The organism is Micromonospora sp. DH13 (assembly GCF_020873825.1).
Lineage (GTDB): Bacteria > Actinomycetota > Actinomycetes > Mycobacteriales > Micromonosporaceae > Micromonospora > Micromonospora haikouensis.
The window spans coordinates 56,836-287,521 of record NZ_JAHWGR010000001.1; the positions used below are offsets into that span (position 1 = coordinate 56,836).

A 230,686-nucleotide genomic window follows, 5' to 3' on the forward strand; every position below is an offset into this window, starting at 1 on the left:
CGTCACCGACGTGCTGCTGGAGCTGGCGGCCGGGGCCGACCCGGGCGTCGACCGCACCGAGGCGGTGCGCGCCGCGCTCGGCGCGGACGTCGGGGCGACCCTGCGCCGGGTGGTGCCGGTGCGCTCCGAGGACATCCCGGTCACCGTCACCGGCAAGGTCCGCAAGGTGGTGCTGCGCGAGCGCTACCTGACCGAGTCGTCGTCGTGACCGCCCTCATCACCGGGATGGGCCTGCTGACCCCGGCCGGGCGGGGGGCGGGGGAGACCCTCGACGCCCTGCTCGCCGGCCGGTCCGGGCTGGTCCGCCCGCCGCAGGACCACCCGGCCCACGGGTCGCTGGAGGCCGCCGGGCTGCTGCCGGACATCGACCCGCGTACGGTCGCGTCCGGCCCGGAGACCCGGGTGCTGGACCGGATCGTCGTGCTCGCCCTGCTCGCCGCGGCCGACGCGCTCGCCGACGCCGGCATCGAGGTGGGCCGCGACGTCGACCCCGCCCGGATCGGCGTGATCGTCGGCGGCGTCGGCGGGATGGCCACCCTGGAGCGGCAGGTGCTGGCGCGGGCCGAGCGGGGCCGGGCGGCGGTCAGCCCGTACCTGCTCACCGGGATCCTGCCGAACATGCCGGCGGCGCGTATCGCCATCGCCCACGGCATCCGCGGCTACAGCTCGTCGGTCGGCACGGCGTGCGCCTCCGGCGCGCAGGCCGTCGCCGACGCGGTCCGGCTGATCCGGGCCGGGGAGGCCGACGTGGTGGTCTGCGGGGCCAGCGAGGCCCCGCTGTTCCCCACCTTCGCCGACACCTTCGGCAACGCCCGGGCCCTCGCCCGGGGCTGGGCCGACCCGGCCGAGGCGAGCCGGCCGTTCGACGCCCGCCGCAACGGGTTCGTCCTCGCCGAGGGCGCGGCGCTGCTGGTGCTGGAACGCGCCGAGCACGCCGCCGCCCGGGGCGTGGCCGGCTACGCCGAGGTCGCCGGATACGGGGCGAACACCGACGCCCACCACCCCACCGCGCCCCGGCCCGACGGGGCGGGAGCGGCCGAGTGCATGCGCCGGGCCCTGGCCGGCGGCGCGGTGACGGCCGGCGACGTCGGCTACGTCAACGCCCACGGCACCGGCACCAAGCTCGGCGACATCGCCGAGATCACCGCCCTGACCGACGTGTTCGGCGAGGGCCGGGTGCCGGTCAGCTCCACCAAGGCGCTCACCGGTCACCTGCTCGGCGCGTCCGGGGTGCTGGAGGCCGCCGCCACCGCGCTGGCGCTGGGCCGGGGGCTGCTGCCGCCGACCTGGAACCTCGACGACCCGGACCCGGCCTGCCCGGCGGACCACATCCGCAAAGAGGCCAGGCGGGCCGACGTGGAACACGCGCTGACCAACTCGTTCGGCTTCGGGGGGCAGAACGTGAGCCTGCTGCTGCGGCGCACCGCCGGTGCGGGTGCGCGCGCCGCCGCGCCGGGAGGTGATCTCGCGTAACACCCCGGGCGGGGGAGCCCGGACGGCAGTCACGGGGGGACATGGGGAAGGGCTGGTAAATGGACATCCGTTCTATAGATCACATCGAACTCTTCGTGGGGGACGCCCGGCAGGCCGCCTTCTACTTCGGCACCGCCGTCGGGTTCCGTCTGGCCGGGCAGGGCGGCCCCGAGACCGGGTTGGCGGGGCAGCGGTCGCTGCTGCTGCGCCAGGCCGACATCCGGATGGTGCTCACCTCCGGGCTGACCGCCGGGCACCGGGCGTCGGCGTACGTGCAGCGGCACGGCGACGGCATCGCCGTGGTGGCGCTGGAGGTCGACGACGCCGCCGGGGCGTACGCGGAGCTGGTGGGCCGGGGGGCGACGCCGGTGACGCCGCCGGCCACCTTCACCGGCGCGGACGCCGAGGTCGTCACCGCCGAGGTGGCCGGCTTCGGCGACGTGCTGCACCGGCTGGTGGAGCGCCGGGGCGACCGGCGCGAGTTCCTGCCCGGCGCGTTCGAGACCACCGAGCCCACCGAGCTGGCCGGCGACGACGGCCTGCTCGCGGAGATCGACCACCTGGCGATCTGCGTGCCGCCGGGGCAGCTCGACGCGACCGTCGCCCACTACGAGCGGGTCTTCGGCTTCGCGCAGATCTTCACCGAACACGTGGAGGTCGCCGGGCAGGCGATGAACTCCACCGTGGTGCAGAGCCCGTCGGGGCAGGTCACCCTGGTGCTGCTGGAGCCGGACCGCAGCCACCGGCCGGGGCAGATCGACGCGTTCCTCACCGAGCACGCCGGTGCCGGCGTGCAGCACCTGGGGCTGCGCACCGACGACATCGTCACCGCCGTCGGTGCGCTGCGTTCCCGGGGCGTCCGGTTCGCCGGCACCCCCGGGGCCTACTACGACGACCTGGAACGGCGGGTCGGCCCGGTCGACGCGCCGCTGGACCGGCTGCGCGAGCTGAGCATCCTGGTCGACCGCGACCACGGCGGCCAGCTGTTGCAGATCTTCACCGAGTCGATGCACGTGCGGCGCACCCTCTTCCTCGAACTCATCGAGCGACGCGGGGCGCTGACTTTCGGCAGCGGCAACATCAAGGCCCTCTACGAGGCCAAGGAACGGGAGCTGGCCGCGGCGGGGGCGACCCCCGCCGTCGCGGCCGGCACGGCACAAGGGGTTGGGGCATGACCACCACACAGATCCACCCGGCGCTGACCGCGCAGGAGGAGGCGCTGCTGCCGTCCGACGAGGACGTGCGGCACTACGCCGAGCACGGCTGGTACCTGTCGAAGAAGCTGTTCACCGACGAGGAGGTGGACGCCCTCGTGGCGGCCACCGACCGGTACTACGACGGCGAGCGGGACCGCACCCTGCCGGTGCGCCCGCCGAAGCTCGCCTACTGGGACCCGTCGAAGGGCCCGGTGCAGCGGCACAACGACTACGTCCACTACGAGCACGACGGGATCGCCGCGATCCTGCGCAAGCCGCTGCTCGGGGCGGTCGCCGCCCGGCTCGCGCGGGCCGCCGAGATCCGGGTGTTCCAGTCCACGCTGATCTACAAGCCGCCGATCGACGGCGAGCCGTCGAACATCGTGCCCTGGCACTTCGACAAGCACTACTGGTCGTCCTCGTCGTCGGAGGACATGCTCACCGCGTTCATCCCGTTCCACGACTGTGGCGAGGAGATGGGCACGATCACCATGGTCGACGGGTCGCACCGGTGGAAGGAGATCGGGGCCGACGACACCGTCGTGCGGCACTTCGCCGAGCGCGACCGCGACCAGCTCGAGGAGATGCTGGCCCGCAACGCCGCGCACAACGGCGCCCAGATCCGCAAGATCCCCATGGTGATCCCCAAGGGACACGTGAGTTTCCACCACTGCCGCACCTACCACGGCAGCGGCGCGAACGTCAGCGGTCGCCCACGCCGGGCGATCTCGCTGCACCTGCAGGACGGCGCGAACGCCTACCGGGAGTTCCCGCTCTCCGACGGCACCCTCGCCGCGTACAACCACGACGTGCTGGTCCGCCGCACCCACGACGGGCGGCCGGACTACGCGGACCCCGACTTCTGCCCGGTCATCTGGCGCGACCGCGCCCAGCAGGGAGGCTGACAATGTCACGGTACGACTGGGGTAAGACGCACCCGGGCATCGAGCGGTTGGAGCAGGCGGTGACCGACCGCCGCGACGTGGTGGTCAAGCACCCCCTCTACGCCAACCTGGACACCCACGAGGCGCTGGTGACCTTCATGGAGCACCACGTCTTCGCGGTCTGGGACTTCATGTCCCTGCTGAAGTCGCTGCAGCGGCAGCTCACCTGCGTGGACGTGCCGTGGATCCCCACCGGCCCGACCGGCAGCCGGCGGCTGATCAACGACATCGTGATGGTGGAGGAGAGCGACGAGCTCGGCGAGGGCTACATCAGCCACTTCGAGCTGTACGTGCGGGGCATGGCCGAGGCGGGGGCCGACACCGGCGCCGTGGACGCGCTGGTCGACCTGCTGCGCGCCGGCACGCCGGTGACCGAGGCGCTGGTGAAGGCCGGCGTGCCCGGCCCGTCGGCGGCGTTCGCCGCCACCACCTGGAAGATCATCGAGTCGACGCCGGTGCACTGCCAGGCGGCGGCGTTCGCGTTCGGCCGCGAGGACCTGATCCCCGACATGTTCACCCAGGTCGTCGCAGTCAACGAGCGCAGCCAGAAGCTGCACACGTTCGTCGACTACCTGGAGCGGCACATCGAGGTCGACGGGGAGCAGCACACCCCGATGGCCATGCAGATGCTCGCCGACCTGTGCGGCGACGACGACACCAAGTGGCAGGAGTGCGCCGACACGGTCAACCTGGCGCTCACCGCCCGCGCGCAGCTCTGGGACGACATCCTCGCCGCGATCAAGGAGGGTCGCCCGGCGTGACCCGCGACGATCCCGTCCGGCTGTACCGCACGGTGCGGCTGATCCGCCGGTTCGAGGAGCGGGCCGTCGACCTGGTCCGCGCCGGGGCGATCGTCGGCGGCATCCACCCGTACCTCGGTCAGGAGGGGATCGCCGCCGGGGTCTGCGCGGCGCTGCGCGACGACGACCTGGTCACCGGCACCCACCGCGGGCACGGCCACGTGCTCGCCAAGGGGGCCGACCCGGCCCGCATGCTCGCCGAGCTGCTGGGCCGCGAGACCGGGCTCAACCGGGGCCGCGGCGGCTCCATGCACGCCGCCGACCTCGCCGTCGGGGTGCTCGGCGCGAACGCCATCGTCGGTGCCGCCGGCGCGATCCTCACCGGAGCGGTGTGGGCGCGTCGGCGGCGCGGCGACGACCTCGTCGGGGCCACCTTCTTCGGCGACGGCGCGGTCAACGAGGGCATGCTGCTGGAGGCGTTCAACCTGGCCGCGCTGTGGCGGGTGCCGGTGCTGTTCGTCTGCGAGAACAACGGCTACGCCACCACCATGCCCGTCGAGGGCGCGGTGGCCGGCACGATCCCCGGCCGCGCCGAGGCGTTCGGCATGCCGGCGGCCGTCGTCGACGGCCAGGACCCCGAGGCGGTACGCGACGCCACGGCCGCCGCCGTCGCCCGGATGCGCGCCGGGGGCGGGCCGGAGCTGATCGAGGCCCGCACCTACCGGTTCGACGCCCACCACACCTTCGAGCACGCGGTACGCCTCGACTACCGCGCGCCGCAGGAGGTGGCCGCCGGCCGGTCCCGCGACCCGGTCGACATCCAGGGCGCCCGGCTGTCCGAGGTGGACCGGGCCGCCGTCGACGCCGACGTCGAGGCGACCCTCGACGCGGCCCTGGAGTTCGCCCTGGCCAGCCCCGAGCCCGACCCGGCCGGCGCGCTGGCGCACCTGTACGCCAGCGGGCTGGTCGCCCGGACGGGAGGTGGCTGATGCCACGGCTGTCGTACCGCAAAGCCCTCACCCGGGCCCTGGCCGACGAGATGGCCCGCGACGAGTCGGTGTTCCTGCTCGGCGAGGACATCCGGGTGGCCGCCTCGAACGTCACCGCCGGGCTGCTGAAGCGGTTCGGGCCGGACCGGGTGGTGGACACCCCGCTGTCGGAGCAGGCGTTCACCAGCTTCGCCACCGGCGCGGCCCTGGCCGGGTTGCGCCCGGTGGTGGAGTTCCAGATCCCGTCCCTGCTGTTCCTGGTCTTCGAGCAGATCGTCAACCACGCGCACAAGTTCCCGCTGATGACGGGCGGGCAGGCCGAGGTGCCGGTCACCTACCTGGTGCCGGGCTCCGGCTCGCGCACGGGGTGGGCGGGGCAGCACTCCGACCATCCGTACAGCCTGTTCGCCCACGTCGGGGTGACCACCGTGGTCCCGGCCACCCCGGCCGACGCGTACGGGCTGCTGGTCTCGGCGATCCGGCACGTCGACCCGGTGGTGGTGTTCGCGCCGGCCGGGGCGATGGACGTGCGCGCCGACGTGGACTTCGCCGCCCTGGCCCCGGTGCCGATCGGTCGGGGGCGGGTGCACCGGGCCGGCGACGACGTGACGGTGGTCGCCGTCGGGCACCTGGTGCACGACGCGCTCGCCGTGGCCGAGGAGCTGGCCGACCAGGTGTCGGTGGAGGTCTTCGACCCGCGCACGCTCTACCCGTTCGACTGGGACGGGCTGACCGCGTCCGTGGCCCGCACCGGGCGGCTGGTCGTGGTCGACGACTCCAACCGGTCCTGCGGCATCGCCGGGGAGATCATCGCGACCGTGGTGGAACGGGTGCGGCTGCTCGCGCCGCCCCGGCGGGTCACCCGCCCCGACGGCGCGGTGCTGCCGTTCGCCCCGGCGCTGGACCGGGCCGTGCAGCCCGGCCGCGAGCAGCTCACCGCCGCCATCCAACTCACCATGAAGGACGAGTGATGATCGACCCCAACTACCCGTGGCCGCCGCTGGACCAGGCGTGGAACGACCTGCCGGAGTCGACCCGCGCGGCGATGGTGGCCGCCGGGGCGGGCGCGTGGAAGGAGATCTTCTACGGCTGCGCGACGTACAACCAGACGTGGCGGCTGGCCCGGCCCCCGGTGATGCCGGCGGACGCGTTCCGCGAGCTGAACGAGGTGTGCGACCGGCTCGCCCAGCTCATCCTGGAGTCGTGCCAGCGGCGGGCCCGCACCGCCGGGGAGCTGACCCGGCTGCTCGGGGTGCCGGCGGAGGAGACGAAGCTGCTCGACACCGACGAGGTGCTGTCGGAGGCGCTGCTGGCCGCGTACCGGCCGGACGTGCTGATCTCCGGCGGGGTGCCGAAGTTCGTCGAGTACAACATCGACAGCAGCCTCGGCGGCGGCTTCGACGCCGACACGGTCGTCTACCGGTACGCGAAGCTCTACGCCGAGCGGGGCATCCTCGACGGGCTGGCGGTGCGGCCCGCCCCGTCCCTGCTGGACCAGCGGTTCGTGGCGATCCGCGACGAGCTGGGGCTGGCCGACGGGGCCCGGGTGGCGCTGCTGCTGGACTTCGACGCCGACTACCCGGGCCTGGAGACGCCGGACGACTTCATCCGGATCCTGTCCCCGCTGGCCGACCGGGCCCGCCACTTCGGCATCGACCTGGTCATCGCCCAGCTCAAGCTGGCGACCCTGGACGAGGACAAGCGGCTCGTCGTCGACGGCGCCCCGGTGGACGCGCTGTTCCGGCTCTTCGTGCCCAACCGGGTGCACGCCAGTGCGGGCCTGGACGCGGTCGCCGGTGCCCTCGCCGCCGGCACCCTGCCGATGTTCGTCAGCTCCGCCGCCTGGCTGCTCGGCAACAAGATCAACTTCGCCTGGCTGTGGGAGGATCTCGACACCCTGCCCGAGGCCGACCAGGCGCTCGTGCGCCGGTACGTCCCCCGCACCACCGCCCTCACCGCCGCCGAGCTGCCCCGGGCGCTGGCCGACCAGCACGACCTGGTCGCCAAGCCCGCCGACGGCTCCGCCGGCATCGGCGTGCTGCTGGGCCGCGAGACCGACCCGCAGCAGTGGGAGGAGGGGCTGCGCGCCGCCCTCGACGAGGGCGGCTACATCCTCCAGGAGTACATGCCGGCCGACCGGGTGGCGATGGACTTCGTGCGGATGGAGACGGGGGAGACGGTCACCGCCGACGTCCCGTACAGCCTCGCGCCCTACCTGTTCGGCCGCACCGGCTCGGGCGGCCTGGCCCGGGTTGGCTTCCCCGGCTGCGACAGCGTGCTCAACCTCGCGCGCGGGGTCCTGCTCACCGGCATCCTGCTCACCGACTGACCGCGGCGGGGCGGTTGCCGCGACGGCAGCCGCCCCGACCGTCGCCGCGATTCTTGACCGTGCGGTCAAGAGCCGCCTACGCTGTTGACCGTACGGTCAAGAAAGTGGGTGCGGCATGGCGCGGGACACGCGTGACAGGCTGGTCAGGGTCGCCCGTGACCTGGTGCACGGGGCCTCCCTGGCCGAGGTGAGCATCGACGACATCTGCACGGCCGCCGGGGTGCACCGGGGCAGCCTCTACCACTTCTTCCCCTCCAAGGAGGCCCTCGGCCTGGCGGTGCTGGAGGCCAACTGGGCGCTGATGCGGGCGCTGCTCGACGAGGCGTTCCAGGCGGAGGTCGGGCCGCTGGAGCGGATCGACCTGTTCGTGCGCGGCTTCGCCCGCAACCTGGAGTTGGCGCGCGAGCGGATGGGGGCCACCCCGGGCTGCCCCCTGGGCGGGTTGACCCTCGAGCTGGCGGCGCAACCCGGGCCGGGCCGCGAGCGGGCGGCGGCCATCCTCGACGAGTGGGCCGGCTACTTCGCCGACGCCATCCGTGAGGCCCGCGCTCGCGGCCAGCTCGACCGGGCCGTCGACCCGGGCGTCGCGGCGCGCCGGGTGCTGGCCTACCTGCAGGGCATGGCGCTGCTGGCGAAGGTGCACGACCAGCCGGCGCACGTCGCCACCGCCGCCGAGGGCGTGCGCCTGCTGCTGCGTCCCGCCGGCTGACCCGCCGTCCCCGCGACGGCGGGCTTCGCGCGCGCCCGTACTTGACCGAACAGTCAACTGTCTCGCCCCTTCGGAAGGAACCCCCATGCCCCACCTCCCGCGCGCCACCGCCCCCACCCGCCCCGACGCCGGCGCCGCCTACCGGTTCGACCGGTTCACCGTCCGGCTCCTGGTGGACGACCTGACCTTCGGTCGCGACGCCCCCGGTGCCGGGGACCCGGTGCCCGCCTTCGACCTGCCCACCCTGGACGGCGGCCGGTTCCGCAGCGGCGACCTCGGCCCCCGGCCCGTGCTGCTGGTCTTCGGCTCCCGCACCTGCCCGGTGACCGAGAGCGCCGGTCCGGTGCTGCGCCGGCTGTACGACGAGTACGCCGACCGCGTCCGGTTCGTGCTCGTCAACACCCGCGAGGCCCACCCCGGGGACGTGTTCGGGCAGCCGCGCACGGCCGGGGAGAAGCGGGCGCACGCCGAGGAACTGCGCGACCGGCACGGCGTGCCGTTCGAGGTCGCCGTCGACGACGTCGACGGGCGGCTGCACCGGGCGATGAGCCCGAAGCCGAACTCCGCGTACCTGATCGACCCCGGCGGCGTCGTGCGCCACCGCACCCACTGGGCCAACGACGAGCGCAGCCTGCGTTCGGCGCTCGCGGCGGTCGTCGCCGGCCGCACACCGCCCCGGCCCCACAGCCGCCGCATGGCCGGCCCGCTGCTGCGCGCCGTCGGGCACCTGCCCGGGGTCACCGCCTTCGCCGGCCGCACGGTCGAGCGCGACGTGTGGCGGGCCGCTCCGCCGCTGGCCCTGCTCGGCCGGCTGTCCCGGCTGTTCCCCTGGCTCCCCGCCGACCGGCGCGGTCCGGCGGCGGTGGCGCTGCTCGGCGTCCTCCTGGCGGGCCTGGTGGCGGCCGTGGCCGCGCTGACCTGACCCGGCGTGCGTGCCGCGTCCGGCGTCAGCGCGGGCCGGACGCGGCCAGGTGCGCACCCAGGCGGCGGACCGTCTCGGCGGCGGCGATGGCGTCGCTGCGGGCGCTGCCGTGCCGCCCGTCGCCGCTGTACAGCGTCGGGTCGGCCACCGCCGGGTGGTCGGTCAGGTGCACGTGCAGGGTGCCGAGCCGCTCGCCCAGGGCCCGGGTGTGCGTCGCCAGCCGGCGCATCCGCTCGCCCAGGCTCTCCCGCAGCCGCGCCGGCACCGCCGGGCTGTGCGACACGTCGAACATGCCCACCGTCACCACGTCCGCCCCCGCCTCCTGCAACCCGGCGACCATGGCGGCCAGCTCCGCGTCGACGGCGTCCGCGTCGTAGGCGGAGCGGAACGCGTCGTTGCCGCCGCACACCACCAGCGCCAGGTCCGGGCCGAACTCCACCGCCGGGGCGAGCTGGGTGGCGCGGACCTCGTGCGCCCGCAGCCCCCGCAACCCCAGATTGAGGTACGCCAGCCCGGGGCGGGCCGCATCCAGCTCGGCGGCGATCCGGTCGGCCCACTGCACCTCCGGGTACCCGTCGACGGGCTCGCACAGCCCCTCGGCGACGCTGTCGCCGAGCACCACGAACCGCCGCCACGGGTGCCCGGCGAGCAGCCGCGCGCTCTCGCCCGCGCGCAGGCAGTACGGGTCGGTGGCTTCGGTGCGGCTCGCCGGCATGATCGGCACGGTAGCCGACCCGCCCGCCGCGTCGACACCCCTACCCGTCGAGCGTCACCTCGGCCAGGTACACGCAGGTCCGCTCCTCGTGGGAGGAGTAGTAGCTGACCCGCAGCACCCCGTCGTGCCAGTCCAGCCCCGGGTAGCCGCAGTCGCCGCCGGAGGGCAGCGCCACCAGCTCGGTCAGGACGCCCCGGTGCGGATCGACGGCGCAGACGGCGGTGCGCGGGCCGCCGTCGAGCAGGCGTACCCCGGCGACGAGGCGGCCGTCGGGCAGCCCGAGCAGGGCCGGCCCGCCCACCCGCACCCCGAGGTCGGTCCACGCCCAGTGCCGGTACGGCGGGCGGGCCCGCCCGAGCTGGGCGGTGGCCGCCTCCCGGTCGCGGCGCAGCAGGCAGGTGGCGGTGCCGTCGGGGCCGAAGACCAGCCCGGACTCGTTGGGGTAGCCGCCGAGGAAGAGGGTGTCGACGACCGGCTGCAGGTCGAGCCCGTCGCCGCTGCGGTAGAGGCGGACGAACCGGGGCTCCCGGGTGGCGTACCCGATGCCGTACATGGCCCCGCCGTGCCAGGCCGCCTGCCACACCCAGATGTCGCGCTCGCCGACCGGCATCGGCTCGCCCCAGCGCTGCCCGTCGGCCGACAGCCAGGTCAGCGTGCGGAAGGCCTTCGCCGGCGCCGCGCCGCGCCCGGCCGCTTGCCCCGTCGTGTCGCCGGTGGCCGCGCCGTCCTCCGCGGTGGTGGCCGCGTCGTCTCCCACCGTGGTGGCTGCGCCGTCCTCCGCCGTGGTGACCGCCGCGGCGAGCAGTTGCAGCCGGCCGTCGGGCCGGGTCACGAACCGGGGATCGCGCAGGTCGGTGGCCGCCCGCTCCAGCCGGGCGACCGGGGACCAGTCCCGCCCGTCGGCGGAGGCGAGCACCCGGATCGCGCCGTCGGTGGAGAGGTGCCCGGCGCCCTCCCGGTACGCGCACAGCCACCGGCCCCGATGACGGACCAAATCGGTGAAGGCGTTGTGCCCGGCGGCGTCGCCGATCCGGCGCACGGTGCCGAGCCGGGCGGTGGCCACCGGGCTGTCGGTCGATGACGGCATGGTTCTCCTCGCGGGTCGCCGGTCCGGTCGCGCCCGGGGAGGCAGTCGGTGCGACCCGACCGGCCACGGTAGGCGCACCACCCGACGCGACGCGGGCCCGCCGGAGAACGCGGGGCGGACGCGGGGCGAACATGCGAGGAAGCCATGTCGGGCAGGTGGCGGTATCCCGGCGGCCGGACACCGCCACCAGCCCGACATGCCGAGCAGTCCCCTACCCGGCGGGCGGCGCGGCCGGCGGGGCGGCCGGGGCCGGGCGCGACCGGCCCGCGCGCAGCGGACCGGCGAGCAGCGGCCCCACGGTCAGCACCGCGCACAGCACCGCCATCACCAGCAGCGCCGGCTTGAGGCCCAGGACGGCGACCGACCAGCCGCCCAGCAGCGCGCCGACGGGCAGGCCGACGAACGCCAGCGAGCCGGCGATGCCGAGCACCCGGGTCTGCAACGCGTCGGGCACCCGCTCGTAGAGCGTCGCCCCCAGCAGCGGGTTGACGGCGGCGATGCCGATGCCGGACAGGAACGTCACCACCAGCACCACCACGAGGTGATCGGTGACCGCCATGGTCAGCAGCCGGGGCGCGCCGCTCATCGCCGCGCCGACGGCGAAGACGAGCGTGCGGGGCAGCCTCGGGCCGACCATCGTGAACACCACGTTGCCCAGCAGCGCCCCCGCGCCGAACACCCCCAGCACCAGGCCGAAGCCGGCCGGGTCGCCGAGCACGTCGCGTACCCAGACGGGGATCCACACGGCCGTGTTGGCGGCGGCCATCATGTTCAGCGCGGAGACCACCAGCAGCATGGCGAGCAGCACCCGGTCGGTGCGCAGGTAGGCGAACCCGGTGCGCAGGGCCCGGAAGTAGCTCTCCCGGGGGGCGGCCGGCGCGTCGGCGGCCGGCGGGCGCACCAGCAGCCCGACCAGCAGCGCGCAGAGCGCGAAGGTGCCCGCATCGATCCAGATGGCCCGGGTCACCCCGACCCAGTCGATGAGCAGGCCCCCGATCACCGCGCCGAAGAGGGTGACGCCCCGGGCCAGGCCGTCGTAGGCGGAGGTGAGCCGGATCAGCTGCACCCCGGCGCGCTGCGCCGCCGGCCGGAACATGACGTGCTTGACCCGGTCGCCGATGCCGCGCAGCCCGCCGGCCACCGCGACGAGGGCGACCAGCGCCCCGAAGCCGAGCCACGGGGTCATCGCCACCACCGCCACGGCCGCCGCGCTCGCGGCGTCCACCACGATGGACGTACGGCGCACCCCGAACCGGTCCGCCCACGGCGTGGCCAGGGAACTCGACAGCATGTACGGCAGGAACTCCGCCGCCGCGACGATGCCCATCTTCGCCGGGCTGCCCGTGGTGGTCAGCACCAGCCACGGGATCGCGATGACGGAGATGCGGCTGCCCAGATTGGAGATCAGGTCGGCGGCGACGAGGGTGACCAGTTCCCGCCGCGCGGCGGCCCGCTCCCGGTCCACGGCGTCTTCCTTCGCCACGGCGTCTTCCTTCGCCACGGCGCCTTCCTTCGCCACGGCCGCCGGGCCGGCCGTGGAACCGGCCGTCGCGCCGGCCTCTGCCCCGGTCTCGGGGACGGCCTCGGTCGTCACGCGGGGCTGCCGACCTGGTCGGCGGGGCGGCCGGCGGCGTACCGGGCCCGCAGCGCCAGCTTGTCGACCTTGGCCGACCGGTTCAGCGGCAGCGCGTCGACGAACTCCACCGCGCCCGGCGCCCACGTCTCGCTCAGCTCGGCGATGACCAGGTCGATCAGCTCCGACTCCGTCACCGTCGCGCCCGGCGCCGCCACCACGTACGCGTACGGCAGCTCGCCGGCCACCTCGTCGGGCACCCCGATCACGGCGGCGGCGCGCACCTGCGGGTGCCCGGCGAGCACGTCCTCGATGGGCCGGGAGTAGATCGGCCAGCTCCGCTGCCGGGTGAGGATCCGGTCGGCGAGCCGGTCGACGAGGTAGAGGTAGCCGTCGTCGTCGAGGTGGCCGATGTCGCGGGTGCGTACCCAGCCGTCGACGAGGGTCTCGGCGGTCAGCTGGGGCTGGCCGTGGTAGCCGGCGAAGCTGAGCTTCGTGCGCACCCACACCTCCCCGTCGACGCCCGCCGGCAGCACCGCCCCGTCGGCGTCGCGGATCTCCACGGCCACGTCCCCGTACGCCCTGCCGCAGGAACGCAGCCGCTCCGGGTGCTCCGGGTCCTCGGTCAGCCCCGGCTGGGCGGTGATCACGACGGCCTCGCTGAGCCCGTACACGATGCGCAGGACCGGGCCGAAGCGGGCGATCGCCTGGCGCAGGCGGGCGGGCGCGGCGGGCCCGGCGCCCACGTTGAACATGAACATGGCGGAGAAGTCCGCGCCGGGCAGGTCGGGGTGGTCGAGCACCTCGTAGAGCATCGGCGGGGTGACGAACGTCGAGTTGATCCGTTCCCGCCCGACGGTGGCGATGAACGCCGCCGGGTCCCACCGCTCGCGCAGGAACAGCACGCCGCCGCTGAACAGGTTGACCAGGGTGGTGATCTGGCCGCTGGCCAGCCACATCGGCGAGTGGGACAGGTGCCGCAGCAGCGGGATTCCGCCGGAGCGGAAGCCGGCGGCGAGGGCGAGGACCTGGCGGTAGAAGCTCTCCCGGTGGTGCACCAGCTTCGGGGTGCCGGTGGTGCCGCTGGTCTGCAGGAACGACTCCGGCTCCGGCACGTCGACGGGCAGCCCGGCACCCGCGTCGAGATCGGCGGTGGCGAGGTCGGGGCCCGGCACGGCGGCGGTGAGGTCGCGGCCCGCGCCGCCGGGGCCGAGGCAGAACACGGGCACGCCGGCCAGGTCAGCGGCGATCCGCGCCCCGAGCCCGTCGCCGTCGCGGGCGTCGTAGACGAACGCCTCCGGCCGGGACAGCCGGACGAAGTCGTCGACCTCGCGGCGGGAGGTGACCGGGGCGACCCACATCGTCCGGCACCCCAGCAGGTGCAGGGCGAGCTGCAGCAGCGGCCCCTCGACCGCGTTGCCGAGCATCACCAGCACGGCCGCGCCCGGGCGGACCCCGCCGCGCGTCAGCGCGCCGGCCATGCCGCGCACCTGCGCGGCCACGTCCAGGTAGGTCAGTCGGCGTCCGCCGCCCACCAGGGCCTCCCGGTCGCCGAAGCCGGCGAACAGCTCCAGCGCCTCGTGCACATAGGTGGTCGGTCGGTCGGCACCGTCGGTCATCGCCAGCCCCCATCAGCTTCCGGCGGCGGTCGGCGGCGGCCCGGCGGGGCGCCCGCGTCGACCGGCCGCGAGCAGCGTCCCGGCAGCTCAGGGGCCGGGACGCGGCGACGGCGGCGCGCTTCGGCGACCGCACCGCCGCCAGCTTCGAGCGTAGGCCGCCCGGCCGCGCCGGGCACCGGGCCGATCGGTGCGCGGCCGCAGCTCGACGTCATTTGATCTTGTCGATCAGGTTGATTGACGCCTGTCAGGGGCGCGGCTAGGTTTCTGGACCATCGTCCAGGAGGCTGTCGTCAGTGGACGACCCTGGGCTGCCAACATGGAGGTTCAATGTCGACTCCGAACAAGTGGCGCTTGATAACGGCCCCGAAGAGATGGCAGGTGATCGCCGCTGCGGCCACGGCGCTGGTCGTGGGAGCGCCGGCCGTGGTGGCCACCGCCGGCCCGGACACCGGGAAGCGCCCCGGCGCACCCGTGTGGGCGGGCAGCTGGGCCGCCGCGGTGACCCGGGGCAACACGGTCGGGCTGACCAACACCGGCCTCAACAACCAGAGCATCCGGATGATCGTGCACACCACGGTGGGCGGTCCCCGGCTGCGCGTGCGGCTGAGCAACGTCTACGGCGAGCAGGCCGTGAAGGTCGGCCGGGCCACCATCGCCCGGCCGGACACGTCCACCCCGACGGACCTGTCGGACGTGGCCGCGCCGACCGTGAAGGAGCTGACCTTCAACGGCTCCGCGTCGGTCACCATGAACAAGGGCGGGGAGCTGCTCAGCGACCCGGTCGACCTCCCGGTCGGTGACCAGGAGGACCTGGTCGTCACGCTGTACTTCCCCGAGCTGACCGGGCCGGTGACCTTCCACGGCCAGTCGCGGCAGACCACGTTCATCGGCGCCACCGACCTCACCGGTGCCGCCGGCGGGACGGGCTTCACCATCCGCCCCGACTGCTGCTGGATGTTCCTGTCCGGTGTGGACGTGCAGCGCAAGCTCAGCCCCGGCTCGGTCGTCGTCCTCGGCGACTCCATCGCCGACGGCAACGGCAGCACGGTCAACACCAACCGGCGCTGGCCCGACCTGCTCGCCGACCGGCTGATCGACGCCCGCCCCGAGGTGCGTACCCCGGGCGTGCTCAACCTCAGCCTGGCCGGCAACCGGCTCAACCACGAGGGCACCGAGCCCGGCGCGGGCGGCTTCCCCGGCTACTACGAGCTGGGCCCGAACGCCCTGGCCCGGCTCAACGAGGACGTCTTCCCGCAGACCGGCGTGCGGACCGTCGTGACCCACCTGGGCATCAACGACATCTGGATGTCGGACGACTCCGCCGAGAAGATCATCGCCTCGCTGCGGCAGGTCAACCAGCAGGTCAAGGCCCGCGGCCTGACCAGCCTGGTGGCCACGCTGACCCCGTACGAGGGGCACGGCAACCCGGGGGTGTGGACCCCGGAGAAGGAGGCCACCCGCCAGGCGGTCAACGCGTACCTGCGTGGCAGCCACGAGTTCGACGGGGTGCTCGACTTCGACAAGGTGCTGCGCGACCCGGCCCAGCCGAGCCGGCTGCTGCCGGCGTACGACTCGGGTGACCACATCCACCCGAACGACCTGGGCAACCAGGCGATGGCCGACGCGGTGCCGCTGCGCCTGCTCGGTCTGTGACACCGGCGGGGCGGCGGGGGTGTTCCTCCCGTCGCCCCGTCGCCAACTTCCTGGGGAGGAAGCACCACCGTGGACGTCAAAGAGCTGCTCTCCGGCCTGTACAGCGACCAGGGCCGGCAGAACCCGTACCCCTTCTACGCGGCCCTGCACGAGCTGGGCCCGATCCGCGAGATCCCGAACCGCCCCGAGCACAGCACCGTCAGCGCCGTCGCCGGCGGGTACGACGTCGTCGACCAGGTGCTGCGCGACCCGGAGTGGCTCAAGCAGTCCCCGCCCGGCTGGGAACAGCACGAGATCCTGCGCACCTTCGAGTCGTCGATGATGTTCATCAACCCGCCCGACCACACCCGGATGCGGGCGGTGTTCGCCAAGACGTTCACCCCGCGCCGGCTGGGCGCCCTGGAGCCGGTGATCAGCCGGGTCACCGACACGCTGCTGGACCGGATGGCCGAGGCGGGCGCCGGCGGCGCCGAGGTCGACTTCGTGGCCGACTTCGCGTACCCGATCCCGGCGCTGGTGATGGCCGAGTTCATCGGCCTGCCCGAGGCCGACCTGCCCTGGTACCGCGAGCGGGTCGACTGGATCGACGACTTCCTCGACGTGGCCGGGGCGACCCCGGAGCGGCTGGCCAAGGCCAACACCGCCGCCGCCGAGCTGCGCGGCTACTACCGGGAGCGGATCGCCGAGCGCCGCCGCGCCCCCGGCGAGGACCTGATCAGCGGCCTCGTCGAGGCGCTCGACTCCGGCGAGGTGGACCTCACCGAGGACGAGCTGATCAGCAACCTCATCGTCCTGTTCAACGCCAGCTTCGTCACCACCGTCTACATGTTCAGCAACGGCCTGCCGCTGCTGCTGGAGCACCCCGAGGTGACGGCCGCCCTGCCCGGCGACGCCGAGCTGACCCGGGGCTGCGTCGACGAGGTGCTGCGCATGCAGAGCCCGGTGCACTTCCTGGCCCGGGCCGCGCCCCGCGACACCGTCCTGCACGGGGTCAAGGTCGCCGAGGGCGAGAACGTGATGCTGCTGATCGCCGCCGCCAACCGCGACCCGGCCCGCTTCCCCGACCCCGACCGGTTCGACCCGCGCCGCGCCGGCCCGCCGTCGCTGGCCTTCGGCGTCGGCCTGCACTTCTGCCTCGGCTCGGCGGTGTCCCGGCTGGAGGGCCAGCTCGCCCTGCCCCGCCTGTTCGCCCGCTTCCCCGGGCTGCGCATCACCCAGCAGCCCGTCTACAGCGGCAGCCTGTTCCTGCGCGGCATCGACAAGCTGTTCGTCACCACCGGCGAATAAAGGAGACCCACCCATGCCCCTGGACCCGCAGGTGGTCGCGTACCGGGCCGCGCGCGCGGCGGCCGGCGTCGCGCCGCTGTACACCCAGACCCTCGCCGCGGCGCGCGCGGCCGACCTGGCGGCCATCCGGGCCGGGGGCGGCGACGTCGAGCCGGTGCACGCGGTACGCGACACCGTCGTCCCCGGCCCCGCCGGTGACCTTCCGGTACGCGTGCACCGGCCGGCCGGGGCCGGCCCGCTGCCGACCCTGGTCTACTTCTTCGGCGGTGGTTGGACCCTCGGCAGCGTCGACACGGCCGACGGGATCTGCCGCCGGCTGGCCAACGCCACGGGCTGCCAGGTCGTCACGGTCGGCTACCGGCTCGCCCCGGAGCACCCGTTCCCGGCGGCGGTGCACGACTGCCACGCCGCCGTGGCCTGGCTCGCCGCACACGCCGACGAGTTCGGGGCCGACCCGGACCGGCTGGCCGTCGGCGGGGACAGCGCCGGCGGCAACCTCGCCGCCGCCGTGACGCTGCTGGCCCGCGACGGCGGCGGGCCGGCGCTGGCCGCCCAGCTGCTGGTCTACCCCAACACCGACCAGCGCGAGCGCGTCGAACCGGCGGGGTCCGCCGATCCCGCTGAGTCCGCCGGGCCCGGCGGGGAGCAGGACCCGCTGCTGTTCAACCGGCACTCGGTGGCCTGGTACCGGGGGCACTACCTGCCCGATCCGGCCGACGCGGCGAACCCGCTCGCGTCGCCGCTGCTCGCCGAGGACCTGACCGGCCTGCCGCCGGCCCTGGTGATCACCGCCGAGTACGACCCGCTGCGCGAGGAGGGGGAGCGCTACGCCGACCGGCTGCGCGCGGCGGGCGTGCCGGTGGAGCTGGCCCGCTACCCCGGGATGATCCACGGGTTCTTCGCCATGCCGGGGGCGTTCGACGCCGGTCGGCACGCCCAGGACCGGGCCGCCGCGTTCCTGCGTGACCGGCTCGGCGTCGCCCCGGCGGTGCCGGCCGATGCGGGCGCGGTCGATGGTTGAACCGCTCGCCCCGGCCGCGCCCGCCCCGCCCGGCACCGCGCCTGCGGCCGTGTCCGCCGGGGCGGTGCCGTTCGCGGCGAGCCTCGCCGACTTCGCCGCGCTGGCCCGCGAGGTGCTGCCGCCCGAGGTGTACGACTTCGTGGCCGGCGGCAGCGGGGCCGAGACCGCCCTCGCCGCGAACCGGGCCGCCCTGGACCGGGTCGCCGTGCTGCCCCGGATGCTGCGCGGGATCGACCGGCCCCGCACCGACGCCCCGCTGCTCGGCCGGGCGCAGGCCCTGCCGGTGGCGGTCGCGCCGATGGCGTACCAGCGGCTCGTGCACCCCGACGGCGAGCCCGCGCTCGCGGCGGCGGCGGGCGCGGCCGGGGTGCCCTACGTGGCGAGCACCCTGAGCAGCGCCACCATCGAGCAGATCGCGGCGGCCGGCGGGCCGGTGTGGTTCCAGCTCTACTGGCTGCGGGACCGGGGGATGGTCCGCGAGCTGGTGGACCGGGCGCAGCGGGCCGGGTGCACCGCGCTCATGCTCACCGTCGACGTGCCGATCCTCGGCCCCCGGCTGCGCGACGTCCGCAACGGGTTCGCCCTGCCGCCGCAGGTGGCCGCCGCGAACCTGCCCGGCAGCCGCGACGACCTGGCGCACGCCGGCACGCCCGGCACCTCGGCCGTGGCCCGGCACACCAGCGCCGCGTTCGCCTCGGCCCTCACCTGGTCCGACGTCGCCTGGCTGCGGGGGCGCACGGACCTGCCGCTGGTGGTCAAGGGCGTCCTCGACCCCCGCGACGCGGTGCTGGCCGCCGACGCGGGCGCGGACGCGGTGGTGGTGTCCAACCACGGCGGGCGGCAGCTCGACGCCGCCCCCGCCGGGCTGACCATGCTGCCGCAGGTGCGCACCGCCGTCGGCGACCGGTGCGAGGTGCTGGTCGACGGCGGCATCAGCGGCGGCGTCGACGTGCTGCGCGCCCTGGCGCTGGGCGCGTCGGGGGTGCTGGTGGGCCGGCCCCTGCTGTGGGCGCTGGCCGTCGGCGGGCGGGCCGGCGCCGACGCCGCGTTCGCGCTGCTCGCGGCGGAGCTGCGCGACGCCCTCACCCTCGCCGGGTGCGCCGACCCGGCGGAGGCCCGCGACCTGCGTACGATCACGGAAGGCTGAACGTGGACGGTGGACGACCGGTGGACCTGAGCGCGCACGCCGACCTGGCCGTGGCCGATCTGGAGGTGGCCGACCTGCACCCGGCGGTCGGCGACCCCGCGCTGAACTCGATGAACTTCCTCAACGAGGTCGCCCAGCGCTATCCCGACGCGGTGTCGCTGGCCGCCGGCCGCCCGTACGAGGAGTTCTTCGACGTCACCGACCTGCACCGGCACCTGGAGACGTTCCGCGCCCACCTGGCCGACGACCTCGGCTACGGGCCGGCGCAGGTGCACCGCGCCCTGTTCCAGTACGGCCGCACGAAGGGGATCATCCACGACCTCGTCGCCCGCAACCTCGCCGTCGACGAGGAGATCACCGTCGACCCGGAGTCGATCGTGGTGACGGTCGGCTGCCAGGAGGCGATGCTGCTGGTGCTGCGGGCGCTGCGCGCCGGCCCCGCCGACGTGCTGCTCGCCGTCGCCCCGACGTACGTCGGGCTGACCGGCGCGGCCCGGCTCGTGGACCTGCCGGTGCGTCCGGTGGCCGGCGGCCCGGCCGGGATCGACCTGGCGGACCTGCGCGAGCAGGTGCGCCTGGCCCGCGCCGAGGGGCTGCGCCCGCGCGCCTGCTACGTGATGCCGGACTTCGCCAACCCGTCCGGGGCGAGCATCGACCTGGCCGACCGGCGGCGGCTGCTGGACCTCGCCGCCGCCGAGGACCTGCTGCTGATCGAGGACAACCCGTACGGGTTGTTCCACGCCGACGGGGCGGGGCGGGTGCCGACGCTCAAGGCCCTCGACACCGGGCGGCGGGTGGTCTACCTCGGCTCGTTCGCCAAGACCGTGCTGCCCGGGGCGCGGGTCGGCTACGTGGTCGCCGACCAGCGGGTGCGCGACGCCGACGGGACCGTCGGGCCGCTCGCCGACCAGCTCGCCAAGATCAAGAGCATGGTCACGGTGAACACCTCGGCCATCGCCCAGGCCGTCGTCGGCGGGGCGCTGCTCGCCCACGGGTGCAGCCTCGTCGCCGCCAACACCCGCGAGCGCGCGGCGTACGCCCGCAACCTGCGCCACCTCGTCGACGGCCTCGCCCGGCGGTTCCCCGATCCGTCGCCGGTGCGGTGGAACGTCCCGGCGGGCGGCTTCTTCGCCGTGGTGAGCGTCCCGTTCCCGGTCGACGACGCGCTGCTGCGCCGCTCCGCCGAGGACTACGGCGTGCTGTGGACGCCGATGGCCCACTTCTACGACGACACCGCGCCGGTGGCCGCGCTGCGGCTGTCGATCAGCGCCGTGACGCCCGCGCAGATCGACGCCGGCCTCGACCGGCTCGCCGCGCTGATCGCCGACGAGCTGGCCCGGTCGCCCGTCCCGGCGGCGCGGCGCTGACCCCGCACTGTCGTCGTTCCGCCACCCCCCGTGCGCCACGCGCCCGGGCGGACCGGCCATAATGGACCGCATGGTCGCATGGGAGTACGCACTGTTGGTCCGCCGCTACCAGGGGCAGGGGCGCAATTTCCACGTCTCGTTCGTGTGGTACGGCCCGGACGGGTCCCGCACCGACATCACCGCGTACGGCGACACCGCGATCGCGCACCTCAACCGGGCCGGCCGGGAAGGCTGGGAGCTGGTCTCCGCGGCCGAGGACGTGAACAACGTCCAGGGCAGCACCGAGGTCCACCGCTACCACCTCAAGCGCCCCATGGCCTGACCCGCCCTTTCGCTCTCCGGGGCGGCACGGCGTCCCGCCGTGCCGCCCCGCCCCGGTGATCAAGAGAAAAGCGTCAAAATCGATCTCGACGATGACGCTTTTCTCTTGATCACCGAACAGGTGGGGGCGGTCAGGCCAGGGTGACCGAGGGGTAGAGGGGGTGGGTCGACAGGAGGTCGGTGGCCTGGCGGCTGACCTTGTCGGCCAGGGCCGGGTCCAGGACATACTTGGCCTTCGACGGCGTGCCGTCGGCGTTCGACCCCGGCGTGGTCTGGCTGAGCACGGTGTGGATCAGCTCGGCCGTCGCGTCCATCTCGGCGGTGCCCAGGCCCCGGGTGGTCAGGGCGGGGGTGCCGATCCGGATGCCCGAGGTGTACCACGCGCCGTTCGGGTCCTGCGGGACCGCGTTGCGGTTGGTGACGATGCCCGAGTCCAGCAGCGCCTGCTCGGCCTGCCGGCCGGTCAGGCCGTACCCGGAGACGTCGATGAGCACCAGGTGGTTGTCGGTGCCACCGGTGACCAGCGTCGCGCCCCGGCGCAGCAGCCCCTCGGCGAGGGCCTGGGCGTTGTCGACGATGCGCTGCGCGTAGTCGGCGAAGTCGGGGCGACGCGCCTCGGCCAGGGCGACCGCCTTGGCGGCCATCACGTGCGGCAGCGGACCGCCGAGCACCATCGGGCAGCCCCGGTCGACCTGGTCGGCCAGCTCCGGGCCGCACAGCACCATGCCGCCGCGCGGGCCGCGCAGCGACTTGTGGGTGGTGGTGGTGACGATGTGCGCGTGCGGCACCGGGTCGAAGTCGCCGGTGAAGACCTTGCCGGCCACCAGGCCGGCGAAGTGCGCCATGTCGACCATGAACGTCGCGCCCACCGAGTCGGCGATCTCCCGCATGATCCGGAAGTTGACCTTCCTCGGGTACGCCGAGTAGCCGGCGACCAGGATCAACGGCCGGAACTCGCGGGCCGCCTCGGCGACCCGGTCGTAGTCGATCAGGCCGGTGGCCGGGTCGGTGCCGTAGCTGCGCTGGTCGAACATCTTGCCGGAGATGTTCGGCCGGAAACCGTGGGTGAGGTGGCCGCCCGCGTCCAGCGACATGCCGAGCATCCGCTGGTCGCCCAGCTCGCGGCGCAGCGCGAACCAGTCCTCCTCGGTCAGGTCGTTGACCTGACGCACCTGCGCCCGCTTCAGGGCCGGGGACTCCACCCGGTCGGCCAGGATCGCCCAGAAAGCCACCAGGTTCGCGTCGATGCCCGAGTGCGGCTGCACGTACGCGTGCGACGCGCCGAACAGCTCCCGGGCGTGCTCGGCGGCGAGCGCCTCGACGGTGTCCACGTTCTGGCAGCCCGCGTAGAAGCGGCGGCCGACCGTGCCCTCGGCGTACTTGTCGCTGAACCAGTTGCCCATCGCCAGCAGCGTGGCGGGGGAGGCGTAGTTCTCGCTCGCGATCAACTTCAGCGACTCGCGCTGGTCTGCCAGCTCCGCCCCGATCGCGTCGGCGACCCGGGGCTCGACGGCGCGGATCACCTCGAGGGCGCTGCGGAAGGCGGTGGATTCGGCGTTCGGCGACGACATGCGACCTCCTGGTGACGTGCGGAAGGCCCAGGCGCTCGGCAGACGTCCTGATGACGGGACCGCTTCCCGATGGTTGTCCATCCCCACGCGCCAGTCACGGCCCGGCCCGATCCTACCCGGTCCGCCCTGGGGCGGGCCGGGCCGGACCACCTTCGGCGGTCTCCGCGTTCGCGGCGGCTCCCGTAGGATCGACTGGTGGTGGGGGAGGACGACGGGGCGCTGCTCGCGATCAGCGACCTGCATGTGACATACGCGGAGAACCGGGCGATCGTCGAGGGCCTGCGCCCCCGTTCACCGGGCGACTGGCTGCTGGTCGCGGGCGACGTCGCCGACACCGTGGCCGACATCGAATGGGCGCTGGGCCTGCTCAGCCGGCGCTTCGCGAAGGTGATGTGGGCCCCGGGCAACCACGACCTGTGGACGCCGTCGAGCGACCCGGTCACCCTGCGCGGGGTGGCCCGCTACCGGCACCTGGTCGACGTCTGCCGCGCCCTGGGCGTGGTCACCCCGGAGGATCCCTACCCGGTGTGGCGGGGCCCCGGAGGGCCGGCGCTGGTCGTGCCGCTGTTCCTGCTCTACGACTACACCTGGCGGCCCGAGGGCCTCGACACCCGCGAGGCGGCCCTGGCCGAGGCGTACGCCACCGGCATCGTCTGCACCGACGAATACCTGCTGCACCCGGACCCGTACCCGAGCCGGCAGGACTGGTGCGCGGCCCGGCTCGCCGAGACGGCCGCGCGGCTCGACGCCCGCGATCCGGCGCTGCCGACGGTGCTGGTCAGCCACTGGCCGCTGGTGCGCGAGCCGACCCGGATCCTGCGCTATCCGATCTTCGCCCAGTGGTGCGGCACCGACGCCACCGCGGACTGGCACGTGCGCTACGGGGCCGCCGCGGCCGTCTACGGCCACCTGCACATCCCCCGCACGACCTGGCACGACGGGGTGCGCTTCGAAGAGGTGTCGGTCGGCTACCCCCGCGAGTGGCGACGCCGCTCCGTCCCACCGGGCCAGCTCCGCCAGATCCTCCCGCCCCCGGACTGATCCACCCCCTCCGATTCTTGGACAGTTGTCGTCACGAGCGGACGGCAACTGTCCAAGAATCGCGTGCGGGGCGCGGTCAGGCGGTGACCGCGTCCAGCGCCTTCTTGATCGCCTTCGGGGCGGTGGGGCTGCGCGGGGCGTCGGCGCGCAGCGCGAGCATCCGCTCGCCGATCTCCTGCAGCTGCTTGCGACCGAGCGCCTCCCGCACCTTCGGGAACCACTCCTGCTCCTCCTCCTCGACGTGGTGCTCCACGTTCTCGATCAGCACCGTGGTCTTGGCGTTGAAGTGGTCGTCGTCGGCGTCCATGGTGGCCAGCTCGGCGCAGAGCAGGTCGGCCACGTGGTGCTCCTCGTACGATTCGAGGATGTCGTCCTCCAGGTCCGGCAGCAGCTTGCGGACCTCCGGGTACATCACCTCGTTCTCCAGGTAGGTGTGCACCGTGAGGGCCTCCAGGATCTGCCCCACCAGCTTCTGCCGCTGGCTCGCCGGCCCGTCCTGCGCATCCTGGAAGGCCCGGAACAGGCGGCGCATCTCCTTGTGGTCCTCTTTGAGCACGACGATGGCATCGGTCGACACGGGTGGCCTCCTAGGTTCGGCTGATGATCGACCGGTACCCCGAGGTCACCACCGGAAACAGGCGTCACCCGATCGGTGGACGGTCCCGTCGCCCGCCCGCCCGCCCCCGGCCGGTGCGGCCCGGCCCACGGCGCGTCGCTGCCGGAAACACGCTGGTGGGTCCCGGCGAATGCCGGGCCCCACCAGTTTCCCGTCAGGCGGTCACTTGACCGCGTTGTACGCGTTGACGGTGCCCGCGCCGTAGAACCCGTTGCGGGCCCCGCCGGAGCAGGTCGCGTCGTACGCGTGCGGGCCCGTCGGGATCAGCGGGACCGGGTTGTACACGCCCGCCGGGCAGGAGCGGGCGACGGCGGTGCGCTCCAGGAACGACGCGAGCTGCCCCGGCGTCATCCCCGGGTGGGCCGACAGGGCCAGGGCGGCGACGCCGGTCGCGTGCGGACCGGACATCGAGGTGCCCTGCTTGTAGCCCCACCCGTTGGCGCGGGTGGCCGTGTTGAAGGTGGTGGACAGGATCGCGTCGGTGCTGGTCGAGCGGGTGCCCTGGGTGCGGAACCGGGTGTCGCCGCCCGGGGCCGTCACGTCGACGACGCCCTGCCCGTACGAGGAGTAGTAGCTCTTGTCCCCGGTCGGGCCGACCGCCGACACGGTCACCACGCCCGGCGCCTCGGCCGGCAGGTCGAGGCAGGCGTTGGTGAGGTTCTCGCGGGTCTCGGGCGTCCCGTTGTTCGGGCTGCCCTCGTCGGTGATCTTGTGCGCGAGGTCGTAGTTGGAGTTGCCCGCGGACGCCACGTTGAGCACGCCCTTGCTCTGCGAGTAGCGGATGGCCCGCTGCACGGCCTGCCACACCGGACGCTGGCGCGCGTCGTTGCGGCAGTTCAGCTCCCACGGGTCGATGTAGTAGCTGTTGTTGGTCAGCTGCATGCCGTGCTCGGCGGCCCACACGAACCCGCAGACCGCTGCCTCCGGGAAGATGTAGCCGTCGTCGTTGACCACCTTGACGGCGGCCACCTTGACGCCCGGGGCGACGCCGGTCACCCCGACGCCGTTGATCGCGGCGGCGATGGTGCCGGCCACGTGGGTGCCGTGGTCGGAGGTGGTCGGGTTCCAGGCGGCCTCGGTGGTGTCGGTGACACCGCCGACACAGGACGTGCTCTTGTCCCTGGCGATCTGGCTGGCCAGGTCCGGGTGGCTGGAGGAGATGCCGCTGTCGAGCACGCCGACGACCACGTCCGGGCTGCCGGTCGTGATCGCGTGGGCCTGCGGGACGCCGATCATCGGCATGTCCCACTGCTGCCCGTACAGCGGCTCGGTGGTCGGGTCGCCGCTGGCCGCGGCGGCGTCGGCCGCCGAGACCTCCACGGTCTCGCCCTCGTCGAGGGCGCTGCCGAGGCCGGTGGTGGCGGCCACCGACTCGACGCCGGCACCCTTCACCGCCGAGGCGAAGTCGGGGTTGGCCGACCGGACGACGAGCACGCCGATCTGGTGGTAGCTGGCCACCACCGTGCCGTTCGCGGCGGCGACCCGGGCCGCCGCGGCGTCGGTCGTCGCACCCTGCGGGGCGAGGACCAGGAAGGTGGTGTCGGGGCCGACGGCCGCCGCCGGGGCCGGTCCGCCGGTGAGGGCGAGACCGACGCCGAGCGTCACGGCGGACGCGGCGGCCAGGGTCTTGCGACGCAGGTTCTTCACACAGACTCCCAGGGGCTGTTCCAGCCGGCTCCGCGCCCCTGGTGGGGACGCGGCCGGCGGGAGGCGGACGGACGCCCGCCTCCGCTGGATGAGCGTCGGGAGCCCGGGCGGCGTTACACCGCCCCGGGGTGTGGTCAGACCGTGGCGAGGGTGTGCGGAATCTCGTCGAGCAGCTCGCGGGCGAGGAAGCCGATCCGGCCGAACCGGGGCACCAGGCGCTGCCCGCTGACCGCGTGCGCGAACGCCGCCCAGCAGGCCGCCTGCGCCGGCTCGGCGCCCCGGGACAGCAGGCCCGCCAGCAGCCCGGCGCGTACGTCTCCGCTGCCGGAGGTGCCCAGCCCCGCGTCGCCGCTCTCCTCCCGCCAGCACCGCCCGTCCGGTGCGGCGATGTGGCCGTAGAGGGAGACCACGGCGTCGTACCGGCGGGCCAGCTCGGCCGCCTCGGCGTCCAGGTCGTCGCCGGGGTCGCGGCCCAGCAGGTGCGTCGCCTCGGTCAGGTTGGGGGTCAGCACCACCGGGCGGCCCGAGTCGACCAGCAGGTCCGGTGCGTGGCTGAGCGCGCCGAGGGCGTACGCGTCGAGGACCAGCGCGGTCTGCTTCGGCGCGACGTCGAGCACCCCGCGCAGCAGTTCCCCGGTCGCGTCGATGTCCGTGAGCCCGGGGCCCACGGCCACCACGTCGGCGTCGGCCACCAGCCCGTCCAGCGGGTCGCCGGGGCGGCCCGCCACGGCCCCGTCGGTGGTCTCGGGCAGGCCCACGACCAGCGCCTCCGGCACCTGGATGCTCAGCGCGGCGGCGGTGGACTCGGCGGCGGCCAGTTGCAGCACCCCCGCGCCGGCCCGCAGGGCGGCCACCCCGGCCAGCAGCACCGCGCCGGGGGTGAACCGGGAGCCGCCGACGACCAGCACGGTGCCCCGGGCCTCCTTGCCCCCGGTCGGCACGGGCAGCGCCCACCGGCGCAGCAGCGCGGGGGTGATCACCTCAGACCGGTTCGGCATGGACCTCGTCCTCCCTGGTCGGGCGGGCTCCCTGCTGGCGCAGGTGGGTGACGTCGTTGAAGGTGTCGGGGACGAGCCGGCCCTCGGCGTCGGCGGTCCAGCCGGTGACCGAGCAGTTGGCGATCACGTGCTGGCGGGTCAGCGCCATCAGCTCCGGCTCGGTCAGCCCCTCCACGAGGTAGCGGAGCAGGAACACCAGCGCGTCGTGGCCGAAGAGCAGCACCCGCCGGTCGGCGTGGTCGCGGCGCAGGTCGCCCAGCAGGGCGCGCAGCCGCAGCGCCACGTCCGTCCACGACTCGCCGCCGGGCGGCCGGTAGTAGAACTTGCCCAGCCGGGCCCGGCGCTGCGCCTCGTCGGGGAACCGGCTGGCGACGCCGTGCCCGGTCAGGCCGTCCAGGACGCCCAGCTCGCGGTCGCGCAGCCGCTCGTCGCGGCTGACCGGGATGCCGGTGCCGTCGAGGGCCAGCTCGGCGGTGCGCACGGCCCGCAGGTACGGCGACACGACCGCCACGTCCGGCCGCCGCCGCTGCGGCAGCTCGGCCAGCCAGCGCCCGGTCGCCCGGGCCTGCTGCTCGCCGGTGGGGGACAGCGGCACGTCCGCGTCGCGGTGGGTCAGCCCGATCAGCTCCGCCCCCGTGCTCTCCGCCTCGGTCGCCGCGACGTTCGCCGTGCTCTCGCCGTGACGCACGATCCACAGCGCTGCCAGTTCCGCCATGCGCCGCACCGTACCCGGGGCTGCCGGACGGTAACCCTGGCCAGGGCGGAGCCTAGTTGAGCAGCGTCACCAGGCGGTCCCGCAGCCGGGGAGCGAGGGTCGAGGTGTACGTGGCGGTGAGGTGGTTGCTGTCCCGATAGATCAGGACACCGCCGATGACCGCCGCGCAGGGGTCGACCGGGCAGATGGCGTCATTGAGGTCGACCAGGTGGATGTTCCGTTGCCCCGCCGCCGCCGATTCCTGCGCGGCCCCGCCGCCGGGGCCCAGGGCGGACTCCCGGTCTGTGGCGCAGCGCGTCAACTTGCGTGGGTTGGCCGCCACGCACTCGGGGGCGTTGCGCGTCAGGTAGGGCGAGTCGCGGAGCACGACCACGGTGGCGCCCACCGCCGTGACCGACCGCCAGGTCGCGCGCAGGCCCTCGGCCATGCCCTTGTTCGCCTCGTCGGTGGCGTCGCGGTCCACCCCGTAGGGGCGGTAGAAGGTGTTGCTCACCAGCAGCAGATCCGGTTTGTCGACCTCGACGAGCTGCTTCTGCACGACGCGGTTCCAGTCCCGGCAGCCGGGCTCCGGTCGTTCCCGCCAGGCCACCTCCAGGGCGATGAACGGGCAGGCGGAGCGGGTGTAGGACAGCAGCCGCCAGCCCTCCGCCTCGGCGATGAGCTTCAGGGCCGGCAGCCACTGGTTGGCGTGCGAGTCCCCCGCGAGCGCGACGGTGGTCGCGCCGAAGGGGTCCCCGTACTTGCAGGGGAACGCCTGGTCGTTGTGCTGCCCGGCGCCGCAGGCGGGGCTCCAGTGCTCGGGCCCGTCCTTCTTGGCGACACCGGGGTCGGGGACGATGGACGCGACCCGGTCGACGGCTGCTCCGGCGCGGGCGCCCAGCGGCGTCTTGCCGAGCACCGCGGCGCCGGGCGGGCCACTGGGGGCGAGCGTCGCGCCCGGGGTGGGACCGCCGATCGGCGGCAGGGCCACCGGGGTCGGCGGCGCCTGCCGGGGTGGCCACACCGTGAGCTGGAACAGCAGGCCGGCGGCGACGGCGGCGCCCGTGCAGAGGGCGCCGACGCGCAGGGCGGCGGCCGGCTCCCACCGCAGCGCCGCGGACGTCCGGATCGGGTTCTCCACGAACCGGTAGGTGAGCGCGGCCGGCACGGCGGACAGCGCCACCACGCCGAGGGCCGCCTGCGTGCTGAGTTCGCCGAACCGCGCCTCGGCGGCGATCAGCAGCGGCCAGTGCCACAGGTAGAGCGAGTAGGACAGGGCGCCGACGGCGCGGATCGGCCGCCACCCGAGTGCGCCGGCCGGGCCGAACCGACCGGCGGCCTGCGCGCCCGCGATCACGGCGGCGGTGCCGACCGTCGGCAGCAGCGCCTGGTAGCCGGGGAAGGCCCGGTCGGGGTCGACGAGGAGGGCGGACCCGGCCACCGTGGCCAGTCCGGCCCAGGCGATCACGGCGGCCAGCGGCCGGGGCAGCCGGTGCACGCGGGTGCCGGCGATGGCGACGGCCCCGCCGAGGGCGAGTTCCCACAGCCGGGTGGTGGTGACGAAGTAGGCCGGGCCGGGGTCGGTCTGGCTCGCGTGGACCGACCAGGCGAACGAGGGCAGCGCGACGAGGGCGAAGCCGGCCATCAGGGCGCCCCGGCGCAGCCGGCGACGGCCGCCGAGCACGGCGAGGCCGAGCAGGAGCAGCGGCCAGCCGAGGTAGAACTGCTCCTCGACGCCGAGGGACCAGAAGTGCTGGACGATGCTGGGCGCCGCGTCGGCGGCCCAGTAGTCGGTGGCCTGGACGGCGAGCCGCCAGTTCAGCCCGTAGGCGGCGCTGGCCACCACGTCCCAGGCGGTGTCGGCCCAGCGGGTGCGGGGCAGCAGGAGCCAGGTGAGCAGGAGGCTGGCCACCAGCACGACGGCCGCGGCGGGCAGCAGGCGCTTGGCCCGGCGGGCGTAGAAGCCGGGCAGGGAGATCCGGCCGGTGCGTTCGAGTTCGGCGACGAGCAGGCCGGTGATGAGGAATCCGGAGATGACGAAGAAGACGTCGACGCCGGCGAAGCCGCCCGGTACGAGGTCGCGCCCGGCATGGCCGACGAGGACCATGACCACGGCGAGGGCGCGCAGCCCCTCGATGTCTCCCCGGAAGGTCGACCGCGCGGACCCTTCCGGCGTGACTGGTAAGCGCATCCGATGCCCCGTTTCCCCTGATATCGACCAGTTGGCGACGTGTACAACGGGGCGGGACGGCGGAGGTTATCCCCGCCCGCCGCGCGGGGGTGGCGCGTACGACCGGGCCCGGCGGGTAAGCGCGGGGCCGAACGGTAGCCGAGACACGGGGAGGTTGGCCGTGGCCACGATGGTCAGGGAGATCAGCAGTCCGGTGCGGGACAAGAACTACGACCTGATCCACGCGCTGCAGATGTCGCTGGAGCACGTCTACCGGATGGAGATCTACATCTCCGACGCCGAGGAGCGCGGCGACAAGGAACTCGCCACCTGGTTCCGCAAGATCCAGGAGAACAACCGCAAGGCGGGCGAGCAGGGCAAGCAGATGCTGATGGATCGGCTCCAGCGCGAGAAGAGCTGAGTCGGCCGCGCCGGCCGGGTGGACCGCGTCCACCCGGCCGGCGCGCACCTGCGGCACGGGGCAGCGCCGTGGCCGTACGCCCGGCAGAATGTCACCCGCGCCGCCGGTGGCCCCGGCGGCGCGGGTGTCGACGGGCGCCGGCCGCGGGCCGGCCGAGAGGGGTGCGCGGCGATGACGGTGGTCCGGGGTCTGCGCGAGGCGCTCGTGCTGTTCGTCGTCGCGCTGGTGGCGGTCGCCGCCGCCGCGGGCGTGTGGACGGCGGTCAGCGGCGGCGAGTTCGTCTTCCGGCTCGGCGTCGCGCTCATCGTCGTCGGCACCCTGCTCGGGCTCACCGGCGACCTGACCCTGAGCCGGATCGGCATGCTGCCCGCCCGGGCGGCCTTCGGGTTGGCCCCCGAGCGGGAGGACGCGGGCGGCGGGCGGGTGCTCACCGGGGTCGGCATCTTCCTGTTCGTCTCGCTGCCGCTGATGGTCGTCGGGGTGGTGCTGCTGTCCTGACCCGACCCGATCGTCCGCCCGGCGCGGAGCTAGGCTGACCGGACATCCGCGACAGCCGAGGAGTTTTCGTGTCAGAGTCCGGCGACGTCGGGGTTCGCGACGGCGAACGGGTCGAGCCCATCGACACCTCGGTGGCAAACAACGCCCGGGTGTGGAACTACTGGCTCGGCGGCAAGGACAACTTCGAGCCGGACCGTCGGGTCGGCGACCACGTCCGCGCGATGTTCCCGGTCATCGGGGAGGTCGCCCGGGCCGACCGGCGCTTCCTCGCCCGCGCCGTGCGGCACCTCGCCGGCGAGGCGGGCGTGCGGCAGTTCCTCGACATCGGCACCGGCCTGCCGACCGCCGACAACACCCACCAGGTCGCGCAGGCCGTCGCCCCCGACGCGCGGATCGTCTACGTCGACAACGACCCCATGGTCCTCGTGCACGCCCGCGCCCTGCTGACCAGCTCCGCCGAGGGCGCCACGGACTACGTCGAGGCGGACGTCCACGACCCGGCGTCCATCCTGACCGCCGCCGCCCGGACGCTGGACCTCGACCGGCCGGTGGCCGTGATGATGCTGGGCATCCTCAACTTCGTCCTCGACACCGACGAGGCCGTGGCGATAGTGCGCCGGCTGATGGACGCGATGCCCCCGGGCAGCTACCTGGCGCTCACCCATCCCACCGTCGAGCTGGGCGGCGAGGCGAACGTGCCCGCCATGGAGTTCTGGAACGCCAACGCCGCGCCCCCGATCCGCGCGCGCACCGGAGCGGAGATCGCCCGGTTCCTCGACGGCCTGGAGCTGGTGGAGCCGGGCCTGGTGTCGTGCGCGCGGTGGCGGCCGGACGACGGCGAGGATCCGGCCGTCGTCCCGCAGTACGGCTGCGTGGCCCGCAGGCCCTGACCGCGCCGGGCCGCGCCGCACGTCCGCCGGACCGCCCCCGACCTGCCTGCGCCCGTCGGCGCGGCGTCGTACGGTGGCAGTCGTGGCCACGGCGGCGCAGGAGATCAGGGTCGGGGAGCGGGTGGTCCGCGTCTCCAGCCCCGACAAGCCGTACTTTCCCGAGCGCGGCCTGACCAAGCTCGACGTGGTGCGCTACTTTCTCGCCGTCGGCGACGGGATCCTGCGCGCCCTGCGGGACCGCCCGACCATGCTGGAGCGGTGGCCCCGGGGCGTGTTCGAGGGTGCGCGGATCGCCACCCGGCAGAGCAACCGGGGCGACGCGTTCTACCAGAAGCGGCTGCCGGCCGGCGCACCCGACTGGGTGCGCACCGCCCACCTGACGTTCCCCAGCGGACGCACGGCCGACGAGGTCGCGCCCGGCGAGCTGGCGGTGGTGATCTGGGCGGCCAACCTCGGCACGCTGCGCTTCCACCCGTGGCCGGTCACCGCCGCCGACACCGAACGCCCCGACCAGCTCCGCGTCGACCTCGACCCCATGCCCGGGGTCGACTTCGCGCAGGTGGTCCCGGTCGCCCGCGAGCTGCGGACGGTGCTGGCCGAGCGGGGGCTGGTCGGCTACCCGAAGACCACCGGCGGGCGGGGCCTGCACGTCTACCTGTCGATCGAGCCGAGGTGGGGCTTCGGCGACTGCCGCCGGGCGGTGCTGGCGCTGGGCCGCGAGCTGCAGCGCCGCCTGCCGCACCTGGTCACCACCACCTGGTGGCGCGAGCAGCGGGACCGGCCGGTCTTCGTCGACTACAACCAGATGTCGCGGGACCACACGATGGCCTCGGCGTACTCGATCCGGCCCACCCCGGCGGCGCTGGTCTCCGCGCCGCTGGACTGGGCGGAGCTGGACGACGCCCGGCCGGAGGACTTCGACGTGCTCACCCTGCCGGCGCGTTTCGCCGAGCGCGGCGACCCGCACGCCGGCCTGGACGGCCCGCGCTTCTCGCTGGAGCCGCTGCTGGAGCTGGCCGACCGCGCCGGCCTCGCGGCCCCGCCTGCGCACTGAGCCCGGCTCACGCCCACGGGCTGCGGGTGCCCTCGAACTCGTCGAAGACGAGCCAGCTGCGGGTGGACAGCACCCCGGCGATGCCCTGCACCCGGTCCAGCACCACGTCCCGCAGGGTGGCGTTGTCCGGCGCCCGGACCAGGGCGAGGACGTCGTGCTCGCCGCTGAGCAGCGCGACGTGCTCGACGTAGCGCACCCGGGCCAGCTCGGCCGACACCTCCCGCCAGGTGTTCTGCTGGATGGTCAGCGCGATGTACGCCGACGTGCCCAGCCCGGCCGGCTCGGGCGCGACCCGGGCCCGGAAGCCGGTGATCACGCCGTCGCGCAGCAGCCGTTCCACCCGCGCGTACGCGTTGGTCCGGGAGACGTGCACCCGCTCGGCGAGGGTACGGATGGAGATCCGCCCGTCGCGGGCCAGCTCGTCGAGGATGCGGCGGTCCACCTCGTCGAGTGGCCCGGCCGAACGTCCCGTACCGCCCTCCGTGCCCGGCTCCCCGGTGGTCTGCTGGCTCACATTCGGCCCTTTCCCCCGCCATTCGTCCCGCGTTCATCCCGCGTGTTGAGTCAATCATCCATCGGCAGGAGCATAGGTCCACCACAAGTCCAGGAGGTCCCCGCCGTGACGACCACACCCCAGGCGGTCCGCAGGGCATCCCCGCGCACCCGCCCGCCGGCCAAGAAGCCCACCAAGGCCCCCGCCCGCGAGCAGGCGGCGACCGACCCCGCCGCCGCCCTGCTGCCGCAGACCGAACCGGTGCGGCTGCTCGACCCCGACGGCACGCCCCGGCCGGCCCGCGCCGACTACCCCGAGCCGCCCGTCGAGGCCCTGCGCGAGATGTACCGCCGCATGGTCGTCGGCCGGCGCTTCGACACCCAGGCCACCGCCCTGACCAAGCAGGGCCGGCTCGCCGTCTACCCGTCCTCGCGCGGCCAGGAGGCCTGCCAGGTCGGCGCGGTGCTCGCCGTCCGCGACACCGACTGGGTCTTCCCGACCTACCGCGAGTCGATGGCGCTGGTCTCCCGGGGCATCGACCCCGTCGAGGTGCTCACCCTGCTGCGCGGCGACTGGCACTGCGGGTACGACCCCACCCGGGTGCACACCGCCCCGCAGTGCACCCCCCTGGCCACCCAGTGCGTGCACGCCGCCGGCCTCGCCTACGGGGAGGCCCACCAGGGCCGCGACACCGTGGCCCTGGCCTTCATCGGCGACGGCGCCACCAGCGAGGGCGACTTCCACGAGGGCGTCAACTTCGCCGCCGTGTTCAGGGCCCCCGTCGTGTTCTTCGTGCAGAACAACAAGTACGCCATCAGCGTCCCGCTGTCGCGGCAGACCGCCGCCCCGTCGCTGGCGTACAAGGGCGTCGGCTACGGCGTGCCCAGCGAGCAGGTCGACGGCAACGATCCCGTCGCCGTGCTCGCCGTGCTCACCCGCGCGGTCGCGCACGCCCGCGCCGGCAACGGCCCCTACCTGGTCGAGGCGCACACCTACCGGATGGAACCGCACACCAACGCCGACGACGCCACCCGCTACCGCGACGGCGCCGAGGTCGACACCTGGCGCGACCGCGACCCGGTCGCCCGGCTGGAGACGTACCTGCGCACGCGCGGCGCGCTCGACGACGCGGCCGTCGCCGCGATCGCCGAACAGGCCGAGGCGTACGCGGCCGACCTGCGCGAGCGGATGCACACCCAACCCGAGGTCGACCCGCTGAGCCTCTTCGACCACGTCTACGCCACGCCGACCCCGCAACTGGTCGAGCAGCGGGAGCTGGTGCGCGCCGAGCTGGCCGCCGACCGCGAGGACGGGCGCTGATGGCGACCACCACCATGGCGAAGGCGCTCAACGCCGCGCTCGCCGACGCGCTGGCCGACGACGAGCGGGTGCTCGTCTTCGGCGAGGACGTCGGCAAGCTCGGCGGCGTCTTCCGGATCACCGACGGCCTGCAGGCCCGGTTCGGCGACAAGCGCTGCTTCGACACCCCGCTCGCCGAGGCCGGCATCGTCGGCTTCGCCGTCGGCCTGGCCATGTCCGGGCTGCGGCCGGTGGTGGAGATGCAGTTCGACGCGTTCGCGTATCCGGCGTTCGAGCAGATCGCCTCGCACGTGGCGAAGCTGCGCAACCGCACCCGGGGCGCGCTCGGCGTGCCCATGGTCATCCGGGTGCCGTACGCGGGCGGCATCGGCGGCGTCGAGCACCACTGCGACTCGTCCGAGGCGTACTACGCGCACACCCCGGGCCTGAAGGTCGTCACCCCGGCGACGGTAGCCGACGCGTACTCGCTGCTGCGCGAGGCCATCGCGGACCCGGACCCGGTGGTGTTCCTGGAGCCGAAGAAGCTCTACTTCTCCAGCGCCGAGGCCGAGCTGCCGGCGGCCACCGAGCCGTTCGGCCGCGCCGTCGTGCGCCGGCCGGGCACCGACGCCACCCTGATCGCGTACGGGCCGGCGGTGCCGGTCGCCCTGGAGGCCGCCGAGGCCGCCCGCGAGGAGGGCTGGGACCTGGAGGTGGTGGACGTACGCACGATCGTCCCCCTCGACGACGCGACCATCGCCGCGTCGGTGCGCCGCACCGGCCGGTGCGTGGTGGTCAGCGAGGCGCAGGGCTTCGCCGGCGTCGGCGCGGAGATTGCCGCCCGGGTGCAGGAGCGCTGCTTCCACGCCCTGCACGCCCCGGTGCTGCGGGTGTCCGGCCTGGACATCCCGTACCCTGCGCCGATGCTGGAGCACACCCACCTGCCCGGCGTGGACCGGGTGCTCGACACGGTGGCGCGGCTCCAGTGGGACGACCGGCCCGACGCGCGCTGGCTGCCGCAGGGGAGCGCGGCATGACCGAGCAGGTGTTCCTCCTGCCCGACCTCGGCGAGGGGCTGACCGAGGCGGAGATCGTCGAATGGCGGGTCGCCGTCGGCGACACCGTGACGGTGGACCAGAGCGTGGTCGAGGTGGAGACCGCGAAGGCCGTCGTGGACGTGCCCTGCCCGTATGCCGGGCGGGTGGTGGCCCTGCACGGCGCGGCGGGCGAGACGCGCCCGGTCGGCCAGCCGCTGATCACCATCGCGCCCGCCGACGGCGAGCCCGCCGGGCACGCCACCTACCGGGAGGAGGAGCGCGCCGGCAGCGGCAACGTCCTCATCGGGTACGGCACCGGGCACGGCGCGGCGGGCCGACGACGCCGCCGGCCCCGGCTCACGGTCGCCCCCGAGCCCGCACCGGTCCCCAACTCCGCGCCCATGCCCGCCGCCGCGCCCGCCCCGGCCCCCGCGCCCGTCGCGGCGGCTTCCGGGCCGGCGGCGGTACCCGGGGGCGCGGTCGCCCTGGTGATCTCCCCGATCGTGCGGCGGCTGGCCCGGGAGCACGGCATCGACCCGGCCACCCTGCGCGGCACCGGCCCGGGCGGGGTGGTGCGCCGCGCCGACGTCGAGGCGGCCCTCGCCGGCCCGGCCCCGGCGCCCCGGCCCACCCCGGTGCCCGACCGCCCCGACGCGGCCCCGACCGGTGGGGCCGACGGTCCGACCACGGCGGGACGGGCCGCCGTGCCGGCGGGCGAGGAGGACCTGGTCGTCCCGCTCACCGGCGTCCGCAAGGTGATCGCCGACAAGCTCTCCCGCAGCCGGCGGGAGATCCCCGAGGTGACCATCTGGGTCGACGCGGACGCCACCGCCCTGGTGGAGAGCCGCCGGGCGATCAACGCCGCGACCCCGGACGCGCCGGTGAGCCTGCTGGCCCTGCTGGCCCGGATCTGCCTCAGCGGCCTGCGGCGCTTCCCGCAGCTCAACGCGCGCGTCGACACCGAGGGGCAGCGGATCGTCCAGTCCCGCGGGGTGCACCTGGGCATCGCCGCGCAGACCGACCGGGGCCTGGTCGTCCCGGTGCTGCGCGACGCGCACCTGCTGACCACCCGGGAGCTGGCCGCGGCGCTGGCCGAGACCACCGCCGCCGCCCGGGCCGGCACCCTGCCGCCGGCCCGCCTCACCGGCGGCACGTTCACCCTCAACAACTACGGCGTGTTCGGCGTCGACGGCTCCACCCCGATCATCAACCACCCCGAGGCGGCGCTGCTCGGCGTGGGACGGATCGTGGACAAGCCGTGGGTCGTCGACGGGCAGCTCGCCGTGCGCAAGGTGACGCAGCTCAGCCTCACCTTCGACCACCGGGTCTGCGACGGCGGGGTGGCCGGCGGCTTCCTGCGGCACGTCGCGGACTGCGTGGAGCAGCCCGCCCTGCTGGTCGCCAACGTGTGAGCCGGTCCCGGCGGCAGCGCGCCGCCGGGACCGGAAACGCCCATTCCGTCCGCCCCGCCCTCCCTGCCGTCCCTTTTCGCTCGCGCCCCGCCGAATGGGCCGGAAATACGTTCCCGATCCGGATCGCCGCTCATTCACCGAGCATCCGGTCAGCTCGATCCGATCCTTTTCCTCTTCCGTTTCTCCCTGCTGTTGCCGGGAAATCCGCGCGGACGGCGACCGCCTGTCGTCCGTCCGCGACCGCCCGGTCGCCCGCCCGCGCGAGGGGAGAGCGCAGTGCCGTACCAGGGCCTGCCCGCCGCCGTCCGAGACCGTCGCCCGGCCGTCGCCGGGGCACCACTGCACTGCGACGCCACCCGGTACGGACTGCGCGGCGACGGGGTGACCAACGACCAGCCGGCGCTCGCCGCCCTCGTGGACCGCCTCGGCGACGGCTACGCCGCCGACGGGCGGGCCCGGGTCATCTACTGCCCGCCGGGCATCTACTCCATCCGCGACGCGGGCACGGTCTGGCGCAGCGGGGTGTCCCTGATCGGGGCCGGCCCCGGCGCGACCCGGTTCCTGCTCAGCAACGAGGGCAACCGGGCCGACCCGACGCCGCTGGCGTTCTGGACCACCCTCCAGCACGGCGCGGACCGCGACCGGCACATCGCCGACTGCACCTTCGCCGACTTCGAGATCGACGGCTCCGGCGTGGCCATGGCCGAGTACAACTACCTCGCCAAGGGCCTCGGCCTGCAGTACGTGGTGCGCGGCGTCTTCCGCAACCTCTACATCCACCACACGGCGGCCACCGGCCTGGGCTGCGACTTCCTCCAGGACAGCCTGATCGAGGGGGTGGTGGTCGTCGGCTGCGGCCGCCTCGACAACGGCCAGGAGATGGGCGGCGCCGGGATCGGCGTCGGCATCGGCGGTTGGGGCACCGTGGAGCGGCTCACCATCGCCAACTGCACCGCGCTGGGCAACGGCACCAACGGCATCTTCCTGGAACTCCAGAAGGCCAACTGGCCGCCGCCGCGCGGCTACCGGATCGTCGGCTGCCACAGCCAGGGCAACCGGTTCGGCATCTCCGACTGGGGCGCCGACGGGCTGATCGTCTCCGCGTGCACGATGACGGGCAACCTGGAGGCCGGCTTCGACGTCTCCGCCGAGGGCACCTCCGGGGTCGCCGGCCGGGGCGGCCTGCTGGCCGACTGCGTCATCGACGGCAACGTCCGCGACGGCGTCAGCATGGGCAACACCCCGGGCCCGTACACGGTGCGCGGCAACCGGATCAGCGGCAACGGGGCGTACGGCTACCACGAGCACGACCTCGGGCACGGTTATCACGGCGCGGCGACGGACGTGGTGATCGACAGCAACGACTTCTGGGGCAACGGCCTCGATGCCATCCGGATCGACCGGCCGATGGTCGACGCCGTGCTGCTCAACAACCGCATCCGCAACAACGGCCGCCAGTGCGCCGGCGCGTACGGCGCGGGCGGCGAGTCCGTCCGCTACAACGAGCGGTCGCTGGTCGACCGGACCGCCGGCTGGCAGCACGACGGGCACCGGGGCAAGGTGCTGCGGGTCGGCAAGCGGGTCGCCCTGGTCGCCGCCAACGACGACACCGGGCTCACCCTCGCCCCCGTACGCCCCGACGCGTACACCGCCTGGAGCGGGGACACCCCGCTGCCGGGGACGGCGTACGAGCTGCCGCCCGCGCCGCAGTGCCGGGCCGGGATCACGGTCAACGCGCACGTCGACTCGGCCACCATCCGGGGCAACCGGATCTGGGACAACCACGACGAGCGCACCCAGACGCACGGACTCTGGATCACCGAGCGGGGCAGCTGCGTGGGCTGCCGGGTCGAGGACAACGACCTGGCCGGCAACGCCGTGGCCGCCACCCGCCTGGACACCCCTCCCGTGGGTGGCCGGTGGGACCGCAACCACGGCGACCAGGACTGGGACTGACGGCGGGGCGAACCGGTCGTCCGTCGGCGGAAGGGCCGATCGGTGACACCGGGCCCTCCGGGCGCGGTTCACCATTTTCGACCCGCCGTCGCCGAAACTGCCGACAATAGCTCCGCGCCTTTTCCGGAAACTGCACCGGGCCTCCCGTAACGCCATACAGAATGTGGCCAAAGGGGAGCGGAAAAGGGGTGCGGAACATGGACGTGAGGCGGCGATTGACGCTATTGGCGGTAACCATCGCAGCCACACCACTGGTCCTCGGCGGATGCACCGCCGGGGAGAGGAAGGCCGCCGAGCGGGCCGCGCGGGTCGCGCCGCCGCCGGCGGTCGAGCTGACGCCCGCCGACCGGACCCGGGACGTCCCGGTCAGTGCCGAGATCGGCACGAGCGTGGCCCATGGCAGGGTCACCGGCGTCCGGCTCACCGACGACAAGGGCCGGCAGGTCGCGGGAGAGCCCCGGGAGGACGGGACGAGCTGGGTGCCCGGCGCTCCGCTGGCCGGCGGGCGGACGTACACCGCCGAGGTGACGGTGACGGGGGACGGCGGGAGGACCGCCACCCGCACGACGACGTTCACCACCGCGCCGAAGCCGACGAAGCCGGCGATCACCAGCACGCTCTACTTCACGGGCAACCAGACGTACGGCACCGCGATGCCCGTTACGGTGGCGTTCGACCCGGGGGTGCCGAAGGAGGCCCGCGCGGCGGTGCAGAAGCGGCTGTTCGTCAAGACCGACCCGCCGCAGCCGGGCACCTGGTCCTGGCTGGAGGACGGTAGCCAGGCCTACTACCGGGCGCCCGACTTCTGGCGGCCGGGCACGAAGATCAGCGTCCGCGCGGCGCTGGAGGGGCTGCCGATCGGCAAGGACCTGGTGGGCGACGCCGAGCACCGGGCCACCTCGAAGATCGGCCGGCAGGTCTCGGTCGACATCGACAACGCCAGCAAGCAGATGTCGGTCTTCCGCGACGGCAAGCTGGTCCGCCGGATCCCGGTCAGCCTCGGCAAGCCGAGCACGCCCAGCTCCAGCGGCAAGATGGTGATCATGGAGAAGCACGAGCGGACGACGTTCGACACCCGCGGCGAGCCCGACGGCGGCTACGTCGTCGACGTCGACGACGCCCAGCGGCTCACCTGGGGCGGGGAGTTCATCCACTCCGCGCCGTGGTCGGAGGGCGACCAGGGCTTCACCAACGTCTCGCACGGCTGCGCCAACGTCTCCGCCGCCGCCGCGGACTGGCTGATGGGCATCACCCAGGTCGGCGACCTCGTCACCGTCACGGGCACCGAGGTGCCGCTGCGGGCCGGCAACGGCTGGACGGCCTGGAACGTCAGCTGGGACGAGTTCGTCAAGGGCAGCGCCCTGCCCGTCCCGGCCGGGCTGCGGCCCAGCCCGCACACCGCGTCGCCGCACCCGGGGGCGGTGGCCGGCGGGGGTTCGCCCGCGCCGACGCCGTCGGCCAGCGGCGGCTGACCATCGGGAGGAACGGCCGCGGGTCGGCCCGTCACCGCACGGTGGCGGGCCGGCCCCTGTCGCGAGCGCGGAACGGGGGACGTCGCCCGACACGTGGCGTGTCGGCCGCTCCGGGCACGCGCCGCGCCGGACGGGGCACGCGCCGGGCGCGGCCGGCCCCGGCTTCAGCCGAGCGGCACCCGGGCCACGCCGGTGCCGACCAGGGAGCCCAGCCAGAGCCGGTCGCCGTGCTGGCGTACCCCGGTGATCATCCAGTAGGCGCCGCGCGGGCCGTGCAGGGTCCGCAGCACCGCGCCCGCGCCGTCGACCAGCGCGACCAGCCCGTAGCGGCGCGGCTGCGGCCGGACCGCGTCGGGCAGCAGCGCGACCAGCTGCCGCAGCCGCGGGTGCGGCAGCAGCCGCTCCACCACCGGCAGCCGGGGGCTGGGCAGGGCGATCCAGTACGTCCCGTCGCCGACCCCGCAGAGGTTGTCCGGATACGCCGGCAGGTCCGCCAGCACGGTGGCCGCCCCGCCGGGCAGGTCGACCCGGAGCAGCCGGTGGGTGGTCGTCTCCACCAGGATCAGCGCGGACTCGTCGGGGGTGAGCGCGATCCCGTTGGGGAAGTAGAGCCCGGCGGTCACCACGTCCGTCCGCCCGGTGCCCGGATCGTAGGCGAGCACCCGCCCGTTGGGCCGGTGCTCCAGCAGGTCGTGCTTCCAGTGCGACAGGGGGAAGCGGTCCGAGCTGTCGGTGAAGTAGATCGTGCCGTCGCGGGCCACGGCGGCGTTGTTGGCCAGGTGCACCGGCGGTGCGGTGCCGGTCAGCTCGCGTACCGCCCCGTCGGGGGTGACCCGCAGCAATCCCCGGTACGCGTCGCAGACGACCAGGCTGCCGTCGCGCGGGTCGAGTTCGATGCCGAGCGGCCGGCCCCCGGTCTCCGCCAGCAGCCGCGCCGGGGTGCCCGCCGGCGCGTCGGCCGCCCACCACCAGAGCCGACCGTCCTCGTCCCCGCTGACCACCCGGCCGGCCGGGTCGACCACGACGTCCTCGGGACCATGCGCGCCGTCGGGCAGCGGCAGCAGTTCCACCTCGTCGAGCCGACGGTCGTCGGGCGCCCACGGCCCGGTCAGCGGGGGCGGCACGGTGGCCGGCTCGCGGACGGGACGGATGGGCCGGGGCGCGCGGGGGCGGGGTACCACCATCGGCCCATTCTCACCCCGGCACCGGCGGCCGGGGCGCGTCGTCCGGCGGCGTGTCGAGCGGTCCCGCGCAGCGCCCCCGGCCTCCTGCCAGGGGAGGATCCGGGGCGGCTCAGGGTCAGACCCTGGGTGTACCCGGAGTCACTCCCGGGCAGGGCGGAAATGTCGGTGGGTGGGGCTAGATTCGTGGTCATGGAGCAGCACAGCGATCGGTTCCACGTGCAGGTCGACGTGGGTGACGACGTGGTGGAGATGAGGGCGACCGGCGAGGTCGACATCGCCACGGTCGGCGTGCTGCGCTCCGCGCTCTGGGCCGCCCCCGCCCGGCCGCTGCTGCGGCTCGACCTCTCCGGCGTCCGGCTGCTCTCCGCCGCCGGCGTGCGGGCGCTGGTCGCCGCGCACCGCCGGGCCCGCGCGCGGGGCGGCGAGCTGGTGCTCGTCGACCCGGCCCCGATGGTGGCCCGGGTGCTGCACGTGACCGGCCTGGACCGGGTCATCCCGGTCCGGGCGGGCGCCACCGCCGCCCCCGTCCCGGCTGCGCCCGCGCCGCTGGCGTTGCCACCGGGGCTGCTGGTCCCGCTCGCCGCCGAGCGGGGCAGCGCGTCCGCGCCGCTGGTGTCGGCCGCCTGACCCGCCGGGCCGTCGGCTCGCTCCCGCCCCGCCGTTGCCCGGCCGGGGCCGCCGGCGGATGCCGACGCCCCCGGCCGGGGGAGCTGACGGGTCAGCGCACGCCGAGCAGGTCCACGACGAAGACGAGCGTCTCGCCCGGCGCGATCACGCCGCCGGCGCCCTGGTTGCCGTACCCGAGGTGCGGCGGGATGGTCAGCTTGCGCCGGCCGCCGACCCGCATGCCGACGACGCCCTGGTCCCAGCCGGCGATGACCCGTCCGCCGCCGAGCGGGAACTCGAACGCGTCGCCCCGGTTCCACGACGCGTCGAACTCACGACCCGTCGAGTGGGCCACGCCCACGTAGTGCACGGTGGCCCGCTGGCCCCGCTGGGCCTCGGGGCCGTCGCCGACGACGATGTCCTCGATGACGAGATCGGCGGGCGGCGCGCCCTCGATCGGGCCGATTTCAGGCTTGTCCATGCCGTACGCCTCCTGCTCGGTGGTGCGTCCACTGCGGTCGTCGTCGATCCTGCCGGATCGTGATCCGCCGATCTCCATCGGTCCCTCGGCCGGCGCCCGGCGGGCCCGCCCGCCGCGACGAAACGAAGCGGGCCCGCCCGCCGCGACGGAGCGGGCGGGCGTTGGCCCGGAGGCATACGTGCCGGCGGGCGTCACCTTCGGAAGGTGACGCCCGCCGGGCCCGTGCTGTCTGCCGTTCACCTCAGCCAGGGGAACCGCTGGACGATGGCCAGCCGCTTCCAGGTCCGCCCGAGGCCGAGGGTGTCGCCCGCGCCGACCAGGGCGAGGACCGCCAGCACCGCGGCGTAGATGAGGTGGTCGTCCATGAAGGGGTTGTTCTCGGGGGGCAGGACGGCCGTCCACATCATCACCAGGAGCAGGCCGCCGGCGGTGGCGGCGATCCGCGTGCCGACGCCCAGCAGCAGGGCCACGCCGATCGCGGCCAGGCCGACCATGAACATCCAGTCCGCCCAGGCGGCGCCGGCGATCCCGTTGTAGAACCCCTTGAACGGGCCGGCCGCGCCGAAGCTCAGGAAGCCCTTGGTGGGGCTGCCGCCGTTGATCCAGGCGTTCTTCGCGGCGGTCTCGTGACCGAGGCCGAACATCTTGTCGAGGAAGGCCCAGAGGAAGGTCCAACCCAGCGCGAGGCGGATGCCGCCGAGGACGTACCGGGTGGCCCGCTCCCGGGTGGTCTCGGTCGTCCTGGTGGTCTCGGCCGCCGGCGCGGTGGTCCTGGCGGTGGTCCGCTCGATCGTCGCGGTCATGGTGTCCACGTCCCTTCCTGTCCTCGCACCGCGCTTCCCGGTGGCAGTTCCATTGGACATCCGGCACCCGGTGGGCCGTCAGGGCCGATGGGTCCGCTTCTGGCCGGGACCTTCGACCCCGGTCCACCCGGTCCGTCGGCCGTCCCGGCACCGGCCCACGGCCTCTGCCGGCGGCCCCCGCACGCCCGTAGCGTCGGGCGTGACGACGGCGGCAGGGAGGTCGCGATGAGGACCTGGCAGGTGGGCGACGTGATGACCAAGGACGTCGTGACGGTGGGGGAGGAGACCCCGTACCGGCAGATCGTGGACGTGCTCGTGCGCCGGGGCATCAGCGGCGTGCCGGTGGTCGACGGGTTCCGCCGGGTGCTGGGTGTGGTCTCCGAGACGGACCTGCTGCACCGGATCGAACGGGTCGGGCACCCCGACGAGCGGCGGGTCTTCGAGGGCCGGCGTCGCCGGGTGGCCCGGGAGAAGGCCGCCGCCCTGGTCGCCGGGGACCTGATGACCGCGCCGGCGGTGACGACGTACCCGCAGGCGTCCCTGCCGGCCGCGGCGCGGCAGCTGGACCGGGACGCGGTCCGGCGGCTGCCCGTCCTGGACGACCTCGGCCGGCTGGTCGGCATCGTCACCCGTGGCGACCTGCTGCGGGTGCACCTGCGCACCGACGCCGAGATCCGCGAGGAGGTGGTGCGGGAGGTCCTGCGGCGGGTCCTCGCCGTGCGGGACGGACTGGTGACCGTGCGCGTGCGCGACGGCGAGGTCACCCTGGACGGGCGGCTGGACCGGCGCAGCGCGGTCGACCTCGCCGGCCGGCTCGCCGCGCAGGTCGGCGGCGTCGTCCGCGTCGTCAACACCATCGCGTACGACGTCGACGACGACGCGCTCGTCGAGCTCGCCGACGGCCAGGTCACCCCGGTGGCCTGACCGCCGGCCCCGTCCCGCCGCGCCTACGGCTGCCCGACGGGCACCTCGGCCGACTCGGGGGCCAGCCGGGCGACGGGCACCCCCTCCCGGGCGGCCCACCCGACGGCGTGTCGGACGTCGCCCACGGGCAACGGCCGGCGGCTGGTCACGGTGACCGCGGCGTGCACCGCGAAGGCCACGAACGGGTACGACCGGGCCAGGCCGGCGACCGCCTCGTGCACCTGACCGGCGACCGCCACCGCCTGCTCCTCGGTCAGCGCCGGCAGGATCAGCAGGTACTCCTGGTCGGACAGGCGCACCGCCCGGTCCACGGGGCGCAGCGGCGCGGTCACCGCCCCGATCACCGCCTGCGCCTCCCGGGCGGCGCTGCGGCGGCCGAAGCGCTCCGGCGCGCCCGCCGGCTCGTCCACGCGCACGCCGACCAGCGCCACCGGCAGCGTGCCCGAGGCGGTGACCCCGTCCGCTCCTGCCCACCGGCGCATCCCCGGCTCGTCCAGCAGCGGGGCCGGTTCCGCCAGGGCCGTGCCGCGGTCGCGCCCGCCCGGCCGGTGCGCCCGGGCGGCCCGTTCGGCGCGGGAGAACATCAGCCGCAACGCCGCCTCGCCCCGTGCCTCGCCGGGTGTGGCGGGCAGGTCCCGGACCCGGGCCAGGGTCTCCTCCACGGCGAGCCGGACCGCGCCGGGGAGCCGGTCGGCGAGCCGGTCGCGCAGCCGGACGACCTCGTGCAGCGCCTCGTCGCGGCGGAACCCCCACCGCCCGTCGAAGAGCCGACCCGACTCCAGCGTGGTCGCCTGCTCGACCTCCGCCCGGTCGTGGGCGACCAGGGCCGCGCCGAACCGGGGGGTCAGCGCGACCACGCTCCACTCCCGGGCGAGGTCCTCGGTCTCGTCCAGGGTCACGCCGCACGCGCCGGCCGGCAGCGCCTCCGGGCGCTGCCCGACCACGCCCACCACGGTCGCCGCCGCCGTGGCCGCGATCCGCTCGTAGACGGCCCGCTCGCGGTCGAAGTAGGGCATCCGCTGGAAGAGCGCGATCACCACGAGCGGGCCGTCCTCGGCGGTGGCCAGGGCGGCGCTCTCGATGGCGTGGGAGACAGCGACGAGGCTGCGCTTGGTCAGAAGTTCCGGAGCCCGTCCACTGTGCAGCACGCGCTGAGCCTAGAGAATCGGATCTCCGGTCGCATCCGTCGGGCCCCGGGCGGACCGGCGGGGCGCAAGCGTCTCCGCCGGGCCCGCGGTGGCCCGGACCGGTGACCCCGCGCGGGCCGCACCGGCGAGGTGGGCGTCGCGCTCGGCGGCCTAGACTCGGCCGTCGACGGCCCGACGGACGGAACAGGCGGATGACGCGCACCGGTAGTGATCACGGCTCCCTGCTGCGCCCGGTCGCGGCGTCGACCGGGCGGGCCCCGGTCCTCACCCGCGCCGGTCAGGTCGTGTTCGGCCCCCGCCGGCTGGGGGAGCTGGTGCACGGCCGTCCGCCGGGCGTCACGGGCCACCAGTGGAACTCGGCCGGCCGGGAGGGCTTCGACCACGTGGTGTGTGCCGGCGACAACGGCCGTCCGCTGTTCGCCGTCGAGATCGGCCCGCCGGCCCCGGCCGGCTCCGCCGCGCAGCGCGCCGAGCGGATGAAGAACGCGGTCTGCGCGGCCGTCGGCCTGCCGGTGCTGCGGATCGTCTCGCCCACGTTGCGCGCCGCCGACCACGGCCGCCGCATCGTGGAGTACGTCATCGACGCGCGCGCCTACGCCGACGCCGTCTCGCCTCCGCCGGGGCAGGACGACCCGGCGGAGGTGATGCCCGTGGAGTTCCGGGAGATCGTCGGCCGGCTGCCGGACGGGCGCAGCGGCCACGTCAACGACCTCGGCGCCCTCGCCCGGGCGGCGGCCGTGGAGGCGTACGTGTCCCGCCGGCTGGTCGATCCGATCGTGCGGGGCCTGCACGTGCGCTGGACCGACGGCCCGGTGGAGGGCTGGAGCTGGGTGGAGGTGCGTCCCGGCCGCTGCCTGGTGGAACGGGTGCAGGTCGTCCAGCAGCGCTTCTCCTGCGGCGTGGACGCCGGCCGTCTCGCCGAGGACCTGGCGGCCGTGGCGGTCGGCGAGCGGCTGCGCGACGTCGAGGCGGTCGGACCGGATCTGGTGGCGCGCGACGAGTTGGACCGGGACATCCGCCGGCTGCGGGAGCGCCGCGACGAGATGCACGACGGCTTCGCCTTCGACCACCTCTGCGCCGGCTGACCGACCTCGTCCACGGGAGTGACCAGCCCTTCCCGGCGCTCCGCAAATTTCCCGTATCCGGGTTGAACCGTGGCCGTCGCGGGTCCGTACTCCAGCCCGAATGGACACGGATCTCCCCGCCGCGCCGGCCGGCGCGACGACGATGAGGAAAGGGCATCGTCGGTCATCGACACGCGACCGGAACGTCGCAGTGATCCTCGCCGAGGCGTCCCACCCGAATTCATCGGTCCGACGGGGTCACGAGTCAACTACCGGATCGAGAAGGAGAGCAATTCGATGCGCAGGTCCCCACGGGCGCGCCGGTCATCCGGTAACGCACGGAGCAAGCGACTGCTGGCCGTTGTCGGCACGCTTGCGGTCTTCGGTGGAATCGTCGCCGTGACCCAGATCTCGTCCGCCGGGGACCGGCGGACGACCACCCGCGCCGCGGCGGCGTCGTGCGTGGCGCCCAGCCCCGGCGCGACCTCGAACATCGGCAGCAGCACGACCCAGACGTGGCAGAACGGCCGGTGGGTGCGCAACCACTGGGGTGACGGGCAGATGTCGGTCGCGGAGTGCCAGTCGGTCAAGGCCGGCGGCACCGCCACGAACGCCAACACCAACGCCGCCCCGGCCGGCTCGACGATCGCCTGCCCCGACGTCGCCAGCAAGCTGCCCCAGGTCCCGGCCGCAGCCAAGGCCGAGGTGGACCGCAACCTCGAGCTGCTCAAGACGCAGATCAACGAGGCGAACAAGCGGCTGGCCGCCGAGGGCCGCAACGGCGGGCAGTTCATCCAGAACGCGATCCTCGGGCCGCTGGCGGACAAGCGCCGGGCGACCTTGAGCCGCATCGCGACCGCCATCGGTCGGGTGGCGCAGCGGCCCCAGGGCCTCGAACAGCTCGCCACCTGCCAGCTCGCGGTCGGCGCCAACCCCAACGCCGGCAACAACAACGGTGGCAACAACAACGGTGGCCAGAACGGCGGGAACAACAACGGCGGCCAGAACGGCAACAACGGCGGCAACAACAACGGCAACGGCCTCGGCGTCCTCGCCAAGGACTGCGGCAACAGCCGGCTGCAGCCGCACGACGGCTTCCAGAACGGCAACCGGTGCGTCAGCACCGCGTTCGGCGAGGTCGGCGCGGCGGCGAACAACCCGTCGCTGCTGATCACGCAGTTCCCCAACCAGGTCCAGCGCAACCAGGCGTTCCAGCTGCGGGTCACCACCCGCAACCTGGTCCGGGACCGGTTCCTCGCCGCGGGCCAGGGCGGCTACTACCTGGAGAGCTCCCTGCTCAACGGGCAGGGCCTGGTGCGGGGGCACTTCCACACCGCCTGCCGGATGCTGAACAGCACCCGGCAGCCCCCGAACCCGCAGGACGTGCCGGCGTTCTTCGTGGCCACCGAGGACGGCCGGGGCGGCTCGCAGCCGGACGACGTCATCATCCAGGTGCCGGGCCTGCCGCAGGCCGGCACGGCGCAGTGCTCCGTCTGGGCCGGTGACGGTTCGCACCGTATCCCGATGATGGAGCGGGCCAACCAGACCCCGGCGATCGACGTGGTGCGGATCCAGGTCAACTGACCCGCCGGCCGCGCGCCGTACGCACATCCGGGCCGCCCGGGGCAGCAACCGCCCCGGGCGGCCCCGCGTCGCGCGCCGGGTCGTGGGCGGTGTGACCGGCAGGCGGTACGCCGCCGGAGCGGGGCCGTGGGAATTGCTACCGGGAAAAGCTCCGGGGCCACCGCCGAATCTCGGCGTGGCCCCGGTGTTCCGCGTGGTGGGCGCGGTGTCGGCTCAGCGGTTCTTGAAGGCCTCGACGACGGACACGGGGATCCGGCCCCGGTCGGAAATCTCGTAGCCGTTCTTGGTGGCCCATTCCCGGATCGCCCGGTTCTGCTCGCGGTCCATTCCCGAGACCGGAGCCCGGCCGGGGCGGCGGGCGGTCCGGCCGGCCTCGACCGGCCCTCGGCCGATTCGCCGGCCAGCGTTGATGTAGGGGTCGAGCGCCTTCCGGAGGGTGCCGGCGTTCTCGTCGGACACATCGATGGTGTACGCCACGCCGTCCAGGCTGAACTCGACGGTCCGATCCGCCTTCCCGCCATCGAGGTCGTCAGTCAAGACGGTGATTACTTTCCGGGCCATCGCCAATTACTCCTTGTGTGGGGCGGGGTGTGTTACGAGTTTGACGTATCCCTGGGTAAATCCGCAAGAATATGCCCCGTTTGCATTCGGCGCGTCGACTTGTCGGTGATGCAATCCCGCTCCCCACGGTGGAATTTGCCAGTTCGGGTTCGCCCCGGGCGGCCCGCGCGGCGGGGGTCGGCGTGTCCCGGGTCACATTCCGGAACAACGGGAGCCGGCCCGGACTTGAGCCTGACACGCTCAAGTCAACGCGATGGCAGGTGTTCGATGGCAACTCTTCCGGTACTACCCCTCACCGACGCCGTCCTGCTGCCCGGCATGGTCGTCCCGGTGACCCTCGACCCCACCACCCAGGCCGCGGTCGACGCCGCGCGCGCCACTGGCGACAAGAAGGTCCTCGCCGTGCCCCGCATCGACGGCGAGTACGGCTCCGTCGGCGTGATCGCCACCATCGAGAAGGTCGGCCGGCTGCCCGACGGCGAGCCGGCCGCCGTGGTCCGCGGCCTGTCCCGGGCCCGGATCGGCTCCGGCGTCCCCGGGCCCGGCGCCGCCCTCTGGGTCGAGGCGACCGAGCTCGACGAGCCCGCCCCGGCCGGCAGGGCCCGGGACCTGGCCCGCGAGTACCGCGCCCTGATGACCTCGGTCCTGCAGCAGCGCGGCGCCTGGCAGGTCATCGACGCCATGGAGCGCATGACCGACCTCTCCGAGCTGGCCGACGCGGCCGGCTACGCGCCCTGGCTCACCCTGGCGCAGAAGACCGAGCTGCTCGCCGCCGCCGACGTGACCGCCCGGCTGGAGCTGCTGGTCGGTTGGGTGCGTGAGCACCTGGCCGAGCAGGAGGTCACCGAGCAGATCAACAGCGACGTGCGCGAGGGCCTGGAGAAGACCCAGCGCGAGTTCCTGCTCCGCCAGCAGCTCGCCGCGATCCGCAAGGAGCTCGGCGAGGACTCCCCGGACGGCTCCGCCGACTACCGGGCCCGGGTGGAGGCCGCCACGCTGCCGGAGAAGGTCCGCGAGGCGGCGCTGCGCGAGGTCGGCAAGCTGGAGCGCGCCAGCGACGCCTCCCCGGAGGCGGGCTGGATCCGCACCTGGCTCGACACGGTCCTCGAGATGCCGTGGACCACGCGTACCGAGGACAACACCGACCTGGCCGCGGCCCGCGCCGTGCTCGACGCCGACCACGCCGGCCTGGCCGACGTCAAGGACCGCATCCTGGAGTACCTCGCGGTGCGCAACCGCCGCGCCGAGCGCAACCTCGGCGTGGTCGGCGGGCGCGGGTCCGGGGCGGTGCTCGCCCTCGCCGGCCCGCCCGGCGTCGGCAAGACCAGCCTCGGCGAGTCCGTGGCCCGGGCGCTCGGGCGCAACTTCGTCCGGGTCTCCCTCGGCGGCGTCCGCGACGAGGCGGAGATCCGGGGCCACCGGCGCACGTACGTCGGCGCGCTGCCCGGCCGCATCGTCCGCGCCCTGCGCGAGGCCGGCTCGATGAACCCGGTCGTGCTCCTCGACGAGGTCGACAAGCTGGCCGTCGGGTATTCCGGCGACCCCGCCGCCGCCCTGCTGGAGGTGCTCGACCCGGCGCAGAACCACACGTTCCGCGACCACTACCTGGAGGTCGACCTCGACCTGTCCGACGTGCTCTTCCTGGCCACCGCCAACGTGGTGGAGACCATCCCCGGCCCGCTGCTGGATCGGATGGAGCTGGTCACCCTCGACGGCTACACCGAGGACGAGAAGGTCGCCATCGCCCGCGACCACCTGCTGCCCCGGCAGCTCCAGCGGGCCGGGCTGACCGCCGAGGAGGTCACCGTCGCCGACGACGCCCTCACCCTGATCGCGGGGGAGTACACCCGGGAGGCCGGTGTGCGGCAGCTCGAACGGGCCCTGGCGAAGATCCTGCGCAAGGTCGCCGTCGCCCTGGCCGACGACCCGACCCCGGTGCGGGTGGACGCGGACAACCTGGCCCGCTACCTGGGGCGGCCCCGGTTCACCCCGGAGTCGGCGGAGCGGACGGCGGTGCCCGGTGTGGCCACCGGCCTCGCCGTGACCGGCGCGGGCGGCGACGTGCTCTTCATCGAGGCCACCAGCATGGAGGGCGAGCCGGGACTGACGCTCACCGGCCAGCTCGGCGACGTGATGAAGGAGTCCGCCCACATCGCGCTGTCGTACCTGCGCTCCAACGGGCGTCGGCTCGGCATCGACCCGAACGCCCTCGCCGGGCGGCGGATCCATCTGCACGTCCCGGCGGGCGCGGTGCCGAAGGACGGGCCGAGCGCCGGCATCACCATGGTCACGGCGCTGGCGTCGCTGGTGACGGGCCGGCCGGTGCGCCCGGAGTTCGGGATGACCGGCGAGGTGACCCTCTCCGGGCGGGTGCTGCCCATCGGCGGGGTGAAGCAGAAGCTGCTCGCCGCGCACCGGGCCGGCCTGACCGAGGTGATCATCCCGGCGCGCAACGAGCCGGACCTGGACGACCTGCCGGCCGAGGTGCGCGGGGCGCTGACCGTGCACACCCTCGCCGACGTGGCCGACGTGCTCGCCCTGGCGCTGCGCCCGGCCGACGCCGACACCCGCACCGATCCGGCCCTCACGGCCGCCTGAGGGGTAAGCAGGGGCCCCTTGTTATCGCTTTTCGGATAACAAGGGGCCCCTGCAAACAAGCCTCGCCCCGCGCGGCAGCCGACCGGTGGTGGGGCGGGGCGGCAGGCGCGGGGTGGGGTGGTCGGGGTCAGCGCCCGTCGGCGGTGCTCTCGCCGTGGTCGGACGACGCCGGGCAGTCGCCGGGCGGGGCGAGGCGGCTCAGCAGCGCGGCGGTGATCTCGCCGAGCTGCGTGACCTGGGTCGGGGTCAGCGCGTCGAAGACGAGCGAGCGGACGAGAGCCACGTGCCCCGGGGCGGCCGCGGCGAGGTGCGCGTACCCGGCGTCGGTGAGCACGGCCACGCACCCGCGGCCGTCGTCGTCGGCGCGCTCGCGGCGTACCCAGCCCCGGCGTTCCAGCCGGCCGACGAGGTGGGACAGGCGGGACTGCGAGCCGTTGGCCAGGGCGGCCAGCTCGCTCATCCGGCGCGAGCGCCCGGGGGCCTCGGCGAGGGTCGCCAGCACCCCGTAGCCGAATCGGGTCAGGTCGGCGTCGCGCTGCAACTGCCCCTCGAGCTCGTTCGGCAGCAGCGTGAGCACGGCGAGCGTCCGTCGCCAGATCTCCTGCTCGCCGTCGGTCAGCCAGCGGGTGGGTTCCATGTCGCCAGCCTACCGAATACTTGACGATTCAAGTATCTGCTCGTACGGTGGTCCTTGAAGCGTCAAGTATCTCGCCCGCCCACGCGGCGGTCCGCCATGGAGGCACCCCCATGAACATCGCCCTCTGGGCCCTGCAGATCCTGCTCGCCCTGGTCTTCGCCGGGGCCGGGCTCACCAAGGTCACCCAGCCCAAGGAGAAGCTGCGCGAGAAGATGGGCTGGGTCGAGGGGGTGCCGGACGGCGCGGTCAAGGCCCTCGGCGCGCTGGAGGTCCTCGCCGCGATCGGCCTGGTCCTGCCCGCCCTCACCGGCATCGCCACCGTGCTGACGCCGCTGGCCGCCGTGGGCGCAGCGATCGTGATGGCCGGCGCCGTCGTCGTGCACGCCCGGGCCAAGGAGTACCCGCCGGCCGCGTTCACCGCGCTGCTGCTGGTCGCCGCGCTCGTCGTCGCCTGGGGGCGGTTCGGCCCGTACGCGTTCTGACCGGCCCGGCCGGCGGGTACTCGTCAGGGGCGGTCGCGGTCGCGGCGTACCGTCGTCTTGCGGCCCTTGATGGTGCTGTTGCGCAGCCCGGCGATCACCTCGTCCGCCACGGCCGCCGGCACCTCGACCAGCGAGAACCGGTCGGCGATCTCGATCGAGCCGATGTCGCGCCCGCTGACCCGGGTCTCCCCGGTGATCGCACCGACCAGGTCCTGCGGGCGCACCCCGGCGCGCCGGCCCAGCCCGATGAACACCTGCGTGGTGCCCCCGGAACGGGGCCGCCCGGGCCGCCGTTCGCCGCCGCGCCCCTCCTGCCCGGGGCGCCCCTCGCGCTGCGGGCGGACCGCGACCTGCGGGATCTCCTCCTCGTCGTCGTCCGAGCCCGGGGAGGCGGCCTCGTGGGCCAGCTTCACCGCCGCGAGCGCCACCTCCATCATGTCGAACTCGTCCGACAGTGACTCCACGATGACCCGGAACGGCTCCAGGTCGTCCTCCAGCAGGCTCTCCCGCAGCGCCGCCTGGGTCAGCTCCAGCCGCCGGGTGCGCAGGTCGGCCACCGTGGGGATCTTGTCGATGGCGATGCGCTGGCCGGTCACCCGCTCGATGGTCTTGAGCATCCGGTGCTCGCGCGGCTCGGCGAGGGTGATCGCCACCCCCTCCCGGCCCGCCCGCCCCACCCGGCCGATGCGGTGCACGTACGACTCCGGGGCCGACGGCACGTCGTAGTTGACCACGTGGGTGAGCTGCTCGACGTCCAGCCCCCGGGCCGCCACGTCGGTGGCCACCAGCAGGTCGGCCGTGCCGGCGCGCAGCCGGCCCATCACCCGGTCCCGCTGCTCCTGGCTCATCCCGCCGTGCAGCGCCTCGGCGCGGTAGCCCCGGCCGTTCATCGTCTCGGTGAGCCGGTCCACCTCCTCCCGGCTGCGGCAGAAGACGATCGCCGCGGTCGGCGACTCCACGTCCAGCACCCGGCCCAGCGCCGCCGGCTTGTGCGCGCGCGCCACGATGTACGCGCTCTGCCGCACCCGGGGCGTCTCGCCGGCCACCGGCTGCTCCCGGCCGATCTGGATCCGCACCGGGTCGGTCAGGTGCTGGCGGGCCATCCCGTCGATGCGCGACGGCATGGTGGCCGAGAACAGCACCGTCTGCCGCTGCTGCGGGGCGTGCTCCAGGATCGCCTCGATGTCCTCGGCGAAGCCCATGTCGAGCATCTCGTCGGCCTCGTCGAGCACCACCGTGGCCAGGCCGCCCAGCCGCAGGGTGCCCCGGGCGATGTGGTCCAGCGCCCGGCCCGGGGTCGCCACCACCACGTCCACCCCCAGGTCCAGGGCGCGCAGCTGCCGGCCGATCGGCTGGCCGCCGTAGATCGGCAGCACCCGGGCGCCCAGGTCCTTGCCGTAGCGGTGGAACGCCTCCGACACCTGCACCGCCAGCTCCCGGGTGGGCACCAGCACCAGGGCCACCGGCTCCCCGCCGGTCCGCCCGTCCGGCATCCGCTGCAACAGCGGCAACGCGAACGCGGCCGTCTTGCCGGTGCCGGTGGCCGCCTGACCGAGCAGGTCCCTGCCGGCCAGCAGGGGCGGGATCGCCTCCCGCTGGATCGGGGTCGGCTCCTCGTAGCCGAGGGCGGACAGCGCGCCGAGCAGTTCGGCGCGTAGCCCGAGGTCGGTGAAGGCGCTTGCCTCGTCTTCGACGCCGGGGGAGTGCGGGTCGGTCGGTGGATCCTGCCGTGCGGGTGCGGAGCTCATGCGACAAGCTTTTCATTCCCGCCCCGCCCGGGTTTCGCCGACCGGCGTAAACCGCGCCGCGCGTCACGTCCGACGCCGGCCGGCGGTTCTCCGGGGCACCCACCCGCCGGTTAGCCTGGCCGTCGTGCGTACCGTCGAACTGGTCTGCTGCCCACAGCTGGAGGCCGCGGTGCGTGCCGGATGGGACCGGCTCGCCGCCGCCGGCCTGCCCAGCCTGGCCCGCAACACCCACCCCACCAACCGTCCGCACCTGACGCTCGCGGCGGTCGACGAGTTCCCGCCGGGCACCCGCCGCCGGCTCGCCGCGCTCGTCGGGCGGGCCCTGCCCCTGCCGGTACGCCTCGACCGGATCGCCGTTCTCGACGGCAGCGCCCCGCTGGTCTGGCTGCTGCGCCCGGAGCCGGCCCTGACCGCCCTGCACGAGGCGGTCTGGGACGTCCTCGCCGGGGCCGACGGGCAGCGCCCCTGGCACGCCCCGGGGCGGTGGGTCCCGCACCTGAGCCTGGCGCTGCGCTTCCGCGCCGCCGACCGCCGGCTGGCCCGGGCAGTGGTCGGCGTGGACCGGCCGGCCGGGGAGTTCGTGGCCGCCCGCAGCTACGACGGCGCCACGAGGACGGTCGGCCTGCTCGGCTCCGCCGGGAGCTGATCTCGACGCGTCCCGCGGCACGAAGGTGCGACGGTGGTCGATCGCCTTCCCGTGCGGTGATGGCCTAGGGTTGGTCCAGCGCTCCCGTCGACGGTCTGTCCGACCGCCCGGCGGCTTTGTGCTGGGCAGGTCCGGCAGGTGGTCAACCCGACGCACCCCGGAAGAGGAACGATGCCCCTCCGCAAGCGCCCGGCCGCCATAGCGGCCGCCACCCTGCTCACCCTGAGTGCCCTGGCCGTCGTGCCGTCCATCGCGGCCGCCGCTCCCGACCCGGGCGGCCCGGTGAAGGTGAACCAGGTCGCGTACGTGCCCGGCACCCCCAAGCAGGCCACCGTGGTCAGCACGTCGACCAGCCCGCTGGCCTGGACCCTGCGCAACGCCGCCGGCGCGACCGTCGCCTCCGGCCAGACCACCGTACGCGGCGCGGACGCCCTCTCCGGCGACAGCGTCCACGTCGCCGACTTCTCCGCCTACGACACCGTGGGCAGCGGCTACGTGCTCACGGTCGGTGGGAACAGCAGCCACCCCTTCGACATCTCCGCCGACGCGGTGCGCCGGCTGCGCACCGACGCGTTGGCGTTCTTCTACCACCAGCGCAGCGGCACGCCGATCGAGTCGCGGTACGTCGGCTCCCGCTACTCCCGCCCCGCCGGGCACGTAAACGTCGCCCCGAACCAGGGCGACAACGCGGTGCCCTGCCGCACCTCCTGCGGCTACACCCTCGACGTGCGGGGCGGCTGGTACGACGCCGGCGACCACGGCAAGTACGTCGTCAACGGCGGCCTGGCCACCTGGCAGCTGCAGAACATCCACGAGCGTGCCCTGCACGTGACCGGGGCCGACCGGGCCGGGCTCGCCGACGGCACGCTGGCGATCCCCGAGCAGGCCAACGGGGTGCCCGACGTGCTGGACGAGGCGCGCTGGGAGCTGGAGTTCATGCTGAAGATGCAGGTGCCCGACGGGCGCACGAACGCCGGCATGGTGCACCACAAGATCCACGACCAGAACTGGACCGCGCTGCCGACCCGGCCGGAACTGGACAGCCAGCCCCGGCTCCTCGCGCCGGTCAGCACCGCCGCGACCCTGAACCTGGCGGCGACCGCCGCGCAGGCGTCGCGGCTGTGGAAGTCCTACGACGCGACCTTCGCCGCCCGGGCGCTCGCCGCCGCCGAGAAGGCGTACGCCGCGGCGAAGGCGAACCCGAACCGGCTGGCGCCGGCCACCGACAACACCGGCGGCGGCGCCTACGAGGACAACAGCGTGGGCGACGAGTTCTACTGGGCGGCGGCCGAGCTGTACGCCACCACGGGCGCGGCCGGCTACCGGGCCGACGTGACCGGTTCGTCCTACTACAAGGGCACCAGCTTCGCCAACCGCGGCTACGACTGGAGCTGGACGGCCGGGCTCGGCGACACCACCCTGGCCCTGGTGCCCAACGGCCTGCCTGCCGTCGACCTGGCCGCCACCCGGGCCGCGATCGTGGCCTTCGCCGACCGGCTGCTGACCCAGACGGCCAGGCAGGGCTACCCGGCCCCGGGCAGCGGCGACGGGACGTACTACTGGGGCTCCAACGGCGCCGTCGCCAACAACGGCAACGTCCTGGCCCTCGCCTTCGACTTCACCGGCCAGCAGAAGTACCGCGCCGGGGCCTACGCCGCCTACGACTACCTGCTCGGCCGCAACCCGCTGAACCAGTCCTACGTGGCCGGTTACGGCGAGAAGCCGGTGCGCAACGTGCACCACCGGTTCTGGGCCAACCAGAACGACTCCTCGCTGCCCACCGCGCCGCCCGGCTCGCTCTCCGGCGGGCCGAACAGCCAGCTGCAGGACCCGGTGGCCGTGGCCCAGCTCTCCGGGTGCAAGCCGCAGAAGTGCTACGTCGACGACATCGAGGCGTACTCGGTCAACGAGGTGGCGATCAACTGGAACTCGGCGCTGGCCTGGCTGGCGAACTGGGCTGCGGAGCGGGCGGGCACCGGCGGCACGACGCCGGAGCCCACCCCGTCGCCGACCGTCTCGCCGACCGTCTCGCCGACGGTCTCGCCCACGCCCACGCCCACGGCCACGCCGACGCCCACGACCACGCCGCCGGCGGGCGGCTGCGCGGTGACGTACACGTCGAACAACTGGAGCAACGGCTTCAGCGGCAACCTGACCGTCACCAACAGTTCGGCCGCGACGTGGCCGTCGTGGACGCTGACCTTCCGGTTCACCGCCGGCCAGCAGATCAGCCAGGGCTGGTCCGGAAAGTTCAGCCAGAGCGGCGCCGAGGTGACGGTGACCAACGAGAGCTGGAACGCGGTCGTCGCCCCGGGCGGCTCGGTGAGCCTCGGGTTCAACGCCTCCCACACCGGCGCCAACCCGACCCCGGTGGGCTTCGCCGTCAACGGCACCGCCTGCACGCTGCGGTGACCGGGTGACCCGGTGACGAGGATGCCGGCCCCGCCGGCCTGATCCGGGTCCGTCGCCGATCCGGCCCTTCGCATGTGCAGTCGGTGAAGGGGGCTGCGGGATCGACGACGTTCGGCGAAACTGGTCAGGGGCCTCTTCCGATCGGAATCGAGGCCCGGGCGGACGGCCGGGGTGCCGCACCCACCCCGGCCGTCCTGCTCCATGCGGCGCCGCACCACCACCGAAGCGGCGTGGCAGCAGCGGCGGCTCAGTGGCAGACGCGCGCAGGTAGCCGAATCCGACGGTCCCCGTGGCTCCGCGCCGCCGTCGTACGGCGCGCATTCGGGGGAGATGGGAAGAATGTTCGGCCTGTGCCGGCTACTCGTGGTTACGGTGCTTTTGACAGCAACCGCGCCGTGTCGTACCGGGAGAGGACCCGACCATGCGAGTGCCCAGCCGAAGCTCCGGCCAGCAGCCCGGCACCTCCGTCGCGTCCACCGCACCGGCGCGGCGCGTGCCACGGGGCGTCGCCCCCCGCCCGGCCCCGCCGACGCCCGACCTCGACGCCTACCGGGCCGCCGTGACGGACCTGCTCGTCGAGGTCGGCGCGTTGGCCGACCCGGACTCGGCGGGGGCCCGCCAGGTGCTGCTCGACGAGCGGCTGCGCGAGCCGGCGATCGCCGCGGTGCTCGACGCCACCGCCCAGGGCCTCGTCGGCGCCCGGGAGACGCTGCTGCTGGAGATGGCCCGCTACCAGCCCAGCCCGCGCAGCTCCGCCGGTGACCTGGCCGCCCTCGTCCGGATCTACCTGCTCTCCCGCATCGACGTGATGTGGTGGCGCGACGCCACCACCTTCATGACCGACGCGCAGGTCCACGCCAGCAGCGAGCTGGTCGACCTGGAGTGGCTGCGCCGCCGCGACCTGCTCCGCTTCCGCTACCAGGAACAGCCCGCCACCGTCGTCGGCCGGGGCGTGCGGGCGGTGCGCCGCCGGCTGCTGCCGGACGCCCGGCCGCGTACCGCCGGCCTGAAGTTCCGCCGGGCCCGGCGCGAGGTGATCGGCCTGCTCAACGACATCGGCCGCGAGTTCGCCCGCAGCGCCCCGCCCGGCACCCCGCCGCTGTGGGTGACCAGCCTGGTGCGCAGCGCCGAGCACCAGCACCGGCTGCGCCGCCTCGGCTACGCCGCGATGGTGCCCAGCGGCCACTGCCTCGGCTACGCCGTCGACGTGGAGATGTCCTGGTTCCAGCGGTTCGGCGCCCGGGACGTGCTGGCCGGCCTGCTGCGGGCCCGCCAGCAGGCCGGGGAGATCAACGTGGTCGACGAGGGGCAGGCCTGGCACGTGTGCCTCGCGCCGGCCGCCCGGGCGCGGTTCCGCCGCGCGTACGAGGCCGAGATGGGGGTCTGAGCCGTGTGCGGCATCGCTCTGAGCCTCGGCCCCGAGGCCGACCCGGCCACCTTCCGGCGGATGCTGGCCGTCCTCGCCCCGCGCGGCGAGGTGACCGAGACCCGTCGGGAGGCGGGCCTGCTCGCCGGCACCCGCCGGCTGCGGATCGTCGACCGGGAACGGGCGGTGCAGCCCTGGGTCGCCGCCGACGAGCGCCTCCTGCTCTGCTTCAACGGCGAGGTCTTCAACCACCGGGAGCTGCGCGTCGAACTGACGCGGCTGGGGCACGCGTTCCGCAGCGAGAGCGACACCGAGGTGGTGCTCGCCGCCTTCGAACGCTGGGGCGAGGACGCGGTGCGGCGGCTGCGCGGCGAGTACGCCTTCGTCGTGGTCGAGCGGGCCACCGGCCGGGCGTACCTGGCCCGCGACCCGCTCGGGGTGAAGCCGCTGTACTGGTCCCGGGTGCCGGGCTGCCTGCACCTGGCCAGCGAGGTCAAGGCCCTGGTGGGGCACGGCGCCCCGGTCGCCGAGGTGCCCCCGGGGCACCACGGCTGGGCCGAGCCGGGCGGCCACGTCCGGCTGCGCCCGTACGTCGACCTGCTCACTCTCGGCGACGGGCTGCCCGTGGTGGACGACCCGGACGAGGCCGCCCTGCTCGTCCGGGCCGCCCTCACCGACAGCATCCGGATGCGGCTGGACACCGACCTCACCGTCGGCGTGGTGCTCTCGGGCGGGCTGGACAGCTCGCTCGCCCTGCTGCACACCCACCAGCTGCACCCCGACTGCGTGGCGGTGACCGTCGGGGCGCCGGGCAGCCCCGACGTGGCGTACGCCCGGCGGCTCGCCGCCGACCTGGGGGTGCCGCACGAGGTGATCGAGCTGCGTCCGCGCGACATCCGGCTCGCCGACGTGCGGGAGGCCATCCGGATCTCCGAGCTGACCGAGTACGGGGACATCATCAACGCCGTGGTCTCGGTGCCGATCTTCCGGCGGCTGCGTGACCTGGGCGTCAAGGTGGTGCTCACCGGCGACGGCTCCGACGAGCTGTTCGGCGGCTACCCCATGTACCACCAGGTCGGCCCCGAGCGGGCCCGCCGGCTGTTCCTGCACAAGATCCGCAACCTGTGCCGTACGGAGTTGCAGCGGGTGGACCGCGCGAGCATGGCCCACGGGGTGGAGGCGCGGGTGCCGTTCCTCGACCTGAGCGTGGTGGAGTTGGCGATGCGGCTGCCGCTGGAGCTGAAGCTGCGCGAGGGGCAGGAGAAGTGGATCGTCCGCCGGGCGTTCGCCGACGTGCTGCCCGACTACGTGCGGCGGCGGCCGAAGAACCCGATGTCGTACTCGTCGGGGCTGCACGAGCGGGCCCGGCTCTACAAGCCGCTCTTCGCCCGGCTGCACCGCTCCTTCGGCTACGACCTGCTCGACCCGGTGCGCCGGGACTTCGACAGCGTGCTCACCCGCTGCGGCAACGACCTGGACCGGGCCATCGCCGACGGGCTGGCCAGGCCGGACTACACGGTGCTGGAACACGCCCGGGACCTGGTGGGCGCGGCGAAGTGGAACGCCGCGCCGGTGGTCCGCCGGCTGGTCGGCCCGCGCGCCACCCGCCGGACCCCGGTCGGCTGACGAGCCACCCCTACCGTCGTTGCCCCAGCCACTGTGGACCACTACGTTGATCGATACACAGGCGGCCGGTGGGACGACGAGTCACCCCGGGCGTGACGCCTCACCCGTCGCCGGAAGGGGACCCGCGTGATCCGCCGCGTGCTGCTGACCGCCGCCCTGGTGGGCGCCTCCGTGCTCGTCGTGCCGGGCTCGCCCGCGCAGGCCCGCGCCTGCCGGATCGACCACGAGTGCGTGACCACCTACTACTCCGACTCCAGCCACACCACCGTGCTGGGGGAGAAGTACGAGAGCTGCTCCGGCACGGTCTACACCTGGGGTGTCCGCTCCGGCTACCCGACGTTCGTCGAGAGCCCCTGCTGAGTCCGGCTGCCTGTGGTGGGGCGGCCCGGCGGCCGCCCCACCACACCCGTCACCGCAGGTAGGGGCCGGTCTCGCCGATCTTGCCCGGGGCCGGGTTGCCCGGCAGGTCGAGCACGTACACCCGCAGGTTGCCCTGGCCGCTGACGGTCGCGGTCAGCGTCCCGTTGCCGACGGTCTGCACGTCGCCGGTGACCGCGTCGACGTACCGGCCGTTGGGTACGCCGGTGAACGTCGCGCTGCCGGAGACCGTGACCAGCGCGAAGCTGTCCACCGCGCCGGAGGTGAACCGGCGCTTGTACGCCATGGAGCCGCTGATCCCCTCGGTCGAGTACTGCCCCTTCTGCAGGGCCGGCACCGCCCGGCGGATCTGGTTGAGCCGCTGCACGTGCTTGACCAGCGGCTTGCTGAGCGTCGTGGCCACGGCCCCGGTGGCGGAGCCGACCTTGCCGAAGTCCGTCGCGGTGACCGTGCCCTGGAGATGGTCGCCGTAGTAGGCCCGGCCGGTGGTCGCCAGGGGGCAGGTCGGCCCGCAGTCGATCTTCGCGCCCTTCTGGAACTCGATCTCGGAGCCGTAGTAGAGCGTCGGGATGCCCCGGAACGTCCACATCAGGCTCATGTTCTCCGCCCAGGCGTCGGTGCCCCCGGTGTAGCGGGTGTTCGACTTGTTCGGACCGTAGTCGTGGCTGTCGACGTAGACGACGTTGTAGGTGGCGTCGTTGTAGCTGTCGTCGGAGTCCTTGCCGTTGCCGTACGCGTTGTGGGCGTCACCGAAGTTCATGTGCATCCGCATGTCGATGACGTTCATGCCGGAGAACTTCGAGTGGTCCGGGGCGTGGTAGGTGTTGCCGCGCAGGAACGCGTTGTCGCTGGTGGGCTGGCCGGCGGGACCGGCGAGCTGCTCGTAGTCGTACTGCTCGATCGCGGCCTTGACGTCGTCGGGGCTGTATTCCTTGCGCTCCTTCCAGGTGAAGAACTGCGCCGAGTGGTTGACCGACCCCCGGTTCCACTTGTCGTTGACGAACGCGGCGACCTCACCGAAGACGTAGAAGTCCTTGCCCTTCTCGCCGTGTTTGGCCAGGGCGTGCTGCTGGATGGCCGGCAGGAAGCGGCGGTTCCAGGTGACCCGGGGGATGTGCACGGCCGTGTCGATCCGGAAGCCGTCCACCCCCATGTCGATGTACCGGTTGTACCCGTCGATCAGGTACTTCTGCACGGTCGGGTTCTCGGTGTTGAAGTCGGCCAGGTCCTCGTGCAGCCAGCAACTGCGCGCGTCCTCGCCCTCCCAGTTGCCGATCCAGCACTGGTGGTAGAGGTCGGCCGGGAAGAGCTTGCTGGTCGGGGTGGGCCACTGGCACTCGTACAGCTTGAAGCCCTCCGGGCTGGTGCCGTTGGGCGTGCCCCAGCGGGGGCACTGGTTGCCGGCCGGCGCGGCGGTGGACCAGACGTCCCCGTTGTACGGGCGGCCCTTGGCCAGGGCGTTCTGCGCGGGGGTCAACTCCGGGTCGGTGCCGGCGTGCTCCACCATGGGGTCGTACTCGCGGCCCGCCTCGGGCTTGCTGTACATCCACTTCCACTGCTCGTCGCGCACCCCGTACACGGTGGGGGTGAACAGGCCCTTGGCGCCCCAGCGTGAGCTGTGGTTGTAGACGACGTCCTGGAAGATCTTGATGCCCTTGCCGTGCGCGGCGTTGATCAGGTCCTGGTAGCTCGCGCCGGGGCTCTCCAGGCGCGGGTCGACCCGGTAGAAGTCCCAGCCGTGGTAGCCGTGGAAGTCGTAGTCGGAGCGGTTCAGCACGACCGGGGTGATCCACAGGGCGGAGAAGCCGAGCCCCTTGATGTAGTCCAGCTTGTCGATCAGGCCCTTGAAGTCGCCCCGGAACATCGGGTCGTCGTTCGCCGCGTTGCCGGACTTCACGTGCTGGCTGCCGCCCCGGTTGTTGGTGCTGTCGCCGTCGGCGAACCGGGCGGTCATCACGAAGTAGATGGTGTCCTCGCGGGGGTCGCCGCCCAGGGGGCTGCCGGCCGCCGCCGGCGGCGGGGCGTCGCCGGTGGTCGCCGCGGCCGGTGCGCTGGCCGCCGAGGTGTTGCCCGCCGCGTCGTACGCCCGCACCGTGTACTCGTACCGGGTGTTGGCGGTCAGCGTGCCGTCGACGTGGCTGGTGCCGGTGGTGGTCACCGTGACCGTGCCCTCCGGCCCGCCGGTGCGGGTGAGCCGGTAGCCGGTGACGGCCCGGTCGTCGGTGGCCGCCGCCCAGGACACCGCCACCCGCAGGCCGTTGGCGGTCGCGCCCAGCCCGGTGGGGGTGGACGGGGCGGTGGTGTCGGGGGTCTCCGGGGCGCACGGCGCGCTCGCCCCGGCCGTCACGACGCCGGCCTTGACCGTGCTCACCCCGGCGCCGATGGTGTAGTCCGCGCCGTTGTTGTTGTCCCAGGTCCCGGTGCCGTTGTTGAACGCCGCCTTCAGCGTCGCGGCGCTGCCGAGGTCGACCACGCGGCGGGCCCACCCGGTGCAGCCGGCCTCCATCGGCACCCCGGGCACGGCGGTCCAGGCCCCGCCGGCGGGCTGGTAGTGGATGTTCGCGCTTGCCCAGCCCCGGGTGGCGAGGTGGTACCAGACCTCGGCGGTGCGGGTGGCCGGCGTTCCGGTCGGCGCGGGGGTGGCCGTCGGCGTGGGCGAGGGGGTGCCGGCGCACGGGTCGGACGTGCCGACCACGCCGCCGGAGACGGTCACCGTCCCGGTGCCGGTGCGGTAGTTCGCGCCGTTGTTGTTGTCCCACGCGCCGGCGTTGTTGTTGAAGACCACCTGGAGGCCGGTGGCCGAGCCGGCGTCGATGGTGCGCTTGCGCCAGCCGGTGCAGGCGGCCTCCATCGCCACCCCCGGGACGGCCGTCCAGGCGCCGCCGTCCGGGGCGTAGTGGATGTTGACGGTCCCGGTCCAGGCGGTGGGGGGTCGGTAGTAGACGGTCACCGTGTTCGCGGCGGCGGCCGTGCTGAGCGGGGCGAGCCCGACGGTGAGGCCGGCGGCCAGCGCGGCCCCGATCATCCGTCGTCGTCCGGTGCGGCGGGGCATCGGACCTCCTCGGGGGTGGGCGTCGGCGTGGCCGACGGGGGTGATGGGGTGCGGAAGGCCGTCGGCCCGGGGGAGGGCCTGTCCGATCCGAGCAAGCGGATGACGTCATCCGGCAGGGATCGGCGAATCCTTCTGCAAGTTCTTGCAAGTGGCGAGAAAGTTACCACCATCAACCTGTGGACACCAGATGTTCACAACCGCTGCGCGCCGAACCTCCGGCGTGGGTGGTGCCCCCGGGTCAGCCGGTGAGCAGCAGCGCGCCCACGCCGGCGGCCGTCGCGGCCACGGCGAGCAGGGCACCGGCGGCCAGGAACCGGCCCAGCGGCACGGCCACCCCGGCGGCCCGGCAGCGCTCGTACCACAGCAGGGTGGCCAGCGACGCCCACGGTGTGACCAGCGGGCCGGCGTTCGTGCCGATCAACAGGGCCAGCAGCCGGGTCGCGTCGCCGGGCGGGAGCACCGCCTCGCCCGCCACGTACGCGGGCAGGTTGTTCACGACGTTGGACAGCAGCGCGCCCGTCCCGCCGGCCCGCAGCGCGCCGAACGCCCCGCCGTCCGGGCCGAGCAGCACGCCGACGACGTCGTCCAGCCCGTACCGGCCGAGGGTCTGCACCACCAGGAACAGCCCGGTGACGAAGACCAGCAGCCGCCACGGCACCAGCGCCGGGCGCAGCGCGGCCCGGTTGCGCGCGGCGAAGCCGACCAGCACCAGCCCGGCGGCCGCCGCGGAGGCGATCCCCACCTCCACCCCGGCGAGGATCCCGGCCACGAGGAGCAGGCAGCCGGCGAGCGCGATCCGGTACAGCACCCGGTCGGCGGGGACGTGCGGCCCGGGCGCGACGAACCGGTCGACACCGCGCCGCCCCCGGCGCCAGTAGCCGACCCAGAGCAGCGCCATGGTGGCCGCGATCGTGGCGGCCTGCGGCAGCGCCATCCGCGCCGCGTACGGCAGCGGGTCGAGGTCGACCCGGTCGGCGGCCAGCAGGTTGGTCAGGTTCGACACCGGCAGCAGCAGGCTCGCCGTGTTGGCCAGCCACACCGTGGTCAGCGCCAGCGGCAGCGGCGGCATGCCCAGCCGCCGCGCCAGCGCCAGCATCACCGGCGTGAGCAGCACCGCCGTGGTGTCGAGGTTCAGCGCGATCGTGGTGGCGGAGGCGAAGCCGACGCAGAGCACGAACAGCGCCGGATAGCTGCCCCGGGCGGCGCGGGCCAGCCGCCCGGCCAGCACGTCGAACACGCCGGCCACCGCTGTCAGTTCGGCCAGCACCACCACCGTGCCGAGGAACAGCAGCAGCGGCAGGATGCGCCCCAGGGTGGCCACGGTCTCGGCGCGCGGCAGCAGGCCGGTCAGCGCGCAGGCCGCCCCGACCAGGGCCAGCGCCAGCGCGACCCGGTCGAGCGGGTGCAGCCGGCGCAGCCGCTCCAGCGGCCGGCGGGGGGTGCGGCCGGTCGGTGCGGTCGGCTCGCCCCCGGTGCGTGCGGTCGGCTCGCCGTCAGGGTCCACGGCGGCTGATCCTCGCACGCCGGCCGGGCGGCCCCGGCGGTCCGCCACGCCGCTGTGACCGGGCCCTCCCGCTGCCGTCGGGCGGACCGCCCCGCAGTCCGCCCCGCCGGCCGTCGGACCGTGGTGGACAACGGTCGATGGCTGACCTAGCGTTCAGCCATCATGCGTAGGACCTTCCTGGGTGCCGGCCTGGCCCTGCTGCTCGCCGCCACCGCCTGCTCCGCCCCCGAGACCGCCGCCGCCCCGCCGCCGCCGTCGGCCGGCACGCCCACCGCGTCCCGGCAGGACCCGGCGCAGGCCGACCGGACCCTGGCCAGCCTGCGCCGGGTCGACGACCTGCCGATGTGGGAGATGACCTACGTCGGCGACTACGACCCGACCGTCGGCACCGACGCCGCGCCGCCCAGCCCGTTCGGCTGCTCGCTCTTCGCCGCCTCCGGCGACCCGAACCGCCCGCTGTTCGCCCGCAACTTCGACTGGGACGCCAACCCGGCACTGGTGCTGCGCACCGACCCGCCGGACGGGTACGCCACGGTCTCGCTGGTGGACATGTCCTACCTCGACGTCGGTGCCGACCCCACCGGCGACCGCCGGCTGCTCAACGCGCCGCTGCTGCCGTTCGACGGGATGAACGAGCGGGGGCTGGCCGTCGGGCTGGCCGCCGACGACGGGGCCACCGCCCGCGCCGAGGCGGGCAAGCCCACGGTCGGTTCGGTACGCATCCTGCGGCTGGTGCTCGACCAGGCCGCCACGGTCGACGAGGCCGTCGCCGTCTTCGGCCGGCACAACCTCGACTTCGACGGCGGGCCCCCGCTGCACTACCTGCTCGCCGACGCCACCGGCGCGTCGGCCGTGGTCGAGTTCGTCGACGGCGCGATGCGGGTCGAGAAGGGGCAGGGCGGCTGGCAGGCGCTGACCAACGTGCCCGTCGTCGGCGTACCCGAAGAACGCCGGCGCACCGACCACCGCTACGGCGTGCTCGCCGCCGCCCTGACGAAGGCCGGCGGGGTCGTCGACGACCGGGCGGCGCTGGAACTGCTCAACGACGTGCGGCAGGGCCACACCCGCTGGTCGGTGACCTACGGGCTGCGCACCGGCGAGATCCACCTGCGCACGGCCACGGGCACCGAGCGGGAGTACCGCCTCCCGGTGACGCTGCCCTAGCGCGGCGCGGGGAGGTGTCGCAGGTCGTTGAGGAGGTCCCGCACGGCTGGGGAGCGGGGGCCGGCGGGGGTGAGTTCGTCGTGGAGGCGGCGTAGGAGTGCGACGCTGCGTGTGGAGCTGACGGCGGGCAGGCGGCGCAGGGCCAGTCGGGCGGTGTCGACGGCGAGGTCGAGGTCGCCGGTGGCGTGGTGGGCGAGGCTGAGCCAGGCTCCGTGGCGTAGGGCGGAGCGTTGTGGTGGGGCGTCGGGGCTGGTGTGGGCGCGGGCGTGCAGGAGCCGCTCGGCGTGGCGTAGGAGCCTGTGTCGTTGTTGGGGCAGTTGCTCGGCGAGGACGACCAGTCCGCGGCCGGTGATGGCGTCGAGTTCGATCCGGTCGATGTAGGAGGCCCAGCGGGGAAGTGGCGTGTCGGGTGGGGTGTCGAGGAGGGTGAGGGTGTCCTCGCGGGTGCGGTGGAAGCTGGTCAGGTCGCCGGCGACGGCGTGGGCGAGGCTGCTGCGGGCGGCGACCAGGGAGCGTACGGCCGGTGGGGCAGTCGCTGCGGATTCTTGGGCGGCGGCGGCGAGTTGCAGGGCGTCGAGGGCGTTGCCGCGGTCGGCGGCTTGGTTGGACATGAGGGCCAGGATGCTGGCGGCTAGGCCGGGGTCGGCGGCGGTGTGGGCGGTGCGGAGGGCGGTGAGGTACCAGCGTTGCGCGAGGCCGTCTTCGTGGGCGTCGAAGGCCATGAATCCGGCGGTTTGGGCGAGCTGGGCGAGGGCGGCGGCGAGTCGGCGGCCGGCGGCGGCGTTGTAGGAGGCGCGGCGTAGGAGCCGTGCCACGGCGGTGAACTGGTCGTGGACGAAGTCGCGGGCGGCGCCGCCCTGATGGTCGTCGAGTTGCTGCGCGTGGGCGACGAGGTTGTCGATCATGTCCAGCAGGGGTGGGCTGACGGGCCCGCCCTCGGTTGCGGTGGAGAAGAGGTCCGGGGCGGGTTGATGGAGCGCGGCCCATGCGGGGGCGGTCAGCGCGGCGCCGGTGACGGCGATGATGGTGCGACGGGTCGGCACGGGTCCTCCTACGAGGCTGAGCAGTCCGCTGCTGTCCCAGGGTAGATCCATCGCGTGGTTCGCCGGCAGCGCCGGACGCGGACGCGGGGCGGTCACGCCCCAGACGTCTTCGAACGCCAACTCTGTCTTGAGCTGGGTGGACAGGACCTCGACGACGAGTTCGGGGATGTCGCCGTGCGGTAGTGCGCCGTCAGAGATCCACTTGTAGGGCGTCTTGGGGTGGACTCTGCGGCTGCTGCCGCGTGCCATCAGGGCGACGTTGATCCGTCGGGCCAGGGCCTCCGGTCGCCATTGCGCAACGCTGAGCAGGCCGGCCAGCCGCTGGTTGCCGCGGGGAGCTGCGGGGTCGCCTTGCACGGTAAGAGCCCCCTTCCGGCTGGCGAGGGTGCAGCCGCTGACTGACAGTAGCGGCCCGTACTGGTGACGGAGAAGCAAGCGCACCAACCGCACCAGGTTCTGAGCGGGCCGCACCGATGGCACCTCGCTGGGGCCTGCCCCCGCCGTCCGATGCCGGCGAAGGTCGATGTGTGGGCGCGGCCAGACTCCGATGGCTATGCCCGCTGCCTTGCAGGTGATGCCCGCTCGACGGGTTCACGGCCGTAGGGGAGAGCTGTCATGCCAGGTCCGCTTCTCGGTAAGCCGGTCGAGGTCGATCCCGTCCTCGCCGCTGACATCGATCTGCTGGTGCGTCCTGGCCGGATGTTGCTTCATCCCGGTGGCGGGCGCGGCCCATCACGACACGAGCCACTCCCGGGGGAACCGGGCCGCATCAGCAAAGCCATCGTCGGCAGTCCGATGGTGCTGGATGAGGTCACCCGCTGGGCGAGCGAGAACGCTGCTGGCCCGCTTCCGCTGCTGCTGAGCATCAATCAGGAGGGCGGCCGGTTGAACGCGCTGGACTGGCCGGGAGTCGCCCAGCTGCCCGGAAATCTGGCGCTCGGGGCAGCGGGGAACGAGGACTTGGCCGAGATGGCCGGCGCGGCGATCGGCGGGCAACTGCGGGCGGTGGGGCTGACCTGGAACCTGGCACCGGTGTGCGACACCACGGCCTGGCCGGCGCCTGCCGCGGTGGGTACCCGTTCCTTCGGCTCGGATCCCGAGCGGGTTGCGCTGCTGGCGGCGGCGTTCGTGCGCGGCTTGCAGGCCGCGGGTGTCGCGGCGACTGCCAAGCACTTCCCTGGGCTGGGTGGGATCCGCGTGGACCCGCACCACGCCGCGCCGGTGCTCGACCGGCTTGCCCCGGTGCGTTGCTTCCATTCCAGGCCGCGACCGACGCGCAGGTCGCGTGCGTGATGGTCGGCAGTCAGACCGTGCTCGCGCTCGACGACCGGCCGGCGTTGGCATCGCCGCGTGTGCTCGACCTGCTGCGCGACGAGTTGGGCTTCGGCGGCGTGGTGGTCAGCGAGAACCTGTCTATCCCTGCGGTACACGAGCCGCTGGGCGGCGTGGCCCGGGCGGCGATCGCCGCCGTAGCGGCCGGCGTGGACGTCGTGATGCTGGACTCGGAGGTCTCTCGGGGACGAAGCCCGGCGGCGCGGCGGGCGACGGCATGGCAGCGCCGCGCGGAGGTGGTGCGGGCGCTGACGGCCGCGGTCGAGCGCGGCGTGATCGATCGTCAACGCATCGGCGAGGCCGTCGCCCGCGTACGGGCGCTGCACCAGCGCTACGGTCTGACGCCCGGCGCGCACCGACCGCAGTGGCCGCGGGCGAACGCCTCAGCCCGGCAGGTGGCGAGCCGGATCGCGGACCGGTCGGTGGCGGTCGTGCGCGGCGGCCATCTTCTTCCGCTGAACATGCCGCCCGGCACGGTCCTGACCCTGATGCGAGTTCCCGACGTGGGGCAGCGACGCGCCGACAGCGCCAGACATACGCCGGACTATCTGCCCACCCAGCTCGCCGCGCATCACCGTGTGTCGCAGGTGCCGGCCGGCGCTCCTGTGCCGACAGCGGGTCCGGTCATCGTCTACGGCTACGACACCCGCACCACCACGGCGGACTCCAGCCGGGCCGCCGAGGAGGCCACGCGACTCGCCGTGAACGGACGGACCGTGGTTCAGGTCGCGTTCGGCGACGTCGACGACCTGGCCGGCTCGTCCGCGCCGGTGCTGATCGCCGCCTTCAGCCCGCACCGGGCCAGCATCGCGGCGGTGGACCGGATCCTGCTCGCCGACGGGCGCGCCCGAGGCGCCGTACCGGTGGGCGGGGCGCCGTGGTGACCCCAGTTTCCGCCCGGCAGCTCGCCAGCTACCTGCAATGCCTGTACGTGGCGGCGGGAATGACCCGCGTCGGGGCGAGGGTGATGGCCGAGGCCCAGGTTGAGGCTGACCTGCGCGGCATCTGCGGCCACGGCAGCCGTTTGGCCCCCACCTACCTCGACAAGCTGCGCACCGGCCGCCTAAACCCGCGTCCGCTCATCCGGGCCGTCCGCGACGAGGACGCGATCCGGGTCGTGGACGCCGATCTGGCTCCGGGGCCGTTGGCTGCCCAGATGGCGGCCGCCGCGGCGATGCTGCGTGCCCGCCGCTGGGGGATCGCCGCCGTGACCGTTCGTCGGGCCGGTCATGTCGGCGCGCTCGGCATTCCCGCCGCGAAGGTCGCCCAACGTGGGCTGGTGGGTGTGGTCGCTGCTCAGGCATCGGCGCGCAGCGTCGCCCTGCACGGTGGCACCGGCACGCCGGTATTGGGCAGTAGCGCGCTGGCGGTCGCCGTGCCTGGGCCGGACCAGCAGCGCCCCGTACTGGTGGACCTGGCCGCCGCCGCGATGTCCTGGGGCCGCCTGCACCAGTTCGCCCGCACCGGCCAGGCCATTCCCGACAGGACGGCTCTCGATGCGGACGGCCGAGCAACCCACGATCCGACTCACGCCACCGTTCTGTTGCCTGCGGGCGAGCGCGGCCAAGCCCTCGCGATCGTCCTGGAACTGCTGGTCGGCGCGCTGACCGGCAGCACACCCATGCCAACAGGAGATGACGGGCGGGGTCTGCTGGTCATGGCCATCGACCCGCGTCGCCTGGGCGCTGCCGATTCACTAGCCACCGGGGTAACCGCGCTCGCCGATGCGGTGCGTCAGCAGGGTGTCCGAATGCCCGGTGACCGTGCCTGGTCCCACCGCGACCGGACCCTTCCCGACGGCGTCCGCCTCAACGCCTGCGAACTCTCCGCCCTCATCGACGCCGGCCGCCGCCTTAACGTCCCCGCACCCTACGGATGGGCACGACCGGCACCATCTAGCCCCAGACCACCGAAGGAGTAAATGTGAGCCTCCCGACCAGCCAACCGATCCTCAGCAGCCCGCCGGCCCTCTACCGCGGCGCGGCGCGAGCTGCGGTCGCCCGCGACCTGCAGGCCGTCCTCGACCTCACCGACCCCTACCGGGTCGTGGACGCGGCACGCCAGCTCGCCGACGGACCCCTGGAACGTGCCTTGACCGAAGTCCACGCGAATCGGCTGCTGCACGAACCCACCGGCCGCCGTATTCCGCTGCAGGAACTCCCCGCCCGCACCATCGCCGCGCTGACCCGCACCCATCACCTCGACGCCGCTCAGGGCGACGCCCTGGGATTCGCGCTGCGCTGCACCTTCGCCTGGCCGGGCGTCGTCGGCACCCCGGACGCCCCGCACGCGCTCAAGGCGCAACTGCCAGCCGGATTCACGCCGATCGCCACCGTCGAGCAGATTGCCGCGAGCCAGGCCACCGCCGGCCCCGACGGGCTGAACACCAGTTACATGATCTCGCAGATGAAGGGCGGCATGTCCGCCGACTTCGGCATCGGCTGTCCTCTGATGTGCGCCTACTGCTACCGGCGCGAAGGCGACACCGTTGACGGCTACCTCGGCGCCTGGGAACCCACCGGCTTCCTTGAACCCGAGGACGTCGTCGCGCGGCTGCTGTCGCACCCCTGGTTCACCCCGCACCACACACCCATCGGCCTGCACATGTCCACCTCCGAGGCGTTCCTGCCGAAGCTGTGGCCCCGGACCTGGCGTGCGCTGCAACTACTGGACAGCCTCGGCCTGACCAACCGCGTCTCGTGCATCACCAAATACACCCTGTCCGACGAGCAGATCGACTGCCTGGAATCCCTCGTCCACGTCGACCTCGACGTCAACGTCTGCTACGCCGCCATGCCCGAGTCGATCGAACCGCCCCACCGAGAGCGCCGACTACGCTTCCTGCGCCGCATCCTGCAATCGGAAAAGATCAACGTACTGGCGTACTACCGGCCGATCGCCGAAGGGCTCAACACCACCGACGCCCACCTGCGGCACGTCTGGCAGACCTTCCGAGACGCCGGCGCCCGGACCGTCGTCCTCGGCGGGCTGAAGTTCGCCGACGACCACATCCAATCCTTCATGTCCTACGGCCTGCCCCTGCCCACGGGCTCGTTCACGCCGGGCAAGAAGCTGCTCACCGCCGGCACCGAGTCGCGAATCATGGCCGCGTTCGACGAGGTGTACGCCGACGTCCCCACCCACCAGCGGCCCGCGGTCCTGAAACGCTCCTCGTGCGGGCGCACCGTGGAGCGCGGCAGCCACCTCCCCGACTACAACGGCCACTACGACCAGCCCACCACCAACTGCCGCCTGCGTTGCCCCACCGCCCAGCACCAGATGTGCGCGGCAGCGCAGCCACCGGACGAGGAAGCCGTGCGGCACCTGCTGGAACGTATCGGCAAGCACGACGCACGCGTGGACATCACTGCTGCCACGACCGTCGTGCACGCAGCCCTGAGCCCGTTCGAACGCACGTTCCTGCGCCAGAACCTGCTCTTCCCCGTGCACACCGCCCAGCAGACCGCCGAACTCGTCGCCGCAAGGATCACCCGATGACCGCCGCCGCCCGCGTCTTCCTCCCCCTGACCGACTCGCCGCTGCTGAACAACGACCACGACGCCGACGCCGAACTCGCGATACGACTGGCCGCAACCGCCGACCCGGACCCGGCCACCATACGGGCGCTACTGTCGATCACCGCGGCGCCAACTGCCGGCCGGATCACCCGGACGCTCGACGACCGCACGGACCTACCACTGGCCGCGCTCGCGCTGCTGGTCGCCCACCGCCCCGAGGCCAAGCGGGCGACCAGGGCCCTGCGAGACAGGCTCTTCTTCCCCGACGATGCTACAGCCGGGATGTGTCACACCTTCGCCCGCACCATCGCAGCGCTCGCCCACCGTCCCGAAACCATCGACGACGCCTACCTGGCCAGCGAACGATTCCGACAGTCAGCCAGGACAGCGAATCCCGCGGTACTCGGTGAACTGCTGGCCCTGCTGCTACACGCCGACATCCTGGCCGGCCCCGCAGAGACCGCGCTGCACGCCCTGCTCACCGCCCGCGCCGACCATGCCCCGGTCGACCTGGCCGGCGACGCCGCCCTCCAACGCGCCCACCGCCGTCGGGTACGCGCCGAGCTGCACACCCGGCGAGAGCAGACGATTCACGACCTCGCCCACCACACCCGCGGGCTGACCCTGGCCGCCGAGCGGTGGTTCGACGCGCTCACCGCCGCCGCCGACACCCCAGCCCAGGCCGGCCAAGCCCTCGTCCTGGCCGAGACCGCCGCCGCTCATCTCTCCTCAGACGACGACCCGGACTGCGCATCGCCCTCCGTCCGCCGCCACTGGCAGCAGGTCACTGCCACCGCCCACGCCGCCCGCGCTCACCCTCCCGCCTGGGAGCAAGCGTGGCGGGCCGCCGAGGCCACCAACGACGGCGCACGCTGGGACGACACCCAGCGCTCCCTGGTGGCCGGCTATGACCTGCTCCGCGAGCACGTCCGCACCGCCTGGGCAAACGCCGACGCCCCGCCCACCCCCGACCAGTGCTGGGCCGCCGACCCGGCCGGGCGCGCCCTGCTGCACCTGGTCGCCGACCACCTCACCGGCCACCAGACACACAGCCCTCTCCCGCACTACAGCGACCGGCTCCTCATCGCCTTCGTGCACGGCCTCGCCAAGAACCGCCGCGACCACCTCCCGGCAGACCTTCACCTGCACGGCCTGATCGCCGCCATCAAGGCGGCCCGTTCCAAAGCCGCCGTCCTGGCCCGGCACGACCGCATCGACCTCGGCATCGTCGTACCGATGCGCGACGAAACCCACCGCCTCAACCCAGAGGACGGCGACGACGCGCTCACCGTCAAGATCGCCCAACTGACCTGGCTGCTGCAGGCGTGCCCCGACGCCCGCGCCGATCTCCTCCTGGTCGACGAAAGCACCGACCACGCCGCCCGCGCCACCACGGTCGAGCACCCGCAGATCCGCGTGACCATCACGGCCCGACCCGACGACGCCAGCGCCAAGGGCGGCGCAGTGCTGTGGGGACTTGCCCAACTCCTCGGCACCGGCTCCAGCGTCCTCGCCTACACCGACCTCGACCTCACCTATCCCCTGGAACAACTCGGTCTGCACGTCGCCGCCCTCGACGAACCAGGCGTCGGCGCCGTCATCGGCTCCCGCCGCCGCCCCGACTCCCACGGCTACTATCCGTCCACCGGCCCTACTCCCACTGCCCTGCTCTACCAGCGAGCCGTGCGCGATCTCCTCCAGCTCGACGTCGGCGATCCCCAGGCCGGCTTCAAAGCCTTCCCGGCCGCCGCTCTGCGCACCGCACTCCCCCTCGTCACCGACCACAGCCTCGCCTTCGACACCGACCTCCTCACCGCCATCGCGCGCAGCGGACACACACTGGCCGAAGTCGGCGTCGCCGCCCTCCACCACTACGTCGAGGACCACCGCGGCACCCCGCGCGACTACGACGCCATGCTCGCCGCGGTCCATCGGCAGGCCCTGCGCCACGGCCTCGACTCCGGCACACGCCGGACACCGACCTGGGATCGCATCCGACACGCCGCAGCCGCCGCCGAGCCCGCTGTCAAGCCCACCTCACCCACCTCGCGTTGACGCAGGCAGCGGATCGCCGGCACTGAAAAGCCGGGGATCCGCTGCCGTCGTACGCTTTCACCAACTGCTCCGGATCCGGCCGGGACGATGCGTAAACTGCACGGGTCCGCCCGGCTCACTCGAAGCGCTGCACGAGCGACTGGTCGCCTTCGAAGGCGTCGCCGCCACACCTTGACAGCCGGGCAACCAACCGAAAGGTGTACGCGTGAGGGCCGTCATCGCTGTCGCCGGAATGGGCAGCAGGTTCTTCCCCATCGGCAAGACGATCAACAAGTGCATGCTGCCGATCCTCAACCAGCCGGTTGTGGCCTACGCCGTCGCCGACTGCGTCGCCGCCGGAGCACGCGACATCGCCATCGTCACCGCCCCGGGTGAGCCCGGCCGCCAAGTACGCCATTACTTCAGCGAAGACCGCGACCTCAAGGACTACTTCACCGCACGCGGCTGGCAGGACAAGTACGCCGCAGTCGCCGACCTGCACACCCAGGCCACCTTCACGTTCCTCGAACAGCCCCGCGACGACCGGTACGGCACCGCACTGCCCGCCATCGTCGCTGCGGAATTCATCGCTGGCGACGACTTCCTCCTGGTCGCCGGCGACGACCTACTGCTGCGCAGCGACGGCGGATCGGACCTGGCCGACCTCAGCGCCGCCCGGACGGCCGCCGCAGTGCCGGCCGCGCTCGCCGCCGCCACGGTGCCCGGCACCGAGGCCCACCGCTACGGCATCCTGCATCCACGCCCGGTCGCCGGCCACCAACTGCTCGACGAACTGCTCGAAAAGCCGAACAACTACGACGAGCCGACCGCCTACATCAACATCAGCCGCACCCTGCTACCAGCCCACGCGCTGGCCTACTTCCAGAAGCTGACGCCAGCGTCCAACGGCGAATACCAGGCCACCGACGCCGTGATCGCCTTTGCGCGCGACCACGACGTGCTGATCCACCCCGTCACAGGCGAGTACCACGACTGCGGTAACCCCGCTGGCTGGCTCGCAGCCAACAACGCTGCGGCCCAGAGCAGTGCCCTTGCAGGCTGAGTCACCCGGTCAGACTTGTTGAAGGAACCTGGAGTTCGGGTTTCCCGCCGTTGGTACGGCTGACCGCCGCCACGATCGCTCGTGGCGGCGGTCAGCCGCGTCGTACCGGTGTGGCCGGCGGGCCGGAGGGGATCCCGGCCCCCCGGCCCTCCGGTCCGCCGACCCGCCCGGTCAGCCCTTGCGGGGCTCGAAGGTGTAGTCCACCCCGCCGACGTCGAAGCTCTCCCCGAGCTTGCGCGCCGGGCCGACCTGGACGACCTGGAGGGTGTACGCCTTCTGCAGCGTCTCGCTGGTGGCGAAGCTCAGCTTCACGACGGGCCGCTCCTCGGGCTTGATCAGCAGGCCCTTGATCTGCGCCTTGTACGGGTCGACGATCTGGATGGCGCTGCGGCCGACGACCTGGATGCCCTCACCCTGACCGCCGGCGGCCCGCCAGCGCTCGAACAGCTCCGGCCCGAGGTCGGCGACGACCTTGACGCCGGGGGCCGGCTCGCCGAGCGGCCGGAACGCGAGGTCGAACGGGGCCGGCTCGGCCAGGGCGTTCGCCAGCGCGTACGGGCGGTCGGTGACCACGCCGCCGCCCGCCGGGACGGTGTTGGCGTTCTTCCAGGCGATGTTGTTGTTGTACTGCGTGTTGATGGAGGTCGCGGTGCCCTCGAACAGCATCGGGTCGGTCGCCGACTCCCAGCGCAGCAGCAGGCAGAAGTGCCCGATGGAGGGCACGTTCGGCCAGGCGATCGACGTCGTGGTGACCCCGGGGGCGACGGGCAGCGTCTTGGAGCCGATCGGCGTCCAGTGCATCGGCCAGTTCGCGGCGCCACCGGAGGTGGTGTAGTACGCCTTCAGCGTCCCGTTGCCGATTCCGGAACCGTACGGGCCATTGTTCCGCAGGTTCACGAAAATGTAGCTCGTCGATCCGACGATCGGGTTCGTGTGCGACGCGCACTCGACCGCGGTGGGGCAGATCTTGATGTCCGGGCTGTTGAAGAACGACGAGTAGATGGCCCCGTGCGGCTCGAACCCGGTGTCCGACGCGATGTCCCGCATGTAGACGTCGGTGCGGGCGTTCGCGGTGAAGTCGCCCTTGTCGATCGCGGCCGTGGCGGTGCCGCTCACGGAGAACGCGAGCGCGGCGGTCAGCAGGGCGCCGAACAGCAGTCGGGCCGTACGCCGCGGGCGTGGACGTGCCAGCGCGATTCTCATGTGCTGATTCCCCTTCGATGGTGGTGGTGATGGGTCGAGTGGCGGAGAATTGCTCCGGCGACCCGGCGCGACAACTGTATTGCAGTGGCCACCGTAAATGGAATGGTCGAGATTGACGATTGCTCAAAGGGCGTCCGCATTTGCCGGGGAGGTGGCAATTCCCGGATACGGCGGAACGTGAATCTGAGAAGTGCGCCCCGCGAGGTATCAACGGCGGCGCAGGCGACTCCTGTACACCCTGGCCCTCCGTCGGACCCGCGCCCCGTACGCTCGGTGACCGTGAGGCGGATCCTGTTCGGCCGGCCGTTGCGCAGCGTGGCCTTCGACGTGGCGGTCTCCGGCTTCGTCGTGCTGGTGGGCCTCGCCGGGGGCGTCAACCAGCCCGGCGGGTGGCGGGCCACGGGCGTCGCGGCGGCGATGGCCGCCGCCCTGCTGTTCCGGCGCGCCCACCCCTCGGCGGTGGGGGCGGCGGTCGCCGTGCTCGCCGGGGTCCAGGTGGTCGCCGGGTGGGGCCCGCTGGCCTTCGACGTGGCCGTGCTGATCGCCCTGTACAGCGTGGTGAAGTACGCCGAGAGGCTGGCCGCCGGCATCGTCGCCGGCGTCGTCGCCGCCGTCGGCGTGGTGCTCGCCGCGCTCCAGATCGAGGCGGCCGTCGCCTGGTGGGCCTCGGCGATCTGGTTCGCGCTGATGACCGGCGCGGTCTGGCTGATGGGGCTGAACGTGCGTACCCGCAGGCTCTACGTGCTGAGCCTGGAGGAGCGCGCCGCGACCCTGGAGCGGGAGCGGGAGGCCGAGGCCCGCGCGGCGGTGGCCGAGGAACGCACCCGCATCGCCCGCGAGCTGCACGACGTGGTGGCCCACAGCATGGCCGTGATGATCGTGCAGGCGGACGGGGCCCGCTACCTGTTCGACCGGGACCCGCAGACCGCCCGGGAGGCGGTGCGCGTGGTCGCCGACACCGGCCGGCAGGCGCTGGAGGAGATGCGCCGCCTGGTCGGGGTGCTGCGGGAGACGAGCAGCCCCGGGCCGGCGGACGGGCCGGACGGCGCGGCGGCCCCGGCGCTGGCGGCGGAGCCGACGCACCGCCGGCCGGCCCTGGTGGAGCTGCCCGAACTGCTGGACCGGTTCCGGGCCGCCGGGCTGCGGGTCGACGCGACGGTCACCGGCGAGCCGCCGGCCCTGCCGCCCGGCCTGGAGCTGACCGTCTACCGGGTGGTGCAGGAGGCGCTCACCAACGCCCTCAAGCACGCCGGGGTCGGCGCGACCGTCACGCTGGGCCTGACCCACACCCCCGACGCCGTCGTGGTCCGGGTCGTCGACGACGGGCGGGGCCGCCCCGTGGTCCGCCCCGCGCCGTCCGGCGGTCACGGCCTGGTCGGCATGCGCGAGCGGGTGACCGTGTACGACGGCAGCCTCACCGTCGGCCCCACGCTGGCCGGGGGGTGGCAGGTCGAGGCGCGGCTGCCGCTACGGTCGAGCACCGGGACGGAGGTGGCGGCATGACGGTCCGCGTGGTGATCGTGGACGACCAGGCGCTGGTGCGCGCGGGGTTCCGGATGGTGCTGGGCTCCCAGCCCGACCTGACCGTGGTCGGCGAGGCCATCGACGGGGCGGACGCGCTGCGGGTGCTCGACCGCGTCGAGGCCGACGTGGTGGTCATGGACATCCGGATGCCGACGATGGACGGGGTGGAGGCCACCCGGCGGATCTGCGCCGACCGGCCGGGTGACCTGCCCCGGGTGCTGGTGCTCACCACCTTCGACACCGAGGCCGACGCGTTCGCCGCCCTCCAGGCCGGGGCGAGCGGATTCCTGCTGAAGAACGTGCCGCCGGAGGAACTGCTGGCCGCGATCCGGGTGGTCGCCCAGGGCGACTCCGTGGTGGCCCCGTCGATCACCCGCCGGTTGCTCGACCGGTTCGCCGGTCAGCTCGGCCCCGGCCCCGCCGCCGATCCCCGGCTCGCCCAGCTCACCGAGCGGGAACGCGAGATCCTGCTGCTGGTGGCCCAGGGCCTGTCCAACGCGGAGATCGCCGCCCGGGTGCACGTCGCCGAGGCGACCGTGAAGACCCACGTGGGGCGGATCCTGGCCAAGCTGGGGCTGCGCGACCGGGTGCAGGCGGTGGTGCTGGCGTACGAGAGCGGTCTGGTCACCCCCGGCGGCTGACGGCGGGTACGCCTCAGGTCGTACGGGGCCGCGCCGTGGGGACGCCTCCGGGCGCAGGCGGGGCGAGCGTGCGGGCGGACGCGGCGGGCCGGTGCCGCCCATAGCGTCGACAGGTGTCCGCAACCACCACCTCCACGGGGAGCACCGACGTGTCCGTACCACCTCCCGCGTTCGCCACCGCCGGCGTCGCGGTCACCGCCCGTGGCCTGCGCAAGGAGTACGGCGCCGGCCAGGCGCGGGTCGTCGCCCTCGACGGCGTCGACGTCGACTTCGCCGCCGGCCGGTTCACCGCCATCATGGGCCCGTCCGGGTCCGGCAAGTCCACGCTCATGCACTGCCTCGCCGGCCTCGACCGACCCACCGCCGGCACCGTACGCATCGGCGACGCCGACACCGGCGGGCTCGACGACCGGCGGCTCACCCTGCTGCGCCGCGACCGGATCGGCTTCGTCTTCCAGAAGTTCAACCTGCTGCCCGCGCTGACCGCCGAGGAGAACGTCGTGCTGCCGCTGGCCATCGCCGGCCGCCGCCCCGACCCGGCCTGGCTGCGCCAGGTCGTCGCCGCCGTCGGGCTGGCCGACCGGCTGCGGCACCGGCCCGCCGAGCTCTCCGGCGGCCAGCAGCAGCGCGTCGCCGTCGCCCGCGCCCTGATCACCAAACCGTGGGTGATCTTCGCCGACGAGCCCACCGGCAACCTCGACTCCCGCTCCGGCGCGGAGGTGTTGCGGCTGCTGCGCGAGGCCGTCGACACCCTCGGCCAGACCGTCGTGATGGTGACCCACGACCCGACCGCCGCGAGCCACGCCGACCGGGTGGTCTTCCTCGCCGACGGCCGGCTGGTCCGCGAGTTGGTCGCGCCCACCGCGGAGGCCGTCCTCGACGCCCTCGCCCACCTCGACCAGGCCCCGGCCGGCGCGGCGACGGGGGGCCGGTGGTGACCGGGCTGACCCTGCGCACCATGCGCGCCGACGCGCTGCGGCTGTTGCTGTCGGCGCTGGCCGTGGTGCTCGGCGTCGCGTTCGTCGCCGGCACCCTGATCCTCACCGACGGGATGAAGCGCCGCGCCTACGAGAGCGCCGGCGTCTTCGACCGGCACACCGACGTCGCCGTGTACGCCGGGCGGGACCCGATCCCGCCCGCCCTCGTGGAGCGGGTGCGCGCGGTCGACGGGGTGCGGGCCGCCGCCGGGGAGCTGACCGGCTCCGCCGGGGTCGTCGGCTCCGACGGCCGGCCCGTCCTCGGCTACGCCGTCGCGGCGGCGATCCCCACCGAGGCGGCCCTGCAGTCGTACGACGTGGTGGCCGGGCGGCTGCCGCAGCGCCCCGGCGAGGTGGTCCTCGACGCGCCGACCGCAGCCGAGGAGGGGTTCACCCTCGGCGGACCGGTGCGCGTGGGCGGCAGCGGGGGCGCGGCCCGCGCGTACACCCTGGTCGGCACGGTCGACGTGGCCGGCACCGCCCGGGACGTCGGCGGGCCGTTCATCGGCCTGGCCGGGCCCGACGCCCTGGCCGTGACGCGACAGGAGGGCTACGGGCGGATCATGGTGGCCGCCGCGCCGGGCGTGTCGGCGGCGGAGCTGGCCGGGCGGGTGGCGGCCGTGGCCGGCGGCGGCGTGACGGTGAAGGACCGCCAGGCGGTCCTCGACGCCGCCGTCGACGACGCGGTCCGCGACCTGAGGCAGTTCAACCTGCTCCTGCTCACCTTCGCGGCGGTGGCCGTGGTGGTGGCCGGGTTCGTCATCGCCAACACCTTCGCCATCGTGCTCGCCCAGCGCACCCGGCGCACCGCGCTGCTGCGGCTGGTCGGGGCGACCCGGGGGCAGGTGCTGCGGGCGACGCTGCTGGAGGCGGCGGCGACCGGACTGGCCGCCTCGGCGCTCGGGGTGGCGGTCGGCGCGGGCGTGGCAGTCGGCCTGGACGCCCTGCTGTCCGCGTTCGACGTGCCGATGGCCGGCGGCGGGATCACCGTCACGGCGCCGACCGTGCTGGTCTGCCTGCTGCTGGGCACCGTCCTCACCGTGGCCTCGGCCGCCGTGCCGGCCTGGCGGGGCACCCGCGTCGCGCCGGTGGCCGCGCTCACCGACGCGGCGGTGCAGCCCACCCGCCGGGCCGGCCGCGTCCGGCTGGCCGCGGGCGCGCTGGTCCTCGCCGCCGGGGTGGCGGCGCTGGGGTCGGCCGGGGCCGTCGGCCAGCTGCCGCTGGTCGCGGCCGGCGGGATGCTGGCGTTCTTCGGCATCGTGCTGTTCGGGCCGGTGCTGGTGCCGGCGCTGGTGCGCCTGCTGGGCGTCCCCGCGCGCCGGCTGTTCGGGGCGACCGCCGGCCTGGCCGTGGCGAACGCCGTGCGCAACCCGCGCCGGATCGCCGCGACCGCCACCGCCCTGGTCATCGGCATCGGCCTGGTGTCGGCGTTCGTGGTGGGCGCGGGCAGCGCCAAGGCCAGCATCGAGCGGGCCGTGGACCGGCAGATCGGGGTGGACTTCGTGGTGGTCGGCGTCGGCGGGAGCCTGCCCGGGCCGCTGGTCGACGAGTTGGCCGCCCGCCCCGAGCTGGGCGTCGTGCACGAGCTGCGCGGCCGGGTCAGCGACGGGGTCGAGCTGCGGACCGCCCACCCGGCGCTGGTCGGGCGCACCCTGACGGCCGTGGACGCCGGTGACGCGGGCCGGCTCGGCCCGGGCCGGGTGCTGGTGCACCGGGAGCTGGCCCGGGCGCGGGGCTGGTCGGTCGGCGACACCGTCACCCTGGCCGGACAGCCGTTCACCGTGGCGGCCGTCGTCGCCGCCGACGGGTCGGCGCTGGCCGGCGGCCCCGTGCCGGCCGGGCACGTGGTCGACGTGGTCGACGCCGACTTCTCCCGCCTCTTCCCGGCCGAGCGCGGCCACCTCGCCGAAATCGACCCGGCCGCCGGGGTGAGCGCCGAGCGGGCCCGGGCGGCCGTCGAGTCGGTGGTGGCCCGCTACCCGACGGCGAACCTGGTGGACCAGGCGACGTACAAGGAGTCGCTCACCGGCACCATCGACATGGTGCTGGCGTTCGTCGTCGCCCTGCTCGGCCTCGCCGTGGTCATCGCCCTGGTCGGCGTCGCCAACACGCTCAGCCTGTCGGTGGTGGAGCGCACCCGGGAGAACGCGGTGCTGCGCGCCGTCGGGCTGACCCGGGGCCGGATGCGGGCGATGCTCGCCGTGGAGGCGGCGCTGATGGCGCTGGTCGGCGCGGTCCTCGGGGTCGGCCTCGGCATCGGCGTCGGCGCGGGCGCGATGGCGGTGGTCACCCGGCTCAGCGGCGAGTTCACGCTGGTGCTGCCGTGGGGACGGCTCGGGCTGATCATCGCGGTGGCGGTGCTGGCCGCGCTGGCCGCGTCGGTGCTGCCGGCCCGCCGCGCCCTCGCCCGCCCGATCGTCGCCAGCCTCGGCGACTGAGCGTCAGAGGCGTTCGACCGTCGGGCCGTGGCAGCGGTTGCGGGTGTCGAAGACGTACCGGGCGTGCCGCACCACCAGGTCGTAGTCGAGGCAGTCGTGGTCGGTCACCACCACCACGGCGTCGGCCTCGCGGAGCTCGCGCTCGGTCAGGCCGACCACGACCACGCCGCCGGGCAGGTGGTGCGGCTCGGCGTACGGCTCGACCGCCCGGACCTCGGCGCCGAGGTCCTGCAGGCGGCGGGCCACGTCCACGGCGGGGGAGTCCCGCATGTCGCCGGTGTTCGGCTTGTACGCCAACCCGAGCAGCAGCAGGCGGGCCCCGCTGACCGCCCGCCCGGCCCGGTTGAGCCCGTTCATGATCCGTCGGACGACGTGCTCGGGCATCTCGTGGTTGACGTCGTTGGCCAGCTCGATGAACCGGAACTGCCGTCCCAGCCGGCGCTTGACCTGCCAGGACAGGTAGCACGGGTCGATCGGCAGGCAGTGCCCGCCGACGCCCGGGCCGGGGCGGAACGGCATGAACCCGAACGGCTTGGTCTCGGCGGCCTCGATCGCCTGCCACACGTCGATGTCGAGGTGGTGGCTGAGCATCGTCAGCTCGTTGATCAGCGCGATGTTGACCTGGCGGAAGGTGTTCTCGATCAGCTTGGTCAGTTCCGCGACCCGGGTGGAGTCCACCGGCACGGTCCGCTCGACCAGCCGCCGGTAGAACGCGTCGACCCGCTCCCGGGAGGCCGCGTCGACGCCGGAGACCACCTTCGGGGTGTTCTCCAGCTTCCACACCGGGTTGCCGGGGTCGATCCGTTCCGGGCTGTAGCCGAGGTGGAAGTCGCCGGGGGCGGTCAGCCCGCTGGCCGACTCCAGCAGCGGCCGGAGCAGCTCCTCGGTGGTGCCGGGGTACGTGGTCGACTCGAGGATCACCGCGCAGCCCGGCCGCAGGTACGGCCCGATGCCGCCGCCGGCCTGCTCGACGTAGCTCAGGTCGGGCACGCCGTCGCGCAGCGGGGTGGGCACGGTGATCACGCAGATGTCGAAGCCCTCGGCGTCGGCGTACTCGGTGCTCGGGCGGTACCGTCCGCTGCCCAGCGCCCGGCCGAGCCGGTCGGCGGGGATGTCCTCGACGAAGGACTCGCCCGAGGCGAGGCGCTTGACCCGGTCGGCGTTGACGTCGAGGCCGACGACGTCCATGCCCGCCTCGACGGCGCGCATGGCCAGCGGCAGGCCCACGTATCCCTGGCCGATGACGACCAACTTCTCAGCGCTCACCCATGGCTCCCGCGGCAGACGACGGAACGTACCTCATCGTCAGCGTAAGTGAGGTTCTGGGTTTTAAGTCCGATTTGGTGAAGGTGGGGTCGGTGGGGCGGCCACCTCGGCCGGGCCCTCGGACCCGGCCGTGCCCGGTCAGTCCCCCTGGGCCGGCGGTTCGGCCGGGGTGCTGGCCGTGGTGGGCGGCGGGTCGGCGGGGGTGCTGGCCGTGGTGGGCGGCGGGTCGGCAGGGGGGCTGGCCGTGGTGGGCGGCGGGTCGGCGGGCTTGGTGGGCGGCGCGCCCGTCGGTTCCGGCGCGGCCGAGTCGCTCGGCTGCGGGGTCGGCGTCGGGGTGACCGACGCCGAGGGACGACCCCCGCCGGGCCGGAACGTGCGGTCCGGGTCGACCACGGCCTCCTCGCTGGCGGCCGAGTCGTCGGAGCCCGGCGTCGGGTCGGCCGCCGGGGCGGTCGGCCCGTACTTCGTGGCGGGGGCGTCCGCGTTCGTCGCGGCGCCGAGCGCCGCGGCCAGCGCGATCCCCGCGACCGCCACCGCCGCGAGCGCGCCGACCAGGGTGCCGCGCCGGCCCGTGCGGCCGACGAAGGTGCGCGCCGGCGCGGCCGTCGGCCGCACCGGCGGCAGGTCGTCGCGGGTGCTGTCCAACCCGTTCCGGGCGCCGACCGGCGTGCGCGGCGACACCGGCACGGTGCTGGTGGGTGCGGAACTGTCGGCGATGGTGGCCCGCGCGGCCTCCGCCATCGCCGCGCCGCTGGCGTACCGCGCCGCCGGGTCCTTGGCCAGGGCGCGGGACACCAGGTCCCGCACCGGCCCGGGGATGTCGGTCGGCAGCTCCGGCGGCTCGTCGTCCAGATGCCGCACGGCGACCTGCAGGGGGTTGTCGCCGGTGAACGGCGGCCCGCCGGTCAGGCAGCAGTAGGCCACCGCGCCGAGGGCGTAGATGTCGGTGGCCCCGGAGACCGGTCGGCCCGCCGCCTGCTCGGGTGCCATGTAGAGCGCGGTGCCCGGCACCGCGTTGGTGCTGGTGATGCTCGTGACGTTGGTCGACCGGGCGACCCCGAAGTCGACCAGGACGACGGTGCCGTCCTCCTGCACCAGCAGGTTGCTCGGCTTGACGTCGCGGTGGACGATGCCGCCGGCGTGCGCCGCGTGCAGCGCCTGGGCGGCCTGCGCGACGATCGACATGGTCTCGGCCACGCCGAGGTGCCCCGCCGCCTCGATCCGCTTGGACAGCGGCTCGCCCTCGACGAACTCCATCACCAGGTAGTCGGCCCGCCCGCCGGTGGGCAGGTCGTCCTCGCCGCAGTCGTAGACCTGCACGATGCCCGGGTGCCGCAGGGCGGCCATGATGCGGGCCTCGGCGCGGAACCGGGCGATGAAGTCCGGGTCGGAGACCAGCGCCGGCAGCAGGACCTTGACCGCGACCCGCCGGCCGAGGATCTGGTCCGTGGCCCGCCAGACGTCACCCATGCCGCCGGTGGCGACACGGTCGTCCAGGCGGTACCGACCGCTGAGTACGACTCCCGAAGACAACACAGCAATACCGTACCCAGAGCGCGCCCGGCTCACTTCTCGCGCTCCGGCCGGACCGACCGGAGCGACGGGGCGGCCGGGGCGGCCGGGCGGCCGTCGGGCCGGCTCGCCCGTGATCGACTCGCGACCACCTGTCACAGGTTGCCCGAGCCGGTGCCGTGGCCTGGCCGAACGGGGGAGGGCCCGAATGTCGCGCCCGGCCTGCGCAGACAGTGGCGTCCGCGGCCCGCGCCGTGTCACATCGACTCGCCGTGTTCACCGTTTGATAATTCTCACTCTTTCTCCGGGAGGCATTGACTTGTCCGCCCGGCACCCCGCTCCTAGCGTTAGCGCGGCTCCGGCCAGCCGGGCGCCCCGGGTGGGCACCCTGCCGACGGCCGCGCCGGGTGGTGGTCGTACGCGCCGTCCGGGCGCGTACGGTGTCGGGCGTGATCAGGGTCAGCGGGGGGCTGGTGGTGCGGGAGGAGGTCCGGCTGCCGGGCCAGGTCGGTGCCGTGCGCGTCGCTGCCGACGTGCCGCCCACCGACGCCGGGCAGGGGGAACGGCGTACCCATGACGAGTGAACTGAACGAGGCGGTCGTCGCGGCGCAGGCCGGCGACGAGGACGCCTTCCGGTTCCTCTACCGCACTCTCCAGCCCGGCCTGCTGCGCTACCTGACCGCGCTGGTCGGCGCCGACGCCGAGGACGTGGCCTCGGAGACCTGGCTGCAGATCTCCCGGGACCTGCCCACCTTCACGGGCGGGGAGTTCCGGGCCTGGACCGTCACCATCGCCCGGAACCGGGCCATGGACCACCTGCGCCGGCAGCGCCGCCGGCCCTCGCTGCCCGTGCCGGTGCAGGCGCTCGCCGACCTGGCCGGTGACGCCGACACGGCCGAGCGGGCCGGCGAGACCCTCGGCACCGAGGCCGCGCTGGCGCTGATCGCCACCCTCCCGCCCCGGGAGGCCGAGGCGGTGCTGCTGCGCGCGGTGATCGGCCTGGACGCCGAGAGCGCCGGACGGGTGCTCGGCCGGCGGGCCGGCGCGGTGCGCACGGCGGCTCACCGGGGCCTGCGCCGCCTCGCCACGCTCCTGCAGCGCCAGGACCCGACCTCGGAGGCCGCTCCGTCCGCGACGCCGCCCCGCCCCCGCCCCGGCCGGCCGACGCCCGGCGCGCCGTACGTCGAGCAGGCGGACGGCTGACGTGAGGGGAAACCGATGAGCTGCCGGCAGCCCGACCGGCCGGACCTGCCCGCCGACCGGGCGGCGTCCGACCGGCTCCTCGACTCCGCGCGCCACGGCCGCGCGGGCGACGACGGCCGTCCCGCCGACCCCCTGGCCGACCTGCTCGCCGCGGCGGCGGCGCCGGCCCGCCCCGGTGAACTCGCCGGCGAGGAGGCGGCGCTCGCCGCGTTCCGGGCCGCCCGCGCCGCGCCGGCGACGCCCCCGGCGCGCGCGCCCCGGCGGCGCCGCCGCAGGATCGGGGCGGTCGCCTGGATCGGGGCGGTCGCCGCCACCGCGACCGCCGGTGTCGCCGTCGCGGCGGTCGGCCTGGACCGCGCCGACGAGCCCGCGCCCGCGCCCGCCCCGAGCACCGCGTCGGCCGACCCCAGCGCCTCGGGCCCCACCACCGCCGGCCCCACCGCCCCGGGCCCGGCCGGCGCCCCGTCCGCCCCCGGCGGCGGGACCGCGACGCCGGGCAGCGCCGGGCCGAGCACGTCCGCCGGGGCCGCGTCGCCACAGACGCCCGGCGTCACCCCCGGCCCGGGCCGCTCCGGGGCCGCCGCGAACCTGCCCGGATTGTGCCGGGCGTACCTGGCCAAGCCGGCCGCGCAGCGGGCGAAGGCGCTGACCACCCCGGCGTACGCGCCCCTGGTCGCCGCCGCCGGCGACGCCGCCGAGGTGGACGCGTTCTGCCGCCGCCTGGTCCCCGACGCCGACCCCGCGGCCACGCCCGCCGCCCGCCCCACGCACACCGGCCGGCCGGCGTCGAAGGCCACCCCCACCGCGGGCACGGACACCACCGCCGAGGACTGATCCCGAAACATCTGTTACGGCAAGGCGAGCGGAATTCGTCTGCTAGACAGAAGATGGTCGCAGCGCGGACGCCGGGGCCGGTAAGGGTCACGTTGTTCCGCCCCGACCGAGGGAGGGATCGTCTCGTGGTGACGTCACCGGAGCTGGACCGGACCACCCCGCTGCGGGGGGTGGACGACGCGGTCCGGCACATCGCCCGGATCTGCTTCAAGACCGGCCCACCGACCCGCACGGGTGTCGAACTGGAATGGACCGTGCACGACGCCGCCGACCCGGCCCGCCCGGTGGACCGGGAGCGGCTCCGGGCGGCCCTCGGGCCGCACAGCCCCACCACCATCCACGACTCCAGCCCCGCCGCACCGCTCCGGCACGGCAGCACCGTGACCGTCGAGCCCGGTGGCCAGCTCGAGATCTCGACCGCGCCGCGCTCCTCGGTCGCCGCGCTGGTCGACGCCACGAACGCCGACATCGCCCAGGTCACCGACCTGCTCCGCGCCGCCGGCCTGACGCTCGGGCGCACCGGCATCGACCCGTGGCGGCCGCCCCGGCCGGTCGTCGACACCCCGCGCTACCACGCCATGCGCTGCGTCTTCGACCGCCGTGGCCCCGCCGGCCGGACCATGATGTACAGCACCGCCGGGCTCCAGGTCTGCCTGGACGCCGGCGAACCGGACCAGGTCGCCGCCCGCTGGGCGGCGGCCCACGCGGTCGGCCCGCCGCTGCTCGCGGCGTTCGCCACCGCCGACCGGCACGCCGGGCGGCGCACCGGGTGGGCGTCCGCCCGGATGGCCGCGTGGCTGGCCATCGACCCGGCCCGCACCCGCCCCGTCTGGTCGCCGCAGCAGCCCGACGCCGACCCGGTCGCGGCGTGGACGGCGTACGCGTTGGCGGCCCCGCTGCTGTGCCTGCGCGACGACGAGGCCGACTGGACGCCGCCGCCCGGGGTGACCTTCGGCGACTGGATCACCGGCGTGCTGCCCCGGCCGCCCACCACCGACGACCTGGACTACCACCTGAGCACGCTGTTCCCGGTGGTACGCCCCCGCGGCTACCTGGAGATCCGCTACCTGGACGCCCAGCCGGGGCCGGACTGGCGGCTGCCGCTGGCGGTGCTCGCCGCCCTGCTCGCCGACCCGGACACGGTGCGCCAGGCGGTGGCCACGGCCACGCCGGTCGCCGACCGGTGGCACGAGGCGGCCCGCCACGGCCTCGGCGACCCGCCGCTGGCGCGGGCCGCCGCCGACCTGCTCGACCTGGCGCTGGCCGCCCTGCCCCGGCTGGACCTGCCGGCCGACCTGCACGACGAGACGACCCGAGGATTACGGCGGCGGCTGGCCGCCACGGAGAGGGGATCGCGGTGACGACCATCCACGAGCTCGGCGCGGAACAGCTACGCACCCGCATCGCCGCCGAGCTGGAGCGCACCCGCGCGAGGACCGCCGGGCTCACCGAGGCGGTCGACGACGCCGACCTGATGCGTCAGCACTCGCCGATCATGTCGCCGCTGGTCTGGGACCTCGCCCACGTCGGCAACCAGGAGGAGCTCTGGCTGGTCCGGGACGTCGGCGGGCGCGAGCCCGTCCGCCGGGACATCGACGACCTGTACGACGCGTTCAAGCAGCCCCGCCGCGACCGCCCGGCGCTGCCGCTGCTGCCGCCCGCCGAGGCCCGCGCCTACCTGGCCACCGTGCGGGACAAGGTGCACGACCTGCTCGACCGGGTGCCGTTCACCGACCGGCCGCTCGTCGCCGACGGGTTCGCCTTCGGCATGATCGTCCAGCACGAGCAGCAGCACGACGAGACCATGCTCGCCACCCACCAGCTGCGCGTCGGCCCGCCGGCGCTGTACGCCCCGGACCCGCCGCAGCCGCGCGCCCGGGTGGCTGACGAGGTCCTGGTCCCGGCCGGGGAGTTCACCATGGGCACCTCCACCGACCCGTGGGCGTTGGACAACGAGCGCCCCGCGCACCCGGTGGACCTGCCCGCGTACGTCATCGACGCCGCCCCGGTCACCAACGGCCGCTACCGCGAGTTCATCGCCGACGGCGGGTACGACGACCCGCGCTGGTGGAGCGAGGCCGGCTGGGCGCACCGCACCGAGGCTGGGCTGACCGCCCCGATGCACTGGCGGCGCGACGGCGACGGCTGGGCGTACCAGCGGTTCGGCCGGTGGTCGCCCGTGCGCGACGACGAGCCGGTGGTGCACGTGTGCTGGTACGAGGCGCAGGCGTACGCGGCGTGGGCCGGCAAGCGGCTGCCCACCGAGGCGGAGTGGGAGAAGGCAGCCCGCTGGGACCCGGCCACCGGCCGGTCCCGCCGCTACCCGTGGGGCGACGGGGAGCCGACCGCCGAGCAGGCGAACCTCGGGCAGCGGCACCTGTGGCCCGCGCCGGTGGGCGCCTATCCGGCCGGGGCGTCGCCGCTGGGCGTGCACCAGCTGATCGGCGACGTGTGGGAGTGGACGTCCAGCCCGTTCCGCGGCTATCCGGGGTTCGCCGCGTTCCCGTACCGCGAGTACTCGGAGGTGTTCTTCGGCGACGACCACCGGGTGCTGCGCGGTGGCTCCTTCGGCACCGACCGGGCCGCCTGCCGGGGGACGTTCCGCAACTGGGACTACCCGATCCGGCGGCAGATCTTCAGCGGCTTCCGCTGCGCCCGCGACGCCCGCCCGGACGAGTCGGGCCGGTGAGGGCCGGCCACGTCGCCGCCGGGGCCGCCTGATGTGCCGGCACCTGGCGTACGTCGGGCCGCCGGTGAGCCTGCGCGCCCTGCTGTACGACCCGCCGCACTCCCTGGTGCGGCAGTCCTGGGCGCCCCGGGACATGCGCGGCGGCGGGACCGTCAACGCCGACGGCTTCGGCGTCGGCTGGTACCCGCCCGGCGGCGGCGAGCCGGTGCGCTACCGGCGGGGCACGCCGATCTGGGGCGACGTGACCCTGCCGGGGCTGGCGGCGGCGACCACCAGCGGCGCGGTGCTGGCGGCCGTCCGCTCCGCCACGGTCGGCATGCCGGTGCTCGACACCGCCGCCGCCCCGTTCGCCGAGGGGCCGTGGCTGTTCAGCCACAACGGGGTGGTGCGCGGCTGGCCCGACGCGGTGGCCGCGCTCGCCGGCCGGCTGCCCGTACGCGACCTGCTCACCCTCGACGCGCCGACCGACTCGGCGCTGCTGTGGGCCCTCGTGCGGCACCGGCTGCGGGCGGGCGAGGACCCGGCGCGGGCGGTCGCCGCCACGGTGGCCGAGGTCGCGGCGGCGGCCCCCGGGTCCCGGCTCAACCTGCTGCTCACCGACGGGCGCACCGTCGTGGCCAGCGCCGCGGGCCATGCGCTGTCGGTCCGGCAGACCCCGGGCGCGGTGCTGCTGGCCTCGGAACCGCACGACGACGACCCCGGCTGGCAGGCGGTGCCGGACGGACGGCTGGTGGTGGCCACGGCGGCCGGGGCGCGCGTGGCCGCCCTGCCCGCCGGCTGAGCGGCGACCGGCCCGCACAGGTGGGAAACGACACGACCGACGGAGGGGACACCCGATGAGCGCGGAACCGCTGGAGATCTACCTGGAGGAGCAGGACCTGGGTCGCAGCCTGCGCGACGACGTCCGCACGGGGCTGACCGCGTGGCCGAAGTGGCTGCCGCCGAAGTGGTTCTACGACGCGCGGGGCAGCGAGCTGTTCGAGGAGATCACCCGCCTGCCGGAGTACTACCCGACCCGGGCCGAGCGGTCCGTGCTGGCCGAACGGGCCGGCGAGATCGCCGAGCTGACCGGGGCGAAGACCCTGATCGAGCTGGGCTCCGGCTCGTCGGAGAAGACCCGGCTGCTGCTGGACGCGTTCACCCGGCGCGGCGGGCTGGGCACCTTCGTGCCGCTGGACGTCTCGGTCAGCGCCCTGAAGCAGTCCACCGAGCAGATCGCCACCGACTATCCCGGCCTGCGGGTGCGCGGCATCGTCGGTGACTTCACCCGCCACCTCGACCGGCTGCCCACCGGCGGCCGACGGTTGGTGATCTTCCTCGGCGGCACGATCGGCAACCTGCTGCCCGCCGAGCGGGCCGGCTTCCTCGCCGCCATGCGCGCGTCCCTGGAGCCCGGCGACTGGCTGCTGATCGGCACCGACCTGGTCAAGGACCCGTCGATCGTCGTACCCGCATACGACGACGCCGCCGGGGTGACCGCCGAGTTCAACCGCAACGTGCTGCGGGTGGTCAACCGGGAGCTGGGCGCCGACTTCGACCCGGAGGCGTTCGCGCACGTCGCCCTCTGGGATCCGGAGCGGGAGTGGATCGAGATGCGGCTGCGCGCCGAGCGTCCGGTCCGGGCCCGGGTGCTCGACCTCGACGTGGAGTTCGCCGTCGGGGAGGAACTGCGCACCGAGGTGTCGGCGAAGTTCCGCCCCGAGGGCATCGCCGCGGAACTCGCCGCGGCCGGCTTCACCGCCCGGGAGTTCTGGACCGACGCCGACGGGCTGTTCGGCGTGACCCTGGCCCGCGCCGACTGAGCAGCGGTCCGCGCCGCCCCGGTGCTCAGGCGGCGCCCCCTGGTGGGGTAGGGTGGTGGCGCGAAGGGGAGTAGCCCCCAATGTCGTGGTCGACACACTGGTGCGTTCCGCATCCGGCCACGCGGCCCCACCCTCGGGTGGGGCGGGCGAGACCTTCGACCCAGGCTGTCTACAACAGCCGGGTCGAGGGCGCCCCACACCCCCGGCCCGGTGTTCTCGGGAAGGGTGTCATGGAAGGTTTCCTCGTCGCGCTGGCGGTCAGCTTCGGCGTCATCTTCGTCGCCGAACTCGGCGACAAGTCCCAGCTGATGGCGCTGACGTTCGCCACGCGGTTCAAGCCGATCCCGGTGCTCATCGGCATCACGGTCGCCACCGCCGTCGTCCACCTGGCCTCGGTCGCCATCGGCTACGGGCTGGGCGCCGCCCTGCCCACCGGCTGGATCTCGCTGATCGCCGGCCTCGCGTTCCTCGGGTTCGGCGCCTGGACGCTGCGCGGGGACAAACTCACCGAGGAGGAGAAGCGCAAGGCCGAGCGCGGTGGCAAGTCCGCCGTCGTCGCGGTCGGCGTGGCCTTCTTCCTCGCCGAGCTGGGCGACAAGACGATGCTCGCCACCATCACCCTCGCCACCAGGTACGGCTGGTTCGGCACCTGGCTCGGCTCGACCCTCGGCATGGTGGCCGCCGACGCGCTGGCGATCCTGGTCGGGCGGCTGCTCGGCCGGCACCTGCCCGAGCGCACCATCCGCTACGGCGCGGCGATCCTCTTCGCCATCTGCGGTCTGTGGCTGATCTTCGAGGCCGTCGCCGAGCTCTGACCTTCGAGGCCGTCAGCCGAGCCCGGCTGACGGCGACTACCCACCGGCGGGCCGGGTAACGGCCCCGGGTGAGCTGGGACGACATCCTGCGTACCGGCGACCACCTGGCGGTCGCCGTCGTGGAGGTCGCCGGCGCGGCGGTCATCTTCGTCGGCGCGGTCTGGGCGGCGCTGCGGTTCGTGGCCGAGGGGCTGCGGCACCGCAGCGCCGCCGTCTTCACTCCCATCCGGTTGACCCTCGGCCGGTTCCTCACCCTCGGGCTGGAGTTCCAGCTCGCCGCGGACATCCTGCGTACCGCCGTGTCGCCGACCTTCGACCAGATCGGCAAGCTCGCGGCCATCGCCACCATCCGGACCGCGCTGAACTTCTTCCTGCGCCGCGAGATCGCCCAGGAGCAGCGCCAGATCGATCCCGAGCGGCCGTCGTCGTCGCCGGCACCCGGCCCGTCCGGCACGGCGCAGCCGGCGACTCCCGACCCGTCCGCCCCCGAGCCCGGGGACCGGTCGTGACCGCCCCGCTGCCGTCGGTCGTGACCGCCGCGGCGCTGCTCACCGGCCTGGTGACCCTGGCGACGACCCGGTCGTGGCGGCGCGCGCTGCGCGTGCTGCTGGACCTGTTGACGGCGGCCGGGCTGCTTCGGCTCGCCGGCGACCAGGGTTGGACGCAGCTGGCGGGGGCCGCCGCGGTCGTGGCGCTGCGCACCGCACTGTGGCGGGTGGTCGTGCTCACCGCGCCGGCGGCCGGGGCGCGGCGGCCCGCCGCCGGACAACACCGAGCGCGCTGCGGAGCGGACGATCACGCCTTACGGTGAGCGACAAGAGGCGATTCTGGCGATATATGGAGGTAAAAGGCATGAGTCGGCACGACGAGCCCAACGAGTACGGTTTCGCCGGCGGCGCCACCGCCCCCGAGCCGCCGGCCGGCGGCCGACCCGACGAGCAGGCCCTGGCCGAGGAGGTCGCGGTGCCCGGCGACGACCTCACCGAGCCGTTCAGCGACGCGGTGACCGAGGAGACGGACCAGGCCGAGGAGGACGAGCCGGCCGAGCGTCGCCGCTAAGACATCAGCCGGGGGCCGCCGGGCGCACCGGTGGCCCCCGGCCGTCCGTCCGGAGGCCAGTCCGTGCGCCCTCGTCCGCCGGGCCGTCCCCCGCGTCACCCCGGCCGTCCGAATCGAGTTGGTCCAGCGTACGGAGAAGTCCGCGATAACTGGGCGAGTGCCGATTTCATCCTTATTGCCGTCTTTGGGAGTTTGGATCCTCTACAGTCGGTTCGACCGGATGCGCTGGTGGGGTCGACCGACTGCAACAGGATCGCCCCGTGATTGCTGAGGGAGCTTTGGTGCTTGACATGTCGACCGCACGGACCGGACGGGGGCTTCGCGGCTGATGGACGTTCGTGATTTCCTCCGGACCGTCCGGCGCAGCTGGTGGGTGGTCCTGCTCTCCGTCATGGTGGGCCTCGCGGTGGCCGCGCTGGTCACGGTCCGGACCCCGCCCCGCTACGCGGCCTCGGTGAGCTTCTTCGTCACCACCCCCAACCAGGGCGTCACCGACGCCTACCAGGGCAACGTCTTCATGCAGCAGCGCGTCAAGTCGTACGCCGACCTGCTGCAGAGCGACCGGCTGGCGCAGAAGGTCGTGGGCAAGACCGCGCTCGGGCTGACCGCCGAGGAAGTGCAGGCGCGGGTCAGCGCCGCTGCCATCCCCGACACCGTCCTGCTGCGTGGCACCGTCACCGACACCGACGCCACCCGCGCGCTGCGGCTGACGGAGGCGATCACCGCCCAGTTCATCGAGCTGGTCAAGGAGGTGGAGTCCGCCGGTGAGGGGCGGACCCCGCCGGTCAAGGTCGAGGTGATCAGCGGCCCCCGGGTCGGCTCCAGCCCGGTGTCGCCCAACCCGGCCCGCAACCTGGCCCTCGGCGCGCTCGGCGGCCTGCTCGCCGGCATCGGCCTGGCCCTGTTGCGGACCCGGTTGGACACCCGGCTGCGGGACTCGGTCACCCTCCAGCGCGCCACCGGCAGCCCGCTGCTCGGTGAGATCCCGTTCGACGCCGCCGCCCGCACCGCCCCGCTGATCGTCGGGGACGCGGCCACCACCCCCCGGGCCGAGGCGGTACGCAAGCTGCGCACGAACCTGCGCTTCGTCGACGTGCACGAGCCCGCCCGGGTGATCGCGGTGACCAGCGCGTTGCAGGGGGAGGGGAAGACCACCCTCTCCTGCAACCTCGCCATCGCCCTCGCCGAGGCCGGCTGGCGGGTCGCCCTGGTCGACGCGGACCTGCGCCGGCCGAAGGTGGCCGAGTACCTGGGCATGGAGGCCGGCGTCGGGCTGACCGACGTCCTGCTCGGCGACGTCAACGTGGGCGACGTGGTGCAGCGGTGGGGCGACAAGTCCCTGCTCGTGCTGCCCGCCGGCTCGGTGCCGCCCAACCCCAGCGAGCTGCTCGGCTCCAAGGCGATGGCGGACCTGCTGCTGGTGCTGCGGGAGTCGGCGGACATCGTGGTCATCGACACCGCTCCGCTGCGTACCGTCACCGACGGCGTGGTCGTCGCCGTCCAGGCCGACGGGGCCCTGATGGTCAGCCGTTACGGCCGCACCGACCGTGGTCAGGTCGGCGCCGCCGCGCAGGCGCTCCAGGCGGTCTCCGTGCGGCTGCTGGGCTGCGTGCTGAACATGGCCAAGCTCGGCCGCGCCGAGACCTACCAGTACGAGAACTACCGGGTGGAGGTGCCGGCCGGGCCGGCCGCCGCCCCGCCGAGCCACATGGACACCGCGCCGGCCGCCCGCGGCGGCGGGTTCCCCGGCCCCGAGCAGACGATCCCCGACCCGACGCAGGAACTCACCCGGCTGCCTCGATGAGTGCCGCAACCGGTGCCAGCGATCGCTCGATCTCCTGCGCGCAGCGCCGGAAGTCGGCTGGCCTGCCGCCGATCGGGTCGAGCAGGTCGTCCTCGGCCGGGGCCGCCGGTTGCAGCAGCCCCCGGGCCAGGGCCGCGGCCCGCACCGCCGCCCGCAGCGCACCGACGTCCGCGCCGTCCGGCGTCCCGGCTGCCCCGGCGAGCCGGCCGAACTGGCGCAGGGTGAAGGTGCGGTGCAGGGCGGCGGGGAGCAGGGAGACGCAGGCCGAGCGTTGGCGTCGGGTGGAGGTCAGCACCAGCGCGGCGTCGGACAGGTGGGCGGTGGTCAGCGCCCGACTGCGGAACTCGGCCGGGTCACGCCCCGTCTCGGCGGCCACCTCGGCCGCGTACGGGTGCATGGGCCGCCCGTCCACGGCGTCGGTGCCGGCGCTGGCCACCTCGACCGGCAGCTTCGCCATGAGCTGCCCGGCCAGGTATTCGGCCATGGGCGAGCGGCACAGGTTGGCGTGGCAGACGAACAGGATGCGGTCGGCCATCGGTGGTTCTCCCGGCGTTCTGGTCGCGGTGGGACCCGTGGAATCGTATGCGCCCGCCGGCACGTTCCGTGTCCACGCCGCGCCGGTGGGTCATCGTCGGGCCGGGAGGACCCGGTGAGGATCGGCATCCTGTCCTACCACTTTCCGCCGGAGCCGGCGTTCGTCCCCGGCAGCCTGGCCGAGCAGTTGGCCGCGCGCGGCCACGAGGTCCGCGTGCTGACCGGCTTCCCGGACTATCCCGGCGGTCAGGTCTATCCGGGCTGGCGGCAGCGGTGGCGGTACGAGACCCGCAGCGAGCGGCTCACGGTGCGGCGGGTGCCGCGCTGGTCGGCCGGGGACGCCTCCGTGCGTGCCCGCGTGGCGGGATGGCTCTCCTTCGCCGCGAGCGCCGGCACGATCGGGCGGGGTCACCTGGCCGGCGTCGACGTGCTCTACGTCCACCAGCTCCCCGCCGCGACCTTCGCGGCGGCCGGCCTGCTGCGGCTGCTGGGCGCGGTGCCGACGGTGCTGCACGTGCAGGACGTACACCCGGAGTTGGAGGCACAGGGCGCGACGCCGACGCCGTGGGCCGCCCGGGTGGCCGCCGCCACCCGGTGGCTCTACCGCTCGGCGGACCTGGTCGCGGTCGCCGCGCCCGGCATGCGCGACCTGGTGGTCGCCGGCGGCGCCGATCCGGGGCGGGTGCGGCTGGTGCTCAACTGGACCGACGAGCGGCTGTTCCATCCGGCCGAGCCGACCCGGGAGGCCCGCCGCCTCGTCCGGGGCGACGGGCGTTGCGTGGTGATGCACGCCGGCACCATCGGCGCCCGGCACGGGCTGGAGACGGCCGTGCGCGCCGCCGCGCCGCTGCGCGGCACGATGGACCTGGTCCTGGTCGGCTCGGGCCCGGGCGAGGAGCGGGTCCGGCGGCTCGCCGCGGAGCTGGGCACCGACAACGTCCGGTTCGTCGCGCGGCGCTCGCCGCTGGAGATGGCCGACCTGTACGCCGCCGCCGACTACCAGCTGGTGATGCTGCGCGACCTGCCGGAGCTGCGCGGGACGATTCCCGGCAAGCTGCAGGCCGCGTTCGGCTGCGCGGCGCCGGTGGTGGCGTCGGCGGGCGGCGACACTGTCGAGATCGTGGAGCGCGCCCGGGCCGGGCTGTCCTGCCCGCCGGAGGACTGGGCCACGCTAGCCGACCGCTTCTGGCTGGCCGCCACCATCCCGTCGGCGGCCCGGCTGGAGATGGGCCGCCGCGGCCGGGAGGCGTACCTGCGGGACATGTCGCTGCACGGCGGGGTGGACGCCGTCGAGCGGCTGCTCCACGACGCGGTCGACGCGCGGCGCAGCCGCGGGGCCGCCGCGCGGACGCGCCGGCCGGAACCCCCGGCCTAAATCCACCATAACGGCGCGAAGTGGGCGAAGCGCGTGCTAGAAAATGATGAATCGTCATTTCTGTCCGTTTTCTGAGTGGAGTGGGCGTGAGTGAAACCGAGCAGCCTCGCCGCCGAGGGCGACGGTCCCGGCGGCGAGCCAGGGCCCGCGCCCGTCGTGCCCTGCTCGCCGGCCTGGTCGTCGGTTCGCTGGCGCTGCTGAGCGCCGGCTGGGTGGGCTTCCGGGGCTGGCAGGCCCGCACCCACCTGCTCAACGCCGCCACCCTGGCCCAGCAGCTCAGCTCCGAGGTGGTGGGCGCCGACACCGAGCGGGCCCAACGCACCCTGTCGGCCCTGCAGGTGCAGGCCGGCGCGGCGCGTGACGCCACCGACGACCTGGGCTGGCGGGCGGGGCAGCACACCCCGTTCGCCGGGGACGACCTGACGGCGGTGCGTCAGATCGCGGTGGCCATCGACGACCTCGCCCGGGAGGCCTTCCCCACCCTGCTGCGCACCGACCTGTCGACCCTGCTGCCCGGCAAGGGGCGGCTGGACGTGCCCCGGCTCAAGGCGGTCGCGGCGGAACTCACCGCCACCGACCAGGTGGTCCAGCGCACCCACGCCCGCCTCGCCGCCGTACCCACCGACGCCCTGGTCGCGCCGGTGCGCGACGCCGTGGCCGAGCTGCGTAAACAGCTCGACCAGTTGGCCACCCTCACCCGGGCGGCCGACGGCGCCGCCCGGCTGCTGCCGCCCCTGCTCGGCGCGGCCGGCCCCCGCAGCTACCTGATGGTGTCCCAGAACCCGGCGGAGCTGCGCGCCACCGGCGGGATGTTCGGCGCGTACGCCGTGATCGAGGCCAAGGACGGCCAGCTCCGGATGGGCATCCAGGGCACCAGCGCCCAGCTGGGCCTGTTCGACCCGCCCCTGAAGCTGAAGCCGGAGATCCGCAACCTCTACACCGACCTGCCGGGCATGTACCCGGCGGACGTCAACCTGACCCCGCACTTCCCGACCGCCGCCGCCCTGTTCCGCCAGATGTACCGCGAACGCACCGGCGACACCGTCGACGGCGTCCTCGCGGTCGACCCGGTGGTGCTGTCCTACCTGCTCAAGGTCACCGGCCCCGTCCCGGTGCCGGGCCACACCACCCTGGTCGGCGACAAGGCGGTGCGGACGCTGCTCTCCGACGCCTACCAACGGATGGACGCGGTGGAGCAGGACGAGTTCTTCGCCGCCTCGGCGACGGCCGCCTTCGACACCTTCTTCACCCGCGAGGTGGACCCCCGGGCGTACCTGTCCGTGCTGGACCGGGCCATCACCGAACGGCGCGTGCTGTTCTGGAGCGCCCACCCCGAGGAACAGCGGGTCATCGAGGGCAACCGGCTCGCCGGCTCGCTGCCGGAGAAGGAGGACGTGCCCACCGTCGGCGTCTTCCTCAACGACGGCAGCGGCGCGAAGCTCGGCTACTACCTGCGCCCGGCCGCGACGCTGACCGTCGGGGGGTGCCGCCCCGACGGCCGCCGCGAACTGCGGCTGCGATTCACGCTGCACTCGACCGCGCCGAAGCGCGGGCTGTCGACGTCCGTGCTCGGCCTCGGCCTCGCCGGCGACCCGTACACCGCCCGCACCCTGGTCTCCGTCCACAGCCCGGCCGGCGGCGCGGTGCTGCGCACCCGGCTCGACGGCACGGAAGTGCCCGTCGGCAGCGGCACCGAGCGCCGCCGGCAGGTCGTCGTCGCCAACGTCGAGGTGCGCCCCGGCGCCACCCGGACCCTCGAGGTCGACGTGCTGACCGGCAGGACCGGCAGCGCCACCGGCGACGCCGACCTCTGGCTCACACCGACCGCCACCCCATGGACCACCCACATAGATCCCGCACCACACTGCGATTAGTAGGAGGGAACCCATCATGCGGCTATCCCGCATCATCATGGCGCTCACGATCGGCCTTGCCGTCGTGGCCGCGCCGACCGCGGCGGGGGCGGCGCAGCCGCAGCCGACACCGTCGCCGACCGGCTCACCACAGCCGACACCGTATCCGCCGCAGCCCCCGGTGCTGACGGTGAACCCGTCGACGGTCTACGTCGGCGACACGGTCACCCTCAGCGGTTTCGGGTTCGGGCCGAACGAGGTCGTCGACATCACCGTCACGATCACGCCGCTGGCCGCCGGCCTGCCCGGCCAGTCCACGGTGCGTCGCAGCGACGGCAGCACCGTCGCGATGGCGCCGGTGGCCTACCGGGCGGCGGCACCGACCCACTTCACGGTCGTGACCGACGGGGCGGGGAACTTCACCACCACCTACACGCCGGACACGCCCGGGCAGTACCTGTTCACCGCGGTCGGCCAGACCACGGGCCGGACGGCGAGCGCCACGCTGACCGTGCTTGCGCGGCCCCAGCCGTCGCCGTCGCCGACGTACCACCCGACGCACAAGCCCTGGCCGCCGCACGGCGGAAAGCTGCCCGTGACGGGTGACAACCTGGGCACCCCGCTCGCGGTCGGCGGCGGCCTCGTCGGGGTCGGTGTGGTGCTGATGCTCGCCGGCCTGGCCTGGCGTCGCCGGGCACGCTTCGGCGGGTCGACGCGCTGACCCACGCTGAGCCGGGCAGTGCCCGAGCAGTGAGGACGGCGGTGCCCGTCCGGGAGATCCCGGGCGGGCACCGCCGCTGCCGTCACCCCGTGCGCCCGCCCTCGCCCCGGGCGTGCCAGCGGTCGAACAGGGCGGCGAACAGGCCGAGCGAGATGATCCCCATGGCCAGCAGCAGCGCGTGCCGCACCGCCGGCGACCAGTCCCCGCCGCTGCCGGCCAGCGCCGAGAACAGCACCGAGCCGACGGCGGCGATGCCGGCCGCCGAGCCGATCCGCTGGCCCGTCTGGAGCATGCCGGCGGCGCTGCCCGCCTGCGGCACCGGCACCTGGGCCAGGGTGAGGGTCTGGTTGGGCGTGATGACCAGGCCGCTGCCCAGCCCCGCGACCAGCAGCGGCACGGCCATCAGCAGCGGCACCGACCCGCGCGGGTCACCGCGCAGCACGAACACCACCGCGCCCAGGCCGAGCAGCACGACCAGCAGGCCGGTGGCGACGAGCGGGCGGCCGTACCGGTTGACGATCCGACCGCCGAGGGCCGACGCGGCGGCCGAGCCGAGAGCGAACGGCGTGATCGCCAGGCCCGCGACGAGGGGGCGGTAGCCGAGGCCGTTCTGCAGGTAGAGCGTGAGCACGAAGAAGATCGCGGTGAACCCGCCGAAGTAGAGCAGCGCGATCAGCGAGCCCAGGGCGTACGAGCGGAAGCCGAACAGCCGCAGGTCGAACAGCGGAGCGCCGCGTCGGGCGTACCGGCGTTCCCAGAGCCCGAAGGCGGCCAGCACCGCGAGCCCGGCGGGGACCAGGAGCCACTTCCACGGGCTGTGCCACTGCTCGCGCTGCACCAGCGGCAGCAGCACGAGCACGACACCGACGCCGAGCAGCAGCACCCCGACCGGGTCGAGTCGCCGCCCCTGGGCGGCCCCCGCCGGCTGCGCCGGCAGCAGCCGCCAGCCGAGCACGATCGCGACGATCCCCACCGGTACGTTGACGAAGAAGACCCACCGCCAGCCGTCCTGCTCGCCGCCGGCCTGGATCAGCAGCCCACCGAGCAGCGGTCCGATCGCGGTGGAGATGCCGATGGTCGCGCCGAGCAGCCCGAACGGCCGGCCGCGCTCGGGGCCCCGGAACAGCTGCTGGATCAGGCCGGTGACCTGCGGGTTGACGATCCCGGCGGCCACCCCCTGCAGCAGCCGGGCGGCGACCAGCCAGCCGGGGGACTGGGCCAGCCCGGCCAGGGCGCTGGTCAGCGTGAACAGGGCGATCCCGACGACGAACGCGGTGCGTCGGCCCCGGGCGTCGCCGAACCGCCCGGCCGGCACCAGCACCAGCCCGAACGTGAGGGCGTAGCCGGACAGCACCCACTGCAGGTCGCTCGGCGTCGCGCCGAGCGCCCGGTCGATCGACGGGACCGCCACGTTGACGATGCTCACGTCGAGCAGCGTCATGAAGGCGGCGACCAGGCCGACCCCCAGCGCCTGCCACCGACGTCGCTCGTCGGCCCGGCCCCCCGGCGGGCTCACGCCATCTGACGGGCGCACCAGCGCGGGCCGAAGTCCAGCCCGGCCATCGGGGAGTCCTCCCGGTGCAGCAGGTTCTTCTCCGTCAGCAGCCGCAGGGGAGCGTGCACCTCCTCCTCGGTCAGCCCGGACTCCTGCGCGATCAGGTCCGGGTAGGGCACCTGCCCGCGGATCTCCAGCGCCGCCACCGCCTCGTACACCCGTTCCTCGACGTCCGACAGACGCACCTGCTGCATGGCTTCCTCCTCGGTCACCGCCCGCGCGGCGGGCGGGGCTGCGCTGCGCGGTTACCCGCCGGCCCGCCGTTGATGCCCGCCCGCACACCGGATTCGGCGCGCGGCGTACCGGATGCGCCACCCGGCCTTCCGACCGGCCGTGCCCTAGGCTGCAACGGTGATCAACTGGGACCTTGTCGTCGTCGGCGGCGGCCCCGCCGGGCTCTCCGCCGCCCACGTCGCGGCCACCGCCGGGCTGCGCACCCTGGTCGTCGAGCGCGCCGCGCACCCTCGGTACAAGACCTGCGGCGGCGGGCTGATCGGCACCTCCCTCGCGGCCGTCGCCGGCCGGATCGACGTGCCCGCGCACGACCGGGTGGACCGGGTGACGTTCACCCGCGACGGGCGGCGCGAGTTCACCCGCCGGCACGCCGCCGGGCCGCTGATCGCGATGGTGCGCCGCGACGAGTTCGACGACCGGCTGCGGGCCGCCGCCGTCTCCGCCGGGGCGCAGCTGCGCGAGCGGGTCGCGGTCCGCGCCGTGGAGCAGGACCCCGACGGGGTACGCCTGCGGCTCGCCGACGGCGACGTCGTGCACGCCCGCACGGTGATCGGCGCCGACGGCTCCTCCGGGGTGACCGCCCGGCACGTCGGCGTGCGGTACCGGCAGGTCGACCTCGGCCTCGAACTGGAACTGCCGGTGCCCGAGCCGGAACGGCGTCGCTGGCGCGGCCGGCTGCTGCTGGACTGGGGGGCGATCCCCGGCTCCTACGCGTGGGTGTTCCCCAAGGGCGACACGTTGACCGTCGGGGTCATCGCCGCCCGGGGCGCGGGGGAGCGGACCCGGGCCTACCTGCGCGACTTCGTCGACCGCCTCGGCCTGTCCGGGGTGCACCCGCAGCACGACTCCGGGCACCTGACCCGGTGCCGGGCCGACGACTCGCCGCTGCGCCACGGCCGGGTGCTGGTGGCCGGCGACGCGGCCGGCCTGCTGGAGCCGTGGAGCCGGGAGGGCATCAGCTACGCGCTGCGCTCCGGCGCGCTCGCCGGGGCCGCCGTCGTCGACGGCGACCTGGACGGCTACCAGCGGGCCGTGGACCGGGACCTGACGCCGTCGATGCGCGCCGGGCACCGGCTGCTGGAGGTGTTCTCCCGTCGGCCGGACGTCTTCCACGCCCTGCTGGCCACCCCCGCCGGGTGGCGGATGTTCGTCCGGTTCTGCCTGGGCCGGGCGAGCTTCGACGAGACGCTGACCCGCGCCCCGGTGCGGGCGGCGCTGGCGCTGCTGGACCGGCTCCCGCAGGTTCGCCCGGTGGGGCCGCGATGAGGCATCCTGGGTCGGAGGAGGGCCGAGCCATGAGCGAGTCCGAACCCCCGTTCACCGACGAGGAGTTGGCGTTCCTGCGGCACGTCCGCTTCGGCGAGCTGCCGCCCGCGGTACGCCCCGAGGAGCGCACCGCGGCGACCGAGACCGACCCCCGCCGGGACCGGCCCGACCCGGCGACCAACGCCGACCAGTGGGTCCTGCGCCTCGGCCCCGGCGGCTGAGCGGGCGGCCCCGTCCCCTCAGGACGGGGCCCCCGACCCGGGCCGGGCTCAGGCGTTCGGGAACTCCACCGGGACGCCCGCCCGCACCAGCCGCCAGTTCGGCACGAAGAAGTCGGCCGGGTCGATGGTGCCCCGCTCCTGCGCCCAGTCGATGAGCAACTGCCGGATCTCCTGCTGCGCGTTGTAGACCTGCGGCTTCACGATGCCCGGGAAGTTGCCGCCGCCGCTGCGCCGGTAGTTGTTCACCGCGACCACGAACCGGGCGTCGTCGGCGACCGGGGCGCCGGTGCCGGGCAGGACCAGGCGGGTGATCCGCTGGCCGACCGGCCGGCTGACGTCGATGTCGTAGTCGAGGCCGGAGAAGACGTCGTAGTTGTAGTCCGGCACGGCCGGGTCGCTGATCGTCGCCGGGTCCACCGGCGCACCCACCGCGAGGGTCGTGAAGTACTTCGCCGAGTACTCCAGGTAGGCGCGGACCTCCGCGCCGGTGAGGACCACGGCCTCCAGGGTGTTGTCGTAGACGTACAGCCCGGCCACGTCGCGGATGCGCACGTCACCGGCCGGGAAGACCGCCGTGCGGCTGAACGGCGCCGCGATCGACAGCACCGGCAGGGCCGCGTGCTCCGTGCCGGCCAGCGCCGCCGTGACCACCTCGGTCTGCACGTGGTTGATGAAGTCCAGGATCGGGGTGTCCCTGTACCGCGACTCGGCGGCCGACAGCTCCACCGTCGACCGGGCGACCACCGTGTTGACGTACGAGACGGTTTTGGTGTGCTGGCCGCGCACGGCCGCGAGCACCGCCGGATCCTCGACCACCGTGTTGGTGTTCAGCATGGTCGCGTGCTTCGACACGACCTTCCAGCAGCCCCGCTCGCGGGTGAGCGTGAAGTCCATCCGGGTCAGCCGCTGCCCCCACTTGGACGGCTCGGAGAGCAGCACCTGCGCGCCCGTGCGCGCGTTCGTCACGAACTTCTCGACGACCTCGTTGTGCGCGTGGCCGAAGAGGATCGCGTCGATGCCCGGGACCTGCTCGGCGATCATCGTGCACGGGTTCTCGTTCGGCAGCTCCGGGCCGTAGCTGGAGGTGCCGCTGTCGCCGCCGTGCGCGGAGACGATGACGAGGTCCGCGCCGCGCGCCCGCATCACCGGCACCCACTTTGCGGCGGTCTCCACCATGTCGGCGAAGACCAGCCTGCCCTCGACGTTGCCCTTGTCCCAGATCGCCACGCCCGGGTTGGTGAGGCCGAGGATCCCGACCTTCAGCTTCGGCGCGCCGTGCCCGCCGAGCCGGACCTCCTTGATCACGTACGGCAGGTACGCCGGCTTGCCCGTCGCCTCGTTGACCGCGTTCGCGGCGAGCGCCGGGAAGCCGAGCTGGCCGATCCACTTCGCCAGCAGCGGCAGGCCGTAGTTGAACTCGTGGTTGCCCAGCGTCACCGCGTCGTACTTCAGGATGTTCATCGCGTTCGCCATCGGGTGCGTCTCACCGGTGGTGGTGATCGGCTCCTGCTTGGCGTAGTACGTCGCCAGGGGGGTGCCCTGGATCGTGTCGCCCGCGTCGAGGACCAGGGTCGCCCTGCCCGTGCGCTCGGCGCGGATCTGGTTGACCAGGGTGGCCAGCTTCGCGACGCCGACGTCGTTGTGCTTGCTGTCGTCGTACTCCGCGTCCCGGTAGTAGTCCCAGTTGTAGACGTTTCCGTGGGTGTCCGAGGTGCCCAGGACGGTCAGGTCCCAGGTCTTCGGTCCCCTCGACGGCTTCGGGTCCGTCGACCCGGCCGCCCTGGCCGGGGCGGCGGCGATCAGGGGCGCGGTCGCGGCGGCCGCCGCGACGGCCAGCACCTGGCGGCGCGAAGCGCCGGTGGAGAAGGTCATGAGGTGCCTTTCCAGGGGAAGGGACGCGCCTCGTGGGCGCCGTTGCGCACCATAACGAGCCCCCGTCACTTCTGCCACAGCGGCCCGACGCGCCGCCGGTGCGCTGGGCTCCCGGTCTGCCGCGCCGCCGGTCTGCCGCGCCGCCGGTCTGCCGCGCCGCCGGTCCGCCGCGCCGCCGGGCTCCGCGCGGCGGGCGTCAGCGGGGCCAGTCCGCCAGCCGGGCCCGCAGCCGGGCGACCTGTGCCCCGTCCAGCCCGTAGCGGGCGAAGCGACGATCCGGCAGGCGGTCCAGGTAGTGGCCGGCGGCCCGCACGTCCTCCGGCTCCAGCGCGGGGTCGAGCTGCCGGGCCAGGTCGAGCACCTCCGCGACCGAATAGTGTTCGAGCACCGCCGCCACGTCGATGAAGTCCCGGACCTCCCGCCGGTTGACCAGCGCCGCCGTCTTGTTGGCGACCAGGTCCCGGACGTCCATCACCGGCCCGAGGTCCATCACCACCGGGCTGCGGTTGCGGTCGAGCCGACCCAGACTCAACCGGATCCGACGCGGCCCCCGGCTCACCACGAAGTCCTTCATGTCCCGGTCGAACCCGGCGAACAACTCCGCGAGGTCGCTGTCCGGGTCGGCGTCGCCCACCTCGAACCCGGCGCGCTCCAACGCCGTACGCACCCCGGCCGCCGCGGCGGCGGCGGCCCCCTCGACGTCGGCGAAGAGGTCCACGTCCTCCGTCGGGCGGGAGAACAACCCGTGCGCGGCCCAGGCGACGCCGCCACCGAGCACGAACCGGTGCCGCCCGGCGACCGACAGGGCCACCCGGGCGACCTCACGATAGAAGTCGTCCGGCGGCGCGGCCCCGGTCACGCCGCCGGCAGGGCCCGGTCGCCGGCCCGGACCGCCGGCCCGCCGCCTCCGTGGCGCAGGACCAGGTGGCGTCGCTCCCACGCCTCGCGTACGCCACGGGGCAGGTTGAGCAGGCACCAGACCTGGCGCAGCAGGTGACCGTTGACCAACTGGCGCAGGTCGGCCGCGCGGGTGGTCTCGCGCAGGACGTTCTCGTACATCCAGAGCAGGTCGTCCGGGTCGGCGAGATCGAAGGTGCGGTCCGCGCTCCACATCAGGCGTACGGGCAGCTCGACGACGCCCCGGGTCGGACCCGTCAACTCGGTCAGGGTGGCGGTGACGACAGCAGGGCGGCCCGGACGGGCCAGGAAGGTCCCGCCGGTCATGGTGGGGGAGACGACGCCCTGCATGGTGTCAGGGTAGCGCCTGGCCGGGCCGACACGGCACGACAGGCGCTGCGCGGTCTGCCCGGCCGCCTCGGCGCCGCCTGCGCCTGCGCGGCTGGTTGGCCTGGTGATCGACTCCGTGTCGGCGACATGGCGGCATCAACGCGCCGGGATACCCCCACCTGCCCGGCATCCCGTCACGCCACCAACCGTGTGGGCGGTTTGTCCGACTCGGGCGCGGTGATCGACTTCATGTCGGGCAGGTGGGGGTATCCCGCGTCGTTGATACCCCCACCTGCCCGACATCCCGTCACCTGTTCACCGGATTGGGCGAATTGTCCGACCCGACGGGGTGGTGTGGGGCGGGCCGGGGGTGGGCCGGGTCAGGCCGGGGTCGGGGTGGTGACGGGCGGCACCCTGCGGCCGGAATCCCGGCCGGGGTGGGGGCGTTACACCTGACGGACGACCGCAGCAGCACCCCGGATCCCCCGGATCTGGCAGGGCCCGCCCCCGCCACCCGAGTCATCCCCCGGGAATGGGGGCCGGTCGCCGGTCGTTACACCTGGACCCGGCGCCGCAAGGCAGCCGAACCCCCCCTCCTCCTTCTTCCCCCCGTTGTTCGTTGTTCGGGCGCCTCGACGTGGTGCTCGCACACCCCCGCCATCCCCCTCCGGCGGATGTGGGACGTGTGCCGACCCCCCGGATAGGAGACACCCCCATGAACACGACCATCCTGCGTAAGAGCGTCCTCGGCATCGCCGGACTCGCGTTCGCCGGCGGCCTCGCCGCCGGCCCCCTCAACCACGCCACCACCACCGACACCGGCACTGTCGACGCGCGGCCCGTCGCGGCCGTGCAGGCCGACACGACCACCGACGCCGGGAAGTTGATCCCGCACGGTGTGCAGGGCGCGCAGTCGCGTATCGACCTCGACGCCGAGCAGACCGCCAACGCCAAGGCCATCATCGCCGCCACGAAGAAGACCGGCCTCGACGAGCGCGCCGCGGTCATCTCGATCGGCACCGCCCTGCAGGAGTCGAAGCTGCAGAACCTGGGTCACCTGGGTGACCGCAACGACCACGACTCCCTCGGCCTGTTCCAGCAACGCCCGTCCAGCGGGTGGGGTTCGCCGGAGCAGATCACCGACCCGCAGTATGCGACGACGGCGTTCCTCAAGGGCCTCCGACAGGTCGACGGCTGGCAGGACATGCCGCTGACCGACGCCGCCCAGACGGTGCAGGTCTCCGCCTACCCCGACGCGTACGCGCAGTGGGAGCAGCAGGCCGCCGACCTCGTCGCGCAGCACTGGAACAACAGCTGACACCACACACCCACGCACGCCACCCACCGGCCGGGCCCCTGACACGGGGCCCGGCCGGCGGCGTCTCCACCTCACCCAGCCGAGTGTTAGGAAGGGGCCCCTCCTATACAGAAAGCGTTAACAAGGGGCCCTTCCTTCGGCCGGGGGGAGTTGCGTTCGTCGGTCTGCTGCGTTCTGTCTGATGACGGGTCGCAGCCTGGTCGACCCCACGTCGGCGGGAGCGGGCTGATGTCATGTGCCGCGGTGCTGGTCGTAGGTCTCGTCGCGTGCGGCCAGTTCGCCGCCGGTCCGGCGCGACCGGCTGAGCCGGTCCGGTCGGATGCGGGCAGCACGGTGTCCCGCCCGGCCGTCGGCGACGACTTCTCCCTGGCCGTGGTGCCCGGATCGGCCTCGGCGGTGGCCGGGAGCCTGGTCCAGGCCACGGTGCGGACGGCGGTCACGACCGGGGCGGCGCAGCCGGTCTCCCTCACGGTGGGCGGCCTGCCCGAGGGGACGGCCGCGACCGTGGAGCCGGCGGTGCTCCGCGCCGGCGGGTCGGCCGTGCTGACCGTGCGGACCTCGGTGTCCACCCGCGCCGGCACGTACGACGTGGTGGTCGCCGGTGCCGGCGGGGCGGCCCGGCACACCGTCGTCTTCCGCCTGGTGGTGCGGGCGCCGACGGTGATCAGGGCGGCTTTCTACTATCCGTGGTTCCCGGAGGCCTGGCGGCAGCAGGGCCTGGACCCGTTCACCAACTACGTGCCGTCGCGGGGCCGGTACACCGTCGAGGAGTCGGTGGTGCGGGCTCAGGTCGCGGACATGCGGTACGGCGGGATCGCGATGGGTATCGCGTCGTGGTTCGGCCGGGGCACGGTGACGGACCGGCACTGGCCGGCGATGGTCCGGGCCGCGCAGGGCACCGGGTTCGGCTGGGCGCCCTACTACGAGCCGGAGGGCACGTCCGACCCGACGCCCGAGCGGATCGCCGACGACCTGCACTACCTTCGGGCCACCTACGGCGGGCAGGGCTCGGCGCTGGCGGTGCTGCCCGACCGGGGCATGCCCGTCTTCGTGTACAACGCCGGTGACCTGACGACCGCGCAGGGCTGCGCCACGGTGGACCGCTGGGCCCAGGCCCAGTCGTCGCTCCAGCGGCGGTTCGGGGAGACGGTCCTCGTCAACCTGAAGGTCTTTCCGGGCTACGCGGGCTGTCCTGCGACGGCGCGGGTGGCGGGGTGGCACCAGTACGGTCCGGCCCGGGCGGAACACGACTTCAGCGGTGCCCCCGGTGAGGGCTCGTACACGGTTTCGCCCGGGTTCTGGAAGGCCGGATCGCCGTACGGGCAGGCGCCGTTCCTGTCCCGGGACCGGGCGCGCTGGCGGGCGGGGCTGGCCCGGATGAACGCCTCGGGGGCGCCCTGGCAGTTGGTGACGAGTTACAACGAGTGGGGCGAGGGGACCGCGATCGAGAGTTCCCGGGGCTGCCGAAGCCCCGCACCGGCGGGTACGTGGTGCGACTGGAGCGGCGCCGGCCGGTCCGACTTCATCAGCGACCTGCACGATCAACTGCCGTCGAGTGCGGGGATCGGTGTCGGCGGGCCGGGCGCGGGGGTGGCGGCCCCCCGCTGACCGTCTCCGTGCCCGGGCCGCCCCGCGATTCGGTCACCGCATCCCGCCGTGAGCCGCGACGCCGAAAGGGAATTCTTTTCCCATTCGGCGTCGCGGCATTCTTGTGGAAGTTGCAGCAGGTCGGGTGGGCGCACGAATAGGGGACCTCATTGTTTGGCCTTTATCGTTCGCTCGGCTTTCGTGTACCGGATATCTCCCTGCACATAATGGCTATGTCAATTTGCCGACTGTTCAGGCGTTGGACCTTTCCCGGCCATTTCCCATAGCCTCTGCCGTACCCGAGCGAACTTATGAGTCGACGAATTCTGTCGGCGTCGCACCGCGTACGTGAATCGCATTCCTGCGCTCTTCTGCCGTTTCTCCCAATGACTGTGAATGGCTCCGGGCTGCTCGGGAACCGGAGGCTGGAGAGGTTACCCATGATCGGACACGGGCCGGACGCCCGCGCACGGCAGGCCGTCGGAGAAGAGTCGGTGCCGCGGCCACGCGAGCTGCGCGCCCCGGACGACGCGCCACCGCCCCGGCTGACCGTCATCGTGCCGACCCGCAACGAGGCGGAGAACATCCCCGTGCTGATGGGGCGCCTCGCCCCGTTGCTGGCGCCCCTGCGGGCGGAGCTGTTGTTCGTCGACGACAGCGACGACGGCACCGACGGGGTGATCGCCGTGGCGTCCGCCGAGGCCCCGGTGCCCGTACGGCTGCTGCACAGGCCGCCGGAGGCGCGGACCGGCGGCCTCGGCGGGGCCGTCCTGCTGGGTGCCCGGCACGCCCTCGGCGAGTGGGTCCTGGTCATGGACGCGGACCTGCAGCACCCGCCGGAGTCGGCCGCGACGCTCGCGGCGGTCGCCATGCGGCACGACGTCGACGTCGTGATCGGCACCCGGTATGCCGGCCGGGGCTCCAGCGCCGGCCTGGACGGCCCGCTGCGGGAGGCCACCTCGTCGGCGGCCACCCGGCTGGTGAAGGCCATGTTCCCGCGCCGGCTGGCGACGGTGAGCGACCCGATGAGCGGCCTCTTCGCGTTCCGGCGCGCGGCGGTGCGGCTGGACCGGATGAACCCGCTCGGCTTCAAGGTGCTGCTGGAGCTGCTGGTGCGGCATCCCGGCGCCCGGGTGGCCGAGGTCGCGTACGAGATGGCGCCCCGGCACGAGGGCCGGTCCAAGGCGTCCCTGCGGGAGGGGGTGACGTTCCTGCGGCACCTGTCGCGGCTGCGCGGCCGGCGGCTGGTCGGGCAGATCCGGCGTCGCCCGCGTACCCCGGCCGACCGGGTGCGCCAGCTCGTCCGGATGGTCTGCTTCGGGCTGGTCGGGCTCTCCGGGATGGTGGTGAACACGGCGGCGCTCTGGTTCTTCTACGAACCCGCCAGGCTGCACCACCTGCTGGGCGCGGCGCTGGCCACCCAGCTGTCGACCTCGTGGAACTTCCTGCTGGTGGACAACCTCATCTACCGGCGCACCCGGGTCGGTTCCCTGCCCGCCCGGGCGGTGCGGTTCTTCCTGCTCAACAACGTCCTGCTGCTGCTGCGGCTGCCCGTGCTGCAGGCCCTGGTGTTCGCGGGCGTCGGGGTGCTGGTGGCGAACGCGGCGACCCTGGCGGCGCTGTTCCTGGTCCGCTTCCTCGTCAACGACCAGGTCATCTACGCGGCGCTGGACCGTGGTCGGCGCGACCCGGTCCGGCTGCTGATCGCCTCCGGCGCCGCCGAGGCGGTCACCCCGCCCTCGCGCCATCGCTACCAGTACCTCAAGTACCGCTACGACGTGGCCGGGGTGGTGACCATCGGGTCCCAGATCATGCTGCCGGAGCTGGAGTTCTTCCGCGCCCAGTGGGTCGCCGACGCCGACGTGGACATCGCGGTGCGGGTCAGCGACGTCGGCGGGCGCGGCCCGCAGCGCCGCGCCGCGATGACCCAGTACGCCGACCGGTCGGTGCTGCGCTACGAGGAGCAGCTCGGGCGCCTGGGCGCGAACTTCCGCATCCAGCTCGGCTCGCCCATCGAGATCCAGGTGGGCCCGCTGCTGGCCCGGTCCCCGCACGTGGTCTACACGAACATCGTCGAGGCGTTGCTGCGGTTCGTGATGGTCGCCCGGGGCCACATGCTGCTGCACTCGGCCTGCGTGACCCTCGACGGGGTCGGGGTGATGCTCTCCGCGCTCACCGACACCGGCAAGACCGCCACGGTGCTGCGGCTGCTGCGCGACCACGGCGGGCTGTTCCTCTCCGACGACATGACGATCGTGCGGCCCGACGGCACCGCGACCTGCTTCCCGAAGCCGCTGACCATCAGCGCGCACACGCTGCGGGCCGTGCAGGCGCAGGACCTGACGCCCCGGGAGTGGCGGCGGTTGCAGTGGCAGAGCCGGCTGCACTCCAAGGGCGGCCGGTCGCTGGCGCTGACCCTGGCCCGGTTCAACCTGCCGATCATGGGCATCAACGCCGTCACCCAGCTGCTGGTGCCGCCGCCGAAGTACAGCGTCGACCGGCTGGTGCCGTGCCGCATCGGCACCACGACCCGGGTCGAGGAGCTCTTCGTCATCGAGCGCGGGCGGCCCGCGATGAGCGAACTCGACCACGACGAGACGGTCACCCGGATGATCCGCAACACCGACGACGCGTACGGCTTCCCGCCCTTCCGGTATCTCGCGCCGTCGCTGGCCATCGACGGCCTGCACTACCCGGAGCTGCGCCTGCGGGAGCGGGAGATCCTGGCCGTTTTCCTGTCCCACGTCCGCAGCCGGGTGCTCGTCTCCGACCGGTTCGGCTGGGCCGACGACATCCCCCGGCTGCTGCGCGGCGAGCGCGGGCCGGCGTCGACCCGCGTCGTGCCCGCCCAGGCGTGGCCGCGCTGGAGCGGGGATCTGACGGCCGCCGGGGAGCCCGCGTGAGCCAGCCGGACGCGGTCACGGCCGTCGTGCCGGGCCAGCGCCGGGACCACCCGGACGGCCCGGCCCGCCGCCGGATCCCGCCGCCGGCGGCGTGGCTGCCGGCGCTGACCCGCCGCCGGTGGGCGGTGGCCGCCGCGCTGACCGCGATCGGCGGGCTGGCCCTGCTCGTCCGGTCCTGGCGGATCGACCTCTTCGGCTTCAACAGCGACGAGGTGGTGTACGCGGGGCAGGCCGCCTCCCTGGCCGGCAACCCCGGCTACGCCGACCTGTTCCCGGTGTTCCGGGCGCACCCGATGCTGTTCCAGGCGCTGCTGTCCCCGCTGCTGCGCGTCGGCGAGGTGGGCATGGGCGGCCGGTGGGTCGTCGCGGCGATCGGGGTGCTCACCGTCCTGGCGGTGTACCCGCTCGGGGCGCGCCTCTACGGCCGCCGGGTCGGGCTGCTCGCCGCGCTGCTGCTCGCGGTCATGCCGTACCACGTGATCGTGACCCGGCAGATCCTGCTGGACGGGCCGATGGTGCTGCTCAGCACGCTGACGCTCTACTGCATGGTCCGCTACGTCCAGCGGCAGGAGCTGGCCTGGTATCTGGCCACCGCCGGGATGCTCGGGCTCACCATGCTGGCGAAGGAGACCAGCGTCGTGCTGGCCGGCAGCGTCTACGCGTTCCTGGCGCTGACCCCGCGCGTGCGGCGGCCGGTGCGGGCCACCCTGCTGGCCCTGCCGGTGCTCGCCGTCGTCTTCGCGGCGCACCCCGTATCCCAGGCCCTCGCCGGTGGGTCGAACAGCGGCCGCAACTACCTGGTGTGGCAGCTGTTCCGCCGGCCCAACCATCCCATGTCGTTCTACCTGGAGAACGTGCCGACGGCGATGGGCGTGCTGCTGCTCGTCGCCGCGGCGGGCGGCCTCTGGTGGGCCCGCAGGCGCAACGGCTGGCGGGAGACGCTGCTGCTGTCGTGGATCGCCGTGCCGGTGGTGTTCTTCCAGCTCTGGCCGGTCAAGGGCTTCCAGTACCTGTTGCCGGTGGCGGTGCCGGTGGTGCTGCTCGGCGCGCGGGCCCTGGTCCTGCTGCCGGTGCCGACGCGGCTGCGCTGGCCCGGCCGGGGCGGTCCCGCCCGCCCGGTGCCGGCCCGGGCCGGCTGGCTGGTCCGGCTGGCCGCCGTCGGCCTGGTCGCCTCGACCCTGGCGGCGTCGTCCTGGGACGCGGTGAGCCACCAGGGCAGCTCGACGTTCCTCGCCGGCTCCGGCGGCGTGCCGGGCGGCCGGGAGGCGGGGCACTGGATCACCGAGCACACCCCGGAGGGCTCGGTGATCCTCACCCTCGGCCCCTCGATGTCGAACATCGTGCGGTTCTACAGCCAGCGGCAGAGCTACGGCCTGTCGGTTAGCCCGAACCCGCTGCACCGCAACCCGTCCTACGTGCCGCTGAACAACCCGGACGGGTGGCTGCGCAACAACAATCTGCACTACGTCGTGTGGGACTCGTTCTCCGCGCGGCGGTCCCCCTTCTTCGCCGACCGGCTGATGACGCTCGTCCGCCGGTACCACGGCCGGGTCGTGCACACCGAGTACGTCGGGACCACCGGCGCCTCGGGTCGCGTGACGCCGGTGCCCGTGGTGGTCGTCTACGAGGTGCGTCCATGATCCGTCCGACCCCCGTCCCGCCGTCCGCCGCCGTGCCGCGGTGGGCCCGCCGGACGTCGCTCGTGGTGGCGCTGGCGGGCCTGGCCCTGTCGGCCTGCCCGGCGGCGGCGCTGGCCCGACCCGCGCCGACCCCGAGCGCGTCAGCCCCGGCCCCCGGCGCGCCGGCCCCGTCCCCCCGCACGACCACGCCCGTCGAGCACTTCGTCTTCCTCATGCAGGAGAACCACACCTTCGACAACTACTTCGGCACCCGACCCGGCGTCGACGGATACCCGAAGGACGTCTGCATGCCGGTCAAGCGGGGCGTGCCGGAGCCCTGCGTCACGCCGTTCCACATCGGCAAGCTCGGCGCGATCGACCTGGACCACTCCGCCGAGGCGTTCCGCGTCCAGTACAACGGCGGCCGGATGGACGGCTTCGTCGAGGGGGTGAGCAAGCAGGGCAAGGACGGCCGGATGGCGATGGCCTACTACGACGAGCGGGACCTGCCCTACTACTGGAACATCGCCGACGAGTACGTGCTGTTCGACCGCTTCTTCAGCTCCTCCAACTCCGGCAGCATCCGCAACCACATGTACCGGGTGACCGGCGGGCCGGGCGCCGCCGGCAAGGCCGAGACCATCCCGGCGCAGGGCTGGGGGGGACATCCCCACCATCTTCGACCGGCTGGAGGCGGCCGGGATCAGCTGGAAGTTCTACGTGCAGAACTACGACCCGACGATCACCTTCCGGTCCCGGGTGGAGGAGGAGAACATCGACCGGGGCGCGCAGGTGATCTGGGTGCCCCTGCTCGCGTACGCCCGCTACGTCGACGACCCCCGGCTGTCCAGCAAGATCGTCGACCTGGACGAGTACTACACCGACGCCGCCCGGGGCGACCTGCCCGCCGTGTCCTTCATCGCCCCGGCCGGCAACAGCGAACACCCGCCCGGCAACATCGGATCCGGCCAGAACCTCGTCCGGGCGCTGCTCACCCAGCTCATGCGCTCCCCGGACTGGTCGTCCTCGGCGTTCCTGTGGTCCTACGACGACTGGGGCGGCTGGTACGACCACGTCACCCCGCCGCAGGTCGACCGCTACGGCTACGGCTTCCGCGTGCCGGCGCTGCTGGTCAGCCCGTACGCCCGCCGGGGGTACGTCGACTCGACCACCCTCGACTTCACCTCCGCCCTGAAGTTCATCGAGGTCAACTGGGGGGTGAAGCCGCTGGCCAGCCGGGACGCGAAGGCGCAGACGTTCCTGGGCGCGTTCGACTTCGCCGCGCCGCCGCGCCCCGGCGTGCTGCTCAGCGCCGAGCGGGTGCCGGTGGCGGTGCACCGTCCCGACCCCCGGCCGGTCTACGCGTCGTACGCCGTCGCGGTCGGCCTGGTCGCGGCGCTGGTCGCGGCGGCGGCGCTGCGCGGCCGGCGGAGGCACCGGTGACCGCCCGGCGGCTGCTGCCGCTGCTGCTCGGCGTGCTGGCGGTGCTGCTCCTGCCGGCCCCCGCCGTGGCCGCGCCCGCGTCCGCGCTGCCCGGCACGTTGAAGATCCAGATGGTGCCGCCGATCAAGGGGGTGGTCGTCACCGTCGACGGCAACACGGCCCGCTCCGACCCCAAGGGGCGGCTGCGCGTGCGGGTGCGCAACTTCACCGGCCTGGACCAGCGGTTCACGGTGGTGCCCACCGAGGTGAGCCCCGACCGCCGGGTGCTGCTCGACCGGTTCCGGGGCAGCCTCGACCACGGGGTGCACAGCCGCACCGTGGAGGTGGGGCTGCGCACGCAGCGTCGCGTCACGTGGCGCTACGCCGACCGCGACGGCGCGCCGGTCCCGGTCGACCGGGTGACCGAGATGCGGCTGCGCAGCAACACCGGCGAGGTGATCGAGCTGACCGGGGCGGACCTGGCCCGGCCGCTCTGGGTCGCGGAGAGCCGCACCCAGCAGGGCCCCCGGGGCCTGGCCTCCAAGCAGCTCTACTACGTGGTCGACACCGTCATGGTCGACGGCACCTCGGTGGTGAACCGGGCCGGCCACAAGTTCGTCCCGTGGGAACGCCAGGACTGGCTGATCGAGCTGCTCTTCTTCAAGGTGTCCTTCACCGCCGACGACATGTTCTTCGCCCGACGGGCCGGCGACGGCATCCGGCTCACCCGCGCCGACGGGCGCGTGCAGCGGCTGCCGTTCGCCGCCGACGGCACCGTCCTGGTGCCCGACCTGCCCCGGGGCACCTACACGGTGACCGTGCTGGGCGGCGGGGTCTCCTTCGGGCGGCCGGTGAGCATCAGCCGCGACCAGCAGGTGACGCTCAGCGTGATCAGCGCCGTCGACCTGGCCCTGGTGGTGTGCGGCGTGCTCGGGGTGGCCGTCGGCCTGGTCCTGGTGGGCCGGCCGGCGCTGCGGCGGCGACTGCGGATCCCGCTGCCCCGCCGGGCGCGCCCGGCGCACCAGCGGACCGGCCGGTGGCGGCGGCCACTGCGGCTCGGGCTCGGGTCCGTCCTGGCGGTGCTGCTGGTGGCCGCCGTCGTCGGCGTGGTCGCGTCGCGGCCCGCCCGGGCGGCGGGCGGCCCCGCGCCGGCCCCGTCCGCCGCCGCCCCGGTGCCCGTGCTCGCCCACTACTACATCTGGTTCAACCCGACCTCCTGGAACCGGGCGAAGATCGACTATCCGCAGCTCGGGCGGTACTCCAGCGACGACACCGAGATCATGCGGCGGCATGTGCGGATGGCCAAGGCGGCCGGGGTGACCGGCTTCCTGGTCTCCTGGAAGCACACCCCGCAGCTCGACGACCGGCTGGCCAGGCTGGTCGAGGTGGCCCGGGCGGAGGACTTCCGGCTCGGCATCGTCTACCAGGGGCTCGACTTCAGCCGCAAGCCCCTGCCCCTGGCCACCGTCCGCGCCGACCTCGGCCTCTTCGCCGACCGGTACGCCGCCGACCCGGTCTTCGACGTCTTCGACAAGCCGGTGGTCGTCTGGAACGGCAGCGACCGGTTCACCGCCACCGAGGTCGCCGACACCGTCCGCGCCGCACGGCAGCGGCTGCTGGTCCTCGGCGCCGCCAAGTCGACCGAGGAGGTGGCGACGTACGGCACGGCGCTCGACGGTCACGCGTACTACTGGTCGTCGGCGGACCCGGTCGGCGGCCGCACCCGGGACCGGCTGGCGGCGATGTCCCGGGCGGTGCACCTGCACGGCGGGCTGTGGATCGCCCCGGTCGCCCCCGGGTACGACGGCCGTCAACTCGGCGGGCAGCGGGAGGTGGACCGCCGCGACGGCGAGACGTTGCGGGCGTCCTTCGCCGCGGCACGGCTGTCCCAACCCGACGCGCTCGGCGTGATCAGTTGGAACGAGTTCAGCGAGAACACCCATGTCGAACCGAGCGAGCGGTTCGGCGCGAGATACCTGGAGGTGCTGGCGGAGCTGCTGGGCGTCGACATCGACCACGACGTGGCGATGGACAGCCAGCAGGAGCACGACGACCACTGGGGCCTGCCCGCCTGGGGTGCCGTGGTGGCCAGCGGCGGCGTACTCGCGCTGCTGCCGCTGTGGGTGTTCCTCCGTCGCCGGCGCTCGCCGGACGGCGCGGTGCCACCGGCGCAGCGCGGCGCCGACCACGACGTGGAGGCGCCCGTGGACAGCTGACGGGGCGGCGTCCCGACCGGGCGTCGCCCCGACCTCGTGCATATGGGGCTGGAGGAGACATGACAAGTGAACACCGGAGGACTGCGGGCCGCGTGGTGGCGGTCCTGCTGCTGGCCGGCGCGGCCCTGGCGGGGCCCGCCGCGCCGGCCGCGGCGGCGACCCTGACCCCCGTGGCCGACGCCACCGTGGATGCCGCCCGTCCGACCCGCAACGACGGCACGGCCGTCTCGCTGCGGGTCGACGGATCGCCGCGCCAGGTCGCGTACCTGCGCTTCGACGTGACCGGCGCGGGCGACGAGCCGTCGGCGGTGCTGCGGCTGTACGCCGAGACCGCGAGCAGCACCGGGCTGAGCGTGCACGGCGTCTCCGCCGACGACTGGCGGGAGGACACGCTGACCTACCAGAACGCCCCGCCGATCGGCCCCGTCGTCGCCAGCAGCGGCCCGACCGCCGCCGACACCTGGCTCTCCGTCGACGTGTCGTCGCTGGTCACCGGGGACGGGCCGGTGACCCTGGCGCTCAGCACGAGCAACGACACCGGCTTCCGGCTCACCAGCCGCGAGGGCGTCGGGTCCCGCCGGCCGCAACTGATCGTCCCCGCGCCGCCGAACCCGTCGCCATACACGATCAGCCGCGTCGGGGCCACCACCTACAGCGCCGTGTCCGAGGTGACGGGGCAGACCTGGACGGGCAGCCTCAAGAGCGTGGTGGAGAGCGCGGCGGCCGACGTGAACCGGCTCGGCGGCGGCACGATCGCGTTCACCGCCGGCACGTTCGACCTGGGCACGGAGTACTTCAAGCTGGAGGGCCTGCGCAACGTCACCTTCGCCGGGGCGGGGATGGACCTGACGCTGATCCGCAACTCCAGCTCCGCTGCGGCGGACACGGAGCCGTTCAACACCAAGGGGATGGATCGCGGGGTGGTCCGCGACCTCACCGTGTCGGCCGGTGGCCCGCCGCGCACCACCAGCGATGCCCTCGACTTCGACGACGGCAACAACATGCTGGTCGAGCGGGTGCGGGTGACCGCGTCGCGGGGGCGGGGCATCGTCTTCGACGGCAAGAACCAGACCTGGACCTCGATGGGCAACACGGTGCGCGACTGCCAGGTCAGCGGCACCGCCAGCGACGGCATCGAGCTGCTGGCCACCAGCGGGGACACCGTCACCGGCTGCGTGATCACCGACGTGGGCGGGCACGGGGTGCAGATCAACCGCTCCTCGCCGACCGCCGACCAGCCCAACAAGACCGCCGACCACAACGTCGTCAGCGGCAACCGGATCGACCAGGCCGGCCAGGACGGCATCAACGTCGACGGCGGCAACGACAACCACCTCGTCGACAACCAGGTCACCAACAGCGCCGACGACACCGCCGGCCGCGACGGCATCCGGATCACCACGGCGACGGCGGTGCCCTGCGCCGGCAACGTGGTCACCGGCAACGTGGCCACCGACTCCCAGGCCGTCAGGACCCAGCGGTACGGCCTGAACATCGCCTCCCCGGGCTGCGTGGCGACGGTCGTGGGGCCGGGCAACAACCTCACCGGCAACCTGTCCGGGGCCATCCGCGACGCCGGGACGGGGACCGTCTACCGGTAGCCCCCGCGCGCCCGCCCAGGGGCGGGTCGGGTCCACCGGGGCCGACGGCGGCGGTGGACCCGACCCGGCCTCACCGGCCGACGTACTCGCGCAGGTGGGTGGCGGTGAGCGTGTCCCCGTGGGCGACCAGGTCGGCCGGGGTGCCGGTGAACACGATCCGGCCGCCGTCGTGCCCGGCACCCGGGCCGAGGTCGACGATCCAGTCCGCGTGCGCCATCACCGCCTGGTGGTGCTCGATGACGACCACGGTGTTGCCGGCGTCGACCAGCCGGTCCAGCAGGGCCAGCAGCTTGTCGACGTCGGCCAGGTGCAGGCCGGTGGTGGGCTCGTCCAGCACGTAGGTGTGCGCCTTCTCGCCCATGTGGATGGCCAGCTTGAGCCGCTGCCGCTCGCCCCGGAGATGGTGGTCAGCGGCTGGCCGAGGCCGACGTAGCCCAGGCCGACGTCGGCCAGGCGGTCCAGCACCGACCGGGCCGGCCCGGTCGGGAAGAAGTCGCGCGCCTCGGTCACCGACATGCCGAGCACCTCGCTGATGTTCTTGCCGCGCAGCGTGTACGCGAGCACCTGCGGGGTGAACCGGCGACCCTCGCACTCCTCGCACACCGAGGCGACCCCGGCCATCATCGCGAGGTCGGTGTAGACGACGCCGATGCCCCGGCACTTCGGGCAGGCGCCCTCGGAGTTGGCGCTGAACAGGGCCGGCCTGACCTTGTTGGCCCTGGCGAAGGCGGCCCGGACCGGGTCGAGCAGGCCGGTGTAGGTGGCCGGGTTGCTGCGCCGGGAGCCGCGGATGGGGGACTGGTCGACGACGACCACCCCCTCCCGGCGGGGCAGCGAGCCGTGGATCAGCGAACTCTTGCCGGAGCCGGCCACGCCGGTGACGACGGTCAGCACGCCGAGCGGCAGGTCGACGTCGACGTCGCGCAGGTTGTGCAGGTCGGCGCCGCGGATCGGCAGGTGCCCGGTGGGCGTGCGGACGTGCTCCCGCAGGCGCGCCCGGTGGTCGAGGTGCCGGCCGGTCAGGCAGTCGGCGCGACGTAGGCCGGCGACGTCCCCGGCGTAGCAGATCCGGCCGCCGTCCGGGCCGGCCCCCGGGCCGAGGTCGACCACGTGGTCGGCGATCGCGATCGTCTCCGGCTTGTGCTCGACCACCAGGACCGTGTTGCCCTTGTCGCGCAGGCGCAGCAGCAGGCCGTTCATCCGGGCGATGTCGTGCGGGTGCAGCCCGACCGTAGGCTCGTCGAAGACGTACGTGACGTCGGTGAGGCTGGACCCGAGGTGCCGGACCATCTTGACCCGCTGGGCCTCACCGCCGGAGAGGCTGCCCGACTCGCGGTCGAGGCTGAGGTAGCCCAGGCCGATCTCGACCAGCGAGTCGAGCAGCTCCCGCAGGTTGCCCACCAGCGGCGCCACCGACGGGTCGTCGATGCCGCGCACGAACGCGGCGAGGTCGCTGATCTGCATCGCGCTGCACTCGGCGATGTTGCGGCCGGCGATCCGCGCGGACAGGGCGGCCCGGTTGAGCCGGGTGCCGGCGCAGTCGCCGCAGGTCGCGAACGTCACCGCCCGCTCGACGAACGCCTTGATGTGCGGCTGCGTCGGCTCCTTGTCCTTGCTCAGGTAGAGCCGGCGGACCTTCACCGCCAAGCCCTCGTAGGTGATGGTGTGGTTGCCGACCTTCATCTTGGTGGCCGGCTTGTGCAGGAAGTCCTGCCACTGCTGCGCGGTGAAGTCCTGGAGCTTGACGTCGGGGTCGAACAGGCCGGAGCCGACGATCGTCTGCCAGTACCAGGAGTCGACCGCGAAGTTCGGCACGGTGATCGCCCCGTCGTTGAGCGAGCGCTCCACGTCGACGAGCTGGTCGACGGCGAGGTCGGAGACCCGGCCGAGCCCCTCGCAGGTGGGGCACATCCCCTCGGCGAGGTTGAAGCTGAACGCGCCGGCCGGGCCGACGTGCGGCTGCCCCAGCCGGCTGAAGACGATGCGCAGCATCGCGTACGCGTCGGTCGCGGTGCCGACGGTCGACCGCGAGTTCGCCCCCATCCGCTCCTGGTCGACGACGATCGCGGCGCTGAGGTTGCGCAGCGAGTCGACGTCGGGCCGGGACAGGCTGGGCATGAACGACTGGAGGAAGGCGCTGTACGTCTCGTTGATCATCCGCTGCGACTCGGCGGCGATGGTGCCGAAGACGAGCGAGGACTTCCCCGAGCCGGAGACGCCCGTGAAGACGGTCAGGCGGCGCTTGGGGATGTCCACCGAGACGGCGGCGAGGTTGTTCTCCCGGGCGCCGCGTACCTCGATCATGTCGTGGCTGTCGGCGATGGACCGTGCTGGCTGCGTCATGCGAACCCTTCACGCGAGCGACGGGCGGGGCGACTCCGACCGGCGGTCGCCCCGGGGCCTTGTCGCTTCAATTGTCTCATTCGACCGTCCGTGAAGACTTTTCTCGACGCTGTTCCCGCTCGGCAGCTTTTGAGGGTGGAAAAGTCTCAAAGCGCAGACATCCCGCCGGGAGGCCCGGCACCCGGCGGACGCGGCGGGCCCCGCCCGGTGGGGGTCCACCGGGCGGGGCCCGCGGAAGTGCGCCTGCCCGTCGGTCAGTTCAGGCCGCAGGTGGCCAGGTCCAGACGCGGGTCGGGGCGCTGGCCGGTGACCCGGCCGATGTCGGTGGCGATCCGGTTGAGCACCGCCACCCGCTTGTCCTTCAGCGGGCCGAGGATGGCGTTGTTGACGAAGTTCGGACCGCCCTCCGGGCGGACCGCGAGCTGGGCGAGGCGGGCGTTGGCCTCGGCGATCTGCTGGTCGAGCTGGTTCAGCTCGCTCTGCACCTGGCCGGCGGCGGCAGCGGGCACGGCGCCGACCTGGTTGCGCACGTTCGGGCAGTTCACCGTCTGCGCCACGCCGACGTTGCCGCCGTTGTTGCCGTTGCCGGCGTTACCGCCGTTGTTGCCCGCGTTGTTGCCGGCCCCCGCGTTACCGCCGTTGTTGCCCGCGTTGCCGTTGCCCGCGTTGTTGCCGCCGGCCGCGTTGTTGCCGCCGGCCGCGTTGCCCGCCCCGGCGGCGTTGAGGCCGCAGGTGGCGAGGCTGGACAGGTCGGGGCGCTGCCCGCCGGCCCGCGCGATGTTGAGCGCGATCCGGTCGAGCACGGCGATCCGCTTGCTCTTCAGCGGGCCGAGGATGGCGTTGTTGACGAAGTTCGGGCCCCCCTCGGGCTTCACGGCGAGCTGGGCGAGTCGGGCGTTCGCGGCGGCGATCTCCCGGTCCAGGTTCGCCAGCTCCTGCTGGACCCCCGCCGTCGCGCCGGCCGGCACGGCGGGCAGTTGGCCGCGCACGTCCGGGCAGTTCACGGTCTGCGCGCCACCGGCCGCGACCGCGCCGTTGTTGCCGGAGTTGCCGGCGTTGCCGTTGTTGGCGCCCGCGTTGGCCGGGGCCGCGCCGTTGCGCAGCGTGCAGGTGGCGAGCTGGTCGAGGCCGGCGGGGGCGGTGCCGCCGACCCGGGTGATGTTCAGCCGGATCCGGTCGAGCACGGCCCGGCGCTTGCCGGCGATGTCGTTGAGCTGGCCGGACGCGGCCCCCGGCTCGCGGGCCAGCCGGGCGTTGACGTTGGCGATCTGGGTCTCCAGGTTGCGCAGCTCCTGGTCCACCCCCGCCTTCGCGGCCGCCGGCACCGCGCCCAGCTTGTCGGCCACGGTCGGACAGGTGACCGACACCGCCGTCGCCGTGTTCTCGCCGGCGGACGCCAGCGACAGCCCGGCACCGAGCACCAGTGCCGCGAAGGCACCGACCCCGCCGAGCTTCAGGACGGCATTCTTTCGCGTGCGCCTGACCATGCACCTCTCCTTGTCCTGACCGCCGCAGCGTCCGGCGTCAATTCCCGAACGCGTCGCCGGCGGTGTGCCGTGACGATTGAAAGAAACCGGAGACCGGCCGGTGGGAACGGCGTCACGCCCGTTCCCGGAATGGTTCCGGACGGTTCCACGGACAAGCGGACACGTCGTGACCGCCCCGGCATGGCGATCGTGGACGACCCGTTTTCCTTCGCCGGTGAGTACGGATCTTCGGCGGCGATCGTTCAACCCTTTCCCCGGCGAATTTTCGGCACCCGCCGGCCCGCCCGCGTCGAACGCGAGAACACCCCGCCTCCGGCGCGCGTCCGCCGGACAGCGACCGGCCGCACCGTTAGGGTGCAGGGCATGAGAGCACCGGTGCTGGCCCTCGCCGCCGCCGTCGTCCTCGGCACGTCCGGGGCGCCCGCGCCGGTCCACGCCGACCCGAGCGGCCGGGCCGCCGCGCCCGCGGCCCCGGTGCCCTGCCCCAGGGCGCAGGCACCGCGGGTGGAGCGCTCCCCACGGCCCACGCCCCCGCCGTCGGTGCCGCTGCACCAGACGGTGGGCGGCCCGGCACTGGCGACCCCGGCCCTCGTCGTGCCGGTCGACGCGCCCGCGCCACCGGCGGTCACCGCCACCTCCTGGCTGGTCGCCGACCTGGACACCGGGGCGGTGCTCGGCGGCTGCGGCCCACACGAGTACGCCACGCCGGCCAGCGTGCAGAAGCTCCTGCTGACCGCCACCGCGCTGCCGAAGCTCGACCCGAAGCGGGTCGTCACGGTGACCCACGAGGACCTGGACATCGCCCCCGGCAGCTCGGCGGTGGGCCTGCTGGAGGGCGGCCGCTACACCGTCGAGACCGTCTTCCTGGGGCTGCTGCTGCAGTCGGGCAACGAGGCAGCGAACGTGCTGGCCCGGTTGATCGCCGGCCCCGACGGCGCGGCCGGCGGGGTGCGGGCGATGAATGCGGAGGCCCGCCGCCTCGGCGCCCTGCAGACCCACGCGGTGACCCCGTCCGGCCTGGACGGGCCCGGCCAGTTCACCAGCGCCTACGACCTGGCGCTGATCGCCCGGGTCTGCTTCGCCGATCCCACCTTCCGCCGGTACGCGCTGACCGAGCAGGCCCGGATTCCCGACCAGCCCGCGCTGCGTCAGAAGGGCTTCCAGATCCAGAACGAGAACCAGCTCATCTACCGCTACCCGGGCGCGCTCGGCGGCAAGACCGGCTTCACCGACTACGCCCGGCACACCTACGTGGGCGCGGCGCAGCGCGGCGGCCGGCGGCTCGTGGTCACCCTGCTCGGCGCCGAGCCCCAGCCGATGCGCGGCTGGGAGCAGGGTGCCACGCTGCTGGACTGGGGTTTCTCGCTGCCCCGCGACGCCTCGGTGGGCCGCCTCGTCGCGCCGGGGGAGACGGCCGCAAACGGTGCCCCCGTGGCGTCCCCGACGGTCGGCGCGGCGATCACCCCCGAGCCCCGCGCGGTGGCCGCCCACCGGGTCGCCCCGCGGGGCTGGGCGGCGTCCTGGCCGTTCGTCGCCGCGGCCGCCGCGCTGGTCGGCCTGCTCGCCGCCGTTCTCCTGCACCGCCGCCGACGCCGGGCCTGACGCTCCCGCGCCGACCCGGGACGCCGGACGGGAGTCAAGCCCCGCCGAACGGGTAAGCGCGCGCGGTGAACGCGCAGCACCGGGGAACGATCGTCGTCGTGTCGGCGGACGTGGGGGCCGGGCACGACTCGGCCGCCGCCGAGCTGACCCGTCGGCTCGCCGACCGGGGCTTCGCGGTGCACCGGGTGAACTTCCTCGACCTCCTGCCCCGCCCGGCGCGGTGGATGTTCCGCGAGGCGTACCGGGGCGTGCTGCGCTGGGCGCCGTGGGGATACGACGCGCTGTTCACCATCACCGGCCGGTCCCGGCTCGTGGTGGCCGTCCTGCGGGGCGCGCTCGCGCCGCTGCGCGGGCGCGCCCGGCGGGCCGTACCGTCCGGCACCCGCGCGGTCGTCACCACGTATCCGTTCGCGAACCAGCTCCTGGGCCCGCTGCGCCGCAGCGGGCTGCTCCCCGTCCCACTGGTCACCTACGTCACCGACTTCGTCGTGCACCCCACCTGGGTCGCGCCCGGCGTCGACATCTACTGCACCCTGCGGCACGCCCGGCACGACGCGTCGGGAGCCGCCGGGTCGCTCGACGTGCGCACGGTCGCCCCACTGGTCTCGGTCGACTTCCCGGCGGCGACGGGGACGAGTCGCCGCGCGGCGCGGCGGCGCTTCGGGCTGCCGGAGCGGGAACGGCTCGTGCTGATCGTGGCCGGTGCGTGGGGGACGGGCGACATCGAGGCGACCGTCGCCGACGTGGCCGCGGCCGACGGAGTGCGCACCGTGGTCGTCTGCGGCCGCAACGCCACCCTGCGCCAGCGGCTGCGGGGGCTCACCCCGCACGTCCTCGGCTGGGTCGACGACATGCCCACGCTGATGCGGGCCGTGGACGTGGTGGTGGAGAACGCGGGCGGGCTGACCTGCCAGGAGGCGCTGAGCTGCGGGGTGCCGGTGATCACCTACCGCCCCCTGCCGGGACACGGCCGGGCCAACGCCACGGTCCTCGCCGCCGCCGGGCTGACCCGCTGGGCCCCGTCCGCCGAGCAGCTGCGGCGGGCGGTGGCCGCGCTGGCCGCGTCGCAGCCGCCGGACCCCGACGGGTGGACGGGCGGCTGGGCGGACCCCGCCGGCCTGGTCGCCGACGAGGTGGGGCGGCAGGCCGGCGCCGGCTGCGCCGCGTACCGCAGGAGGAGGGCCGTGCTCGACGCGGTGGACGAGGCGGTCGGCGTGCTGGCCACGGTGCTGCCCTCGATCCGGTGGACGGGCGGGCGGTGACCGCGCCGCGCGGGCCGCGCCGGCCCGCCCTCGCGCTGGCCGGTGCCGCGGCGGTCGCGCTCGCCGCCCACCTCGGCCCCACGACCACCGCCGTGGGGCCGGTGCGCCGCCGGCTCTTCCCCCGACTCGGCGGCGCGGGCCGGCCCGGACGGATCGCCCTGACCTTCGACGACGGGCCCGACCCCGAGTCCACCCCCCGGTTCCTCGACGCGCTCGCCGAGCATCGGACGCGGGCCACGTTCTTCGTGCTGGGCACGATGCTCGTGCGGTCGCCCTGGCTGGCGGCGGACCTCGTCGCCGCCGGGCACGAGGTCGCCGTGCACGGCTGGGACCACCGCAACCTGCTGGGCCGGTGCCCGCTGGCCACCTACCGGGACCTGGCCCGGGCCCGGGCACTGGTCGAGGCCACCACCGGCCGGGCCCCACGCTTCTTCCGCCCACCGTACGGGGTGCTGACCGGCCCGGCGCTGCTGGCGAGCGTGCGGCTCGGGCTGACGCCCGTGCTGTGGGCCCGCTGGGGCCGCGACTGGACGGCGTCGGCGACCCCCGACTCGGTCTTCGACACCGTCACCGCCCGGCTGGCCGGCGGCGACACCGTCCTGCTGCACGACGCGGACTGCGCCGCGGCCCCCGGCGCGTGGCGGGCCACCCTCGCCGCCCTGCCCCGGCTGCTGGCGGAGTGCCGCCGCCGGGGCTGGACCGTGGGCCCGCTCGGCGAGCACCGGGTGCCGGGGCCATGACCCTGGCGGTGGCGTGCGCCCTGGGCGCCGCGTTCTGCTTCGCGGTGTCCACGACCATGCACCAGCGGGCCGCGAAGCGCCAGCGGCGGCACCACCCGCTCGACCCCCGGCTGCTGCTGCGGCTGCTGCGCACGCGCCTGTGGCGGCTCGGCTGGGCACCCGACGTCGCCGGCGTCGGCCTGCAGGCGGTGGCGCTGCGGTTCGGGCCGCTGGCGCTCGTCCAGCCGCTGATGGCCAGCGGCCTGTTCATGGCGATCCTGATCGAGGCCGGCTGGAACCGGCGCCGGGCGGGGGCGCGGGACCTGCTCGGCGCGACGGTGGGCCTGGTCGGCCTGGCGGCATTCCTGACGGCCGCCGAGCCGCAGGCGGGCATCCCGGCGCCGACGGCGGGCGCCTGGTGGCGGGTGGCGCTGGGCGTGGGCGGGGTCGTCGCGGTCGCGCTGGCGCTGTCGGCGCTGGTCACCGGGGCGGCCCGGGGCGCGCTGCTCGGCTTCGCCGCCGGCACCCTGTACGGCGTCGCCGCGGCCCTGGTCAAGGCGCTGACCGGCGGCTTCCACGGCGATCTGCGCGCCCTCGTGGTCGACCCGCTGCTGCCCGCCTCGGCCGTGGTCGCCCTGACCGGGCTGGTGATCAACCAGAGCGCCTTCCAGAGCGGCCGGATCGCCGCTCCGCTCACCGCGCTCACCCTCGCCGACCCGGTGGTGAGCGTGGTGCTCGGGGTGACCGCGTTCCGGGAGACGATCACCCTGGGCGGGCCCCGGGTCGCCGTGCTGGCCCTGGCGGTGGTGGCCATCGTGGTCGGGGTCTGGCTCGCCGGCACCGCCTCGCCGCCGTCGCCGGAGTCCCGGCGCGTGTCGCCGTCGACAGGAGGGCGACCCGATCCATAGACTGCGATCTTTCTGGAGTCACGAGCCCAGGAGGACGCCACGTGTCGAGGTCATCCCGCCGGCAGCCGGTCCCGCCGCCCCCGGCCCGTCCCCGCCGGCCACGGGCGTTGCCCCGGCTCGCCGGGGTCGCGCTGCTCGCCACGGGCCTGGTCGGCGGCAGCGCCGCCGTCGCCGTCGCCGCGCCGCGGTCGGCCACCGGGGGAGCCGTCGCCGAGGCACCGCCGCAGACGACCCCCGGGCCGTGCGCGTACACCGAGACCCCCGACGAGCCGCCGGCCCGGCCCGTCCCGCTGCCGCCCGACCCCCGCCGGACGCCCGACCACGGCACCGTGCGGGTCACGCTGCGCACCAACCACGGCCCGATCGGGCTGACCCTCGACCGCGAGCAGGCCCCCTGCACCGTGCAGAGCTTCCTGCACCTGGCCCGGCACCGGTTCTACGACCGCACGCCGTGCCACCGGCTCACCGCGTACCCGACGCTGAGCGTGCTGCAGTGCGGCGACCCGTCGGGCACCGGCGAGGGCGGGCCGGGCTACCGGTACGCCGACGAGCTGCCCACCGACCTGCCGCCCGCGCCGACGGACCCGACGGGTGAGCGCCGCGTCTACGCCCGGGGCCTGCTCGCCATGGCCAACGCCGGCCCCGACACCAACGGCAGCCAGTTCTTCCTGGTGTACGCGGACTCGGCGCTGCGCCCGAACTACACCGTCTTCGGCGAGGTGGACGCCGCCGGCCTGGCCACCCTGGACCGGATCGCCGCCGGCGGGATCGCCCCCACGCCCGAGGACCCGGCCCCGGTCGACGGCGCGCCCGCGCTGCCGGTGGAGATCCGTCGGGCGGTGCGCGGGCGCTGACCCCCGCGCCGGGCGCGGATCCGGCAGGTTGCCGCGAACCGGGCGTAGCTGCTGCTAGAACGGTGGGTATGGGGCGGCGGCGCGGGGCGGATCGGTCCATCCGGTCCCGCCGCGCCGCCGTGCCGGCCGTGGTCGTCGTGGCGGTCGCCGCGCTGCTGCCCGGCTGCCCCGCGCCGCAGCGCCCGGAGCCGACCCCGTCCGCCCCGGTCACCCCGACGGCCACCGAGCCACGCGCCCCGGCCGGGTTCGTCGACCTGTCCGACGTGGACCCGACCGTCGTCACCGACATCCGGTACGCGACCGCCCACAACTTCGTCGGCCGGCCGATCGCCGGCTACCGGGAGCCGCTGTGCCTGCTCACCCGGCCCGCCGCCGAGGCGCTGCGCCGGGTGCAGCAGGCCGCCCGCGCCACCGGCCGCCGGCTGAAGGTGTACGACTGCTACCGGCCCCAACGCGCCGTCGACGACTTCGTCGCCTGGGCGGGGCGGCCCGGCGAGCAGCAGACGAAGGCCGAGTTCTACCCCGACGTGGCCAAGTCGCGGCTGTTCGCCGACGGCTACCTCGGCGCGCCCACCGCACACAGCCGGGGCAGCACGGTCGACGTGACGCTCGTGCCCGACCCGCCGCCCGAGCAGCCCTCGTACGCGCCCGACGCGCCGCTGGTCGCGTGCACCGCCCCGGCGGGGGAGCGCTTCGCGGACAACAGCGTCGACATGGGCACCGGCTTCGACTGCTTCGACCCGCGCGCCCACACCGCCGACCGCCGGATCACCGGCGTCGCCCGGGACAACCGGGAGCTGCTGGTGCGGCTGATGGCCGATGCCGGCTTCACCAACTATCCGCGCGAGTGGTGGCACTACCGGTACGCCGACGAGCCGTACCCCGACACGTACTTCGACTTCCCGGTGGCCCGCTCGTCACTGTGACCGGGTGACGGGGGCGCGCAGCGGCAGCCAGGCCAGCACGTCGGAGATCTTCGTGTCCCAGTACGCCCAGTCATGGTCGCCGGGGGAGAAGTCCACGGTCAGCGGCACGCCCCGCCGCCGGGCCGTCTCGACGAACCGGGTGTTGTCGTCGAACAGGAAGTCCTCGGTGCCGCAGGCGACGTAGAGGGCCGGCAGGTCGTCGCCGGCGCGTTCCAGCAGCGCCACCGTGTCGTCGTCGCTGCCGGGCACCGTGCGGTCGCCGAAGACGGTGCGCCACACCGCCGGGTCCATCGGGTGGGTGGAGTGGTCCTGCCGGTGGGCGACGTTCAGCGCCCCCGACAGGCTCGCCGCCGCCGCGAACCGCCCCGGCTCGCGCAGCGCCCACTTGACCGCGCCGTATCCGCCCATCGACAGGCCGGCGACGAAGGTGTCCTCCCGCCGGTCGGACAGCCGGAAGAACGAGCGGCAGACCTCGGGCAGCTCCTCGCTGAGGAACGTCCAGTACCGGTTGCCGTTCTCCTCGTCGGTGTAGAAGCTCCGTCCCACCTGCGGCATCACCACGGCCAGGCCGAGCGGCGCGACGTACCGCTCGATGGAGGTGCGCCGGGTCCAGATCGTGTCGTCGTCGCTGAGGCCGTGCAGCAGATACAGCACGGGCGGGTCGCCGGCCGGCGCGCCGCCGGCCAGCCCGATCCCGGCACCGGCCGGGTCCGGCAGGAGCACCGTCATCGAGGAGCCCATGCCCAGCGCCTCGGAGTGGAAGTTGCACCGGATCAATGCCATGGGCGTGGATGCTACGCGCCGGAAGGCCGCGGCGACGCGGGCGGAGCCCGCCGGCCGGGGCGGGACCTTGGTCCGGTCGGCGCAGGAATTTCGTCCCGAGTCGTCCGCGAGGGTAGCTGCCGGGTTTACCAGGCTGTAACGTCCGCGCTGCTGGATCCGTCACAGAGAAGTGGGAGTCAGTGGTGACCGACGTGTCGACGGCGCTGGGTGTGCGCCTCTACCCCGACCTGGTCGAGCTGGGCGGGCTCGCGTCCGCGCTGGCCCTGGCCGCGACCCGGTGCCAGGCCGACGTGGGCCGCATCAGCGCCCCCGAGCAGGGGCGGGGCCGGTTCACGTGCGCCGAGCTGCGCTCCGAACGGGGCGCCATCTGCGTGGGCCTGGGCTCGCAGGCCCGCTACTTCATGGTCGACATCTCGGGCGCGGACGGCAGCCGGGCCGACGGCGACACCACCGACCTGGACCAGGTCGTGCGGATCGCCGACGCCTGGCGCGGCGGGGCGAGCCTCGGCGAGCTGCGGGCCCGCTTCCCGTTCCTCGACCACGTCTCCGAGCCGGTCGCCGAGCACCCGACCCACGCCTGACGCCGGGGCGTCGGTCGCCGATTATCCGTTGCCGGTCGTCCCGCCCCCGGCCTACCTTTCCTCATCCGACGGGGAGAGACTCCTCGTCCGACGAGGAGAGACACGATGGCCTTCACCCCGCTGCACGGCACCCGCGCGCCCGTCCGGGTCTGGACCGACCCGTACGCGATCGAGCCGCAGGCCGCCCGGCAGTTGCGCAACATCGGCGCGCTGCCGTGGGTCGAGGGCGTCGCCGTCATGCCCGACGTCCACTTCGGCAAGGGCGCGACCGTCGGCTCGGTGATCGCGATGCGGCAGGCGGTCTCCCCGGCCGCCGTCGGCGTGGACATCGGCTGCGGCATGTCGGCCGTGCGCACCTCGCTGACCGCCGCCGACCTGCCCGACGACCTCGCCGGGCTGCGCTCGGCGATCGAGGCCGCGATCCCGGTGGGCTTCGCCAGGCACGACGACCCGGTCGACCCGCGCCGGGTGCGGGGGCTGGAGCAGCGCGGCTGGGCCGACTTCTGGGCGCGCTTCGCCACCCTGGACGAGCGGGTGGCCCCGCTGGAGGGCCGCGCCCGGCAGCAGCTGGGCACCCTCGGCGGCGGCAACCACTTCATCGAGGTCTGCCTCGAGTCCGGCGGGCCCGACGCCGGCCGGGTCTGGCTGATGCTGCACTCCGGCTCCCGCAACATCGGCAAGGAGCTGGCGGAGCGGCACATGGGCGTCGCGCGGCGGCTGCCGCACAACGCCGGGCTGCCCGACCGGGACCTCGCGGTGTTCCTCGCCGGCACCCCCGAGATGGCGGCGTACCGGCGGGACCTGTGGTGGGCACAGGAGTACGCCCGGCGCAACCGCGCGCTGATGCTGGCCCTGCTCTGCGGCGTGGTCCGCGACGCGGTCGGTCACGTCGGCTTCGACGAGCCGATCAGCTGCCACCACAACTATGTCGCCGAGGAGACCTACGACGGGGTGGACGTGCTGGTCACCCGCAAGGGCGCGATCCGGGCCGGCGCGGGTGACCTGGGCATCATCCCCGGGTCGATGGGCACCGGGTCGTACATCGTGCGCGGCAGGGGCAACCCCGACGCGTACTGTTCCGCCTCGCACGGGGCGGGACGGCGGATGTCGCGCGGGCAGGCGAAGCGGACGTACAGCACCGCCGACCTGGCGGCGCAGACCGCCGGGGTGGAGTGCCGCAAGGACGCCGGGGTGGTCGACGAGATCCCGGCCGCGTACAAGGACATCACGCAGGTGATGGCGCAGCAGGAGGACCTGGTCGAGGTCGTCGCCCACCTCAGGCAGGTGGTCTGCGTGAAGGGCTGACCGGGCTCGCCGCCGGGGGCCGTCGTGCCTACCGGCGGCGAGCTTGGGCGCCCTTGAGGCGGCGGCCCAGCTCCCGGGCGATCTCGCGCTTGGCGTCGCGCTCCGCGAGCGCCTGCCGCTTGTCGTACGACCGCCGGCCCCGGGCCAGCCCCAGCTCCACCTTCGCCCAGCCGTTGGAGAAGTACAGCGACAGCGGCACGAGCGTCAGCCCGCCCTCGCGTACCCGGTCGAGGATCCGGTCGATCTCGATGCGGCGCAGCAGCAGCTTGCGGGTGCGCCGGGGCTGGTGGTTGGTCCAGCTGCCGAAGCCGTACTCGGCGATGTGCAGGCCGTGCAGCATCAGCTCGCCGTCGTGCTCCTGGGCGAAGGCGTCGACCAGGGACACGTACCCGGCGCGCAGCGACTTCACCTCGGTGCCGGCGAGCACCAGCCCCGCCTCGTACGTCTTGAGGATGTCGTAGTCGTGGCGGGCCTTCTTGTTCGACGCGACGAGGGTGCGTCCGGTCTCCCTGGGCACGGTCGGCCTCCCGCTGCTGGTTGCGCCCCGACGGCGAGAGGCTAGCAGCCGCCCGCCCGGTAATCGGGTGGAGCCGCGCGACGGCGGCGACCACAATGCCGCCATGGACCACCGCACCATGGTCAAGTTGAGCAAGCGGATGTCGAAGGCGCTGCGGCACGAGCCGTACCGCCTCGGCCTCGCACCGGACGGGGCCGGCTGGGTGCCGGTCGACGACCTCCTCGCCGCCCTGCGGGTGGGGCGGCCCGACCTCGACGCGGTCGTGGCCGGCAACGACAAGCAGCGCTTCGCGGTCGAACGCGGCCCCGACGGGGTCGAGCGGATCCGCGCCAACCAGGGCCACTCGATCCCCGTCGAGCTGGGACTGCCGGCGGTCGAGCCGCCCCCGCTGCTCTACCACGGCACCGCCGCCGCCGTCCTCGACTCGATCCGGGCCACCGGGCTGCACCGGGGCGGCCGGCACCACGTACACCTGTCGGCCGACGTCGAGACGGCCCGCCGGGTCGGCGCCCGACGCGGCGGGCCGGTCGTGGTGCTCACCGTGGACGCGGCGGCGATGGTCCGCGACGGGTACGCGTTCCACCGCAGCGCCAACGGCGTGTGGCTGACCGACGCGGTCCCGGCCCGGTACCTGAGCCCGGGCGGGTAGGGGCACCCCGCAGACCCCGGCGCGCCATCGAAACTCGCCCGTCCGCCGGGCAAGATCGTCGCGCGGTGGGTGACCTGCGGCTCGACGGACCTGTACGACGAGTCGACCGTCGCCGAGCGGTGCCGCCGGTGGGTCGACATCCTCGTCCGGGCGGCCGGGCAGCCCTTGACCGGCCACCGTGGACGGTTCTTGTCATACCCCGGTCGCAGTATGGAGTCATGGCTGCTCCCGCACTGGCTCACGAGCCCACCCCGCCGCGTGTCCTGTCGCTGCGCGAGACCCGCACCCGGCTGACCCAACTCGTCGCGATGGCCGAGCTGACCGACACGGTCACCCTGGTCACCCGCGACGGCGACCCCCGCCCGATCGCCGCGATCGTGCCCGCCTCCGCCGCCCGCAGCGCGGCCCAGGCGCGGGCCGACGCCGACCGGCTCGCCACGGTGACGGCGGGCTGGGCCCGCCGCCTGGAGGAGTCGCACCGGCAGAGCAGCCGTCGGCACGCCGCCGAGCTGCGGGCCGTCACCGAGGCGCTCGCCGAGGTCTGGGCCGAGCTCGACCGCCGGGTCGCCCCTGGCAGCGACCCGGCGCTGGCCCGGCTCCGCGCCGCCCACGCCGACCTGCTGCGCGACTGACCCGCTGGTCCGGCCGCTCCGGGTGGGCCGGGTGCGGCCGCGCGCCCGGGTATGGTCTGCTGGACCGGTCCGCTCCGCGCCCCCGGGAGGTTCGGTGTTCGCTCGCCCCCTGACCGCCGACGCCGAGCTGCGTCCGCTGGAGCCGTGGCGCGCCGAGGAGTTCCTCGGCCACCTCGACCGGGCCCGGGAACACATCGCGCCCTGGGTGGGACGGTCGTTCGTGGCCACCGACCTCGCGTCCGCGCGGGCCGTCCTGCAACGGTACGCCGACGCGGGGGCCCGCGACGCCGGCGGGATCTGGGGCATCTGGCTCACGGGGCCGGTCCCGCAGCAACCGACGCTGGTCGGCGGGGTCATGTTCGTCTCGTTCGACACCGCCCTCGGTGTGTGCGAGGCGGGCTGCTGGCTGGAGCCGGCCGCGCAGGGGCGGGGCCTGATCACCCGCGCCGCCGGTCTGATCGTCGACTGGGCGGTGCGGGAGCGGGGCATCCACCGGGTCGAGTGGCGGACGAACCCGCGCAACGCCCGCAGCATCGCCGTCGCCCGCCGCCTGGGCATGCGCCGCGACGGCACGCTGCGCCAGGCGGTCCCCGGGCCGGGCGGGCGCGTCGACATCGACATCTGGTCGGTCCTCGCCGACGAGTGGCGGCGGCCGGCCTGACGGCCTGACGGGGTTGCCCGGCGGCCCGGCCGCGCCCGTCGACGGCCCGGAGCCCGCCCGTCGACGGCCCGGAGCCCGCCCGTCGACGGCCCGGAGCGCACGTCAACGGCCTGGTCACGCCCGTCGACGGCCTTCAAGCGCCCATCGGCGGGATCGGCCGCGCCCGTTGACGGGCCGGGGCGCGGCCGGGCTGCTTCGGGGGCGTGGCGGCTTCCCGACAGCCACGGGCCGGCGGGGCCGGCGGCTGGCGGTCGCGCCCGGGGCATCGGCCCTGTTCAGTGCCACGCCGCCCGACGCGCGGGTCACATAACGGGCAGGAGTGGCCGGTCCGAGTTTCGCCACTGGTGTCCCGCATCTTGGGAGGGCCCTTGGCATTCCCATCGGCGCTCGTGGAATCTCTCAGCGGAGAGCAAGCGATCGATCGCTGTAAGTAGCAGAGCGTGAGGGGCCCGGCGCGCTGACCTGCCGAAGGGTCATCCAGGGCGCACGTACCGTTACGATCTTGGGGGCCGTTCGGTGTCTGGCTGCACGCGCACGACGAATCGCGGGCGGAAGTGACCATCTCCGCCCGGCCCGCCGGACCGGTGCGCCGGGCCAGCGCACCCCGCGTCCCCGACGTCCCGCTCACCGGCGCCTGCCTGCACCGCCTGGTCGAAGCCCAGGTGGAGCGGACGCCCGACGCCGAGGCGGTGCGCGCCGGCGACCGGGCGCTGACGTACCGGCAACTCGACCAGGCGGCCAACCGGCTCGCCCGGGTCCTGCTGGCGCACGGCGTCACCGGCCAGGACCGGGTCGGCGTCTGCCTGCCCCGCGACGTCGACCTGGTGGTCGCCCTGCTGGCGGTGCTCAAGGCCGGCGCGGCGTACGTGCCCCTCGACCCGGCGTACCCACCGGCGCGGGTGGCGTTCATGACCGAGGACTCCGGCGCCCGGCTGGTGCTCACCCGCACCGGCCTGGCCGACCGCTTCGGCCGTGCCGCGTTGCCCCTGGACACCCTCGACGTGGCCGCGGCACCCGCCGACCGGCCCGACGCCGACGCCGATCCCGCCGGCCTCGCCTACGTCATCTACACCTCCGGTTCCACCGGCCGGCCGAAGGGCGTGGCGATCGAGCACCGCTCCGCCTCGGTGCTGATGGGCTGGACCCGGTCCGCCTTCTGCGCCCAGGAGCTGGGCGGCGTGCTGGCCGCCACCAGCGTCTGCTTCGACCTGTCGGTGTTCGAGATCTTCGGCCCGCTGTGCTGGGGCGGGCGGGTGCTGCTGGTCGACAACGTCCTCGCCCTCGCCGGTCCCGACGCCGCCGCGCTGCCGGTCACGCTGGTCAACACCGTCCCCTCGGCGATGAGTGAGCTGCTCGCCGCCGACGCCCTGCCGGCCGGCGTACGCACCGTGTGCCTGGCCGGCGAACCGCTGACCGCGGCCCTCGCCGCCCGCGTTCTGGCCCGCCCCGGGGTGCGCCGGCTGCTCAACCTCTACGGCCCGTCCGAGGACACCACCTACTCGACCTGGGCGGAGATCACCGCCGACGGGGGCGTACCGCCGATCGGCCGGCCGCTGCCGCACACCCGGGCGTACGTGCTGGCCGCCGACGGCATGCCGGTGCCGCCCGGCACCCCGGGGGAGCTGTACCTGGCGGGCGCGGGCCTGGCCCGGGGCTACCTCGACCGGCCGGAGGAGACCGCCGCCCGGTTCCTGCGCGACCCGTTCCGCCCCGGCGAACGGATGTACCGCACCGGGGACCGGGTCCGGCTGCGCCCCGACGGTCAACTGGAGTTCCTGGGCCGCCTCGACGACCAGGTGAAGCTGCGCGGCCACCGCATCGAGCTGGGCGAGGTCGCGGCGGCCCTGGCCGACCTGCCCGGCGTGCGGGAGGCCGCCGCCGCCGTGCGTACCGGGCCCAGCGGCGACCCGCTCCTGGTCGGCTACCTGGTCGGCGCGCGCCGCGACGACGTGCCGGCCCGGCTGCGCGAGCGGCTGCCCGCCCCGCTGGTGCCGGCGACGGTGGTGTGGCTGGACCGGATGCCGACCACCCCGAGCGGCAAGGTGGACCGGGCGGCCCTGCCGGACCCCGAGTGGGAGGCGGCCGACGGGCGGCACCCGACCGCCGAGGCCCCTCCCGCTGCCGGTGCCGCACCCGCCGCCGACGCGTTCGACCCCGCCGACGCCGGGCTCGCCCGGGAGGTCGCCGCCGTCTGGCGGGACGTGCTGGGCGTGCCGGTAGCCGGGCCGCAGGCCGACTTCTTCGACCTCGGCGGCGACTCTTTGCTCGCCCTGCGCTGCGCGGCCCGGCTCGCGGCGGCCACCGGCGTGCCCGTGCCGCCGGCCGCGCTGTTCGACCATCCCACCGTGGCCACCCTCGCCGCCCACCTGCGGGCCGCCGCGGTCGCCGCCCCACCGGCCCCGCCCGCCGCCGGCCCCTCCCGCGCCGACGCCGCCCCGCCCGCCGTCGCCGACGGGGCCGCGCCGCTGTCGGCGGCGCAGCGCCGGCTGTGGTTCCTGCACCAGCTCGACCCGACCGACACCTCCTACCTGGTGTCCTACGTGGTCGAGCTGGACGGTGCCGTGGACCGGGCGGCGCTGGCCCGGGCGCTGCGCCGGGTCGTCGCCCGGCACCCCGCGCTGCGCACCGTGTTCCCCAGCTCCGACGCCGGCCCGGTCCAGCGGGTGCACGACGACCCGCAGGTCGAGCTGGTCCTGGAGCGGCCCGTGCCGGGGATGCCGCTGGCGGAGCGGGTCGCCCGGGTGGCCGCCGCGAGTGCCCGTACCCCGATGGACCTGGCCGCCGGGCCGCTGCTGCGCGCGCACCTCGTCGCCGACGACCGCCGGCGCTACGCGCTGCTGCTGGTGGCCCACCACATCGTCTGCGACGACTGGTCGTTCAGCGTGCTCGTGCGCGACCTCGGCCGCTGCTACGACAGCGAACGGGAGGCCGCCGTGCGGGTCACCCGGCCCCGCCCGCCGTGGCCGGCGCGGCCCGTGCCGGGGCCGGCGGCGTTCGCGCTGGCCCAGCGGGAGTGGCTGGCCGGCCCCGCCGGCCGCCGCGCCCTGGACGAGGTGGTCGCCGGGCTGCGTGACGCGCCCACCCTGCTCGATCTGGCCGCGCCCGCCCCCGCATCGCCTCCGCCCGGCCCCGCCGGCTCGCCCGCGCGTGCCCCGCGCGCCGCCGACCGCCCGCAGGGGGCCAGCCTGCGGGCGACCGTGGAGGCCGCCGACGCCGAGGCCGTGCGGCGGCTCGCCCGCGCCCACCGGGCCAGCCTCTACATGGTCGGGCTGGCCGCGTTCGCCGCCCTGCTCGGCGCCCGTACGGGGCGCACCGACCTGCTCGTCGGCACCGCGTTCGCCGGGCGCACCAGCGTCGCGGCCGAGGAGAGCGTCGGCTGCTTCGTCAACACGATGCCGCTGCGGCTGCGCCCCGCGCCGCGGCGCGGCTTCGCCGACCTGCTCGCCGAGGCCCGCGCCGCCGCGCTGTTCGCCGGCGAACGGCAGGGCGTGCCGTTCGACGCGGTGGTGGAGCGGCTGCGTCCGGCCCGCCACCCGCACCGCAACCCGCTGGTGCAGGTCGCCTTCGGCGTGCAGAACGCCCCGGCGGCCACCTGGCGGGGAGCCCAGGGGCTGGACCTCGCGGGGGTGGAACTCGCGCCGGACGCCGCCCGACTCGACCTCACCTGCTGGCTCGACGAGCGCCGGGGTGGCCTGGAGGCGCTCTGGACCTACCGCACCGACCTGTTCGACGGTCCACGCGCGCAGGCGTGGCACCACGACTTCGTCGGGGTCCTCCGCCGGGCGGCGGCCGACCCCGCGCGCAGCCTCGCCGAGTGTGTCGACGATTCCTGGGGGACGAGAGATGACTGAGCAGAGCCGGGTGGCGCCGGCCATCGGACGCCGCCGACGGGACCGCTCCCTGGTCGACGTACGCCCCGACTGGCCGGGCGGTCCGCTGCCCGCCCTGGTCGAGGCCACCGTGCCCGACCTGGACCTGGCGGCCTGGCTGGCCGGCAACCGGGACACCGTCGACGAGTTGGCCCGCCGGCACGCCGCCGTGCTGCTGCGGGGCTTCGCCGTGGCCGGTCCCGCCGACTTCCGGGCCGCGATGGCCGCCCTCTCCGACGACGTGCTCAGCTACGGCGAGCGGTCCTCGCCGCGCAGCGAGGTCACCGAGGGCGTCTACACCTCCACCGAACACCCCGCCGACCAGCCGATCGTGCTGCACAACGAGCAGTCGTACACGCTGAACTGGCCGCTGCGGATCGTGTTCTTCTGCGAGACCGAGCCCGCCGCGGGCGGGCGGACGCCGCTGGCCGACAGCCGGCGGGTGCTGGCCCGGCTGCGCCCCGAGACCGTCGCCGGGTTCGAACGCCGCGGCGGCGTGTGCTACCAGCGCAACTACCTGCCCGGGATCAGCCTGTCCTGGCAGACGGCGTTCCAGACCGACAGCCGCGCCGAGGTCGAGGCATACTGCGCCCGCGCCCGCATCGAGGCGCAGTGGGTGGGCGAGGAGCAGCTGCGCACCCGGCAGGTCCGGCCCGCCGTGCGCGAGCACCCGGTGACGGGGGAGCGCACCTGGTTCAACCACGCGCTGTTCTTCCACGTCACCTCCCTGCCCGACGAGGTCAGCGCGGGGCTGCGCCGGGCACTGGCCGAGGAGGACCTGCCCTACCAGACCGCGTACGGCGACGGCACGCCCATCGGCGCGGACGTGCTCGCCGAGCTGCGGGCCGCGTACGCGGCGGAGACCCGGTCGTTCCCGTGGCGGCGCGGCGACGTGCTGCTGGTGGAGAACATGCTGGCCGCGCACGCCCGGGAGCCGTTCACCCCGCCCCGGCGCATCCTCACCGCCATGTCCGACCCGGTCAGCGCGCCCGAGCTGGCGGCGACCGCCGGGGGCCGGTCGTGAGCGGGCCGGGGCCGCGTCGGCGCGGGGCCGCGCCGGCCGCCGCGCCGGTCACCCGCCGGGTGCTGGTCGACGACTCCTTCGTGCTGCTGGTCGAGGCCGCGGTGGCCGACCTCGACCTCGCCGGCTGGCTCGCCGGCCGCCGCGACGAGCTGCTGCGCGACCTGGACGCCCACGGCGCGGTGCTGTTCCGCGGCTTCGAGGTGGCCACCGCCGACGACTTCAGCCGGGCGGCCCGCGCGGTCACCCCGGACCTGCTCGGCTACCTGGAGCGGGCCGCGCCGCGCACCGAGGTCGCCGACCGGGTGTTCACCTCCACCGAGTTCAACGCCGAGCAGTGGATCCCGCTGCACCACGAGATGTCGTACTCGCACAACTGGCCGACCCACCTCTACTTCTGGTGCGCCCAGCCGGCCACCGGCAGCGGCGGGGCCACCCCGCTGGCCAGCGAGCGGGTGGTGACGCCCCGGATCCCGGCGCAGGTGCGCGAGCGGTTCACCCGCGACGGGGTGTGCTACGTGCGCAACTACGGCCCGCACCTGGACCTGCCGTGGCAGGAGGCGTTCCAGACGACCGACCGGGCGGAGGTGGAGGCCTACTGCGCGGCGTCGGCGACCGAGTTCACCTGGCTCGGCGGAGACGGGCTGCGCACCCGGGCCCGGCGGCAGGCCGTGGCCACCCACCCGCGCACCGGCGAGACGTTCTGGTTCAACCACGCCCACCTGTTCCACAGCTCCAACATGCCGGCCGAGGTGTCCGCCGCGCTGCTGCGCGAGTACGGCCCCGAGGGGCTGCCGCGCAACGCGTACCACGGCGACGGCAGCCCGATCGACGACGAGGTGGTCGCCGGCATCCGGGACCTCTACCGGGAGCACGCCGTGTCGGTGCCGTGGCAGCGCGGCGACGTGCTGGTGGTGGACAACTTCCTCGCCACCCACGGGCGGGAGCCCTTCTCCGGCGACCGGCAGATCCTCGTCGCCATGTCCGACCTCTACGTCAACCGGAGCGTGGTGTGAACGGCTACCGACTCTCCCCGGCCCAGCGGCTCGCCTACACCGGGGCGCGGGAACTCGTGCGGGCCCGGGTCCGGCTCGACCGCCCGCTGGACGCCGCCCGCCTCCAGGCCGCCGTCGACGCGGTGGTCGCCCGGCACGAGGCGCTGCGGCTGACCCTGGTGCACCACCCCGGCCTGCGGGTGCCGCTGCAGGACGTCGACGACGCCCGCTCGGTGACCGTCGGCGCGGCCGGCGAGCTGTCCGTGACCCTCACCGACGACGCCCTGGAGCTGGCCGCCGCCCCGCTGATCGCCGACCCGGCGAGCCTGCGGCTGGTGCTGGCCGACCTGGCGACCGCGTACGCCGGCGGGTCCCTCGCCGACGACCCGGACGCCCTGCAGTTCCTCGACGTCTCGGAGTGGCAGTTCGACGAGCGGCAGCAGGCGGGCCTGCCGGCGGCCCCCGACGTCCCGGCCGCCCGGCTGGTCACCCCGCACGGCGACGATGCGGCCGAGGAGTCGGTGGCCGAGGTGCCGCTGGGCCCGCTGACCGCCGCCGCCGACGCGGCCGGGGTGACGGTGCCCAGCCTGCTGCTGGCCGCCTGGGCGCTGACCCTGTCCCGCCGGGCCGAGCCGCCCGCCGGTGCCGACGACGCCGAGCTGGTGCTGGCCCGCTGGAGCGACGGCCGGCATGCCGACGGCACCGCCGCCGTGGTCGGGCCGCTGGGCGGCTACGCGCCGCTGCGGCTGCGCCTGCCGCTGCCGGCCGCGCCGAAACAGCTCCTCGACGAGGTACGCGGCGCGGAGCGCCCCACCGAGGAGACGTTCCACCTGCTGGAGCCGGTGGGCGTCGACTCCGCGGCGGTGGCCGGCTTCGCCGCCGTGCCGGCCGTCGCCCCGGCGACCCTGGCCGCCCTCGGGGCCACCGACGTGCGGGTGAGCGCCCCGCCGCCGGTGGGCGGGCCGCACCTGAGCGCCGTGCTCGACGCGGGCACGGCGACCCTGCGGGTCACCGGCGGGCGGCAGCTGCGCGAGGGGCTGCTCGCCGTGCTCGGCACCCTGCCCGCCGCGCTGACCGACGGGGCCCCGCTGGCCCTGCTCGGCGCGGCGGAGACGCGCTGGCTGGTCGAGGCCGCCGGGCCGGCGTCCGACGCGCCGACGCGTACCCTCGCCGAACTGCTCCACGGCGGGCTGGCCGCCGCCGACCCGGGCGCCGAGGCGGTCGTCGCGGCCGACGGGACGTACACCTTCGGCGAGCTGTGCCGGCTCGCCGACGGGGTGGCCGCCGGCCTGGTCGAGCGCGGCCTGCACGGCGGCCGGCGGGTCGGGGTGCTGGCCGCCCGCTCCCGGGACACGGTGGTGGCGTTCCTCGGCGTGCTGCGCGCCGGCGCGGTGTTCGTGCCGCTGGACCCGGCCGCGCCCCCGCGTCGCCTCGCCGAGCTGGCCCGCGCGGTCGACGCCGGCCTGGTCCTCGGGGACCGGCCCGTGGCGGGCGTGCCGCACGCGGGCGTCGCCGAGCTGGCCGCCACCGCCGCCACCGCCGCGCTGCCCGAGACGCGGCCGACCGACCCGGCGTACGTGATCTTCACCTCGGGGTCCACCGGCACGCCGCGCCCGGTGCTGGTCTCGCACGGCAGCGCCGCGCACCTGGCGCACGCCCTGGAGCGCGTCGTCTATTCGAACGCCCCGGCCGGGGCGCGGGTGGCGGTCAACGCCCCGCTGACCTTCGACGCCTCCGTCAAGCAGCTCGTCCAGCTCGGGCACGGCCGCAGCCTCTACCTGGTGCCGGAGGAGGCCCGCCGCGACGGCGTCGAGCTGGCGGGCCTGCTCGCCGCGCACCGCGTCGACGTGCTGGACCTGACCCCGTCGCAGCTGCGCATCCTGCTCGCCGCCGACGGGGTGGCCGCCGGCGGGGCCCGGCTGCCGGGGGTGCTGCTGCTCGGCGGCGAGCCGGTGCCGGCGGACCTGTGGGACGCCGTGGCGGCCCTGCCCGGGGTGCGCGCGGTCAACCTGTACGGCCCGACCGAGGCCACCGTGGACGCCACCAGCGCCGAGATCACCGCCGGTGACCCGCCGACGATCGGCCGGCCGCTGCCGGGGACGGGGGCGTGGGTGCTCGACGGCCAGCTCCGCCCGGTGCCGCCCGGGGTGGCCGGGGAGCTGTGCCTGACCGGCCCCCAGCTCGCCGACGGCTACCTCGGCGACCCGGAGGCCACCGCCCGCCGGTTCGTGCCCGCGGCGCTGCCGTCGGGCCGCGTCGAGCGGGTGTACCGCACCGGCGACCGGGTGCGCTTCGACGCGCGGGGGCGGCTGACCTACCTGGGCCGGCTCGACGACCAGGTCAAGGTCAACGGCTTCCGGATCGAGCCGGGGGAGGTCGCCGCGGTCCTGCGCGAGCACCCCGGGGTGGCCGACGCGGCGGTGGTGGCCCGCGACGACGACGGGCACGGCGCGCGGCTCGTCGCGTACGTGACGCCCGCCGGGGGCCCGCCGGCGGTCGACGTGGACCGGATCGTGGGCATCAACCCCCACGAGACCCGCTACCTGTACGACGAGATCTTCCGCCAGCAGGTCTACCTGCGCGACGGGGTGGTGCTGCGGGCCGGGGCGACGGTGTTCGACGTCGGCGCGAACATCGGCATGTTCTCGCTGTTCGTGCACGCCGTGTGCCCGGACGCCACGATCCACGCGTTCGAGCCGGTGCCGTCGGTGGTCGAGGCGTTGCGCCGCAACGTGGCCACCTTCGGGGTGCCCGCCACCGTGCACCCGCACGGGCTCGCGGCGGCACCCGGCGAGGTGGATTTCACCTACTATCCCGGCTACGCCATGATGTCCGGCCACGCCGAGTACGCCGACCCGGCCGCCGAACAGGCCGTCATCCGCCGCTTCCTGACCAACGAGCGGGACCGGGGCGAGGCCGACCGGGACGCCCTGCTCGACCGGGTCGACGAGCTGCTGACGGAGCGCTTCGCGCCGGACCGGCTCAGCGTGGCCGTCCGGCCGCTGTCCGACGTCATCGACGAGGTGGCCCCCGAGCGCATCGACCTGCTCAAGATCGACGTGCAGCGGGCCGAGGCCGACGTCCTCGCCGGCATCCGGGAGGGCCACTGGCCGCTGGTCGCGCAGGTGGCGATGGAGGTGCACGACGGCGTCGGCACCGCCACCGAGGGCCGCCTCGACGAGCTGATCGCGTTCTTCGAGGACCGCGGCTTCACCGTCCTCACCCGCCAGGACGACCTGCTCGAGGGCACCGACCGGTACACCCTGCACGCCGTGCGCCCCGAGTACGCCGACGACCCCCGCCCCGCGGTGACCGCCGCCCCGGCCGACGGCGAGCCGCTGGACGCCCGCCTCGCCGCCTGGCTGCCCGAGCGGCTGCCGGCGCACCTGGTCCCCGGGGCCGTGGTGGTGCTCGACGCGCTGCCGCTGACCGGCAACGGCAAACTGGACCGCGCCGCCCTTCCCGCCCCCGAGCGGGGCCGCCGCGCCGCCGGCCCGGGCGTCGCCCCCGCCAACCGGGCCGAGGAGATCCTCGCCGAGGCGTGGCGTGAGGTGCTCGGCCTGGAGACCGTCGGCGTGACCGACAGCTTCTTCGCCCTCGGCGGCGACTCGATCCGCAGCATCCAGATGCAGGTCGCCGCCGCCCGGCGGGGCCTGTCGTTCCGGCTGCGCGACATCTTCGCCCACCAGTCGATCCGGGAGCTGGTCAGCCACGGCGAGATCACCCTCGCCGATCCGGACGCCGACGAGCCGACCGCCGGGGCGGTGCCGACCGCCGGGGCGCGGCCGGTCGACGGCGACCGGTCCACCGGGCCCGCCGCCGCTCGGCCCGAGCGGGGCGCGGACACGCTCCTGGCCGCCGCCGACCGGGACCGGCTGCCCGCGTCGGCGGTCGACGCGTACCCGATGACCGCCCTGCAACAGGGCATGGTCTACCACTGCGAGCTGACCGGCGACCCGGCGATGTACCACAACGTCACCGCGCACCGCGTCGACGCGCCGCTGGACCCGGCCGCGCTGCGCGCCGCGTTCGCCGCGCTGGTGGCCGCGCACCCGGTGCTGCGCACCGGCTTCGCTCTCGACGGGTACGCCGAGCCGCTGCAGCTGGTGCACGCCGACGCGCCCGCCGACGTGCCGGTCGACGCGCTGGCCGACGCCGACCCGGCCGCCCGCGCGGCCCACGTCGACGCGCTGATCGCCGCCGAACGGGCCCGCCCGTTCGACTGGGAACGCCCGCCGCTGGTCCGGCTGCACGCCGTCGACGAGGGCGCGGACGGGTTCACCCTCGTCGTCGCCGAGCACCACGCCGTCCTCGACGGCTGGAGCCTGGACCTGTTCCTGCGCGCCCTGCTGGCCGACCACGAGCGGCGGCGAACGGGCCGGCCGGCCCCGCCCGCCCCGGCGGCCCTGCCGCCGTACCACCACGTCGCCGCCGAGCGGGCCGCCCTCGCCGACCCGGCCACCCGCCGGTTCTGGCTCGACGGGCCCGGTGCCGCGTCGCCGCTGCTGCTCGGCGGGCCCGGCCCCCGGATCACCGTCACCCGGCCGGTGCCGCTCGACGACGACGTCACCGACCGGGTCGCCGAGGCGGCCCGCGCGGCCGGGGTGCCGGTGAAGTCGTACCTGCTGGCGGTGCACCTGCGGGCGCTCGGCGAGACCGCCGGCCGCGACGACGTGGTCTCCGGCCTGGTCGTCGGCGGTCGGCCCGAGGGCGCGGGCAGCGACGCCACCCTCGGACTGTTCCTCAACACCCTGCCGGTCACGGCGACCCTGCGCGGTCGGCCGCTGGCCGAGCTGGCCGGGGACGCCTGGCACGCCGAGCGGTCCCTGATGGGCCACCACCGGTTCCCGCTGGCCGAGATCGTCCGGGCCGGCGGGGCGGGGCCCCGCTTCGACAGCTTCTTCAACTACACCCACTTCCACGCCGACGACCGCGCCGGCCCCCGCGTCGTGGTCAGCCGGGTGACCACGGTCGACGTCGGGTTCAGCCTCGCCGTCGACGTGGCGGTGGTCCCCGACACCGGCCGGCTCGTCCTCGCCCTGCAGTACGACGGCCGCCGCTTCGACGCGGACTGGGCCGACCGGCTCGCCGCGACCTTCACCCGGCTGCTGGCCACCGAGCCGACCGCGGCGCTGCCGCCGGCCGGGCCGCCGGCGGACCCGCCCACCGACGCCCGCTCCCGCTGGTCGGCGCGGGTCGCCGGGGCGTGGCGGGACGTCCTCGGGGTGACGCCGCGTTCGGCCGCCACCACGTTCGCCGCCGCCGGCGGGGACTCGCTGCGGGCGCTGCGCCTGGTCCGCACGCTGCGCCAGCGGTACGGCACCGGGCTGACCCTGGCCGAGTTCGCCGAACTGGCCGACTTCGGGGCGCTGGTGGAGCGGGTGGCCCGCGATGGCTGACCGCGACCCGTGGCTGGTGGTCCGCGCGCCGGTGCCCCGCCCCGCGCTGCGGCTGTTCTGCCTGCCCTACGCCGGCGGCAACGCGGGCGCGTTCGAGAGCTGGCGCACCGGGCTGCCCCGGTCGGTCGAGGTCAACGCCGTGCAGTACCCGGGCCGGCGGGAACGCGCCGCCGAGGCCGCCCCGCGCCGGATGACCCCGCTGGTGCAGGCCCTGGAGGCGGCGCTCGCGCCCCACCTCGACCGCCCGTACGCCGTCTACGGCGACTGCCTCGGCGCGTACGTGGCGTTCGAGCTGGTCCGGCGGTTGGCCCGGCGCGGCCACCGGCCCGCCGACGCGCTGGTGGTCTCCTCGGCGGTGCCGCCGCACCGCAGCGGCGTCGAACCGGACTACTCCACCCTGGACGACGCGGCGTTCCTCGCCGAGCTGGTCGCGCTGGGCACCCTGCCCCCGGCGGTGGCCGGGCACCCGGACCTGGCCGCGGCGGCTTTGCCGGCGGCCCGCGCCGACTTCGAGCTGGGCCGCAGCTACCGGCTGCGCGACGCCGACCCGGTGGCCACCCCGGTCACCGTCGTCGTCGGCGACGCCGACCCGCACGTGTCGGCGGTGGACGCGGCGGCCTGGGCCGACCTGACCACCGCCGGCTGCACCACGTTGACCGTTCCCGGCGGGCACGACCTGCTCGCCCGGGCCGACGCCGGGCTGCTGCGCGCCGTCCGGACCGCCCTGACCGGCAAGGAGCCGTCTTGACCCGCACGACACTGCTCTGCTTCCCGTACGCCGGCGCGGGCCCGTCGGTGTACCAACCGTGGCGGCGCGTCGCCCCGCCCGAGCTGGACGTCGTCCCGGTGTCGCTGCCGGGGCGGGAGAAGCGGTTCGTCGAGGAGCCGTACCGCCGCCTGGAGCAGGCCGTCGACGGGCTGCTCGACGAGGTCCTCGAACTGGTCGCGGGCCGCGACCGGGTGGCCCTGTTCGGGCACAGCATGGGCGCGGTGCTCGCCTACGAGATGACCCGCCGGCTCACCGGGGCCGCCGGGGTGGCCGTGTCCCACCTGTTCGTCAGCGGCTCCCCGGACCCGTGGTCCGGGCGCGAGCGCACCGCCGCCGGGCTGCCCGACGACGAGTTCGTCGCCCGGGTGGAGGAGTTCGCCGGGTACACCCACCCGGCGCTGGCCGACCCCGACATGCGGGAGCTGCTGCTGCCGGTGCTGCGCGCCGACGTGGAGCTGCACGAGGCGTACCGGCCGGCGGGGGAGAAGCGCGTCGACGTGCCGGTCACCGCCCTGCGCGGGGCGGACGACACGCTCGTCGCCGACGAGGCGCTCGCCGGCTGGGGGCGGGTCACCTCGGCCACCTTCGCCGTGCGGCGGCTGCCCGGCGGCCACATGTACCTGACCGACTCCCCGGCGGCCGTGCTCGACCTGGTCGGCGCGGAGCTGGCGCGATGACCGACGCGCCGCCCCGCCCCGCCCCGGTGGTCACCGGCGACCGGCTGGCCGGCAAGACCGCCATCGTCACCGGTGCCGCCCGGGGGCTGGGCCGGTCCTGCGCGGTGACGTTCGCCGCCCAGGGGGCCGACGTGGTCCTCGTCGACCTGGCCGGGGACCTGCCCGGCGTGCCGTACCCGCTGGGCTCGGCGAGCCAGCTCGCGCACACCGCCGACCTGTGCGCCGGGTACGGGGTGGCCGCGTACCCGGTCGAGGCCGACGTGCGGGACCTGGCCGCCGTCCGGGCCGCCGTCGCGCTGGCGGTGGCGCGCTTCGGCCGGGTCGACGTGCTGGTCAACAACGCCGGCATCGCCGCGCCGTCGGGCAAGCCGACGCACGAGATCACCGAGGCCGAGTGGCAGCTCATGCTGGACGTCGACCTGTCCGGGCCGTGGCGGATGATCAGCGCGGTCGGCGAGGTGATGTGCCGCCAGCGCGCCGGCAGCATCGTCAACGTCGCGTCCACCGCCGGGCTGGTCGGCTACCGGCACTTCGCCGGCTACGTGGCGGCCAAGCACGGCCTGGTCGGGCTGACCCGGGCCGCCGCGCTCGACTACGCCCCGCTGCGGGTGCGGGTCAACGCGCTGTGCCCCGGCTCGGTGCGCGACGACCCGCACGTCGAGGGCCGGATGCTCGCCGAGATCGCCCGGTCGCTGGAGGTGCCGGTCGCCGAGCACGAGGAGACGTTCGTGCAGGCCCAGCCGATGAACGCGCTGATCGAGCCCGGCGCGGTGGCCCAGGCGGCGCTCTGGCTCGCCTCGGACGAGTCCGCGCAGGTCACCGGCTCGGTCATCACCGTCGACGGAGGGTTCACCACCCGATGAGCGCCCCGCACACCCCCCACTCGACCGACGCGGCCCGGTTCTGTCACGCCGCGAGCGCCCGGGTCGCCCCCGACGCCGACGCCGACGGCCTCGCCGAGGCGTACGCCGTGCTCACCCGGCGGCACGGCCTGGCCGGCGGGCGGCTGTGGGTGGAGCGGGCGCCGGCCGGGCTGGCCGTGCGCCGCCGCGACGCCGAACTGGCCCGGCCGCTGCCGGTCGGCGGCCCGGACCTGCGGGCGGTGCTGCTGCGCCACGACGACGGGGCGGACCTGGTGCTGGTCGCCCGCCGGCACGCCGTGGGCCGGCACCGCCTCGGCACCCTGCTGGCCGAGCTGACCGACCCGGCCGCCCCGGCGGTCCCGGTCGTCGTCCCGGGTCGGCTCGTCGCGCCGGGTCGGCCCGTGCCCTCCACCACCGCCGCCCACCCGGCCGCCGCCGGGAGCGCCGGGTCGGACGCCGACGCCGCACCGAACGCTGCCGCCGCAGACGCCGCCGCCGGCTCCGACGACGTTGCCGACGCCTCCGCCTCCGGCTCCGGCGACGTTGCCGACGTGGACGCCGGGGACACCGGCTGGCTGCGCGGCGACCCCGGGCCGGACCGCGCCGCCGCGCACACCGTCGCCGTGCCGGCCGGGACCGACCTGGCCGCCCTCGTCGCGGCGGTCGGCGCGGTGCTGGCCCGGTACCGGGGCGTGCGCCGGGCCCGGGTCGGCGCGGTCGTCGACGAGCGGCTGGCCGTCGTCGGGGTGCCGGTCGACGGCGGCGCCCGTGACCTGCTCGCCACCGCCGCCGCGACCGGGTCGCCCTGGCCGGCCCCTGGCGGCGCGCTGCCCGCCGGGCTCCTCGACGTCGAGGTCGGCGTGCTCGACGCGACCAGCCCCGCCGACGCGTACCGGCCCTGCCTGGCCCCGCTGTGGCCGCTGACCCTGGCGCTGGCCGGCACCACGCTGACCTGCCACCACCGCACCGCCGGGTGGTCCGGCGACCTGGTCGCGGCGTTCGCCCGCCAGGTCGTGCGGGTGCTCGGGCAGGTCCTCGCCGACCCGGACCGCCCGCTGGCCGGTCACGACCTGTTCGACGACACCGAGCGGGCCGCGATCGTCGCCCTCGGCCGGGGCCCCGGCGGGCCGCCCCCGGCGGTCGACACCATCGCCGGCCGCGTCGCCCGGCACGCCAGGCGGCGACCCGACGCGCCGGCCGTGTCCTGCGCCGGCCAACGGCTGACGTACGCGCAACTGGACGCCGCCGCCACCCGGGTGGCCCGCGCCCTCGCCGCGCACGGGGTGGCCCCCGGCGACCGGGTGGGCGTCTGCCTGGACCGGTCGGTCGACCTGATCGCGGTGCTGCTCGGCGTGCTGCGGGCGGGGGCCGCGTACGTGCCGGTCGACCCGGCGTACCCGGCCGAGCGGATCCGCTACACCGTCGAGGACTCCGGCGTCGCCCTGCTCGTCGGCGGTGGCGGGATCGACCCGGCCGGGTTGACCGCCGGGCCGGACGACGCGGCGGGGGAGGAGCCGGTGGCGGGCGGGCCCGACGACACCGCGTACGTCATCTACACCTCCGGCTCCACGGGCCGGCCCAAGGGGGTGTGCGTCCCGCACCGCAACGTGCTCGCCCTCGTGGACGCCACCGCCGGGGACTTCGGGCTCGGCCCGGCCGACGTGTGGACGATGTTCCACTCCAGCGCCTTCGACTTCTCGGTGTGGGAGATCTGGGGCTGCCTGCTCACCGGCGGGCACCTGGTGGTCGTCCCGCACCTGGTCACCCGGTCCCCGCAGGAGTTCCACGCCCTGCTGGCCGCCGAGCGGGTGACCGTGCTCAACCAGACCCCGTCGGCGTTCGCGCAGCTCCTCGACGTCGACCGGCGCGCCGCCGACCGGCTCGCCGTGCGGCTGGTCGTGTTCGGCGGCGAGCCGCTGGACGCCCGGATGCTCACCGGCTGGTTCGACCGGCACCCGGAGCGGGAGTGCCGGGTGGTGAACATGTTCGGCATCACCGAGACCACGGTGCACGTCACCGCACAGACCCTCGACCGGGGGCTGGCGCTGGCCGGCAGCCGGTCGGTGGGGCGTGCCCTGCCCGGCTGGCGGGTGTACGTGCTCGACCCGGACGGCCGGCTGCTGCCGCCCGGCGCGGCGGGGGAGATCCACGTCGGCGGCGCGGGGGTGGCCGACGGCTACCTGCACCGCCCCGAGCTGACCGCGCAGCGGTTCCGGCCCGACCCGTGGGCGGGCGGACGGATGTACCGCAGCGGCGACCGGGGCCGGCTGCTGCCCGACGGGCGGCTGGAGCACCTGGGCCGCCTCGACGACCAGGTGAAGGTGCGCGGCTACCGCATCGAGCTGGACGAGATCCGCCAGGTGCTGCTGGACGACCCGGGGGTGCTGGCCGTGGCCGTGGTGGTGCAGACCGGCGCGGAGTCGGCCGACACCCGGCTGCACGCCTACGTCGTGCTCGCCGACCCCGCCGCCGACGCCGAAACGGCCGACGCCGAAACCGCCGCCGGGACCGCGACCGCCGTCGGGGCCCGTGCCGCCACCGGCGCGCTCGCCGAGGTGCGCCGCCGCGCGGCCCGGATGCTGCCCGACTACATGGTCCCGGCGACGGTCACCGCGCTGCCCGCCCTGCCGCTGACCGGCAACGGCAAGCTCGACACCGCCCGGCTGCCCGCCCCGGCCGAGCCGCCCGCGTCGGCCCCCGCGCCCGCCGCCGACGCGGCGTTGGACGAGCGGATCCGGGCGGTGTGGCAGCGGGTCCTAGGCGCCGAGGTCGGGCCGGAGGACAACTTCTTCGACCTGGGCGGCAACTCGCTGCTGGCCCTGCGGCTGCTCAACGAGCTGCGCGACCAGGGCCTCGCCGACCTCACCCCCCGCCACCTGTACGTGCACCAGACCGTGCGCGGGCTGGCCGAGGCGATCGGAGCCGCCCGATGACCCCCGACGTGGACACCCTCGCCCGGCTCTGGCCGCAGGTCGACCGGGTCGCCGTCAAGGACGGCTGCGTGTACGTCGTCGCCGACGACCACCTCGACCCGCTGGCGCTGCGCGGGCAGCTCGCGCGGGAACTGCCCGACGGGGAGCTGCCCCGGCACATCGTCCAGGTCGACTCGCTCGACCCGGCCGACCTGGTCGCCCCCGACGACCGGTACGGGGCGTACCAGCCGCCGCGCGACGACACCGAACGGCAGCTCGTGCGGGTGTGGGAGGGGGTGCTGGGGCTGCCCAAGCTCGGCGTGCTCGACGACTTCTACGCCGCCGGCGGGGACTCCCTGGCCGCTGTCGCGCTGGCCGTGGAGGCCCAGCGGGTCTTCGGCACGGCCCTGTCGCCGGCCGCCGTGCTGCGCTACCCGACCGTGGCCGCCCTCGCCGCCGAGGTATGCCAGGCCCGCGCCGCCACGCCGCTGCCCCGGGCCGCCGCCGCGCGGGCGTACCCGCTGTCGCCGCAGCAGCGGCGGGTGTTCCTGGCCCAGTCCCGCGACCCCGCCTCGGTCGCCTACCACCTGCCGCTGCTGCTGCCGGTGCCCGCCGACACCGACGCCGCCCGGCTGGGCCAGGCGCTGCGGCACGTGGTGGCCCGGCACGACATCCTGCGCACCGCGTTCGGCACCGAGGCGGGCCGGCCGGTGCAGCGGGTGCTGCCCGGCGTGGTGTGTGAGCTGCCCGAGGTGGCCCGCGCCGCCGACGAGCCGGTCGCGGTGACCCCGTTCGACCTGGCCGCCCCGCCGCTGCTGCGCGCCGAGCTGCGGCGCACCCCGACCGGGGCGGCGCTGGCCCTGGAGCTGCACCACATCGTCACCGACGGGCTCTCCCTGGCCCTGCTGCTGCGCGAGGTCGACGCCCGCTACGCCGGCCGCGACCTGCCGCCCGTGCCCGCCCAGTACGCCGACTACGCGGTGTGGACGCACGCCCAGGAGCCGCCGGGGCGCGACTGGTGGCTGGCCCGGTTCGCCGACCCGCCCGCGCCGCCGCGCCTGCCCACCGACGCCGACCGCGGCACGGGGCCCGACGCGGGCGACCCGTCGACCGCCGCCGCCGGTGTCGTGGAGTTCGCCGTGGACGCCGCCCGCACCGCCGCGCTGCGCGCGCTGGCCCGCCGCGAGGGCGTCACCCTGTTCCACCTGCTGCTCGCCGGCTACGCGACGTTCCTCGCCGCCGCCACGGGCGGCCCCGGCGGGGCCGACGGCGTCGACGTGACCGTCGGCACGCCGGTGGCCGGCCGGGGCGCACCCGGGCTGGACGCCACCATGGGCATGTTCGTCAACACCGTCTGCCTGCGCCACCGGGTCCGCCCCGACGTGCCGTTCCGGGCGCTGCTGGCCGAGGTGGCCCGGGACGCGGTGGACGCCTTCGCCCACCAGGACTTCCCGTTCGACAGCCTGGTCGAGGCGGTGCTGCCGGTGCGCGACCCGCACCGGCACCCGCTGTTCGACACCCTGTTCGCGATGCAGCACGCCGAGGTGGCCCGGGTCGAGTTCCTCGGCCGGCCGGTGGAGCTGGCCGTCGCCCCGACCGGGCAGGCCATGTTCGACCTGGACATGCAGGTCTACGAGCGGCCCGACGGGCTCACCGTGCACTGGGCGTACCACGCCGGGCTGTTCCTGCCGCAGACCGTGCGCGCGTTCGCCGACCTGTACCTCGACCTGCTCGACGCCGTGCTGGCCGACCCGGGCCGCCCGGTCGGCGAGCTGACCGGCGCGGCGGCCCCCGTGGCCGCCGCCCCGACCACCATCGACATCGACCTGTAGCCGGGAGAGCTCATGCAGTCGCTGATGACCCGGGGCCAGCTCAGGATCGCCGCCGCGCGGCGGCCCGACCACGCCCGGCACTGGCACGGCGTGCTCGCCGCCGGGGCGGAGCGGGTGGGCTTCCCCGAAGACCACGCCGCCGCACCGGGCGCCCCGCCGCGCCCGGAGGCGGTCACCGTGCCGCTGGGCGACGCGCTGGCCGACCGGCTCGCCGCCGCCAGCCGGGGCGCCGAGGCGGCCCGGTTCGTGCTGGTCGCCGCCGCCGTGGCGGCCCTGCTGCGCCGCTGGACCGGCGCGACCGAGGTGCTGGTCGGCCGCCCCGCCGACGGCGACGCGCTGGCCGGGCTGCTGCCGCTGCGGGTGGCCGCCGGCCCGGACCGCAGCTACCGGGACCTCGTCGGGCAGGTGCGCGCCGCGCTGCCCGAGGCCGAACGGTACGCCGACTACCCCGTCGAGCTGCTCGCCGAGGACCTCGCCCCGCACGCCGAACAGGGCCGCCACCCGTTCCTCGACGTCGCCGTGCACACCGCCGACGCGGCCGTCGACCCCCGCGTCGGGATCACCGTGGCCGTCGCCGACGCCGACCTGACCGTCCACCACGACGCCGCCCGTCACGACCGGGGCACCGCCGAGCGGATCGCCGCCCACCTGCTGCTCCTGCTCGCCGCCGCGCTCGCCGCCCCGGACGGCCCCGTCGACGACGTCGACCTGGTGACCCCGGCCGACCGGGCGGTGCTCGCCGCCATGAACGACACGACCGTGGACGTCGCCGCCGGCCCGCGCCCCGACGCGTGGGTGGCCCGGCGGGCCGCCGACACGCCCGAGGGCGTCGCCGTGCGTACCGACGAGGGCGCCTGGACCTGGGCGGAGCTGGAGCGGCGGGTCGCGGCGCTGGCGGCGGACCTGCGCGCGGCCGGCGCGGGCCCGGAGACGGTCGTCGCGGTCCTGGCCGCGCGGTCGCCCGCGCAGCTCGCGGCGATCCTGGCCGTGCACCGGGCCGGCGCGGCCTACCTGCCGGTGGACCCCGGCTACCCGCCGGCCCGCGTCGGCTACCTGCTGCGCGACAGCGGCGCGGCCCTGGTGGTGGCCGCCGACGCCACGGCGGTGCCCGACGGCGTGCCGGTGGTCGCGCTGCCCCCGGCCGACGCCGACCCCGCGCCGACCGCCGACCCCGCGCCGACCCCGGCCCGCGAACCCGCCCCGCCCGGCGACGGCGACGACCTCGCCTACGTCATCTACACCTCCGGCTCCACCGGCGAGCCGAAGGGGGCGATGATCGCGCACCGGGCCCTGGCCAACCGGCTCGCCTGGATGCAGCGGCACTACCCGATCGGCCCGGACGACGTCGTGCTGCACAAGACCCCCACCACGTTCGACGTGTCGGTGTGGGAGCTGTTCTGGTGGGCCCGCGAGGGCGCGTCGGTGTGCCTGCTGCCGCCGGGCGCGGAACGCGACCCGCGCGCCATCGTCGCCGCCGTCGCCGCCCACCGCGTGACCGTCCTGCACTTCGTGCCGTCGATGCTGGGCGCGTTCCTCGACTGGCTGGCCACCGCCGACACCGCCGGACTGGCCGGGCTGCGGCGGATCTTCGCCAGCGGCGAGGCCCTCGGCGCGCACCACGTCGACCGGCTCGCCGCGCTGCTGCCCCACGTTGAGCTGGTCAACCTGTACGGGCCGACCGAGGCCACCGTCGACGTCAGCCACCACCCGTGCGTCCCCGGCGCGGCGCGGGTGCCGATCGGCCGCCCGGTGGACAACACCCGGCTGCACGTGCTCGACGGGCGGCTGCGGGCGCAGCCCGTCGGCGTGCCCGGCGAGCTGTGCATCGCCGGGGTGCAGCTGGCCCGGGGCTACCTCAACCGGCCCGAGCTGACCCGGGACCGGTTCGTCGCCGCCCCCGCCGTCGGGGAGGACCGCGTCTACCGCACCGGCGACCTCGCCCGGGTGCTGCCCGACGGCACCATCGACTACCTGGGCCGCCTCGACCACCAGGTGAAGGTGCGCGGCTACCGGGTCGAGCTGGGCGAGGTGGAGGAGGCGCTGCGCGGCCACCCGGCCGTCAAGGACGCCGTGGTCGTCGCCCGCGACGGCAACCTGCTCGGCTACGTGCGTACCGCCTCCCCGGTGGCCGAACGGGCGCTCACCGACCACCTGGCCGGGGTGCTGCCCGCCTACCTGGTGCCCGCCCGGGTGGTGGAGCTGGCCGAGTTCCCGCTGTCGGCCAACGGCAAGCTGGACCGGCGGGCGCTGCCCGACCCGCCCGCCGACGACCGGCCGTACGTGCCACCGCGCACCGACGCCGAGCGGATCCTCGCCCAGGTGTGGGCCGACGTGCTCGGGGTCGACCGGGTGGGGGTGGAGGACAACCTGTTCGCCCTCGGCGGCAACTCCATCCACTTCGTCACCGTCCTGGCCCGGGCGCACGCCGCCGGCCTGGACCTCAGCTTCCAGCAGATGTTCCGGCACCCCACGATCGCCGCGCTCGCCGCGGCCCCCGCCGACGGGCAGCGGCCCCCGGCGTACGCGCCGTTCGACCTGGTGTCACCGGCCGACCGGGCGCTGCTGCCCGACACGGTGGTCGACGCGTACCCGCTGGGCCAGCTCCAGGCCGGGCTGATCTTCCAGAACGAGCTGGCCCGGGGCGCGGCCCAGTACCACGACATCATCAGCTTCCTGATCAGCGCCCCGTTCGACGAGGCCGCGTTCGCGGCGGCCGTGCGCCGGCTGGTCGCCGACCACCCGATCTTCCGCACCAGCTACCACCTCACCGGCTACTCGGAGCAGCTCCAGCTCGTGCACGCCGACGCGCCCACCCCGCTGTGGGTGACCGACTTGCGCGGGCTCACCCCCGCCGAGCAGGAGCGCCGGTACGCCGACTGGCACGACCGGGAGCAGTCGTACCGGTTCGTCTGGCAGGAGCCGGGGCTGGTCCGCATCCATGTGCACGTGCTCGCCGACGACCTCTACCGCTACAGCCTCAGCCAGCACAACTCCGCCCTCGACGGGTGGAGCATCACCCTGCTGCACACCCGGCTGTTCGACACGTACCACCGGCTGCGCGCCGGCCGCCCGCTGCCCGAGCCGCCGGCCGGCAACCACTTCCGCGACTACATCGGCCTGGAACGGCGGGCCGTCGCCTCGGCCGGGGACCGGGAGTTCTGGCGCGACGTCCTGGCCGCCGGCGGGGTCACCGAGCTGCCCCGCTGGGAGCCGCCCGCCGAGCCTGCCGCGCACCCCGTGGTGTTCCACGAGGTGGACATCCCCGCCGCGCTGTCCGAGCGGCTGCTGCGGCTGGCCGACCGGCTGGCCGTGCCGCTGAAGACCCTGCTGCTGGCCGCGCACGTCAAGGTGGTCGGCGCGCTGGCCGCCGACCCGGCCGTGATCACCGGGTACGAGCAGAGCGGCCGACCCGAGGCCGAGGGCGCCACCGCCGCGCTGGGCCTGTTCCTCAACACCGTGCCGCTGCGCGTCGACACCGGCGACGGGAGCTGGGCCGACCTGGTGGGCCGGGTCTACCGGGCCGAGGCGGACCTGCTGCCGCACCGCCGCTACCCGATGGCGCAGATGAAGGCCGACGCCGCCACCACCGACACGCTGTTCGAGACGGTCTTCAACTACACCCACTTCTACCTGCTCAAGCAGCTGCGTGAGCTGCCCGGCTTCGACCTGCTCGACGTGCGGGTCAGCACGGAGACCGAGTTCGCGCTGCGCGCCGAGTTCATGCGGGACTTCTTCACCGACCAGGTCCGGCTCAGCCTGCACTACCACAGCGCCGAGTTCACCGCCGAGCAGGCCGCCGGCCTCGGCGCGGCGTACCGGCGGGCCCTGGTGGCCCTGGCCGACGACCCGGACGCCCCGCACGGCGGCTACGACCCGGGCCTGCCGCCGGCCCGCCTCGTCCCGGCCCGCCGGGCGTTCGCCCGCCCCGCGCCGGCCGCGCCCGCCGCCCCGGCCGGGCGCACCCCGCCCGGCACCGACACGGCCCGCCGCATCGCCCGCGCGTGGGCCGACACCCTCGACGTGCCGGTGGCCGACATCGCCGAGGAGGACAACTTCTTCGACCTCGGCGGGAACTCCCTGGCCGCGATGCGGGTCGTCGCCGCGCTGCGCCCGCTGGTCACCCTCCGGCAGCTCATGACCCACTCCGACCTGGGCCCGCTGGCCCGCGCCGTCGACGCCGCCGCCACCCCGGCCGCCGCCGGCACCGGCACCGGCATCGCCGCGCCGCTGTTGCAGCCGCTGTCGCCGCCCGGCGTCGCCGCCGACCGGGTCCTGGTCTGCTTCCCGTACGCCGCCGGCAACCCGCTTGCCTTCCGGCCTTTGGCCGAGGCGCTCGCCGCACGCGGCGTGGCCGTGTTCGCGGTCGCCCTGCCGGGGCACGACCCCGGTCGCCCCGAGCCCCTGGCCGACCTCGACGAGGTGGCTGGCCGGGTCGTCGTCGAGCTGCGCGCCGCCGCCGGGGGCGAGGTGCTGCTGTGGGGGCACTGCGTCGGCGCGGCCCTCGCTGTGGAGGTCACCCGGCTGCTCGCCGCCGCCGGGTCCCCGCCCGCGCGGCTGTTCCTCGGCGGCAAGCTGCTGCGCGACGCCGCCGACATCGACGCCAGCATCGCCGAGGTACGCGCCCTCGACGAGGCCGGGGTGGTGGACTGGCTCGTCGGGCAGACCGGCTTCACCGACCTCGACGGCCTCGACGCCGGGCACACCTCGGCGCTGGTCGCCGCGTTCCGGCACGACGCCCTCGGCTCGCACACCTACCTGCGGGACCGGCTCGACCCGCTGGCCGACCGCCCGTTGACCGTGCCGGTGACGGTGGTGCTCGCCGCCGACGACCCGCTCACCGCCGAGGCGGGCGACGCGCCCGCCGCGTGGCGGCGCATCGCCGCCGACGTGACCCTCGCGGAGATCGATGGTGGGGGACACTACTTCTGCCGCACCCGCGCCGGGGAGGTGGCCGACCTCGTCGCCGGCGCCGGCCCGGCCATGCCGCGCGACAGCCGCCCCGGGGAGGACCATGTCTGACCGCACGCCCACCAGCGCCCCCGAGCGCCCCGCCACGCCGCGCGGCGAGTTCGTCGCCGGGGCCCGCTCGATGGTGCCGTTCCTGCTGTCCGCGTTCCCCCTCGGCGTGATCGGCGGGACACTCGGCCTGGCCAGCGGCCTGTCCTACCTGGAGACGTTCGGGCTGGCCATGGTGGTCAACTCCGGCACCGCCCAGTTCATCGGCTTCAAGCTGATCGCCGAGGGCGCGGCGTGGCCGGTGATCGTCCTGACCACACTGATCCTCAGCCTGCGCATGCTGATCTACTCGACGCTGCTCGCCCCGCACGTGCGGGAGTTGCCGCAACGGTGGCGGCTGCTGCTCGGCTTCGGGCTGATCGACGCGGTCTTCTTCGTCGCGTTCGACCGGATGAAGGGCGGCGAGCCGGCCCGCCGCAAGAGCATGTTCTACTTCGGCGCGTCCGCCGTCATGTACGTCAACTGGGCCGTCGCCACCGTCGTCGGCATGGTCGCCGGGCACCTGCTGCCCGAGCGGTGGCGCGCCGGCCTCGACTTCCCGATGACCGCCGTCTTCCTCGTCGTGCTCGCCGGGGCGCTGGCCGGCTGGAAGATCTGGAGCGCCGCCGTGTCGGCCGGCGCGCTGGCGATGCTGTTCCTCGGGCTGCCGTACAACCTGGGGTTGATCGTGGCCGCCCTCGGCGGCGCGTGCGTGGGGATGGCCTGCGAGCGGATCGAACGCCGCTGGTTCCCGCCGAAGCCGCAGGAACCGCCGCCCGCCGAGGAGCCGGCGCGCGAAGACGACCCGGCGGTCGCGCCCGCCGCCGACGGCGACGGAAGGTGACCACGATGTCCATGCTGCTGCTCATCCTCGGCATGGGGCTGGCGACCTTCGCCCCCCGGTACGTCCCGCTGCTGGTCTTCCGCGACCGGGAGCTGCCCGCCGACGTCAAGACGTTCCTCGGCTACCTGCCGGCGGCCCTGCTCGCCGCCATCGCCGTGCCGTCCGTGCTCGCCCCGGTAGACAACCGGGTCGAGATCACCGTGGTCACGATCCCCTACCTGGTGGCCGGGGTGGTCACCCTGGTGACCGGCCTGTTCGTCGAACGGTTCATGATCGTGTGGACGGTCGGGCTGGCGGTCTTCTTCGGGCTGCGCTGGTGGTTGGGGGCGATGTGACGGGCGACGACGACCCGGTGCGGGAACCGCTGCGGGTCGCCGCCGCGCAGATCGAGGCGGTCGGCGGCGACCTGGCCGGCAACGCGGCGGCCCACGTCGCGGCCGTCGCCGAGGCCGCCGCCCTCGGCGCCCGCGTGGTCGTCTTTCCCGAGCTGTCGCTGTGCGGGTACGACTACCCGCTGCTCGCCGCCGACGTCGCCCGCTGCGAGGTCGAGGTGGGCGACGCGGTCCTGCGGACGGTGGGCGGGGCCTGCCGGGCGCACCGGGTGACCGCCGTGGTCGGCGGCTGCGCCCGACGCGCCGACGGCTGGGCCATCGCCGCGTTCGTCGTCGGCCCCGACGGCGCGGTGGCCGCCACCTACCACAAGCGGCACCTCGACGCCGACGAGCGCGCGGTGTTCGTCGCCGGCCACACCGACACGATGGTGCAGCTCGACGGCTGGCGGCTCGGCCTCGGCGTCTGCTATGACGCGAGCTTCCCCGAGCATGCCCGGGGCCTGGCCCTGGCCGGCGCGGACGCCTACCTGGTGCCCGGCGCGTTCACCGTCGGCGACTCCGACCACCGGCGCGGCGTCTACTTCCCGGCCCGCGCCCTGGAGAACACCAGCTACGTGCTGTTCGCCAACTACGCGGGCGCGCACGGCGGCTGGCGCTTCGCCGGCCACAGCGCCGTGTACGGCCCCGACGGCCGGGCCCTGGCCGCCGCCGGCACCGCCGCCGGGCTCGCCGTCGCCGACCTCGACGACGCGGTGCTGCGCCGCCAGCGCGACAGCCAGCGGATGCTGCGCGACCGGGCCGCCCCCGCGCCCGCGCCGAGCCCCGTCGTCATCCCCCCGCCCGACCCCGGGCAACGATCCGACCAGCATGAGGAGCACCGGTGACCGGCATCGGCACGACCGCGATCCACGGCGACGACGGCCTGTACCCCACGGGCGCGGTGTCGCCCCCGATCGTGCAGAGCGCCACGTTCGGCGCCGAGAGCGACGAGCGGTTCACCGAGGTCGCCACGCAGGTGCGCCCCGACGCCTTCTACACCCGCTACGGCAACCCCAACCACGCCCAGGTGGCCGCCGTGGTCGCCGAGCTGGAGGGCGTCGAGACGGGCCTGGTCACCGCCTCCGGCATGGGCGCGGTCACCACCATCGCGCTGGCCCTGCTCAGCGCCGGGGACCACGTGATCGTGCAGCGCAGCACGTACGGCGGCACCACCTCGCTGGCCACCGGCCTGCTCACCCGGTTCGGGGTGACCTGCACCCAGGTCGACCAGACCGACGTCGACGCGTTCGCCCGCGCCCTGACCCCGCGCACCCGGCTGCTGCTCGTGGAGACCCCCAGCAACCCGCTGCTGGAGCTGACCGACCTGACCGCCGTGATCGAGCTGGCCCACGCCCACGGCGCGTACGCCGTCGTGGACAACACGTTCGCCACCCCGGTCAACCAGCGGCCGGCGGCCCTCGGCGCGGACCTGGTCTGGCACAGCGCCACGAAGTTCCTCGGCGGCCACTCCGACGTCACCGCCGGGGTGGTCGTCGGCTCCGCCGAGCTGGTCGACCGGGTCTGGCAGACCGCCATCGTCACCGGCGCGACGCTGGGCCCGATCGACTCCTGGCTGCTGCTGCGCGGCATCCGCACGCTGCCGCTGCGGATGGCCCGGCACAACGACAACGCCCTCGCCCTGGCCCGGGAGCTGGAGGCGCACCCGGCGGTCGCCCGGGTCCGCTACCCGGGGCTGCCCAGCCACCCCCAGCACGACCTGGCCACCAGGCAGATGAGCGGGTACGGCGGCGTGTTCAGCCTCGACCTGGCCGGCGGCCAGCCGGCGGCGGCCACCCTCCTCGCCGAGCTGCGGCTGGCCAAGCGGGCCGCCAGCCTCGGCAGCGTCAGCACCCTCGTGGTGCACCCGCGTTCCATGTGGGCGGGGATCGTCGACACCGCGCAGCTCGCCGCCACCGGCATCGGGGAGGGCCTCGTGCGGGTCTCCACCGGCATCGAGGACACCGCCGACCTGCTCGCCGACTTCACCCGCGCCCTCGACGCCGTGACCGGACGGGCGGCCTGATGGGACATCCCCTGCTGGAGCCGTACGACCAGGGAATGCTCGACGTGGGCGACGGGCACCTCGTCTACTGGGAGGTGTCCGGCAACCCGGACGGCATGCCGGCCGTGGCCGTGCACGGCGGCCCCGGCGGCAGCTCGTCGCCCGGCACGCGCCGCCTGTTCGACCCGGCCCACTACCGGCTCGTCCAGTTCGACCAGCGCGGCTGCGGGCGCAGCACCCCGCACGCCAGCGACCCGACCGCCGACCTGCGGCACAACACCACCGGACACCTGCTGGCCGACATGGAGCGGCTGCGCGAGCACCTCGGCATCGACCGGTGGCTGCTGTTCGGCAACTCGTGGGGCTCCACCCTCGGCCTCGCGTACGCCCAGCGCCACCCGCAGCGGGTCAGCGCGATCGTCCTCGTCGGGGTCACGATGAGCCGCCGGTCGGAGATCGACTGGCTGTACCGGGGTGTCGGCCGGTTCTTCCCCGAGCAGTGGCGGCGGTTCGTCGACGCCGTGCCGGCCGCCGACCGCCCGGCGATCGCACCGGGCCGGGGCTCGGCCGCCGAGCTGCTCGCCGCGTACGCCCGGCTGCTGGAACACCCGGACGCCCAGGTCCGCCGGCAGGCCGCGATCGCCTGGCTCACCTGGGAGGACGCCGTCGTCTCCCTCGAACCGAACGGCACGCCCGACGTCTACCGCGACCAGCCGCCGGACGACCAGGTCGCGTTCGCCCGGCTCTGCGCGCACTACTTCTCCCACGGCATGTGGCTCGCCGACGACGCGCTGCTGCGCGACGCCCACCGGCTCGCCGGCATCCCCGGCGTGCTCGTGCACGGGCGTTTCGACCTCGGCGCGCCGCTGGAGACGCCGTGGTCGCTGGCCCGCGCCTGGCCCGACGCGGAGCTGATCGTGGTCGACGACTCCGGGCACACCGGCAGCGACGCCCTGCGTGGGCACCTGCGCGCCGCGCTCGACCGGTTCGCCCCGGTGTCGCCGGCCGGCTGAGCGGCGTCAGCCACCGCCTATGATCCACAGTGCCGTGACCCGTGGTGGCGGCTTCGTCCTTCCATCGTGAGGTGACCCCCTACATGCAGGCTCGACGTCTGGTCGCCATCGTGACGGCCCTGACCGCCGTTCTCGCCGCCACCGGTTGTGGTCCGGACGACTCCGGGCAGCAGGCTTCCGTCTCGACGACGGAGGCGTCGTGCCGCCGCTCCGACGCCTCCCCGGTCGGGCGGCAGGGCGGGAGCGAGGAGCTGGCTGCCGCCGTCGGTTGGATCTCGCGGGAGCCGGTCCGGGTCACCACCGACTCGGCGGCGGCCACCGGTCAGGGGGTGATGGACGCGCGGAGACGCACCGCAACGATGTCCTACACCCTGAAGAGGAACGACCGGATGATCCTCGTGACGTTAGAAGAGGACGACGTGTACTTCGCCATGCTCAACGTGCCGGGGATCAGCTTCGGGACGATGTACTCGCTGTCCAGGGCCGAGGTGCCCGCAGGCAGCTACCTGGACGTCGACCCCACCGACCTGGGCGGCGCGCGCCGGTTGGTCGACGCGGTGGTGAGCGTGCAGAGCGGCGGCGAGCAGGCGGCCACGGGCAAGCGGCGGCTCGCCGGTGCCGTCGACCTGACGGCCACCTGGTATGCGAACGAGGAACTGTGCCGGAAGTTCGGCGACAGGGTCCGGGCGGTCCCGTTCACCGCGACCGTCGATGACCAGGGTCGGCTGGTCGAGTTCGTCGTCGAGCTGCACGCCCTCGCACCCGAACTGGGCGACGCGCGCACGAACTTGGAGGCCCTGGGAATGCCGACGAATCCCCAACGACCCCCGGGGAGTCAGCCTGCCGGCGACGTCCGCTCGCTGTTGGCGGCATTCGAAAGCTGACCATACGTCTGGCCCTGCGCCGACGCGTTCGCCTGCTCCCTGTGTTGGACTGGCCGCGAAGCGTTACTGCACGTACCGTCCGTTGTGCAGGCTCCACGCCGAACGTCGTCGATCTCGTCCAGGAGGAGTCATGGCCGACTACATCGGGCTGCGCGTCGCCAGATGGCGGGACGTCGCCGGGATGACGCAGCAGCAACTGGCCGATCGGATCAGTGTGACCGCCTCCTACATCTCGATGATCGAGTCGGGTAGGCGGCCGGTGACGAAGCGGTCGCGGCTCATCGCCCTGGCGAGTGCTCTCGGCGTCAGCGTCACCGACCTCACCGGGCAGCCGCACGCGCCACGCAGCGAGGACGATCTCGCCATCTACACCACCGTTCCGGCGCTGCGCGGTGCCCTCGACGACGACCCCGAGGAGCCGGGACGGTTGCTGGACCCAGCCGAGCTGCGGGCGTCCGTGGATCAGGCGATGGCGGCCCGGATGGCCTGCGACTACAAGGCATTGGCTCGACTGCTGCCCGATTTGGTTGCCGCCACGCGACAGCTCGCCGACTCCGGGCACCCGGAGGGACCGCGACTGTTCGTACGGGCGGCGGTGACCACTGTGCTCGCCATCAAGCCGTTCGGCTACATCGACCTGGCGGCGCGGTACGCCGAGCGCGCCGAGCAGGTCGCCGCGCTGGCCGGGCCGGCGGAGGCCGCAGCCGCCGCGTTCGCCGCCGCGCAGAGTGCCCTGTCGTCGGGCACGCACGGTGGTCGGCGGCGGTCGCTGGTGGTGGCGACGCGCGCAGCGGAACGACTGGGCGACACGGGCGACGACGCGGCGTTGACCTGGTACGGGATGCTCCACCTGCACTCCGCGATGTCGGCGGCATCGTTGGGCACCGGCGACCCGGATGGGCACCTGGCCGAGGCGGAGAGCGCCGCGCGTCGGGCCGGGTCCGACCCCTGGCGGATGGAGTTCACGCCGGCGAACTGCGGCATCTGGCGGGTGGGCGTGGCCGTCGAGAACGGCACCCCTGAGCGTGCGCCAGAGCGGGCCCGGCGCGTCGACCGGTCCCAGATTCGCAGCGCGAACCGTCGATGCCGCCTGCACCTGGACGCGGGGCGCGGGTGGTATGCGGCTGGCGACCAGGACCGGGCGATCCTGGCGTTCCTGGAGGCCGATAACGCGTCGCCCGCAGAGTTGCGGTCACGGCCGAGCGTGCGGGAGATCGTCGGGCAGATGGTCCGGGACGCCCGCCGACGGGGCACCGCCGAGCTGCGGGATCTCGCGACCCGGGTCGGCGTCGACCCACTGGACCCGGAACCACACGGAATCTAACTCACGGTTATCTTTCCGTCACTCCGACTGCTCTAGCGTCAGGGCAGGGACGCGATGGAGATCTTGGAAGATGGTGGCCCCTCCAGGGGCCGTTTCCTTCCAAGATCTCCCACGGGCACTGGCGGTCGCGTCCCTTCCACCGGGTGTGGCGGTGGCGGTCCTTCCCTGGGCCGCTGCGCCGCGCCCCTGGCAACGGAGGCGGGACGATGAGCGACGACGGGCCGGTCGAGGGTCGGGGCGAGCAGATCCAACAGGCGGAGCGGGAGGCGGCCCGGCAGCGGCTGCTCGCACAGGCCGAGGCGGAGCGGATACCGGCCGAGGAGACGACCCGGGCGGTGCCGGACCGGCGGTGGCGGCGTGGACAGCGGTGACCTCCTGCCCGTCGGCCGGCGGGTCGCGTACTGGCGGGGACGGCGGCGACTGTCGCAGCAGATGCTGGCCGACCGGCTGGGCAAGTCCAAGAGCTGGGTCGACAAGGTCGAGCGAGGCGTCCGCGCCCTCGACCGGGTCTCCATCCTGCACGACATCGCCGCCGTGCTGCGCATCGACGCGGCGGTGCTGCTCGGCCGCGACACCCGGCCCGCCGAGGCGACCGAACGCGCCGAGGGCGTCGAGCGGATCCGGGCGGCCCTGTCGGCGTACGAGATCACGCTCGGCCGCGCCACCCAGCGGCCCGCCGTGCCCGCCGACCGGCTGGCGCGGCAGGTCGGACACGGGTGGATCACCTACCAGCATGCCCGGTACCCGCAGCTCGTCGACCTGCTCCCGCCGCTGCTGGCCGACGCGCAGCGCACCCACGCCCGCGATCCCGCGGCGGGGCGCGAGCCGCTGGTCGAGGCGTACCGGATCACGGCCGCACTGCTGGTCAAGGTCGGCGAGGCCGACCTGGCCTGGCTGGCCGCCGATCGGGCGGTGGCCGCCGCGACCGGCGACCGGGCGCTGGTGGCCGCCGCCGTGGTGCAACTCGGCCAGGCGCTGCGCGCGTCCGGCCGGGCGCGGGCGGCGAGGTCGGCGGCGCTGGCCGCCGCGTACCGGATCGCCCCGGCCGACCCCGACGACGGTACGCCGCAGGAGCTGTCGCTGTGCGGGGCGCTGCTGGTCCAGGCGGCCCTGGCCGCCGCCCGCCACGGTGACGAGGCTTCCGCCGCCGAACTGCTCGGCGAGGCCGCCGCGATGGCGGACCGGGTGGGAGGGGCACGACCACCACCGGACGGGGTTCGGGCCGACGACGGTCGGCTCGGCGCGGGTCGCGGTGGCCGTGGAGCTGGGCGCGGCCCGCGCGGCCGTGACCTGGCACGAGCGGACGACCCGGCGGGACGCCTGGCGGTGGCTGCCCGCCGAGCACCGGGCCGCGCACCTGCTCGACGCAGCCCGCGCCTACCTCCAGGCCGACGACCCGGCCAGTGCCGGCCGGACCCTGGTCGACGCCGATCGCACGGCACCGGCCGAGGTGCGCCACCGCCCGGCCGCCCGGTCGGTGCTGGCCCAGGTGGTACGCGACCCGCACGCCCCGGCCACGATCGTGCAGCTCGCGCTCGCCCTCGGGGTCACGTGAGCGGGCGGGTGTCGCGACGGGCAGCGACGGCTCGTATCCTGTGCGCGAAGGCACCACGAAGGCATGTGAAGTCACTGAAGGGGGTCGGTGTGAGCAACCGGATCGAGACGCTGGAGTTCCAGGCGGAGGCGCGCCAACTGCTCCAGCTGATGGTCCATTCGATCTACTCGAACAAGGACGTCTTCCTGCGGGAGTTGATCTCCAACGCCTCCGACGCGTTGGACAAGCTCCGCCTGGAGTCCCTGGTCGACAAGGATCTCGCAGCCGACGTCTCCGACCTGCACATCGAGATCGAGGTCGACCGCGACGCGCGCACCCTCACCGTCCGGGACAACGGCATCGGCATGTCCCGCGAGGACGTCGTCCGCCTGATCGGCACGATCGCCAAGTCGGGCACCGCCGAGCTGCTGGCGAAGCTGCGCGAGTCGAAGGACTCGGCGGCGTCGGCGGACCTGATCGGGCAGTTCGGCGTCGGGTTCTACGCCACGTTCATGGTCGCCGACCGGGTCACCCTGCTCACCCGCCGCGCCGGGGAGAGCGAGGGCACCCGCTGGGAGTCGACCGGCGAGGGCACCTACAGCGTGGAGACCGTCGACGACGCGCCGCAGGGCACCGCCGTCACCGTGCACCTCAAGCCCGAGGACAGCGACGACCACCTCTACGACTACACCGCCGAATGGAAGATCCGCGAGATCGTCAAGCGATACTCCGACTTCATCGCCTGGCCGATCCGGATGACGGTCGAGCGCAAGGGCGAGGGCGACGAGACCACCCTCGAGGTGCAGACCGTCAACTCGATGAAGGCGCTGTGGGCCCGGCCGCGCAGCGAGGTCGACGAGGCCGAGTACAAGGAGTTCTACAAGCACGTCAGCCACGACTGGGCCGACCCGCTGGAGACCATTCACATGCGGGGCGAGGGCACCTTCGAGTACGAGGCGCTGCTGTTCCTGCCGTCGCACGCGCCCGTGGACCTGTTCGCCCCGCAGGCCCGCCGGGGCGTGCAGCTCTACGTCAAGCGCGTGTTCATCATGGACGACTGCGAAGCGCTGATGCCCAACTACCTGCGCTTCGTCAAGGGCGTCGTCGACGCGCACGACCTGTCGCTCAACATCTCCCGGGAGATCCTCCAGCAGGACCGCCAGATCCAGGCGGTGCGCCGGCGGCTGGTGAAGAAGATCCTCGCCACCGTCAAGGAGCTGAAGGCCAACGAGGCCGAGAAGTACCGCACCTTCTGGTCGGAGTTCGGCCCGGCGCTGAAGGAGGGCCTGCTCGACGACCCGGACAACACCGACGCGATCCTCGACGTCGTCTCGGTCGCCTCCACCCACGACCCGGCCGAGCTGACCGGCCTGCGCGACTACGTGGAGCGGATGAAGGACGGCCAGTCCGACATCTACTACATGACCGGCGAGTCCCGGTCGATGATCGAGAACTCGCCGCACATGGAGGCGTTCCGCGCCAAGGGCTACGAGGTGCTGATCCTCACCGACCCGGTCGACGAGGTCTGGGTCGAGCGGGTCGGCCAGTTCGACGGCAAGCCGCTGCGTTCCATCGCCAAGGGCCAGGTCGACCTGGACACCGAGGAGGAGAAGAAGGAGGCCGAGTCCGCCCGCGAGCAGCAGCGCCAGGAGTACGCCGACCTGCTGACCTGGATGTCCGGCAAGCTCGCCGACAGCGTCAAGGAGGTCCGGCTCTCCACCCGCCTGACCACCTCCCCGGCGTGCGTCGTCGGCGACGCCCACGACATCACCCCGACGCTGGAGAAGATGTACCGGGCGATGGGGCACGAGGTGCCGCAGGTCAAGCGGATCCTGGAGCTCAACCCGGGGCACCCGCTGGTGGAGGGGCTGCGCAAGGCCCACGAGCAGGACGCCGCCGCCGACGGGCTCGCCGATACGGCCGAGCTGCTGTACGGCATGGCGCTGCTCGCCGAGGGCGGGGAACTGGCCGACCCCTCCCGGTTCACCCGCGTCCTCGCCGACCGGCTGGCCCGTACCCTCTGACGTCTTCCCTCTGACGTCGCGGGGCTCCGTGCGGCGGTGCTACAGCGCTACCCAGTACCGCCGCACGGGGCCCAGCTCGGTGACCCGCACGTCGTCGAGGACGCCGCCGTGGCGTTCGATCGTCGTTGACGTCCACCGGTATGTGCACGGCACCCGTCCGTCGGCCCGGCAGCCGCGCCGCCGGACGTCGCGGGGACTCAGACCGACGGCGGCGACGACGACGGCGGTGCCTCCGTGCCGGCATCCGGCGTGAAGTGCCGCCGCAGGGTGCGTCGCCAGCGGGCGCAGGGCAGTTCGGGGCGCAGGGCCGCCAGTCCGGTCGCGTACTTGGAAACGGCAACCGGGCGGTGGCCGTGGCTCCACAGCAGGCGGTCGACGTGCGAGGCGGTCGACCCGGTCTTCGTTTCGACGATGGCCAGCCCGGGCAGCTCCAGCCGCGCGCCGTGGCCGCCTTCCCAGCACAGTCCGAGGTCGATGGTCGCCCGGCTCGCGGTCGTCGGCAGGAACAGCGTGCTGCGCAGGTAGCTGGTGGTGAGCGTCGAGGCGAACGCCAGGCCGGTCCCGCCGCCGGTGCCGAGCGTCGCGAGGATCCCGTCGACGAACGTCCGACCGGGCGACAGGGTGCCGCTGTCGCCGGGGTGGTAGGGCAGCCGGTGCTTGACCGTGCCGCCGCGCGTGCCCTCGGTCTTCACCTCCAGCCAGCACAGGTCCGAATCGACGTACGTCCGGGTTCTGATCTTGAAACGGCGGCGGCGTCGGTGGGCGGTGAGCCGGTAGCTGACGAGGTCGGGGGTGTCGAAGTACACCGACTCGTACCGGAACGACCGCCGGCCGTCGATCTCCAGCACCTGCGTGCCGGGGTCGAGCCCGGCGAGCAGGCCCGGCACCTCGGCGGCCGGGAGCAGGTACTTGCGGTCGAACCGGGTCTGCAGGGCGGCGCGTCCGGTCAGCTCCGCGAGGTCGATCGGCGCGAGGTCGGCCAGCATCGTGGTGGGCGTGGCGAGGGGGATCATCGCGTCGCGCCCGTCTCGACCGGTCGCCGGGCGGCACCCGTGGTGGCCTTCGGCCGGGAGTAGCGGACGTCGACGACGGTGGTGTCGTTGACCAGGTCGATCCGTTCCACGTTGGCGGCGTGCACCCGCGCGCCGAGCTGTTGTTCGAGGTGGGCGGTGAGGGCGACCGGGTCGGTCAGCACGGTGTCGAGCACCATGACGTGCCGCCGGTAGCGGCGCAGCAGCCGGGGGTGGTCGCCGACGTACATGACCGCGAGGATCAGCCCCGTCAGGCCGGCGACCGTCCAGACCGAGGTGCCGGAGAGCGGGCCGAGGATGCCGAGCGCGAGGGCGGAGAAATAGTACGCCACCTCGTGCTGGTCGAGCTCGGTCGAGCGGAGCCGGATGATCGAGAGTACGCCGAACAGGCCCAGCCCGAGGCCGGCCCCGACGGTGCCGCTGCTGAGCGAGCTGGCCACGGCGAAGACGCCGACGTTGACGCCGAGGTAGGCGACCACCAGGTCCCGCCGCCGATGACGGGGGAAGTACAGGGCGAAGACGAGCAGGCCCACGGCGACCAGGTTCATCCCGGTCAGGACCAACCGTGACATTGATGCTCCTCTGAGGTTTACCCGGCGTCGCGGTGTACGGGGTCGACGCGCGGGCTGCGGATCGGTGCGGGGCGAGGTGGGGAGGGGTGCGGCGAGGGCGGGGCCAGGGCCGCCCGGCCAGGACCGCGCGGTCCTGGCCGGGCGCACCGGGGATCAGGAGCGGATCATGCCGCCGCTGTACTGGCCGGCGGTCACCCCGGTCAACACCCGGGTCGCGCCCGAGATGCTGCCGCCGGTGTACAGGCCGCCGACGTTCGTGCCGCTGACGCTGCCGCCGGTGTAGACGTCGTACCGCTGGCCGTTGGTGATGCGGTTCGACGAGATGACGACCTCCCGGAAGCTCTTCGACGCCCGGAACGAGGCCAGCACGGTGCTGCCGGAGACGACGTGCACGATCGTGTTGGCGGCGTAGGTGGTGCTGAACCGGGGGGCCACCCAGCCCTGGCCGGTGTTCGGCACCGCCTTGAACACGGCCATCGAGGTCAGGCCGGCGCCCACCACCGTGCCGCCGGTGAAGGTGAGCGTCGCGTCGGTGTCGAGCGCGCCCTCGCCGCCGCCCCGGGTGCTGGAGCCGTTGGCGACCACCGTGCCGCCGGCGAAGGTGAGTTCGCCGTTGGAGTCGAACCCGTCGGTGCCGCCGGTGGCCACGACCGTGCCCCCGGTGACCCGGATGAACGCGTTCGGGGAGGGCTCCATGTGGCCGAGGCCCTCCTCGGCGGCGTTGACGGCGTCGTCGCTGGCCACGACGGTGGAGTTGCCGCCGCTGATGGTGAGCTTCAGCGCCTCCAGCGCCTCGTACGACCGGGTCACGTTGATCGTGCCGCCGGAGATGTTCAGTGCGTTCTCGCCCTTGATGCCGTCGTCGGCGACGGAGACCGAGATCGTGCCGTTGGTGATGTTGACGACGCCCTTTCCGGCTTCCGTGTCGTTGGACTTGAGCCCGTCGCCGGCGGTCGAGGTGACGGTGATGGCGCCGCCGTTGACGGTGAGCGAGTCCTTGCCCCGGATGGCGTCGTCCACCGCGTTCACGGTGATCGTGCCGGACTGGATGACCAGGTCGTCCTTGCTGACGATGCCGTCCTGGTAGCGGGCCTGCACGGTCAGCGCCCCGGTGCCGCCGATGGTCAGGTCGGCGGCGCTGAACAGCGCGGCGTCCGGCTCGCCGGTGGTGGTGTAGGTGGTCGCGTCGGTGAGCCTGTTGGTGGTCCCGGCGGCCAACGTGACGGTGACGGCGTCGGCGTTGGTCACGTACAGGGGCGAGGACGTCGAGTTCGTGATCGAGGCGCCGCTGAGAATGAGCTCGACCGTTCCGGCGGCGGCGGTGTCCACCTTGACGTAGCCGTTGTTCAGCGTGCCGCTGATCTGGTACGAGCCGGGGGCCGTGATGGTGATGGCGCTGCCGGAGACGGTGACGTTGCTGCCCGATACGCTCGCGCCGGATCCGTTGAGGGTGATCGTGGCGGTCGGGGCGGCGATGGCGGCACCGGCGAGCGGGCCGGCCAGCAGGGTGGCCGTGAGCCCGGCGAGGACGGCGGTTCTGCGGGTGGTCGAGGTCATGGTGATCCCGTTCTTCGAGGGCAGGTGGATGCGGTCCTGAACGCCGACTGTTCGGTAGGTGAACGGCCGGTGAATGCGCCATGGCATCGAGAATCATAAATAGCTGTTCGATTGGGTCATAGGTCTCGCGGCGGAAAAGCGGGTCGCCACCGCGAATGACAGGTTGCTGACAGCAAACGCTGACGGAATTCTGAGCTGCGGGCGCTTGACGCCACCCGCAACTCGCCTTCGGCCGCACCGTCGCCCCGGGCGGCGTGCGAATCTTGGACAGTTCCCGTCCGCGACGGACCGGAACTGTCCAAGAATCAGAGGACGGCCGGCGGTGGTTCGACGCCCGGCGAGGGCGATGCGCCATCCGGCAGGCTCCGGTCGGGCGGGGTCGGCTCTGGCCGGCTCTGGTCGGGTGGGGCGGCTCTGGTCGGGTGGGGCCGGCATCCGCCCACCCCTTTGCTCTGCACCCAAGGGCGCAACGCTTCACGCAGCGCAGCCGCGCGTCGGCCTCGCCACCCCTTCGTTCCTCGCGTAGGCACAGCTCACGCTGGGTGTTGCGCGGATGGGTGCAGAGCAAAGGGGCTGCGAGGCGTCAGGCGGGGTCTGGTGGGCGTCACACAGAGTGATCGTGGCTGCCCCTGCTGAGCCCGCAGTGGCCGACGCGGCGACGGAACGGGCCGGGCAGCGGTGCCGGCGTTCCGCCATCCGGACCGCCGATGGGCGCTGACCTGGGCCTGTGGCACCCTGGACCGGTGCGGGACCAGACCCTGACCGGCGTGCTGCTGGTCGTCGGCGTGCTCGGCCTCGCCACCTGCTTCGGCTGGTGGCGACGCCGCCGCGACGGCCGCCTCAGGTCGGTCGCCCCCGCCCCCGCCCCCGCCGCCGGGGCTGGCACCGGCCCCGGCGCGCCGCAGGACGCGCACCGGGCCCTGCTCGCGCGGCTGGGCGCGCGCTCCGGCGCGGTGACGCTGGTTCAGTTCTCCTCGGCGGTGTGCGCGCCGTGCCGTGCGGCCCGCCGGGTCCTCGAGCAGGTCGAGGCGGCCGTCCCGGGCGTCGTGCTGGTCGAGGTCGACGCCGAGCAGCACCTCGACGCCGTCCGTGAGCTGGACGTCTGGCGGACGCCGACGGTGCTGGTGGTCGACCCGGCCGGGCGCGTGGTGCTCCGGGCGTCCGGGGTGCCCGTGCGGGACGAACTGGTCGCGGCCGTCGCGCCGCTGCTGGCCGGAGCCGACCGGTGACGATCACGCGGTCGTCCGCGCGCCGGTCGTCCGGGCCGCCCTCGGGGTCCGTGCCGCCGTCAGGGTCCATGCCGCCGTCGGGGGCCGGTTCTGCGCGCGGGGTGCGACTGACCCGACGGCGAGCGGTGGACCACGGGCGGCTCGCGGCGAGCCTCTGTCCGGCGTGCCACGCCGCCTGACAGTCGCCCCCGCGCGCCACGGCGCGCCCCCTCGCCGAACGGACCCTCACGCCATGCTGCTCGACCCTCGCGGCCCCCGGTTCGCCGCCGCCGTCACCACCGTCGTCCTCGCCGCCGCGCTGATCACCGGCTCACTCGCCCTGGTGCTCACCCAGGCGGTGGTCTTCGCCGTCACGGCGGCGAGCCCGCGCCTCGGCCCGTACGCCCTGGCCTACCGGGCGCTGGTCGCGCCCCGGCTCGACCCGCCCGCCGAGCGGGAGCCGGCCGCCCCGGTGCGGTTCGCCCAACTCGTCGGGTTGGCGTTCATGCTGCTGGCGGCCGTCGGGCACCTCGCCGGCCTGCCGGCGCTCGCCCTGACCGCCACGGCGGCGGCCCTGGCCGCGGCCTTCCTCAACGCGGCGTTCGACTTCTGCCTCGGCTGCGAGGCGTACCTCGCGCTGCGTCGGCTCACCGGCCGGCCCGTGCCCGCCCGGGTGCCGACCGGCCCGGCCTGATCGACTGCCTGCGCGGGGTCCGCTCCGGAGCCGGCGCGCGGCGGCCCGTGGCCGGGCGATCCGGCTGGCTCGGGGGCGTCCTGGCCGGCGTCGACGCGGCGGTGCCGAAATCCCTACTTTTCAAGTAGGGTTTGCGGGTGGTGGGGGTGGTCGGTTAGCGTCGGAGGCACCGGACGCCGCATCGATGTGCGTCCCGGCCGATCCGGGGCGGCCCACCCCGGGCTGCACCGTGCGATCCTGGGAGCCTCCGATGACCGCCGACCCGCAGCAGGGACCCATCGTCGATGCCGACACGGCCTCGCTGCGGAGCGTCCTGCGCCAGCAGGCCAGCACCGTCACCGTGGTGACGGCCCCCGGGGCCACGCCGGTCGGCTTCACCGCGACGTCGTTCACGTCGGTGTCGCTGGAGCCGCCCGTGGTGTCCTTCTGCCTCGGTCTCGCCTCGTCGGCGTGGCCCACGGTGGCGCGCGCCCGGCACGTCGCGGTGCACCTGCTCGCCCAGCACCAACGGGACCTGGCCCGCACGTTCGCCGCCACCGGGATCGACCGCTTCGCCCACCCGACCCGGTGGCGGGTCGGCCCCGAGGCGGTGCCGATCCTCGACGACGCCCCGGCGTGGCTGCTCTGCCGCGTGGTGGACCGGGTGGTCGTCGGCGACCACGCGATCGTGCTCGCCGAACCCGAGCTGCTGCGGCACGCCGACGTCGGCTCGCCACTGCTCTACCACCGGGGCGGCTACGCCGGCGTCGACCCGGCCGACCGGGCCGCCGTGGCCTGAACGGCCCGTCGAGCAGCGGCGCACGGCGCGCGCGGGCAGGCCGGCCGCCGCGGCGGCGTACCCGCTGTGGCTCGGTGCAGTGGGTGGCCGCCACGACCAGCTTGCGGTCCGTGGCGGTGACCGTGCTCATCCGGCCCGAGCAGATCTGCCTCGCCACCACCGGCGGGCCGCTGGCCACCGTGGTCCGGCAGGACTTCCACGGCCACGACGCGCTGACCACCCTGCGCCTCGAAGACGGCACGGTGCTCACGGCGCGCAGGTCGCGGTGACGGTGCGCGGCGCGGTCCGCGCGTACCCGGGCTGACCCGGGGCAGGTTTCCCGCCTCGGCGCGACGTTGCCCTCGAAGGCGGCCGGGGTGCCGCGGAACGCACGATTGATCTGGCCGAGTCATCCAATCCAACGGGGTCCGGCGGATGCTCACTCGCGCCCTCGAGGGGCAGGTCCCTGCGCGAGGCACGGGCACGCGTCTTCGAGAATGTGGATAGGATCCGATTCCGTGGACTCCACCGCCGACAGGACATCGGCGGCCTTGCCGCGATCGAGTGGCCGCGCGGCGCCGGGCCTGGGCTTCTTCGTCCTGCTGACGGCGATGTCGGTGCTTCCAGTGAACATCTATCTGCCTGCACTGCCCGACATCGCCGACACATTCGGGGCGAGTTTCGCCCTGGTCAACCTTTCGGTCGCGGGATACGCCATCGCCACAGCCCTCACAGAGATGGTTGCCGGCGCCGTATCCGATCGCTACGGACGCAGGCCGGTGGTGCTGGTATCGGTCTCGATCTTCATCGTCGCGTCCCTCGGGTGCGCGCTGGCCCCCAGCGTGGAGTTCTTCCTGGTCTGCCGCATGTTCCAGGCGGCAATCGCCGCATGTTTCTCCGTGGCCATGGTCGTCATCAAGGAGACGTCGAGCGGGCGCGAGGCGGTCAGGAAGATCGGCTTCGCGGGCATGGGGTGGGCGCTCGCTCCCATGTTCGGCCCCACCCTCGGCGGGATCGTGAACGAACTCCTCGGCTGGCAGGCCATCTTCGTCATCCTCGCCGTCCTGGGTGGAACCCTTCTCGTCGTCTCCATGCGGCGGCTCGGGGAGACGTTGCACGACTCCGGCAGTCCAGAGGGAAGCCTCCTCGCCTCGTACCGGCGGGTAGCGGGTTCGCCCCGGTTCTGGGCGTACACCGTGTGCATGGCCTGCGCGACGGGGACGCTCTACGTCTTCCTGGGCGGAGCGCCCATCGTCATGAGCGACCGCCTCGGCGGGTCGAGCGCGACGCTGGGCCTCGCCATGGCCGTCGTGCCCGGCGGTTTCGTGTTGGGCAGCTACCTGACCGGGATCGCCGCCTCCCGGTTCTTCAGGAGCCACATCCTCGTCGCGGCGCGCGTGCTGACCTTCGTGGGCCTGTCCGCCGGCCTCCTCTTCGCGACGCTGCGCGACCTCCACCCCTTCGCGTTCTTCGCCGTCTGCGTCTTCGTGGGAATCGGAAACGGCCTGACCACCCCGGTCGTGAACCTGGGGGTGATGTCCGACCATCCGAGCCGGGCCGGCACCGCGACGGGCCTGTCCGCCGCGTCGGCCATCGGAGGCGGCGCGCTGATCTCCTCCGTCGCGGGTGTCGCCCTGGGCACGTCCGGCTCACCCCGCACGCTGCTGACTCTGCTGCTGGCCTCGGCGTCGCTCGCTCTGGTGGCGGCCCTCTGGGCGGCAGCAGCCGACCGGCGCACCGCACCCACTTCGTCCACGGGGGACACCTAGGCCACCCAGTTCGATGAAGGGCCTCAGTGTCTGCGGTCGTCGATGCCTGCGGGCGCCGGCCTCAGCCCGCTCGCTGCCGTGTTGGCGGAGGCGGAAGCGCTGGGACTCGTGCCGACGGTGGGATCGGTACCGGACGACGAGCGCCTTGCCCCGGTATCCTGGTGCTCAGGCCAGTCCGATCCGCCGCAGTGCCAGGGCAACGAAGCCGCGCAGCGCCCGGTCCCAGCCGGGGACGCCGAGCGGTAGCTCGCGCTCGGCCGCCTCGACTCCACCGACACGTCCCACGTGATAAACCCGGACGCGTCCGCGACGGACTGCGACGCGGTCGGGCTCCTCGCCCAGGTCCCGTCCCGCTGCCAGCGCCGCAACGGCGCGTACGCCGCCCAGGGCCCGTAGCACTCCGGAACGTCCCGCCGCGGGGCACCCGCCGTCGGGGAAGGCGACCTGGGAGGGCTTGGCTCAACCGGGATCCGGCCGGTGATGCTCCCACCACCCCTCGCCGCCGTCCCGCGACGGCGGAACCTCAAGCCCGGAGTTTCCCATCTTCCCAGGCTCCCCACTGTCCGCGCAGCGACGGATGCGCGTTGACGGATGCGCGGCGGCGGCGCGGCGGACTTTACAACGAAAACCGTTTCCAACAAGATGTACGCGGGACGCCACCGCAACAGGACGGGAGTCGTTGATGGGTCACCTGCTGGTCATCGAGAGCTGGGTGGGCGCGATGAGCGCCCTGCTGCCGAGGGCGATCCGGGAGGACGGTCACCGGTTCACGTTCCTCACCCGCGACCTGCACCACTACCTGCGGGCGACGCCGCCCGGCGAGGTCCACCCGCTGCTCGCCGCCGACAACGTGGTCACCGCCGAGACCAACGACCCGGCGGCGCTCGCCGCACACGTCGCCCGGCTGCACGCCGTTCTGCGCTTCGACGGGGTGCTCACCTCCTGCGACTACTACCTGCACACCGTCGCCGAGGTCGCCGCCCACCTCGGGCTGCCCGGCCCCGACCCGGCGGCGGTGCGCCGCGCGTACCGCAAGGACCTGGCCCGCGAGGCGATGCGCCGGGCGGGCCTGCCCGGGCCGGCGTTCGCGGTCACCGACGGCTGGGCGGACACCCTCGCCGCCGCCGAGCGGCTCGGCTTCCCGCTGGTGGTCAAGCCCGTCGACCTGTGCGCCGGCATGTACGTGCGCGCCGTCGCCGACCCGACGCAGCTGCGCTCGGCGTACGACGCGCTGGCCGGCTTCGGCGTCAACGCCCGCCGGCAGCCCCGGGTGCCGCTGGTGCTGCTGGAGGAGCTGCTCACCGGCCCGGAGGTGAGCGTCGAGACGGTCACCTGCGACGGCGTCACCACGGTCGTCGGGGTCACCGACAAGAGCCTCGCCGGCGCGCCCGCGTTCGTCGAGAGCGGACACATGTTCCCCGCCGACCTGCCCGCCACCGACGCCCGCGCCGCCGCCGACGCGGCGGTCGCCGCGCTCGCCGCCGTCGGCCTCACCCACGGCGTCGCCCACACCGAGCTGCGCCTGACCCCGGCCGGGCCCCGGGTGGTCGAGGTCAATCCGCGGCCCGCCGGCAACCAGATCACCGAACTCGTCCGCCGGGTCACCGGCATCGACCTGCCGATGGCGTACGCGCGCCTCGCCCTCGGCGAGCGCCCCGACACCACGCCGGTCGACACCGGGGTACGCAGCGCCGCCATCGCGTTCCTGCTGCCGCCCCGGGCCGGCACCGTCGACACGATCACCGGCACCGACCGGCTCGTCGACGACCGTGGCGTCGTGGACTGGGCGGTCAGGCCCGCCGGGCACCGCACCGGCGACGCCAGCAGCAACAACAGCTACCTCGGCCACGTCATGACCGTCGACACCGACGGGCCGGGCGCGCGGGCCCGCGCCGAGGCGCACGTCGCCGCCCTCGACGTCCGGTACGCCGACCAGCTCGCCGGGGCCGCCGCGTGACCGCCCCGGCCGCCGGCCCCACCGTCACCGCAGCACCCCACGACAGCCTCGACGACCTGATGGCGGCGGCGCTCGCCGGCCGCCTCGGTCCCGACCCGGCGGGGGAGCGGGTCAGCGTCGGGTTCGTCACCCGGCAGGGCGCCCGCCACCCCGGTCGCGCCCGGGGCTACCGCAATTACGTGCTCAGCCTTCGGGTCGGCGTCGCCGTCGGCTCCTGCGCCGTCGAGCCCGACGAGCTGCCCGACGACGTCGCGTACGACTGTGTGGGCGCCACCGTGGCGGAGCTGCTGGCCCACCCGAGCCTGCCGGTGCGCGTCGCCGCGCTCGACGCGTACCTGATGGGGGTGCGCCCGCACGCGGGCGCGGCGACGGACGTGGTGACCGTGCCCGCCGGCACGTCGCTGGCCAAGTCGGCCGCCCGCGCCGCCGCCGTGGTCGACCTGCTCCCCGCCGAACCCGGGCGGACCGTGCTCGTCGTCGGCGTGGTCAACTCCCTGCTCGACCAGCTGCGCCGGCGCGGCCTGCGCTACCTGCCGTGCGACCTGGCCGGCGGACGCACCGAGTGGGACGAGCCGTGCCTGCCCGAGGCGGCGGCGCTACTCGACCGCTGCGACGCGATCCTGGCCTCCGGCATGACCCTCGGCAACGGCACCTTCGCGCCGCTGCTGCGCCACGCCCGGGCCACCGGGGTCCCGCTGGTGGCGTTCGCCCAGTCCGGCAGCGCGGTCCTGCCGTGCTTCCTCGGGGCCGGGCTGACCGCCGTGTCGGCGGAGCCCTACCCGTTCTTCTGGCTCGACGGCGGCCCCACGCCGCTCTACCGCTACCGCGCCGACCGGGAGGGCCGATGACCGCGCCGCAGCTGCTCGACCTCGTCGGGCGCACGCCGGTGGTGCTCGTGGACGCCCCGCTGCCGCACCCGCACCCCGGCTTCCTCGCCAAGGTGGAGTGCCTGAGCCCCGGCGGGATGAAGGCCCGCGCGGCGGTGTCCATGCTGGCCGGCGCGCGCTCGCGCGGCGAGCTGGCCCCGGGGGCCCCGGTGGTGGAGTCGACCAGCGGCACCATGGGCGTCGGCCTCGCCTTCGCCGGGCAGGCCCTCGGCCACCCGGTGGTGCTGGTCGTCGACCGGGAGCTGGAGCCGTCCATGCGGGCGCTGCTGCGCGCCCACGGGGCCCGGCTGGAGGTGGTGGACGCCCCGCACCCCGTCGGCGGCTGGCAGCAGGCCCGCCTCGACCGGCTGCTCCGTGTGCGGGCCGCGCTGCCCGGGGCGTACTGGCCCGACCAGTACCGCAACCCCGACAACGCGGCCGGCTACGCCGGGCTCGCCGACGAGATCGTCGCCCAGGCCGACGTCGTGGACACGCTGGTGTGCAGCGTCGGCACCGGCGGGCACAGCGCCGGCCTGGCCCGCGCGCTGCGCCGGCACTGGCCCCGGCTGCGCCTGGTCGGGGTGGACACCGTCGGCTCCACCATCTTCGGTCAGCCCGCCCGCGCCCGGCTGATGCGCGGCCTCGGCAGCAGTATCCACCCCCGCAACGTCGACTACGCCGCCTTCGACGAGGTGCACTGGGTCGGCCCGGCCGAGGCTGTGCAGACCTGCCGGCGGCTGGCCCGGCACGCGTTCGTCACCGGCGGGTGGAGCACCGGCGCGACCGCCCGGGTCGCCGCCTGGGCGGCGAGGACCCGACCCGGGGACCGGGTCCTCGCCGTGTTCCCCGACGGCCCGCACCGCTACCTCGACTCCATCTTCGACGACGACTACTGCGCCCGGCGGGGGCTGCTCGGCCCCACCCGGGGCCACCCCGTCGAGATCCCCCACCCCCGGGCGGTGGAGGTCACCCGGTGGAGCCGGTGCCGCACCGTCGTCGACCCCCGCCGCCGGCCCGCCGAGCCGGCCCGAGGGCAGCGGGTGCCGGCGTGAACCTCGACTGGCGGGCCTACCCGCTGCCCCTCGCCGAGCCGCTGCGCATCTCCCGGTCGGTCATGGCCCGCCGCGACGCGGTGGCCGTGCGGCTGACCCACGACGGCGGCACCGGCCACGGCGAGGTCGTCACCAGCGCGTACCAGCGCCTCGACCTGGGCCGCATCGACGCGCTGCTGACCGCCCTGCGTCCCCGGGTGACCGGGTACGCCGACCCGGAGGCGCTGCGCGCCGACCTCCCGGCCCTGGCCGCCGACCTGGCCGACGCGCCGGGGGTGCTGGGCGCGCTCGACGCCGCCGTGCACGACCTCGCCGGGCGACGCGCCGGGGTGCCCGTGTGGCGGCTCGTCAACGCCCCCGCGCGGGAGGCGGTCTCGACCGCGTACACGATCGGGCTGGTGCCGCCCGCCGACGCCGCCGCCACCGCGCGGCGGCTCGTGGCGGCCGGCTTCACGGTGCTGAAGGTCAAGGCCGGGGCGGACGACGACGTCGCCCGGGTCGCCGCCGTGCGGACCGCCGCCCCGGCGGCCCGGCTGCTGCTCGACCCCAACGGGGCGTGGACGCCCGAGCGGACCGTCCGGGTCCTCGACGCCGTCGCCGCCTGCGCCGTGGACGCCGTCGAGCAGCCCGTCCCGCCCGGCGACCCGGACGCGCTGGCCTGGATCGGCGCGCGGGTCGCGGTGCCCGTCGTCGCCGACGAGGACGTCGCCACCGTCGCCGACGTGCACCGCCTCGCCGGGGCCGTCGCCGGCATCAACGTCAAGCTCGCCAAGTGCGGCGGGATGGCCGCCGCGCGCCGGCTGATCGACACCGCGGCCGGGCACGGCATGGACGTCATGCTCGGCTGCCTGGTCGCCAGCACGCTCGGCGTCGCCCCGGCGCTGCACCTGGCCGGGCACGCCCGCTGGGTCGACCTCGACGGGCACCTGCTGCTCGCCGACGATCCGTGGACCGGCATCGGCGGCGCCGACGGCACCCTGCGTACGCCCGGCGGGCCCGGCCTCGGCGTGCGCCCGGCGACCGCCGACCGGCAGGCGGTGGCCCGATGACCGCGACCTGGACGACGCTGCGCGGCTTCCCCCCGGCGATCCGGCTGCTGGTGGTCAACCAGCTCGGCGTGAACGTCGGCTTCTACATGCTGCTGCCCTACCTCGCCGGCTATCTCGCCGACGACCTCGGGCTGTCCGCCGCCGTGATCGGCCTGGTCCTGGGCGTACGCAACCTCAGCCAGCAGGGCCTGTTCCTGCTCGGTGGCTCCGCCTCCGACCGGCTCGGTGCGCGCGGGGTGATCATCGTCGGGTGCGCGCTGCGCGCCGTGGGCTTCGGCGTCTTCGCCGTCGGGGTGTCGCTGCCGGCGCTGCTGGCCGCCTCCGTGCTCTCCGGCCTGGCCGGCGCGCTGTTCAACCCGGCGGTGCGGGCCTACCTCGCGCAGGCCGCCCCGGACCGGCGGGCCGAGGCGTTCGCGCTGTTCAACGTGTTCGCCAGCGCCGGGTCCCTGCTCGGGCCGCTGATCGGCAGCGCGCTGCTGCTGGTCGACTTCCGGGCCGCCGCCCTCGCCGCGGCCGGCGTGTTCGCGGCGCTGACCGTGGCCCAGGCCCTGGTGCTGCCGACGCAGCCGGCCCGCAGCAGCGGGCAGGGGGTGCTGGGGGACTGGCGCGAGGCCGTGACCGACCGCCGCTTCCTCGCCTTCACCCTCGCGCTCAGCGCGATGTTTGCCCTGCAGAACCAGCTCTACCTGGTGCTGCCCGTGCGGGCGGAGGAGGCCGGCGGGCATCCGCTGGCCGTGGCGTCGCTGTTCGTCGTGTCCACGGTGGTGACCCTCGTGTGGCAGGTGCCGGTGACCCGCTGGCTGCACCGCCGCCTCGCCCGGGGCCCGGCCATCGCGCTCGGGCTGGCGGTGATGGGCGGGGGCTTCGTGCTGCCGCTCGCGCCGGTCGGCGGTCCCGCCGCCGCCCGGCTCGCGCCGGTGCTCGGCGCGGCCGTGCTGCTCGCCGTCGGGGTGCTGGTCGCCCAGCCGTTCGTGCTGGAGCTGATCCCGGCGTTCGCCCGCGACGGGCTCACCGGCACCTACTTCGGACTGTTCTACCTGGTCTCCGGGGTGGTCGCGGCGGCCGGCACGACCGCCGTCGGCCGCGCCATGGACGACGGGTCAGGCTCCGGGGTGCCGGCGGTGGCGTGGCTGCTCTGCGCCGCGCTCGGGCTGGCCTCCGCGGCGGCCGTGGGGATGCTGCACCGCCGGGGCGCGCTCGACCCGACGCCCGCGCCCGCCCCGTCGGCGGTGCCCGCATGAGCGGGGGAGCCGACGGCGCCGGACCGGCCGCCGCCGGGGCCAACCTGCTCACCGACAACCCCGAGCTGTACGAGGCGCAGTTCCCCGACCCGGAGCACGCCGCCGCCGGCTTCGTCGACGACCTGCTGCGCCGCCACGGGCCCCCCGGCCGCCGGCTGCTCGACGTCGGCTGCGGCACCGGCCGCGACGCCGGGCGGCTCGCGCAGCTCGGCTGGGCCGCCACGGGCATCGACACGTCGGCGGCGATGCTCGCCCATGCCCGCCGCCGGCACCCGCACGTCCGGTTCGTGGCCGCCGACATGCGCGGCTTCGACCTCGCCGACCGGTTCGACGCGGTGACCTGCCTGGACAGCGCCATGCTCTACTGCCACACCAACGCCGACCTCACCGCGTTCCTGGCCCGGTGCCGCGCGCACCTGGCGCCGGGCGGGCTGCTGCTGGCCGAGATGCGCAACGGCGCGTTCTTCCTCGGCAACACCGAGCTGCTCGACGGCACGTCGGTGCGCACCGTGCCGTGGCGGGGCGTCGCGTACACGTCGCGGACCCGGCTGTGGATCGACCACGCGGAGCAGCTGCTGCGCCGGGAACGCGCCTGGAGCTGGCCGGGCGCGCCCGAGCCGCTGGTGCAGACCTCGGCCTGGCGACTGCTGTTCCCCCAGGAACTGCGGCACCTGCTCGACACCGCCGGCTTCGACGTGTTGACGTTGTTCGATGGGCCGGGTCCGCGTACCGCGCCGCCGTGGCGGCCCGGCGCGGCGCTGTCCACCGCCCTGCGCGGCGACCGGCTGCACCTGCTGGCCCGCCGCCGCCCCGATCCGGCCTGACCTGCACAGATCCGACCCGGCCCGACCTGCGCAGCTCGGGCCCGGCCCGACCCCACCCGTTGTCCGGCGTCGCCGCCGGACCGGTCGCACCCCGACCGACCCGCTTCCCTGGAGGGACCCCCCGTGACATCCGTCATCCCCATGCCCGCCGCCCGGCTGACCCGGCGCGGCCTGCTCGGCGGCGCAGCCGCCGCCGCGTCGGCCACCCTGCTCGCCGGGTGCGGCGACAGCCCCACCGGCACCGCCTCCGACCGGCCGCGCCGGGGCGGCCGGCTGCGGGCCGTGTTCGCCGGCGGCGGCGCGCAGGAGACCCTCGACCCGCACCTGGCGAACCTGTTCAACGAGGCGTCCCGGGCCAAGGCCATGTTCGACAAGCTCGCCGACTACGGCCCTGACGTGTCGATCCGGCCCCGCCTGGCCAGCGGGTGGGAGCCCGACGCCGGCCTCACCCGGTGGCGGATCACCCTGCGCGAGGCCACCTTCCACGACGGCCGCCCCGTGCGCGCCGCCGACGTGCTGTACAGCTACGCCCGGATCACCGACCCGAAGCGCGCCTTCCGGGCCAGGGCCAGCCTGGAGCTGATCGACCTGCGCGGCAGCCGGGCGGTCGACGACCGGACCGTCGAACTCGCGCTGCGCCGGCCGTTCGCCGAGTTCCCCAACGTCCTGGCGGCCTTCGGCGCGTACGTGGTGCCCGAGGGCGCCGACGCCTTCGACCGGCCCGTCGGCTCCGGCCCGTTCGCCTTCGGTGAGTTCCAGCCGGGCCGGTCCCTGCTGCTCAAGCGGTACGCCGACCACTGGGACGGCGCGCCGCACCTGGACGAGCTGGAATATCTCGTGGTCAACGAGGAGTCCGCCCGGATCAACGCGCTGCTCGGCGGGCAGGCCGACTACGCCCACGACGTCACGCCCACCACCGCCCGTACCTACGCGGGCGACGCGCGGGTGCGGATCACCCGGATGGCCAACAGCACCATGCAGGCCCTCGCCATGAAGGTCGACCGGCCGCCGTTCGACAACCGGGACCTGCGGGAGGCGATGTTCCTGCTCACCGACCGCCAGCAGCTCGTCGACACCGTGCTGTCCGGCGCCGGCCAGGTCGGCAACGACCTGTTCGGCAAGGGCTACCAGCACTACGCCGACGACATCGCCCAGCGCGTGCCCGACCTCGACCGGGCCCGCTTCCTCGTCGAGCGGGCCGGCGCCCGGGGGCTGCGCATCCCGCTGGACACCGCCCCCGTGGCCAGCGGCTTCGTGGAGACCGCGAGCGTCTTCGCCGAGCAGGCCCGGCAGGTCGGGCTGACCGTCGAGGCGCGCAGCGGCAACAAGGACACCTACTGGAAGGACATCCTGACGGGCGGGGTGCTCGCCTGCTACCGTTCGGGAGCCATGCCCATCGAGACTCATATATCTCAGCGGCTGCTGAGCACGTCCACCACCAACGCCACCCGGTGGCGGCGGCCCGACTTCGACGCGCTCTACGCCCGCGCCGTGTCCAGCCCCGACGAGCAGACCCGCCGGCAGGCGTACGGCGACATGCAGCGCGTCCTGCACGCCGAGGGCGGCTTCCTGGTCTGGGGCTTCGCCGACTTCCTCGTCGCGACCAGCCCCCGCGTCGGCGGGGTGTCCGCCGCCGCGCCGGCCAACACCCTCGACTGGGCGCGCTTCGACAAGGTCTGGCTGGGTTGAGCCTGCCCCGTTACGCCGCCCGGCGGGCCCTGGTCGGGGCCGGGCAGGTCGTCGGCGTCGCCACCGTCGTGTTCGTCCTGACCGAGGCGCTGCCCGGGGACGCCGCCGTGGTGATCGCCGGCGACCAGCCCGACCCCGCGCGCATCGCCCTCCTGCGCGACCAGCTCGACCTGGACCGGCCCGCCTGGCAGCGCTACCTCGACTGGCTCGCCGACCTGGCCGGCGGCGACCTCGGCGTCTCGCTGGTCTCCCAGCGGCCGGTCGCCGGGGTCCTCGCCGCCGGGGCCGCGCCCACCGTGCTGCTCGCCGCCGCCACGCTGCTGCTGCTCGTCCCGCTCTCCGTCGGGCTGGGGATGCTCGCGGCCCGGCGGGAGGGCGGCCGCCTCGACCGGGCGCTGTCCGCCACCGCCGTCGGCCTGTACGCGGTGCCTGAGTTCGCCCTGGCCCTGCTGCTCGTCGCGGTGTTCGGCATCCGGCTGGCCTGGCTCCCACCCACCGCCGTGGGCACCGGCGGCGACCTGCTGTCCCGGCCCGCCGTGCTGGTGCTGCCCCTGGTGGTGCTGCTGGCCCGGCCGTTCTGCTCGCTGAGCCGGCTGACCCGCGCCGGCATGATCGAGGCGATGCGGGCGGAACACGTCGCGCACGCCCGGCGACTCGGCGTGCCCGAGCGCCGGCTGCGGCTGGTCCACGCGCTGCCCAACGCCCTCGCGCCCGTCGCCCAGCAGCTCGCCCGCACCACCGACTGGCTGCTCGGCGGGGTGATCGTCGTCGAGGCGGTGTTCGTCGTCCCCGGCCTGGGCACCGCGCTGGTCGACGCGGTGACCGCCCGCGACGTGCCCACCGTGCAGGGGCTGTGCGTGCTGGTCGCCGTGACCACGGTGACGGTGAACCTCGCCGCCGACCTGGTGGCGTTCCGGCTCGCCCCGCGCGTCGGGGCCGCCGCGTGAGCCCACCCGGTCGCCGCCACCACACCCCGGCCCGGCTGCGCCTGGCCGTCGGCGTCGCGCTGCTCGCCGTACCCCTGCTGGTCGCCGTGGTGGGGCCGGCCCTGGCCGGCGACGCGGCGCCGCGCGGCCGGCCGTTCGACCCGGGCGGCGCGTTCGGCACCGACTTCGTCGGGCGCGACGTGCTGCGCCAGGTGCTGCTCGGCGGGCGCTCCGTGGTCGGCGTGGCGCTCGCCGCGACCGCCCTGGCGTACCTGGTGGGGGTGCCGCTGGGGCTGCTCGCCGCGCTGACCCGCCGCCGGTGGCTCGACGAGCTGGTCATGCGCCCGCTGGACCTGCTGCTCGCCGTGCCGTCGCTGATCCTGCTGATCCTGCTGGCGGCCACCGCGCCGCGCGGGCCGGCCACCCTCGTCGGCATCGTCGCGGTGATCGGCCTGCCCGAGGTCGCCCGGATCAGCCGCGCCGCGGCGCTTCCGCTGGCGCACGGCCCCGCCATGGAGGCGATGCGGCTATACCGGGAGACGTGGTGGCGGCGCGCCGTCGGCCACGTCGTGACCGGCAGCCGCCGGGTGCTGCTCGCCGACGCGGGCGTGCGGTTCATCGGCGCGCTGTACCTCGTCGCCACGGCCAGCTTCCTCGGCGTCGGCGTCGCCCCCGACGCCGCCGACTGGGCGGTCATGGTGGACCGCAACCGCGCCGGCCTGCTGCTGCAACCCTGGTCGGTGCTGGTGCCCGCCGCGCTCCTCGTCGCCCTCGCCGTCGGCGTCAACCTCGTCGCCGACCGGCTGCTCGCCGACCGCGACGCGGCGGCCGGCGAGGGGGCCGCCCGGGACGCGGGATCCCGGCACGGGGCCGCCCACCGGGACGCGCCCGGGGCACGTGTCCCCGCCGCCCGGGCGCCGCTCGACGACGGGGCCGCCGGCCCGGCCGTCGCCGCCGGCCCGCCGACGCCGCCGGTGGACGCCTGCGCGGTCCGGGTGGTCGGCCTCGACGCCGAGGTCGCCGGGCGTCGCCTGCTCGCCAGGGTCTCGTTCACGGTGGCGGCGGGCGAGGTGCTGGCGCTCGTCGGCCGCTCCGGCAGCGGCAAGACCACCGCCGGCCGGGCGCTGCTGGGGGAGGCCGGCCCCGGCGTGCGGCTCGCCGGCCGGGTGGAGGTGGCCGGCCGTGCCGTGTCCCCGGCGACCCCACCGCCCCCGGGCGTCGTCGGCTACGTCCCGCAGCAGCCGTCGGCGGCGCTCAACCCCGTCCGCCGGATCGGCGCGGTGCTGCGCGAGGTCGCGCTGCGCCATACCCGGCCGGAGCGGCGGACACCCGGCGGCCCGCCGGGCGACGCGGCGGCCCGCGCGACGGTGACCCGGCGGTCGGCGGTGCGCCGGGCGGTGGCCGACGTGCTGGCCCGCGTCGACCTGCCCGCCGACCGGGAGTTCCTGCGGCGCTTCCCGCACCAGCTCTCCGGCGGCCAGCAGCAGCGCCTCGTCGTCGCCCACGCGCTGCTGGCCAGGGCGCGCGTCCTGGTCGCCGACGAACCGACCACCGGGCAGGACAGCCTCACCCGCCGCGACGTCGCTCACGAGCTGCGGACCCTCGCCGACGCCGGGATGGCGGTGGTGCTGCTCAGCCACGACCTGCACCTGGTGCGCGCCGTGGCCGACCGGCTGGTCGTCCTGGACGCCGGCGCGGTCGTCGAGGCCGGCCCGGCGGCCGACGTGCTCGCCGCGCCCCGGGACGAGCGCACGCGCCGCCTGCTCGCCGCCGCCCCGGCCGCGCCGCTCGCCGCCGCCTCTGCCGCCGCAGCACCGGCGCTGCGCGTGGGCGACCTAATCGCCGCCCACCGTGCCGGCGCCCGCCGCCGTACCGTGCTGCGCGGCGTCACCGCCGCCGTCGCCCCCGGCGGATGCCTCGCCGTGGTCGGCCGCTCCGGCAGCGGCAAGACGACGCTCGCCCGCTGCGTCGCCGGGCTGCACCCGCCGCGCGGTGGAACCGTCGGCCTCGACGGCCGGCCGCTGGCCGGGACCCTGGACCGGCGAACCCGCGCGGACCTCGCCGCCGTCCAGTACGTCTTCCAGGACGCCCGGGCCAGCTTCCACCCCCACCGGTCGGTCCTGGAGCAGGTGTCGAGGGCCGCCGTGCGGCTGCGCGCCCTGCCGCCGACCCGGGCCCGCGACGCCGCGCGCCGCGCCCTCGGCGAGGTCGGCCTCGCGGCGGACGTCGTCGCGCGCCGCCCCGACCGGCTCTCCGGCGGCGAGCTGCAACGCGCCGCCCTGGCCCGGGCTCTGCTGGCCGAGCCCCACGTGGTGATCTGCGACGAGATCACCTCAGGACTGGACACGGTCAGCCGGGACCGGATCGTCGCCCTCGTCGACCGGCTGCGCCGCGCCCACGGGCTGGCCCTCGTGGTGATCAGCCACGACCGCGACGTCGTCGCCCGCCTCGCCGACCACGTCGTCGTCCTGGACGCGGGGCAGGTCGTCGAGGCCGGGCCCGCGTCCGCCCTGCTCACCGCCGCCCGGCACCCGCTGACCCGGGCGCTGCTGCACCCGTCGGAGACCGGGGTCGGCCCCGTGACCGGCCTGCGGCCGTGATCGTTTCCCGGCCCGGGCCGATGCGGGCCGACCCGTCAGGCGGAGTCGGAGCGGCCGGCGGTGGCCGCGACGAGGACGACGCCGACCCCGGCCATCCCCGCCTGCACGACCACGTCGACCAGGCGGAACCCCTGCCCGTTCGCGCCGGCGAGACGGGCGACGACGCTGCCGGCCAGGGCGGCGACCACACCGACGACGAGGGTGAGCCACAGCGGCGCGGTCGGTCGGCCCGGCACGGCGAGCCGGCCGAGCGCCCCCACGACGAGCCCGACGACGACGGCGCTGACCAGCGCGGCGACGGTCACGCCCACTCCGCCGACCGGCGGGTGCGCCCCTGGCCGGCCGGTGCCGGGCGACGGCTGCCACCCCCGCCGCCCGGCACGACCGCCCGGCCGACCGGCGGTGCCACCGGGCCGGGCCGTTCGGGGGACCCGGTCGCCGCGTCGCCGACGACGACCGGCAGCACCTGGTCCAGCCGGGCCGACTGCAGGATGCGCCGGATCCGGGGATTCGGTTCGCGGACGGTGAGCACCCCGTCGGCGCGGGTCAGCCGCCGGTGCACGTCCAGCAGGAACCCGATGGCGGCGGCGTCGATGTGCCGGCAGGCGGACAGGTCCACCACGATCTGGGCGGGACGCAGCGCGAGCAGCCGGTCGAACACGGCGCCGGTCTCCGGCAGGCAGGCCAGGTCGAACTCGGTCACGGCCACCTCGACCAGGGGGATCGTGCACTCCGGGCGTGCCAGCGGCGTCGTCACGGCCGTACCCCTTCCTCTCGCCCGACCGGTCCCCGCCACCGTGCCGGCCGGGGTTGGCGGGCACCGCGCGGACGTGTGACAGTTGCGTGACAAATCCGTCGTACGCGGGACACGGTTGGCCGCCGGGCGACGGCCTTGGGGATGATGCCGTCATGACGGCCGTACTGGTGATCGAGGACGACGACCGCATCCGGCTGGCGCTGCTGCTCGCGCTGGAGGACGAGGGTTACGACGCCCGGGGCGCGGCGACCGCCGAGGAGGGGCTGCGCGCCCAGCGCCGCGACCCGGCCGACTACGTCCTGGTCGACCTGATGCTGCCCGGCCTCGACGGCTTCGAGTGCATCCGCCAGTTGCGCCGCGACGACGACGTGCCGATCGTGGTGGTGAGCGCCCGCGACGACACCCACGACATCGTGGCCGCCCTGGAGGCCGGCGCGGACGACTACCTCGTCAAACCGGTGGCGATCAAGGAACTCACCGCCCGGCTGCGGGCCCTGCGCCGCCGCGCCCGCGCCGCCGCCCCGGTCGCCGCCGAGCCGGTGCCGGTCCTGGCGTTCGGCGACCTGGAGGTCAGCCCCGAGGCGGGCGAGGTACGCCGCGCCGGGCAGCGGGTGCCGGTGACCCGCACCGAGTTCCGGCTGCTGTGCGAGCTGGCCGAGCACGCCGGCCGGGTGCTGTCGCGCCAGCAACTGCTGCAACGGGTCTGGGGCTACGACACCGGCGACGAGCGGCTGGTCGACGTGCACGTCGGACGGCTGCGGCAGAAGATCGAGTCGGATCCGGCCAACCCCGAACACCTGGTGACCCTGCGCGGGCTCGGCTACAAGCTGCGCCGATGAGCCCGCTGCGCCGCCCGCCCCGGCTCCGCCTCGGCCTGCGCGCCCGGGTCATGGCCGCGTTCGCCCTGGGCGCGCTGCTGCTGGCCGCGTCGATGGCCCTGATCTCCTACGAGTTGACCCGCCAGTCGCTGATCGACGAGCGGGAACGCACCGCTGTGCGGGCCGCGTACTTCGACGCGGCCGTGGTGCGCAGCGGCCTGGACACCGACGCCCCCGACGTGGTGGAGGTGCTGCGGTCGCTGGACACCGGCAGCAGCAGGCGGGCCCTGCTGCACCTGGACGGCAGGTGGCACGCCCGCATCGCCGACTCGGGCCTCACCGCCGCCGTCCCGCCGGAGCTGCAACAGCTCGTCGGCTCGGGGCAGCCGGCCGTGCAGCGGGTCCGCGTCGACGGACAGACCGCCCTGCTGGTCGGGGTGCCGCTGTCCGGCTCGGCGACGTACTACGAGGTCAACTCGCTGTGGGAGCTGGAACGGACCTTCCAGGCGCTGGCCCTGGCCCTGACGGCGGTGGCCATCCTCGTGGCAGGCTCCGGGGCGGCCCTGGGCTGGTATGCGACGCGGCACGGGCTGCGCCCTCTCACGGCGGTCGCGGACGCCGCGGAGAAGATCGCCGCCGGTGACGTCACCGCCCGCCTCGACCCGGCCACCGACCCGGACCTGACCCGGCTGTCCACCTCGTTCAACCACATGGTCGACCAGTTGGCCCGCCGGATCGAGCGGGACCGTCGCTTCGCCGCCGACGTCAGCCACGAGCTGCGCTCGCCGCTGCAGACCCTCGCCGCGGCGGCCAGCGTCCTGCAGCGGCGGCGGGAACACCACGACGAGCGCACCGCCGTGGCCGCCGGCCTCGTCGCCGACGAGATCGACCGGTTCCAGCGGCTGGTCAACGACCTCATCGACCTGGCCCGCAGCGACCAGCCCGCCCACCGTGCCCCGGTCGACGTGGCCGACCTGGCCCGGCGCGCCTGCGCCGGCCGCGACCTGCCGCCCACGCTGGTCCGCCTCGCGGCCGGCACCCCGGCCACCTGGCGGGTGGAGCGGCGTCGCGTCGCGCAGGTGCTGGCCAACCTGCTCGACAACGCGGTGCGCTACGGTGCGGGCCCGGTGGCGGTGCGGCTGTCACGCGACGGCGACATCGGCATCATCGAGGTGGACGACGACGGCCCCGGCGTGCCGGTCGAGGACCGGGCCGTCATCTTCGACCGCTTCGTCCGGGGCCGGGCCGCCCACGCCCGGGGCACCGGCGACGGAACCGGCCTCGGTCTGGCGCTGGTCGCCCAGCACGCCGCCGCCCACGGCGGCACGGCCGGCGTCGACGACCGCCCCGGCGGGGGAGCGCGGTTCCGGGTGGCCCTGCCGGGGAGCCTCGCGTGAGCCGCCGCGCGGCGCGGGCGCTGCTGTCGGCCCTCGTGGTGGCCTGCACGGTGGCGGCCTGCGGGGTGCCGGCCGAGGACACGCCCCGGGCCGTCGAGGCCCCACCCGGGCCGTTCCCGTCCCCCGCGACCGTCGACGGCCCCGCGACGGTCGGACCGGTCACCGTGACGCTGTGCTTCGTGCGGGACGATCGGCTGGTCCCGGTGGACCGGCGGGTGGGCCGCCCCCTCGACGCCGAGGACCAGCTGCGGGACCTGCTCGCCGGACCCAGCGCCGTCGAGCGGGACAGCGGTCTGACCAGCGCGTTGCCAGGGGCGATCGGCGCCGGCGTGGTGGGCGTCGCCGACGGCCAGGCACGCGTACGGGTCGACGGGACCGGCGACGACACCGGCCGCAGCGACGAGGTGCTCGCGTTCGGTCAGATCGTCTGCACGCTGGCCGCCCGCGACGACGTCGACGCCGTGGCGTTCCTGCGTGACGGCCGCCCCCTCGGGGTGCCGCGCGCGGACGGCTCGCTGTCGGCCCAGCCGCTGACCCCCGCCGACTACGCCGCGCTGACCGCGACCCGCTGACCGTCGGCCCCGCTCGCCGTCGCATGTGGACGGCGGAGTGTGGACGGTCACTGTCGTCGAGTTCTGCGTGTCTTCTGCGTGGTGCCCCGCCCGGCGCGCCGGTTGGATCGACGTTGCCCGCCAGACAGCGTCGCGGCGTCGGCCGCCGACCGCACCCCGAAAGGACCAGATTCGTGTCACTGCTCCATGCGTGCAGAGGAAGCGGACGGCGGATCAGCGCCCTGTTCGTCGCCTTCGTCATGATGCTCGGCATCGCCACGGTGCCGCAGTCGCCCGCCCACGCCCAACCCGGCGACAGTCTGTCGATCATCGACTGGAACATCTCCAGGATCACCGACGGCGGCGACGTCCACGAGAGCCGCTACTTCAACATGATCGCCGCCATCCACACCTACAGCGGCAACTACATCGCCAACGAGGTGATGCAGACCAACGGCAACTACCGCGGCATGATCCAGGTGCGGGTGCTCGACACCAACAACGCCCACCTGGTCTCGCTCTACTTCTGGGCCGACAACCTGTACCTGGCGGCGTGGTACTCCCCGACGAACAACCGGCACTACCTGTTCAACCAGGGCGGCCGGTGGCAGAACGTCGTCAGCCTCCTCGGCCTCGACATCAGCCGGGTCACGGTATACAACATGGACGGCAACTACAACGAGCTGGTGGGGGGCAACTCCCGCAGCACGCTGGTGACGAACCCGCAGCGGATGTACGACAGCCTGCGCATCCTCGGGCGGACCACCACGCTCAACAACGACGTCAGCGCGGCGCTGGTCCAGGCGATCACGATGACCTCCGAGGCGGCGCGGTACTCCCCGATCCTGGACACCATCCGGTACAACATCCGTTACGCCAACCGCCTGCAGTCCCTGCCGCTCAACGACGACAACGTCTGGCTGACGACGCACTGGGGCACGGTGTCCGCGTTCGTCCACCGGGTGCTGATGAACCCGTCCGGTCAGATGATCGTGCTCTACGGACGGATCGTCATCACCACCCTCGCCGGGCTGATCAGCTGGCTCAAGTGGGTGGAGATCAACGGGTACATCGTCTGACCTGGCCCGGGCCCCGCGACCCGCCGTCGGTGGGCCGCGGGGTGTCGCTATGGTGCCGAAGCGCCCAGCGCGTCGAGCTGCTGCACCGTCTCCCGCTGGCCCGCCTCGTCGCCGAGCTCCCGCTGCAACCGCATCGTCGCGCGCAGGTCGGCCGCCGCAGCCGGCCGGTCGCCCAGCCCCTCGTGGGCGGTGGCCCGCAACCGCAGGACGGCGACGGTGAACTTCTGGTGCCGCAGCTCCTCGTTGAGGCGCAGCGCCTCGTCGGCCAGCTCGACCATGCGTTGCCACTGGTCCAGCCCGCCGTGCAGCTCGATCATCGCCTGCATCGCCGACAGCTGGCTGATCAGCACGATGTGCCGGGGCAGGGCGGTCTCCGGCGTGGTGACGATCTCGATCACCTCGGCGTACGCGGCGAGGGCGTCCTCGTACCGGCCGGCGTCGCGTAGCGTCCGGCCGAGTATCACCAGCGACTGCGGCAGGCCCTGCCAGTCCCGCACCGACCGGAACAGGGCGACCGACTCCTGCGCGTGCCGCATCGCGACGTCGAACCGGCCCAGCCGGGCGTTCGCGTACGAGCAGTAGAAGCGCGCCCAGCCCTGCTGGTCCTCGTCGCCGGCCCGGCGGGCGTGCTCGTACGCCAGCTCGGCCTGGCGCAGCCCCTCCTCCGGCTCGCTGCGCGGGTAGATGTACGCCCAGGCCAGGTAGCCCCGGTGCACCGCCCGCAGGTGGTCGTCGTCGAGCCCGTCGGCGGCGGCGCTGGACAGCGCGAACACCTCCGCCCAGTGCTCCCAGTGCGCCCACAGGTCGGAGAACCAGTGCAGGGACTCGGCGACGTCGACGACCCGCTGGTGGGCGCCCTCGGCGGCGGCCCGGCGCAGGGCGGGCAGCCAGTTGTCGCCCTCGGCCTGGAGCCACTCGCGGGCGGTGTCGGCCGAGTCCAGCTCGACGTACCGGGTCGCGCCGGGCGCGGGAGCGCCGTATGCGGGCTCGAACCACCGGCCGGCGACGATCGTCGTGTCGAGCAGCCAGTCCGCCGCGCGCCGGTCCGCGTTCGCCCGGTCCTGGGCGGACTCCTCCCGCTCCAGTTCCCCCTGGGCGTAGAGGCGCAGCAGGTCGTGCAGGAAGAATCGCCCGTCGCCGCCCTGCTGGAGCAGGCCCAGGTCGATCAGCTCGTCGAGCGCGTCCTCGGTGCGCGTCGGCGTCTCCTCCACCAGCACGGCGGCCAGTTCCACCGCCGTGCTGGGGCCGGGCACGGCCGCGAGCCGCCGGAACAGCCGGCGGCCGATGCCCGAAAGCTGCTGGTACGACAGCGCGAACGCCGCCTTCACCTGGAGGTCGCCGACGGCGAGCGCGTCGAGCCGGTGCTCGTGCGCGGACAGCCGGGTGACCAGGTCGCCGGCCGTCCAGGCGGGGCGGCTGGCCAGCCGGTTGCCGGCGATCCGCAACGCCAGCGGCACGTGGGCGCACAGGCGGGCGAGCTGCCGCAGCCCATCGGCGTCGGCGGTCCGGTGCGTGACGATCCCGGCGAGCAGCGCGACGGAGGCGGCCTCCGGCAGCGGCTCCAGCGACAGCCGGTGCACGCCCTCCAGGCCGCCGAGGGTGCGCCGGCTGGTCACCACGACCGCCGCCGGTCCCTCCGCCGGCAGGGCCGGGCGCACCTGCCCCTCGTGCGCGGCGTTGTCCAGCAGCACCAGGATCCGCCGCCCCCCGACGACGGTACGCCACAGCGCCGCGGCGTCGTCGACGTCCCGGGGGGTCGGCCCGGCGCCCGGCTCGACGGCGTGCACGAGCCGGTCGAGCACGGCCGTGGGGGTCAGCGGCCGGGCGTCGAGCCCTCGCAGGTCGAGGAAGAACTGGCCGTCGGGGAAGGCATCGGCGGTCTGGGCGGCGGCCTGCACGGCCAGGGACGTCTTGCCGAGCCCGGGCGCCCCGCTGACCAGCACCACCGGGGCCGGCAGCCCGGCGCGGGCCGCCTCGACGAGGGCCCGGACGCTGTCGAGCTCCGCGCGGCGGCCGGTGAAGTCCGCGACCCGCCGGGGCAGCGGGCACCGCCCCTGGGCGGCCGGCTGCCCGCGGCGTCGCCCGGCCCGGGCCGCGCCGGTCAGCGCCGCGTGCTGCTCGGGGCTGAGGGCCAGGGCGGCGGCGATCGCCGTGACGGTGCGGGCCTGCGGGCCCTGGCTGACGCCGCGCTCCATGTCGCTGATCGCCCGGTCGCTGACGCCCGACCGTTCCGCGAGCTGCTCCAGGGTCAGGTCCGCGGCGATCCGCAGCGTGCGCAGCAGCGGCCCGAAGGCAAGGCCCTCCACCGGCGGGTCTTCCCGAGGAACTGCGGTCACCGCCCCATGCTCGCACGCCGGGAGCGGGCCGCCGCTGTCGCGTCCGGTGGCTCCCGCAGCGAGCCGCACGTCGTGCCCCAGGGGTCGGTGCTCAGGCCTGCGCCGTCGCGGTCGATCGCGTTCCGTGACGGTGGCGGGGGTTGGCCGGGAGGGACGGCCGCTGTCACTCTCGGTGACGAACTGCCGACCCCGGCGCACCGCTTGTCGGCCCTTTGCTCTGCACCCACCCGCGCAACACCCCGCCCGAGCTGCTCCTGCCGGGGGCAGAGCGGGGCCGGGGTGCGGCATCGGGTTGCGCTGCGTGAAGCGTTGCGTCCGTGGGTGCAGAGCAAAGGAGGCGGTGGGAGTGGTGGGGGCAGGCCCGGCGCAACCGCGTTGCGTCACCTGCCGTCGGTGCGGGGACCGAAGACCAGCTCCACCGGTCGGCCGGCGCGCAGCTCGACCGCCACGTCCCCGTACGGGCTGGACACCGTGAGTCGCTGGCCGACGGGGGAGCGCAGCCGTGCCCGCACCGACGAGGCGTCCCAGGCCAGCTCCTCGACGGTGACCCGGCCCCGGCAGGTCGCCCCGCGCAGCACCCCCCGGTCCAGGCCGGGCAGCGGGGCCGGGAGCAGCCGTACGTGGCCGGGCCGGGAGTGCACCAGCGACTCGATCAACACGCCGGGCAGGGCGTGTGCGGCGTCGGCGTTGTAGGTCTCCCGGCCGGGGTTGTGCGAGCTCATCAGCGACCGGAAGAACATGTCGTTGCCGAGGATCTTGGCCACGTTCTCCCCGGCCAGCGCGCCGTCGCGCAGGCGTGTCGCGACGAGCGCCCGGTGCAGGCTGCCGTGAGCGGAGAGGTTCTCGTCGCCGCGCAGGACCAGCGCGCGGCGCGCGGCGGCGGCCAGCTCGGGGGTGTCGTCCGGGTTGATCTCGTCCAACGGCCACACGGGGTAGAGGTGGCTGACGTGCCGGTGGTCCTCGTCGCTGCGGTAGTCCGGCCAGGCCCACTCCGCCAGCGCGCCACGCTCGTCGACCCGGTACGCGGGCAGCCGCCCCCGCAGTGCCGCCCACCGGTCGGTGCCGGTGACGGCGTCGGCGGTGGCCAGGGCGTGCCGGGCGGCGGCGATGTCCATCGTGGCGTTGACCGCCAGGTGCACCGGCCGGCCGTCGTCGTCCAGCGGGCCGGTCTCGGCCGAGTACGACGGCACCACGACCACCGTGCCGTCGGCGGCGGAGACGGTGAGCACGTCGGCGAAGAACTCGGCGGCCTCCGTCAGCCAGCAGGCCAGCTCGCCGAGCGGCTCCCCGGTCACCAGGTGGTGCTCGTACAGGGGGAAGAGCAGCCAGTCCGCGCCGGGGAGCCACGCGGCGAACGGCCAGTCGTCGTGCATGTGGAACAGGTGCCCGTGCTCCCCGTCGGTGCGGCTGGGCGCGAGCAGGCCCCGCGCGCCGTAGATCGCCTCGGCGTTGCGCCGCCAGTCGTCGACCTGCGACCCGATCAGCCGCGCGTACGCCTCGCTCACCTCGGGCAGGGCCCCGATGTTGGCCCCCGCCAGCTGCAGGTTGAGGTTGGCGTCGGTGGTGAAGTCGCCCGCCCAGGCCGCGTCCCACGAGCCGAGCCACAGCCCGGTCAGCCGGGGCGGCAGGACGCCGCTGGCGCTCAGCAGCAGGTACCGCCCCGCGTGGAACAGCCGCTCCACCAGCGCCGGGTAGGGCTGCTGCGGGTCGGCGGCCTGCCGGGCGAGCAGCGCGCCGACGGGCAGCTCCCGCTCGGCGGCCGGCACGGCCAGGTCCAGGCTCGCCCGGTCGTAGGCGGGGGAGTGCCGGGCGGCGTGCCGGGCGAGGAGGCCGGCGTACCCGGCGGGGGAGCGGACGCGCAGCGTCTCCTCCAGCTCGGCGGTGCGCCACGGCGGCGTGCCGGGCCGGTCGAGCACCATGGTGAGCAGCGCTGGCCCGCGCACCGCCACCCGGTCGCCGAGCACCCGCACGTCGCCGGTGAGCAGGGCCAGGCCCTCGAAGCCGTACGCGCCGCCCACCGGCGGGTAGTGGCCGCGGATGCGCAGGAAGACGTCCTGTCCGCGCTGGTACGCCGCGGTCTCGTAGCGGACGTCCGCCGGGCGGCCGGGCAGGTCGCCGGTGAGCCCCACCACGCAGTCGCCCGCCTCCAGCCGCAGCACCACCAGGCCGTCGGCGCGGGAGACGAAGCCGCGCCGCTCGCCGCCGGCCCACTCCACGACGACCTCCCCGGTGCGGAAGTCGGTGCTCCGCCGGTACCCGGCCGGCAGCGCCGCCGCGCCCGGCCCCGCCGCTCCGCCCGGCTCCACTGCTCCGCCCGGCCCCGCCGCGTCGATCGTCAGCGCGAAGCCCGGGTGGAACGACTGGGTCCAGCGCAGCTCCCGGCCGCCGCCGAGCAGCCGGCTCGCCTCCGCCCGCCGGCCGGCGAGCGCCAGCTCGCGGACCCGGGGCAGCAGGTGGGCCAGCCGGGGCGGCCGGGCGTCGTGGGTGCCGTTGGGCAGCACGAACCGGTGGTGGTTGACGACGACCCGCTCGGCATGGGGATCACCGAGCACCATGATCCCGTACTCGCCGTTGCCGGACAGGAAGGCGTCCTCCCAGCCGGCGGCGGGGGCGTCGTCCCAGATCCCGTGGGCGGACGCGGGCAGGGCAGCCGTCATCGACGGTCCTCTCTGGGGAAGGGCGGGGTGGGCAGCGGGCGGCGGTGCGGTCAGCGGGGCGCGGCGGCCGTGCTGTCCCGGATCGTCAACCGGGGTTCGAGCAGCGTCGCGTCGGGCACCGGCTCGCCGTGCACCTTGCGCATGAGCAGCGACACCGCCTGCTGGCCGACCTCCTCGGCCGGCAGGGGCACCGACGTGAGCCGGGGACTGGCCTGCTCGGCGAACTGGTCGGGGCAGATGCCGACCACCGACACGTCCTCCGGCACGCGCCGGCCGAGGGTGGGCAGCGTCGCCAGCACGGGCCCGACGGCCGACTCGTTCTGCACGATCAGCCCCGACAGGTCCGGCCACCGCTCGAACAGCTCCACCAGCTCCCGGCGTACGGCCGCCGTGCCCTCCTCGCAGGGCCGGACCACGGTGTCGACGCCGAGCCGCGCGGCGGCGTCGAGGATGCCGTTGCGGGTGCGGTGCGCGAAGCCGGTGCCCCGGTCGTAGACGGCGGCCGGGGCGCCGAGCAGGGCGATCCGCCGGTGGCCCAACCCGGCCAGGTGCTCGACGCAGACCGCGCCGGCCCGGTGGAAGTCCAGGTCGACGCAGGTCAGGCCGGTGGGGTCGGCCGGGAAGCCGATCAGCACGCTGGGCCGCCCCAGCTCCCGCAGCAGCGGCACCCGCGAGTCGTGCATCTCCACGTCCATCAGCAGCAGACCGTCCACCATGGCGCTGGCCGCGATGCGACGCAGCCCCGCCGGCCCCTCGTCGGAGGTGACCAGCAGCACGTCGTGCTCGACGGTGCGGGCGGTGGTCACCACCGCCATCGCGAACTGCATCACCACCGGCACCTGCATCCCGGAGCGCAGCGGCAGCACCAGCGCGACGACGTTGGCCCGCCGGCTGGCCAGGGCGCGTGCGCCGGCGTTCGGGTGGTAGCCGAGCATCCGGATGCTGGCCAGCACCCGGTTGCGGGTCACCTCGGAGATCGCCCGCTTGCCGCTGAGCACGTACGACACGGTGCTGACGGCGACCCCGGCGTGCCGGGCGACGTCGGAGATGGTGACCAGGTCGGGTGACTTCGCCGGCCGCGCCGCCGTGGGCAGGCGCGGGCCGTGGTCACCGGGACCGGCCGGCACCCGTGGCCTCCCGCGAAGGGGCGTCGGCGGCGGACGCCGCCCGGACGCGGAGCGTGCCGACGAGTCGGATGTCGGTGGCGGACCGGCCGACCAGCACGGTGTGCGCGGCGTCCTCCACGACCCGGGCGCCCCGGATCTCGTCCCACCAGCCCAGGTCGGCGGCGCGCAGCCGCAGCCGGACCACCCGGCGCTCGCCGGGGGCGAGGGCGACCCGCGCGAAGCCCCGCAGCTGGCGCAGGGGTTGCTTGACCCGGGAGCGCCGCTGCCGGGTGTAGAGCTGCACGACCTCCTCGCCCGGCCGGTCGCCGCTGTTGGTGACCTCGACGCGCACCTCGACCTCCCCGTCGGCGGCCACCGACGCCGCGCTGAGTCGCAGGTCAGCGTAGTCGAAGCGGGTGTAGCCGAGCCCGTGGCCGAGCGGGTACAGGGGGTCGCCCCGGTGGTAGAGGTAGGTGGCGTCGGCGTCGATGATGTCGTAGTCGAGCAGGTCGGGCAGCTCGGCGGCGTCGGCGTACCAGGTCTGGGTGAGCCGGCCGCCCGGCTCGGCGTCGCCGAACAGCACCGCGGCCAGCGCCGCGCCGTGCTCCTGGCCGCCGTGCGCCGACCACAGCACCGCCGGCAGGTGGGCGTCGGCCCACCCGATCGCGTACGGGTAGCTGCTGGTCAGCGCGAGGACGGTGCGGGGGTTGGCGGCGTACGCGGCGCGCAGCAGCGCCTCCTGCCCGGCCGGCAGCGCCAGGTCCACCCGGTCCTCGGTCTCCCGCCCGTTGACCATCGGGTGGTTGCCGAGGGCCACCACCACCACGTCGGCGTCGGCTGCCAGGGCGGCCGCCTCGGCGGCGCCGTCGGCGACCAGCTCCACGGCGAACGGGGTGCCCGCACCCGGCTCGGCGGCGTCGGCGCGCAGCCGCCCGTCGGGGCCGACGGCGACGTACCGGCCGGTGGCGAGGTGGTGCAGCAGCACCGTGCCGTCGGGGCCGGACCGGAACCGGAAGGTCTCCCGGACGATCCACCCGCCGGGCCCGGTGCGGTCGTTGACCAGTCCGGCGTCGTCGTCGCCCCCGACGTGCCGGCCGTTGGCGACGGCGCGCAGCGCCACCGCGTCCCCGCCCCAGTCGAACACGTCGAACCAGGTCGCCTCGGTGGCGGCGGTGGCGTCGAGGGTGAGCGGGCCACCGTCGGCGTCGGTCGCGCAGCGCACGTACCGGTCCCCGGCGCGCAGCGCGATCCGGTCGGCGCCGCTGTGGCTGGTGACGGTGCCGACCCGTGCGGCCAGGGCGTCGAGGGTGCTGACCGCGTACGGCAACGTGCCGCTGTACCAGTCGGTGTGCACCGCGTCGGCGAGCGGGCCGAGCACGGCGACCCGCAGCCCCGGGCGCGCGGTCAGCGGCAGCAGGCCGTCGTTGCGCAGCAGCACGACGCACTGCCGGGCGGCCTCGCGGGCCAGTTCCCGGTGCGCGGGGCAGTCGACGACGTCGGGTGCCACCCCGGCCCACGGGTCCTCGTGCGCCGGGTCGAGGTCGCCGAGGCGCAGCCGGACGCCGAGGATCCGCCGGACCGCCCGGTCCACGTGGGCGGTGGTGATCAGGCCCCGCTCCAGCGCCTCGGTGATCCGGCCGGTGGTCAGGGCGCTGTTCGTGTCGTCCTCGGTGAAGTTGTCGATGCCGGCGCGCAGCGCGGCGGCGAAGCCGTGGACGTGGTCGGGCTCGCGGCCCTGCACCCCGGCGATGTTGGTGGCCGCCCCGGCGTCGCCGACGACCATGATCTCGTCGGCGGCCATCGGGCGCAGCTCGCCCTCGATCAGCGGGCTCAGGTGCGCCGGAACGCCGTTGACCAGGTTGTACGAGGCCATCACGGCCACCGCCGCCCCGGCGGCCAGGGGCGCCCGGAACGCCGGCAGCTCGTACTCGTGCAGCACCCGTGGGGGCAGGTCGCTGGAGGTGGTGGCGCGGTCGGTCTCGTTGTTGTAGCCCAGGAAGTGCTTGAGCGTCGGCGCGGTCCGCAGCCGGTCGGGGTGGTCGCCGCGCAGCCCCCGGGCGTACGCGGTGGCGAGGTGCCCGGTGAGCCACGGGTCCTCGGACCAGCCCTCCTCGTTGCGCCCCCAGCGGGGGTCACGCAGCGGGTTGACCACCGGCGCCCACACGTTCAGCCCGACCCGTTCGGGGTCGGCGTGGTGCTTGGCGCGCACCTCGGCGCCGACGGCGGCACCCACCGACCGCACCAGCTCGGCGTTCCAGCTGCTGGCCAGCCCGATCACCTGCGGGAAGACCGTGGCCGTGCCGAGCCAGGCCACCCCGTGCAGCGCCTCGGTGCCGGTGCGGAACGGCGGCAGCCCGAGCCGGTCGACCGGGGCCTGCCACTGGTGCAGCAGCCCGATCTTCTCGGTGAGGGTGAGGCGGGCCAGCAGGTCGTCGACGCGGGCGGCGGGGGACGGGCCGGGCGTCCGGCCGGTGCTGTCGGTCATGGTGGATCGGTTACCTTCCATGGGCTAGCGATGCCCGGGCGGCAGGTCGAAGCGCTTCGACGACCGTCGTGACGGGTGGCATCGCGGGGTGGTGGTGTGCGGATGTCGACCCGGACGCGGTGAAGCGCTTCGACAACCGACGAGGAACCAGGCCGCCTCGTCTGCCCGGACGGGACGGCTGCTCCGAGGTTGGCACCACCGGGCCGATGTGGTCAAGGCCTGACGGTGACGGGTTCCGGCGTCAGCGGGCGGGCAGGCGGCCACTCTCGACGGTGGCCAGGGCGGCGGTGGCGCCGCCGAGCGCGGCGGCGGTGCCCCCCAGTGTGGACGCCTCCAGCCGGCACCCGCCGGCCTCCGGGGCGAGCGTGCGGGCGGCCAGCTCGGCCCGGGCCGCCGGCAGCAGCCACGGCCCCAGCGTCGCGAGATGGCCCCCGACCAGCACCGCCTCGGGGTTGAGCAGGTCGGCCAGCACGGCGACCGCGTGGCCGAGGTGGCGGCCGGTCTCGGCCAGCCCGGCGCGTACGGTCGGGTCGTCCTGCCCGGCCAGGGCCTTCAGCCGGTCGAGCTCGGGCAGGAAGTCGGTGACGGGACCGTCCTCAGCGGTGTCGGGCAGCAGCCGGCGTACCACGGCCGGCAGGCCGACCAGCGCCTCCAGGCAGCCGGAGCGCCCGCAGGCGCAGGCGGGGCCGGTCGGGTCGAGGCACAGGTGCCCGATCTCGCCGGCGAAGCCCCGGCTGCCGCGCAGCAGCCGGCCGTCGACGATCGCCCCGGCGCCGATCCCCGCGCCGCCGGTGAGGTGGACCAGGTCGGTGGCCCCGGCCTGGGCGCCGTGCCGCTGCTCGGCCAGGGTGGCGAGGTTGGCCTCGTTGTCCACGGCGACGGTGAAGTCCGGGTCGCGCAGCGCGGCGCGCAACTGGTCGGCGAGGGGCACGTCGCGCCAGCCGAGCGCGGGGGACAGGGGCACGCAGCCGGCCGCGTCGACCAGGCCCGGCACCCCGACGGTCAGGCCGAGCACGGCCCGCCCCTCGCCGGCGACGCGGGCGGTGGCCCGACGGGCCAGCGCGGCGAGGGCGCGGACCGTCTCGGCCGGGGTCGCGGCCGGCGCGGCGAAGGCTCGCCGCCAGGTGAGCAGCCGGTTGCCGCCGAGGTCGACCGCCACCGCCGCGAGCTCGTCGGCGCCGACCTGGAGGCCGAGGGCGGCGTACGGCTCGCCGTCGAGGACGAGCATGGTGGCGGGGCGGCCGATCCGGTTCTCGGTCAGCCCGGTCTCGCGCACCAGCCGGCGCTCGATCAGCTCGCCGACGAGGCTGGAGACGGTGGCCTTGTTGAGCCCGGTGCGGGCCGCGATGTCGGCCCGGGAGCAGGGGGCGTGCACCCGGACGTGCCGCAGCACCACGGCCCGGTTGGCGACCCGCACGTCGCCGAGGTCCGTCGGCTGCGGGTCGTTCTGCATGCTGATCAAGATGTGCCCGCTCCCTGCGCTGCCGGTGCGCGATCCCCGGTCGGTCCGCGCGTCCATCATCGCGCACCGCGGCACCCCAGCGGACCACCGCGCGCGGCACGTCGCCTCGCGGTCGCCGCTCCCTTGTGGGTCGGATCACCGTCGATTAGTTTATTCGGCTAGTAACCCAACTAATCCTAGCCGGGCGCGCGTGCTCCGCAAGCCCCGCGTGTCAGATGAAGGGAACGCCGTGAAGCCGTCCCTGCCAGGCGTATCCACCGATCGCCGGACCCTGCTGCGTCTCGCCGGTCTCGGCGCCGCCGCGACGATGGGTGGCGCCACCCTCGCCGGCTGCAGCAAGGAGGCCGGAAGCAAGGGCAGCGCCACCCAGGCCGACGCGGTCCGGGCCGTCCTGCCCAACCACAAGCCGGCCGAGGTCCTCAAGCCGGACATCCCGGGGGAGGGGCCGATCCCGGACGGCTACCTCAGCTACCCCAAGGACCTCGTCGACGCGGTCACCGAACAGCCCGGCAAGGGCGGCGCGGCGATCCGCACCATGAGCCCCTGGTGGGGGCCGACCCCGCCGACGCTGGGCAGCAACTCCTACCTCACCGCGATCAACACCAAGCTGGGCGTCGAGATCAACCCCAGCCTCCAGGACGGCACCACGTTCGCCGACAAGCTCAACGCCATGCTCGGCGCCCGCGACGTGCCCGACCTGCTCATGGCGCCCAACTGGGAGGTCGACAAGGTCGCCCGGTTCTCCGACGCGGTCAAGGCGCTCTTCGAGGACCTCACCGACCACCTCAAGGGCGACGCCGCCGCGAAGTACCCGTACCTGGCCGCGCTGCCCACCGGGTCCTGGGAGTACTCGGTCTGGGGCGGGCGGCTGGCCGCCGTGCCGTACCCCACCGACGGTCCCTTCGCGTGGGCCCTGTTCCACCGCAAGGACCTGTTCGACAAGGCCGGCCTGGCCGCGCCGACCTCGCCCGAGGAGCTCTACGAGCTGGGCAAGAAGGCGACCGACCCGGCCAAGGGCGTCTGGGCCTTCGGCACCGTCTTCGACATGGTGCAGCAGTTCTACGGCTGCCAGCAGACCTGGCGCAAGAAGCCCGGCGGCGGCCTGGAGCACAAGTTCGAGAACCCCGCCTTCAAGGCGGCCCTGGAGTTCACGGCGAAGCTGTTCAAGGAGGGGCTGGTCCACCCGGACACGGTGTCCAGCAAGGGCGCCGACGAGAAGCAGCTGTTCAAGGCCGGCAAGATCCTGATGTTCCAGGACGGGCTCGGCGCGTGGCAGGGCCTGCAGGGCGAGCAGTCCAAGGTGCTGGCGAGCTTCAACATGCAGCCGCTGCCCGTGTTCGGCGCGGCCGGCGCGCAGCCGGTCATCTGGGGCAGCGAGAAGCCGATCTTCTTCACGTTCGTCAAGAAGGGCCTCGGCGCCGACCGGGTCGACGAGATCCTGCGGGTGCTCAACTGGTGCGCCGCACCGTTCGGCAGCCGCGAGTTCGAGCTGCGCGAGTACGGCGTGGAGGGCAAGCACTTCACCCGCGCGGCCGACGGCAGCCCGATCCCGACCGAGCTGGGCCGCAAGGAACTGGGCGGCCAGTACAACTTCTGCCGGGTCGCGGTGAAGGTCAAGAGTGGCGACACCCCGGACTACGTCCAGCAGTACCTGGACTACCTGAAGAAGAACGTCGCCCTGCTGGAGAAGGACCTGTTCGCCGGGATCAAGCTGGAGCTGCCCGCCAACTGGTCGAAGATCATCCAGCCGACCGACGACAAGATCCGCGACATCCTGCGCGGCCGCCGCCCCGTCAGCGACCTCGACCAGGTGACGAAGGAGTTCATGGCCTCCGGCGGCGAAGAGGGGCGCGCCTTCCACGAGAAGGCGCTCGCCGACAACGGCCGATGAGCGGCCCGGGCACCGCCGGCGCGGTGGACGCGCCGGCGGCGGCCGGGCAGGCCCCGCCGCCGACCCGCAAGCCCCGGGGCACCGGCCGGCGCCGGCACCGGGCCAGCCTGGGCGCGCGGCTGCGCCGGGACTGGCCGCTGCTGGCGATGACCGCGCCGGCCGCCGCGCTGCTGCTGGTCTTCCACTACCTGCCGACCCTCGGCAACGTCATCGCCTTCCAGGACTACAACCCCTTCGTCGGCGACGACCCGGTGGAGGCGTTCCTCTACAGCGAGTGGATCGGCTTCGGCAACTTCGAGGCGCTCTTCGCCGACCCCCTGTTCTGGGACGCGGTGCGCAACACCCTCACCATCACCGCGTTCCAGCTGGTGTTCTTCTTCCCGCTGCCGATCCTGCTGGCGATCCTGCTCAACAGCCTGGTCTCCGGGCGGGTGCGCGGCTTCGTGCAGAGCGTCGTCTACCTGCCGCACTTCTTCAGCTGGGTGCTGGTGGTCACGTTCTTCGTGCAGATGCTCGGCGGGGCCGGACTGCTCGCCCAGGAGATGCGCGAGGCCGGGATGCAGCCGTGGAACATCATGACCAACCCGGACACGTTCATCGTGCTGGTCACGGCCGAGGCGGTGTGGAAGGACATCGGCTGGGGCGCGATCGTCTTCCTGGCCGCGCTCGCCGCGATCGACCCCAACCTGTACGAGGCGGCGGCGGCCGACGGCGCCGGGCGGTGGCGGCGCATGTGGCACATCACGCTGCCCGGGCTGCGGCCCGTGATCGTGCTGCTGCTCATCATGCGGCTCGGCGATGCGCTGTCGGTCGGCTTCGAGCAGTTCATCCTGCAACGGGAGGCGGTCGGCCGCGACGCCGCCGAGGTCCTCGACACCTTCGTCTACTACCAGGCCATCGCCACCCAGCAGTGGGGCCTGGGCGCGGCGGCCGGGCTGTTCAAGGCGGTGGTGGGCCTGATCCTCATCCTCGCGGCCAACAAGCTCGCGCACCGGCTCGGCGAGCAGGGGGTGTACTCCAAGTCATGACAGCGCAGCTCAGTGGCATTTCACCGGTGCCGGCCGCGCCCGCTACCGGCGGCAAGCCCAACCGGCGGCGGCGCGGCAGTGCCCGGCCCCCGTGGGAGGAGCCGCCCTCGCCGGTCGGCCTGTTCGGCAAGGGCGTCGTGCTCGTCCTGCTCGTGGCGGCGGTGCTCGTGCCCCTGTGGGCGGTGCTGGTGACCAGCCTCGCCTCCCGGGAGACGATCGACGCGGCCGGCGGCATGGTGATGGTGCCCCGGGAGTTCGACCCGTCGGCGTACATCACGATCTTCAACGGCGGGCAGATCACCCGGGCCGTCTGGATCAGCACCCTGGTCACCGTCCTCGGCACGACCGTGAGCCTGGTGCTCACCGTGCTGGCCGCGTACGGGCTGTCCCGGCCGGGCTCGGTGGGGCACCGGGGCCTGCTGTTCTTCTTCCTGCTGACCTTCCTGATCTTCCCGGGGCTGGTGCCCAGCTACCTCGTGGTCACCGGGCTGGGGCTCAAGGACAGCATCTGGTCGCTGATCCTGCCCAGCGCGATCAGCGTGTTCAACCTCGTGGTCATCCGGGCGTTCTTCATGGGCGTGCCCGGTGAGCTGCTCGACAGCGCCCGCATCGACGGGGCGGGCGAGTTCCGCATCCTCACCCGGATCATGCTGCCGCTGTCGAAGGCGGTGATCGCGGTGGTCGGCCTGTTCTACGCCGTCGGCTACTGGAACGCCTACTTCAACTCGGTGCTCTACATCGACGACAACGACAAGTTCCCCATCCAGCGGGTGCTGCAGAGCTACATCCTGGCGGGCCAGTCGCCGAACGTCTCCGGGGCCGCGGTCAGCCTGCCCGGGATCACCGCGTACCCGCCGACGCTGGCGGTGAAGATGGCCGTGGTGGTGGTGACCGTCGTCCCGGCGATCATCGTCTACCCGTTCGTGCAGCGGCACTTCACCAAGGGCGTCATCACCGGCGCGGTGAAGGGCTGACATCGCGGCGTCCCGCGCGGAGCCGACACCGCGCGGGACGCCGGCCGGCGTACCCGGACACCACCACCTCGACGAACGGACGGTGCGGCATGTGGGACGAGGCCCGGCTCCGCTTCGGCGGCGACTGGAACCCCGAGCAGTGGCCCGAGGGGGTCTGGGCCGAGGACGTGGCCCTGATGCGCCGGGCGCGGGTCAACCTCGTCACCGTCGGCGTGTTCGCCTGGTCCCGCCTCGAACCCGCGCCCGGCCGGTACGACTTCGGCTGGCTCGACCGGGTGCTGGACCTGCTCGCCGACAACGGCGTCGGCGCGGCCCTGGCCACCCCGACCGCGTCGCCGCCGCCCTGGTTCTCCCTGGCCCACCCGGGCGCGCTGCCGGTGACCGCCGACGGGGTACGGCTGCACCACGGCAGCCGGGACACCTACTGCGCCGCCGCGCCGGCGTACCGGGCCGCCGCCCGGCGGATCGCCGGGGTCCTCGCCGACCGCTACGCGCACCATCCGGCGGTGGCGCTGTGGCACGTGCACAACGAGTACGGCACCGTCTGCCACTGCGAGCACGCGGCGGTGGCGTTCCGGGCGTGGCTGGCCGGGCGGCACGGCAGCCTGGACGCCCTCAACGACGCCTGGACCACCAGCTTCTGGAGCCAGCACTACTCCGACTGGGCGCAGATCAGCACCCCCCGGGCGACGCAGTACCTGGCCAACCCCGGCCAGCTGCTCGACTTCCGCCGGTTCTGGTCCGACACCCTGCTCGCCGCGTACGCCGAGCAGCGGGACCTGCTGCGGGCGGCGAACCCGGCGGTGCCCGTCACCACCAACTACGTTCTCGGAGACTGGGTGCCCGTCGACCACGCCCGCTGGGCCGCCGAGGTCGACCTGGTGGCCGTCGACCACTACCCGTCGGCCGTCGACGGCGGGGCCGAGGAACAGACGGCGCTCGCCGCGGACCTGGCCCGGGGCTGGGCCCGCCACGGCGCGCGCGCCCGGGCCGCTGCCCCGGCGGCGACCGCCCCTGACCCCCGCGCCCCCGCCGACGGCGACGGACGGCGGCCGGTGCCCGGCGACGCCGCCGACGGCGGCGCGTGGCTGCTCATGGAGAGCGCCCCGAACCTGATCTACACGGCCGGACGGATGCACACCAAGGAGCCCGGCCGGATGGCCCGGCACAGCCTGGCCCACGTCGCCCGGGGCTCGCGCGGCGCGATGTACTTCCAGTGGCGCGCCCCCGTCGGCGGGGCGGAACGCTTCCACTCCGCGCTCGTGCCGCACGCCGGCCCCGACAGCCGGGTCTTCCGCGAGACGGTGGAGCTGGGCGCGATCCTGGACCGGATCGCCGAGACCGACGGCGCGGGGGTCGAGGCGTCCGTGGCGATCGGCTGGGACGCCGCCAGCGGGTGGGCCCTGCAGCACCCCGGCCTGCCCTCGCAGCGCGTCAACCACCACGAGGAGGTCGCGGCGGCGCACCGGGCGCTGTGGCGGGCCGGCTTCGGCTGCGACGTGGTGCTGCCCGGCGACCCCGTCGACGGGTACGCGCTGCTGGTGCTCCCGGCGCTCTACCTCGCCTCCGACGCCGCCGCCGCGTGGGCCCGCGCCTACGTCGCCGGCGGCGGCCACCTCGTGGTGACCTGGCTCAGCGGCGTCGCCGACGAGCACGCCCGGGTGCGCACCGGCGGCTACCCCGGCGCGTTCCGCGACGTGCTCGGCGTCCGGGTGGAGGAGTTCCACCCGCTCGCCGACGGCGACGAGGTCCCCCTGGGCGGGGGCGGCACCGGGCGGATCTGGGCCGAGACCGTCGGGCTCGCCGGGGCCGAGACCGTCCGCGCGTACGCCGGCGGGGTGCTCGCCGGGCAGCCGGCGGTGACCCGCCACCGGCACGGCGCGGGCACCGCCTGGTACGTCTCCACCCGGCCCGACGACGAGACGTACCGGCGGCTGCTGACCGACGCGGCCCTCGCCGCCGGCGCGGCGCCGACCTGCCCCGCCGCGCCGGCCGGGGTGGAGGCGGTGCGCCGCCGGGGTGCGGCGGCGAGCTGGCTGTTCCTGCTCAACCACACCGACCGGGCGCACCGGGTGCCGGCCGCCGGCGTGGAGCTGCTCACCGGCGCGCTCGTCGACACCGCAGTGGAGGTGCCCGCCGGTGGCGTCGCCGTGGTCCGGGAGGCCCCCGCCGCCCGCTGACCGTCGGCATCCTTGCGCGTACTCACGACCGTCGATTAGTTTGTTTGGATATCAGACTAACGGTCGACTCGACCGCCGTCGGACCAGCGAGGGGAAACGCGTGGGAACCAGGGGAGCGACCGCGGTGCTGACCGCGTTGATGCTCGGCGCGACTGCCGCCGTCACCGCCGCCGCGCCCGCGCAGGCCGCGGCGGCCGGCTGCGCCGTCACCTACCGCGTCGGCGGGCAGTGGTCCGGGGGTTTCACCGCCGACGTCACCGTCACCAACCTGGGCGCCCCGGTCACCGCCTGGACGCTGACCTGGTCCTACCCCTCGGGCCAGCGGGTGACGCAGGCGTGGAACGCCACCGTCACCCAGGCCGGCACGCAGGTGACGGCCCGCAACGCGGCGTGGAACGGCGGCCTGGCCACCGGCGGCAGCACCACCTTCGGGGTGATGGGCTCGTTCGGCGCGGCCAACCCGGCCCCGACCGGCTTCGCCCTCAACGGCACCACCTGCGGCGGCGACGACCCGGGCGACCCCGGCGACCCGGGTGGGCCGTCCGGCGTGCTGGCGCAGACCCACACCGCCGGCCGGGTCGTGACCGCCGGGCAGACCGTGCAGTACAGCTGGCCCGGCATCTACTTCGAGGGCCGCTTCCGGGGCACCGGCGTCGGGCTCGTCTTCGACGACGCCGCCAACGACTACGACGTCGCGGTCGACGGCAAGGTCGTCGCCACCCTGGTCAAGCCCGGCACGACCACCCGCTGGATCGACGGGCTCGCCGCCGGCGAGCACAGCGTACGGCTCGTCAAGCGCACCGAGAGCCCGTGGAGCGCCAGCGCGTTCGGCGGCCTCGTCGCCGCCGCAGGCGGGGCCATCCTCGACCGGCCCGCCGCCCGCACCCGGCAGGTTGAGTTCATCGGCGACTCGCTGACCGTCGGCTACGGCAACACCTCCGGCACCCGCGACTGCACCGGCGACCAGGTCACCCGCACCACCAACACCGACCTCAGCTTCGGCGCGCTGACCGCCCGCGAGCTGAACGCCGACTACCAGGTCAACGCCTACTCCGGCATCGGCATGGTGCGCAACTACAACGGCGGCTCGCCGGGCGTCAGCTACGGCACCTACTACGACCGGGCGCTGCTGCACGTCGACGGCGACGTCTGGGACCGGCCCGCCACGTGGCGTCCGCAGCTCGTCGTGGTCGACCTCGGCACCAACGACTTCTCCACCCCGATCAACAGCGGCGAGCCGTGGACGGACGCGAGCCTGGCCGCCGCCTACCGCGCCACGTACGTGGCGTTCCTGGAGAAGCTGCGGGCCCGCTACGGCGCGGGCACGACGATCGTGGTCGTCGGCACGAGCCTCTTCGGGGACAAGGCCCGGCAGGTCGTCGGTGACCGCAACGCCGCCGGCGACGCCAAGGTCCGCTACTGGCACCTCGACGACGCCGGCCTGGACCTCCTGGGCTGCCACTGGCACTACTCGGTCGCCGACGACCGGCTCATCGCCGACCGGCTCGGCGACTACGTCGCCACCCTCGGCCTCGACTGGTAGCCTCCCCACCCCCGCGGCGGCCAGCCCCCACCGGGGCGGCCCCGCAGGTGGGCCACCCCGAACTCCCACGTTTCTCTCATCGTCCTCGGGTGGTGGGTCCAGACCGGCCTGTTCTGCTCTACCGGTGCGATTGCGAATCATCCGGCGGCGACGAGCCGCCCTGCTGGCCGCCGCCTGCGTGGCGGTCCTTGCGACGGTCGCGGTGGTGGCCGACCGGTGGGTCGCGCGGACGGCGGCGCAGCGGCTGTCCGACCGGCTGGCCTGCGCCGCCGGCCTCGACCGGCCGCCCACGGTCGACCTCGGCGGGTTCCCCGTGCTGCCCGGCGTGCTCACCGGTGAGCTCGGCCGGGTGAGCGTGCGGGCCGCCGACGTCACGCGCGGCGACGTGCGGGCCGCCGAGGTGGACGCCGAGCTGTCCCAGGTGCGGCTGCCCGGCGAGCAGCCGGCCCGCGTCGGCGCGCTGGACCTGCGGATCCGCGTCGGCTTCGACGCGCTGCCCGGCACGGTCGGCGAGCGCCCGGTGCAGTACCGGGGCGTCGGCGGGCTGCTCGCCGTCGAGACCACCGCGCCGATGGCCGGGCAGCAGCTTCCGGTCACCGTGCTCGCCCGGCCCGCGATCGACGCCGGCCGGCTGACCGTCACCCCCACCGAGATCGAGGTGTTGGGCATGCGGCGGCCCGCCGGTGCCAAGCTGGTGGAGCGGCTCACCGGTGGCCGCGACCTGTCCCGGCCGCTGCCCGCGCTGCCCGCCGGCCTGAGCTGGCAGGGCGTCGACGTCGCCGACGACGGCCTGCGGCTGCGCCTGACCGGACACGACCTGACCCTGCCCGGGGGCGGCGACGGCCGCCGCGCCGGCACCTGCGGAGGAAACTGATGCACGCCCGTACCGACGGTTGGACCCACCGGACGCTCAAGCGGCTGGGCGGCTGGTGCGTACGCCGGCCGTGGCGGGTCCTCGCCGCCTGGCTGCTGCTCGCGGTCGCGCTGGTCGGCGGCGTCGCCGCCTTCGGCCGGCCGGTCGACAACGACGTGGCCCTGCCCGGCAGCGACGCCCAGCTCGCCCGCGACCTGAGTGAACGCGGCGGCGGCCCCGCCAGCAGCGGCCAGGTCGTGATGCACGTCGACACCGGCCGCCTCGACGAGCCGGACCGCCGGGCGGCGCTGGAGCGCAGCGCCGCCGCGCTCGCCGCCGTGGAGCACGTGACCCGGGTCGACGGCGTCGACGCCCGCGCCGGCACCCTCAGCCCCGACGGCCGCACCGGCTACCTCACCGTCCGCCTCGACGTGCCCGCACGCGAGGTGGACAAGGCGCTCAGCCGGGCGGTGCTGGACGCGGCGCAGCCGGCCCGCGACGCGGGCGTCGAGACGGTGCCGGGCGGGGTGCTCGCCACGGCGGCCGAGCGGGGCGGCTCGCACACCGCCGAGGCCGTCGGGCTGCTCGTCGCCGCCGTGGTGCTGCTGTTCGCCTTCGGCGGCCTGGTCGCCGCGGCCGTCCCGCTGGTCACCGCGCTGTTCACCCTGGGGTGCGCGCTCGCCACGGTCGGCCTCGCCGGCCACCTGGTGTCCGTGCCGTCGGTGGCCGGCAACCTGGCCACGATGATCGGGCTGGGCGTCGGCATCGACTACGCCCTGTTCCTGATCACCCGCTACCGGGCGCTGCGGGCCGCCGGCACGCCGGCCGACGAGGCGCTGGTCGCCGCCATGGGCACCGCCGGCGCGGCGGTCGTGTTCGCCGGCGGCACGGTGGTCATCGCCCTCGGCGGCCTCGCCGTGGCCGGCGTGCCCATCCTCGGCACGCTGGGCTGGACCGCCGGCCTGGTGGTCGTGGTGGCCGTGCTCGGCGCGGTGACCCTCCTGCCGGCCCTGCTGGCCGTGCTCGGCCCCCGCCTCGACGCGCTGCCGCTGCGCCTGCGCCGCCGCGCCGCCGACGGCGGCTCCGGCTGGGCCCGGCAGGCCGAGCGGGTGACCCGCCGCCCCTGGCGGTGGGCCCTGCTCGCCGCCGCGCTGCTCGCCGTGCTCGCCGCACCCGCCGCCACGCTCACCCTCGGCCAGCTCGACGCCGGCGACGACCCGCCGGGCAGCGCCACCCGCACCAGCTTCGACCTGCTCGCCGAGGGGTTCGGCCCCGGCGTCAACGGCCCGCTCAACGTGGTCGCCGCCGTCGACCCGCCGGCCGCCGGCACCGCCGATCCCCGGCTCGTCGAGCTGACCCGCGAGCTGGCCGCCACGCCCGGCGTCGCGTCGGTGGCCCCGGTGCGCCTCGCCGACGGCGGCCGGGTCGCCACGGCCAGCGTGCAGCCGGACACCGGTCCCAGCGACCCTGCCACCGCCGCCCTGGTCGCCGACCTGCGCGACGTGCGGGTCGACGGCGTGCAGGTGCACGTCGGCGGGGCCACCGCCACCCGCGCCGACCTGGCCGACCGCGTCCGGGACCGGATGCCGTGGGTGATCGCCGTGGTCGTCGGGCTGTCCACCGTCCTGCTGTACGTGGCGTTCCGCGCCCCCGTGGTGGCGGTCAAGGCCGCCGTGATGAACCTGGTCTCGATCGGTGCCGCGTACGGGGTGCTGACGGCCGTCTTCTCCTGGGGCTGGGGGGTGGAGCTGACCGGCCTGTCCGGGCCGGTGCCCGTCGAGAGCTACGTGCCGATGATGCTGTTCGCGCTGCTGTTCGGCCTTTCCATGGACTACGAGGTGTTCCTGCTCAGCGCCGTGCAGGAGGCGTGGCGGGCGACCGGCGACAACCGGGTCGCCGTCCGCGACGGGCTCGCCGGCACGGGCCGCGTGATCACCTCCGCCGCGCTGATCATGGTGACCGTCTTCGCCGGCTTCGTCCTGCACACCGACCCGGTGATCAAGATGTTCGGCCTCGGCATGGCGGTCGCCGTGGCGGTGGACGCCACCGTGGTCCGGGGGCTGCTGGTGCCGGCGACGATGGCGCTGCTCGGCCGGGCCAACTGGTGGCACCCGGGCCGCCGGCGCCGGCCCGCCCCCGAGCCGGACAAGGCGCAGGCTCTCGCCGGACTCTCATCGAATTCCCAGCCGCCCGTGGTCTGATCCGTCGAGATGAACGCCGCCGCCGTCCGGGTCCTGGTCGTCGACGACCAGCCCAACATCGTCGACATGCTCGCCACCGTGCTGCGGTTCCACGGCTTCGACGTGGTGACCGCGACCACCGCGGCCGAGGCGCTGCGCCGCGCCGGGGAGAGCCGCCCCCGGCTCGTCGTCCTCGACGTGCTGCTGCCCGACGGCGACGGGTTCGAGGTGTGCCGGTCGCTGCGGGCCGCCGGCCACGAGATCGGCATCGTCTTCCTCACCGCCCGCGACGCCCCGCGCGACCGGATCGCCGGCCTCACCTACGGCGGCGACGACTACGTCACCAAGCCGTTCTCGGTCGAGGAACTGGTCGCGCGGGTGCGGGCGGTGCTGCGCCGCATCGGCTCCGCCCCCGTGCCCGCCACCGGCGTGCTCCGCTACGCCGACCTCGAACTCGACGAGGAGACCTGCGAGGTCCGCCGGGGCGGCCGGCTGCTGTCGCTGTCGCCGACGGAGTTCAAGCTGCTGCGCCACCTCATGCTCAACCCCGGCCGGGTGCTCTCCCGCGCCCAGATCCTCGACGCCGTGTGGCGCTACGACTTCGACGGCGCGTCGAACGTCGTCGACACCTACATCGGCTACCTGCGGCGCAAGCTGGACCCGCTCGGGCCGCCCCTGATCGAGACCCGGCGCGGCTTCGGCTACGCCCTGCGTGCGCCCGGGTGAACCGGCTGCCACTGCGCCGCAGCCTGCTGCTCGGCCTGGTCGGGCTCACCGCGACCGCGCTGGTGTCCGCCGGGCTGGTCAGCGCGCTGGCGCTGCAGGCGTACCTCATGCAGCGCACCGACGACCAGCTGCGCTCCGCCGCCGCCGTCGTCGCCACCCGGGTGAAGCAGCTCGCCGGCCAGCCCCCCGGCACGGTCCGGGCCGCCGTCGCGCCGTCGGACTACCTGGTGGAGATCCGCCACCGCGGCACGCTCACCCGGTTCTCGGCGGCCACCCCGCCGGCCACCCCGCTGCTCGACCTGTCGCCGGCACCGCCCGCCGACGGCCCGTCGGCGCCGGTCACCCTGGACGGCCGGTGGCGGGTGGTCACCGTACGCGCCGGCGAGGCCGTCGTGCTCATCGCGCTGCCGCTGGCCCCGGTGACGCAGACCGTGCGCCGGCTGGTGCTGGTCGAGCTGGCCGGCGGCGCGGCGGTGCTGCTCCTGCTGGCCGGCTCCGCGCGGCTGCTGCTGGTGCGGGGGCTGCGCCCGCTGGACCGGATCACCGCCACCGCGACCGCCATCTCCGACGGCGACCTCGACCGCCGGGTCCCCCTGGACGGCGTGCGGGTCGCCGATCCGCGCACGGAGGTGGACCGGCTCACCCTCGCGGTCAACGGCATGCTCACCCGGCTCCAAGCGGCGATCGCCGCCCGCACCCGCTCGGAGCAGCGGCTGCGGGACTTCGCCGCCGACGCCTCCCACGAGCTGCGCACCCCGCTGACCTCGATCCGCGGCTACCTGCAGATCCTGCGGCACGACATGGTCGAGCCCGGCCGCCGGGCGGAGGTGCTGGCCCGCAGCGAGGACGAGGCCGTCCGGATGGGCCGCATCCTCGACGACCTGTTCTACCTGGCCCGCCTCGACGCCGAGCCGCAGCTGCGGCACGACCGGGTGGACCTGGCGGTGCTGGCCCGCGACTCCGTCGCCGACCTGCTCGCCGCCCAGCCCGGCCGGCCCGCCCGGCTGCTGGCGCCCACGCCCGTGCCGGTCACCGGCGACGAGCACGCCCTGCGGCAGGTGCTGGCCAACCTGCTGGCCAACGTGCGCGCCCACACCCCGGCCGACGCCCCCGTCACCGTCGCCGTCGAGCCCGACGCCGACGGCGTCACGGTCCGGGTCACCGACGGCGGGCCGGGCGTCGACGCCGCGCTCGCCGAGCGGGCGTTCGACCGGTTCACCCAGGCCGAGCCGGGGCGCGGCGGCGGCAGCGGGCTGGGCCTGGCCATCGTCGCCGGCATCGTCGCCGCCCACGGCGGGAGGGTCGGCATCGAGTCCCCGCCGGGCGGCGGGACCGAGGTCTGGTTCGCCCTGCCCCGCGCCGCCGACACGCTCAGGTGACCCGCGACGGCCCGCCCGGCACCCGTTCCCAGCCGCGCCGCTCGGCCAGGCCCCGCAGCCGGTCCAGGGCGTCCCACACGTCGACATAGCGGGTGTAGAGGGGCGCGGGCCCCAGCCGCAGCCGGTCGGGGGCCCGGTAGTCGCCCACCACGCCCGCCTCGGCCAGGGCGCGGGAGATCCGCAGCGCCTCCGGGTGGTGCAGGCAGACGTGGCTGCCGCGCCGGTCGGCCTCGCGCGGGGAGGCCACCCGGAAGCCGTACGGGGTCAGCCACGCGTCGGCCAGCGTCACGATCAGCTCGCCGAGGCGGCGGCCCTTGGCGCGGACCCGGTCGATGCCGGCCTCGGCGAGCACGTCCAGCGCCGGGTCGAGCGGCGCGAGGGCGAGGATCGACGGGGTGCCGACCAGGAACCGGTCCAGGTCGGGGGCCGGGTCGTAGCCGGGCCCCATGCCGAACTGGTCGCGCCGGCCGAACCAGCCCTGGATCGGCTGGCGCAGCCGGGACTGCAGCTCGCGGCGCACATACAGGAAGGCCGGCGCGCCCGGGCCGCCGTTGAGGTACTTGTACGTGCAGCCGACCGCGAGGTCCGCGCCGGTGGCGGCCAGCTCGATCGGCACCGACCCGACGGCGTGCGACAGGTCCCACAGCACCGTCGCGCCGACCTGCCGGGCGGCGGCGTTGACGGCCGCCATGTCCAGCAGCGCCCCCGACCGGTAGGCCACCGCCGACAGCACCACCAGCGCGACGTCCCCGTCGAGCGCGGCGCGCAGCTCGTCGAGCCGCAGCCCCTCGTCGAGGTCGGAGGGGAGTAGCCGCAGCGTCAGCCCGCGCGCGGCGGCCAGCCCCTCCAGGACGTACCGGTCGGTGGGGAAGTCCTCGGCGTCCACCAGCACCGTGCGGCGGTCGCCGGCGGCGTCCAGCGCGGCGGCGGCGAGCTTGTAGAGGTTCACCGACGTGGAGTCGGAGACGACCACCTCGCCGGGACGCGCGCCGAGGGCGTGCGCGGCGAGCCGGTCGCCGATGCGCCGGCCCCACTCGATCCAGGTGGGCCAGGACCGGACGAGCCCGTCGCCCCAGCCCTGGCGGACCAGCCGGTCCAGATGCGCCGGGGTGGCCGCCGGCAGCCGGCCCAGGGAGTTGCCGTCGAGGTAGATCAGGTCGTCGTCGGCGATCACGAACCGGTCACGCAGGTCCGCGAGGGGGTCCGCGGCGTCCAGCTCCTTGGCCAGGTGGCGCGGGAAGTCGTCTCGCACGTGCCGTACCCCTTCCCGACCTGCCGGCCCCCGGCGGCGCCGGCCGGCGTCCGCACCGGCCGCCCAAGCTAGCCGGCCTGCCTGCGGCACCGGCCGGCGGCGGGTCGCCGTCCCGGCCGGTGGACGGATCTCACGTCTTCCGATATCGACGCCCGGCCACCCGTAACGCCGCTCGGATCCGGTGCGTTGTGGACGTGGAACGCGGCGATGGGGAGGCGACGTGCGTGCAGGTGACGGCGTGGATGCGGGGCGTTCGGCACCGGTGGTCCACGGCGAGGTCGCGACCCGGGATCCCGACCTCGCCCACCACACCATCGCCGCGCAGTACTCCGCCCACCGCCCCCGGTTCGCCGGCAGCGCCCTCGGCTTCCGGTTCCGGCTCGCCACCACCCAGGCGGGAGAGCTCGGCGTCGACCAGATCGTGCACTCGATGGACGCCCGGTCGTGGACGGAGCCCTACTCGGGCTTCCTGGCGGTGCACGTGCGGCGCGGGTGGTACCACTGGCGGGTCGGCCGCGACGAGCTGGCCCTGCCGCCGGGCGCGGTGGGCCGGTTCCACAACTCGCCCATGATCATGCAGTGGAGCGACGTCACCGCCAGCGTGGTGCGGCTGTCGACCGCGCACGTCGCCCGCGTCGCCGCCACCCGCACCGCCGTCGCCGTGGCCGACTTCCGGTTCGAGGGGATGGCCCCCGTCTCCGCCGCCATGGCGCGCGCCTGGGTGGGGCTGTCGGCGTTCCTCGACGCGCAGGCCGCGGCGGCGGACGAGACGCTGGCGCACCCGCTGATCCGGGCCAGCCTCGCCGAGCACGTGGCGACGACCGCGCTGGCCGTCTTCCCCAACACCACCATGACGGTCGGTTACGTGCCGGGGCCGCGCCGGGTGGAGCCGGCCGTGGTCCGGCGGGCCGTGGCCTACATCGAGGCCCACGCCGCCGAGCCGATCACCGTGGCGCAGATCGCGCAGGTCTGCGGGGTCGGCCCGCGCGGGCTCCAGGCCGCGTTCGCGCGGCACCTCGGCGTCAGCCCCACGACCCACCTGCGCCGGGTCCGGCTGGACCGCGCACACCGGGACCTCGTCGACGCCGACCCGACCGGGGGCGCGTCGGTCGCGGCGATCGCCCGCCGGTGGGGCTGGGGCAACCCGGGCCGCTTCGCCGAGGCGTACCGGCGGGCCTACGGCCGGCCGCCCAGCCACACCCTGCGGGCCTGACCGCCGGCCGGGCCGAACCGGCCCCGACCGGGGACGTTCAGCCGGGCGGCCAGCCGGCGGGGATGCGTTCCAGCAGCCCACCGGCGAACACGTCGCGCAGCCCGAGCGGCTTGAGGTGGACGTACCCGATGTGGCAGTCGCAGGCCCCGTTCACGCAGGTGCGGGGCCGCAGCGCGGCCCGCCACGAGCCGTCGTACAGGTTGCCGATGGGCTCGTCGACGAAGTGGCAGCGGCGCACCGTCCCGTCGCCCCGCACGGAGATCGCCGTCTCCCCGGCGTGGCAGGGCCGGTCCAGCGACAGGTGCGGGCGCACGCTGTAGCCGAACAGCGGGTCCAGCGCCGTCCAGGCCGCCTCCTGCGCGGCGTCGTAGCGGTGGCCGTCGGCGGCGTTGACCCACAGGTAGACGTGCGGTGGCAGCGCCGCGCGCAGCGCCCGCGCCTCGTCGAGGTGCTCCGGCAGCCCCACCACCCCGACGGAGAACCGCACCCCCAGCTCGACCAGGCGGGCGCAGCGGGCCAGGAACCGCTCCCGGGTGACCTGCCCCGGGTGGTACGTCGTCCACAGCGCGGCCCGGGCCGGGTCGGCGTCGGCCAGCCAGTCCACCCGGGCGGCCAGGTTGGTCTGGATGACCACCCGGTCGACGTGCGGCAGGTGCGACAGCGCCACCATCGCCTCCCGGTACCAGCGGCGGGTCAGCCCCTCGCCCCACGGGGTGAACAGCACCGACAGCCGCACGTCGGTGGTCGCGGCCACCCAGCCGGTGAACCGCTCCAGGGCCGCCCGGTCGGCGGCCAGCACGTCCGGCGGGTCGCGCCGCTTCGCGAACGGGCAGTAGGGGCAGTCGTAGTTGCAGCTGGCCAGGGGGCCACGGTAGAGGATCGCCAGGCCGCTGCCGCTGGCCCCGCTGCCGCTGCCTGCGCCGCACCGGTCGGCCGTGCTCACCGGGGCACGTACCCGGTCATCGCGCGGCGCACCCGGGCGGAGGTCAGCCACGGCCCGACGGCGTCGGAGCGGGCCAGCCCGGCCGGGGTGAGCCGCAGCCCGCCGTCGGTGGCCCAGCCCCGCTCGACCAGCCGCCCCAGCTCGGGGAAGTCCTCGCCCGGCGCGGCGCCGAACCGGGCCGCGTAGGCGGCCGCGTCGACGCCCTCGGCGCGCAGCAGCGACTTCAGCAGCCACCGGCGGCGCTGCTCCGTGCCGTCGAGGGCGAAGCCGAACTCGGCGTACGCGAAGTCGCCGGCCGGACGCGCCAGGAAGTCGTCCAGCACCGCCCGCACCTCGGACACGCTGACCGCGTAGTCGAACGAGTAGTGCAGGCCCGTCGTGTACGACCGCGCGCCGCAGCCCAGCCCCACCATGCCGTCGTCCTGGCAGCAGTAGTCCGGCCCATCCGGCGCGGGCACGTCGGCGCGGCGGAACTGCCGCATCGACTCCTGCCGGTACCCGGCCGCGCCGAGCACCTCCACCGCCTGCGCGTACAGGGCGAGGCGCTGGGCGTCCCAGTCGGCGCGGGCGTGCGCCCGCCGGCCCAGCCCGGTCAGCGGGCGCACGTACAGCGGGTAGAGGTACAGCTCCTCCGGCCGCCAGGCCAGGGCCGCGTCGAGGCTCTGCCGCCACGTGTCGGCGGTCTGCCCGTCGATGCCGTAGATCAGGTCGACGTTGAGCAGCGGGATCGCCGCGTCGCGGATCGCGCCGAGCGCCGTCTCCACCTCCGTCCGCCGCTGCGGCCGGCCGGCGGCGCGGGCCTCGGCGTCGAGGAAGCTCTGCACGCCGATGCTCACCCGCGTCGTGCCGTGCGCGGCCAGCACCGCGAGCCGCTCCGGCGTCGCGGTGGCCGGCGACGTCTCCACCGACAGCGGTACGCCGGGCAGCCGCGCGCCCAGCGTCGACGTGGCGATGTCGAACAGCTCGGTCAGCTCGCCGGCCGTCAGGTACGTCGGCGTGCCGCCGCCGAACGCCACGCGGGCGTAGCCGGCGTCGCCGCCGAGGGCGTCGGCGACCCGCTCGGCCTGCCGGCGCAGCTGCCGCAGGTATGCCGTGACCTGCTCGGCGGGCGCGCCGGTGCGGGTGAACAGGTTGCAGAAGCCGCAGCGCATCTCGCAGAACGGCACGTGCGCGTAGAGGAACAGCGCGTCGCGGGGCTCGGCCCGCCACACGTCGGCGAGCAGCGGTCGGGGCCGCAGCGCCCGGTACGACGTCTTGTGCGGGTACGCGTACAGGTACTGCTGGTACGGCGAGCCGTCGAGGCCCGCGAGGTTGCTGGTCACCATTCTCCCGGTCGCAGGGTGAAGTGGGCGTACGGGACGGTCCACACCACGTCGTGGCCGACCCGGTGGCCGGTGTGGCCGTCCTCCCCGTACGCGGTGCCGTGGTCGGAGCACACGATCGTGAACACCGGTCGCCCCCGCCCGGTGAGCAGGGCGAACAGCCGTCCGAGGCGGCTGTCGACGTACTCCAGGGCGGCGGCGTGGCTGGCCAGGTCGTCGGCGTCGGCGCCGGGCAGGTAGTGCCGGTTGGGCTGGTGCAGCGCCGCGACGTTGAGGAACGTGAACAGCGGCTGCCGCGCCGGGACCCGGTGCAGCGTCTCGGCGAGCCGGTCGAGCTGCGCGTCCAGGCAGCCGGGGGCGGTGACGCCGAACTCCGGCTCCCAGTGCGCCTCGGCGAACAGGCCGGGCAGCACCGACCCGAGCGCCCCGCGCCGGTTGAAGAAGCCGACCCCGCCCAGGCAGAGCGTGTGGTAGCCCTCCCGCGCGAGGGCGGTCGGCAGGTCCGCCGCGTCGAACACCCAGGTGCGCTCGCCGGAGGTCTCGCTGCCGGGGAACGCCGCCGCGTACAGCCGCTCGTGCCGTCCCGGCGCGGCCGGGGTGGGCAGGAAACCGGCGAAGAACGCGTGGTGCGCGGCGTAGGTGAAGCTGGCGGGGGAGTGCCGCCGCTCCCACCGGCCGCCAGGCAGCACCCGGGCGAGGGCGGGGGTACGCCCGGCGGCGGCCAGGTCGTCGGCCACGTCGAAGCGCAGCGTGTCCAGGGTGACCAGGCAGACGTCGTGACTTCCGATCAGCTCCCGCACGCCACCACCTCCGCCGCGCGCATGCCGGTGGCCGTCGCTGCCGTGGCGGTGGCCCGCCAGCGTTCCCACCGGCCGCTGGTCAGCGCGTGCACCTGCTCGGCGTAGGTGTCCCGGCCGTCGGCCAGCACCCCGGGCAGCAGGTCCCCGAACGCGTTGACCTCCGCCACCGCGTGCCGCCGCCAGCCGAGCAGGAACATCAGGTCCACCCCGACGTGCAGGCTGCGCGGGAAGCACGCGGCGGCCCGTACGCAGGTCTCCATCGCCGCCGACCACGCCGCCGGGCCGGCGGCGGCCCGCAGCTCGGCCAGGTCGCCGCGCGCGTTGCCCAGGTGCAGGTTGGTCAGCGGCCCGGCGGCGGCCCGCACCACCGCGTGGGTGGGCCGCCCGGCGACGACCACCACCCGCACGTCGACGACCCGGTCGCCGAGACCCGCCTTGGGCAGCCACCGCTCCACGTGCAGCCCCTCGGCGGCGAGCCGGTCGACGAGCGCGGCCACGGTCGCCTCGTCGTCGTAGGTGCGCACCCGCAGCGAGTTGAACAGCCCGTCCGGGGCGACCTCGATCGGGGTGACCGCCCGCACGCCGCGCGGGCCGACGGCCAGGGCCAGCACCCCGGCCGCCGACGAGCCGTGCGCCGGCTTGACGAACACCCGCGCCCACCCGGCGGCGGCCATCGCGGCCCGCAGGGACGCGTACCCGTCGATGGGAGGCAGCGCCGCCGGGACCGCGACCCCGGCGGCGGACAGCCGCGCGTGGCAGCGGCGCTTGTCGCACAGCGCCGCCACGTCGCCGGGGTCGTTGAGCAGCTCCGCGCCGCCGGCGGCGACCCGAGCCAGGCCGTCGACCAATCCGGCGTACGCGTCGGCGAGGCCGAGCAGCTCGCCGTGCCGCGCCGGGGCGTCCGCCCGCCGCAGCAGCCGGTCCACCTGCGGGTCCTCGCCGGGGGAGTCGACGCGCACCAGCGCGCCGGCCGGCGGCGGGGCCGCCCCGGTGAGCACGTCGGCCCAGGGCAGCACCGCAGGGCGGGGCAGCCCGGCGGCGAGCACGGCGGCGGTGAACAGGCCGACGCGACGGTTGTCGGGGTTGCCGACGACGGTCAGGCGCATGTCACTCCGACACCGCCGTGTACCGGTGCTCCTCGTCGTCGTCGATGTCGGGCTCCTGCGGGTCGGACAGGTCCACCGTCACGCCGGGCACGGCGGCCCGGACCGCCGCGACGACCTCGTCGGAGACGTAGTGGTGGCTCAGGTCCAGCTTCGTGAGGTGGGTCAGCGGCTGCCCGCCGGCCAGGGCGAGCGCGCCCCGGTCGGACAGCGTGCCCAGCGACAGGTCCAGCAGCTCCAGCCGCCGCACCACCGGCGCGGCGGCCAGGGCCTCGGCGATCTCGTCGGCGTGCTCGGCGTTGCACAGCCCGAGCCGGCGCAGCGCGGGGAACCGCTGCCCGGCCAGCAGCGGGGCCAGATCGTCGACGGTCGTGTCGCCGCCGTAGTACTCGACGCCGAGCCACAGCTCCAGGTCGGTCAGCGCGGGCAGCTCGGAGTCGAGCACCGCGCGGACGAAGTCGCCGCTCAGGCCGCCGCTCTCGACCTCGAGGCGGCGCAGCCGCCCGTGGCGCACCGGCGAGAACCGGAAGTCCTCGCCGCCGCGCACCCGCAGCACCTCCAGCTTCGGGTACGCGGTCAGCAGCCGGCTGACGTCGCCGACCCGCATCCAGGAGATCTCGCACTCCTCGCTGACGATGTCGCCGAAGAACAGCGCCGTCAGGTTCGGCAGGCGCGGCGCGGCGGCGCAGAGCTGGTCGAGCGGGGCGGGGTTGACCGCCGCATACCCCCAGCTGCCGACGACGAGGGCCTGCACCGACTCGCCGACGGCGTCGACGAACCGGTCGAACGCGTCCCGGAAGCGGGGGCACGGCACGTGTTCGTTGGTGTCGCCCCAGTCGGCGTGGTCGATGCGCCAGGCGACGGGCCCGTCGACGGCGGGCAGCGGGCCGTCGGCGGGGACCTGGACGACCCGGAGGCCGGCGAAGGACTCGGCGTGCGACAGGACGCTCATCGCAGGCTCACTCCCCGACCGCGGTGAAGCGGTATTCGCGGCCGTTGTAGACGTCGGCCTTCTGCGGCTCGGACAGGTCGACCTCGACGCCGGGCAGGGCGGCGACGACCCGCTCGGCGGCGGCCTCGGACAGGAAGTGGTGGTGCAGGTCGAGGCGGCGCAGGTGGGTCAGCGGCCGGCCGGCGAGCAGCGCCTCGGCCCCGGCGTCGGTGAGCACCCCCTTGGACAGGTCGAGCACCGCCAGCCGGTCGACCACCGGCGCGGCGGCGACGGCCCCGGCGACCCGGTCGGCACCCTCGGCGTTGCAGACCGCGAGGTGGCGCAGCGCCGGCAGCCGGGTGCCGGCGAGGATCTCGGCGAGGTCGTCGGTGGTCGTGTCGCCGCCGTAGTCGGACCGGCCGAGCCACAGCTCCAGGCGCTCCAGCGCGGGCAGGTCGCAGCCGCCGACCGCGCGGACCACCGCACCGGGCAGCCCGCCGGTCTGGAAGACCAGCTCCCGCAGGCCGGTGTGGCGCACCGGGGTCAGGTGCAGCTCGTTGGCCCCGCGCACCCACAGCACCTCCAGCGACGGGTACGCCGTCAGCAGCCCGGTGACGTCACCGTGCGTGAGCCAGGAGATCTCGCACTGCTCGCTGACGAGGTCGGCGAGGAAGACCGCTCGCAGCGACGTCCACCGCTGCGCCGCGTCGATCAGCAGCTCCACGGGCAGCGCCCGCTCGTACGCCGAGCCCCACTCGCCGATCACGACCGCCCGCACCGCGGCGGCGGGCACCTCGTCGCGCAGGGCCGTGACCAGGGCCGCGAACTCCTCGGGCTCGGCCTCGAAGTCCTCGACCTCCAGCCGCCAGGCGACGGCCGACGGATCGTCGGGCAGCTTCATCCCCGGGGTGAAGGGCAGCACGGGCAGCCCGGCGAACGACGACAAGTGGGAGCGGATCACGCCAACCTCCGGCTCGACTGGTGCAGCGGCGGCGCGACCGTAACAGGCCGTACCGACAAGCTGATCACCGACCGGCCCCCGCCGAGGGCCATATCTAGTCATGAGCGTCGATGTCTGGTAGAAATCCTGCAAGGCCGGCCCCCTGAATCGCAAGAATCCAACCCCCACGGCGATACGGGAGAACCATGTCCACGACCCGCCCCACGCTGCGCCGCCGAGCGGTGACCCTGCTCGTCGCCGCGCTCGCGGCCCTCGGCGTCACGCTCGGCTTCGCCAGCCCCGCCCTGGCGATCACCCACTCCAGCGCCGCGTCCCAGTTGTCGGCCGCCGGCATCTCCTGGACCTCCAGCGGCAACTGCAGCGACCGCTACACCGCCACCTGCACGTCGTTCGACGGCATCCGGCAGGCCACCATCGACGGGATCATCACGTTCAAGCGGGTCAGCGGCTGCGCGATCACCATCACCGCCGGCACCGAGGTCGGCCACGCCGACGGCCCCTACAGCCACTGGACCGGCTACAAGCTCGACATCGGCCTGACCACCTGCGTGCAGAACTACATCTCGGCGCACTTCGCCTACGTCGGCTACATCGCCGGCTTCGGCTACCAGTACCGGTCCGCCTCCGGGAACCTGTACACCAAGGAAGGCAACCACTGGGACATCCTGTACTACACCTGCGGCTGCTGACCTCGTACGCCGACAGCCGCCGCCCGGCACGACGTCCCGCCGGGCGGCGGCTGTCCGGCTACGACGCCCGCGCCGCCGGGCACCTCACCTGACGGCCGACTCCGGGGCCGCCGCCGCGGCGGCCTCGGCGGGCTGCTCGGCGGCCCCGGCCAGCTCGCTCAGCTCGCCGATCTCGGCGGCGAGGCGGTCCGCGCCGACCTGCTGCCGCGGCTTCACCGTCGGGAACTCGGCGGTTTCCCCGCCACCGGCCGCGGCGGCCATCACGGCCGCGGCGGCCAGGTCGGCCACCCGCTTCGCCTCCCGCTGCACCCGGGCCCGCACGTCCTTGGCGTGCCGCTCGGCCGAGTCGGCGGCCGTGCGCGCCTCCTCCAGCCGGTTCGCCTCCGCCGTGAGCTCCTGACGGACCTCGGCCAGGCGGTGCTGCAACTGGTTGACCTCGTTCTCCAACGCCCCGCCCTCCCGGCGGATCTGCGCGAGCTGCTGCTGTGCGGTGTCCAGCTCGGTGTGCAGCTGCGTCAACGCCTGCCGCTGGCTGCCCACCTCCTGCTGCACGGCGGTGAGCTGCTCCTGGTGCGCGGTCGCCTGCTCGTCGGCGCGCTTGCGCACCTCCGTCGAGTACTGCTGCGCCTCGGCGATCAGGGTGGCGATCTTCTCCTCGGCGGCGGTGAGCTGCCCGGCCACGTCCCGCTCGGCCGCCGCCCGGTGCTCGGCCAACTCCTGCTCGGCCGCCGCCCGCCGCTCGTTGATCTCCCGCTCCACGTTGACCCGCCACTGCGCCAGCTCCTGCTGGCTCTGCGCGCGCGCCGCCTGGACCTCCTGCTGGATCTGGGTGCGGGCCGCCTTGGTCAGCGCCTCGGCCGCCGCCCGCGCCTGCTCCACCTGCTGGGCGGTCAGCTCGTTGATCCGCTTCGCCTCCTGCTGGGCCTGCTCGTGCGCGGCCTCACCGTCGGTCCGGAGCTGCTCCACCAGCTCCTGCACGTCCGCGAGCTGAGCCTCCGCCGCCGAACGCCGCTCCTCGTACGCCTTCTCCTGCTCGGCGCGCCGCGCCGACAGCTCCGCCTCCAGGTCGTGCAGCGCCTGGGCGGCGTGCTCCCGCGCCTCCACCAGGATCCGCTCCGCCTCGGCCTGCAGGTCGCCGGCCCGCTGCGCGGCGGTGTCCGTGATCGCCGCGGCCTGCTTCTCGGCGAGCGCGAGGATCTGGTCGACCATCGGCCCCAGGTCCCGGAACGACGCCTTGTCCACCTGCGCCGGCCGCTGGCGCAGCTCGGACACCTCCGCCTGCAGCGCCTGGAACTGGAGGGTCAGGTTGCGCAGCTGGTGCTGCGCCCGGTCCCGGTCGGCGGCCAGTGCCGAGGCCGCGGCCTCGACCTGCTCGACGTACCGGTCGACCTGGCGCTTGTCGTAGCCGCGCAACGCCTGCTCGAAGCTCGGCCGCCCGTTCGGCTCGTTGCGTACCGCGAAGGTTTCCCCGCCGTGGGACATCCGGCATCCTCCGTAGAGTCGGACCTATCCGAGAGCCGGCGGTGCGGCCGCCGGGCGTGATGGGGCGCAACGTTACCGGCGTCGCCTCCCGCCGCACACCCCACCCCGTCCGGGCCCGGTGTCGCGGCCCGGCCGCGACGGCCCTGGCCGGGGGGCCCGGCTGCCCCCGCCGGGTCCGCCGCCAGGCCGGGCCGCCGCGTCCCGCGCGTGAACCCGCCCGTTGTACGTGACACAACGCGACCGTCCGCCCCGGCAGTACCACCCCCGACCATGGGCCCTTTGCTCTGCACCCACGGACGCAACGCTCCACGCAGCGCGACGGCCCGACGTGGCCCTCGGCCATCCGCGATCTCGCATGTGCACAGGTAGACGGCGGTGTTGCGGATATAGGTGCAGAGCAAAGGGGATGCGGGATGCCCTGCGAGGTCGACGGGACATGACGCAGAGTCACGCCGACCGGCACGGGGAAGCGCCCGCCGGAGCTAGTCACGGAACGTCATCGGCTGCTGGCCTCGCCCTGCCTCGCGGAAAGAGGCGAGGTGAGGCGCGGCGGTCGGGGGCGGTCGAGCCTGCAAGGGGCGCGGTGGGGTCGAGCGGGCGATCGTTCACAGCATTCCTCCTTGTCTCCGATCGGTGGCGGAGCGGCATGCCGGTGCCCACGCCGACCCAGCGCGGGCGAGCGCTGGGGAAGGCGTTCCGGCGGCTCGGCGCTTTCGAGTCGGCAATCCGACAGGTCCGTCGAGCTGGGGCAGAGCTGGTGAAATTGGCCGTCGGCGGCCTGGCCAGCGGCGTTGTTTGCCCTGACCAGCCGGGCAGCACCGAACGAACTGGCCGACAACGGCCCGAAAGTCCATCGCCGTCGACGAAACGGACCAGCATCCCGCTGGTCGACGAGCTTGCCCGACGCGGAGCGGCGGACATAATCCTTTGTCCGCAGGCAACCAGTTCGCCCGCAAGCGGCGTACCAGATGATCCGCCGCCGCAAGGGCATCGCCTAACTTCATACTCTCGGAGAGGAGGACGGTTGTCCCCGTCCGACCACCCCTTCCACCTCTGGATCGCCCGCGATGCGCAGGTGACCGCTGTCGCCCTGACCGAGATGCGGATGAGCGGCAGGGCGAACGTGCGTGAGTGGGGCAGCATCACGGAGGTGACCCCCGGCAAACGGATCACCGGGAGCGCGGCGAGCAAGCGCGTCACCATCCAGCTCATCGTGGTGGCCATCGCCTCCCTGTACGCCTGCGGCCTGGCGTCCGCCGCCTACTGGTGGTTGCTCCTGGCCGTGGACCTGGCCCTCGTTCTGCTGGCGGTTGCCGCCGGGTTCAAGGCGGCCAGGCGGAGCACCGTGGTCGCCCCCGACATCGACCTCTACCCAGGCATCCACCGCCTGCTCGCCACGCACGAGGAACGGCTGTCGTTCCGGGATCTGCAGGCCCTGGCGGAGCGGATCGGCAGGACCCTCCCCGCTCTGGACAGTCTGGTCGACCCGAGCGACGCCGCCGAGTTGGTGGCGGAGAGCCTCTGGGAGGGCGCGGCGGTTCTGGCGCGCAGGCAGGAGATCCGCGAGGTGCGCGACGAACTGGGCCGGCACGCGTCGGACGGCACCGTCGAGACGAACCGTGCCCGCCTCGACCTTCAGAGTCAGCAGCAGCGGGCCGGCGACCTGTGGGAAGAGGTCAATGCGGACCTCGCGAGGCTGACGTCCCATCTGATGGCGACCGCAGCGGCGGGGGAGAGGTTCGTCCGCGACCAGGATCTCGATGACACGTTGCAGCGCACGGGGGCGGCCCTCGACAAGCTGTCGCTCGACGGCTCCCACGCCGGGGCCTACGCCGGTGAGCAGCTCGCCGACGAGACGACGGCCGTGTTGACGGCCTACCGCGAGCTGAACGACCTGTACGGCGGCAAGTCCTAGCAGCACCGACAACCGACCCCGTCCCGTCGGTCGCCGACCACCGGGCCGGCGTGCCCGACGACCTGGTCCGGCTCGTCGCGCGGCTGCTCGCGAAGGACCCGCAGGACCGACCGGCGTCGGCCATCGAGGTGTACTAGGTGCTGGCCCCCTTCGGGGCGGTCGAGGCCGGCATCGCCTCCGACGTCCCGATGACGATGGCCGACGGCCGGCAGGTGGACTGCGGTCAGAACGTGGCAATCGGGTTGACCGGGCTGCCGGACGTGCCAGCGAAGCGGACCGGCGCGACCGTGAGGTGGAAGTCCCACTGGCCGAGCTCGGCGGCCGTCGCCGCGCACGCCTCCAGGTCGCAGTTGTCGAGCAGCCACAGACCCATCGCGACGAGACCCACGGCATGAACCGGCATCAACACGTCGTCGTATCCCGACGGCTGAACATCCTGCGGGGTGTCGGCACCGATCAGCGCGACGCCGCGTTCATGCAGCCACGGCAGGCAGGACGCGTGCCAGCCGGCCTGCGTGAAACCGATGGACTCGCCGGCCTCGTGCCGGGCGCGGCCATAGCCGGTCCGTAGGAGCACCGCATCGCCGGAGCGCACCTGCACACCCTGGCGGCGCTCGGCCGCCTCGAGATCATCGGGAGACACACCCTGCCCCGGTTCCAGCCACGGCACACCGCGGGCCCTCGCGACGTCCAACAGGACGCCACGCGTGATGATCCCGTTCGCCGCCGCCGTGACGGCTGCCCACGCCGATCCCGTCGCGGGGTCGACCAACGAGTGCGACCGCCCGTTGTACATCGTGCCGTCCCAGAAGACGTGGCACGGCGAGTCGACGTGGGTGAGCGTGTTGCCGTGGAACGTGATGCCGATCCGCTCGGACGAGAAGCCCCAGCGCCGGTCGGCGTGGAAGCCGGGCACGGGCATGTTCTCGGCACCCGGCATATCGGCGGCGCACGGGCACGACGTCGTCGCCCGTTCCATCTCCTCCGGTGCGGCAACCTCCCACGCGCACGACACGCTCCTACCGTGGCGCACGGCCCGCGCCGCCGCCAGCCGGACGTCGTCGGTGATGTGGTTCAGGGTGCCGAGCTGGTCTTCGTCGCCCCACCGTCCCCAGTTCGACAGCAGGTTGAAATACCCGAGCACGTCGTCCTGCGTCGGCATCGCTCGCCCTGCCGTCATCCCAGCCGGCTCCTTCGGTCATGCGGTTCGAGGCACCGCAGGCAGGTTATCCCGCCGCCGGAACAGATCCGGCGATGACCGGCCGATCAGAGGCCGACTGACCGGCGCTGTCGTGCCCACACCCGACAGAAGTGGCACGCGAAGTGTCGGGTGCCCGGCACCGGTGTCGCCGCACGATGGGGGCATGGACGACACGACCTTGGTATCCCGGTTCCTTCGCGACGGCTTCGTGAAGCTGCCGGGTGCCGTCGCGCCGCGCGTCGCCGCGGACTGCGCCCGGCTGCTGTGGCGGGAGACGGGCTGCGACCCGGACGACCCGGCCACGTGGACGAAGCCCGTGCACTGGGTGCCCGGCCTGGCGCAGGGGCCGTTCGCCGCCGCACCCAACTCGCCGTTCCTCCACCACGCGTACGACCTGCTCGTCGGGCCGGGACGCTGGGAGCCGCGTTACTCGCTGGGCACGTTCCCGCTGCGTTTCCCGCACCCCGACGAGCCGAACGACGCCGGCTGGCACATCGAGGGCAGCTACCTGCCGGAGGGGGCGAACTGGTACTTCACGAACCTGCGCTCCCAGGGGCGGGCGCTGCTGATGCTGTTCCTGTTCAGCGAGGTAGGCGAGGAGGACGCACCGACCCGGATCCGGGTCGGCTCGCACCTCGACGTGCCGAAGGTGCTGGAGAAGTACGGCGAGGACGGGGCGAGCGGGCTGGACATCGCGCCCGACCTGGTGGCCGCCTCCGACCACCGGCCCCTCGCCCTGGCCACCGGCTCCCCGGGCGACGTGTTCCTGTGCCACCCGTTCCTGGTGCACGCGGCGCAACCCCACCACGGGACGAGGCCCCGCTTCCTGGCCCAGCCGCCCCTGATGCCGGCCGCGCCGTACGAGCTGGAGCGGGCCGACGGCGCGTACTCTCCCGTGGAGATCGCGATCCGCCAGGGCCTCGGGTGGGCATAGGCGGCTGACGAAGACGAGGGAGGCGGGACAACGGTGGGTCTGCGGGTGACTGGCCGCAACGCGCGGTTCCAGCAGTGGGAGGCTCTCCTGCGCAACCGGACCAAGCGGCAGCGCCGCGGCGAGTTCCTCGTGCAGGGCGTACGCCCGATCGCCGTGGCCATCGAGCACGGCTGGCAGATCCGGGAGCTGCTCTACGACGCCGACGTCCAGCTGTCCGGCTGGGCACGCGAGACGCTGGACACGGTCCGGGCCGAGAGGTTCGCCGTTTCCGGTGAGCTGATGCACGAGCTGGGCGGTAAGGCGGACGCGGTTCCCGAGCTGCTGGCGGTGGTCGCGCTGCCGGAGGACGACCTGTCCCGCATCCCGGCCGGGCCGACCACGCTCACCGTCGTGTTCGACCGGCCCACCAGCCCCGGCAACATCGGCACCCTCATCCGGTCCGCGGACGCCTTCGGTGCGTCCGGCGTGATCGTCACCGGCCACGCCGCCGACGTGTACGACCCGAAGGCGGTGCGGGCGAGCACCGGCTCGCTCTTCGCGCTGCCCGTGGTCCGGGCGTCCGCACCCCAGGCCGTCCTGTCCTGGGTCGCCGGCCTTCGCGCCGACGGGATCGGCGTCGGCGTGGTGGGCACCGACGAGCACGGCCCACTGGAGGCCGCCGAGTACGACTTCACGCAGCCCACACTGCTCCTGATCGGCAACGAGACCACCGGTCTCAGCGCCGGCTGGCGGGCGGCCTGCGACCAGCTCGTCCGGATCCCGATGACCGGGGCCGCCAGCTCCCTGAACGCGGCGGCCGCCGCGACCGTCGTGCTCTACGAGTCGGCACGCCAGCGCAGCGGTGCCGCCCGGCGGTGTCAGACGGTGCCCTGACCGGCCGAGGGTGCGCCGAGCAGCCGCTCGATGAGCCGGGTCTCGCCCGGCCAGGCGGCCAGCAGGACGTCCCGGGGCACCTGCCGGCCGGCGTAGCGCAGGGCGAGCGCCACCACGACGATGTCGTCGAGGGGGCCGATGACGGGCAGGAACTCGGGGATCAGGTCGACGGGGCTGGCCACCCACAGGCCGGCGAGCAGGATGGCGAGCTTCGCCCGGCGGGGCACCCGGGGGTCCCGGCGCAGCCGCCGGACCATGGTGACGCAGTCCGGGACGAAGGCGGCGAGGTCCCGCAGCAGGCCGGGCGGGAGCCGGCGCGCGAGCAGGATCAGCAGCGCCCAGGAGGCGACCAGCAGCGCGACCGCGCCGGCCAGGGCGACGGCCCAGTCGCGCAGGGCCAGGTCGTGATCGGGTACGGAGTGCACGACTGGTCAACGTAGTCGCGCTCCCCAGCGACGTGGGCAGGAGGTGCGGGTGTCAGCAGGAGCCCTCGTGCCAGCTGAGCTGCGTCACCGTCACCGGAAGATAGAAGATGTTGCCGCCGGGGGGCGTGCAGAGCGTGTAGTGGCTCGTCGACCCGTCCGGCCAGGTGTAGGAGTATTTCATGTCGACGTTGCGGGGCGTGTAGTTGTAGTAGGTCTTCGCGGGGGCGCTGCCGGACCACTCGCCGGCGCTCACGAGGGACGGAGTCTCCACGGGGGCGGGG

At 74.8% G+C, this 230,686-nt stretch carries 187 protein-coding genes, 4 pseudogenes and 1 riboswitch (1 of these 192 cut by a window edge); of the genes and pseudogenes, 136 read left to right on the forward strand and 55 right to left on the reverse strand.

Annotated features, from left to right (window positions below; all coding sequences use genetic code 11):
• From LPA42_RS00260 to LPA42_RS00305, 10 genes are all read left to right on the forward strand, one after another.
• On the forward strand, positions 1-208 hold the end of the coding sequence (locus LPA42_RS00260) for a class I adenylate-forming enzyme family protein (protein WP_077940058.1). It extends 1,409 nt beyond the left edge of the window; the window shows 208 of its 1,617 coding nt (coding positions 1,410-1,617); its start codon lies beyond the left edge, outside the window; it ends in the stop codon at positions 206-208.
• On the forward strand, positions 205-1,473 hold the full coding sequence (locus LPA42_RS00265) for a beta-ketoacyl synthase (RefSeq protein WP_077940059.1): 1,269 nt from the start codon (positions 205-207) through the stop codon (positions 1,471-1,473). The genes LPA42_RS00260 and LPA42_RS00265 overlap by 4 nt, the downstream gene beginning before the upstream one ends.
• Before the next feature lie 59 nt (positions 1,474-1,532).
• Positions 1,533-2,648 (forward strand): 4-hydroxyphenylpyruvate dioxygenase, encoded by a 1,116-nt coding sequence (gene hppD / locus LPA42_RS00270; RefSeq protein WP_077940060.1) that lies wholly within the window; start codon positions 1,533-1,535, stop codon positions 2,646-2,648.
• Complete coding sequence (locus tag LPA42_RS00275; RefSeq protein ID WP_043968893.1) at positions 2,645-3,574, forward strand: phytanoyl-CoA dioxygenase family protein; 930 nt, start codon at positions 2,645-2,647, stop codon at positions 3,572-3,574. The genes hppD and LPA42_RS00275 overlap by 4 nt, the downstream gene beginning before the upstream one ends.
• A gap of 2 nt (positions 3,575-3,576) precedes the next feature.
• Positions 3,577-4,374, forward strand: coding sequence for a DUF3050 domain-containing protein (locus LPA42_RS00280; RefSeq protein WP_074477223.1), 798 nt, complete (start codon positions 3,577-3,579; stop codon positions 4,372-4,374).
• A complete protein-coding gene (locus LPA42_RS00285; protein WP_077940061.1) occupies positions 4,371-5,342 on the forward strand; it encodes a thiamine pyrophosphate-dependent dehydrogenase E1 component subunit alpha in 972 nt (323 codons plus the stop codon). Before LPA42_RS00280 ends, LPA42_RS00285 begins: the two co-directional genes overlap by 4 nt.
• Positions 5,342-6,313: an alpha-ketoacid dehydrogenase subunit beta gene (locus tag LPA42_RS00290; protein WP_077940062.1), complete on the forward strand. Its 972-nt coding sequence runs from the start codon at positions 5,342-5,344 to the stop codon at positions 6,311-6,313. Before LPA42_RS00285 ends, LPA42_RS00290 begins: the two co-directional genes overlap by 1 nt.
• Positions 6,313-7,671, forward strand: coding sequence for a hypothetical protein (locus LPA42_RS00295; protein ID WP_176734229.1), 1,359 nt, complete (start codon positions 6,313-6,315; stop codon positions 7,669-7,671). The genes LPA42_RS00290 and LPA42_RS00295 overlap by 1 nt, the downstream gene beginning before the upstream one ends.
• 115 nt (positions 7,672-7,786) lie before the next feature.
• Complete coding sequence (locus LPA42_RS00300; RefSeq protein WP_077940063.1) at positions 7,787-8,380, forward strand: TetR/AcrR family transcriptional regulator; 594 nt, start codon at positions 7,787-7,789, stop codon at positions 8,378-8,380.
• A gap of 85 nt (positions 8,381-8,465) precedes the next feature.
• Complete coding sequence (locus LPA42_RS00305; RefSeq protein ID WP_228986208.1) at positions 8,466-9,302, forward strand: redoxin domain-containing protein; 837 nt, start codon at positions 8,466-8,468, stop codon at positions 9,300-9,302.
• A gap of 25 nt (positions 9,303-9,327) precedes the next feature.
• Here the strand turns inward: LPA42_RS00305 and LPA42_RS00310 are convergent, their stop codons facing one another.
• From LPA42_RS00310 to LPA42_RS00325, 4 genes are all read right to left on the reverse strand, one after another.
• A complete protein-coding gene (locus LPA42_RS00310) occupies positions 9,328-10,017 on the reverse strand; it encodes an SGNH/GDSL hydrolase family protein (RefSeq protein WP_077940068.1) in 690 nt (229 codons plus the stop codon).
• 40 nt (positions 10,018-10,057) lie between these two features.
• The gene (locus tag LPA42_RS00315; RefSeq protein ID WP_228986209.1) at positions 10,058-11,104 is read right to left on the reverse strand and encodes an exo-alpha-sialidase; all 1,047 of its coding nucleotides are present in this window, start codon (positions 11,102-11,104) and stop codon (positions 10,058-10,060) included.
• Positions 11,105-11,315: 211 nt separating this feature from the next.
• Entirely contained in the window at positions 11,316-12,605 is a 1,290-nt protein-coding gene (locus LPA42_RS00320; protein ID WP_228986210.1) for an MFS transporter, read from the reverse strand.
• A gap of 89 nt (positions 12,606-12,694) precedes the next feature.
• On the reverse strand, positions 12,695-14,296 hold the full coding sequence (locus LPA42_RS00325) for an AMP-binding protein (protein ID WP_077940069.1): 1,602 nt from the start codon (positions 14,294-14,296) through the stop codon (positions 12,695-12,697).
• 381 nt (positions 14,297-14,677) lie between these two features.
• Here LPA42_RS00325 and LPA42_RS00330 point away from each other — a divergent pair, with 381 nt between their 5' ends.
• The 6 genes from LPA42_RS00330 to LPA42_RS00355 all read left to right on the forward strand — a co-directional run bounded on the left by LPA42_RS00330 (position 14,678) and on the right by LPA42_RS00355 (position 21,093).
• On the forward strand, positions 14,678-15,949 hold the full coding sequence (locus LPA42_RS00330; protein ID WP_077940077.1) for an SGNH/GDSL hydrolase family protein: 1,272 nt from the start codon (positions 14,678-14,680) through the stop codon (positions 15,947-15,949).
• A 69-nt stretch (positions 15,950-16,018) separates the two neighbouring features.
• Positions 16,019-17,236: a cytochrome P450 gene (locus LPA42_RS00335; RefSeq protein WP_077940070.1), complete on the forward strand. Its 1,218-nt coding sequence runs from the start codon at positions 16,019-16,021 to the stop codon at positions 17,234-17,236.
• Between the two features lie 13 nt (positions 17,237-17,249).
• A complete protein-coding gene (locus tag LPA42_RS00340) occupies positions 17,250-18,257 on the forward strand; it encodes an alpha/beta hydrolase (protein WP_077940071.1) in 1,008 nt (335 codons plus the stop codon).
• On the forward strand, positions 18,250-19,404 hold the full coding sequence (locus LPA42_RS00345; RefSeq protein ID WP_077940078.1) for an alpha-hydroxy acid oxidase: 1,155 nt from the start codon (positions 18,250-18,252) through the stop codon (positions 19,402-19,404). The genes LPA42_RS00340 and LPA42_RS00345 overlap by 8 nt, the downstream gene beginning before the upstream one ends.
• A 2-nt stretch (positions 19,405-19,406) precedes the next feature.
• A complete protein-coding gene (locus LPA42_RS00350; protein ID WP_077940072.1) occupies positions 19,407-20,771 on the forward strand; it encodes a PLP-dependent aminotransferase family protein in 1,365 nt (454 codons plus the stop codon).
• Positions 20,772-20,832: 61 nt separating this feature from the next.
• The gene (locus LPA42_RS00355; RefSeq protein ID WP_043968905.1) at positions 20,833-21,093 is read left to right on the forward strand and encodes a hypothetical protein; all 261 of its coding nucleotides are present in this window, start codon (positions 20,833-20,835) and stop codon (positions 21,091-21,093) included.
• 130 nt (positions 21,094-21,223) lie between these two features.
• Here the strand turns inward: LPA42_RS00355 and LPA42_RS00360 are convergent, their stop codons facing one another.
• Complete coding sequence (locus LPA42_RS00360; RefSeq protein ID WP_043968906.1) at positions 21,224-22,663, reverse strand: glycine hydroxymethyltransferase; 1,440 nt, start codon at positions 22,661-22,663, stop codon at positions 21,224-21,226.
• 18 nt (positions 22,664-22,681) lie between these two features.
• A riboswitch (ZMP/ZTP riboswitch) is annotated at positions 22,682-22,771 on the reverse strand.
• A gap of 84 nt (positions 22,772-22,855) precedes the next feature.
• Between LPA42_RS00360 and LPA42_RS00365 the strand changes: the two genes are divergently transcribed.
• Positions 22,856-23,704 carry a metallophosphoesterase gene (locus LPA42_RS00365; RefSeq protein ID WP_077940073.1) on the forward strand — a complete coding sequence of 283 codons (849 nt, stop codon included), beginning with the start codon at positions 22,856-22,858 and terminating at the stop codon, positions 23,702-23,704.
• Between the two features lie 76 nt (positions 23,705-23,780).
• Here the strand turns inward: LPA42_RS00365 and LPA42_RS00370 are convergent, their stop codons facing one another.
• The 5 genes from LPA42_RS00370 to LPA42_RS00390 form a co-directional block, all read right to left on the reverse strand.
• A complete protein-coding gene (locus tag LPA42_RS00370; RefSeq protein ID WP_077940074.1) occupies positions 23,781-24,281 on the reverse strand; it encodes a hemerythrin domain-containing protein in 501 nt (166 codons plus the stop codon).
• A gap of 201 nt (positions 24,282-24,482) precedes the next feature.
• Entirely contained in the window at positions 24,483-25,967 is a 1,485-nt protein-coding gene (locus LPA42_RS00375; protein WP_077940079.1) for a S8 family serine peptidase, read from the reverse strand.
• Between the two features lie 134 nt (positions 25,968-26,101).
• Positions 26,102-26,965: an NAD(P)H-hydrate dehydratase gene (locus LPA42_RS00380; protein ID WP_077940080.1), complete on the reverse strand. Its 864-nt coding sequence runs from the start codon at positions 26,963-26,965 to the stop codon at positions 26,102-26,104.
• A complete protein-coding gene (locus LPA42_RS00385; RefSeq protein WP_077940081.1) occupies positions 26,949-27,680 on the reverse strand; it encodes a histidine phosphatase family protein in 732 nt (243 codons plus the stop codon). The genes LPA42_RS00380 and LPA42_RS00385 overlap by 17 nt, the downstream gene beginning before the upstream one ends.
• A 52-nt stretch (positions 27,681-27,732) precedes the next feature.
• On the reverse strand, positions 27,733-29,850 hold the full coding sequence (locus tag LPA42_RS00390; RefSeq protein ID WP_077940082.1) for an acyltransferase family protein: 2,118 nt from the start codon (positions 29,848-29,850) through the stop codon (positions 27,733-27,735).
• A gap of 169 nt (positions 29,851-30,019) precedes the next feature.
• On the opposite strand from LPA42_RS00390, the gene LPA42_RS00395 reads away from it, so the two are divergent.
• The 4 genes from LPA42_RS00395 (at position 30,020) to LPA42_RS00410 (ending at position 32,692) form a co-directional block, all read left to right on the forward strand.
• Positions 30,020-30,250: a hypothetical protein gene (locus LPA42_RS00395; protein WP_043969572.1), complete on the forward strand. Its 231-nt coding sequence runs from the start codon at positions 30,020-30,022 to the stop codon at positions 30,248-30,250.
• A gap of 171 nt (positions 30,251-30,421) precedes the next feature.
• Positions 30,422-30,748 (forward strand): hypothetical protein, encoded by a 327-nt coding sequence (locus LPA42_RS00400; protein ID WP_077940086.1) that lies wholly within the window; start codon positions 30,422-30,424, stop codon positions 30,746-30,748.
• 68 nt (positions 30,749-30,816) lie between these two features.
• Positions 30,817-31,638 carry an SAM-dependent methyltransferase gene (locus LPA42_RS00405; RefSeq protein ID WP_077940083.1) on the forward strand — a complete coding sequence of 274 codons (822 nt, stop codon included), beginning with the start codon at positions 30,817-30,819 and terminating at the stop codon, positions 31,636-31,638.
• A gap of 82 nt (positions 31,639-31,720) precedes the next feature.
• Positions 31,721-32,692, forward strand: a complete 972-nt coding sequence (locus tag LPA42_RS00410; RefSeq protein ID WP_077940084.1) for a DNA polymerase domain-containing protein — start codon at positions 31,721-31,723, stop codon at positions 32,690-32,692.
• A gap of 7 nt (positions 32,693-32,699) precedes the next feature.
• Here the strand turns inward: LPA42_RS00410 and LPA42_RS00415 are convergent, their stop codons facing one another.
• Positions 32,700-33,134, reverse strand: coding sequence for an Lrp/AsnC family transcriptional regulator (locus tag LPA42_RS00415; RefSeq protein WP_228986267.1), 435 nt, complete (start codon positions 33,132-33,134; stop codon positions 32,700-32,702).
• A 144-nt stretch (positions 33,135-33,278) separates the two neighbouring features.
• Between LPA42_RS00415 and pdhA the strand changes: the two genes are divergently transcribed.
• The 5 genes from pdhA (at position 33,279) to LPA42_RS00440 (ending at position 40,361) form a co-directional block, all read left to right on the forward strand.
• Positions 33,279-34,505: a pyruvate dehydrogenase (acetyl-transferring) E1 component subunit alpha gene (gene pdhA / locus LPA42_RS00420; protein ID WP_077940087.1), complete on the forward strand. Its 1,227-nt coding sequence runs from the start codon at positions 33,279-33,281 to the stop codon at positions 34,503-34,505.
• On the forward strand, positions 34,505-35,521 hold the full coding sequence (locus LPA42_RS00425) for an alpha-ketoacid dehydrogenase subunit beta (protein WP_043968913.1): 1,017 nt from the start codon (positions 34,505-34,507) through the stop codon (positions 35,519-35,521). Before pdhA ends, LPA42_RS00425 begins: the two co-directional genes overlap by 1 nt.
• Positions 35,518-36,933, forward strand: coding sequence for a dihydrolipoamide acetyltransferase family protein (locus tag LPA42_RS00430; RefSeq protein ID WP_228986211.1), 1,416 nt, complete (start codon positions 35,518-35,520; stop codon positions 36,931-36,933). Before LPA42_RS00425 ends, LPA42_RS00430 begins: the two co-directional genes overlap by 4 nt.
• Positions 36,934-37,209: 276 nt before the next feature.
• A complete protein-coding gene (locus LPA42_RS00435; RefSeq protein WP_077940088.1) occupies positions 37,210-38,889 on the forward strand; it encodes a right-handed parallel beta-helix repeat-containing protein in 1,680 nt (559 codons plus the stop codon).
• A 197-nt stretch (positions 38,890-39,086) separates the two neighbouring features.
• Positions 39,087-40,361: an Ig-like domain-containing protein gene (locus LPA42_RS00440; protein ID WP_077940089.1), complete on the forward strand. Its 1,275-nt coding sequence runs from the start codon at positions 39,087-39,089 to the stop codon at positions 40,359-40,361.
• Positions 40,362-40,525: 164 nt separating this feature from the next.
• On the opposite strand, the gene LPA42_RS00445 is transcribed toward LPA42_RS00440, so the two are convergent.
• A complete protein-coding gene (locus LPA42_RS00445) occupies positions 40,526-41,545 on the reverse strand; it encodes an SMP-30/gluconolactonase/LRE family protein (RefSeq protein WP_228986212.1) in 1,020 nt (339 codons plus the stop codon).
• Positions 41,546-41,734: 189 nt separating this feature from the next.
• On the opposite strand from LPA42_RS00445, the gene LPA42_RS00450 reads away from it, so the two are divergent.
• Positions 41,735-42,172: an STAS domain-containing protein gene (locus LPA42_RS00450; protein ID WP_077940091.1), complete on the forward strand. Its 438-nt coding sequence runs from the start codon at positions 41,735-41,737 to the stop codon at positions 42,170-42,172.
• A 91-nt stretch (positions 42,173-42,263) separates the two neighbouring features.
• On the opposite strand, the gene LPA42_RS00455 is transcribed toward LPA42_RS00450, so the two are convergent.
• Together LPA42_RS00455 and LPA42_RS00460 are read right to left on the reverse strand one after the other, a co-directional pair.
• On the reverse strand, positions 42,264-42,632 hold the full coding sequence (locus tag LPA42_RS00455; RefSeq protein ID WP_077940096.1) for an FKBP-type peptidyl-prolyl cis-trans isomerase: 369 nt from the start codon (positions 42,630-42,632) through the stop codon (positions 42,264-42,266).
• 236 nt (positions 42,633-42,868) lie between these two features.
• On the reverse strand, positions 42,869-43,444 hold the full coding sequence (locus LPA42_RS00460; RefSeq protein ID WP_198956766.1) for a DoxX family membrane protein: 576 nt from the start codon (positions 43,442-43,444) through the stop codon (positions 42,869-42,871).
• Between the two features lie 216 nt (positions 43,445-43,660).
• Between LPA42_RS00460 and LPA42_RS00465 the strand changes: the two genes are divergently transcribed.
• The gene (locus LPA42_RS00465; protein ID WP_077940092.1) at positions 43,661-44,359 is read left to right on the forward strand and encodes a CBS domain-containing protein; all 699 of its coding nucleotides are present in this window, start codon (positions 43,661-43,663) and stop codon (positions 44,357-44,359) included.
• A gap of 23 nt (positions 44,360-44,382) precedes the next feature.
• Here the strand turns inward: LPA42_RS00465 and LPA42_RS00470 are convergent, their stop codons facing one another.
• Positions 44,383-45,507, reverse strand: coding sequence for a DICT sensory domain-containing protein (locus LPA42_RS00470; protein WP_228986213.1), 1,125 nt, complete (start codon positions 45,505-45,507; stop codon positions 44,383-44,385).
• Positions 45,508-45,698: 191 nt separating this feature from the next.
• Between LPA42_RS00470 and LPA42_RS00475 the strand changes: the two genes are divergently transcribed.
• Complete coding sequence (locus LPA42_RS00475; RefSeq protein ID WP_077940093.1) at positions 45,699-46,592, forward strand: DUF2726 domain-containing protein; 894 nt, start codon at positions 45,699-45,701, stop codon at positions 46,590-46,592.
• Between the two features lie 276 nt (positions 46,593-46,868).
• Positions 46,869-48,155 carry a hypothetical protein gene (locus LPA42_RS00480; protein WP_198956767.1) on the forward strand — a complete coding sequence of 429 codons (1,287 nt, stop codon included), beginning with the start codon at positions 46,869-46,871 and terminating at the stop codon, positions 48,153-48,155.
• A gap of 213 nt (positions 48,156-48,368) precedes the next feature.
• On the opposite strand, the gene LPA42_RS00485 is transcribed toward LPA42_RS00480, so the two are convergent.
• On the reverse strand, positions 48,369-48,716 hold the full coding sequence (locus tag LPA42_RS00485; protein ID WP_077940094.1) for an Lsr2 family protein: 348 nt from the start codon (positions 48,714-48,716) through the stop codon (positions 48,369-48,371).
• A 267-nt stretch (positions 48,717-48,983) separates the two neighbouring features.
• Here LPA42_RS00485 and lon point away from each other — a divergent pair, with 267 nt between their 5' ends.
• A complete protein-coding gene (gene lon, locus LPA42_RS00490; RefSeq protein WP_077940095.1) occupies positions 48,984-51,314 on the forward strand; it encodes an endopeptidase La in 2,331 nt (776 codons plus the stop codon).
• A 127-nt stretch (positions 51,315-51,441) separates the two neighbouring features.
• Here lon and LPA42_RS00495 read toward each other — a convergent pair whose 3' ends face one another.
• The gene (locus LPA42_RS00495; protein WP_077940100.1) at positions 51,442-51,951 is read right to left on the reverse strand and encodes a MarR family winged helix-turn-helix transcriptional regulator; all 510 of its coding nucleotides are present in this window, start codon (positions 51,949-51,951) and stop codon (positions 51,442-51,444) included.
• A 110-nt stretch (positions 51,952-52,061) separates the two neighbouring features.
• Between LPA42_RS00495 and LPA42_RS00500 the strand changes: the two genes are divergently transcribed.
• Positions 52,062-52,433, forward strand: coding sequence for a DoxX family protein (locus LPA42_RS00500; protein ID WP_077940101.1), 372 nt, complete (start codon positions 52,062-52,064; stop codon positions 52,431-52,433).
• Between the two features lie 23 nt (positions 52,434-52,456).
• Here LPA42_RS00500 and LPA42_RS00505 read toward each other — a convergent pair whose 3' ends face one another.
• The gene (locus tag LPA42_RS00505; RefSeq protein ID WP_077940102.1) at positions 52,457-54,181 is read right to left on the reverse strand and encodes a DEAD/DEAH box helicase; all 1,725 of its coding nucleotides are present in this window, start codon (positions 54,179-54,181) and stop codon (positions 52,457-52,459) included.
• A gap of 124 nt (positions 54,182-54,305) precedes the next feature.
• Between LPA42_RS00505 and LPA42_RS00510 the strand changes: the two genes are divergently transcribed.
• The 5 genes from LPA42_RS00510 (at position 54,306) to LPA42_RS00530 (ending at position 60,591) form a co-directional block, all read left to right on the forward strand.
• Entirely contained in the window at positions 54,306-54,827 is a 522-nt protein-coding gene (locus LPA42_RS00510; RefSeq protein WP_077940103.1) for a 2'-5' RNA ligase family protein, read from the forward strand.
• Positions 54,828-54,998: 171 nt separating this feature from the next.
• A complete protein-coding gene (locus LPA42_RS00515; protein ID WP_077940104.1) occupies positions 54,999-57,239 on the forward strand; it encodes a glycoside hydrolase family 9 protein in 2,241 nt (746 codons plus the stop codon).
• Between the two features lie 421 nt (positions 57,240-57,660).
• A complete protein-coding gene (locus LPA42_RS00520) occupies positions 57,661-58,626 on the forward strand; it encodes a DUF5715 family protein (RefSeq protein WP_077940105.1) in 966 nt (321 codons plus the stop codon).
• 3 nt (positions 58,627-58,629) lie between these two features.
• Positions 58,630-60,231, forward strand: a complete 1,602-nt coding sequence (locus LPA42_RS00525) for an asparagine synthetase B (RefSeq protein ID WP_077940106.1) — start codon at positions 58,630-58,632, stop codon at positions 60,229-60,231.
• Positions 60,232-60,357: 126 nt separating this feature from the next.
• Positions 60,358-60,591 (forward strand): DUF6289 family protein, encoded by a 234-nt coding sequence (locus tag LPA42_RS00530; protein ID WP_077940107.1) that lies wholly within the window; start codon positions 60,358-60,360, stop codon positions 60,589-60,591.
• Positions 60,592-60,640: 49 nt separating this feature from the next.
• Here LPA42_RS00530 and LPA42_RS00535 read toward each other — a convergent pair whose 3' ends face one another.
• Together LPA42_RS00535 and LPA42_RS00540 are read right to left on the reverse strand one after the other, a co-directional pair.
• A complete protein-coding gene (locus tag LPA42_RS00535; RefSeq protein WP_077940108.1) occupies positions 60,641-63,661 on the reverse strand; it encodes a carbohydrate binding domain-containing protein in 3,021 nt (1,006 codons plus the stop codon).
• A 238-nt stretch (positions 63,662-63,899) separates the two neighbouring features.
• A complete protein-coding gene (locus LPA42_RS00540; protein WP_228986214.1) occupies positions 63,900-65,165 on the reverse strand; it encodes an SLC13 family permease in 1,266 nt (421 codons plus the stop codon).
• 162 nt (positions 65,166-65,327) lie between these two features.
• On the opposite strand from LPA42_RS00540, the gene LPA42_RS00545 reads away from it, so the two are divergent.
• A complete protein-coding gene (locus LPA42_RS00545) occupies positions 65,328-66,329 on the forward strand; it encodes a linear amide C-N hydrolase (protein WP_077940109.1) in 1,002 nt (333 codons plus the stop codon).
• Here the strand turns inward: LPA42_RS00545 and LPA42_RS00550 are convergent.
• Positions 66,326-67,729, reverse strand: a complete 1,404-nt coding sequence (locus tag LPA42_RS00550; RefSeq protein ID WP_077940110.1) for a hypothetical protein — start codon at positions 67,727-67,729, stop codon at positions 66,326-66,328. The genes LPA42_RS00545 and LPA42_RS00550 overlap by 4 nt on opposite strands.
• 258 nt (positions 67,730-67,987) lie before the next feature.
• On the opposite strand from LPA42_RS00550, the gene LPA42_RS33685 reads away from it, so the two are divergent.
• The 6 genes from LPA42_RS33685 (at position 67,988) to LPA42_RS00575 (ending at position 75,319) form a co-directional block, all read left to right on the forward strand.
• Complete coding sequence (locus tag LPA42_RS33685) at positions 67,988-68,665, forward strand: glycoside hydrolase family 3 N-terminal domain-containing protein (protein ID WP_077940111.1); 678 nt, start codon at positions 67,988-67,990, stop codon at positions 68,663-68,665.
• Positions 68,665-69,588, forward strand: a complete 924-nt coding sequence (locus LPA42_RS34305) for a glycoside hydrolase family 3 N-terminal domain-containing protein (protein ID WP_255378750.1) — start codon at positions 68,665-68,667, stop codon at positions 69,586-69,588. Before LPA42_RS33685 ends, LPA42_RS34305 begins: the two co-directional genes overlap by 1 nt.
• Positions 69,585-70,625, forward strand: coding sequence for an Ldh family oxidoreductase (locus LPA42_RS34310; protein ID WP_158229507.1), 1,041 nt, complete (start codon positions 69,585-69,587; stop codon positions 70,623-70,625). Before LPA42_RS34305 ends, LPA42_RS34310 begins: the two co-directional genes overlap by 4 nt.
• Positions 70,626-70,627: 2 nt before the next feature.
• Positions 70,628-72,202, forward strand: a complete 1,575-nt coding sequence (locus LPA42_RS00565; protein WP_077940113.1) for a hypothetical protein — start codon at positions 70,628-70,630, stop codon at positions 72,200-72,202.
• Positions 72,199-74,277 carry a hypothetical protein gene (locus LPA42_RS00570; RefSeq protein ID WP_077940114.1) on the forward strand — a complete coding sequence of 693 codons (2,079 nt, stop codon included), beginning with the start codon at positions 72,199-72,201 and terminating at the stop codon, positions 74,275-74,277. The genes LPA42_RS00565 and LPA42_RS00570 overlap by 4 nt, the downstream gene beginning before the upstream one ends.
• 205 nt (positions 74,278-74,482) lie before the next feature.
• Positions 74,483-75,319 (forward strand): sugar phosphate nucleotidyltransferase, encoded by an 837-nt coding sequence (locus LPA42_RS00575; protein ID WP_144082804.1) that lies wholly within the window; start codon positions 74,483-74,485, stop codon positions 75,317-75,319.
• 171 nt (positions 75,320-75,490) lie between these two features.
• Here the strand turns inward: LPA42_RS00575 and LPA42_RS00580 are convergent, their stop codons facing one another.
• Positions 75,491-76,522: a hypothetical protein gene (locus LPA42_RS00580; RefSeq protein WP_077940116.1), complete on the reverse strand. Its 1,032-nt coding sequence runs from the start codon at positions 76,520-76,522 to the stop codon at positions 75,491-75,493.
• 273 nt (positions 76,523-76,795) lie between these two features.
• Between LPA42_RS00580 and LPA42_RS00585 the strand changes: the two genes are divergently transcribed.
• The 4 genes from LPA42_RS00585 to LPA42_RS00600 all read left to right on the forward strand — a co-directional run bounded on the left by LPA42_RS00585 (position 76,796) and on the right by LPA42_RS00600 (position 82,102).
• Positions 76,796-78,025 (forward strand): sensor histidine kinase, encoded by a 1,230-nt coding sequence (locus LPA42_RS00585; protein WP_077940117.1) that lies wholly within the window; start codon positions 76,796-76,798, stop codon positions 78,023-78,025.
• Entirely contained in the window at positions 78,022-78,687 is a 666-nt protein-coding gene (locus tag LPA42_RS00590; protein WP_077940118.1) for a response regulator transcription factor, read from the forward strand. Before LPA42_RS00585 ends, LPA42_RS00590 begins: the two co-directional genes overlap by 4 nt.
• A 149-nt stretch (positions 78,688-78,836) precedes the next feature.
• Positions 78,837-79,625, forward strand: a complete 789-nt coding sequence (locus LPA42_RS00595) for an ABC transporter ATP-binding protein (RefSeq protein ID WP_077940121.1) — start codon at positions 78,837-78,839, stop codon at positions 79,623-79,625.
• Positions 79,622-82,102, forward strand: a complete 2,481-nt coding sequence (locus tag LPA42_RS00600; protein ID WP_096761738.1) for an ABC transporter permease — start codon at positions 79,622-79,624, stop codon at positions 82,100-82,102. The genes LPA42_RS00595 and LPA42_RS00600 overlap by 4 nt, the downstream gene beginning before the upstream one ends.
• Positions 82,103-82,105: 3 nt before the next feature.
• On the opposite strand, the gene LPA42_RS00605 is transcribed toward LPA42_RS00600, so the two are convergent.
• Complete coding sequence (locus LPA42_RS00605) at positions 82,106-83,368, reverse strand: nucleotide sugar dehydrogenase (protein WP_043968941.1); 1,263 nt, start codon at positions 83,366-83,368, stop codon at positions 82,106-82,108.
• Positions 83,369-83,506: 138 nt separating this feature from the next.
• Entirely contained in the window at positions 83,507-84,904 is a 1,398-nt protein-coding gene (locus tag LPA42_RS00610) for a serine/threonine-protein kinase (protein ID WP_228986215.1), read from the reverse strand.
• A 425-nt stretch (positions 84,905-85,329) separates the two neighbouring features.
• Between LPA42_RS00610 and LPA42_RS33700 the strand changes: the two genes are divergently transcribed.
• The 12 genes from LPA42_RS33700 (at position 85,330) to LPA42_RS00665 (ending at position 95,086) form a co-directional block, all read left to right on the forward strand.
• A complete protein-coding gene (locus LPA42_RS33700) occupies positions 85,330-85,464 on the forward strand; it encodes a hypothetical protein (protein WP_255378751.1) in 135 nt (44 codons plus the stop codon).
• A complete protein-coding gene (locus tag LPA42_RS00615; protein ID WP_043968943.1) occupies positions 85,454-86,083 on the forward strand; it encodes an RNA polymerase sigma factor in 630 nt (209 codons plus the stop codon). Before LPA42_RS33700 ends, LPA42_RS00615 begins: the two co-directional genes overlap by 11 nt.
• Before the next feature lie 15 nt (positions 86,084-86,098).
• Positions 86,099-86,917, forward strand: coding sequence for a hypothetical protein (locus tag LPA42_RS00620; protein WP_228986216.1), 819 nt, complete (start codon positions 86,099-86,101; stop codon positions 86,915-86,917).
• Between the two features lie 125 nt (positions 86,918-87,042).
• Complete coding sequence (gene egtA / locus LPA42_RS00625) at positions 87,043-88,278, forward strand: ergothioneine biosynthesis glutamate--cysteine ligase EgtA (RefSeq protein WP_077940131.1); 1,236 nt, start codon at positions 87,043-87,045, stop codon at positions 88,276-88,278.
• On the forward strand, positions 88,275-89,606 hold the full coding sequence (gene egtB, locus LPA42_RS00630) for an ergothioneine biosynthesis protein EgtB (protein WP_077940132.1): 1,332 nt from the start codon (positions 88,275-88,277) through the stop codon (positions 89,604-89,606). The genes egtA and egtB overlap by 4 nt, the downstream gene beginning before the upstream one ends.
• Positions 89,607-89,637: 31 nt before the next feature.
• Positions 89,638-90,387 carry an ergothioneine biosynthesis protein EgtC gene (gene egtC / locus LPA42_RS00635; protein WP_077940133.1) on the forward strand — a complete coding sequence of 250 codons (750 nt, stop codon included), beginning with the start codon at positions 89,638-89,640 and terminating at the stop codon, positions 90,385-90,387.
• Between the two features lie 55 nt (positions 90,388-90,442).
• On the forward strand, positions 90,443-91,408 hold the full coding sequence (gene egtD / locus LPA42_RS00640; protein ID WP_077940134.1) for an L-histidine N(alpha)-methyltransferase: 966 nt from the start codon (positions 90,443-90,445) through the stop codon (positions 91,406-91,408).
• 230 nt (positions 91,409-91,638) lie between these two features.
• Positions 91,639-92,223 (forward strand): TMEM165/GDT1 family protein, encoded by a 585-nt coding sequence (locus LPA42_RS00645; RefSeq protein ID WP_077940135.1) that lies wholly within the window; start codon positions 91,639-91,641, stop codon positions 92,221-92,223.
• A gap of 68 nt (positions 92,224-92,291) precedes the next feature.
• Positions 92,292-92,732, forward strand: coding sequence for a DUF1622 domain-containing protein (locus tag LPA42_RS00650; RefSeq protein WP_077940136.1), 441 nt, complete (start codon positions 92,292-92,294; stop codon positions 92,730-92,732).
• Positions 92,729-93,034, forward strand: coding sequence for a hypothetical protein (locus LPA42_RS00655; RefSeq protein ID WP_091280427.1), 306 nt, complete (start codon positions 92,729-92,731; stop codon positions 93,032-93,034). Before LPA42_RS00650 ends, LPA42_RS00655 begins: the two co-directional genes overlap by 4 nt.
• Positions 93,035-93,075: 41 nt before the next feature.
• The gene (locus LPA42_RS00660) at positions 93,076-93,282 is read left to right on the forward strand and encodes a hypothetical protein (RefSeq protein ID WP_077940137.1); all 207 of its coding nucleotides are present in this window, start codon (positions 93,076-93,078) and stop codon (positions 93,280-93,282) included.
• Between the two features lie 328 nt (positions 93,283-93,610).
• A complete protein-coding gene (locus tag LPA42_RS00665; RefSeq protein ID WP_077940138.1) occupies positions 93,611-95,086 on the forward strand; it encodes a polysaccharide biosynthesis tyrosine autokinase in 1,476 nt (491 codons plus the stop codon).
• On the opposite strand, the gene LPA42_RS00670 is transcribed toward LPA42_RS00665, so the two are convergent.
• The gene (locus LPA42_RS00670; protein ID WP_077940139.1) at positions 95,067-95,621 is read right to left on the reverse strand and encodes a low molecular weight phosphatase family protein; all 555 of its coding nucleotides are present in this window, start codon (positions 95,619-95,621) and stop codon (positions 95,067-95,069) included. The genes LPA42_RS00665 and LPA42_RS00670 overlap by 20 nt on opposite strands.
• Positions 95,622-95,735: 114 nt before the next feature.
• Between LPA42_RS00670 and LPA42_RS00675 the strand changes: the two genes are divergently transcribed.
• The 3 genes from LPA42_RS00675 to LPA42_RS00685 all read left to right on the forward strand — a co-directional run bounded on the left by LPA42_RS00675 (position 95,736) and on the right by LPA42_RS00685 (position 99,569).
• Positions 95,736-96,995: a glycosyltransferase family 4 protein gene (locus LPA42_RS00675; RefSeq protein WP_077940140.1), complete on the forward strand. Its 1,260-nt coding sequence runs from the start codon at positions 95,736-95,738 to the stop codon at positions 96,993-96,995.
• A gap of 86 nt (positions 96,996-97,081) precedes the next feature.
• Positions 97,082-98,869, forward strand: a complete 1,788-nt coding sequence (locus tag LPA42_RS00680) for a DUF4012 domain-containing protein (protein ID WP_096761739.1) — start codon at positions 97,082-97,084, stop codon at positions 98,867-98,869.
• A gap of 16 nt (positions 98,870-98,885) precedes the next feature.
• On the forward strand, positions 98,886-99,569 hold the full coding sequence (locus LPA42_RS00685; protein WP_077940142.1) for a hypothetical protein: 684 nt from the start codon (positions 98,886-98,888) through the stop codon (positions 99,567-99,569).
• Positions 99,570-99,651: 82 nt separating this feature from the next.
• On the opposite strand, the gene LPA42_RS00690 is transcribed toward LPA42_RS00685, so the two are convergent.
• Both LPA42_RS00690 and LPA42_RS00695 read right to left on the reverse strand, forming a co-directional pair.
• A complete protein-coding gene (locus LPA42_RS00690; protein ID WP_228986217.1) occupies positions 99,652-101,085 on the reverse strand; it encodes an MFS transporter in 1,434 nt (477 codons plus the stop codon).
• Positions 101,082-101,318, reverse strand: a complete 237-nt coding sequence (locus LPA42_RS00695) for a hypothetical protein (protein WP_043969592.1) — start codon at positions 101,316-101,318, stop codon at positions 101,082-101,084. The genes LPA42_RS00690 and LPA42_RS00695 overlap by 4 nt, the downstream gene beginning before the upstream one ends.
• 157 nt (positions 101,319-101,475) lie before the next feature.
• On the opposite strand from LPA42_RS00695, the gene LPA42_RS00700 reads away from it, so the two are divergent.
• Positions 101,476-102,624 (forward strand): geranylgeranyl reductase family protein, encoded by a 1,149-nt coding sequence (locus tag LPA42_RS00700; protein WP_077940143.1) that lies wholly within the window; start codon positions 101,476-101,478, stop codon positions 102,622-102,624.
• 29 nt (positions 102,625-102,653) lie between these two features.
• The gene (locus LPA42_RS00705; protein ID WP_043968958.1) at positions 102,654-102,845 is read left to right on the forward strand and encodes a hypothetical protein; all 192 of its coding nucleotides are present in this window, start codon (positions 102,654-102,656) and stop codon (positions 102,843-102,845) included.
• 48 nt (positions 102,846-102,893) lie between these two features.
• Here the strand turns inward: LPA42_RS00705 and LPA42_RS00710 are convergent, their stop codons facing one another.
• The 3 genes from LPA42_RS00710 to LPA42_RS00720 all read right to left on the reverse strand — a co-directional run bounded on the left by LPA42_RS00710 (position 102,894) and on the right by LPA42_RS00720 (position 105,965).
• Complete coding sequence (locus LPA42_RS00710) at positions 102,894-104,717, reverse strand: bifunctional UDP-sugar hydrolase/5'-nucleotidase (protein ID WP_077940145.1); 1,824 nt, start codon at positions 104,715-104,717, stop codon at positions 102,894-102,896.
• A 196-nt stretch (positions 104,718-104,913) separates the two neighbouring features.
• Positions 104,914-105,576 (reverse strand): nucleotidyl transferase AbiEii/AbiGii toxin family protein, encoded by a 663-nt coding sequence (locus LPA42_RS00715; RefSeq protein ID WP_228986218.1) that lies wholly within the window; start codon positions 105,574-105,576, stop codon positions 104,914-104,916.
• Positions 105,573-105,965: a hypothetical protein gene (locus LPA42_RS00720; protein ID WP_077940146.1), complete on the reverse strand. Its 393-nt coding sequence runs from the start codon at positions 105,963-105,965 to the stop codon at positions 105,573-105,575. The genes LPA42_RS00715 and LPA42_RS00720 overlap by 4 nt, the downstream gene beginning before the upstream one ends.
• A 694-nt stretch (positions 105,966-106,659) precedes the next feature.
• Between LPA42_RS00720 and LPA42_RS00725 the strand changes: the two genes are divergently transcribed.
• The 8 genes and pseudogenes from LPA42_RS00725 to LPA42_RS00755 all read left to right on the forward strand — a co-directional run bounded on the left by LPA42_RS00725 (position 106,660) and on the right by LPA42_RS00755 (position 118,610).
• Positions 106,660-107,262 carry a hypothetical protein gene (locus LPA42_RS00725; protein WP_077940462.1) on the forward strand — a complete coding sequence of 201 codons (603 nt, stop codon included), beginning with the start codon at positions 106,660-106,662 and terminating at the stop codon, positions 107,260-107,262.
• 228 nt (positions 107,263-107,490) lie between these two features.
• A complete protein-coding gene (locus LPA42_RS00730) occupies positions 107,491-108,870 on the forward strand; it encodes a hypothetical protein (RefSeq protein WP_144082837.1) in 1,380 nt (459 codons plus the stop codon).
• 473 nt (positions 108,871-109,343) lie between these two features.
• Positions 109,344-111,752 carry a glycosyltransferase gene (locus tag LPA42_RS00735; RefSeq protein ID WP_158229519.1) on the forward strand — a complete coding sequence of 803 codons (2,409 nt, stop codon included), beginning with the start codon at positions 109,344-109,346 and terminating at the stop codon, positions 111,750-111,752.
• Entirely contained in the window at positions 111,749-113,392 is a 1,644-nt protein-coding gene (locus LPA42_RS00740; protein WP_144082838.1) for a glycosyltransferase family 39 protein, read from the forward strand. The genes LPA42_RS00735 and LPA42_RS00740 overlap by 4 nt, the downstream gene beginning before the upstream one ends.
• A gap of 212 nt (positions 113,393-113,604) precedes the next feature.
• A pseudogene (locus tag LPA42_RS34685) lies at positions 113,605-113,943 on the forward strand (alkaline phosphatase family protein); the annotation flags it as partial.
• A gap of 94 nt (positions 113,944-114,037) precedes the next feature.
• Positions 114,038-114,814: an alkaline phosphatase family protein gene (locus LPA42_RS33705; RefSeq protein WP_255378752.1), complete on the forward strand. Its 777-nt coding sequence runs from the start codon at positions 114,038-114,040 to the stop codon at positions 114,812-114,814.
• Positions 114,811-117,009: a hypothetical protein gene (locus tag LPA42_RS00750; RefSeq protein ID WP_228986219.1), complete on the forward strand. Its 2,199-nt coding sequence runs from the start codon at positions 114,811-114,813 to the stop codon at positions 117,007-117,009. Before LPA42_RS33705 ends, LPA42_RS00750 begins: the two co-directional genes overlap by 4 nt.
• A gap of 59 nt (positions 117,010-117,068) precedes the next feature.
• A complete protein-coding gene (locus LPA42_RS00755) occupies positions 117,069-118,610 on the forward strand; it encodes a right-handed parallel beta-helix repeat-containing protein (RefSeq protein WP_077940149.1) in 1,542 nt (513 codons plus the stop codon).
• A 70-nt stretch (positions 118,611-118,680) separates the two neighbouring features.
• Here the strand turns inward: LPA42_RS00755 and LPA42_RS00760 are convergent.
• Both LPA42_RS00760 and LPA42_RS00765 read right to left on the reverse strand, forming a co-directional pair.
• Positions 118,681-120,953, reverse strand: a pseudogene (locus LPA42_RS00760) (ATP-binding cassette domain-containing protein).
• Positions 120,954-121,207: 254 nt separating this feature from the next.
• On the reverse strand, positions 121,208-122,440 hold the full coding sequence (locus tag LPA42_RS00765; RefSeq protein ID WP_228986220.1) for a hypothetical protein: 1,233 nt from the start codon (positions 122,438-122,440) through the stop codon (positions 121,208-121,210).
• Between the two features lie 363 nt (positions 122,441-122,803).
• Here LPA42_RS00765 and LPA42_RS00770 point away from each other — a divergent pair, with 363 nt between their 5' ends.
• The 6 genes from LPA42_RS00770 to LPA42_RS00795 all read left to right on the forward strand — a co-directional run bounded on the left by LPA42_RS00770 (position 122,804) and on the right by LPA42_RS00795 (position 128,711).
• The gene (locus tag LPA42_RS00770; protein WP_077940150.1) at positions 122,804-124,042 is read left to right on the forward strand and encodes a D-alanyl-D-alanine carboxypeptidase family protein; all 1,239 of its coding nucleotides are present in this window, start codon (positions 122,804-122,806) and stop codon (positions 124,040-124,042) included.
• 65 nt (positions 124,043-124,107) lie between these two features.
• Complete coding sequence (locus LPA42_RS00775) at positions 124,108-125,304, forward strand: glycosyltransferase (RefSeq protein ID WP_077940151.1); 1,197 nt, start codon at positions 124,108-124,110, stop codon at positions 125,302-125,304.
• Positions 125,286-126,044: a polysaccharide deacetylase family protein gene (locus LPA42_RS00780; protein WP_077940152.1), complete on the forward strand. Its 759-nt coding sequence runs from the start codon at positions 125,286-125,288 to the stop codon at positions 126,042-126,044. Before LPA42_RS00775 ends, LPA42_RS00780 begins: the two co-directional genes overlap by 19 nt.
• Positions 126,041-126,931, forward strand: coding sequence for a DMT family transporter (locus LPA42_RS00785; protein ID WP_077940153.1), 891 nt, complete (start codon positions 126,041-126,043; stop codon positions 126,929-126,931). Before LPA42_RS00780 ends, LPA42_RS00785 begins: the two co-directional genes overlap by 4 nt.
• A gap of 41 nt (positions 126,932-126,972) precedes the next feature.
• Positions 126,973-127,785: a peptidylprolyl isomerase gene (locus tag LPA42_RS00790; protein ID WP_228986221.1), complete on the forward strand. Its 813-nt coding sequence runs from the start codon at positions 126,973-126,975 to the stop codon at positions 127,783-127,785.
• Between the two features lie 68 nt (positions 127,786-127,853).
• Positions 127,854-128,711: a M15 family metallopeptidase gene (locus LPA42_RS00795; RefSeq protein WP_096761741.1), complete on the forward strand. Its 858-nt coding sequence runs from the start codon at positions 127,854-127,856 to the stop codon at positions 128,709-128,711.
• Here the strand turns inward: LPA42_RS00795 and LPA42_RS00800 are convergent.
• On the reverse strand, positions 128,703-129,494 hold the full coding sequence (locus LPA42_RS00800; protein WP_077940154.1) for an alpha/beta hydrolase family protein: 792 nt from the start codon (positions 129,492-129,494) through the stop codon (positions 128,703-128,705). The genes LPA42_RS00795 and LPA42_RS00800 overlap by 9 nt on opposite strands.
• Positions 129,495-129,676: 182 nt before the next feature.
• Here LPA42_RS00800 and LPA42_RS00805 point away from each other — a divergent pair, with 182 nt between their 5' ends.
• Together LPA42_RS00805 and LPA42_RS00810 are read left to right on the forward strand one after the other, a co-directional pair.
• Entirely contained in the window at positions 129,677-130,075 is a 399-nt protein-coding gene (locus LPA42_RS00805) for a hypothetical protein (protein WP_077940155.1), read from the forward strand.
• A gap of 105 nt (positions 130,076-130,180) precedes the next feature.
• Positions 130,181-131,380, forward strand: coding sequence for an RtcB family protein (locus LPA42_RS00810; RefSeq protein ID WP_077940156.1), 1,200 nt, complete (start codon positions 130,181-130,183; stop codon positions 131,378-131,380).
• A gap of 28 nt (positions 131,381-131,408) precedes the next feature.
• On the opposite strand, the gene smpB is transcribed toward LPA42_RS00810, so the two are convergent.
• Positions 131,409-131,897, reverse strand: a complete 489-nt coding sequence (gene smpB / locus LPA42_RS00815; RefSeq protein WP_043968973.1) for an SsrA-binding protein SmpB — start codon at positions 131,895-131,897, stop codon at positions 131,409-131,411.
• A gap of 103 nt (positions 131,898-132,000) precedes the next feature.
• Between smpB and LPA42_RS00820 the strand changes: the two genes are divergently transcribed.
• The 23 genes and pseudogenes from LPA42_RS00820 (at position 132,001) to htpG (ending at position 167,167) form a co-directional block, all read left to right on the forward strand.
• Positions 132,001-132,546, forward strand: a complete 546-nt coding sequence (locus LPA42_RS00820) for an RNA 2'-phosphotransferase (protein WP_077940161.1) — start codon at positions 132,001-132,003, stop codon at positions 132,544-132,546.
• Between the two features lie 218 nt (positions 132,547-132,764).
• Positions 132,765-133,178, forward strand: a complete 414-nt coding sequence (locus tag LPA42_RS00825) for a hypothetical protein (RefSeq protein WP_077940157.1) — start codon at positions 132,765-132,767, stop codon at positions 133,176-133,178.
• A gap of 94 nt (positions 133,179-133,272) precedes the next feature.
• The gene (locus LPA42_RS00830) at positions 133,273-133,839 is read left to right on the forward strand and encodes a GNAT family N-acetyltransferase (protein ID WP_077940158.1); all 567 of its coding nucleotides are present in this window, start codon (positions 133,273-133,275) and stop codon (positions 133,837-133,839) included.
• A gap of 554 nt (positions 133,840-134,393) precedes the next feature.
• On the forward strand, positions 134,394-137,690 hold the full coding sequence (locus LPA42_RS00835; RefSeq protein ID WP_228986222.1) for a non-ribosomal peptide synthetase: 3,297 nt from the start codon (positions 134,394-134,396) through the stop codon (positions 137,688-137,690).
• Positions 137,683-138,732: a TauD/TfdA family dioxygenase gene (locus LPA42_RS00840; RefSeq protein WP_077940162.1), complete on the forward strand. Its 1,050-nt coding sequence runs from the start codon at positions 137,683-137,685 to the stop codon at positions 138,730-138,732. Before LPA42_RS00835 ends, LPA42_RS00840 begins: the two co-directional genes overlap by 8 nt.
• Complete coding sequence (locus LPA42_RS00845; RefSeq protein WP_077940163.1) at positions 138,729-139,745, forward strand: TauD/TfdA family dioxygenase; 1,017 nt, start codon at positions 138,729-138,731, stop codon at positions 139,743-139,745. Before LPA42_RS00840 ends, LPA42_RS00845 begins: the two co-directional genes overlap by 4 nt.
• Positions 139,742-145,123, forward strand: a complete 5,382-nt coding sequence (locus tag LPA42_RS00850) for a non-ribosomal peptide synthetase (protein WP_077940164.1) — start codon at positions 139,742-139,744, stop codon at positions 145,121-145,123. Before LPA42_RS00845 ends, LPA42_RS00850 begins: the two co-directional genes overlap by 4 nt.
• The gene (locus LPA42_RS00855) at positions 145,116-145,871 is read left to right on the forward strand and encodes a thioesterase II family protein (protein ID WP_077940165.1); all 756 of its coding nucleotides are present in this window, start codon (positions 145,116-145,118) and stop codon (positions 145,869-145,871) included. Before LPA42_RS00850 ends, LPA42_RS00855 begins: the two co-directional genes overlap by 8 nt.
• Positions 145,868-146,569 carry a thioesterase II family protein gene (locus LPA42_RS00860; RefSeq protein WP_043968979.1) on the forward strand — a complete coding sequence of 234 codons (702 nt, stop codon included), beginning with the start codon at positions 145,868-145,870 and terminating at the stop codon, positions 146,567-146,569. The genes LPA42_RS00855 and LPA42_RS00860 overlap by 4 nt, the downstream gene beginning before the upstream one ends.
• The gene (locus tag LPA42_RS00865) at positions 146,566-147,432 is read left to right on the forward strand and encodes an SDR family oxidoreductase (protein WP_077940166.1); all 867 of its coding nucleotides are present in this window, start codon (positions 146,566-146,568) and stop codon (positions 147,430-147,432) included. The genes LPA42_RS00860 and LPA42_RS00865 overlap by 4 nt, the downstream gene beginning before the upstream one ends.
• A complete protein-coding gene (locus tag LPA42_RS00870; RefSeq protein ID WP_077940167.1) occupies positions 147,429-150,365 on the forward strand; it encodes an amino acid adenylation domain-containing protein in 2,937 nt (978 codons plus the stop codon). Before LPA42_RS00865 ends, LPA42_RS00870 begins: the two co-directional genes overlap by 4 nt.
• The gene (locus LPA42_RS00875) at positions 150,362-152,176 is read left to right on the forward strand and encodes a condensation domain-containing protein (RefSeq protein ID WP_077940168.1); all 1,815 of its coding nucleotides are present in this window, start codon (positions 150,362-150,364) and stop codon (positions 152,174-152,176) included. Before LPA42_RS00870 ends, LPA42_RS00875 begins: the two co-directional genes overlap by 4 nt.
• A 12-nt stretch (positions 152,177-152,188) precedes the next feature.
• Positions 152,189-157,195, forward strand: coding sequence for a non-ribosomal peptide synthetase (locus LPA42_RS00880; protein ID WP_305075987.1), 5,007 nt, complete (start codon positions 152,189-152,191; stop codon positions 157,193-157,195).
• The gene (locus tag LPA42_RS00890; RefSeq protein WP_158229509.1) at positions 157,188-158,015 is read left to right on the forward strand and encodes an AzlC family ABC transporter permease; all 828 of its coding nucleotides are present in this window, start codon (positions 157,188-157,190) and stop codon (positions 158,013-158,015) included. The genes LPA42_RS00880 and LPA42_RS00890 overlap by 8 nt, the downstream gene beginning before the upstream one ends.
• Positions 158,016-158,020: 5 nt before the next feature.
• Positions 158,021-158,350, forward strand: coding sequence for an AzlD domain-containing protein (locus LPA42_RS00895; RefSeq protein WP_144082809.1), 330 nt, complete (start codon positions 158,021-158,023; stop codon positions 158,348-158,350).
• Positions 158,347-159,231 (forward strand): carbon-nitrogen hydrolase family protein, encoded by an 885-nt coding sequence (locus LPA42_RS00900; protein WP_228986223.1) that lies wholly within the window; start codon positions 158,347-158,349, stop codon positions 159,229-159,231. Before LPA42_RS00895 ends, LPA42_RS00900 begins: the two co-directional genes overlap by 4 nt.
• Positions 159,228-160,409 (forward strand): PLP-dependent aspartate aminotransferase family protein, encoded by a 1,182-nt coding sequence (locus LPA42_RS00905; protein ID WP_077940172.1) that lies wholly within the window; start codon positions 159,228-159,230, stop codon positions 160,407-160,409. Before LPA42_RS00900 ends, LPA42_RS00905 begins: the two co-directional genes overlap by 4 nt.
• Entirely contained in the window at positions 160,409-161,401 is a 993-nt protein-coding gene (gene pip, locus LPA42_RS00910) for a prolyl aminopeptidase (RefSeq protein WP_077940173.1), read from the forward strand. Before LPA42_RS00905 ends, pip begins: the two co-directional genes overlap by 1 nt.
• Before the next feature lie 83 nt (positions 161,402-161,484).
• Positions 161,485-162,285, forward strand: a complete 801-nt coding sequence (locus tag LPA42_RS00915) for a hypothetical protein (RefSeq protein ID WP_141722305.1) — start codon at positions 161,485-161,487, stop codon at positions 162,283-162,285.
• A 130-nt stretch (positions 162,286-162,415) separates the two neighbouring features.
• On the forward strand, positions 162,416-163,609 hold the full coding sequence (locus LPA42_RS00920) for a helix-turn-helix domain-containing protein (RefSeq protein ID WP_077940175.1): 1,194 nt from the start codon (positions 162,416-162,418) through the stop codon (positions 163,607-163,609).
• A 206-nt stretch (positions 163,610-163,815) separates the two neighbouring features.
• The gene (locus LPA42_RS00925) at positions 163,816-163,980 is read left to right on the forward strand and encodes a hypothetical protein (protein WP_176734358.1); all 165 of its coding nucleotides are present in this window, start codon (positions 163,816-163,818) and stop codon (positions 163,978-163,980) included.
• A 61-nt stretch (positions 163,981-164,041) separates the two neighbouring features.
• Positions 164,042-164,104 (forward strand): annotated as a pseudogene (locus tag LPA42_RS00930) (hypothetical protein); the annotation flags it as partial.
• A gap of 1,149 nt (positions 164,105-165,253) precedes the next feature.
• A complete protein-coding gene (gene htpG, locus LPA42_RS00935) occupies positions 165,254-167,167 on the forward strand; it encodes a molecular chaperone HtpG (protein WP_077940176.1) in 1,914 nt (637 codons plus the stop codon).
• Positions 167,168-167,364: 197 nt separating this feature from the next.
• On the opposite strand, the gene LPA42_RS00940 is transcribed toward htpG, so the two are convergent.
• From LPA42_RS00940 to LPA42_RS00950, 3 genes are all read right to left on the reverse strand, one after another.
• Positions 167,365-168,180: a polyphosphate polymerase domain-containing protein gene (locus LPA42_RS00940; protein WP_077940177.1), complete on the reverse strand. Its 816-nt coding sequence runs from the start codon at positions 168,178-168,180 to the stop codon at positions 167,365-167,367.
• Complete coding sequence (locus LPA42_RS00945) at positions 168,177-168,770, reverse strand: DUF4956 domain-containing protein (protein WP_077940178.1); 594 nt, start codon at positions 168,768-168,770, stop codon at positions 168,177-168,179. Before LPA42_RS00945 ends, LPA42_RS00940 begins: the two co-directional genes overlap by 4 nt.
• Before the next feature lie 153 nt (positions 168,771-168,923).
• Positions 168,924-170,414, reverse strand: a complete 1,491-nt coding sequence (locus tag LPA42_RS00950; RefSeq protein ID WP_077940179.1) for a carbohydrate-binding domain-containing protein — start codon at positions 170,412-170,414, stop codon at positions 168,924-168,926.
• Positions 170,415-171,070: 656 nt separating this feature from the next.
• Between LPA42_RS00950 and LPA42_RS00955 the strand changes: the two genes are divergently transcribed.
• The 14 genes and pseudogenes from LPA42_RS00955 (at position 171,071) to LPA42_RS01025 (ending at position 186,959) form a co-directional block, all read left to right on the forward strand.
• Entirely contained in the window at positions 171,071-171,556 is a 486-nt protein-coding gene (locus tag LPA42_RS00955; RefSeq protein ID WP_228986224.1) for a thioredoxin family protein, read from the forward strand.
• Positions 171,557-171,788: 232 nt separating this feature from the next.
• Entirely contained in the window at positions 171,789-172,229 is a 441-nt protein-coding gene (locus tag LPA42_RS00960) for a DUF4395 domain-containing protein (RefSeq protein ID WP_077940181.1), read from the forward strand.
• A 250-nt stretch (positions 172,230-172,479) separates the two neighbouring features.
• Positions 172,480-173,007, forward strand: coding sequence for a flavin reductase family protein (locus LPA42_RS00965; RefSeq protein ID WP_077940182.1), 528 nt, complete (start codon positions 172,480-172,482; stop codon positions 173,005-173,007).
• A gap of 119 nt (positions 173,008-173,126) precedes the next feature.
• Positions 173,127-173,264, forward strand: a pseudogene (locus LPA42_RS00970) (TOBE domain-containing protein); the annotation flags it as partial.
• A gap of 240 nt (positions 173,265-173,504) precedes the next feature.
• Positions 173,505-174,755 (forward strand): multidrug effflux MFS transporter, encoded by a 1,251-nt coding sequence (locus LPA42_RS00975; protein WP_198956770.1) that lies wholly within the window; start codon positions 173,505-173,507, stop codon positions 174,753-174,755.
• Between the two features lie 682 nt (positions 174,756-175,437).
• A complete protein-coding gene (locus LPA42_RS00985; protein WP_077940185.1) occupies positions 175,438-176,712 on the forward strand; it encodes an ATP-grasp domain-containing protein in 1,275 nt (424 codons plus the stop codon).
• Positions 176,709-177,560, forward strand: a complete 852-nt coding sequence (locus LPA42_RS00990; protein WP_077940186.1) for a DUF364 domain-containing protein — start codon at positions 176,709-176,711, stop codon at positions 177,558-177,560. The genes LPA42_RS00985 and LPA42_RS00990 overlap by 4 nt, the downstream gene beginning before the upstream one ends.
• Entirely contained in the window at positions 177,557-178,630 is a 1,074-nt protein-coding gene (locus LPA42_RS00995; RefSeq protein WP_077940187.1) for a PLP-dependent cysteine synthase family protein, read from the forward strand. The genes LPA42_RS00990 and LPA42_RS00995 overlap by 4 nt, the downstream gene beginning before the upstream one ends.
• The gene (locus LPA42_RS01000) at positions 178,627-179,679 is read left to right on the forward strand and encodes an enolase C-terminal domain-like protein (protein WP_198956771.1); all 1,053 of its coding nucleotides are present in this window, start codon (positions 178,627-178,629) and stop codon (positions 179,677-179,679) included. Before LPA42_RS00995 ends, LPA42_RS01000 begins: the two co-directional genes overlap by 4 nt.
• The gene (locus tag LPA42_RS01005; RefSeq protein WP_077940188.1) at positions 179,676-180,920 is read left to right on the forward strand and encodes an MFS transporter; all 1,245 of its coding nucleotides are present in this window, start codon (positions 179,676-179,678) and stop codon (positions 180,918-180,920) included. Before LPA42_RS01000 ends, LPA42_RS01005 begins: the two co-directional genes overlap by 4 nt.
• Complete coding sequence (locus LPA42_RS01010; RefSeq protein WP_077940189.1) at positions 180,917-181,744, forward strand: methyltransferase domain-containing protein; 828 nt, start codon at positions 180,917-180,919, stop codon at positions 181,742-181,744. The genes LPA42_RS01005 and LPA42_RS01010 overlap by 4 nt, the downstream gene beginning before the upstream one ends.
• 123 nt (positions 181,745-181,867) lie before the next feature.
• The gene (locus tag LPA42_RS01015; protein ID WP_198956772.1) at positions 181,868-183,433 is read left to right on the forward strand and encodes an ABC transporter substrate-binding protein; all 1,566 of its coding nucleotides are present in this window, start codon (positions 181,868-181,870) and stop codon (positions 183,431-183,433) included.
• Positions 183,430-184,380 (forward strand): ABC transporter permease, encoded by a 951-nt coding sequence (locus LPA42_RS01020; RefSeq protein ID WP_198956773.1) that lies wholly within the window; start codon positions 183,430-183,432, stop codon positions 184,378-184,380. Before LPA42_RS01015 ends, LPA42_RS01020 begins: the two co-directional genes overlap by 4 nt.
• Positions 184,377-186,959, forward strand: coding sequence for an ATP-binding cassette domain-containing protein (locus LPA42_RS01025; protein WP_228986225.1), 2,583 nt, complete (start codon positions 184,377-184,379; stop codon positions 186,957-186,959). The genes LPA42_RS01020 and LPA42_RS01025 overlap by 4 nt, the downstream gene beginning before the upstream one ends.
• A gap of 35 nt (positions 186,960-186,994) precedes the next feature.
• Here the strand turns inward: LPA42_RS01025 and LPA42_RS01030 are convergent, their stop codons facing one another.
• On the reverse strand, positions 186,995-187,264 hold the full coding sequence (locus LPA42_RS01030; RefSeq protein ID WP_043969611.1) for a transglycosylase: 270 nt from the start codon (positions 187,262-187,264) through the stop codon (positions 186,995-186,997).
• Positions 187,261-187,716 carry an STAS domain-containing protein gene (locus LPA42_RS01035; RefSeq protein ID WP_077940191.1) on the reverse strand — a complete coding sequence of 152 codons (456 nt, stop codon included), beginning with the start codon at positions 187,714-187,716 and terminating at the stop codon, positions 187,261-187,263. The genes LPA42_RS01030 and LPA42_RS01035 overlap by 4 nt, the downstream gene beginning before the upstream one ends.
• Before the next feature lie 152 nt (positions 187,717-187,868).
• Here LPA42_RS01035 and LPA42_RS01040 point away from each other — a divergent pair, with 152 nt between their 5' ends.
• The 4 genes from LPA42_RS01040 to LPA42_RS01055 all read left to right on the forward strand — a co-directional run bounded on the left by LPA42_RS01040 (position 187,869) and on the right by LPA42_RS01055 (position 191,561).
• Positions 187,869-188,555, forward strand: coding sequence for a response regulator transcription factor (locus tag LPA42_RS01040; protein WP_077940192.1), 687 nt, complete (start codon positions 187,869-187,871; stop codon positions 188,553-188,555).
• Complete coding sequence (locus tag LPA42_RS01045; RefSeq protein ID WP_077940193.1) at positions 188,552-189,931, forward strand: cell wall metabolism sensor histidine kinase WalK; 1,380 nt, start codon at positions 188,552-188,554, stop codon at positions 189,929-189,931. The genes LPA42_RS01040 and LPA42_RS01045 overlap by 4 nt, the downstream gene beginning before the upstream one ends.
• A complete protein-coding gene (locus LPA42_RS01050) occupies positions 189,928-190,503 on the forward strand; it encodes a GerMN domain-containing protein (RefSeq protein ID WP_077940194.1) in 576 nt (191 codons plus the stop codon). Before LPA42_RS01045 ends, LPA42_RS01050 begins: the two co-directional genes overlap by 4 nt.
• A gap of 173 nt (positions 190,504-190,676) precedes the next feature.
• Entirely contained in the window at positions 190,677-191,561 is an 885-nt protein-coding gene (locus LPA42_RS01055) for a ribosome-inactivating family protein (protein ID WP_158229511.1), read from the forward strand.
• Between the two features lie 47 nt (positions 191,562-191,608).
• Here LPA42_RS01055 and LPA42_RS01060 read toward each other — a convergent pair whose 3' ends face one another.
• The 5 genes from LPA42_RS01060 to LPA42_RS01080 form a co-directional block, all read right to left on the reverse strand.
• Positions 191,609-193,897 (reverse strand): helix-turn-helix domain-containing protein, encoded by a 2,289-nt coding sequence (locus LPA42_RS01060; RefSeq protein WP_158229512.1) that lies wholly within the window; start codon positions 193,895-193,897, stop codon positions 191,609-191,611.
• A 380-nt stretch (positions 193,898-194,277) separates the two neighbouring features.
• Positions 194,278-196,554, reverse strand: coding sequence for a glycoside hydrolase N-terminal domain-containing protein (locus tag LPA42_RS01065; protein WP_077940197.1), 2,277 nt, complete (start codon positions 196,552-196,554; stop codon positions 194,278-194,280).
• Positions 196,555-196,604: 50 nt separating this feature from the next.
• Positions 196,605-197,681: a LacI family DNA-binding transcriptional regulator gene (locus tag LPA42_RS01070; RefSeq protein ID WP_228986226.1), complete on the reverse strand. Its 1,077-nt coding sequence runs from the start codon at positions 197,679-197,681 to the stop codon at positions 196,605-196,607.
• Positions 197,662-200,145, reverse strand: a complete 2,484-nt coding sequence (locus LPA42_RS01075; protein ID WP_077940198.1) for a glycoside hydrolase family 3 C-terminal domain-containing protein — start codon at positions 200,143-200,145, stop codon at positions 197,662-197,664. Before LPA42_RS01075 ends, LPA42_RS01070 begins: the two co-directional genes overlap by 20 nt.
• 241 nt (positions 200,146-200,386) lie before the next feature.
• A complete protein-coding gene (locus tag LPA42_RS01080; RefSeq protein WP_228986227.1) occupies positions 200,387-201,598 on the reverse strand; it encodes an ROK family transcriptional regulator in 1,212 nt (403 codons plus the stop codon).
• Between the two features lie 238 nt (positions 201,599-201,836).
• On the opposite strand from LPA42_RS01080, the gene LPA42_RS01085 reads away from it, so the two are divergent.
• From LPA42_RS01085 to LPA42_RS01125, 9 genes are all read left to right on the forward strand, one after another.
• Complete coding sequence (locus LPA42_RS01085) at positions 201,837-203,498, forward strand: extracellular solute-binding protein (RefSeq protein WP_077940199.1); 1,662 nt, start codon at positions 201,837-201,839, stop codon at positions 203,496-203,498.
• Positions 203,495-204,526: a sugar ABC transporter permease gene (locus LPA42_RS01090; RefSeq protein WP_077940200.1), complete on the forward strand. Its 1,032-nt coding sequence runs from the start codon at positions 203,495-203,497 to the stop codon at positions 204,524-204,526. Before LPA42_RS01085 ends, LPA42_RS01090 begins: the two co-directional genes overlap by 4 nt.
• Positions 204,523-205,500, forward strand: coding sequence for a carbohydrate ABC transporter permease (locus tag LPA42_RS01095; RefSeq protein WP_228986228.1), 978 nt, complete (start codon positions 204,523-204,525; stop codon positions 205,498-205,500). Before LPA42_RS01090 ends, LPA42_RS01095 begins: the two co-directional genes overlap by 4 nt.
• Positions 205,501-205,589: 89 nt before the next feature.
• The gene (locus LPA42_RS01100; protein ID WP_077940202.1) at positions 205,590-207,680 is read left to right on the forward strand and encodes a beta-galactosidase; all 2,091 of its coding nucleotides are present in this window, start codon (positions 205,590-205,592) and stop codon (positions 207,678-207,680) included.
• Positions 207,681-207,819: 139 nt separating this feature from the next.
• Entirely contained in the window at positions 207,820-209,223 is a 1,404-nt protein-coding gene (locus LPA42_RS01105) for a cellulose binding domain-containing protein (protein ID WP_077940228.1), read from the forward strand.
• A gap of 124 nt (positions 209,224-209,347) precedes the next feature.
• Entirely contained in the window at positions 209,348-210,097 is a 750-nt protein-coding gene (locus LPA42_RS01110) for a DUF2993 domain-containing protein (protein ID WP_077940203.1), read from the forward strand.
• Positions 210,097-212,277 (forward strand): MMPL family transporter, encoded by a 2,181-nt coding sequence (locus LPA42_RS01115; RefSeq protein WP_077940204.1) that lies wholly within the window; start codon positions 210,097-210,099, stop codon positions 212,275-212,277. The genes LPA42_RS01110 and LPA42_RS01115 overlap by 1 nt, the downstream gene beginning before the upstream one ends.
• A gap of 9 nt (positions 212,278-212,286) precedes the next feature.
• Positions 212,287-212,982: a response regulator transcription factor gene (locus LPA42_RS01120; protein WP_043969013.1), complete on the forward strand. Its 696-nt coding sequence runs from the start codon at positions 212,287-212,289 to the stop codon at positions 212,980-212,982.
• Positions 212,979-214,361, forward strand: a complete 1,383-nt coding sequence (locus LPA42_RS01125) for a cell wall metabolism sensor histidine kinase WalK (RefSeq protein WP_198956774.1) — start codon at positions 212,979-212,981, stop codon at positions 214,359-214,361. The genes LPA42_RS01120 and LPA42_RS01125 overlap by 4 nt, the downstream gene beginning before the upstream one ends.
• On the opposite strand, the gene kynU is transcribed toward LPA42_RS01125, so the two are convergent.
• The gene (kynU, locus tag LPA42_RS01130; RefSeq protein ID WP_077940205.1) at positions 214,354-215,613 is read right to left on the reverse strand and encodes a kynureninase; all 1,260 of its coding nucleotides are present in this window, start codon (positions 215,611-215,613) and stop codon (positions 214,354-214,356) included. The two genes, LPA42_RS01125 and kynU, sit on opposite strands and share 8 nt — an antisense overlap.
• 220 nt (positions 215,614-215,833) lie before the next feature.
• Between kynU and LPA42_RS34315 the strand changes: the two genes are divergently transcribed.
• Positions 215,834-216,826, forward strand: coding sequence for a helix-turn-helix transcriptional regulator (locus tag LPA42_RS34315; protein ID WP_144082811.1), 993 nt, complete (start codon positions 215,834-215,836; stop codon positions 216,824-216,826).
• Between the two features lie 37 nt (positions 216,827-216,863).
• Here the strand turns inward: LPA42_RS34315 and LPA42_RS01140 are convergent, their stop codons facing one another.
• Genes LPA42_RS01140 through LPA42_RS01165 form a run of 6 tightly spaced genes read right to left on the reverse strand, consistent with a single transcriptional unit; the run spans position 216,864 to position 222,886 of the window.
• Entirely contained in the window at positions 216,864-217,769 is a 906-nt protein-coding gene (locus LPA42_RS01140) for an STM4011 family radical SAM protein (protein WP_077940207.1), read from the reverse strand.
• Positions 217,766-219,091, reverse strand: coding sequence for an STM4012 family radical SAM protein (locus LPA42_RS01145; protein ID WP_228986229.1), 1,326 nt, complete (start codon positions 219,089-219,091; stop codon positions 217,766-217,768). The genes LPA42_RS01140 and LPA42_RS01145 overlap by 4 nt, the downstream gene beginning before the upstream one ends.
• Positions 219,088-219,891, reverse strand: coding sequence for an STM4013/SEN3800 family hydrolase (locus LPA42_RS01150; RefSeq protein WP_077940209.1), 804 nt, complete (start codon positions 219,889-219,891; stop codon positions 219,088-219,090). The genes LPA42_RS01145 and LPA42_RS01150 overlap by 4 nt, the downstream gene beginning before the upstream one ends.
• Positions 219,879-220,997 (reverse strand): STM4014 family protein, encoded by a 1,119-nt coding sequence (locus tag LPA42_RS01155; RefSeq protein WP_077940210.1) that lies wholly within the window; start codon positions 220,995-220,997, stop codon positions 219,879-219,881. Before LPA42_RS01155 ends, LPA42_RS01150 begins: the two co-directional genes overlap by 13 nt.
• A 1-nt stretch (position 220,998) precedes the next feature.
• Positions 220,999-221,946 carry an STM4015 family protein gene (locus LPA42_RS01160; RefSeq protein WP_077940211.1) on the reverse strand — a complete coding sequence of 316 codons (948 nt, stop codon included), beginning with the start codon at positions 221,944-221,946 and terminating at the stop codon, positions 220,999-221,001.
• 7 nt (positions 221,947-221,953) lie between these two features.
• On the reverse strand, positions 221,954-222,886 hold the full coding sequence (locus LPA42_RS01165) for an STM4015 family protein (protein ID WP_077940212.1): 933 nt from the start codon (positions 222,884-222,886) through the stop codon (positions 221,954-221,956).
• A 185-nt stretch (positions 222,887-223,071) separates the two neighbouring features.
• On the opposite strand from LPA42_RS01165, the gene LPA42_RS01170 reads away from it, so the two are divergent.
• The gene (locus LPA42_RS01170; RefSeq protein WP_077940213.1) at positions 223,072-223,575 is read left to right on the forward strand and encodes a hypothetical protein; all 504 of its coding nucleotides are present in this window, start codon (positions 223,072-223,074) and stop codon (positions 223,573-223,575) included.
• Between the two features lie 84 nt (positions 223,576-223,659).
• Here the strand turns inward: LPA42_RS01170 and LPA42_RS01175 are convergent, their stop codons facing one another.
• Positions 223,660-225,057 (reverse strand): hypothetical protein, encoded by a 1,398-nt coding sequence (locus tag LPA42_RS01175; RefSeq protein WP_077940214.1) that lies wholly within the window; start codon positions 225,055-225,057, stop codon positions 223,660-223,662.
• A gap of 1,024 nt (positions 225,058-226,081) precedes the next feature.
• Here LPA42_RS01175 and LPA42_RS01180 point away from each other — a divergent pair.
• A complete protein-coding gene (locus LPA42_RS01180; RefSeq protein ID WP_077940216.1) occupies positions 226,082-226,972 on the forward strand; it encodes a hypothetical protein in 891 nt (296 codons plus the stop codon).
• A gap of 223 nt (positions 226,973-227,195) precedes the next feature.
• On the opposite strand, the gene LPA42_RS01185 is transcribed toward LPA42_RS01180, so the two are convergent.
• On the reverse strand, positions 227,196-228,134 hold the full coding sequence (locus tag LPA42_RS01185; RefSeq protein ID WP_077940217.1) for a cyclase family protein: 939 nt from the start codon (positions 228,132-228,134) through the stop codon (positions 227,196-227,198).
• A gap of 202 nt (positions 228,135-228,336) precedes the next feature.
• On the opposite strand from LPA42_RS01185, the gene LPA42_RS01190 reads away from it, so the two are divergent.
• Both LPA42_RS01190 and LPA42_RS01195 read left to right on the forward strand, forming a co-directional pair.
• Complete coding sequence (locus tag LPA42_RS01190) at positions 228,337-229,107, forward strand: phytanoyl-CoA dioxygenase family protein (protein WP_077940218.1); 771 nt, start codon at positions 228,337-228,339, stop codon at positions 229,105-229,107.
• Positions 229,108-229,146: 39 nt separating this feature from the next.
• The gene (locus tag LPA42_RS01195; RefSeq protein ID WP_228986270.1) at positions 229,147-229,980 is read left to right on the forward strand and encodes a TrmH family RNA methyltransferase; all 834 of its coding nucleotides are present in this window, start codon (positions 229,147-229,149) and stop codon (positions 229,978-229,980) included.
• Here LPA42_RS01195 and LPA42_RS01200 read toward each other — a convergent pair.
• Complete coding sequence (locus LPA42_RS01200; protein ID WP_077940230.1) at positions 229,965-230,375, reverse strand: YkvA family protein; 411 nt, start codon at positions 230,373-230,375, stop codon at positions 229,965-229,967. The two genes, LPA42_RS01195 and LPA42_RS01200, sit on opposite strands and share 16 nt — an antisense overlap.
• An 82-nt stretch (positions 230,376-230,457) precedes the next feature.
• Positions 230,458-230,676 (reverse strand): hypothetical protein, encoded by a 219-nt coding sequence (locus LPA42_RS01205; RefSeq protein ID WP_144082813.1) that lies wholly within the window; start codon positions 230,674-230,676, stop codon positions 230,458-230,460.
• Positions 230,677-230,686 lie beyond the last annotated feature (10 nt).

Coding starts and splice junctions, on each gene's coding strand:
- hppD (WP_077940060.1), top strand. CDS start 1,533: ATGGACATCCGTTCTATAGATCACATCGAACTCTTCGTGGGGGACGCC.
- LPA42_RS00275 (WP_043968893.1), top strand. CDS start 2,645: ATGACCACCACACAGATCCACCCGGCGCTGACCGCGCAGGAGGAGGCG.
- LPA42_RS00280 (WP_074477223.1), top strand. CDS start 3,577: ATGTCACGGTACGACTGGGGTAAGACGCACCCGGGCATCGAGCGGTTG.
- LPA42_RS00290 (WP_077940062.1), top strand. CDS start 5,342: ATGCCACGGCTGTCGTACCGCAAAGCCCTCACCCGGGCCCTGGCCGAC.
- LPA42_RS00295 (WP_176734229.1), top strand. CDS start 6,313: ATGATCGACCCCAACTACCCGTGGCCGCCGCTGGACCAGGCGTGGAAC.
- LPA42_RS00300 (WP_077940063.1), top strand. CDS start 7,787: ATGGCGCGGGACACGCGTGACAGGCTGGTCAGGGTCGCCCGTGACCTG.
- LPA42_RS00305 (WP_228986208.1), top strand. CDS start 8,466: ATGCCCCACCTCCCGCGCGCCACCGCCCCCACCCGCCCCGACGCCGGC.
- LPA42_RS00310 (WP_077940068.1), bottom strand. CDS start 10,017: ATGCCGGCGAGCCGCACCGAAGCCACCGACCCGTACTGCCTGCGCGCG.
- LPA42_RS00315 (WP_228986209.1), bottom strand. CDS start 11,104: ATGCCGTCATCGACCGACAGCCCGGTGGCCACCGCCCGGCTCGGCACC.
- LPA42_RS00325 (WP_077940069.1), bottom strand. CDS start 14,296: ATGACCGACGGTGCCGACCGACCGACCACCTATGTGCACGAGGCGCTG.
- LPA42_RS00340 (WP_077940071.1), top strand. CDS start 17,250: ATGCCCCTGGACCCGCAGGTGGTCGCGTACCGGGCCGCGCGCGCGGCG.
- LPA42_RS00345 (WP_077940078.1), top strand. CDS start 18,250: ATGGTTGAACCGCTCGCCCCGGCCGCGCCCGCCCCGCCCGGCACCGCG.
- LPA42_RS00355 (WP_043968905.1), top strand. CDS start 20,833: ATGGACCGCATGGTCGCATGGGAGTACGCACTGTTGGTCCGCCGCTAC.
- LPA42_RS00360 (WP_043968906.1), bottom strand. CDS start 22,663: ATGTCGTCGCCGAACGCCGAATCCACCGCCTTCCGCAGCGCCCTCGAG.
- LPA42_RS00380 (WP_077940080.1), bottom strand. CDS start 26,965: ATGCCGAACCGGTCTGAGGTGATCACCCCCGCGCTGCTGCGCCGGTGG.
- LPA42_RS00385 (WP_077940081.1), bottom strand. CDS start 27,680: ATGGCGGAACTGGCAGCGCTGTGGATCGTGCGTCACGGCGAGAGCACG.
- LPA42_RS00390 (WP_077940082.1), bottom strand. CDS start 29,850: ATGCGCTTACCAGTCACGCCGGAAGGGTCCGCGCGGTCGACCTTCCGG.
- LPA42_RS00395 (WP_043969572.1), top strand. CDS start 30,020: ATGGTCAGGGAGATCAGCAGTCCGGTGCGGGACAAGAACTACGACCTG.
- LPA42_RS00400 (WP_077940086.1), top strand. CDS start 30,422: ATGACGGTGGTCCGGGGTCTGCGCGAGGCGCTCGTGCTGTTCGTCGTC.
- LPA42_RS00425 (WP_043968913.1), top strand. CDS start 34,505: ATGGCGACCACCACCATGGCGAAGGCGCTCAACGCCGCGCTCGCCGAC.
- LPA42_RS00430 (WP_228986211.1), top strand. CDS start 35,518: ATGACCGAGCAGGTGTTCCTCCTGCCCGACCTCGGCGAGGGGCTGACC.
- LPA42_RS00440 (WP_077940089.1), top strand. CDS start 39,087: ATGGACGTGAGGCGGCGATTGACGCTATTGGCGGTAACCATCGCAGCC.
- LPA42_RS00445 (WP_228986212.1), bottom strand. CDS start 41,545: ATGGTGGTACCCCGCCCCCGCGCGCCCCGGCCCATCCGTCCCGTCCGC.
- LPA42_RS00450 (WP_077940091.1), top strand. CDS start 41,735: ATGGAGCAGCACAGCGATCGGTTCCACGTGCAGGTCGACGTGGGTGAC.
- LPA42_RS00455 (WP_077940096.1), bottom strand. CDS start 42,632: ATGGACAAGCCTGAAATCGGCCCGATCGAGGGCGCGCCGCCCGCCGAT.
- LPA42_RS00465 (WP_077940092.1), top strand. CDS start 43,661: ATGAGGACCTGGCAGGTGGGCGACGTGATGACCAAGGACGTCGTGACG.
- LPA42_RS00475 (WP_077940093.1), top strand. CDS start 45,699: ATGACGCGCACCGGTAGTGATCACGGCTCCCTGCTGCGCCCGGTCGCG.
- LPA42_RS00480 (WP_198956767.1), top strand. CDS start 46,869: ATGCGCAGGTCCCCACGGGCGCGCCGGTCATCCGGTAACGCACGGAGC.
- LPA42_RS00485 (WP_077940094.1), bottom strand. CDS start 48,716: ATGGCCCGGAAAGTAATCACCGTCTTGACTGACGACCTCGATGGCGGG.
- lon (WP_077940095.1), top strand. CDS start 48,984: ATGGCAACTCTTCCGGTACTACCCCTCACCGACGCCGTCCTGCTGCCC.
- LPA42_RS00495 (WP_077940100.1), bottom strand. CDS start 51,951: ATGGAACCCACCCGCTGGCTGACCGACGGCGAGCAGGAGATCTGGCGA.
- LPA42_RS00500 (WP_077940101.1), top strand. CDS start 52,062: ATGAACATCGCCCTCTGGGCCCTGCAGATCCTGCTCGCCCTGGTCTTC.
- LPA42_RS00505 (WP_077940102.1), bottom strand. CDS start 54,181: ATGAGCTCCGCACCCGCACGGCAGGATCCACCGACCGACCCGCACTCC.
- LPA42_RS00515 (WP_077940104.1), top strand. CDS start 54,999: ATGCCCCTCCGCAAGCGCCCGGCCGCCATAGCGGCCGCCACCCTGCTC.
- LPA42_RS00520 (WP_077940105.1), top strand. CDS start 57,661: ATGCGAGTGCCCAGCCGAAGCTCCGGCCAGCAGCCCGGCACCTCCGTC.
- LPA42_RS00535 (WP_077940108.1), bottom strand. CDS start 63,661: ATGCCCCGCCGCACCGGACGACGACGGATGATCGGGGCCGCGCTGGCC.
- LPA42_RS00545 (WP_077940109.1), top strand. CDS start 65,328: ATGCGTAGGACCTTCCTGGGTGCCGGCCTGGCCCTGCTGCTCGCCGCC.
- LPA42_RS33685 (WP_077940111.1), top strand. CDS start 67,988: ATGCCAGGTCCGCTTCTCGGTAAGCCGGTCGAGGTCGATCCCGTCCTC.
- LPA42_RS34305 (WP_255378750.1), top strand. CDS start 68,665: ATGGTCGGCAGTCAGACCGTGCTCGCGCTCGACGACCGGCCGGCGTTG.
- LPA42_RS00570 (WP_077940114.1), top strand. CDS start 72,199: ATGACCGCCGCCGCCCGCGTCTTCCTCCCCCTGACCGACTCGCCGCTG.
- LPA42_RS00580 (WP_077940116.1), bottom strand. CDS start 76,522: ATGAGAATCGCGCTGGCACGTCCACGCCCGCGGCGTACGGCCCGACTG.
- LPA42_RS00590 (WP_077940118.1), top strand. CDS start 78,022: ATGACGGTCCGCGTGGTGATCGTGGACGACCAGGCGCTGGTGCGCGCG.
- LPA42_RS00615 (WP_043968943.1), top strand. CDS start 85,454: ATGACGAGTGAACTGAACGAGGCGGTCGTCGCGGCGCAGGCCGGCGAC.
- LPA42_RS00620 (WP_228986216.1), top strand. CDS start 86,099: ATGAGCTGCCGGCAGCCCGACCGGCCGGACCTGCCCGCCGACCGGGCG.
- egtC (WP_077940133.1), top strand. CDS start 89,638: ATGTGCCGGCACCTGGCGTACGTCGGGCCGCCGGTGAGCCTGCGCGCC.
- egtD (WP_077940134.1), top strand. CDS start 90,443: ATGAGCGCGGAACCGCTGGAGATCTACCTGGAGGAGCAGGACCTGGGT.
- LPA42_RS00645 (WP_077940135.1), top strand. CDS start 91,639: ATGGAAGGTTTCCTCGTCGCGCTGGCGGTCAGCTTCGGCGTCATCTTC.
- LPA42_RS00660 (WP_077940137.1), top strand. CDS start 93,076: ATGAGTCGGCACGACGAGCCCAACGAGTACGGTTTCGCCGGCGGCGCC.
- LPA42_RS00665 (WP_077940138.1), top strand. CDS start 93,611: ATGGACGTTCGTGATTTCCTCCGGACCGTCCGGCGCAGCTGGTGGGTG.
- LPA42_RS00670 (WP_077940139.1), bottom strand. CDS start 95,621: ATGGCCGACCGCATCCTGTTCGTCTGCCACGCCAACCTGTGCCGCTCG.
- LPA42_RS00685 (WP_077940142.1), top strand. CDS start 98,886: ATGCGGCTATCCCGCATCATCATGGCGCTCACGATCGGCCTTGCCGTC.
- LPA42_RS00695 (WP_043969592.1), bottom strand. CDS start 101,318: ATGCAGCAGGTGCGTCTGTCGGACGTCGAGGAACGGGTGTACGAGGCG.
- LPA42_RS00705 (WP_043968958.1), top strand. CDS start 102,654: ATGAGCGAGTCCGAACCCCCGTTCACCGACGAGGAGTTGGCGTTCCTG.
- LPA42_RS00710 (WP_077940145.1), bottom strand. CDS start 104,717: ATGACCTTCTCCACCGGCGCTTCGCGCCGCCAGGTGCTGGCCGTCGCG.
- LPA42_RS00720 (WP_077940146.1), bottom strand. CDS start 105,965: ATGCAGGGCGTCGTCTCCCCCACCATGACCGGCGGGACCTTCCTGGCC.
- LPA42_RS00725 (WP_077940462.1), top strand. CDS start 106,660: ATGAACACGACCATCCTGCGTAAGAGCGTCCTCGGCATCGCCGGACTC.
- LPA42_RS00730 (WP_144082837.1), top strand. CDS start 107,491: ATGTCATGTGCCGCGGTGCTGGTCGTAGGTCTCGTCGCGTGCGGCCAG.
- LPA42_RS00755 (WP_077940149.1), top strand. CDS start 117,069: ATGACAAGTGAACACCGGAGGACTGCGGGCCGCGTGGTGGCGGTCCTG.
- LPA42_RS00765 (WP_228986220.1), bottom strand. CDS start 122,440: ATGGTCAGGCGCACGCGAAAGAATGCCGTCCTGAAGCTCGGCGGGGTC.
- LPA42_RS00770 (WP_077940150.1), top strand. CDS start 122,804: ATGAGAGCACCGGTGCTGGCCCTCGCCGCCGCCGTCGTCCTCGGCACG.
- LPA42_RS00785 (WP_077940153.1), top strand. CDS start 126,041: ATGACCCTGGCGGTGGCGTGCGCCCTGGGCGCCGCGTTCTGCTTCGCG.
- LPA42_RS00795 (WP_096761741.1), top strand. CDS start 127,854: ATGGGGCGGCGGCGCGGGGCGGATCGGTCCATCCGGTCCCGCCGCGCC.
- LPA42_RS00800 (WP_077940154.1), bottom strand. CDS start 129,494: ATGGCATTGATCCGGTGCAACTTCCACTCCGAGGCGCTGGGCATGGGC.
- LPA42_RS00810 (WP_077940156.1), top strand. CDS start 130,181: ATGGCCTTCACCCCGCTGCACGGCACCCGCGCGCCCGTCCGGGTCTGG.
- LPA42_RS00820 (WP_077940161.1), top strand. CDS start 132,001: ATGGACCACCGCACCATGGTCAAGTTGAGCAAGCGGATGTCGAAGGCG.
- LPA42_RS00825 (WP_077940157.1), top strand. CDS start 132,765: ATGGCTGCTCCCGCACTGGCTCACGAGCCCACCCCGCCGCGTGTCCTG.
- LPA42_RS00840 (WP_077940162.1), top strand. CDS start 137,683: ATGACTGAGCAGAGCCGGGTGGCGCCGGCCATCGGACGCCGCCGACGG.
- LPA42_RS00855 (WP_077940165.1), top strand. CDS start 145,116: ATGGCTGACCGCGACCCGTGGCTGGTGGTCCGCGCGCCGGTGCCCCGC.
- LPA42_RS00865 (WP_077940166.1), top strand. CDS start 146,566: ATGACCGACGCGCCGCCCCGCCCCGCCCCGGTGGTCACCGGCGACCGG.
- LPA42_RS00870 (WP_077940167.1), top strand. CDS start 147,429: ATGAGCGCCCCGCACACCCCCCACTCGACCGACGCGGCCCGGTTCTGT.
- LPA42_RS00875 (WP_077940168.1), top strand. CDS start 150,362: ATGACCCCCGACGTGGACACCCTCGCCCGGCTCTGGCCGCAGGTCGAC.
- LPA42_RS00880 (WP_305075987.1), top strand. CDS start 152,189: ATGCAGTCGCTGATGACCCGGGGCCAGCTCAGGATCGCCGCCGCGCGG.
- LPA42_RS00890 (WP_158229509.1), top strand. CDS start 157,188: ATGTCTGACCGCACGCCCACCAGCGCCCCCGAGCGCCCCGCCACGCCG.
- LPA42_RS00895 (WP_144082809.1), top strand. CDS start 158,021: ATGTCCATGCTGCTGCTCATCCTCGGCATGGGGCTGGCGACCTTCGCC.
- pip (WP_077940173.1), top strand. CDS start 160,409: ATGGGACATCCCCTGCTGGAGCCGTACGACCAGGGAATGCTCGACGTG.
- LPA42_RS00915 (WP_141722305.1), top strand. CDS start 161,485: ATGCAGGCTCGACGTCTGGTCGCCATCGTGACGGCCCTGACCGCCGTT.
- LPA42_RS00920 (WP_077940175.1), top strand. CDS start 162,416: ATGGCCGACTACATCGGGCTGCGCGTCGCCAGATGGCGGGACGTCGCC.
- LPA42_RS00925 (WP_176734358.1), top strand. CDS start 163,816: ATGAGCGACGACGGGCCGGTCGAGGGTCGGGGCGAGCAGATCCAACAG.
- LPA42_RS00940 (WP_077940177.1), bottom strand. CDS start 168,180: ATGATCCCCCTCGCCACGCCCACCACGATGCTGGCCGACCTCGCGCCG.
- LPA42_RS00945 (WP_077940178.1), bottom strand. CDS start 168,770: ATGTCACGGTTGGTCCTGACCGGGATGAACCTGGTCGCCGTGGGCCTG.
- LPA42_RS00950 (WP_077940179.1), bottom strand. CDS start 170,414: ATGCCATGGCGCATTCACCGGCCGTTCACCTACCGAACAGTCGGCGTT.
- LPA42_RS00960 (WP_077940181.1), top strand. CDS start 171,789: ATGCTGCTCGACCCTCGCGGCCCCCGGTTCGCCGCCGCCGTCACCACC.
- LPA42_RS00965 (WP_077940182.1), top strand. CDS start 172,480: ATGACCGCCGACCCGCAGCAGGGACCCATCGTCGATGCCGACACGGCC.
- LPA42_RS00985 (WP_077940185.1), top strand. CDS start 175,438: ATGGGTCACCTGCTGGTCATCGAGAGCTGGGTGGGCGCGATGAGCGCC.
- LPA42_RS00995 (WP_077940187.1), top strand. CDS start 177,557: ATGACCGCGCCGCAGCTGCTCGACCTCGTCGGGCGCACGCCGGTGGTG.
- LPA42_RS01005 (WP_077940188.1), top strand. CDS start 179,676: ATGACCGCGACCTGGACGACGCTGCGCGGCTTCCCCCCGGCGATCCGG.
- LPA42_RS01010 (WP_077940189.1), top strand. CDS start 180,917: ATGAGCGGGGGAGCCGACGGCGCCGGACCGGCCGCCGCCGGGGCCAAC.
- LPA42_RS01040 (WP_077940192.1), top strand. CDS start 187,869: ATGACGGCCGTACTGGTGATCGAGGACGACGACCGCATCCGGCTGGCG.
- LPA42_RS01045 (WP_077940193.1), top strand. CDS start 188,552: ATGAGCCCGCTGCGCCGCCCGCCCCGGCTCCGCCTCGGCCTGCGCGCC.
- LPA42_RS01065 (WP_077940197.1), bottom strand. CDS start 196,554: ATGACGGCTGCCCTGCCCGCGTCCGCCCACGGGATCTGGGACGACGCC.
- LPA42_RS01075 (WP_077940198.1), bottom strand. CDS start 200,145: ATGACCGACAGCACCGGCCGGACGCCCGGCCCGTCCCCCGCCGCCCGC.
- LPA42_RS01080 (WP_228986227.1), bottom strand. CDS start 201,598: ATGCAGAACGACCCGCAGCCGACGGACCTCGGCGACGTGCGGGTCGCC.
- LPA42_RS01090 (WP_077940200.1), top strand. CDS start 203,495: ATGAGCGGCCCGGGCACCGCCGGCGCGGTGGACGCGCCGGCGGCGGCC.
- LPA42_RS01095 (WP_228986228.1), top strand. CDS start 204,523: ATGACAGCGCAGCTCAGTGGCATTTCACCGGTGCCGGCCGCGCCCGCT.
- LPA42_RS01100 (WP_077940202.1), top strand. CDS start 205,590: ATGTGGGACGAGGCCCGGCTCCGCTTCGGCGGCGACTGGAACCCCGAG.
- LPA42_RS01105 (WP_077940228.1), top strand. CDS start 207,820: ATGCTCGGCGCGACTGCCGCCGTCACCGCCGCCGCGCCCGCGCAGGCC.
- LPA42_RS01115 (WP_077940204.1), top strand. CDS start 210,097: ATGCACGCCCGTACCGACGGTTGGACCCACCGGACGCTCAAGCGGCTG.
- LPA42_RS01120 (WP_043969013.1), top strand. CDS start 212,287: ATGAACGCCGCCGCCGTCCGGGTCCTGGTCGTCGACGACCAGCCCAAC.
- LPA42_RS01155 (WP_077940210.1), bottom strand. CDS start 220,997: ATGCGCCTGACCGTCGTCGGCAACCCCGACAACCGTCGCGTCGGCCTG.
- LPA42_RS01160 (WP_077940211.1), bottom strand. CDS start 221,946: ATGAGCGTCCTGTCGCACGCCGAGTCCTTCGCCGGCCTCCGGGTCGTC.
- LPA42_RS01170 (WP_077940213.1), top strand. CDS start 223,072: ATGTCCACGACCCGCCCCACGCTGCGCCGCCGAGCGGTGACCCTGCTC.
- LPA42_RS01175 (WP_077940214.1), bottom strand. CDS start 225,057: ATGTCCCACGGCGGGGAAACCTTCGCGGTACGCAACGAGCCGAACGGG.
- LPA42_RS01185 (WP_077940217.1), bottom strand. CDS start 228,134: ATGCCGACGCAGGACGACGTGCTCGGGTATTTCAACCTGCTGTCGAAC.
- LPA42_RS01190 (WP_077940218.1), top strand. CDS start 228,337: ATGGACGACACGACCTTGGTATCCCGGTTCCTTCGCGACGGCTTCGTG.